Source organism: Salmonella sp. NW645, assembly GCF_051703725.1.
In the GTDB taxonomy this organism is placed as follows: Bacteria; Pseudomonadota; Gammaproteobacteria; order Enterobacterales; family Enterobacteriaceae; genus Salmonella; species Salmonella enterica.
In genome coordinates this window covers 173,014-402,737 of the sequence record NZ_JAMMKR010000002.1, presented here as the reverse complement: position 1 = coordinate 402,737, position 229,724 = coordinate 173,014, and the positions used below count along the sequence as shown (strand labels likewise).

General features: G+C 52.0%; 223 protein-coding genes, 8 tRNA genes and 3 pseudogenes (1 of these 234 running past the window's edge). 107 read left to right on the top strand and 127 right to left on the bottom strand.

The annotated features are described in order from the left end of the window. Positions 1-139: 139 nt before the first annotated feature. The 4 genes from deoD to deoC form a co-directional block, all read right to left on the bottom strand. On the bottom strand, positions 140-859 hold the full coding sequence (deoD, locus tag NA389_RS05780) for a purine-nucleoside phosphorylase (protein ID WP_000224864.1): 720 nt from the start codon (positions 857-859) through the stop codon (positions 140-142). Between the two features lie 209 nt (positions 860-1,068). Next, positions 1,069-2,292: a phosphopentomutase gene (gene deoB, locus NA389_RS05775; RefSeq protein WP_000816454.1), complete on the bottom strand. Its 1,224-nt coding sequence runs from the start codon at positions 2,290-2,292 to the stop codon at positions 1,069-1,071. 51 nt (positions 2,293-2,343) lie between these two features. Then, positions 2,344-3,666: a thymidine phosphorylase gene (gene deoA, locus NA389_RS05770; protein ID WP_000477840.1), complete on the bottom strand. Its 1,323-nt coding sequence runs from the start codon at positions 3,664-3,666 to the stop codon at positions 2,344-2,346. 123 nt (positions 3,667-3,789) lie between these two features. Continuing rightward, positions 3,790-4,569 carry a deoxyribose-phosphate aldolase gene (deoC, locus tag NA389_RS05765; RefSeq protein WP_001519713.1) on the bottom strand — a complete coding sequence of 260 codons (780 nt, stop codon included), beginning with the start codon at positions 4,567-4,569 and terminating at the stop codon, positions 3,790-3,792. 259 nt (positions 4,570-4,828) lie between these two features. On the opposite strand from deoC, the gene NA389_RS05760 reads away from it, so the two are divergent. Together NA389_RS05760 and NA389_RS05755 are read left to right on the top strand one after the other, a co-directional pair. Continuing rightward, positions 4,829-6,379 carry a YjjI family glycine radical enzyme gene (locus NA389_RS05760; RefSeq protein WP_001111693.1) on the top strand — a complete coding sequence of 517 codons (1,551 nt, stop codon included), beginning with the start codon at positions 4,829-4,831 and terminating at the stop codon, positions 6,377-6,379. Next, the gene (locus NA389_RS05755) at positions 6,351-7,214 is read left to right on the top strand and encodes a YjjW family glycine radical enzyme activase (protein ID WP_001064948.1); all 864 of its coding nucleotides are present in this window, start codon (positions 6,351-6,353) and stop codon (positions 7,212-7,214) included. Before NA389_RS05760 ends, NA389_RS05755 begins: the two co-directional genes overlap by 29 nt. Before the next feature lie 32 nt (positions 7,215-7,246). On the opposite strand, the gene NA389_RS05750 is transcribed toward NA389_RS05755, so the two are convergent. The 8 genes from NA389_RS05750 to NA389_RS05715 form a co-directional block, all read right to left on the bottom strand. After that, on the bottom strand, positions 7,247-8,020 hold the full coding sequence (locus NA389_RS05750) for a metal-dependent hydrolase (RefSeq protein ID WP_000119022.1): 774 nt from the start codon (positions 8,018-8,020) through the stop codon (positions 7,247-7,249). Then, a complete protein-coding gene (locus NA389_RS05745; protein WP_000531540.1) occupies positions 8,017-9,090 on the bottom strand; it encodes a patatin-like phospholipase family protein in 1,074 nt (357 codons plus the stop codon). Before NA389_RS05745 ends, NA389_RS05750 begins: the two co-directional genes overlap by 4 nt. Before the next feature lie 123 nt (positions 9,091-9,213). Continuing rightward, on the bottom strand, positions 9,214-9,375 hold the full coding sequence (locus NA389_RS05740; RefSeq protein ID WP_000490276.1) for a DUF1328 domain-containing protein: 162 nt from the start codon (positions 9,373-9,375) through the stop codon (positions 9,214-9,216). A 128-nt stretch (positions 9,376-9,503) separates the two neighbouring features. Then, positions 9,504-10,121 carry a molecular chaperone OsmY gene (gene osmY, locus NA389_RS05735; protein ID WP_000178963.1) on the bottom strand — a complete coding sequence of 206 codons (618 nt, stop codon included), beginning with the start codon at positions 10,119-10,121 and terminating at the stop codon, positions 9,504-9,506. Between the two features lie 401 nt (positions 10,122-10,522). Then, entirely contained in the window at positions 10,523-12,112 is a 1,590-nt protein-coding gene (gene prfC / locus NA389_RS05730) for a peptide chain release factor 3 (protein WP_000175965.1), read from the bottom strand. A gap of 91 nt (positions 12,113-12,203) precedes the next feature. Beyond that, positions 12,204-12,881, bottom strand: coding sequence for a pyrimidine 5'-nucleotidase (gene yjjG / locus NA389_RS05725; protein WP_000870686.1), 678 nt, complete (start codon positions 12,879-12,881; stop codon positions 12,204-12,206). Between the two features lie 21 nt (positions 12,882-12,902). Next, the gene (gene rimI, locus NA389_RS05720; RefSeq protein WP_001092434.1) at positions 12,903-13,349 is read right to left on the bottom strand and encodes a ribosomal protein S18-alanine N-acetyltransferase; all 447 of its coding nucleotides are present in this window, start codon (positions 13,347-13,349) and stop codon (positions 12,903-12,905) included. Then, a complete protein-coding gene (locus tag NA389_RS05715) occupies positions 13,294-13,731 on the bottom strand; it encodes a DNA polymerase III subunit psi (RefSeq protein WP_000204003.1) in 438 nt (145 codons plus the stop codon). Before NA389_RS05715 ends, rimI begins: the two co-directional genes overlap by 56 nt. 102 nt (positions 13,732-13,833) lie before the next feature. Here NA389_RS05715 and rsmC point away from each other — a divergent pair, with 102 nt between their 5' ends. From rsmC to NA389_RS05695, 4 genes are all read left to right on the top strand, one after another. Continuing rightward, a complete protein-coding gene (rsmC, locus tag NA389_RS05710) occupies positions 13,834-14,862 on the top strand; it encodes a 16S rRNA (guanine(1207)-N(2))-methyltransferase RsmC (RefSeq protein ID WP_001272293.1) in 1,029 nt (342 codons plus the stop codon). Between the two features lie 190 nt (positions 14,863-15,052). Then, positions 15,053-15,139: transfer RNA gene (locus NA389_RS05705), tRNA-Leu, on the top strand. 27 nt (positions 15,140-15,166) lie between these two features. Then, positions 15,167-15,253, top strand: a tRNA-Leu gene (locus tag NA389_RS05700). 31 nt (positions 15,254-15,284) lie between these two features. Continuing rightward, positions 15,285-15,371 (top strand) — tRNA-Leu (locus NA389_RS05695). 31 nt (positions 15,372-15,402) lie between these two features. Here the strand turns inward: NA389_RS05695 and NA389_RS05690 are convergent. Then, positions 15,403-15,639 carry a DUF1435 domain-containing protein gene (locus tag NA389_RS05690; protein ID WP_000941878.1) on the bottom strand — a complete coding sequence of 79 codons (237 nt, stop codon included), beginning with the start codon at positions 15,637-15,639 and terminating at the stop codon, positions 15,403-15,405. Between the two features lie 250 nt (positions 15,640-15,889). Here NA389_RS05690 and NA389_RS05685 point away from each other — a divergent pair, with 250 nt between their 5' ends. The 3 genes from NA389_RS05685 to NA389_RS05675 all read left to right on the top strand — a co-directional run bounded on the left by NA389_RS05685 (position 15,890) and on the right by NA389_RS05675 (position 18,472). Beyond that, the gene (locus NA389_RS05685) at positions 15,890-16,954 is read left to right on the top strand and encodes a GGDEF domain-containing protein (RefSeq protein ID WP_000211204.1); all 1,065 of its coding nucleotides are present in this window, start codon (positions 15,890-15,892) and stop codon (positions 16,952-16,954) included. A gap of 120 nt (positions 16,955-17,074) precedes the next feature. Further along, positions 17,075-17,863: a siderophore-iron reductase FhuF gene (fhuF, locus tag NA389_RS05680; protein WP_000331546.1), complete on the top strand. Its 789-nt coding sequence runs from the start codon at positions 17,075-17,077 to the stop codon at positions 17,861-17,863. A 150-nt stretch (positions 17,864-18,013) separates the two neighbouring features. Continuing rightward, positions 18,014-18,472, top strand: a complete 459-nt coding sequence (locus NA389_RS05675; RefSeq protein ID WP_000058271.1) for a YbaK/EbsC family protein — start codon at positions 18,014-18,016, stop codon at positions 18,470-18,472. Positions 18,473-18,522: 50 nt separating this feature from the next. On the opposite strand, the gene bglJ is transcribed toward NA389_RS05675, so the two are convergent. Both bglJ and NA389_RS05665 read right to left on the bottom strand, forming a co-directional pair. Beyond that, positions 18,523-19,197 carry a DNA-binding transcriptional activator BglJ gene (bglJ, locus tag NA389_RS05670; RefSeq protein ID WP_000431546.1) on the bottom strand — a complete coding sequence of 225 codons (675 nt, stop codon included), beginning with the start codon at positions 19,195-19,197 and terminating at the stop codon, positions 18,523-18,525. Continuing rightward, positions 19,158-19,883 carry a response regulator transcription factor gene (locus NA389_RS05665; RefSeq protein ID WP_000936659.1) on the bottom strand — a complete coding sequence of 242 codons (726 nt, stop codon included), beginning with the start codon at positions 19,881-19,883 and terminating at the stop codon, positions 19,158-19,160. Before NA389_RS05665 ends, bglJ begins: the two co-directional genes overlap by 40 nt. Positions 19,884-20,594: 711 nt before the next feature. Here NA389_RS05665 and NA389_RS05660 point away from each other — a divergent pair. The 6 genes from NA389_RS05660 to opgB all read left to right on the top strand — a co-directional run bounded on the left by NA389_RS05660 (position 20,595) and on the right by opgB (position 26,330). After that, the gene (locus NA389_RS05660; RefSeq protein WP_001674846.1) at positions 20,595-21,371 is read left to right on the top strand and encodes a threonine/serine ThrE exporter family protein; all 777 of its coding nucleotides are present in this window, start codon (positions 20,595-20,597) and stop codon (positions 21,369-21,371) included. Beyond that, positions 21,362-21,835 carry a threonine/serine exporter gene (locus NA389_RS05655; protein ID WP_000511329.1) on the top strand — a complete coding sequence of 158 codons (474 nt, stop codon included), beginning with the start codon at positions 21,362-21,364 and terminating at the stop codon, positions 21,833-21,835. Before NA389_RS05660 ends, NA389_RS05655 begins: the two co-directional genes overlap by 10 nt. Positions 21,836-21,927: 92 nt before the next feature. After that, the gene (gene dnaT / locus NA389_RS05650) at positions 21,928-22,467 is read left to right on the top strand and encodes a primosomal protein DnaT (protein WP_000098573.1); all 540 of its coding nucleotides are present in this window, start codon (positions 21,928-21,930) and stop codon (positions 22,465-22,467) included. A gap of 2 nt (positions 22,468-22,469) precedes the next feature. Beyond that, positions 22,470-23,207 (top strand): DNA replication protein DnaC, encoded by a 738-nt coding sequence (gene dnaC / locus NA389_RS05645; RefSeq protein WP_000799924.1) that lies wholly within the window; start codon positions 22,470-22,472, stop codon positions 23,205-23,207. 57 nt (positions 23,208-23,264) lie between these two features. After that, on the top strand, positions 23,265-23,756 hold the full coding sequence (locus NA389_RS05640; protein ID WP_001090317.1) for a DUF2501 domain-containing protein: 492 nt from the start codon (positions 23,265-23,267) through the stop codon (positions 23,754-23,756). A 282-nt stretch (positions 23,757-24,038) separates the two neighbouring features. Beyond that, positions 24,039-26,330 carry a phosphatidylglycerol--membrane-oligosaccharide glycerophosphotransferase gene (gene opgB / locus NA389_RS05635; RefSeq protein ID WP_001292725.1) on the top strand — a complete coding sequence of 764 codons (2,292 nt, stop codon included), beginning with the start codon at positions 24,039-24,041 and terminating at the stop codon, positions 26,328-26,330. 133 nt (positions 26,331-26,463) lie between these two features. Here opgB and NA389_RS05630 read toward each other — a convergent pair whose 3' ends face one another. From NA389_RS05630 to NA389_RS05600, 7 genes are all read right to left on the bottom strand, one after another. Beyond that, the gene (locus NA389_RS05630; protein WP_000900317.1) at positions 26,464-27,474 is read right to left on the bottom strand and encodes an SIS domain-containing protein; all 1,011 of its coding nucleotides are present in this window, start codon (positions 27,472-27,474) and stop codon (positions 26,464-26,466) included. 17 nt (positions 27,475-27,491) lie between these two features. Continuing rightward, entirely contained in the window at positions 27,492-28,553 is a 1,062-nt protein-coding gene (locus NA389_RS05625; RefSeq protein WP_000075414.1) for an SIS domain-containing protein, read from the bottom strand. Between the two features lie 12 nt (positions 28,554-28,565). Further along, complete coding sequence (locus tag NA389_RS05620; protein WP_000178065.1) at positions 28,566-29,414, bottom strand: PTS system mannose/fructose/sorbose family transporter subunit IID; 849 nt, start codon at positions 29,412-29,414, stop codon at positions 28,566-28,568. Further along, the gene (locus tag NA389_RS05615) at positions 29,392-30,171 is read right to left on the bottom strand and encodes a PTS mannose/fructose/sorbose/N-acetylgalactosamine transporter subunit IIC (RefSeq protein ID WP_000228866.1); all 780 of its coding nucleotides are present in this window, start codon (positions 30,169-30,171) and stop codon (positions 29,392-29,394) included. Before NA389_RS05615 ends, NA389_RS05620 begins: the two co-directional genes overlap by 23 nt. Before the next feature lie 25 nt (positions 30,172-30,196). Then, positions 30,197-30,658 carry a PTS sugar transporter subunit IIB gene (locus NA389_RS05610; protein ID WP_000634729.1) on the bottom strand — a complete coding sequence of 154 codons (462 nt, stop codon included), beginning with the start codon at positions 30,656-30,658 and terminating at the stop codon, positions 30,197-30,199. Positions 30,659-30,672: 14 nt separating this feature from the next. Continuing rightward, on the bottom strand, positions 30,673-31,095 hold the full coding sequence (locus tag NA389_RS05605) for a PTS sugar transporter subunit IIA (protein WP_000820690.1): 423 nt from the start codon (positions 31,093-31,095) through the stop codon (positions 30,673-30,675). A gap of 101 nt (positions 31,096-31,196) precedes the next feature. Next, the gene (locus tag NA389_RS05600) at positions 31,197-33,962 is read right to left on the bottom strand and encodes a sigma 54-interacting transcriptional regulator (protein WP_001224218.1); all 2,766 of its coding nucleotides are present in this window, start codon (positions 33,960-33,962) and stop codon (positions 31,197-31,199) included. A gap of 136 nt (positions 33,963-34,098) precedes the next feature. Here NA389_RS05600 and NA389_RS05595 point away from each other — a divergent pair. Next, positions 34,099-34,173 (top strand): annotated as a pseudogene (locus NA389_RS05595) (GNAT family N-acetyltransferase); the annotation flags it as partial. Positions 34,174-34,284: 111 nt separating this feature from the next. Here NA389_RS05595 and tsr read toward each other — a convergent pair. Continuing rightward, positions 34,285-35,946 (bottom strand): methyl-accepting chemotaxis protein, encoded by a 1,662-nt coding sequence (tsr, locus tag NA389_RS05590; protein ID WP_000919521.1) that lies wholly within the window; start codon positions 35,944-35,946, stop codon positions 34,285-34,287. A 366-nt stretch (positions 35,947-36,312) separates the two neighbouring features. On the opposite strand from tsr, the gene btsT reads away from it, so the two are divergent. The 3 genes from btsT (at position 36,313) to yjiA (ending at position 39,728) form a co-directional block, all read left to right on the top strand. Continuing rightward, positions 36,313-38,463 carry a pyruvate/proton symporter BtsT gene (btsT, locus tag NA389_RS05585; protein ID WP_000379929.1) on the top strand — a complete coding sequence of 717 codons (2,151 nt, stop codon included), beginning with the start codon at positions 36,313-36,315 and terminating at the stop codon, positions 38,461-38,463. Between the two features lie 94 nt (positions 38,464-38,557). Beyond that, positions 38,558-38,761, top strand: a complete 204-nt coding sequence (locus NA389_RS05580; protein ID WP_000460616.1) for a YbdD/YjiX family protein — start codon at positions 38,558-38,560, stop codon at positions 38,759-38,761. Positions 38,762-38,771: 10 nt separating this feature from the next. Next, positions 38,772-39,728 carry a GTPase gene (gene yjiA / locus NA389_RS05575; RefSeq protein WP_000187838.1) on the top strand — a complete coding sequence of 319 codons (957 nt, stop codon included), beginning with the start codon at positions 38,772-38,774 and terminating at the stop codon, positions 39,726-39,728. Between the two features lie 115 nt (positions 39,729-39,843). On the opposite strand, the gene NA389_RS05570 is transcribed toward yjiA, so the two are convergent. After that, entirely contained in the window at positions 39,844-40,812 is a 969-nt protein-coding gene (locus NA389_RS05570) for a hypothetical protein (protein WP_000452021.1), read from the bottom strand. Positions 40,813-40,953: 141 nt separating this feature from the next. Between NA389_RS05570 and hsdR the strand changes: the two genes are divergently transcribed. The 4 genes from hsdR (at position 40,954) to symE (ending at position 47,227) form a co-directional block, all read left to right on the top strand. Then, complete coding sequence (gene hsdR, locus NA389_RS05565; protein ID WP_000774458.1) at positions 40,954-43,377, top strand: EcoAI/FtnUII family type I restriction enzme subunit R; 2,424 nt, start codon at positions 40,954-40,956, stop codon at positions 43,375-43,377. 74 nt (positions 43,378-43,451) lie between these two features. After that, a complete protein-coding gene (locus NA389_RS05560; RefSeq protein WP_000028401.1) occupies positions 43,452-44,921 on the top strand; it encodes a type I restriction-modification system subunit M in 1,470 nt (489 codons plus the stop codon). Beyond that, complete coding sequence (locus tag NA389_RS05555; RefSeq protein WP_000257589.1) at positions 44,921-46,690, top strand: restriction endonuclease subunit S; 1,770 nt, start codon at positions 44,921-44,923, stop codon at positions 46,688-46,690. The genes NA389_RS05560 and NA389_RS05555 overlap by 1 nt, the downstream gene beginning before the upstream one ends. Positions 46,691-46,906: 216 nt before the next feature. Next, positions 46,907-47,227 (top strand): endoribonuclease SymE, encoded by a 321-nt coding sequence (gene symE / locus NA389_RS05550; protein WP_001667103.1) that lies wholly within the window; start codon positions 46,907-46,909, stop codon positions 47,225-47,227. Positions 47,228-47,271: 44 nt separating this feature from the next. On the opposite strand, the gene NA389_RS05545 is transcribed toward symE, so the two are convergent. Next, positions 47,272-49,125, bottom strand: coding sequence for a GmrSD restriction endonuclease domain-containing protein (locus NA389_RS05545; protein WP_000102842.1), 1,854 nt, complete (start codon positions 49,123-49,125; stop codon positions 47,272-47,274). A 135-nt stretch (positions 49,126-49,260) separates the two neighbouring features. Between NA389_RS05545 and NA389_RS05540 the strand changes: the two genes are divergently transcribed. Further along, positions 49,261-50,187, top strand: coding sequence for a DUF5655 domain-containing protein (locus NA389_RS05540; RefSeq protein WP_001280245.1), 927 nt, complete (start codon positions 49,261-49,263; stop codon positions 50,185-50,187). A gap of 76 nt (positions 50,188-50,263) precedes the next feature. Here NA389_RS05540 and yjiS read toward each other — a convergent pair whose 3' ends face one another. Beyond that, a complete protein-coding gene (yjiS, locus tag NA389_RS05535; RefSeq protein ID WP_000397917.1) occupies positions 50,264-50,428 on the bottom strand; it encodes a DUF1127 domain-containing protein YjiS in 165 nt (54 codons plus the stop codon). Between yjiS and NA389_RS05530 the strand changes: the two genes are divergently transcribed. Continuing rightward, positions 50,395-50,538, top strand: a complete 144-nt coding sequence (locus NA389_RS05530; RefSeq protein ID WP_001541460.1) for a hypothetical protein — start codon at positions 50,395-50,397, stop codon at positions 50,536-50,538. The two genes, yjiS and NA389_RS05530, sit on opposite strands and share 34 nt — an antisense overlap. 94 nt (positions 50,539-50,632) lie before the next feature. Here NA389_RS05530 and NA389_RS05525 read toward each other — a convergent pair whose 3' ends face one another. Continuing rightward, positions 50,633-52,003, bottom strand: a complete 1,371-nt coding sequence (locus tag NA389_RS05525) for an NAD-dependent succinate-semialdehyde dehydrogenase (RefSeq protein ID WP_000331415.1) — start codon at positions 52,001-52,003, stop codon at positions 50,633-50,635. Positions 52,004-52,043: 40 nt separating this feature from the next. Between NA389_RS05525 and NA389_RS05520 the strand changes: the two genes are divergently transcribed. Next, complete coding sequence (locus NA389_RS05520) at positions 52,044-52,187, top strand: hypothetical protein (protein WP_157703272.1); 144 nt, start codon at positions 52,044-52,046, stop codon at positions 52,185-52,187. On the opposite strand, the gene NA389_RS05515 is transcribed toward NA389_RS05520, so the two are convergent. After that, a complete protein-coding gene (locus NA389_RS05515; protein WP_000750004.1) occupies positions 52,184-53,149 on the bottom strand; it encodes an Rpn family recombination-promoting nuclease/putative transposase in 966 nt (321 codons plus the stop codon). The two genes, NA389_RS05520 and NA389_RS05515, sit on opposite strands and share 4 nt — an antisense overlap. A 478-nt stretch (positions 53,150-53,627) precedes the next feature. Between NA389_RS05515 and mdtM the strand changes: the two genes are divergently transcribed. The 7 genes from mdtM to hypT all read left to right on the top strand — a co-directional run bounded on the left by mdtM (position 53,628) and on the right by hypT (position 61,832). Then, entirely contained in the window at positions 53,628-54,869 is a 1,242-nt protein-coding gene (gene mdtM / locus NA389_RS05510) for a multidrug efflux MFS transporter MdtM (RefSeq protein WP_001188918.1), read from the top strand. 86 nt (positions 54,870-54,955) lie between these two features. After that, on the top strand, positions 54,956-56,227 hold the full coding sequence (locus tag NA389_RS05505) for a DUF445 domain-containing protein (protein ID WP_001033026.1): 1,272 nt from the start codon (positions 54,956-54,958) through the stop codon (positions 56,225-56,227). A 208-nt stretch (positions 56,228-56,435) separates the two neighbouring features. Continuing rightward, positions 56,436-57,620, top strand: coding sequence for an MFS transporter (locus NA389_RS05500; RefSeq protein WP_000233266.1), 1,185 nt, complete (start codon positions 56,436-56,438; stop codon positions 57,618-57,620). A gap of 870 nt (positions 57,621-58,490) precedes the next feature. Then, entirely contained in the window at positions 58,491-59,162 is a 672-nt protein-coding gene (locus tag NA389_RS05495) for a nucleoside recognition domain-containing protein (RefSeq protein WP_000068757.1), read from the top strand. Then, entirely contained in the window at positions 59,159-59,620 is a 462-nt protein-coding gene (locus NA389_RS05490; protein ID WP_000211979.1) for a YjiG family protein, read from the top strand. The genes NA389_RS05495 and NA389_RS05490 overlap by 4 nt, the downstream gene beginning before the upstream one ends. Before the next feature lie 12 nt (positions 59,621-59,632). Further along, positions 59,633-60,805 carry a beta-aspartyl-peptidase gene (gene iadA, locus NA389_RS05485; protein WP_001113063.1) on the top strand — a complete coding sequence of 391 codons (1,173 nt, stop codon included), beginning with the start codon at positions 59,633-59,635 and terminating at the stop codon, positions 60,803-60,805. A 118-nt stretch (positions 60,806-60,923) separates the two neighbouring features. Beyond that, positions 60,924-61,832, top strand: coding sequence for a hypochlorite stress DNA-binding transcriptional regulator HypT (gene hypT / locus NA389_RS05480; protein WP_000383509.1), 909 nt, complete (start codon positions 60,924-60,926; stop codon positions 61,830-61,832). A 5-nt stretch (positions 61,833-61,837) separates the two neighbouring features. Here hypT and NA389_RS05475 read toward each other — a convergent pair whose 3' ends face one another. Both NA389_RS05475 and NA389_RS05470 read right to left on the bottom strand, forming a co-directional pair. Next, positions 61,838-62,572, bottom strand: a complete 735-nt coding sequence (locus NA389_RS05475; RefSeq protein ID WP_000683247.1) for an aspartate/glutamate racemase family protein — start codon at positions 62,570-62,572, stop codon at positions 61,838-61,840. 238 nt (positions 62,573-62,810) lie between these two features. After that, positions 62,811-63,341: an Hcp family type VI secretion system effector gene (locus NA389_RS05470; RefSeq protein WP_000907671.1), complete on the bottom strand. Its 531-nt coding sequence runs from the start codon at positions 63,339-63,341 to the stop codon at positions 62,811-62,813. Between the two features lie 717 nt (positions 63,342-64,058). Between NA389_RS05470 and trpS the strand changes: the two genes are divergently transcribed. After that, positions 64,059-65,072 (top strand): tryptophan--tRNA ligase, encoded by a 1,014-nt coding sequence (gene trpS / locus NA389_RS05465; RefSeq protein WP_001094611.1) that lies wholly within the window; start codon positions 64,059-64,061, stop codon positions 65,070-65,072. Here trpS and uxuR read toward each other — a convergent pair whose 3' ends face one another. Continuing rightward, positions 65,073-65,846, bottom strand: coding sequence for a Uxu operon transcriptional regulator (gene uxuR, locus NA389_RS05460; protein WP_000841654.1), 774 nt, complete (start codon positions 65,844-65,846; stop codon positions 65,073-65,075). Positions 65,847-66,203: 357 nt separating this feature from the next. On the opposite strand from uxuR, the gene NA389_RS05455 reads away from it, so the two are divergent. After that, positions 66,204-66,878 carry a dienelactone hydrolase family protein gene (locus NA389_RS05455; RefSeq protein ID WP_000588703.1) on the top strand — a complete coding sequence of 225 codons (675 nt, stop codon included), beginning with the start codon at positions 66,204-66,206 and terminating at the stop codon, positions 66,876-66,878. Here the strand turns inward: NA389_RS05455 and NA389_RS05450 are convergent. The 3 genes from NA389_RS05450 to NA389_RS05440 form a co-directional block, all read right to left on the bottom strand. Further along, entirely contained in the window at positions 66,875-67,336 is a 462-nt protein-coding gene (locus tag NA389_RS05450; protein ID WP_031607708.1) for a DUF302 domain-containing protein, read from the bottom strand. The two genes, NA389_RS05455 and NA389_RS05450, sit on opposite strands and share 4 nt — an antisense overlap. A gap of 204 nt (positions 67,337-67,540) precedes the next feature. Then, positions 67,541-68,452 carry an STM4504/CBY_0614 family protein gene (locus tag NA389_RS05445; RefSeq protein WP_000556767.1) on the bottom strand — a complete coding sequence of 304 codons (912 nt, stop codon included), beginning with the start codon at positions 68,450-68,452 and terminating at the stop codon, positions 67,541-67,543. 352 nt (positions 68,453-68,804) lie between these two features. Further along, positions 68,805-69,413 (bottom strand): DUF1062 domain-containing protein, encoded by a 609-nt coding sequence (locus NA389_RS05440; protein WP_000864854.1) that lies wholly within the window; start codon positions 69,411-69,413, stop codon positions 68,805-68,807. 488 nt (positions 69,414-69,901) lie between these two features. Here NA389_RS05440 and NA389_RS05435 point away from each other — a divergent pair, with 488 nt between their 5' ends. From NA389_RS05435 to NA389_RS05425, 3 genes are all read left to right on the top strand, one after another. Beyond that, complete coding sequence (locus NA389_RS05435; protein WP_001054380.1) at positions 69,902-70,159, top strand: YjhX family toxin; 258 nt, start codon at positions 69,902-69,904, stop codon at positions 70,157-70,159. Positions 70,160-70,163: 4 nt separating this feature from the next. After that, positions 70,164-71,795 (top strand): class I SAM-dependent methyltransferase, encoded by a 1,632-nt coding sequence (locus tag NA389_RS05430; RefSeq protein ID WP_077905970.1) that lies wholly within the window; start codon positions 70,164-70,166, stop codon positions 71,793-71,795. Between the two features lie 559 nt (positions 71,796-72,354). Continuing rightward, positions 72,355-73,071 carry a YebC/PmpR family DNA-binding transcriptional regulator gene (locus NA389_RS05425; RefSeq protein ID WP_000532939.1) on the top strand — a complete coding sequence of 239 codons (717 nt, stop codon included), beginning with the start codon at positions 72,355-72,357 and terminating at the stop codon, positions 73,069-73,071. 477 nt (positions 73,072-73,548) lie between these two features. Here NA389_RS05425 and NA389_RS05420 read toward each other — a convergent pair whose 3' ends face one another. From NA389_RS05420 to NA389_RS05385, 8 genes are all read right to left on the bottom strand, one after another. Continuing rightward, entirely contained in the window at positions 73,549-74,424 is an 876-nt protein-coding gene (locus NA389_RS05420; RefSeq protein ID WP_000199876.1) for a phosphorothioated DNA-binding restriction endonuclease, read from the bottom strand. Between the two features lie 980 nt (positions 74,425-75,404). Next, positions 75,405-76,316, bottom strand: a complete 912-nt coding sequence (locus tag NA389_RS05415) for a sce7725 family protein (RefSeq protein WP_000273847.1) — start codon at positions 76,314-76,316, stop codon at positions 75,405-75,407. After that, a complete protein-coding gene (locus NA389_RS05410; protein ID WP_001672564.1) occupies positions 76,298-77,185 on the bottom strand; it encodes a sce7726 family protein in 888 nt (295 codons plus the stop codon). The genes NA389_RS05415 and NA389_RS05410 overlap by 19 nt, the downstream gene beginning before the upstream one ends. 239 nt (positions 77,186-77,424) lie before the next feature. After that, positions 77,425-79,758: a primase-helicase zinc-binding domain-containing protein gene (locus NA389_RS05405; protein WP_000783709.1), complete on the bottom strand. Its 2,334-nt coding sequence runs from the start codon at positions 79,756-79,758 to the stop codon at positions 77,425-77,427. 14 nt (positions 79,759-79,772) lie between these two features. Next, a complete protein-coding gene (locus tag NA389_RS05400) occupies positions 79,773-80,093 on the bottom strand; it encodes a DUF5375 domain-containing protein (protein ID WP_000743146.1) in 321 nt (106 codons plus the stop codon). Next, a complete protein-coding gene (locus NA389_RS05395) occupies positions 80,090-80,317 on the bottom strand; it encodes a hypothetical protein (protein ID WP_001216597.1) in 228 nt (75 codons plus the stop codon). Before NA389_RS05395 ends, NA389_RS05400 begins: the two co-directional genes overlap by 4 nt. Continuing rightward, positions 80,314-80,865, bottom strand: a complete 552-nt coding sequence (locus NA389_RS05390; RefSeq protein WP_000980370.1) for a host cell division inhibitor Icd-like protein — start codon at positions 80,863-80,865, stop codon at positions 80,314-80,316. Before NA389_RS05390 ends, NA389_RS05395 begins: the two co-directional genes overlap by 4 nt. Further along, positions 80,862-81,128, bottom strand: coding sequence for a helix-turn-helix transcriptional regulator (locus NA389_RS05385; protein ID WP_000556587.1), 267 nt, complete (start codon positions 81,126-81,128; stop codon positions 80,862-80,864). The genes NA389_RS05390 and NA389_RS05385 overlap by 4 nt, the downstream gene beginning before the upstream one ends. A 537-nt stretch (positions 81,129-81,665) precedes the next feature. Here NA389_RS05385 and NA389_RS05380 point away from each other — a divergent pair. From NA389_RS05380 to NA389_RS05365, 4 genes are all read left to right on the top strand, one after another. Further along, positions 81,666-82,409 carry a hypothetical protein gene (locus NA389_RS05380; protein ID WP_001667090.1) on the top strand — a complete coding sequence of 248 codons (744 nt, stop codon included), beginning with the start codon at positions 81,666-81,668 and terminating at the stop codon, positions 82,407-82,409. Between the two features lie 3 nt (positions 82,410-82,412). Continuing rightward, the gene (locus NA389_RS05375; protein WP_000468231.1) at positions 82,413-82,652 is read left to right on the top strand and encodes an STY4826 family bacteriophage gene regulatory protein; all 240 of its coding nucleotides are present in this window, start codon (positions 82,413-82,415) and stop codon (positions 82,650-82,652) included. 15 nt (positions 82,653-82,667) lie between these two features. Next, positions 82,668-83,234, top strand: a complete 567-nt coding sequence (locus NA389_RS05370) for a phage polarity suppression protein (RefSeq protein WP_000214425.1) — start codon at positions 82,668-82,670, stop codon at positions 83,232-83,234. 324 nt (positions 83,235-83,558) lie between these two features. Next, positions 83,559-86,312 carry a TrlF family AAA-like ATPase gene (locus tag NA389_RS05365; RefSeq protein WP_001184065.1) on the top strand — a complete coding sequence of 918 codons (2,754 nt, stop codon included), beginning with the start codon at positions 83,559-83,561 and terminating at the stop codon, positions 86,310-86,312. 48 nt (positions 86,313-86,360) lie between these two features. Here the strand turns inward: NA389_RS05365 and NA389_RS05360 are convergent, their stop codons facing one another. Together NA389_RS05360 and NA389_RS05355 are read right to left on the bottom strand one after the other, a co-directional pair. Continuing rightward, complete coding sequence (locus tag NA389_RS05360) at positions 86,361-87,623, bottom strand: tyrosine-type recombinase/integrase (protein WP_071645930.1); 1,263 nt, start codon at positions 87,621-87,623, stop codon at positions 86,361-86,363. A 163-nt stretch (positions 87,624-87,786) separates the two neighbouring features. Then, positions 87,787-87,871 (bottom strand) — tRNA-Leu (locus NA389_RS05355). Between the two features lie 222 nt (positions 87,872-88,093). On the opposite strand from NA389_RS05355, the gene ahr reads away from it, so the two are divergent. After that, the gene (gene ahr / locus NA389_RS05350) at positions 88,094-89,113 is read left to right on the top strand and encodes an NADPH-dependent aldehyde reductase Ahr (RefSeq protein WP_000152559.1); all 1,020 of its coding nucleotides are present in this window, start codon (positions 88,094-88,096) and stop codon (positions 89,111-89,113) included. 27 nt (positions 89,114-89,140) lie between these two features. On the opposite strand, the gene idnK is transcribed toward ahr, so the two are convergent. Continuing rightward, a complete protein-coding gene (gene idnK / locus NA389_RS05345; protein ID WP_000896756.1) occupies positions 89,141-89,671 on the bottom strand; it encodes a gluconokinase in 531 nt (176 codons plus the stop codon). A 216-nt stretch (positions 89,672-89,887) separates the two neighbouring features. On the opposite strand from idnK, the gene idnD reads away from it, so the two are divergent. The 4 genes from idnD (at position 89,888) to idnR (ending at position 94,151) form a co-directional block, all read left to right on the top strand. Further along, positions 89,888-90,919, top strand: coding sequence for an L-idonate 5-dehydrogenase (idnD, locus tag NA389_RS05340; protein WP_000453339.1), 1,032 nt, complete (start codon positions 89,888-89,890; stop codon positions 90,917-90,919). Between the two features lie 24 nt (positions 90,920-90,943). Beyond that, positions 90,944-91,708, top strand: a complete 765-nt coding sequence (idnO, locus tag NA389_RS05335) for a gluconate 5-dehydrogenase (protein ID WP_000998688.1) — start codon at positions 90,944-90,946, stop codon at positions 91,706-91,708. A 61-nt stretch (positions 91,709-91,769) separates the two neighbouring features. Beyond that, positions 91,770-93,089 carry a gnt-II system L-idonate transporter gene (idnT, locus tag NA389_RS05330; RefSeq protein WP_001128356.1) on the top strand — a complete coding sequence of 440 codons (1,320 nt, stop codon included), beginning with the start codon at positions 91,770-91,772 and terminating at the stop codon, positions 93,087-93,089. Between the two features lie 63 nt (positions 93,090-93,152). Continuing rightward, positions 93,153-94,151 (top strand): DNA-binding transcriptional regulator IdnR, encoded by a 999-nt coding sequence (idnR, locus tag NA389_RS05325; RefSeq protein ID WP_001244060.1) that lies wholly within the window; start codon positions 93,153-93,155, stop codon positions 94,149-94,151. 226 nt (positions 94,152-94,377) lie between these two features. Here idnR and lptG read toward each other — a convergent pair whose 3' ends face one another. The 3 genes from lptG to NA389_RS05310 all read right to left on the bottom strand — a co-directional run bounded on the left by lptG (position 94,378) and on the right by NA389_RS05310 (position 96,674). Further along, complete coding sequence (lptG, locus tag NA389_RS05320) at positions 94,378-95,460, bottom strand: LPS export ABC transporter permease LptG (RefSeq protein WP_001182243.1); 1,083 nt, start codon at positions 95,458-95,460, stop codon at positions 94,378-94,380. Next, positions 95,460-96,560: an LPS export ABC transporter permease LptF gene (gene lptF, locus NA389_RS05315; RefSeq protein WP_000584132.1), complete on the bottom strand. Its 1,101-nt coding sequence runs from the start codon at positions 96,558-96,560 to the stop codon at positions 95,460-95,462. The genes lptG and lptF overlap by 1 nt, the downstream gene beginning before the upstream one ends. Positions 96,561-96,623: 63 nt before the next feature. After that, the gene (locus NA389_RS05310; RefSeq protein WP_212724070.1) at positions 96,624-96,674 is read right to left on the bottom strand and encodes a hypothetical protein; all 51 of its coding nucleotides are present in this window, start codon (positions 96,672-96,674) and stop codon (positions 96,624-96,626) included. Between the two features lie 280 nt (positions 96,675-96,954). Here NA389_RS05310 and pepA point away from each other — a divergent pair, with 280 nt between their 5' ends. From pepA to NA389_RS05295, 3 genes are all read left to right on the top strand, one after another. Continuing rightward, a complete protein-coding gene (pepA, locus tag NA389_RS05305; protein WP_000397158.1) occupies positions 96,955-98,466 on the top strand; it encodes a leucyl aminopeptidase in 1,512 nt (503 codons plus the stop codon). Positions 98,467-98,602: 136 nt separating this feature from the next. Next, positions 98,603-99,046: a DNA polymerase III subunit chi gene (gene holC / locus NA389_RS05300; protein ID WP_001523689.1), complete on the top strand. Its 444-nt coding sequence runs from the start codon at positions 98,603-98,605 to the stop codon at positions 99,044-99,046. Beyond that, complete coding sequence (locus NA389_RS05295) at positions 99,046-101,901, top strand: valine--tRNA ligase (protein WP_000416343.1); 2,856 nt, start codon at positions 99,046-99,048, stop codon at positions 101,899-101,901. Before holC ends, NA389_RS05295 begins: the two co-directional genes overlap by 1 nt. Positions 101,902-102,042: 141 nt before the next feature. On the opposite strand, the gene NA389_RS05290 is transcribed toward NA389_RS05295, so the two are convergent. Continuing rightward, the gene (locus NA389_RS05290) at positions 102,043-103,230 is read right to left on the bottom strand and encodes a YjgN family protein (protein ID WP_001066974.1); all 1,188 of its coding nucleotides are present in this window, start codon (positions 103,228-103,230) and stop codon (positions 102,043-102,045) included. A gap of 194 nt (positions 103,231-103,424) precedes the next feature. Between NA389_RS05290 and NA389_RS05285 the strand changes: the two genes are divergently transcribed. Continuing rightward, the gene (locus tag NA389_RS05285; RefSeq protein WP_001519079.1) at positions 103,425-103,928 is read left to right on the top strand and encodes a GNAT family N-acetyltransferase; all 504 of its coding nucleotides are present in this window, start codon (positions 103,425-103,427) and stop codon (positions 103,926-103,928) included. Positions 103,929-104,034: 106 nt separating this feature from the next. Beyond that, positions 104,035-104,523, top strand: a complete 489-nt coding sequence (locus NA389_RS05280; RefSeq protein ID WP_000826199.1) for a DUF3617 domain-containing protein — start codon at positions 104,035-104,037, stop codon at positions 104,521-104,523. A gap of 234 nt (positions 104,524-104,757) precedes the next feature. On the opposite strand, the gene miaE is transcribed toward NA389_RS05280, so the two are convergent. Both miaE and rraB read right to left on the bottom strand, forming a co-directional pair. Next, entirely contained in the window at positions 104,758-105,570 is an 813-nt protein-coding gene (gene miaE, locus NA389_RS05275; RefSeq protein WP_000218453.1) for a tRNA isopentenyl-2-thiomethyl-A-37 hydroxylase MiaE, read from the bottom strand. Between the two features lie 11 nt (positions 105,571-105,581). Further along, positions 105,582-105,998, bottom strand: a complete 417-nt coding sequence (gene rraB, locus NA389_RS05270) for a ribonuclease E inhibitor RraB (protein ID WP_000002940.1) — start codon at positions 105,996-105,998, stop codon at positions 105,582-105,584. Between the two features lie 16 nt (positions 105,999-106,014). Here rraB and argL point away from each other — a divergent pair, with 16 nt between their 5' ends. Both argL and argF (NA389_RS05260) read left to right on the top strand, forming a co-directional pair. Beyond that, on the top strand, positions 106,015-106,194 hold the full coding sequence (gene argL / locus NA389_RS05265; RefSeq protein WP_371045364.1) for a putative translational regulatory protein ArgL: 180 nt from the start codon (positions 106,015-106,017) through the stop codon (positions 106,192-106,194). Next, positions 106,164-107,168, top strand: a complete 1,005-nt coding sequence (gene argF, locus NA389_RS05260) for an ornithine carbamoyltransferase (protein ID WP_000103041.1) — start codon at positions 106,164-106,166, stop codon at positions 107,166-107,168. Before argL ends, argF (NA389_RS05260) begins: the two co-directional genes overlap by 31 nt. A gap of 65 nt (positions 107,169-107,233) precedes the next feature. Here argF (NA389_RS05260) and NA389_RS05255 read toward each other — a convergent pair whose 3' ends face one another. Beyond that, positions 107,234-107,686 carry a YhcH/YjgK/YiaL family protein gene (locus NA389_RS05255; protein WP_000583457.1) on the bottom strand — a complete coding sequence of 151 codons (453 nt, stop codon included), beginning with the start codon at positions 107,684-107,686 and terminating at the stop codon, positions 107,234-107,236. Between the two features lie 675 nt (positions 107,687-108,361). On the opposite strand from NA389_RS05255, the gene arcA reads away from it, so the two are divergent. From arcA to NA389_RS05230, 5 genes are all read left to right on the top strand, one after another. Further along, complete coding sequence (gene arcA, locus NA389_RS05250) at positions 108,362-109,582, top strand: arginine deiminase (RefSeq protein WP_000410844.1); 1,221 nt, start codon at positions 108,362-108,364, stop codon at positions 109,580-109,582. A gap of 10 nt (positions 109,583-109,592) precedes the next feature. After that, positions 109,593-110,525, top strand: a complete 933-nt coding sequence (arcC, locus tag NA389_RS05245; protein WP_000428751.1) for a carbamate kinase — start codon at positions 109,593-109,595, stop codon at positions 110,523-110,525. Positions 110,526-110,636: 111 nt separating this feature from the next. Continuing rightward, complete coding sequence (gene argF, locus NA389_RS05240) at positions 110,637-111,641, top strand: ornithine carbamoyltransferase (protein ID WP_000237031.1); 1,005 nt, start codon at positions 110,637-110,639, stop codon at positions 111,639-111,641. A gap of 55 nt (positions 111,642-111,696) precedes the next feature. Continuing rightward, on the top strand, positions 111,697-113,100 hold the full coding sequence (locus tag NA389_RS05235) for a YfcC family protein (RefSeq protein ID WP_000514435.1): 1,404 nt from the start codon (positions 111,697-111,699) through the stop codon (positions 113,098-113,100). Between the two features lie 186 nt (positions 113,101-113,286). After that, the gene (locus tag NA389_RS05230; protein ID WP_000666051.1) at positions 113,287-113,775 is read left to right on the top strand and encodes an arginine repressor; all 489 of its coding nucleotides are present in this window, start codon (positions 113,287-113,289) and stop codon (positions 113,773-113,775) included. On the opposite strand, the pseudogene NA389_RS05225 reads toward NA389_RS05230, so the two are convergent. Then, positions 113,745-113,886: pseudogene (locus NA389_RS05225) on the bottom strand (hypothetical protein). The gene NA389_RS05230 and the pseudogene NA389_RS05225 overlap by 31 nt on opposite strands. Between NA389_RS05225 and pyrL the strand changes: the two are divergent. The 4 genes from pyrL (at position 113,866) to ridA (ending at position 115,875) form a co-directional block, all read left to right on the top strand. After that, the gene (gene pyrL / locus NA389_RS05220) at positions 113,866-113,967 is read left to right on the top strand and encodes a pyr operon leader peptide (RefSeq protein WP_000249504.1); all 102 of its coding nucleotides are present in this window, start codon (positions 113,866-113,868) and stop codon (positions 113,965-113,967) included. The pseudogene NA389_RS05225 and the gene pyrL overlap by 21 nt on opposite strands. 35 nt (positions 113,968-114,002) lie before the next feature. Beyond that, entirely contained in the window at positions 114,003-114,938 is a 936-nt protein-coding gene (gene pyrB, locus NA389_RS05215) for an aspartate carbamoyltransferase (RefSeq protein ID WP_000013055.1), read from the top strand. Between the two features lie 12 nt (positions 114,939-114,950). After that, on the top strand, positions 114,951-115,412 hold the full coding sequence (gene pyrI / locus NA389_RS05210; RefSeq protein ID WP_000148566.1) for an aspartate carbamoyltransferase regulatory subunit: 462 nt from the start codon (positions 114,951-114,953) through the stop codon (positions 115,410-115,412). Positions 115,413-115,488: 76 nt separating this feature from the next. Beyond that, complete coding sequence (gene ridA, locus NA389_RS05205; RefSeq protein WP_000047544.1) at positions 115,489-115,875, top strand: 2-iminobutanoate/2-iminopropanoate deaminase; 387 nt, start codon at positions 115,489-115,491, stop codon at positions 115,873-115,875. 88 nt (positions 115,876-115,963) lie between these two features. Here the strand turns inward: ridA and mgtA are convergent, their stop codons facing one another. After that, positions 115,964-118,672: a magnesium-translocating P-type ATPase gene (mgtA, locus tag NA389_RS05200; RefSeq protein WP_000920872.1), complete on the bottom strand. Its 2,709-nt coding sequence runs from the start codon at positions 118,670-118,672 to the stop codon at positions 115,964-115,966. A gap of 140 nt (positions 118,673-118,812) precedes the next feature. After that, a complete protein-coding gene (gene mgtL / locus NA389_RS05195) occupies positions 118,813-118,866 on the bottom strand; it encodes a mgtA regulatory leader peptide MgtL (protein WP_099374030.1) in 54 nt (17 codons plus the stop codon). 189 nt (positions 118,867-119,055) lie between these two features. Between mgtL and treR the strand changes: the two genes are divergently transcribed. The 5 genes from treR (at position 119,056) to nrdG (ending at position 126,489) form a co-directional block, all read left to right on the top strand. Beyond that, positions 119,056-120,003 carry a trehalose operon repressor TreR gene (gene treR / locus NA389_RS05190; protein WP_001181294.1) on the top strand — a complete coding sequence of 316 codons (948 nt, stop codon included), beginning with the start codon at positions 119,056-119,058 and terminating at the stop codon, positions 120,001-120,003. A gap of 137 nt (positions 120,004-120,140) precedes the next feature. Next, the gene (gene treB / locus NA389_RS05185) at positions 120,141-121,559 is read left to right on the top strand and encodes a PTS trehalose transporter subunit IIBC (protein ID WP_000048820.1); all 1,419 of its coding nucleotides are present in this window, start codon (positions 120,141-120,143) and stop codon (positions 121,557-121,559) included. A gap of 49 nt (positions 121,560-121,608) precedes the next feature. Then, entirely contained in the window at positions 121,609-123,261 is a 1,653-nt protein-coding gene (gene treC, locus NA389_RS05180; protein WP_000155036.1) for an alpha,alpha-phosphotrehalase, read from the top strand. Between the two features lie 408 nt (positions 123,262-123,669). Then, the gene (nrdD, locus tag NA389_RS05175) at positions 123,670-125,808 is read left to right on the top strand and encodes an anaerobic ribonucleoside-triphosphate reductase (RefSeq protein WP_000187815.1); all 2,139 of its coding nucleotides are present in this window, start codon (positions 123,670-123,672) and stop codon (positions 125,806-125,808) included. A gap of 216 nt (positions 125,809-126,024) precedes the next feature. Then, positions 126,025-126,489 (top strand): anaerobic ribonucleoside-triphosphate reductase-activating protein, encoded by a 465-nt coding sequence (gene nrdG / locus NA389_RS05170; RefSeq protein ID WP_001009178.1) that lies wholly within the window; start codon positions 126,025-126,027, stop codon positions 126,487-126,489. Between the two features lie 3 nt (positions 126,490-126,492). On the opposite strand, the gene NA389_RS05165 is transcribed toward nrdG, so the two are convergent. From NA389_RS05165 to pmbA, 13 genes are all read right to left on the bottom strand, one after another. Beyond that, the gene (locus NA389_RS05165; protein ID WP_000220578.1) at positions 126,493-126,777 is read right to left on the bottom strand and encodes a type II toxin-antitoxin system RelE family toxin; all 285 of its coding nucleotides are present in this window, start codon (positions 126,775-126,777) and stop codon (positions 126,493-126,495) included. Next, entirely contained in the window at positions 126,767-127,009 is a 243-nt protein-coding gene (locus NA389_RS05160) for a type II toxin-antitoxin system RelB/DinJ family antitoxin (RefSeq protein WP_000212722.1), read from the bottom strand. Before NA389_RS05160 ends, NA389_RS05165 begins: the two co-directional genes overlap by 11 nt. 77 nt (positions 127,010-127,086) lie before the next feature. Then, positions 127,087-129,000, bottom strand: coding sequence for a BglG family transcription antiterminator (locus tag NA389_RS05155; protein ID WP_001212134.1), 1,914 nt, complete (start codon positions 128,998-129,000; stop codon positions 127,087-127,089). A 16-nt stretch (positions 129,001-129,016) separates the two neighbouring features. Next, positions 129,017-129,757 carry a 2-dehydro-3-deoxy-phosphogluconate aldolase gene (gene dagF, locus NA389_RS05150; protein WP_000779254.1) on the bottom strand — a complete coding sequence of 247 codons (741 nt, stop codon included), beginning with the start codon at positions 129,755-129,757 and terminating at the stop codon, positions 129,017-129,019. Beyond that, positions 129,754-130,872: a DgaE family pyridoxal phosphate-dependent ammonia lyase gene (locus tag NA389_RS05145; protein WP_001139190.1), complete on the bottom strand. Its 1,119-nt coding sequence runs from the start codon at positions 130,870-130,872 to the stop codon at positions 129,754-129,756. The genes dagF and NA389_RS05145 overlap by 4 nt, the downstream gene beginning before the upstream one ends. Then, the gene (locus NA389_RS05140) at positions 130,856-131,989 is read right to left on the bottom strand and encodes an amidohydrolase/deacetylase family metallohydrolase (RefSeq protein WP_000459926.1); all 1,134 of its coding nucleotides are present in this window, start codon (positions 131,987-131,989) and stop codon (positions 130,856-130,858) included. Before NA389_RS05140 ends, NA389_RS05145 begins: the two co-directional genes overlap by 17 nt. A 58-nt stretch (positions 131,990-132,047) precedes the next feature. Next, positions 132,048-132,692, bottom strand: a complete 645-nt coding sequence (locus NA389_RS05135; RefSeq protein ID WP_000392127.1) for a DUF4310 family protein — start codon at positions 132,690-132,692, stop codon at positions 132,048-132,050. A gap of 11 nt (positions 132,693-132,703) precedes the next feature. Then, positions 132,704-133,480: a DUF4311 domain-containing protein gene (locus NA389_RS05130; RefSeq protein ID WP_000478578.1), complete on the bottom strand. Its 777-nt coding sequence runs from the start codon at positions 133,478-133,480 to the stop codon at positions 132,704-132,706. A 22-nt stretch (positions 133,481-133,502) separates the two neighbouring features. Next, complete coding sequence (locus NA389_RS05125) at positions 133,503-133,805, bottom strand: DUF4312 family protein (RefSeq protein WP_000975187.1); 303 nt, start codon at positions 133,803-133,805, stop codon at positions 133,503-133,505. Beyond that, positions 133,805-134,167 carry an SFCGS family glycine-rich protein gene (locus tag NA389_RS05120; protein WP_000435389.1) on the bottom strand — a complete coding sequence of 121 codons (363 nt, stop codon included), beginning with the start codon at positions 134,165-134,167 and terminating at the stop codon, positions 133,805-133,807. Before NA389_RS05120 ends, NA389_RS05125 begins: the two co-directional genes overlap by 1 nt. 10 nt (positions 134,168-134,177) lie before the next feature. Continuing rightward, positions 134,178-134,516 (bottom strand): glycine dehydrogenase, encoded by a 339-nt coding sequence (locus tag NA389_RS05115; RefSeq protein WP_001255103.1) that lies wholly within the window; start codon positions 134,514-134,516, stop codon positions 134,178-134,180. Between the two features lie 277 nt (positions 134,517-134,793). Beyond that, positions 134,794-135,180, bottom strand: a complete 387-nt coding sequence (gene cybC / locus NA389_RS05110; RefSeq protein WP_001232231.1) for a cytochrome b562 — start codon at positions 135,178-135,180, stop codon at positions 134,794-134,796. 98 nt (positions 135,181-135,278) lie between these two features. Then, positions 135,279-136,631, bottom strand: a complete 1,353-nt coding sequence (gene pmbA, locus NA389_RS05105) for a metalloprotease PmbA (RefSeq protein WP_000852997.1) — start codon at positions 136,629-136,631, stop codon at positions 135,279-135,281. Between the two features lie 94 nt (positions 136,632-136,725). Between pmbA and yjgA the strand changes: the two genes are divergently transcribed. After that, positions 136,726-137,277, top strand: a complete 552-nt coding sequence (gene yjgA, locus NA389_RS05100; RefSeq protein WP_000166287.1) for a ribosome biogenesis factor YjgA — start codon at positions 136,726-136,728, stop codon at positions 137,275-137,277. 106 nt (positions 137,278-137,383) lie between these two features. Here the strand turns inward: yjgA and mpl are convergent, their stop codons facing one another. After that, positions 137,384-138,757 carry a UDP-N-acetylmuramate:L-alanyl-gamma-D-glutamyl-meso-diaminopimelate ligase gene (mpl, locus tag NA389_RS05095; RefSeq protein WP_001219832.1) on the bottom strand — a complete coding sequence of 458 codons (1,374 nt, stop codon included), beginning with the start codon at positions 138,755-138,757 and terminating at the stop codon, positions 137,384-137,386. Between the two features lie 174 nt (positions 138,758-138,931). Here mpl and fbp point away from each other — a divergent pair, with 174 nt between their 5' ends. From fbp to NA389_RS05075, 4 genes are all read left to right on the top strand, one after another. Continuing rightward, positions 138,932-139,930, top strand: a complete 999-nt coding sequence (gene fbp / locus NA389_RS05090) for a class 1 fructose-bisphosphatase (RefSeq protein WP_000853764.1) — start codon at positions 138,932-138,934, stop codon at positions 139,928-139,930. Between the two features lie 226 nt (positions 139,931-140,156). Continuing rightward, positions 140,157-140,687, top strand: coding sequence for an inorganic diphosphatase (gene ppa, locus NA389_RS05085; protein WP_000055078.1), 531 nt, complete (start codon positions 140,157-140,159; stop codon positions 140,685-140,687). 409 nt (positions 140,688-141,096) lie between these two features. Then, positions 141,097-142,260, top strand: coding sequence for a metallo-dependent hydrolase (locus NA389_RS05080; protein WP_000977212.1), 1,164 nt, complete (start codon positions 141,097-141,099; stop codon positions 142,258-142,260). Further along, positions 142,257-143,465 (top strand): MFS transporter, encoded by a 1,209-nt coding sequence (locus NA389_RS05075; protein WP_000203131.1) that lies wholly within the window; start codon positions 142,257-142,259, stop codon positions 143,463-143,465. The genes NA389_RS05080 and NA389_RS05075 overlap by 4 nt, the downstream gene beginning before the upstream one ends. 54 nt (positions 143,466-143,519) lie before the next feature. On the opposite strand, the gene NA389_RS05070 is transcribed toward NA389_RS05075, so the two are convergent. The 3 genes from NA389_RS05070 to tamA are packed head-to-tail and all read right to left on the bottom strand — an operon-like array spanning position 143,520 to position 149,376. Further along, positions 143,520-143,864, bottom strand: a complete 345-nt coding sequence (locus NA389_RS05070; RefSeq protein ID WP_001219167.1) for a gamma-glutamylcyclotransferase family protein — start codon at positions 143,862-143,864, stop codon at positions 143,520-143,522. Between the two features lie 2 nt (positions 143,865-143,866). Continuing rightward, the gene (gene tamB, locus NA389_RS05065) at positions 143,867-147,646 is read right to left on the bottom strand and encodes an autotransporter assembly complex protein TamB (protein ID WP_000060824.1); all 3,780 of its coding nucleotides are present in this window, start codon (positions 147,644-147,646) and stop codon (positions 143,867-143,869) included. Beyond that, on the bottom strand, positions 147,643-149,376 hold the full coding sequence (gene tamA, locus NA389_RS05060) for an autotransporter assembly complex protein TamA (RefSeq protein WP_001120237.1): 1,734 nt from the start codon (positions 149,374-149,376) through the stop codon (positions 147,643-147,645). Before tamA ends, tamB begins: the two co-directional genes overlap by 4 nt. Before the next feature lie 212 nt (positions 149,377-149,588). Between tamA and msrA the strand changes: the two genes are divergently transcribed. Together msrA and NA389_RS05050 are read left to right on the top strand one after the other, a co-directional pair. Next, positions 149,589-150,227: a peptide-methionine (S)-S-oxide reductase MsrA gene (gene msrA / locus NA389_RS05055; protein WP_000051465.1), complete on the top strand. Its 639-nt coding sequence runs from the start codon at positions 149,589-149,591 to the stop codon at positions 150,225-150,227. A gap of 182 nt (positions 150,228-150,409) precedes the next feature. Next, the gene (locus NA389_RS05050; protein WP_000934970.1) at positions 150,410-151,753 is read left to right on the top strand and encodes a hemolysin family protein; all 1,344 of its coding nucleotides are present in this window, start codon (positions 150,410-150,412) and stop codon (positions 151,751-151,753) included. Between the two features lie 83 nt (positions 151,754-151,836). Here NA389_RS05050 and NA389_RS05045 read toward each other — a convergent pair whose 3' ends face one another. Continuing rightward, positions 151,837-152,043 carry a DUF1107 domain-containing protein gene (locus NA389_RS05045; protein WP_000689229.1) on the bottom strand — a complete coding sequence of 69 codons (207 nt, stop codon included), beginning with the start codon at positions 152,041-152,043 and terminating at the stop codon, positions 151,837-151,839. A 326-nt stretch (positions 152,044-152,369) separates the two neighbouring features. Between NA389_RS05045 and NA389_RS05040 the strand changes: the two genes are divergently transcribed. Continuing rightward, positions 152,370-152,927: a YtfJ family protein gene (locus NA389_RS05040; RefSeq protein ID WP_000175305.1), complete on the top strand. Its 558-nt coding sequence runs from the start codon at positions 152,370-152,372 to the stop codon at positions 152,925-152,927. Here NA389_RS05040 and cysQ read toward each other — a convergent pair. Further along, entirely contained in the window at positions 152,917-153,657 is a 741-nt protein-coding gene (gene cysQ, locus NA389_RS05035; protein ID WP_000893397.1) for a 3'(2'),5'-bisphosphate nucleotidase CysQ, read from the bottom strand. The genes NA389_RS05040 and cysQ overlap by 11 nt on opposite strands. 267 nt (positions 153,658-153,924) lie before the next feature. Between cysQ and NA389_RS05030 the strand changes: the two genes are divergently transcribed. After that, a complete protein-coding gene (locus tag NA389_RS05030) occupies positions 153,925-155,868 on the top strand; it encodes a bifunctional 2',3'-cyclic-nucleotide 2'-phosphodiesterase/3'-nucleotidase (RefSeq protein WP_000589376.1) in 1,944 nt (647 codons plus the stop codon). A gap of 57 nt (positions 155,869-155,925) precedes the next feature. Here the strand turns inward: NA389_RS05030 and NA389_RS05025 are convergent, their stop codons facing one another. After that, positions 155,926-156,312 (bottom strand): winged helix-turn-helix transcriptional regulator, encoded by a 387-nt coding sequence (locus tag NA389_RS05025; RefSeq protein WP_001201297.1) that lies wholly within the window; start codon positions 156,310-156,312, stop codon positions 155,926-155,928. A gap of 87 nt (positions 156,313-156,399) precedes the next feature. Between NA389_RS05025 and NA389_RS05020 the strand changes: the two genes are divergently transcribed. The 3 genes from NA389_RS05020 (at position 156,400) to ytfE (ending at position 159,059) form a co-directional block, all read left to right on the top strand. Beyond that, on the top strand, positions 156,400-157,248 hold the full coding sequence (locus NA389_RS05020) for an SDR family oxidoreductase (protein ID WP_000560619.1): 849 nt from the start codon (positions 156,400-156,402) through the stop codon (positions 157,246-157,248). 80 nt (positions 157,249-157,328) lie between these two features. Further along, entirely contained in the window at positions 157,329-158,294 is a 966-nt protein-coding gene (locus NA389_RS05015) for a DMT family transporter (protein ID WP_000623290.1), read from the top strand. Positions 158,295-158,396: 102 nt separating this feature from the next. Beyond that, positions 158,397-159,059: an iron-sulfur cluster repair protein YtfE gene (gene ytfE / locus NA389_RS05010; protein WP_000331471.1), complete on the top strand. Its 663-nt coding sequence runs from the start codon at positions 158,397-158,399 to the stop codon at positions 159,057-159,059. A gap of 111 nt (positions 159,060-159,170) precedes the next feature. On the opposite strand, the gene cycA is transcribed toward ytfE, so the two are convergent. Beyond that, positions 159,171-160,580 (bottom strand): D-serine/D-alanine/glycine transporter, encoded by a 1,410-nt coding sequence (gene cycA / locus NA389_RS05005; RefSeq protein ID WP_000228323.1) that lies wholly within the window; start codon positions 160,578-160,580, stop codon positions 159,171-159,173. 295 nt (positions 160,581-160,875) lie between these two features. Beyond that, a complete protein-coding gene (gene fklB, locus NA389_RS05000; protein ID WP_000235161.1) occupies positions 160,876-161,496 on the bottom strand; it encodes an FKBP-type peptidyl-prolyl cis-trans isomerase in 621 nt (206 codons plus the stop codon). A 219-nt stretch (positions 161,497-161,715) separates the two neighbouring features. On the opposite strand from fklB, the gene NA389_RS04995 reads away from it, so the two are divergent. Further along, positions 161,716-162,351, top strand: a complete 636-nt coding sequence (locus NA389_RS04995; RefSeq protein WP_001119444.1) for an OapA family protein — start codon at positions 161,716-161,718, stop codon at positions 162,349-162,351. A 49-nt stretch (positions 162,352-162,400) separates the two neighbouring features. Here the strand turns inward: NA389_RS04995 and NA389_RS04990 are convergent, their stop codons facing one another. The 5 genes from NA389_RS04990 to rpsF form a co-directional block, all read right to left on the bottom strand. Further along, positions 162,401-163,327, bottom strand: coding sequence for a DMT family transporter (locus tag NA389_RS04990; protein ID WP_000381075.1), 927 nt, complete (start codon positions 163,325-163,327; stop codon positions 162,401-162,403). Positions 163,328-163,474: 147 nt separating this feature from the next. Continuing rightward, on the bottom strand, positions 163,475-163,924 hold the full coding sequence (gene rplI, locus NA389_RS04985; RefSeq protein ID WP_001196065.1) for a 50S ribosomal protein L9: 450 nt from the start codon (positions 163,922-163,924) through the stop codon (positions 163,475-163,477). 41 nt (positions 163,925-163,965) lie between these two features. Beyond that, positions 163,966-164,193, bottom strand: coding sequence for a 30S ribosomal protein S18 (gene rpsR, locus NA389_RS04980; protein WP_000135199.1), 228 nt, complete (start codon positions 164,191-164,193; stop codon positions 163,966-163,968). A gap of 4 nt (positions 164,194-164,197) precedes the next feature. Further along, on the bottom strand, positions 164,198-164,512 hold the full coding sequence (gene priB, locus NA389_RS04975) for a primosomal replication protein N (RefSeq protein WP_001519453.1): 315 nt from the start codon (positions 164,510-164,512) through the stop codon (positions 164,198-164,200). 6 nt (positions 164,513-164,518) lie between these two features. Then, positions 164,519-164,914 carry a 30S ribosomal protein S6 gene (gene rpsF, locus NA389_RS04970; protein ID WP_001216673.1) on the bottom strand — a complete coding sequence of 132 codons (396 nt, stop codon included), beginning with the start codon at positions 164,912-164,914 and terminating at the stop codon, positions 164,519-164,521. A gap of 386 nt (positions 164,915-165,300) precedes the next feature. Here rpsF and yjfY point away from each other — a divergent pair, with 386 nt between their 5' ends. Further along, entirely contained in the window at positions 165,301-165,576 is a 276-nt protein-coding gene (gene yjfY, locus NA389_RS04965; protein ID WP_000466076.1) for a DUF1471 family protein YjfY, read from the top strand. A 52-nt stretch (positions 165,577-165,628) separates the two neighbouring features. Here the strand turns inward: yjfY and NA389_RS04960 are convergent, their stop codons facing one another. The 7 genes from NA389_RS04960 to ulaA form a co-directional block, all read right to left on the bottom strand. Then, positions 165,629-166,186 (bottom strand): YagU family protein, encoded by a 558-nt coding sequence (locus NA389_RS04960; RefSeq protein ID WP_000026294.1) that lies wholly within the window; start codon positions 166,184-166,186, stop codon positions 165,629-165,631. 87 nt (positions 166,187-166,273) lie between these two features. After that, positions 166,274-166,960, bottom strand: a complete 687-nt coding sequence (locus NA389_RS04955) for an L-ribulose-5-phosphate 4-epimerase (protein ID WP_001170774.1) — start codon at positions 166,958-166,960, stop codon at positions 166,274-166,276. Continuing rightward, complete coding sequence (ulaE, locus tag NA389_RS04950; RefSeq protein ID WP_000949530.1) at positions 166,960-167,814, bottom strand: L-ribulose-5-phosphate 3-epimerase UlaE; 855 nt, start codon at positions 167,812-167,814, stop codon at positions 166,960-166,962. Before ulaE ends, NA389_RS04955 begins: the two co-directional genes overlap by 1 nt. A 9-nt stretch (positions 167,815-167,823) precedes the next feature. After that, positions 167,824-168,474: a 3-keto-L-gulonate-6-phosphate decarboxylase UlaD gene (gene ulaD, locus NA389_RS04945; RefSeq protein ID WP_000056761.1), complete on the bottom strand. Its 651-nt coding sequence runs from the start codon at positions 168,472-168,474 to the stop codon at positions 167,824-167,826. Between the two features lie 13 nt (positions 168,475-168,487). Further along, positions 168,488-168,952: a PTS ascorbate transporter subunit IIA gene (gene ulaC, locus NA389_RS04940; RefSeq protein ID WP_000776537.1), complete on the bottom strand. Its 465-nt coding sequence runs from the start codon at positions 168,950-168,952 to the stop codon at positions 168,488-168,490. Positions 168,953-168,961: 9 nt separating this feature from the next. Continuing rightward, a complete protein-coding gene (gene ulaB, locus NA389_RS04935) occupies positions 168,962-169,267 on the bottom strand; it encodes a PTS ascorbate transporter subunit IIB (protein ID WP_000218358.1) in 306 nt (101 codons plus the stop codon). Positions 169,268-169,282: 15 nt separating this feature from the next. Beyond that, positions 169,283-170,680, bottom strand: coding sequence for a PTS ascorbate transporter subunit IIC (ulaA, locus tag NA389_RS04930; protein ID WP_000404876.1), 1,398 nt, complete (start codon positions 170,678-170,680; stop codon positions 169,283-169,285). A gap of 362 nt (positions 170,681-171,042) precedes the next feature. On the opposite strand from ulaA, the gene ulaG reads away from it, so the two are divergent. Both ulaG and ulaR read left to right on the top strand, forming a co-directional pair. Next, on the top strand, positions 171,043-172,107 hold the full coding sequence (ulaG, locus tag NA389_RS04925) for an L-ascorbate 6-phosphate lactonase (RefSeq protein ID WP_000049161.1): 1,065 nt from the start codon (positions 171,043-171,045) through the stop codon (positions 172,105-172,107). 104 nt (positions 172,108-172,211) lie between these two features. Then, complete coding sequence (gene ulaR, locus NA389_RS04920; RefSeq protein WP_000133618.1) at positions 172,212-172,967, top strand: HTH-type transcriptional regulator UlaR; 756 nt, start codon at positions 172,212-172,214, stop codon at positions 172,965-172,967. Here ulaR and yjfP read toward each other — a convergent pair. Continuing rightward, the gene (yjfP, locus tag NA389_RS04915) at positions 172,964-173,713 is read right to left on the bottom strand and encodes an esterase (RefSeq protein ID WP_000560309.1); all 750 of its coding nucleotides are present in this window, start codon (positions 173,711-173,713) and stop codon (positions 172,964-172,966) included. The two genes, ulaR and yjfP, sit on opposite strands and share 4 nt — an antisense overlap. Before the next feature lie 183 nt (positions 173,714-173,896). Here yjfP and bsmA point away from each other — a divergent pair, with 183 nt between their 5' ends. Beyond that, positions 173,897-174,226 (top strand): biofilm peroxide resistance protein BsmA, encoded by a 330-nt coding sequence (bsmA, locus tag NA389_RS04910; protein WP_000586836.1) that lies wholly within the window; start codon positions 173,897-173,899, stop codon positions 174,224-174,226. Positions 174,227-174,356: 130 nt separating this feature from the next. Further along, on the top strand, positions 174,357-174,632 hold the full coding sequence (gene yjfN / locus NA389_RS04905; RefSeq protein ID WP_001518964.1) for a DUF1471 family protease activator YjfN: 276 nt from the start codon (positions 174,357-174,359) through the stop codon (positions 174,630-174,632). A 44-nt stretch (positions 174,633-174,676) separates the two neighbouring features. Here the strand turns inward: yjfN and NA389_RS04900 are convergent, their stop codons facing one another. The 22 genes and pseudogenes from NA389_RS04900 to nnr form a co-directional block, all read right to left on the bottom strand. Further along, positions 174,677-176,299, bottom strand: a complete 1,623-nt coding sequence (locus NA389_RS04900; RefSeq protein WP_000118959.1) for an isovaleryl-CoA dehydrogenase — start codon at positions 176,297-176,299, stop codon at positions 174,677-174,679. A gap of 84 nt (positions 176,300-176,383) precedes the next feature. Then, positions 176,384-177,547, bottom strand: coding sequence for a glutathionylspermidine synthase family protein (locus tag NA389_RS04895; RefSeq protein WP_000943945.1), 1,164 nt, complete (start codon positions 177,545-177,547; stop codon positions 176,384-176,386). A gap of 2 nt (positions 177,548-177,549) precedes the next feature. Next, positions 177,550-178,188 (bottom strand): DUF1190 domain-containing protein, encoded by a 639-nt coding sequence (locus NA389_RS04890; protein WP_001085585.1) that lies wholly within the window; start codon positions 178,186-178,188, stop codon positions 177,550-177,552. 9 nt (positions 178,189-178,197) lie between these two features. Further along, positions 178,198-178,596: a DUF350 domain-containing protein gene (locus NA389_RS04885; RefSeq protein WP_000547736.1), complete on the bottom strand. Its 399-nt coding sequence runs from the start codon at positions 178,594-178,596 to the stop codon at positions 178,198-178,200. A gap of 17 nt (positions 178,597-178,613) precedes the next feature. Then, positions 178,614-179,297 (bottom strand): YjfK family protein, encoded by a 684-nt coding sequence (locus NA389_RS04880; RefSeq protein WP_000090296.1) that lies wholly within the window; start codon positions 179,295-179,297, stop codon positions 178,614-178,616. Between the two features lie 114 nt (positions 179,298-179,411). Next, positions 179,412-179,513, bottom strand: a pseudogene (locus tag NA389_RS04875) (hypothetical protein); the annotation flags it as partial. Beyond that, positions 179,513-180,211 carry a PspA/IM30 family protein gene (locus NA389_RS04870; protein WP_000511975.1) on the bottom strand — a complete coding sequence of 233 codons (699 nt, stop codon included), beginning with the start codon at positions 180,209-180,211 and terminating at the stop codon, positions 179,513-179,515. The pseudogene NA389_RS04875 and the gene NA389_RS04870, both read right to left, overlap by 1 nt. 14 nt (positions 180,212-180,225) lie before the next feature. Continuing rightward, positions 180,226-180,630 (bottom strand): YjfI family protein, encoded by a 405-nt coding sequence (locus tag NA389_RS04865; RefSeq protein ID WP_000312612.1) that lies wholly within the window; start codon positions 180,628-180,630, stop codon positions 180,226-180,228. 132 nt (positions 180,631-180,762) lie between these two features. Further along, entirely contained in the window at positions 180,763-181,494 is a 732-nt protein-coding gene (gene rlmB / locus NA389_RS04860; protein ID WP_001293274.1) for a 23S rRNA (guanosine(2251)-2'-O)-methyltransferase RlmB, read from the bottom strand. Positions 181,495-181,584: 90 nt separating this feature from the next. Further along, entirely contained in the window at positions 181,585-184,023 is a 2,439-nt protein-coding gene (rnr, locus tag NA389_RS04855; RefSeq protein ID WP_000076351.1) for a ribonuclease R, read from the bottom strand. Positions 184,024-184,060: 37 nt separating this feature from the next. Next, positions 184,061-184,486, bottom strand: coding sequence for a nitric oxide-sensing transcriptional repressor NsrR (gene nsrR / locus NA389_RS04850; protein ID WP_001177632.1), 426 nt, complete (start codon positions 184,484-184,486; stop codon positions 184,061-184,063). Positions 184,487-184,705: 219 nt separating this feature from the next. Beyond that, on the bottom strand, positions 184,706-186,004 hold the full coding sequence (gene purA, locus NA389_RS04845; RefSeq protein WP_000527972.1) for an adenylosuccinate synthase: 1,299 nt from the start codon (positions 186,002-186,004) through the stop codon (positions 184,706-184,708). A gap of 102 nt (positions 186,005-186,106) precedes the next feature. Then, entirely contained in the window at positions 186,107-186,304 is a 198-nt protein-coding gene (locus tag NA389_RS04840; RefSeq protein ID WP_001089290.1) for a DUF2065 domain-containing protein, read from the bottom strand. 78 nt (positions 186,305-186,382) lie between these two features. Next, the gene (gene hflC / locus NA389_RS04835) at positions 186,383-187,387 is read right to left on the bottom strand and encodes a protease modulator HflC (protein ID WP_001232415.1); all 1,005 of its coding nucleotides are present in this window, start codon (positions 187,385-187,387) and stop codon (positions 186,383-186,385) included. A gap of 2 nt (positions 187,388-187,389) precedes the next feature. After that, on the bottom strand, positions 187,390-188,649 hold the full coding sequence (hflK, locus tag NA389_RS04830) for an FtsH protease activity modulator HflK (RefSeq protein ID WP_000312505.1): 1,260 nt from the start codon (positions 188,647-188,649) through the stop codon (positions 187,390-187,392). A gap of 214 nt (positions 188,650-188,863) precedes the next feature. Next, positions 188,864-190,144 carry a ribosome rescue GTPase HflX gene (hflX, locus tag NA389_RS04825; RefSeq protein ID WP_000460338.1) on the bottom strand — a complete coding sequence of 427 codons (1,281 nt, stop codon included), beginning with the start codon at positions 190,142-190,144 and terminating at the stop codon, positions 188,864-188,866. A gap of 71 nt (positions 190,145-190,215) precedes the next feature. Next, positions 190,216-190,524, bottom strand: coding sequence for an RNA chaperone Hfq (gene hfq, locus NA389_RS04820; protein WP_001051875.1), 309 nt, complete (start codon positions 190,522-190,524; stop codon positions 190,216-190,218). A gap of 82 nt (positions 190,525-190,606) precedes the next feature. Next, positions 190,607-191,557: a tRNA (adenosine(37)-N6)-dimethylallyltransferase MiaA gene (miaA, locus tag NA389_RS04815; RefSeq protein ID WP_001000734.1), complete on the bottom strand. Its 951-nt coding sequence runs from the start codon at positions 191,555-191,557 to the stop codon at positions 190,607-190,609. After that, entirely contained in the window at positions 191,550-193,406 is a 1,857-nt protein-coding gene (gene mutL / locus NA389_RS04810; protein WP_001122562.1) for a DNA mismatch repair endonuclease MutL, read from the bottom strand. The genes miaA and mutL overlap by 8 nt, the downstream gene beginning before the upstream one ends. 9 nt (positions 193,407-193,415) lie before the next feature. After that, a complete protein-coding gene (gene amiB, locus NA389_RS04805; RefSeq protein ID WP_000640366.1) occupies positions 193,416-194,735 on the bottom strand; it encodes an N-acetylmuramoyl-L-alanine amidase AmiB in 1,320 nt (439 codons plus the stop codon). 16 nt (positions 194,736-194,751) lie between these two features. Then, a complete protein-coding gene (gene tsaE, locus NA389_RS04800; protein WP_000981984.1) occupies positions 194,752-195,213 on the bottom strand; it encodes a tRNA (adenosine(37)-N6)-threonylcarbamoyltransferase complex ATPase subunit type 1 TsaE in 462 nt (153 codons plus the stop codon). Further along, entirely contained in the window at positions 195,185-196,732 is a 1,548-nt protein-coding gene (gene nnr, locus NA389_RS04795) for a bifunctional ADP-dependent NAD(P)H-hydrate dehydratase/NAD(P)H-hydrate epimerase (RefSeq protein ID WP_000968670.1), read from the bottom strand. The genes tsaE and nnr overlap by 29 nt, the downstream gene beginning before the upstream one ends. Between nnr and queG the strand changes: the two genes are divergently transcribed. Continuing rightward, positions 196,731-197,870 (top strand): tRNA epoxyqueuosine(34) reductase QueG, encoded by a 1,140-nt coding sequence (queG, locus tag NA389_RS04790; protein WP_024134622.1) that lies wholly within the window; start codon positions 196,731-196,733, stop codon positions 197,868-197,870. The two genes, nnr and queG, sit on opposite strands and share 2 nt — an antisense overlap. A gap of 269 nt (positions 197,871-198,139) precedes the next feature. Here the strand turns inward: queG and NA389_RS04785 are convergent. From NA389_RS04785 to NA389_RS04775, 3 genes are all read right to left on the bottom strand, one after another. Beyond that, positions 198,140-198,215, bottom strand: a tRNA-Gly gene (locus NA389_RS04785). Positions 198,216-198,371: 156 nt separating this feature from the next. Then, positions 198,372-198,447, bottom strand: a tRNA-Gly gene (locus NA389_RS04780). A 37-nt stretch (positions 198,448-198,484) separates the two neighbouring features. Next, a tRNA-Gly gene (locus NA389_RS04775) sits at positions 198,485-198,560 on the bottom strand. Between the two features lie 275 nt (positions 198,561-198,835). Between NA389_RS04775 and NA389_RS04770 the strand changes: the two genes are divergently transcribed. After that, complete coding sequence (locus NA389_RS04770; protein ID WP_000727892.1) at positions 198,836-199,576, top strand: arginine ABC transporter substrate-binding protein; 741 nt, start codon at positions 198,836-198,838, stop codon at positions 199,574-199,576. Between the two features lie 61 nt (positions 199,577-199,637). Here NA389_RS04770 and orn read toward each other — a convergent pair whose 3' ends face one another. After that, entirely contained in the window at positions 199,638-200,183 is a 546-nt protein-coding gene (orn, locus tag NA389_RS04765; RefSeq protein ID WP_001271546.1) for an oligoribonuclease, read from the bottom strand. 106 nt (positions 200,184-200,289) lie between these two features. Between orn and rsgA the strand changes: the two genes are divergently transcribed. The 3 genes from rsgA (at position 200,290) to mscM (ending at position 205,747) form a co-directional block, all read left to right on the top strand. After that, positions 200,290-201,342 (top strand): small ribosomal subunit biogenesis GTPase RsgA, encoded by a 1,053-nt coding sequence (rsgA, locus tag NA389_RS04760; RefSeq protein ID WP_000041946.1) that lies wholly within the window; start codon positions 200,290-200,292, stop codon positions 201,340-201,342. Between the two features lie 91 nt (positions 201,343-201,433). Then, entirely contained in the window at positions 201,434-202,402 is a 969-nt protein-coding gene (gene asd, locus NA389_RS04755) for an archaetidylserine decarboxylase (protein ID WP_000934949.1), read from the top strand. An 18-nt stretch (positions 202,403-202,420) separates the two neighbouring features. Next, positions 202,421-205,747, top strand: a complete 3,327-nt coding sequence (gene mscM / locus NA389_RS04750) for a miniconductance mechanosensitive channel MscM (protein WP_001236755.1) — start codon at positions 202,421-202,423, stop codon at positions 205,745-205,747. A 61-nt stretch (positions 205,748-205,808) separates the two neighbouring features. Here mscM and yjeM read toward each other — a convergent pair whose 3' ends face one another. Then, entirely contained in the window at positions 205,809-207,311 is a 1,503-nt protein-coding gene (gene yjeM / locus NA389_RS04745; RefSeq protein ID WP_000149872.1) for a glutamate/gamma-aminobutyrate family transporter YjeM, read from the bottom strand. Between the two features lie 225 nt (positions 207,312-207,536). Continuing rightward, positions 207,537-208,514 (bottom strand): elongation factor P--(R)-beta-lysine ligase, encoded by a 978-nt coding sequence (gene epmA, locus NA389_RS04740; protein WP_079917074.1) that lies wholly within the window; start codon positions 208,512-208,514, stop codon positions 207,537-207,539. 322 nt (positions 208,515-208,836) lie between these two features. Between epmA and frdA the strand changes: the two genes are divergently transcribed. The 5 genes from frdA (at position 208,837) to NA389_RS04715 (ending at position 212,774) form a co-directional block, all read left to right on the top strand. Then, complete coding sequence (frdA, locus tag NA389_RS04735) at positions 208,837-210,627, top strand: fumarate reductase (quinol) flavoprotein subunit (RefSeq protein ID WP_001192952.1); 1,791 nt, start codon at positions 208,837-208,839, stop codon at positions 210,625-210,627. Then, positions 210,620-211,354 (top strand): fumarate reductase iron-sulfur protein, encoded by a 735-nt coding sequence (gene frdB, locus NA389_RS04730; RefSeq protein WP_000829509.1) that lies wholly within the window; start codon positions 210,620-210,622, stop codon positions 211,352-211,354. The genes frdA and frdB overlap by 8 nt, the downstream gene beginning before the upstream one ends. A gap of 10 nt (positions 211,355-211,364) precedes the next feature. Further along, on the top strand, positions 211,365-211,760 hold the full coding sequence (frdC, locus tag NA389_RS04725; protein ID WP_000208749.1) for a fumarate reductase subunit FrdC: 396 nt from the start codon (positions 211,365-211,367) through the stop codon (positions 211,758-211,760). A 10-nt stretch (positions 211,761-211,770) separates the two neighbouring features. After that, positions 211,771-212,130: a fumarate reductase subunit FrdD gene (frdD, locus tag NA389_RS04720; RefSeq protein ID WP_000609650.1), complete on the top strand. Its 360-nt coding sequence runs from the start codon at positions 211,771-211,773 to the stop codon at positions 212,128-212,130. 110 nt (positions 212,131-212,240) lie between these two features. Further along, positions 212,241-212,774, top strand: coding sequence for a lipocalin family protein (locus NA389_RS04715; protein WP_001221670.1), 534 nt, complete (start codon positions 212,241-212,243; stop codon positions 212,772-212,774). A gap of 16 nt (positions 212,775-212,790) precedes the next feature. Here the strand turns inward: NA389_RS04715 and sugE are convergent, their stop codons facing one another. Beyond that, positions 212,791-213,108 (bottom strand): quaternary ammonium compound efflux SMR transporter SugE, encoded by a 318-nt coding sequence (gene sugE, locus NA389_RS04710; RefSeq protein ID WP_000118469.1) that lies wholly within the window; start codon positions 213,106-213,108, stop codon positions 212,791-212,793. 255 nt (positions 213,109-213,363) lie between these two features. On the opposite strand from sugE, the gene NA389_RS04705 reads away from it, so the two are divergent. Beyond that, on the top strand, positions 213,364-213,951 hold the full coding sequence (locus NA389_RS04705; RefSeq protein ID WP_000912959.1) for a helix-turn-helix transcriptional regulator: 588 nt from the start codon (positions 213,364-213,366) through the stop codon (positions 213,949-213,951). Between the two features lie 30 nt (positions 213,952-213,981). Here NA389_RS04705 and ecnB read toward each other — a convergent pair whose 3' ends face one another. From ecnB to efp, 3 genes are all read right to left on the bottom strand, one after another. Then, on the bottom strand, positions 213,982-214,128 hold the full coding sequence (ecnB, locus tag NA389_RS04700; RefSeq protein WP_000239598.1) for a lipoprotein toxin entericidin B: 147 nt from the start codon (positions 214,126-214,128) through the stop codon (positions 213,982-213,984). Positions 214,129-214,235: 107 nt separating this feature from the next. Then, positions 214,236-214,370, bottom strand: coding sequence for an entericidin A/B family lipoprotein (locus tag NA389_RS04695; RefSeq protein ID WP_001670700.1), 135 nt, complete (start codon positions 214,368-214,370; stop codon positions 214,236-214,238). A 60-nt stretch (positions 214,371-214,430) separates the two neighbouring features. Further along, positions 214,431-214,997 carry an elongation factor P gene (gene efp, locus NA389_RS04690; protein ID WP_000257282.1) on the bottom strand — a complete coding sequence of 189 codons (567 nt, stop codon included), beginning with the start codon at positions 214,995-214,997 and terminating at the stop codon, positions 214,431-214,433. A gap of 40 nt (positions 214,998-215,037) precedes the next feature. Here efp and epmB point away from each other — a divergent pair, with 40 nt between their 5' ends. Beyond that, positions 215,038-216,066 carry an EF-P beta-lysylation protein EpmB gene (gene epmB / locus NA389_RS04685; RefSeq protein ID WP_000940478.1) on the top strand — a complete coding sequence of 343 codons (1,029 nt, stop codon included), beginning with the start codon at positions 215,038-215,040 and terminating at the stop codon, positions 216,064-216,066. Positions 216,067-216,346: 280 nt separating this feature from the next. Next, entirely contained in the window at positions 216,347-217,204 is an 858-nt protein-coding gene (locus NA389_RS04680; RefSeq protein WP_001229227.1) for a YjeJ family protein, read from the top strand. Between the two features lie 47 nt (positions 217,205-217,251). Here NA389_RS04680 and NA389_RS04675 read toward each other — a convergent pair whose 3' ends face one another. The 3 genes from NA389_RS04675 to NA389_RS04665 form a co-directional block, all read right to left on the bottom strand. Beyond that, positions 217,252-217,605 carry a DUF4156 domain-containing protein gene (locus NA389_RS04675; RefSeq protein WP_000558210.1) on the bottom strand — a complete coding sequence of 118 codons (354 nt, stop codon included), beginning with the start codon at positions 217,603-217,605 and terminating at the stop codon, positions 217,252-217,254. A 243-nt stretch (positions 217,606-217,848) separates the two neighbouring features. After that, positions 217,849-219,495: a chaperonin GroEL gene (gene groL / locus NA389_RS04670; RefSeq protein ID WP_000729126.1), complete on the bottom strand. Its 1,647-nt coding sequence runs from the start codon at positions 219,493-219,495 to the stop codon at positions 217,849-217,851. A gap of 43 nt (positions 219,496-219,538) precedes the next feature. Further along, complete coding sequence (locus tag NA389_RS04665; RefSeq protein ID WP_000027827.1) at positions 219,539-219,832, bottom strand: co-chaperone GroES; 294 nt, start codon at positions 219,830-219,832, stop codon at positions 219,539-219,541. A 275-nt stretch (positions 219,833-220,107) separates the two neighbouring features. Here NA389_RS04665 and yjeH point away from each other — a divergent pair, with 275 nt between their 5' ends. Further along, a complete protein-coding gene (gene yjeH, locus NA389_RS04660; RefSeq protein WP_031607739.1) occupies positions 220,108-221,349 on the top strand; it encodes an L-methionine/branched-chain amino acid transporter in 1,242 nt (413 codons plus the stop codon). A 58-nt stretch (positions 221,350-221,407) separates the two neighbouring features. Here the strand turns inward: yjeH and NA389_RS04655 are convergent, their stop codons facing one another. After that, positions 221,408-221,884: an FxsA family protein gene (locus NA389_RS04655; RefSeq protein WP_001267291.1), complete on the bottom strand. Its 477-nt coding sequence runs from the start codon at positions 221,882-221,884 to the stop codon at positions 221,408-221,410. Between the two features lie 340 nt (positions 221,885-222,224). Here NA389_RS04655 and aspA point away from each other — a divergent pair, with 340 nt between their 5' ends. From aspA to NA389_RS04620, 7 genes are all read left to right on the top strand, one after another. Then, on the top strand, positions 222,225-223,661 hold the full coding sequence (aspA, locus tag NA389_RS04650; RefSeq protein ID WP_000069440.1) for an aspartate ammonia-lyase: 1,437 nt from the start codon (positions 222,225-222,227) through the stop codon (positions 223,659-223,661). A gap of 114 nt (positions 223,662-223,775) precedes the next feature. Beyond that, positions 223,776-225,077 (top strand): anaerobic C4-dicarboxylate transporter DcuA, encoded by a 1,302-nt coding sequence (gene dcuA / locus NA389_RS04645; protein WP_000637595.1) that lies wholly within the window; start codon positions 223,776-223,778, stop codon positions 225,075-225,077. A gap of 120 nt (positions 225,078-225,197) precedes the next feature. Then, a complete protein-coding gene (gene cutA / locus NA389_RS04640) occupies positions 225,198-225,545 on the top strand; it encodes a divalent cation tolerance protein CutA (protein ID WP_061377953.1) in 348 nt (115 codons plus the stop codon). After that, positions 225,521-227,224 (top strand): protein-disulfide reductase DsbD, encoded by a 1,704-nt coding sequence (locus NA389_RS04635; protein ID WP_000068889.1) that lies wholly within the window; start codon positions 225,521-225,523, stop codon positions 227,222-227,224. Before cutA ends, NA389_RS04635 begins: the two co-directional genes overlap by 25 nt. 36 nt (positions 227,225-227,260) lie before the next feature. Beyond that, positions 227,261-227,836, top strand: a complete 576-nt coding sequence (locus NA389_RS04630) for a transcriptional regulator (RefSeq protein WP_001188511.1) — start codon at positions 227,261-227,263, stop codon at positions 227,834-227,836. 116 nt (positions 227,837-227,952) lie between these two features. Further along, positions 227,953-228,028: transfer RNA gene (locus NA389_RS04625), tRNA-Phe, on the top strand. 195 nt (positions 228,029-228,223) lie between these two features. Then, positions 228,224-229,480 (top strand): tyrosine-type recombinase/integrase, encoded by a 1,257-nt coding sequence (locus NA389_RS04620; RefSeq protein ID WP_001218762.1) that lies wholly within the window; start codon positions 228,224-228,226, stop codon positions 229,478-229,480. A 136-nt stretch (positions 229,481-229,616) separates the two neighbouring features. Here NA389_RS04620 and NA389_RS04615 read toward each other — a convergent pair whose 3' ends face one another. Next, a protein-coding gene (locus NA389_RS04615; RefSeq protein ID WP_000569127.1) for a DUF4431 domain-containing protein crosses the window boundary here: on the bottom strand, positions 229,617-229,724 show its 3' end. The gene runs 399 nt beyond the window's last position; 108 of the gene's 507 nt are visible here — the last part of the coding sequence; its start codon lies off the right edge, out of view — the gene reads right to left on this strand; it ends in the stop codon at positions 229,617-229,619.

The window sequence follows — 229,724 nt, the reverse complement described above, 5'->3', positions numbered from 1 at the left end:
TGAATGGATTTAATTTCCTATCCATATGAAAAATAATAGTAAATCTATAAATCAGTCACTATTGATGAATAGATACTAAAAAGCCGGAGCGGTCTCCCGCTCCGGCTTAACACGACAATCGCCTTTCAGCGAAACACACTTACTCTTTATCGCCCAGCAGCACAGATTCCAGCGCGATTTTGATCATATCGTTGAAGGTCGTCTGACGTTCAGCGGCAGTGGTCTGCTCGTGGGTACGGATGTGGTCGGACACGGTGCAGATAGTCAGCGCTTTCGCGCCAAACTCAGCCGCAACGCCGTAGATGCCCGCCGCTTCCATCTCTACGCCCAGTACGCCGTATTTTTCCATCACGTCGAACATTTCGCCGTCCGGAGAGTAGAACAGGTCTGCAGAGAACAGGTTGCCCACGCGCGCGTCAACGCCCAGCGCTTTTGCCGCATCAACTGCGTTACGTACCATGTCGAAGTCAGCAATAGCCGCGAAGTCATGATCTTTAAAACGGATACGGTTCACTTTGGAGTCGGTGCAGGCACCCATACCGATCACCACGTCGCGCAGTTTGACGTCCATACGCACAGCGCCGCAGGAGCCGACGCGAATGATTTTCTTCACGCCGAAATCGGTGATCAGCTCTTTGGTGTAGATGGAGCAGGACGGGATACCCATACCGTGACCCATCACGGAGATCTTACGGCCTTTGTAAGTCCCGGTGAAACCTAACATGCCGCGAACGTTGTTCACTTCGCGAACATCTTCGAGGAAAGTCTCAGCAATGTGCTTCGCGCGCAGCGGGTCGCCCGGCATCAATACGACGTCAGCGAAATCACCCATTTCTGCATTAATATGTGGAGTTGCCATCTTCAGTTCCCTTTAAATTTGTTGTTATTGCCTGATGGCGGCTACGCCTTATCAGGCCTACAAAACGTCTGTAAAAACAGTGAAATACCCTAAGGATTTCGCGTTGTAGGAAGGCGACGAATTCGTGAATCCCCGGGAGCATAGATAAACTATGTGACCGGGGTGAGCGAATGAAGTCAACGCATCTACAGCGCGAAAGACAACGGGTATCACAGCATGTTTTTACCGTAATCCATTGGCGATGTACCAAAGTAGGTCGCCAGCGTCTGGCCGATATCCGCGAAGGTTTCACGGTGACCTAAAGAGCCCGGTTTGACTTTTGGACCGTAGATCAGCACCGGAATGTGCTCACGGGTATGGTCAGTACCGGTCCAGCTCGGGTCACAGCCGTGGTCAGCGGTCAGGATCAGAATGTCATCTTCACCCACCAGCTCCATCAGCTCCGGCAGACGGCGGTCAAACAGCTCCAGACCTGCGGCGTAGCCCGCGATGTCGCGACGGTGGCCCCAGGAAGAGTCGAAGTCGACGAAGTTAGTGAAGACGATGGTTTTATCGCCCGCTTCTTTCATCTCTTTGAGGGTCGCGTCGAACAGCGCGTCCAGACCGGTCGCTTTCACTTTCTTAGTGATGCCGCAGTTGGCGTAGATGTCGGCAATCTTACCGACGGACACCACGTGGCCCTGTTTTTCATCGACCAGTTTCTGCAGCACGGTCGGCGCTGGCGGTTCTACGGCCAGGTCGTGACGGTTGCCGGTACGCTGGAAGTTACCGGCCTTGTCGCCGATAAACGGACGCGCGATCACGCGGCCAATGTTGTAGCCGCCTTCGGTCAGCTCTTCACGGGCGATTTCGCACAGCTCGTAGAGTTTATCCAGGCCAAAGGTCTCTTCGTGGCAGGCAATCTGGAACACGGAGTCAGCGGAGGTGTAGAAAATCGGCTTGCCGGTTTTCATGTGCTCTTCGCCGAGCTGGTCCAGAATAACGGTGCCGGAAGAGTGGCAGTTACCGAGATAGCCCGGCAGGTTGGCGCGTTTTACCAGCTTATCCAGCAGTTCCTGCGGGAAGCTGTTTTCATGATCGCTGAAATAGCCCCAGTCGAACAGCACCGGCACGCCAGCGATTTCCCAGTGGCCGGACGGCGTATCTTTGCCGGAAGACAGTTCGTGCGCCCATGCGTATGCGCCAATAACGTCCGCGTTGCCGTCCATGCCGGCGGCAATTTTACCGGTAGAGCCTTCATGCGCTTTCACCAGACCCAGACGAGTCAGGTTAGGCAGATTCAACGGGCCTTTACGGCCATTGTCAGCTTCGCCTTTGGCGCAAGCTTCTGCGATGTGGCCCAGAGTGTCGGAACCTACGTCGCCAAAACGATCCGCGTCTTCAGTAGCGCCGATGCCGAATGAGTCCAGCACCATAATAAATGCACGTTTCATATCTTCTCCGTACTTAGTGCTTCAAAAATAATTGATCAGATCAGTATACAACTATTCAGTAATTCGACGATAGACCGAAGGTGTGCTTGCTGGCGCTTTATCGTCAAGGATAATTGCCGCTTTGACGGCCTTCGCCGCTTCCTGCCAACTGGTTTCGTCTTTGGCATGAATCACCGCCAGCGGGCGCTGCCCGTCGATGCTGTCGCCCAGACGGGCCATGTCGGTAAAGCCAACGCTGTAATCAATGGTATCAGACGCCTGACGACGGCCGCCGCCCATCGAGACGACCGCCATCCCCAGCGCACGCGTATCCATTGCGCTGATAAACCCTTCGGTATCAGCATATACCGCTTTGCTCAACATGGCGGTCGGCAGGTATTTATCGTAGTTCTCAACGAAATCGCTTGGCCCTTTCTGCGCGGCCACCATACGACCAAAGACTTCTGCCGCTTTACCGTTATCCAGCACCGCCTGCAGTTTGGCACGCGCTTCGGCGTCGTCTTTCGCCAGCTGGCCGGAGATCAGCATCTCCACGCATAGCGCCATGGTAACGTCAAACAAGCGCGGATTGCGGTATTCACCGGTCAGGAACTGCACGGCTTCACGTACTTCCACCGCGTTACCGGCGCTTGAAGCCAGCACCTGGTTCATATCGGTTAACAACGCCGTAGTGCGAACTCCCGCGCCGTTTGCCACGCCGACAATCGCTTCAGCAAGGGCTTCAGAAAGTTCATAGGTTGGCATAAACGCGCCGCTGCCGACTTTGACGTCCATTACCAGCGCATCCAGCCCTTCGGCCAGTTTCTTGGCGAGGATGGAACCGGTGATCAGCGGAATAGAGTCCACCGTCGCGGTAATATCGCGGGTGGCGTAAAAACGTTTGTCCGCCGGTGCAAGCGAGCTGGTTTGCCCAATAATCGCCACACCCACGTCTTGAATAATTTCGCGGAAACGGTTGTCGTCCGGGAAGATATCGAAACCCGGGATCGCTTCCAGTTTGTCGAGCGTACCGCCGGTATGTCCGAGGCCGCGACCGGAGATCATCGGCACATAACCGCCGCAGGCCGCTACCATTGGCCCCAACATCAGAGACGTCACGTCCCCTACGCCGCCGGTCGAATGCTTATCGACAATCGGGCCATTGAGATTCAGGCTTTTCCAGTCAAGGACAGTACCGGAATCCCGCATCGCCATGGTCAGCGAAACACGCTCCGGCATGGTCATATCGTGGAAGAAGATGGTCATCGCCAGGGCGGCAATCTGCCCTTCAGAGATAGTATTGTCACGAATACCATTGATAAAGAAACGAATTTCTTCGTCACTCAACGCATGACCATCACGCTTTTTACGAATAATTTCTTGTGCGAGAAACACGGTACCCTCCTGAGGGAAAAGAGTAGAAGGCTTACATCGCCGGATGGCGGTTAACGCCTTATCCGGCCTACAGGCCTGGATTTGTAGGCCGGATAAGCGCAGCGCCATCCGGCAAATCAGAGCTTAGTAGCTGCTGGCGCTCTTACCGTCGCCGTGACCCAGCGCTTTCAGCAGGCTTGCCAGCAGGCTGGATGCGCCAAAGCGGTAGTGACGAGAATCTGCCCAGTCAGCGCCAAACAGTTCGTCTGCAATCGCGAGGAATTTCTGCGCGTCTTCCGCCGTACGTACGCCGCCCGCCGGTTTGAAGCCAACGGTTTTGGAAACGCCCATGTCGCGGATCACTTCCATCATGATGCGCGCGCTTTCCGGCGTAGCGTTTACCGGCACTTTACCGGTAGAGGTTTTGATGAAATCCGCACCGGCTTTAATGGAGATTTCAGAGGCTTTACGAATCAGCGCCTCTTCTTTCAGCTCGCCGGTTTCGATGATCACTTTCAGCAATACGTTCGCTGCGGCACAAGCGTCTTTACAGGCTTTTACCAGGTCAAAACCCACCTGCTCGTTACCGGCGATCAACGCGCGGTACGGGAATACCACGTCCACTTCGTCAGCGCCGTAGGCGATCGCCGCACGGGTTTCCGCCAGCGCAATATCGATGTCATCATTGCCATGCGGGAAGTTAGTCACCGTTGCAATGCGGATGTCCGGCGTACCTTGTTCTTTCAGAGTCTTACGCGCAATCGGGATAAAACGCGGGTAAATACAAATCGCCGCCGTATTCCCGACCGGGGTTTTTGCCTGATGACACAACGCGATCACTTTTTCATTGGTGTCGTCATCGTTCAGAGTGGTCAGATCCATCAGTTTGAGCGCACGCAGGCTGCTTGCTTTTAAATCAGTCATGACATTCTCCAACGGCATTGCCGTATAAAATTTCACCTTGCGAGTCTGTTAATATTCTAACATTCACTCGCGATTACACTTCGATATACATCACAGTTAATGAAAACTACGTACAAATTTGCATTACTGTAATGAGATCTGAATCAAATTATCCCGCCGTCACCGTCTGTTCTTCGAGCGATAAGCGCATCAGGATCAAAGTCGGTTTGCCGCCATTTTCTACAATAGCGCATCGTCCCGGCATAAAGAGGAAACGAAGATGCCTGCCTCATGCGAAACTGCGCTCCAGCAGCGTTGCCAGCAAATTGTGACCAGCCCGGTGCTCACGCCTGAACAAAAACGCCATTTTCTGGCGCTGGAAGCTGAAAACGCCCTGCCTTATCCCACCCTGCCGGAAGATGCCCGCCAGGCGCTGGATGAAGGCGTCATTTGCGATATGTTTGAGGGGCACGCCCCCTTCAAACCGCGCTACGTGTTGCCCGATTACGCCCGATTTCTGGCTAACGGTTCACAGTGGCTGGAACTGGAAGGCGCGAAAGATCTGGATGATGCGTTATCACTACTCACCATTCTGTATCATCACGTACCTTCCGTGACGTCCATGCCGGTTTATCTCGGCCAGCTTGATGCGTTGCTGCAACCGTATGTTAGAATTCTAACACAAGATGCGATCGATATTCGAATAAAACGTTTCTGGCGTTATCTCGACAGAACGCTGCCAGACGCCTTTATGCATGCCAATATTGGCCCTGCCGATACGCCTGTCACACGAGCGATTTTGCGCGCTGATGCCGAGCTAAAGCAGGTGGTGCCTAACCTGACGTTTATCTACGATGCGGAAATTACGCCGGACGATCTGCTGCTGGAAGTCGCCAAAAACATTTGCGAATGCAGTAAGCCACACATTTCCAACGGCCCTGTAAATGATAAAATTTTCACAAAAGGCCATTATGGCATCGTCAGTTGTTATAACTCGCTACCGCTTGGCGGCGGCGGCAGTACGCTGGTACGTCTCAACCTGAAAGCCGTGGCAGAACGCAGTACGTCTGTCGATGACTTCTTTTCACGTACGCTACCGCACTACTGCCGACAGCAGATCGCCATCATTAATTCACGATGTGAATTCCTCTATGAAAAGTCACATTTCTTTGAGAATAGCTTTCTTGTACAGGAAGGTTTGATCGATCCCGAACGTTTTGCGCCGATGTTCGGTATGTACGGGCTGGCGGAAGCCGTGAATCTGCTGTGCGAAAACGCGGGCCTGAACGCCCGTTACGGCAAGAATGAAACGGCGAACGAGCTGGGCTACCGTATTAGCGCCCAACTGGCGGATTTCGTCGAAAATACGCCAGTGAAGTATGGCTGGAAGCAACGGGCGCTGCTCCATGCCCAGTCTGGCATAAGTTCCGATATCGGCACTACGCCGGGCGCGCGTCTGCCGTATGGCGATGAACCGGACCCTATCACCCATTTGCAAACCGTCGCACCGCACCATGCCTTTTATCATGCCGGGATCAGCGACATTCTGACGCTGGACGAAACCATCAAGCGTAATCCGCAGGCGTTGGTCCAGCTTTGTCTTGGCGCGTTCAAAGCCGGGATGCGGGAATTTACCGCCAATGTCAGCGGCAACGATCTGGTGCGCGTCACCGGTTATATGGTGCGCCTGTCGGATCTGGCGAAATTTCGCGCCGAAGGCTCGCGCACGAATACCACCTGGCTGGGAGAAGAAGCCGCACGTAATACCCGCATCCTGGAACGACAGCCACGCGTAGTCAGCCATGAACAACAGATGCGCTTTAGTCAGTAAGATCATTGCGTTTTCCTGCGTCGATGGGCCAGGCAGCCGCCTGGCATTATTCTTACAGGGCTGCAATTTGCGCTGTAAGAATTGCCATAACCCGTGGACGATGGGTCGCTGTAACGACTGCGGGGAATGCGTATCGCAGTGTCCGCATCACGCCCTCAGCGTTGATGGCGGGAAAGTGGTATGGCGGTCGGACGTCTGCGAGCAGTGCGATACCTGCCTGAAAATGTGCCCACAGCAGGCAACGCCAATGGCGCAGACCATGAGCGTTGACGATGTGCTGCGTCATATTCGTAAAGCATCGCTGTTTATTGAAGGTATTACCGTCAGCGGCGGAGAGGCGACCACGCAATTACCGTTTATTGTGGCGCTATTTACGGCGATCAAAGCCGATCCGCAGTTACAACGGCTGACCTGCCTGGTGGACAGTAATGGTCAGTTAAGCGAGACCGGCTGGCAAAAACTACTGCCGGTTTGCGACGGCGTAATGCTCGATCTGAAAGCCTGGAAGAGCGAGTGTCATCACCGTCTGACCGGACGTGATAACACGCATATTAAGCGCAGTATCCGCTTTCTTGCTGCGCGGGGAAAACTGGCGGAGCTGCGGTTGCTGGTTATCCCGGGTCAGGTGGACTATGCGGCGCATATCGATTCACTGGCGGCGTTTATTACTTCGCTGGGCGAGGTTCCGGTGCGTTTGAATGCCTTTCATGCGCATGGCGTCTATGGCGAAGCGAAAGCCTGGCCAGGCGCGACGCCGCAAGAGGTGGAACAGCTGGCTGACGGATTGCGCGCGCGTGGGGTGGCGAAACTGATTTTGCCGGCGCTATATTTGTAAGCGTCACCTACCGGACAGCGGCTGCGATGCCCTCAGAGCCGAAACAAGGTAATGGTATTGCGATACAGCGTATCGGCTATCACCTCTGCGGGCTCCGGACGTAATTCGCAGAGCGCATCAAATACTCGCGCCGCCTGCTCCGGGCGATTCGGCTGCCCCTGAAACCCCTTTAGCGGCATATCCGGCGCATCGGTCTCCAGCAACAGCGCGTCCAGCGGCAACCGCGCCATAACATCACGGGTTTTACTGGCGCGCGGGTAGGTGATGGTGCCGCCGACGCCGATTTTATAGCCCAGTCGCACAAAGCGTTCGGCCTGTTGCAGACTGCCGGCAAAACCATGCACCACACCGGTTCGCGGCAGATCCTGGCGCTTTAAGTGCATCGCCAGTTTGTCATGCGTGCGCCGCGAGTGCAGGATCACCGGCAGATCGTAGCGTTTTGCCAGTTGCAGTTGCGCGTCTAACAATCGCTCTTGCCTGGCGAACTGCGGATCGTCACGATAAAGATCGAGACCGATCTCGCCTACCGCCACGACGTTCTGTTGTTGCGCCAGCGCCTGTTGTAGCTTATCAGGATCGTCATCGGCATGACGCTCAATCACAATGGGGTGTAATCCCAGCGCAGCATAAAGCGACGGGAAACGCGCCGCCAGCGCCAGCACGCGGGGAAAGTGCGCCGCCCCGGTCGCCGGCACGATGATTTTTTCAACGCCCGCCTCACAGGCACGCTGAATACTGGCGCGCTCATCGCCCGTAAAGGGCGGGAAATCAAAATGGCAGTGTGTATCGATAAAGCGCCAGCTCACGCCAGATCCTCGTCGGTAAATGTGGTGTCGTTTGCCTGCGGCGCGCTAATGACCTCCGCCACATGCGTATCATTGGCCACCGGCGCCGGAGGCACGACCACCGTTTCCGGCACGGCAATCCGTGACGTATGGCGCAAGAGAGGCGGCGTTGCGGCGAGCAATTTACCAACGGTGGCAAGGAAATAACGCCCGCATAATTGCCCGGTTTTGTAATCCTCACGCAGCGCCGGGATACGGCTGCCCAGCGCCATGCTGTGCAGCGGTTTCGGCGGATAAATTTCAATGATCCGCAGCTTACCCGGCGGCTTTTCAATAAATTGTTGGATCGCGCTGTAGGACGTTTCATGATGCTGCACCAGGTTGACCAACGGCTGTAGACTGCTCTCTCCCAGCCAGCGCTCCATACGCTTAAACCACTGCGGCGTGTAATACATTTGCGAGGGTACGGTGCGGATCACCACAATGGTTTTCGCTCCCCGCTTTGCCGCCTCCTGAACCGGAATGGCGTCGCTAATGCCACCGTCCAGATAGTTGATGCCCTCTAACGTAACGCCGGTACGGTAGAAACCCGGTATGGCGCTGGAGGCGCGAATGATATCAAGCCAGTTTTGTTTTGTCGGCGAGAAATAGCCCGGCGTGTAATCATCCCCCCGGCAGGCGCACATATAAAAGGATTTTCCGCTGTCGAACAGGCGCGCTGCGGTATCCATTTGCAGCGGCATCCGGGCGGCGGTGGATTCTACCAGCCAGTCGAGGTCGATAAGGTTTCCTCCGCGTACAAATCGCAACGGATCAAAAAATTCGCGCCTGGTGGTATAGCGCATAATGACTTTACGCCCGTAGCCGGGCTGGTTGCAGAGATACGCCGAGAGATTTTGCGCACCGGCTGATGTGCCGAAGTAGAGATGGAAAGGATTAAACTGCGCACGCATAAACTCATCCAGCACGCCTGCGGTAAAGATGCCCCGCTGCCCCCCGCCCTCACAGACCAGCGCCATACGGCCTGGCCGGAACGGTGTTAATGATAACGGCGCAATATTGCCGAGCGTAACCGGTATTCGCTGGCCCACCTCTGCCTTCCTGTTTTTCATTTTTTTCCAGGCTGACAAGGTAACGCAAAACGTTAACGGCTAAAACCGTAAAAGCCAGTCCGCTGGACTGGCTTGATAGCAATATATCTTTACAGATGCCTGCTAGGGTCGTTTACGGCCCATGAACAGGCTGACCAGGAAGAGCACGATCCCGACGACGAAGACGATTTTCGCCGCGCCGGCAGCCGTACCAGCCAGTCCACCAAAACCCAATGCGGCGGCAATTAACGCGATAACCAGAAATATAATGCCCCAACGAAACATAAGCCTCTCCTTTACCATAGTTAATGTCGACCGCTAAATATGAGCGCTCAGGCTACTCATTCGCGATATTTTTAGTGTGGTGCACATTACGCCTCCCGACAAACGTCGGGAGGACGAATTACGACGAATTACTGAACTTTCAGATCGTTTTTAACACTTTTTACGCCATCAACGGCTTTCGCGATGCTTTCAGCGCGGTCGCTTTGTTCCTGAGTTTCAACAGTACCGGAGAGCTGTACGACGCCATCGGTCGTTTCCACTTTTACTTTACGGGAAGGGACGAGATCGTCCGCCAGCAACTTGGCTTTGACTTCACTGGTCGTGGCCGTATCACCGGCATAACCTTTCACGGAACCTTCTTTATTGTCGCGAACGTGAAGTTTGTCGCTAACGGAGGTCACGCCTTCTACGCCTTTCGCCACTTTCACGGCGGCTTCAGCCTGCGCCTGGCTTTCTACAAAGCCGCTCAGGGTGACGACTTTCTGATTGGTTTCGACAGAAATATCGGTGCTTTTAATATTGTCATGGTCTACCAGCGCAGCTTTTACTTTCGCAGTGATGGCGCTGTCATCCATGAAGTTACCGACTTTATTCATAGAGCTATCGACTTTTTGCCCTGCGGTTTCGGTTCCGCTTTGCGCCTTGTCCGTTGTTGCGTTTTCTGCAAAGGCAGAACCTGTCGCAACGGCAGAGGTCAACATTACGGCCAGCAGAGTTTTAGAAATCTTCAGTCTTGTCATAGTCATCGATTTTGTCCTGTATAGTTTGCTCGTAATTTGAGCTCAGGCAACACGAGGTTGCATTGCTGAATGCGGTGAAACTCACCGGTTTCTGAAGTCAATGACTGGCATCACATTCGTGAATTTGTAACGACGCGTCGCCTGCCACCCTTCCGTTTCAGTTATTAATATCGTGACTGAAACAAATCTCAGCTTTAAGCTCTCATATTCACGCATTGAACAGGCATTAAAGCCGACATTTATGTCATCACTTTGTTAAATATAGATCACAATTTTAAAATCGCTTGTCGGTGCGTATAAAAAACAGGCAGATCGGAGAAAAAACGCGGGATTTAAGAACATTCCGTAAGCGGTTAAAAAGGCAGGGAAAGTACGAAGGCGCGGCGGATGCCGCGCCCGGAAAGGGATCAGTGTTCGCGCGTTTTACGGAACTGAACGTCAGGGTAACGTTCCTGGGTCAGGTTCAGGTTAACCATCGTGGGGGCGATATAGGTGAGATTGTCGCCGCCATCCAGCGCCAGCTGCGTTTCATTCTTACGCTTAAACTCTTCGAATTTCTTCGCATCGGCGCTTTCCACCCAGCGCGCCGTCGCCACGTTGACGGATTCATAAATCGCCTCAACGTTGTATTCGCTTTTCAGGCGCGCGACAACAACGTCAAACTGCAAAACGCCCACGGCGCCGACAATCAGATCGTTGTTGGAGATGGGACGGAATACCTGCACCGCCCCCTCTTCAGAAAGCTGCACCAGCCCTTTCAGTAGCTGCTTCTGCTTGAGCGGATCTTTCAGGCGAATACGACGGAACAGTTCCGGCGCAAAGTTCGGGATACCGGTAAACTTCATCATCTCGCCCTGAGTGAAGGTATCGCCAATCTGAATGGTGCCGTGGTTATGCAGACCCAAAATATCGCCCGGGTACGCTTCTTCAACGTGCGAACGGTCGCCCGCCATAAAAGTTAACGCGTCGGAAATCACCACATCTTTGCCGGTACGGACCTGGCGTAGCTTCATGCCCTTCTCATACTTACCGGAAACCACGCGCATAAACGCCACGCGGTCGCGGTGTTTCGGGTCCATATTGGCCTGAATTTTAAAGACAAAACCGGTGAACTTCTCTTCCGAGGCTTCCACTGTGCGGGTATCGGTTTGACGCGGCATCGGCGCGGGCGCCCACGCCACTAAACCATCCAGCATATGGTCAACGCCAAAGTTACCCAGCGCGGTACCGAAAAATACCGGGGTAATTTCCCCTGCCAGGAACAGCTCTTCATCAAACTCGTTAGACGCGCCCTGCACCAGTTCCAGCTCGTCGCGCAGCTGCTGCGCCAGGTCTTCACCGACGGCGGCGTCCAGATCCGGGTTATTCAGCCCTTTAACGATGCGCACTTCCTGAATGGTGTGGCCCTTACCGGTCTGATAAAGATAAGTTTCATCTTTATAAAGGTGATAAACGCCCTTAAACAGCTTCCCGCAGCCAATCGGCCAGGTGATCGGCGCGCAGCCGATTTTCAGCTCATTCTCGACTTCATCCAGCAGCTCCATCGGGTCGCGGATATCACGGTCGAGTTTGTTCATAAAGGTCAGGATTGGCGTATCACGCAGACGGGTAACTTCCATCAGCTTACGAGTCCTGTCCTCAACGCCTTTTGCGGCGTCGATCACCATCAGACAGCAGTCCACCGCCGTCAGGGTACGGTAGGTATCTTCGGAGAAGTCTTCGTGCCCCGGGGTGTCCAGCAGGTTCACCAGACAGTCGTGATACGGGAACTGCATCACCGAGGTGGTGATAGAGATACCACGCTGTTTTTCCATCTCCATCCAGTCAGATTTTGCATGTTGGCTGGAGCCACGGCCTTTTACCGTACCGGCGGTCTGAATCGCCTGTCCGAACAGCAACACTTTTTCGGTAATGGTGGTTTTACCGGCGTCCGGGTGAGAAATAATGGCAAAAGTGCGGCGTTTGGCCACCTCTTGCAAATAAGGAGACAACGTCATAGTCAAATCTTCTTGAGTAAGCGCGGCGTTTGACCACGCATGTTGAATACGAAAAATGCGGCTATTTTACCCATCAACCTGGGGGAGGCAATCAGTGTTTACACAGGAGCTGCTCCAGTTCGCTTAATGACGCCACAGTCCAGGTTGGATGAATACCCGCGGGCTGCTCGCGATGATGCGCGTTAAGCCAGCAGGTCGACAGTCCGGCGTTAATGCCGCCAAGAATATCGGATTCCGCGGTATCGCCAACCATTAATACGCGCGAGCGGTCAGGGTTCCCCGCCTGCTCCAGGGCGTAGTTAAAGATTTTCGGATCGGGCTTCGCGACGCCAACCTGCTCGGAAATCACCAGCAGATCGAAATACTCGCGCAGCCCGGTGCGCTCCAGACGAGTTTGTTGTAGCGCGGTAAAACCGTTAGTAATAATACCGATTTTAGCCTGCCCGCGAATCGCATTAAGTAGCGAAACGGCGCCCGGCAAAGGAGAACAGATCTCCGCCATCGCACTAATAAAAGCGTCATTCAGCAGCCCCGGCGCAACGTTTAGCCGTTCAGCCCAACTTTGAAAACGCGCGTGCTGCAATTGTAATGAGGTAATCGCGCCGTTCTGATAATCCACCCATAGCGGCTTATTCACGGCCTGGTAATCCTGGAAATCCTCAGCGGTAAAGGTGACGCTATAGTCAAGGAACATCCGCTGTAAACCGGTGAAAGAATCAAACGTAAACAGCGTTTCATCGGCATCAAAGAAAATCCAGTCCCACTTCATCATTACACCTTGCCTCTTTTATTACATGCTTATCGGTAACGCCATGATGATGGCGTCCTCATGCCCTTGTGCCGTGGGATAGTAATTGCGGCGAATCGTCGCCTCGTTAAACCCCAGACTTTCATACAGCGCGATGGCGGCAGCGTTAGAGGCGCGTACCTCCAGCCATAGCGTTACAACACCGCGTTTTTCCAGTTCATCAATCAGATGCTCAAGCAGCATACGCCCCAGCCCCCGACGCTGAAAATCCGGATCGACGGCAATATTGAACAGCGTCGCTTCGTCCAGCACCACCTGTGTAATGGCAAACGCGGCCATTCTGTCAGCAGCGGTCAGCTTAAGATTGAGATACCGTTCGCCCTGGTTGCCGAAAAACGTTTTTTCGCTCCACGGAAACGCATGAGCGCGTTGCTCAATCTGCCAGGCTGCGGGGAGATCGGTCGTGCTGAGGATAGAAATCGTGTTCATGTTCGCAGATTTGTTGCCATAGTGCGGCGCGTGCCGCCGGGTTTGCCCGGAGTTCATTAAACGCCGGCGTCGTGACCTGAGCGCCTTCGAGTTGGAGCGGCGCGTCAGTTCCTAACCGCCAGCTATTACAACGGCTGCCCTGCGGCAGCATGGCGACGCGCTCAGGCGCCAGGGATAAAACCTGATCGGGACTCACGGTCAACGCGCGTAAAATATCGCGCATTAGCGGCTCGTTCAGCGCGGGTAATTCCTCTGCAACCACGATCAGACGAACGTGCGCGGGAAGGGAAATCGCAATCTCGCCTTGTAGCGCGCCAGGACGTCGCAGCGCCCACTGCGTAATACCCAGTTGCTGTAACTGCCAGTCTCGTCGGGATGTCATAGCGAAACGCTCCTGTAATCAGGGGCGCAAATATAGCAAATCTGTCGAATCTCCGCCATCAAACTACTATAATCGCCGCCAGTCTGAATTAAGGAGCATTCCATGTCTGCTTTTACCCCGGCAAGTGAAGTCTTGCTGCGCCACAGTGATGATTTCGAACAAAGCCGTATTCTTTTTGCCGGAGATTTGCAGGATGACCTGCCCGCGCGCTTTGAATGCGCCGCCAGCCGCGCGTATACGCAACAGTTTCACCACTGGCAGGCGTTAAGCCGCCAGATGGGCGATAACGTCCGTTTTAGCCTGGTCGCGCAAGCCAGCGATGTCGCTGACTGCGATACGCTGATCTACTACTGGCCGAAAAATAAACCCGAAGCGCAGTTCCAGTTGATGAATATTTTGTCGCTGATGCCGGTGGGCAGCGATGTTTTCGTCGTGGGGGAAAACCGCAGCGGCGTGCGTAGCGCCGAACCGATGCTGGCGGACTATGCGCCGCTGAACAAAGTAGATAGCGCGCGACGTTGCGGCCTTTACCATGGTCGTCTGGAAAAGCAGCCGCAGTTTAGTCTTGAATCCTGGTGGGCCGAGTACAACATCGACGGGCTGACTATCAAAACGTTGCCGGGCGTATTCAGCCGCGACGGACTGGATGTCGGTAGCCAACTGCTGCTGTCTACGCTGACGCCGCACACCAAAGGTAAAGTGCTGGATGTCGGCTGCGGCGCTGGCGTGCTTTCCGCCGCGCTGGCCAGCCATTCGCCGAAAGTGCGCCTGACGCTGTGTGACGTCAGCGCTCCGGCGGTGGAAGCCAGCCGCGCCACGCTTGCCGCTAATGGCCTTGAAGGCGAGGTATTCGCCAGCAACGTCTTTTCGGAAGTCAAAGGACGTTTTGACATGATCATCTCCAACCCGCCGTTCCACGACGGAATGCAAACCAGCCTCGATGCGGCGCAAACGCTCATTCGCGGCGCAGTGCGCCATCTGAACAGCGGCGGAGAGTTACGCATCGTGGCGAACGCCTTTCTGCCCTATCCTAAAATTCTGGATGAGACTTTTGGCTTCCATGAAGTCATCGCGCAAACCGGGCGCTTTAAGGTTTATCGTACCGTGATGACCCGTCAGGCGAAGAAATAGTTGGCCTGATAAGCGCAGCGCCATCTGGTTGCATGTGCCGGATGGCGACGCCAGGCGTCTTATCCAACCTACGTCTCGCGCCCATTTTTGCAGCAATCAATCTATCCCATGCAATTAACTATTGACGAATAGCTGAAAACCACTAGAATGCGCCTCCGTGGTAGTGATTCTTTTCAAGAATCGATGGTATGCGAAGGTGGCGGAATTGGTAGACGCGCTAGCTTCAGGTGTTAGTGTCCTTACGGACGTGGGGGTTCAAGTCCCCCCCCTCGCACCAAAACCACGTTGATATTGCTCGCACTGGGCGAAGGTGGCGGAATTGGTAGACGCGCTAGCTTCAGGTGTTAGTGTTCTTACGGACGTGGGGGTTCAAGTCCCCCCCCTCGCACCAACGAGGCGATATCAAAAAGTAAGATAACTGTGCGAAGGTGGCGGAATTGGTAGACGCGCTAGCTTCAGGTGTTAGTGTCCTTACGGACGTGGGGGTTCAAGTCCCCCCCCTCGCACCAATTATCTTATCCTTCCTTTGTCTCTTCATTTTCATCCCTGATTCCAGTTCATCATTGCCAACATCATGCCGCCAATAAGCGCTATACACGATGGCAGCAGTACAAAATGCCGTAATTGTTTGTGATACAACATCAGCGCAGACAGTAGCAATCCTGATACAATCAACAGCTTCAGCGCATAAGCTGACAGGCCGATAAACGCCAGTCCAACAATAATCACTCCAGGCAATAATACGCCCCATCCGCTGCCTAACGTTCGCTGCAACATGGTTTCACCTCTGGAATTGATAATGATAACCAATATCATATGATATATTTTCTCATTTGTCAGCCAGGGAGGAAGCTAAAGAGATGAGTTTTACTTAACGGTTGATGACACGTATTCAGTAAGGTGATAAATTGTCCGACTGTTAACGTAAAAACAACAACACCTCGCTTTAGGCGACCTTTTCTCATACGTTATTTTCATGTTGGCGCCCGATTCCGTGTATATCACCGATAAATAACGACAATTACCCATGACAACACCATCCTGGCGGTCGCTTCGTATTAAGAAGTATCAGTTTTCTTTACGTCTTTTCTTGTTTCTCAACGCCGTGTCGGCGCTATTTACTCTCGTTTTCCCCCTTTATCAAATCAATGTATTTTGCACGCCAATGATTGGGATAATGGTCCTGAGCGTATTACTGTTGATATGGCATGGGAAATATGGACAAAAAAGAATTAATCTCCCCTTTATCTCCCTACTCTTTGGGGGAATATGGGCGGCGCATATTGCGCTAAAGTATCCGGCATTAGGCCATTATGATTTCTCTTTTTTACTGATTTCCCTGCTTAGCGTTCTGTTTATCGGCTCGATAGCCTTTGCCGCGAATATCGTCGCGTTTACGCTCTATTCGCTACCGCCAGTCGCGGTCTGCCTGTGGCTGAACGGTAATGAACAAGGTTTGCGAATTCTCTATTTGCTGGCCCTGCCAATGGTAGGAATCGCTATTCAACATGTTATCCAGAAACGCTACGATAACTTTGCCCAGCAGCTCATGTTTAAGCTGCTGGCCGAGCGGGAAACCCTCAATGGCCTGAGTATGCTTGATCCATTAACCGGCTTATATAACCGCCGTGGCCTGCAAAATCGGCTGGATACGTTACAGGCGCCGGGCAGCCATGAGCACTACGTTCTGCTATTGGATATCGATCATTTCAAAGCGTATAACGATCACTACGGTCATATGATGGGCGATCAGGCGTTAATTCGCGTCTCAGCGGCAATTCGGGACGCCGTGCGATCGCGCGATGTCGTCTGCCGTTTTGGCGGGGAAGAATTTCTGGTGTTGCTGACCACCGCAGAACCACAGCAAGCCCGCGCTACCGCAGAACGTATCCGACAGGAAGTATACGATCTTAAAATCCCGCATATGTTTAACGAAAGCGTCGCCACCAATGTCACTGTCAGTATCGGCATTGCGCCCCTGACGGATCGCAATATCGGAGACGCTATCGAAAAAGCGGATAAAGCGCTCTACGAAGCCAAGCATCTTGGACGTAACCACATTCTGGTCAGCGACGACATGCGCGCCCTATGAATCCTGCTGGCGTAATCGTGCTACGCCAACAGCGTTAACCATAAACCGCTTGCCATCGTTTATCGCTATCGATAGGATTAGCAATCATTATCATTTAGATTAACATCATTAAACTGCGCTATGGCCTACCGTTCCGCACCGATTGCTGACGATATTATCTGGCGAGCCGCTCCCCAGCCGGAAGACGCCTCGCTGGCGGACGCAGTACGCGAGACGATCTCCTCTACCCGTGAGCACCTGTTGGACTTCATTCGGCTGGATGAAACGCCGCCGCCAACGGCGATGACTCTTGCCCAGTGGACGCGCCCCGCGACGTTTCGTTCATTGCTGGCCGCCTATTCCGATCACATCTATCGCCACACGCCAGGCCTGCCACGTGAAAATAAGCCGTTACTCTCCCTGTGGGCGCAATGGTATATCGGGCTGATGACGCCGCCGCTGATGCTGGCATTACTGACGCAAGCGCGCGCTATCAATGTCTCGGCAGAACATATTCACGTTGAATTTCATGAAACCGGGCGCGCCGCGTGTTTCTGGCTTGATGTGCATCAGGATAACCTGGCAACGGGGCGTTCCCCGGAAGAACGAATGGAAACGCTGGTAGTCTCCGCACTACAGCCGGTCATTCAGGCGCTGGAGGCGACTGGCGACATCAACGCGAAACTTATCTGGAGCAATACCGGTTATTTAATCAACTGGTATCTGACTGAGATGAAACCGCTGCTTGGCGAAGCCCTGCTGGCAACGCTACGCCAGCGCTGTTTTTTTGAAAAGCAGCTATCCGACGGTCAGGATAACCCGCTGTGGCGGACCGTCGTAATGCGCGACGGTCTTCTGGTACGCAGAACCTGCTGTCAACGTTACCGCTTACCTGATGTACAGCAGTGCGGCGACTGCACGCTAAAGTAAACCGCTTTACGCTACCTTCAGTTATCGTCACGGCTTACTGCTGCTGGCCTGTCACATTATTATATTTACAGCGGCGCTCTCCGTATGCCAAATTACGTTTTGCCATTTTTGGGTCTACCGTGGCTATTGGTAAGGTCTCAGGAGAGAAGAATGAGTCTGCAATCTGTACGGCAATTTCTGGCCGATCATGCTCCCGATATTGAAATTATCGAATTAAATCAAAGTACAGCGACTGTCGAACTGGCAGCCAAAGCGCACAATGTAGAGCCAGGGCAGATAGCTAAAACGCTCTCGCTTAAAGTAAAAGACACTATTATCCTGGTGGTCGCTAAAGGCGATGCCCGCCTGGATAATAAGAAGCTTAAAAGCACTTTCGGCGCAAAAGCCCGTATGTTGAGCAGCGATGAAGTGGTCAATGCAACCGGACATCCTGTCGGCGGCGTATGTCCCTTTGGGCTGGAGCACCCGCTGCCCGTTTATTGCGACATCTCTCTGAAGGGGTATAACGAAGTATTGCCTGCCGCAGGCGCCACGCACAGCGCGGTACGCATCACGCCGGAAAGAATGGCTGAACTGACATCGGCGACCTGGGTAGACGTGTGCCAATAACGTGCCTGACACCCGGATTCCCCGAACAAGCACGGCGCATCCGGCGCGGGCTATACCCGATGCTGGAGCGCGGTAGCATCGCCGGCGCGCAGATATAACAGAATATCCGCTGCATCGAGTAACCCGGCATCAGAACTCACGCCCAGCTTGGACATCACATTAAACTTATGCGCCCGGATAGTCTTAATGTTACGTTCTAACTGGACGGCAATTTGCGGCATTGAGTAGCCGTTCGACATAAAACGCAGAATCTCCCGCTCGGTTGGACTAAGCATACAATTCTGGTGAAGTTCCCAAAGATTATCTGTACGCTCCGTTGTCCGCCGGGCGCTATTAAGCGATGTAAATAAGGCATCCTGTAAAACATCCAACGGCGACGCTTTGCTGATGACCCCATCCAGCGGCAGCGGGGATAGCGCGCTGATTAAGCGGGCTTCAGCATCATCATCTGCAATCACCAGACGCCGCATATGGGGATAATTTATCGCCAGTTCCGTCAGGCTGGATAATCCTGTCCGGCGTTCAGTTCTTAACGCAGAAAGAGAAAAAATAACGGCAGAAAACGGCGTCTTTAGCGCAGCCTTATAAAACGCGGATGGTTTTGAAAAAATATGAAGCGTATGTCGGCAATCCGGCATTGCATCAAATAGCCCTTTAATACCAATGGTGCTCATCACGCATTTTTCTACGAGCGCAACATTTCTCTTGCTGATTCTGTTTTCCATTCCATGGTTTCTCCATATACCGAAGGTAGGTTCAATTCTCTGGCTCCCTGAGAACTGTTTATCCATGCATACATCTCTGCATTACTGTGTATTGATAAGCGTCGCATGGCGCTATTTTTTTGGGCGCTAATTGTTTTATTACTTTTTTTAAGCAATGCCGCAATTTGGTTAATGCCCCACCCTTTTCCTAAAAGGCGTAATACTTTTCGTTCAGACAGCGTAAGGACAATCGGCCTGTCGTGGGACTGCTGAATTTCAGACGGTACCTGAGGCGATAATAACGTTTTGCTTATTCTTTCTGAACGAGCGTTTCCCGCATGGATAACGCTAATAAGATTCTCGATTGGCTCTTCGTCTGAAAGCAAGGTGCTGACGGGGCCCATCAGGAGATCAACCGCATGTGGATAGCTGGATTTAGGAACCAGAAATACCCAATGTATGTCGCGATATTGCGAGAGTAAGCTATAAAAATATTCGCAGATAGCACGGGGAGAGGCATTGTTAACTGCTAAATCAGCAATAACTAAATTACTTCGACGTAGTTGTAGCAGCGTTAGCTCTTCTATCGTACGGCAATACGCCAGTTTATAATCGGGGAAATTACCTGTTATAGCCCCTTTAAGGCCTTCCTGTATAAGGGGGGTTTTACTGATAATAAGTCCATTTTTGCAGCATCCTGGCAGCATAATTCCTCCGCACCCACGCCGCCCCTTTTCATTGTCCCATTAATAAAAATACTATTAACAATGAGCGCAAAGAAATATAAGCCGAGTGGATTAATTATCCTTGTTTTATTTTTAAAAATATAACATTGATTGCGCTACAATCCACATAGCACAAAAACATGAAATCACTATCGCATAGTTACTCATAAAACCAGAAGCAAGACAATTAAATTAACTAAATTTGCACATTAGTAATTCTAACGAAACTCATCATATTAATAAATTTAAAATATGAGTTCGTCCTTCATTCATATTGCTGAATCCTGAAATAAAAGCCCAACAATACTGACTGTCACCCATAAAATCCATGTAATATCTGCAAATTACACTAAGTCACGCCTATTTTTACACCTGCTGCTCACGCCATTGTTGTAAAACGATTAATGCATATCGTTGATAAAATTCACCACATCATTGATTCAAAAATGAACGGCCAGGCTGGCATAATGTCTCTATTCTGGAAACGGACATACGAGAACCGTCGCCCATAAGGATATCCTGCCTGTGACGAAGCGCACGTCTCAGGAAACTTATGCGTTGCGCCTGGCGGTTGACGTTTTTATCAACAAGAAATTGATCTTAACCAACGCCATCATGCCTGCGCTTCGTGTTAAAAAGGAAGCCTCTGTCATAGTGGCGGCGCATAAAATGTCTTTTCGGACAGGACGAGTCATGCAAGAAGAGCAATCAATTCAACGAGCAGTAACACGGTTATGTATTCAATGCGGGCTGTTTTTATTGCAGCACGGGGCGGAAAGCGCACTGGTTGATGAGCTTTCCACCCGCCTCGGTTTGGCGCTCGGTATGGATAGCGTCGAAAGCGCGATCTCCTCTAACGCCATTGTCCTGACGACCATTAAAGACGGACAATGTCTGACATCGACACGTAAAAACCAGGATCGCGGCATTAATATGCACGTCGTCACGGAGGTTCAGCATATCGTTATCCTCGCGGAACATCGTCTGCTGGATTACAAAGGCGTGGAAAAACGTTTTAGCCAGCTCCGCCCGCTGCGTTATCCGCGCTGGCTGGTGGCGTTTATGGTCGGTCTTTCCTGCTCCTGCTTTTGTAAGCTGAATAATGGCGGCTGGGATGGCGCGGTTATCACCTTTTTCGCCAGTATGATAGCCATGTATATTCGCCAGATGCTGGCGCAGCGGCATTTACATCCGCAGATCAATTTTTGCATTACCGCCTTTGTTGCTACCACGATTTCCGGGCTGATGCTCACCCTCCCCGCCTTTAGCCAGACGCCCACTATCGCCATGGCGGCGAGCGTACTGCTACTGGTGCCGGGCTTTCCGCTGATTAATTCCGTCGCAGATATGTTTAAAGGACATATTAATACCGGGCTGGCGCGCTGGGCTATCGCCAGCCTGTTGACACTGGCCACCTGTGTGGGCGTAGTGATGTCAATGACAGTATGGGGGCTACGAGGATGGGTATAATCGACTTTTTACTGGCGCTAATGCAGGACATGATCTTGTCTGCGATCCCCGCCGTCGGGTTTGCGATGGTCTTTAATGTTCCCCACCGGGCACTTCCGTGGTGCGCGCTACTGGGGGCGCTGGGTCATGGCTCGCGTATGCTGATGATGAGCGCTGGCTTTAATATCGAATGGTCGACGTTTATGGCTTCGCTGCTGGTCGGCAGTATTGGTATTCAGTGGTCACGCTGGTATCTCGCTCACCCTAAAGTGTTTACCGTCGCGGCCGTGATCCCGATGTTTCCGGGGATTTCCGCCTATACCGCGATGATTTCCGCAGTAAAAATTAGCCATCTGGGCTATAGCGAACCGATGATGATTACGCTGCTAACCAATTTTCTGAAAGCCTCTTCCATTGTTGGCGCGCTCTCAATTGGCCTCTCTGTACCGGGATTATGGCTGTACCGCAAACGCCCCCGCGTGTGATCGGTGGAACGCCTCCTGCTGTTCTTACAGGTCTGTGTGGTACTATAAAAACAGTCGCCCTTCTCGGTTGTTGTTCCATATTGAGAAACATTATGTCTTCCAGAATTTTAACGTCGGACGTCATCGGTATTGACGCCCTTTTACACGATCATCATGCTGTGCTGGCGAAGTCAACGGGCGGCGCAGTGGCGGTATTCGCTAATAATGCGCCTGCCTTTTATGCCGTGACGCCTGCACGCATGGCTGAACTGCTGGCGCTTGAAGAAAAGTTATCACGTCCGGGAAGCGATGTGGCGTTAGACGCGCAATTTTACGAAGAACCCGAAGCCGCCCCCGTTGCGATTCCCTGCGGAAAATTCGCCATGTATCCAGCCTGGCAACCGGATGCGGATTTTCAGCGTCAGGCTGCCCTTTGGGGCGTGGCGCTTCGGGAGCCGGTCACCGCAGAAGAGCTGGCGGCGTTTATCGCCTACTGGCAGGCGGAAGGTAAGGTTTTTCACCATATCCAGTGGCAGCAAAAGCTGGCGCGCAGCGTGCAAATCAGCCGTTCCAGCAATGGCGGAATGCCGCAGCGCGACATCAATAGCGTCAGCGAACCTGACAATCATATTCCACCAGGTTTTAGGGGGTAACGATGAAAAATGTTGGCGACCTGATGCAGCGTCTACAAAAAATGATGCCTGCGCATATTACACCGGCGTTTAAAACGGGCGAAGAACTGCTGGCGTGGCAGAAAGAGCAAGGCGAGATCCGGGCGGCGGCGCTGGCGCGGGAAAATCGGGCGATGAAAATGCAGCGCACCTTTAACCGTTCCGGCATTCGACCGCTGCATCAAAACTGTTCGTTTGATAACTATCGGGTTGAGTGCGACGGACAAATGAACGCGTTAAGCAAAGCCCGACAGTACGTTGATGAATTTGACGGCAATATCGCCAGCTTTGTCTTTTCTGGCAAGCCTGGAACCGGTAAAAACCATCTCGCCGCAGCTATTTGTAACGAGCTGCTGCTGCGCGGAAAGTCGGTACTGATTATCACCGTAGCGGATATTATGTCAGCGATGAAAGACACGTTCAGCAATCGGGAAACCAGCGAAGAGCAGTTGCTTAACGATCTGAGTAACGTTGATCTGCTGGTGATCGACGAGATCGGCGTGCAGACCGAATCCCGCTATGAAAAAGTGATCATCAATCAAATTGTCGATCGTCGTTCCTCGTCAAAACGTCCCACCGGCATGTTGACGAACAGCAATATGGAAGAGATGACGAAAATGCTTGGCGAACGCGTCATGGACCGTATGCGCCTCGGCAACAGTTTATGGGTTAATTTTACCTGGGACAGTTACCGCAGCCGGGTGACGGGTAAAGAGTATTAAATTGCAACGTGCGCCAGGGCGATACAACGCCTGGCTGGCATAACACAGGTGATTACCATGAATACAGCGAAACATGTTCTGTGCTGCGCGGCAGTCGCCTGCGTACTGATTTCCACCAGCGGTATCGCCGCCTCCTGGCAGGATTCGCTTTCCAGCGCCGCCAGTCAGTTAAGCGCTCAGGGCGCGAACTCACAGCAGGGCGGGATGTCGCTTTCGGCGCTAACCGGTCTGCTCAGCAACGGCGCCCAGTCGCTCAGCGCCGATAATATGAATAATGCCGCCGGTATTTTGCAGTACTGCGCCAAACAGAAGCTGGCGTCCGCTACCAACGTGGAAAACGTTAAAAATCAGATTCTGAACAAGTTGGGGTTGGATACTACACAGCAGGAGCAGGACACTAACTACCTGAACGGCCTGCAAGGGTTGCTCAAGACGAAGGACGGCCAGCAGTTGAACCTCAATAATATCGGCAGTACGCCGCTGGCGGAAAAGGTGAAAACCAAAGCTTGCGATCTGGTGTTGCAGCAAGGGCTGAATTTCCTCTCCTGACTGCGCTTTTCTGACCGTGCGCCACGCCGGGACGCCCTGTTAAAAGCCGTGTTTTGGCCCTTTACCCGCCAGCACGGCATTAACCCGACTTTTCCTTTCGTCTTTTCCTGTTATTAACCGCTATGTCAGGAAGTGATGCCGATCAAAAAAACAACTTTCTAAACTCATTCTAAATAATAGCGCCGTGTAAAGTCATTAGAATTGCAGCAATGTGACATCGTTATTACATTGTTAGAAATTTTTTCCTGCCAGCGATAAGCCTGGTTTATTGAGGATCGTCAGTTGTCCGAGTTGCTCTCTGTCGCTCTGTTTCTCGCCTCTGTGCTGATATATGCCTGGAAGGCGGGCCGTAACACCTGGTGGTTTGCCGCCACTCTCACGGTGCTGGGACTTTTTGTCATTCTGAATATTACCCTGTATGCCAGCGACTATTTTACCGGCGACGGGATCAACGACGCAGTGCTTTATACGCTCACGAATAGTCTGACGGGAGCGGGAGTCGGCAAATATATTCTGCCGGGAATCGGCATTGCCCTGGCGTTAGTGGCGGTATTCGGCGCGCTGGGATGGGTACTACGCCGCCGCCGTCACCATCCGCATCATGTCGGTTACAGCCTGCTGGCGTTACTGCTGGCGTTGGGTTCTGTCGACGCCAGCCCGGCGTTTCGCCAGATCACCGAACTGGTAAAATCACAAATGCGCGATGGCGATCCGGATTTTGCCGTTTATTATAAAGAACCAGCAAAAACCATTCCTAATCCGAAGCTCAATCTGGTCTATATCTACGGCGAGAGCCTGGAACGGACCTATTTTGATAATGACGCTTTCCCCAATCTCACGCCAGAGTTGGGCGCGCTGAAAAATGAAGGGCTGGATTTCAGCCATACCATGCAACTGCCGGGAACGGATTACACCATCGCCGGGATGGTGGCTTCCCAGTGCGGTATTCCGCTGTTTGCGCCGTTTGAGGGCAATGCCTCAGCGTCGGTTTCTAGCTTCTTCCCGCAGAATATCTGCCTCGGCGATATTCTGAAAAACTCCGGCTACCAGAACTATTTCGTGCAGGGCGCTAACCTGCGTTTTGCCGGGAAAGACGTATTCCTGAAATCACACGGATTTGATCATCTGTATGGCGCTGAAGAGCTAAAAACGGTGGTGGCGGACCCGTCTTATCGTAACGACTGGGGCTTCTACGACGATACGGTGCTTGATGAGGCATGGAAGAAATTTGAAGCGCTTTCCCGCTCAGGCCAGCGGTTTTCGCTGTTTACGCTGACCGTAGATACTCACCACCCGGACGGGTTTATCTCACGCACCTGCAACCGTAAACGCTACGATTACGACGGCAAGCCCAACCAGTCCTTTAGCGCCGTAAGTTGCAGCCAGGAAAACATCGCCGAGTTTATCAACAAAATCAAAGCGTCACCGTGGTTTAAAGATACCGTTATCGTCGTCTCTTCCGACCATCTGGCGATGAACAATACGGCCTGGAAATACCTGAATAAGCAAGATCGCAACAATCTGTTTTTCATTCTGCGCGGCGATAAACCGCAGCAGGAGACGCTGGCGGTCAAACGCAACACGATGGACAACGGCGCAACGGTGCTGGATATTCTCGGCGGCGATAATTTTATCGGTCTGGGACGTAGCAGCCTTTCCGGGCAGTCGCTGTCGGAAGTGTTCCTGAATGTAAAAGAGAAAGTGCTGGCGATGAAGCCGGATATCATTCGCCTGTGGAATTTCCCGAAAGAGATAAAAGATTTTACCGTCGATCGGGACAAAAACATGATCGCGTTTTCCGGGAGCCACTTCCGCCTGCCGTTACTACTGCGCGTATCGGATAAGCGCGTCGAGCCGTTACCGGAAAGTGAATACTCCGCTCCGCTACGGTTCCAGTTGGCCGACTTCGCCCCGCGCGATAATTTCGTTTGGATCGATCGCTGCTACAAAATGGCGCAGCTATGGGCGCCGGCGCTGGCGCTCTCCACCGACTGGTGCGTCTCGCAGGGGCAGCTTGGCGGGCAGCAAACCGTACAGCATGTCGATAAAGCGCAGTGGCAGGGTAAGACGGCGTTTAAAGACACGATGATCGATATGGAACGCTACAAAGGCAACGTCGATACCTTAAAGATTGTCGATAACGATATTCGTTATAAAGCCGATAGCTTTATCTTTAATGTCGCGGGCGCGCCGGAGGAGGTGAAGCAGTTTAGCGGCATTTCCCGGCCGGAGTCCTGGGGGCGCTGGTCAAATGCGCAGTTGGGCGATGAGGTTAAAATCGAATATAAAGCGCCGCTGCCGAAAAAGTTTGATCTGGTGATCACCGCCAAAGCCTTCGGCGACAACGCGAATCGGCCGATTCCGGTACGTGTAGGCAACGAAGAACAGACGCTGGTGCTGGGTCACGATGTGTCCACTATCACGCTGCATTTCAACAACCCGACGGACGCGAATACCTTAGTCATTGCGCCGCCCGCTCCCGTCTCCACCAACGAAGGTAATATTTTGGGCCATTCGCCGCGCAAATTGGGGATTGGCATGGTGGAGATCAAAGTGGTGAATGTTGAGGGTTAAAAGAGAATGTCATATATGCCGGGTGGCGGCTGCGCCTTACCCGGCCTACACATCATCTTTATCAATAAACTGGCGCACAGGCCTGATAAGCGAAGCGCCATCAGGCACTGTATATGCTACACGCCCCTTTCTGTTAATAATCGAACTGACGGTAGTAACGACGAATATCCAGACTGTGGCCGGTATATTTCTCGAAGTGCGCCGCCAGCCGATCAACCAGCAGTGTCGAGACGACGCAGGGCGCCATGATCCAGCGGAACTCATCATCAATGCCGTCCAGCGCATACGCTTTCGGATCAATCACCACCAGGTTATCGGTAATCTTACTGGCGAAGCGCTCAACGCGTTCATCCAGCGCGCGGCATTTCCCTTCCCCTTTCACCAGAATGAGCGGCACCTCTTTTTCCAGCAGCTCCAGAGCGCCGTGGAAAAATTCCGCAGAGCTGACGGGGCGCGTGCGCTTCCACTGCATCTCTTCCAGGATACACATGGAGAACAGATAGACCTCGCCCCACATCTCCGCGCCGCCGACCCACATCATATAATCGCTGTTATGATAACGGCTGGCGATAGCATCAGCCTGCGGATCAAATTTTTGTTTCGCTTTCAGCAGATTCGCCGGCAGAATTTCCAGTTGGCTGGCGAAGCGATCGTAACTGGCGAATTCGTTATTGCGCGACAGCACGCGGAAAAACAGCCAGTACAGCAGCATATATTCATATTCCACGCCATTTTTGTGACGCATCGGAATATGCCATGTCGCCGCCTGCGCCAGCGGAGAGTCCGCATTTTTGGTAATGGCGACTACGCGTATTCCCTGCACTTTACACCACTCGGCGATCGCCACCGATTCTTTGGTATCACCGGATTTAGACAGCGTAACAACCACAGAGTCTTTATTCAGCCGCTTATTTCCTTTATGAATTAATTCTGCCGCCTGCTCAACATAAACCGGCAACGTTGTTAATTCTTTGGCAAATTCATTAATTGCCATCATTGGCGCCAGTGAACCGCCAACAGAGGCGAAAAATAAAGAACTGAACCCGTCCTGATAAATCTCGTCAGCAACCTGTTCTGCCTTCTGGCGCGCAGCGATGATCTCACGAGCACTCGTCAGGTACTCGTCCTGATTAAAACCCAACATATTTTTCTCCTGATTGTTCAGATTTTACTTTTTAAAACGCGATCGAAATCGTCAAAAATGCGTACCGAAAGGTCGATGCCTTTCAGTGAGGCGATATGAAACGCCATGAGTTGTACCGGCACAATCAACAGCAATGGCGAGAAATGGTGATCAACCGCTACATCCAGCGCAAGCGTCTGGTCATCCTGCGCCGCCTTCGCCAGCGTGAGAGTAAAGGTTTTGGCGACCGCAGGCGTCATATACTCCCGTAGCGCCCTGGAGCGCGCGTCGGGCCGGTCCTCAAAGAAGAACATCACATGTTCCGCATTGGCTTCCAGATACGGGCCGTGCATATAGGCTTCCAGCTCAAACCCGCTTGAGGGAACACGCACCGTCTCGGTAAATTTAGTTTCCAACTCTTTTGCCACCCCAACCAGCGCGCCGTAGCCTATCGCCACAAAACGCGTCCCGTTTCGTAAAACGGACTGGTGCTGGTGAATAAACGCTTCCGTACGCACGATAACCAACGGCAGGGTTGCCGCGATGCGTTGAAGCTGCGCCACATACTCCTCGACCTGCGATTCCGTCAGTCGCTGCTGCTGACGGGCAATTAACAACGCGATAAGCAACAGATTCAGTACCGTCGCGCTAAATCCACGGGTAACAAAGCCGACGGACTCAATCCCGGTCAGAATATCCAGTGGATAATCGCTGGCCTTGCCAAGAGGGCTTTGCGGATCGGCGGTCAGAGCGAATACCGGACGTCCCTGCGCCTGAACTTTACGCATCGCCTCCAGGGTAGAAGCGCTTTTCCCGCTCTGGGAAATAGCAATAACCATATCGGCTTGCGGATCGCTATTCTCATACTGACTAAAGGTGTACGGCTCTTTAATATCGATAGAGATACCGCAGCGCTCAAAGAAATAACGGGCGCAAAAGGCGGCATTCAATGACGATCCGGTGGCTAATATCAGGATTCGTCGTAACGTTTTTTGGCTGGCGAACCGCGATACTTCTTCCAGCGACTGGCGATGGCGGAAAATAATATTCGCCAGGACGTCAGACTCTTCGTTAATATAGGTCAGCATGGTTGGTGACATTGTGTATCCCTCTTAAAATAACCCTATCCAGGAACCGAAAATTCCCACCAGCGCAATACCGCCAATGATGGTTAACGGTTTCACTTTTTTCCCTAACAGCCAGTACACAATGGCGAAGCTAATTAACGGCAGCAGACAAGGCATGATGTCGTTAATAATGTCCTGAACATGGGTTTTCGCCTCTCCCGTACCAAACGTAATGGGAATGGTGATATCAATCATGGAGGCCGTCATCGCGCCAACCACCATCAGACCGATAATCGAGGCGCCATAGGTTAGGCTTTCCATCATTCCGCTTTGCTGAATACGTTGCAGTACGCCGGTTCCCAGCACATAGCCCCAGCGGGTAAAGAACCATCGGGCCAGAATATGCGGTACGTTAAACACCAGCAGAAATAAAATCGGCCCCAGAATATTGCCTTTCAGCGCCAGACTGGTACCGATGCCAGTGGCGATAAGACGCAATGTTCCCCAGAAAAAAGAGTCGCCAATACCCGCCAGCGGCCCCATTAACGACGCTTTGACGTTATCGATAGAACTGGCGTCCATCTCTTTTTGCTGGCTATTTTTCTCCTCCATCGCCACGGTAATACCGAGGATCAACGTCACAATGTGCGGCGTGGTATTAAAGAAAGCCAGATGGCGTTTTAGCGCTTCGGCAAGATCTTCTTTTCGGCTATACAGTTTCTTTAATACCGGAATGAGCGTATAGACGAACGCCAGGTTCATTTGCCGTTCATAGTTCCAGGAAAACTCCATCTGGAATGACCGCCAGAAGACGCGGCGTAAATCACGCGCGGTGACCAGACCAGTGGTTTCCGCCTGCTGGCGGTCTTTATCAGAAATCATCTTCATCGTCATGAGACGCTCCTTGCGCAGGTGCCGGTTGCGAGGCCGCAAATTTCGGCATATTGACCATCACGACGGCGACGATCGCGCCAAGAATCGCAATCCCCGTCACCGGAATTTTTAAATATGCCATTAAGACAAAACCGAGGAAAAAATAGGGGGCGACCTTTTTATTAATTAATAAGCGCGCCAGCATGGCAAAACCCAGCGCGGGAATAATACCGGTGGCAACGCTTAATCCATGTTTAATAAACTCTGGAATGGCATCCAGAAAACCTTTAACCATATTCACGCCCGCTAAATAAGAGACCGTGACGATAATCCCCAACGTCAGCGACAGCCCAATGCCGGAGATTAAATGCATACGCTCAATGCCCCGGGTATCCCCTACCTCAGCGTAAGCATCGGCTTTATGACAGAGCAACGGAATAAACATTCCGTTATAGATATTTTTCACAATTAACGCCAGTGTCGCGATAGGCAAACCTAATAACAGCGCGGTTTCCGCCCCGGCGCCGGAATTAATCGCAAAGGCCACACCTAAAATACCGCCAGTGACCACATCCGGCGGCAGCGACGCGCCCACCGAAAAGGAACCGATAAACGCCAACTCCAGCGTCGCGCCCATCACAATTCCGGTTTCCATGTCGCCCAGCACCAGTCCGGTTAACAGTCCGGTCACGATAGGTCTGGAAATCAGCGACGTCCCTAATGCATATTCAGACTGGGCGATAAACGCCACCAGTCCAAGTAAAAGCGCCTCTACCATAATATGTCCTCAGGAGGGTATCCGCTCAGGCAAAAAGTTGTTTACGATCGTTAGGCACCAGCCGAATTTCTATCTCTACTCCGCCAGCCGCCAGCTCCCGAAGTTGAGTCATTTCATCCGCTAACAGATTGATGGCTTTAGCAATATTCTGACTCCCTTCACGCACCTTCGTGCCGCCTAAATTAATACTTTTAATGTCGGGTAATTCGCGCGCCAGCCGGTACGCATCCGCCACGGATTCAACAACAATAAAAAGTTTATATTTATCGGTAACGCCGCTTTTTATCGCTTCAATTGAATCGGCAATATTTTTAATAACCAGCTTCACCGCGGGCGGCTTCGCCATTTTAATGGTGGTTTTACGCAGGTCATCATTAGGTACGCTGTCGTTGGCAATTAAAATACAGTCGGCGCCAACGTACTGCGTCCAGGAAAAGGCGACCTGTCCATGTAATAAACGATGATCCACCCGTAAAAAAACAATCATGACGCTTCCTCCCCTTAAAAATCTTTATCGCTTTGCATGGCGCTGGTGATAGTTTGATTGCAGTACTGAATATTTTCTTTTGAATCCGCTAACGCCGTCATTATGGTATGCGTGGTATTGCCATCGTTTTCCGACATAAAGAGATCGATAACCAGCGGCAGGTTAATCCCTGCCAGCAGATGAAAATTTTCCCGTGATAAATAACGGACAAATTCATTATTCACGCTGCCGGCAAAAATATCGGTCAGCGCAATAATTTCATCTTCCGGCGGGATCCGGGCAATTAGCATATCTACCTGCTGGCTTAAATCCACGCTCTCTTCAACGTAAGCGCACAGCGTCCAGACATTTGACCGTTTGCCTAAAATCAGCTCCACGGAGTTTAAAACCCCGCTGGCCAGCGTGCCGTGGCTGGCGAAAATATAATGTCTCTTCATCCTGACCTCTAAAACACATTCCACTGTGATAAAAGAGAGCAAGCGGCGTGCCAGAAAAAGTGGCGCGCCGAAAAAAGATGCGGGTTAACAGAGAGGAATCGTTAAAACTGTTGATCTTGCTCGATAAGTTCTGTTTCGAAGGTCAGGATATTATGGATATAGCCAAGCTCGGCGGTGGGGATTTTGACACTGTAGTTACTCTCAATGACACTAAACGCTTCCTGTAGCCGATTCAGTTCCTGTTCCGGACACTGTTGTCCACTATAAGCAGTAATGCCCGCATGACGGATCAGACGCTCAATCAGGCAACTAATATGCACATAGAGCGCCACCTTTCTTTCATTCGAGACGGTAACGCCCGCCAGATGCTCATAGCGCAGCAGAAACTGCTCAACGTGGTTGATGACTTTGCTGGTGTCGAGGATGGTGACGGATTCGATCACTCGTCGGAGCGAGAAGTTTTTCAGCAGCAGGTTATTGATCTCCGCCACCTGCTCCGGCGTGGTCAGCGAACCAAACAGCCGCATCAGATAGTGATTCCCCTCGCCGGAGATCAGCGAGTCGAGCGAAATCCACGGCACGCTGGCGATGTGCGGGTCCAACGTGCCGACTATCGCCAGTACGTCGTAGCGCATAAATACCGGCTCCTGGGTTTTATTGCTCGCCAGCATCGCATAATCGCAGGCGACGACGTCAATCTCCAGCGCCTGCGGAATACTGGCGCTCAGTAATGCGCAAAGATTAGTCGCCACACCGATACCGGTCGCGCAGGTAGTCAGTATGGCGCGCGGTTTGTTGCTTTTCGGCCAGTAGAGCTGATACTCGACCGGCACATCCCGGGCGATATCGCGGGCGATCTCTTCAATAAAATGCCCCTGTAAAATACGCTCCCCGACATACAGGGCCATGCTGGTCGATACGTTGTTGATAATCGTCACCGGCGTGGAAAGCGCGCGATCAAAATGACGATGAATGGCCTTGAGCGATCCCATATCCACCAGAATCATCAGGCCAGAGGCGAGCGGGTGCCCTTCCAGATAGCGCATCACCTGCTGCGCTATCGCCTCCGGCGTGACGTCCAACGGCATATCGAACGATTCAAAAATCGTATTTTTCAGTAACCGGTTGGCGACGTTGGCGATACTGCTGGCGGTGGCATAGCCGTGCGCCAGAATCACCGCATGCGTCACCTGTTTTTGGTTGTTAGCCCCCTGTTTATGCAGCCAAAGCGCCAGCAGCAGCATATCAATGCGTCTCGGCTCCAGATCCAGCTTCTGGCCCAGCGTCTCCAGAATTTGTAAACAGAAGCTGTACAGCAGCGGATATTTCTGGGCGAGGAAGGCGTCCAGTTGGCGGATCTGCTCGCTGTTGAGACGAGAAGGCACCAGTGCGGTACGATGGATTAAATAGTGGCTAAGCGCGTAAATACAGTTGCCGTTAAGCTGCATATTGAAGCGCTTCTCCAGACGATAAAACTCTTCCCGCACCTGGCTTGTAATTAACAGCAACCGCTGGGAGTGCACATTATCGTCGCCGGTAAAAATCAGACGATCGAAGAGAGCTTCAATTTCATCGCCCATTCTTTTTTGTACCGTCTCCCACCCCTCTTTCCCGCTACGTACCAGCTCGTACAGCGCCAGCACATGACACTGCGTATCATGGATCATGCCCTGCATCTCGTCGCGTGCGCGCAGCAGCCAGGTCAGGTTCGTGTCGGGCGAGATGCTCACCGGCGTGTCGTCCGCCAGCGATTCATTTAGTGACGGCAATGCCGACAGCATGGCATCCGGCAGATCGTGCAGCGACACGGTAACGGTTTCCTGCCCAGGCTTTTTCGCCCATGCCGTAGCCACCGCATACTTCACCACATTTTTCAGCTCGCCGACGTTGCCGCGATAAACATACTGATTGAGGATCTGCAACAAACGCGGTTTGAGGATAAGCGTGGCCGAGAGTTTTTTCGCCTCCGTCCAGAAAAACAGTAAGATCAGCGCCTCTTTTTCCTGGCGGCTGCGGTGCTGGAGATCCGGCAGGTTGACCTGAATCGGGATGCGCCGCAAAAATGTCGTCAGAAAGGTACTGTGTATCTCTTCGGTCGTCGCAAATACCAAACGTACCGAAACCGGATGCCCCTGCGCGGTGTCGCCTACCCGATAAATTTCACCACGATCGAGCCAGGTAAAGAGCTTCTCCTGCCCTTCGGCGCTCAGCCGGTGGACTTCATCCAGAAATAACATGCCGCCGTCAGCCGCCTCGAACGCGCCCGGTCTGTCGCTCTGCGCGCCGGTAAACGCGCCCTTCACATAGCCAAAAAGATTCGCCGCCAGCAGTTCGGGATTGCTCGCATACTGGGCGCAATTAAAACTGATAAATGGCGCATCCGGCGACAGAAGCGCCTGGGCGATGGCATATTCGTGCATGAGCTGCGCCAGATAACTTTTCCCGGTGCCGCTTTCGCCGGTCATCAGTAGCGGCAGTCCGCCGTCGGGATAAAAAAGCGCGGTTTTCAGTTGCTCAATCGGGCGCTTCAGGCTTTCGTTATGGCCAATCAATAGGGAAAAGTGATCGTCCGGCGCGCACTCCTGTTCCCCGTGCGCTAACAGCTCCGCGACGCTGGCGTATTCATTACGCGAAAGGGTAAAAAACTGTTGGCTAAATGCCTGCTTATGCAGGAAATAGACGGGACGGGTATTGATTTTGCAGAGCACGCCCTGCGCCACCAGTTGGTTCAGATAATGGCTGGCGGTATTGCGCTGCATATTAAAACGCTGCGCCAGATAGCGCGCGGTAAACACCTCACTGACATTTTCCGGATCAAAAAAATCCGTTTGGTTCATCAGGAAAGCAAGCAGGGCATCTTTGCGCATCGTATCCTCTCACGATTATCACATCAGCAATTATGATGCCGCGAAACAAGGCTCTCCTGTCGTGCAATCTCTTGCTTTATTCATTTTTTGTGGATCACCGCACACCTTCACTCAACGTTGGATTAGCGCGCGATATCAGAAAAGAGAGGAGGAAGCGGCGCACGGCCTGGCGTATAAATCACGCTGCGCCATGCGCCTGATGCTGGTTTAAAATCGGCCTGTGCGGACTGCCAGGCCTGATAAGCGAAGCGCCATCAGGCAAAAGTGTGAACATCTCATCCGGCCTACGGTCATCTGTAGGCCGACTGTTCACCATACGCCCTTAAAACGTTTCCCAATTATCGCTGCCGTCGGCCACAGCGGCCTTTGGTGACGACACAGCTGCCGGGGTTTTTACCGCTGCCACTTCACGCGCACGCTGCTGTTGCTGTTGAATACGGAACACCGCGACGGCCTGGGTCAGACGGCTGGCTTGCTCTTCCAGCGCCGCAGCCGCGGCGGCGGACTCTTCCACCAGCGAGGCGTTCTGCTGCGTTACGCGATCCATCTCCGCTACCGCCAGGCCCACCTGGTCGATACCACGGCTTTGCTCGTCAGAGGCCGAGGCAATCTCGCCCATGATATCGGTCACGCGGGTCACTGCATTGACGATCTCATCCATGGTTTCACCGGCGCTTTCGACCAGCGTCGACCCCACATCAACACGGCTCACGGAATCCTCAATCAGACTCTTGATCTCCCGTGCCGCCTGCGCGCTACGCTGGGCCAGATTACGGACTTCACCGGCCACCACCGCGAACCCGCGTCCCTGCTCGCCTGCGCGCGCCGCTTCTACCGCCGCATTCAGCGCCAGGATATTGGTCTGGAAAGCAATACCGTCGATTACACTGATAATATCGGCGATTTTCTGCGAACTGGAGGCGATATCGCGCATTGTTTGTACGACGTTATCCACCACTTTGCCGCCTTTTTGCGCTGTTTCAGAGGCGCTCAATGCCAGGTGACTGGCCTGACGGGCGTTTTCGGCGTTCTGTTTCACGGTCGCGGTCAGTTGTTCCATACTGGCTGCGGTCTCTTCCAGAGACGCTGCCTGCTGCTCAGTACGGGAAGAGAGATCGTTGTTGCCCATCGCAATCTCGCTGGCGCCACTGTAAATGGCGTTGGCGCCATTGCGCACATCGCCCACGGTACGCACCAGTTCGCTCTGCATATGACGTAAGTTGTCCGCCAGTTGCCCCATTTCGTTAGAGCCTTCCACATCAATACGTTTCACCAGATCGCCGCTGGCGATATGGCGAATGCTTTCAATCAGACGATTCATCGGGGCGATAAGCGACAGTTTGATGCCGAACCAGACGGCGATAATGACCACCAGAACGGCAATCAGCACACTGACCAGTACCCACATCGCCTGGTTGTAGGAACTGTTGTTATCCTCAACAGCAATATCGTACAGACGATCGTTTTGCTGCATATAGGCCATGTACTGCTTCTCAAAAGCGTCCTGATAGCTTTGAGTCGGTTGATCAAAAAACTCGTTAATCTTACCCGCGCCAAGAAGCTGAATAAGCTCCGCCAACGCGCCGTGGTAGATATCATAGGTTCGTTTGATCTCAAGGAAAGCCGCCTCGCTCTGACGTGGATCGCGCGGTAACGACTCATACTGCGCCCAGTTTTTTTCGGTGAGCTTCAGCGCATTGGTCGCCCCCTGCATCAGTTCAGCGACAGTTGCGCCGCTGCCAATATTGCTCTGGTCCATCATCCAGCGGATACCCGCGCGATTCAGGGTATTACGCGTTTGCAACAGCTCCACCCAGGTTGAATTCAGGGCAGACTGCTGCTGACGAATGGTTTGCAATACGGTGAAGTTTTCTTTGTCATTCTTCAGCGAGTTGAAGAACAGCCCGCCGGATGTCAGTTGTAAAAGGCCAAATAGCGCCAATACCAGCAGTAAGCTGGTAACAATTTTAATTCGTTTTAACATGTTTTCTCTTTCCGCTAGACAGATACAGAATTTTCGGCCTGGAAAGGGAAAACTTTATGGGATGCGCGCCATTAATATCACGATTAGCTCAGTGAAGTCGTTATGACGCCCCGCGCAACAAGGATCGTCCCATTTTATATCGTGATCTCAATCACATAAAATAGCCCACGCCCTCCTCCGCGAAACCGCTTACCGGTACGTCCGACCGCTTAAACCGCCATACAACCACTCACTGATTTACCTAACTTTACGCGCGCGATGATCTGGCAAGATCCTCTCAGCATAGCAGTCAATCTACCTCCTCAAACACGAACTCAATGTCCACCCAGCTTCGGCTGATAATTAAACTTACAACCAGGTTTTACTATGGATACGAAAAAGATATTCAAGCACATACCCTGGGTGATTCTCGGAATCATCGGTGCTTTCTGCCTCTCGGTCGTTGCCCTACGTCGGGGTGAACACGTGAGCGCCCTGTGGATCGTGGTCGCTTCCGTTTCCGTCTATCTGGTGGCTTACCGCTACTACAGCCTGTATATCGCCCAGAAGGTCATGAAACTCGACCCGACGCGCGCGACGCCGGCGGTTATCAATAACGACGGCCTGAACTACGTGCCGACTAACCGCTACGTGCTGTTTGGTCACCACTTCGCCGCCATCGCCGGCGCAGGTCCGCTGGTCGGGCCGGTATTGGCCGCGCAGATGGGCTATCTGCCGGGGACACTGTGGCTGCTGGCGGGCGTAGTGCTCGCGGGCGCAGTGCAGGACTTTATGGTGCTGTTCATCTCTTCCCGCCGTAACGGCGCCTCTCTTGGCGAGATGATCAAAGAAGAGATGGGTACCGTTCCAGGCACCATCGCGCTGTTCGGCTGCTTCTTAATCATGATCATCATCCTCGCGGTGCTGGCATTAATCGTGGTTAAAGCGCTGGCCGAAAGCCCGTGGGGCGTCTTCACTGTCTGCTCCACGGTGCCGATTGCGCTGTTTATGGGCATCTACATGCGCTTCCTGCGTCCGGGACGCGTAGGCGAAGTCTCCGTTATTGGTATCGTGCTGCTGGTGGCGTCTATTTACTTCGGCGGCGTGATTGCCCACGACCCGTACTGGGGCCCGGCGCTGACCTTTAAAGACACCACCATTACCTTCGCGCTGATCGGCTACGCCTTTGTTTCCGCGCTGCTGCCGGTATGGCTGATCCTCGCCCCGCGCGACTATCTCGCTACCTTCCTGAAAATCGGCGTGATCGTCGGTCTGGCGCTGGGGATTGTGATCCTCAACCCGGAACTGAAAATGCCGGCGTTGACGCAGTACGTCGACGGTACCGGCCCGCTGTGGAAAGGCGCTCTGTTCCCGTTCCTGTTCATCACCATCGCCTGTGGCGCCGTCTCTGGCTTCCACGCGCTCATCTCTTCCGGTACCACGCCGAAACTGCTGGCCTGTGAGACCGATGCGCGTTTTATCGGCTACGGCGCGATGCTGATGGAGTCCTTTGTTGCGGTGATGGCGCTGGTGGCGGCCTCGATCATTGAACCGGGTCTCTACTTCGCGATGAACACCCCGCCGGCAGGTCTGGGCATTACCATGCCAAACCTGCACGAGATGGGCGGCGAGAACGCGCCGCTGATTATGGCGCAGTTGAAAGACGTTACCGCACACGCGGCGGCGACCGTCAGCTCCTGGGGCTTTGTGATTTCCCCGGAACAAATCCTGCAAACGGCGAAAGATATCGGTGAACCGTCAGTATTGAACCGCGCAGGCGGCGCGCCAACGCTGGCAGTAGGTATCGCGCATGTGTTCCACAAAGTCCTGCCGATGGCGGATATGGGCTTCTGGTATCACTTCGGTATTCTGTTCGAAGCGCTGTTCATCCTGACCGCACTGGATGCGGGTACCCGTTCCGGCCGCTTTATGTTGCAGGATTTGCTGGGTAACTTCGTCCCGTTCCTGAAAAAAACCGATTCTCTGGTCGCGGGTATCATCGGTACCGCAGGCTGCGTCGGTTTGTGGGGCTATCTGCTGTATCAGGGCGTGGTCGACCCGCTGGGCGGCGTGAAGAGCCTGTGGCCGCTGTTCGGTATCTCTAACCAGATGCTGGCCGCCGTGGCGCTAGTGTTGAGCACCGTGGTACTGATCAAAATGCAGCGCACCAAGTACATCTGGGTAACGGTGATCCCGGCGGTATGGCTGCTGATCTGCACCACCTGGGCGCTGGGCCTGAAACTGTTCAGCGCCAACCCACAGATGGAAGGTTTCTTCTACATGGCAAACCTGTATAAAGAGAAGATTGCCAACGGCACCAACCTGACCGAGCAACAGATTGCCAACATGAACCATATCGTGGTGAACAACTACACTAACGCTGGTTTGAGTATTCTGTTCCTGGTGGTGGTGTACAGTATTATCTTCTACGGTTTCACCACCTGGATGAAGGTACGCAACAGCGATAAACGTACCGACAAAGAAACCCCGTATGTGCCCGTGCCGGAAGGCGGCGTGAAGATCTCTTCACACCACTAAAACTGATGCCGGGTAGCGCACAGCGATCCCGGCTAGTGTAGGCCGGATAAGGCGCAAGTCGCCATCCGGCTTTATTCATTAACAGGACGGCAGAATGTTTGATACTTTAGGTCAGGCAAAAAAATATCTCGGCCAGGCGGCAAAAATGTTGATTGGTATTCCGGACTACGACAACTATGTCGAGCACATGAAAACCAACCATCCCGACAAGCCGTACATGACCTATGAAGAGTTCTTCCGCGAACGTCAGCAAGCACGTTACGGCGGCGATGGCAAAGGCGGTATGCGCTGTTGTTAATGGAGAGACTATGACCCCGATTGCAGTTACCCTACTTACCGGTTTTCTTGGTGCCGGCAAAACCACCCTACTACGCCATATCCTCAACGAACAACATGGTTTTAAAATCGCCGTTATCGAAAACGAATTTGGCGAAGTCTCCGTTGACGATCAACTGATTGGCGATCGCGCCACACAGATCAAAACCCTGACTAACGGCTGCATCTGCTGTACCCGCTCCAACGAGTTGGAAGATGCGCTATTAGACCTGCTCGACAGCCGCGACCGCGGCGATATTGCTTTCGACCGCCTGGTAATTGAATGCACCGGCATGGCTGACCCCGGCCCGATTATTCAGACCTTTTTCTCCCATGACGTATTATGCGAACGCTACCTGTTAGACGGCGTGATTGCGCTGGTCGACGCGGTGCACGCTAACGAGCAGATGAATCAGTTCACCATAGCCCAGTCGCAGATAGGCTACGCCGACCGTATCCTGCTGACCAAAACCGACGTGGCAGGCGACAGCGAGAAACTGCGCGAGCGGCTGGCGCGTATCAATGCCCGCGCCCCGGTTTACACCGTGGTACACGGCGATATTGACCTGAGTCAGTTGTTTAATACCAGCGGCTTTATGCTGGAAGAGAACGTGCTGGCAAGCCAACCGCGTTTCCACTTTATTGCCGATAAACAGAACGATGTGTCGTCAATTGTGGTGGAACTGGATTACCCGGTGGATATCAGCGAGGTTTCGCGGGTGATGGAAAATCTGCTGCTGGAATCAGCGGATAAACTGCTGCGTTACAAAGGGATGCTGTGGATCGACGGCGAACCCAACCGCCTGCTGTTCCAGGGCGTGCAGCGTCTCTACAGCGCCGACTGGGACAGACCGTGGGGCGACGAAACGCCGCACAGCACGCTGGTATTTATCGGGATCCAGTTGCCGGAAGACGAGATTAGAGCGGCGTTTGCGGGGTTAAGGAAGTAACCCGCATCAAGGCCATCACAGAATGATGGCCTTCAGAGCAGATATGGCACTCTCTATTCACCGTTACCATATTATATCTTCCACCAGCGCACCACTACATAATGATAAATACAAACTACCTTAACCACGAGGGGATATTATACTCCGGCAAAGGCTCCACACTATAAGTATCTCTCCTGTCGCTCCCTTTTTTGCAGGTGATCTTATAGAAACCCCACTTATCATTTTTATCCGAATAAAACACAGTATATTTATCAGTATTAAAACCAAAATATTTTTCGTTTTTATTCTTCACTTCCAATTTACCGCACTTTGCTTCATTGCGCCATTCATGGTTGATGGTCTTTTTTAGCACAAAATAAGCGACATCACCAATCAACATAGGAACAAGCAGAAACAAAAACATAGACATAATAAAAGCTCCTGTTAATGTAAAAATTCGATACCCTTTTGCTTTATCACCGTAACGCAGAAATAGCCCATAGCAAATAGGTTGTGATAACCACAGGAAAAACATAAGAAATGCGGTGGCTTTCCAACAATATTCTAACCATGGAGAAGAGGATAGCTCCAGATTACTGATTTGCCAGAAAATGCTGGCAGAGTAACTACTAGTAAAAGCAAAAACACCTGAAAATGCGGTAACCGCCAAGCCGATTACCTTAAAGGTTTTTGCTGTATTATTTCTGGCAAAATCTAAAATAGTCAAAATGCTACTAATGAGGATAGAGACTGAAAATAAAATAGCTAACCAATACGTTATGGTGTTGACAAACACATTAGCAGACAACAACAAAAGCAAAAAAATTGACCATGCAGTTAGCGATAGAATACCAGCAAACCGAGTCAATAAATGATCATTGTCTGTGCGTACAAAGAAACTGATATATTCCCTAACTCGATTTCCTTGAGTGAAAGAGAATATTAGAACAGATACAAAGAGAAATGCAACCAGGTAACTTTTTAAAGGAAATTTATAGGGGATTAAATAGATTGCGATCACGCCATAGACAATCACCGCAGAATCTAATTTTTTCTGTTTAAAATGTTTAAGAAAGGATCTCCAAATCTTAATAACTTCCATATTAAAACCTTATATGTTGGGTACAGAATTCACGAATTCATCTAAAACAGAGACTTAACACCAATAATGCACACAGAGTGTAATGATTTCATCTGATTTTGTGTGTAGAATTTGCGCATCGCTATTAGATGAGAATCCCCAATGGCTGACCTGAACCTGAGTACCCTGACGGAAGCAGACATCATCACCAAACGCGTTATGCCCGCCATCCTGAGAGCTGGCTGGAACAACACAACGCAAATCCGGCAGGAGGTCAAACTCCGGGACGGTAAGGTCATCGTGCGCGGTAAAGTGGCGGCGCGCAGAACGGTGAAATCCGCCGATATCGTGCTCTATCATAAATTAAACATGCCGCTGGCGGTGATTGAGGCCAAAACCAATAAGTATGAAATCGGCAAAGGGATGCAGCAGGCGCTGGGTTATGCGCACCTGCTGGACGTTCCTTTCGTCTTCGCTACCAATGGCGATGGCTTTATCTTCCACGATAAAACCGCAACCGGCGCGATTGAGCGGGAAATTACGCTCGACGAATTCCCAACGCCTGTTGAATTGTGGCAAAAATATTGCCTCTGGAAAGGTTACACCGCCGCGCAGATGCCGATCATCTCGCAGGACTATTACGACGATAACAGCGGCAAATCGCCGCGCTACTACCAGCTACAGGCCATCAACAAAACCATTGAAGCCGTCTCAGCCGGGCAAGACCGCGTTCTGCTGGTGATGGCGACCGGAACGGGGAAAACCTACACCGCCTTCCAGATAATCTGGCGTTTATGGAAAGCGAAAAGTAAAAAGCGGATCCTGTTCCTTGCCGATCGCAACATTCTGGTCGATCAGACCAAAAACAACGACTTCCAGCCGTTTGGCACGGCGATGACCAAGGTCACCGGGCGCACCATCGATCCGGCATTTGAAATCCATCTCGCGCTGTACCAGGCCATCACCGGCCCGGAAGAAGATCAAAAAGCCTTTAAACAGGTGGCCCCGGATTTCTTTGACCTGATTGTCATCGACGAATGCCATCGCGGTAGCGCCTCGGAAGACAGCGCGTGGCGCGAAATTCTCGACTATTTCAGCGCCGCCACGCAAATTGGCTTAACCGCCACGCCGAAAGAGACCCATGAAGTCTCCAGCACCGATTACTTCGGCGATCCGGTATATACCTACTCGCTCAAAGAGGGTATCGAAGACGGCTTCCTTGCCCCTTATAAAGTGGTGCGCGTCGATATCGACGTCGATCTCCAGGGCTGGCGTCCCACCAAAGGCCAGACGGATAAAAACGGCGAGCTGATCGACGACCGTATCTACAACCAGAAAGATTTTGACCGCACGATGGTGATTGATGAGCGTACCGAACTGGTGGCCAAAACCATTACCGATTACCTCAAACGTACCAACCCGATGGATAAAACCATCATCTTCTGTAACGACATCGATCACGCAGAGCGGATGCGCCGCGCGCTGGTCAATCTCAACCCGGAACAGGTCAAGAAGAACGACAAGTATGTGATGAAAATCACCGGCGATGACGACATTGGCAAAGCCCAGCTGGATAACTTTATTAACCCCAAAAAAGAGTATCCGGTTATCGCCACCACCTCCGAGCTGATGACCACCGGCGTCGACGCAAAGACCTGCAAACTGGTGGTGCTGGACCAAAACATTCAGTCGATGACCAAATTCAAGCAGATCATCGGCCGCGGCACCCGCATTGATGAACGCTACGGCAAGCTGTGGTTCACCATCCTCGATTTCAAAAAGGCTACCGAACTGTTCGCCGACGAACGTTTTGACGGCATCCCGGAAAAGGTGATGGACACCACGCCGGAAGATATCGCCGACCCGGACTCCGACTTTGAAGAGCAGTTCGACGAGCACGAAGAAGAGACTGAAGATGACATCACCGGTGCCAATGAAGATCCCGCGCCGTATACCGTCACCGGTGCAGACGATGTCGGCCCGCTGCCGGAAGACGACGAGAACAAAGTGCGTAAGTTCCACGTTAACGGCGTGGCCGTCGGCGTGATTGCCCAGCGTGTGCAGTATTACGACGCCGACGGCAAGCTGGTCACCGAATCCTTCAAAGATTACACCCGCAAAACGCTGCTCAAAGAGTACGCCTCGCTGGATGATTTCACCCGCAAATGGCAGGACGCCGAACGCAAAGAAGCCATCATCAAGGAACTGGAGCAGCAGGGGATCATCTGGGAAGTGCTGGCGGAAGAGGTCGGTAAAGAGCTCGACCCGTTCGACATGCTGTGCCACGTGGTGTATGGTCAGCCGCCGTTAACCCGCAAAGAGCGGGCGGAGAACGTGCGTAAACGCAACTACTTCACCAAATACTCCGACGCCGCGCAGGCGGTGCTGAATACGCTGCTGGATAAATACGCCGATGCGGGCGTGCAGGAAATCGAGAGTATCCAGGTGCTGAAGCTCAAGCCGTTCGACAGCATGGGTACGCTGCCGGAGATCATTAAAAGCGGATTCGGCGACCGTAACGGGTATAATCAGGCCATCAGCGAGCTGGAGAGCGAAATCTACCACCTACCGCCCCGCTCCGCGTAACCACTCCCCTTTTGCGCCTTCTGCTGCCACCGCGTAGCAGAAGGCCTTATTGTTAATGAAACATGGAATACATCATGTCAATCAGCTCAGTAATCAAATCATTACAGGACATTATGCGCAAAGACGCCGGCGTGGACGGCGATGCGCAGCGCCTCGGCCAGCTCTCCTGGCTGCTGTTTCTGAAAATCTTTGACGCCCAGGAAGAGGCGCTGGAACTGGAGCAGGATAACTATCAGTATCCGATCCCGCAGCGCTACCTGTGGCGCACCTGGGCGGCGAACGCCGAAGGCATTACCGGCGATTCCCTGCTGGAGTTCGTCAACGATGACCTGTTCCCGGCGCTGAAAAACCTCACTGCCCCCATTGATAAGAACCCGCGTGGCTTTGTGGTCAGACAGGCGTTCAGCGATGCCTATAACTACATGAAAAACGGCACCCTGTTGCGTCAGGTGATCAACAAGCTTAACGAAATCGACTTCACCAGCGCCAGCGAACGCCACCTGTTCGGCGACATTTACGAACAGATCCTCAAAGATCTGCAATCGGCGGGCAATGCCGGTGAGTTTTATACCCCTCGCGCCGTCACCCGCTTTATGGTCGATCGCGTCGATCCGAAGCTCGGCGAGTCGATTATGGACCCGGCTTGCGGCACCGGCGGCTTCCTCGCCTGCGCGTTCGATCACGTAAAAAACCACTACGTGAAAAACGTGGCCGATCACCAGACGCTGCAACAGCAGATCCACGGCGTGGAGAAAAAACAGCTCCCGCACCTGCTGGCGACCACCAATATGCTGCTGCACGGTATCGAAGTGCCGGTGCAAATTCGTCACGACAATACCCTCAACAAGCCGCTGTCGTCGTGGGATGAGCAGCTGGATGTGATCGTCACCAACCCGCCGTTCGGCGGCACCGAAGAAGACGGTATCGAGAAGAACTTCCCGGCAGAAATGCAGACCCGCGAAACGGCGGATCTGTTCCTGCAATTGATTATTGAAGTGCTGGCGAAAAACGGCCGTGCGGCAGTGGTGCTGCCGGACGGCACGCTGTTTGGCGAAGGCGTGAAAACCAAGATCAAAAAGCTGCTCACCGAGGAGTGCAACCTGCACACCATCGTGCGTCTGCCGAACGGTGTGTTTAACCCGTACACCGGCATCAAAACCAACCTGCTGTTCTTTACCAAAGGCCAGCCGACCCAAGACATCTGGTTCTACGAGCACCCGTACCCGGCGGGCGTGAAGAACTACAGCAAAACCAAGCCGATGAAGTTTGAAGAATTTCAGGCCGAGATCGACTGGTGGGGCAACGAAGCCGACGGCTTCGCCAGCCGCGTCGAAAACGAACAGGCGTGGAAGGTCAGCATCGACGAGGTGATTGCCCGCAACTTTAACCTCGATATCAAGAACCCGCACCAGGCGGAAACCGTCAGCCACGATCCGGATGAACTGCTGGCGCAGTACGCGAAGCAGCAGCATGAGATCCAGACCCTGCGCCACCAGCTGCGCGATATTCTCGGCACAGCGCTCTCCGGTAAGGAGGCCAACTGATGGCGGTGGAAAAACTGATTGTCGACCATATCGACACCTGGACCACGGCGCTGCAACCCCGCTCCAGCGCCGGGCGCGGCAGCTCGGGTAAGATTGACCTGTACGGCATTAAGAAGCTGCGCGAGCTGATTCTGGAGCTGGCGGTGCGCGGCAAGCTGGTGCCGCAGGATCCGAACGACGAACCGGCGTCGGAGCTGCTGAAGCGCATTGCGGCGGAAAAAACCGAGCTGGTGAAGCAGGGGAAAATTAAGAAGCAGAAGCCGCTGCCGGAGATTAGCGAGGAGGAGAAACCGTTTGAGCTGCCGGTAGGGTGGGAGTGGGTAACTTTTTCACATTTAGGCCATTTTTTTGGTGGTAAAACTCCAAGTAAAATGAAAGATGAATATTGGGGAGGAACTATTCCATGGGTAACCCCAAAAGATATGAAAACGAATCTAATAGTCGACTCTGAAGATAAGGTGACTCCTTTAGCCATTGAAGATGGTTTAACCAAAGTATCTCCAGGAAGTATACTATTTGTCGCGAGGAGTGGAATTCTAAGAAGAATATTTCCAGTTGCTATAACATCGATTGAATGTACAGTTAATCAAGATTTAAAAGTATTATCGCCATTTCTCAGTGAAATTTCATACTATATACGACTGATGATGAATGGGTTTGAACGATATATAGTTGAGAATTTAACCAAAACAGGAACTACTGTTGAAAGCCTGTTATTTGATGATTTTATATCACACCCATTCATGATTCCACCATTCGCAGAACAGAATAGGATCTTAAGTACTGTAAAAAAACTTATGTCCCTATGCGATCAACTGGAACAGCACTCCCTGACCAGTCTGGACGCCCATCAACAGCTGGTTGAAACCCTGCTAACCACGCTAACCGACAGCCAGAACGCCGATGAACTGGCCGAAAACTGGGCGCGTATCAGCGAACATTTCGACACGCTGTTTACCACCGAAGCCAGCATTGACGCCTTAAAACAGACCATTCTGCAACTGGCGGTGATGGGCAAACTGGTGCCGCAGGATCCGAACGACGAACCGGCCTCTGAGCTACTCAAACGTATTGCGCAGGAAAAAGCACAACTGGTGAAAGACGGGAAAATTAAAAAGCAAAAACCGTTACCGCCTATTAGCGATAAGGAAAAACCGTTTGAAGTGCCGGAGGGTTGGGAATGGTGTAAATTTGGTTTAATTTCTGAGTTTATTAACGGAGATCGGGGAAGTAACTATCCTAATAAAAATGAATACGTTGTTCACGGAATCCCTTGGATAAATACAGGTCACATAGAGAAAAATGGAACTCTATCAATAACAGATATGAATTTCATTACTGAGAAAAAATTTAATGAGTTAAGAAGTGGTAAAATTCAAAGCGGAGATTTAGTTTATTGTTTACGCGGTGCTACATTCGGTAAAACAGCATTCGTAAAACCATATGAATCTGGTGCTATCGCATCTTCTCTAATGATCATTAGACCGTTTATTAGAGAAATGGGAGAATATATATATAATTATTTAATCAGTCCATTTGGACGCTCGCAAATTTTTCGTTTTGATAATGGTTCAGCGCAGCCTAATCTATCTGCTAATAGTGTGATGCTTTATGCTTTTGCATGTCCACCATTACAAGAACAATTTAGAATTCATAAAAAAATAACTGAGCTATTTCATATATGCGATAATTTGAAATTACAAACTCAATCCGCCCAACAAACCCAGCTCCACCTGGCCGACGCCCTCACCGACGCAGCCATCAATTAACCCGCCCTTCATAAACCAATAAAGCGGCTAAATAGCCGCTTTATTCCCATCACCAAAAATAATCCATCCTCGCATCCACCCCATTATTTTCATTCATTTTCAGCTGGACTTTCCTTCTATTCCCTGATGATATATACAGGTATTTAACGCAAGACGCCCGTGCTGCAACACGAGCGCCTCGCTAATCACAATCACTATTTTAGGAGAATAGCCATCATGACTACCGCGCATTGTATTGCAGAATTCACCGATCCAGAAGTCTCCCCGGAAAATAACCGTAAAGGCACCGTCAGTTACGCGAGCCGCTTTGAAGATCACCAGCATATTCCGGCGATTATCATGAAAGGCCAGTGGCTGGAAGCCGCCGGTTTTGCCATCGGCACCAAAATCGATATCAAAGTGATGGAAGGCTGCATCGTACTGACCGTGAAACCACCAGAGCCTGAGCTGGTTGAGTCTTTACGGCAAGTAAGCAAGCTGTCAGTACGTAAACAAAAGCAAGTTCAAACGTTTATCCGCGTGATTTCTTCTAAATAGGCAAGAAACCCAGGTGCGATTTAATTCGTACCTGGGTTGCAGTATCAGGCATCAATCTCGTCTGTTGCTGTCTCTAATTCAGCAACGTCATCCTGACTGATATTTTTCCCCATTGCCGCTTCGATCAATTTCAGCAATTGTTTTTTTCGATCGGCAAAAAATGCCTCGAAACTATCCTGCCGTAACAACGAAGGCTCAATAAAATGGCTGCGTAGGATCGCATCCATCTCGGCATCCTCCAGACCGACCTGCGGATGCGTCTGGATCTGCGACAGATACTCAGCCGGAGATCTCCCACCAATCATTCGGTTGGCCTTATAGGAGATTGATGTTTTATTAATGATAGAGTTATACACTGCTGGACTAATACTATTATTCTCGCACCATATCTTGGGGAAAATATGGTGAATATCGAGTGCAATCTCGCCATAATCTAACTTTTGGATCGTCGACTTCCAGAAAAAGTCTTGAGCACCATTGCGTAGGATCAACACGCTTAGCGCTTTATACGCGGCGCTCAATCGGGAACGTAACGTCAATAAACGCCCTGGCTGGAATGAGGCTTCATAAATCGTCCGGGGCTCTTCACCTTCCCCCTCAATCCAGTTTAATAACTCTTCCACATCATTCGCAATACGTGTTTCTACCGCGCCGCCGTACAGTTCCCCCAGAACACCGCACCAGAACCAGCGCGCCAGTTTGTCATAAATTTTGGGTTCCAGCCAATTGCCTTGTAATTGCGATAACACTGCTGCCAGCGGCACAAGCTGCGTACGGTAAGGCAGATCCCATGAGTGCATAAAACATTCATGATGGAGAAATTTAGCGGCAAGTAAGAAGCCTTTTTCCACATCGTCGGCCCAGCAATGATAATCTTCAAGAGAAAGCGCTAATACTGAAACACGTTTAGCACTTACTGCAGTAACTGATTTCCCTGTCTTCCCTTCGGCCAGATCGGCACGCCGTTTTTTTAGCGTATTCAATATGCTGATAGCCTGTAAAAAGTCAGTCGGCTCTACGCCCTGTAGGATAGCTTCTTTATTCAGTACATTTCGGCGGCCAAATTTTTGACGCAAATTACTGCCAAACCAGTCATCCCGAAGATTAAACCCATCAGCCGCAAAACTGGCGGTCACCAGTTCAAACACGGATAGTGGAACACCACCGGTATTAACCTTTTCAAACACCAAGCAAACGGCCTCTTTGCTAGTTGATTTACCCAATTTAATAACAGGCAGCAAATAGTTCCTAAAGGCATTCAGAATTTTTTCACGGAACTGCATATAAGTGAAAAACTTTTCTTGTGAACACTTATATAAATGACTTTCCCATGCATCAGAGTTGATAATTTGGTTACAAGGGAAAAATAATGCTTCGCACTCTTTTTGCACGGTAGAAAAATCCATTTCAACCGTTTCTCCAAAGGAGTTAACAAAAGTTTTTATATCACGACCAAAATTCATCGTTACTTTTTTAGACTTTTCAACAGAAATAAAAGCTTCATCAAGCCTATTGTCCAGAGCGGCCTCAATATCAATATAATAAAAACGGTCTATCTGCTTTCCTTTCTCGTTAAAAGTCTTAACGGGCGTATCCAGCATCAGGACTTGAGTCAAGGACGTTAAACGTTGCTGGCCATCCAGAATCAACATCTCAGGCTCGGTTTTCTGCAATTCTACATTTTCAACTGGACGCACCTGGAAGCGAACTTCTCCCCCAGTCTCCAGCAGCATAACCGCACCAACGGGAAAAGAACGGGCAATACTGACCAGCAAAGACCGGACATGCTCATCATCCCATACCCATCCTCTCTGGAAATCAGGCAACTGTACCCGTCCATCAGTAATCTGCCCCAGGATATCTTTTAAAGCAATTTTCGTCGTGTCAAACGTACTCATTCTGGCGCTCCTGCCATTTTCTCTTTTCAAATTAATAAATTACCACAAATAACATATCCTCAGACTCAATTTTATGCTTTCTGATTCAACTCTGTGCAGTATCATACCCGGTAATATGAAATTCAGGAGGGATCCATGAGCGATATCCAGCTTTTCCGCCTCGGTGGCGGGAAAGTACAAGAACTGCCGGGCAAAGCTGCAGCCATTGAAAAAGATCTGCAAATGCTGATCGAATCCCATATGGAAACATTCCTTGGCGTCCGCTTTCTCGAGACCGAATACCGCACGGGTAAAACCCATCGTGGGCGAATTGATTCCCTCGGCCTCGACGAAAATAACTGCCCGGTGATTATTGAATATAAGCGCCACAGCAATGAAAACGTCATTAACCAGGGGCTGTTTTATCTCGACTGGCTGCTCGATCATAAAGCGGAATTTCAGTTGCTGGTGATGGAGAAAATAAGTAAAACCGCGGCCAAAGCCATTGACTGGTCCGGCACACGGTTAATCTGTATTGCCGCCGATTTTAATAAATACGACGAACATGCCGTTCAGCAAATCAACCGCAATATCAACCTGATTCGCTACAAGCTTTTTGCCGACGACCTGTTAATGCTGGAACTGGTTAACGCCGTGGTCGAAAATAGCCCTCAGCACATCATCGCGAACGGTTCCGTCAGCAGCGGTAACGGTAAGCGCCATACCCGCACGCAGCGCGAACAGCTCTCTTCGGCCTCACCCGCGCTGCTTTCATTATATGAACAGCTAAAAAGTTATGTGCTCTCACTCAGTGATGAGGTTCAGTTTAAAGAGCTTAAGCTCTATGACGCCTTCCGCCTCATTCGTAACTTTCTGTGCGTGGCCGTTTATCCCGTGACCGACCCACACCTACGCCTGTGGCTGAAAATCAATCCACAGCATATCCAGCTTGAAGAAGGATTTAGCCGGGACGTCACAAACATTGGCCACTGGGGAACCGGCGACGTCGAATTGATTGTGCGTAACGAACACGATCTGGATAAAGCCAAACTGCTGATCGAGAAAGCCTGGCAGGAAAATTAGCGTTCCAGGATACCCGCCTACTGGAGAGGTTAAGATAAGATTATCCAGCCTTTCCAGTTTTACTGGCTCTTATCTGTTATTCCACATCCTTCCTTTCCAACCCAATATCCCTTAACTGCTCGTCACTCATTCGTCGCAGCGCCTGACAGGCCCGCTTACGCAGCCACCACCTTTTTAGCGCCCGTCTGAGCTGCACAAAGCCAATAAATGGTTGTCTGGGGCGGTTCTCGTAAAATTCCATACCGACCTCCGCATAGAACAGAAAATGCGGGCATCATGAATGTCTGTACAAACAATATCGGGATAAAAAGCACGGTTAGTGCAACGTGGATAAATAAGGAGGGCGATTGAGGGTGTTTTGTTCGCTTATTTCGTTCTGATTTAAGATCTGCGTCCTTCGCTGCAAAAAGCCAGGCCCCTCCCGTTTTCAGAGGGGCAACAGGGATTAGCGGCGCACCACTACCAGCTTCTGGTTCACAAACTCCTTAATCCCCAGATCCGATAGCTCGCGTCCGAAGCCCGAACGCTTAACGCCGCCGAACGGCAGCTCCGCTGCGGTATCGGTCAGCCAGTTGATATAAACCATCCCGGTTTCAATCCGGGAGGCCATGCGTTTAGCACGCTCAATATCCTGACTAAACACCGCGCCGCCCAGGCCGTAGTGGGAATCGTTGGCTAGTTTTACCGCCTCGTCATCGTCTTTCACCACATACATCTGCGCCACCGGGCCGAAGAACTCTTCAAAGTACGCCGGGTTGTCACGCGTAATATTGGTCAGAATCGTCGGCTCAAAGAAGTTGCCTTTGCTCTCCAGCGGCTTGCCGCCAACATGCAGCGTCGCGCCATTTTTCACCGCGTCCTCGACCTGTCTGGTCAATGTATCCAGCGCATCTTTCGACGACAGCGGCCCCAGTTCGGTAGAAGCATCCATCTGATCCCCCACCTTCACCTTCCTGAACGCCTCGGTGAACTGGCTGAGGAATTGATCGGCGATTTTCTCATGCAGGATAAAGCGCTTCGCCGCCGTACATACCTGTCCTGCATTAGTGAGCCGTGCCTGCACGCCAATTTTCACCGCTTTCTCAAGATCGGCATCGTCCAGCACGACGAACACATCGTTCCCGCCCAGTTCCAGCGTCGATTTTTTAATGTGCTTCGCCGCCTGTGCCGCCACGGCACTCCCCGCTTTTTCAGATCCGGTCAGCGCTGCGCCCTGCACGCGCGGGTCGGCGATGATGTTCGCCACCTGATCGGAGGAAATAAACAGGTTGGTCCATGCGCCTTCCGGCGCGCCGGCTTCACGCACCAGATGGGCAAACGTCTCGGCGCAGTGCGGTACGATGCTGGCATGTTTCGCCAGCACCGGGTTACCTGCGGCCAGGTTCGGCGCCAGCACACGCATCAACTGATAGTACGGGAAGTTCCACGGCTCAACGGCCATGATGACGCCAATCGGATGATGTTCTACCCACGCGTCGCCAAACTCGGTTTTATAAGGCACCGGGGCAAGAAACTGCTTCGCGTTATCCGCATAATAGCGAGCGATCTGCGCGCATAGTTTGACTTCGCCACGGCTTTGCTCGATGAGCTTGCCCATCTCCTGGCTGGCGATTTTTGCCAGTTCTTCAACACGGCTGTCGATCAAGTCAGCCAGCTTATGCAGTACCGGCAGACGTTGGTCAATCTCTCCTTTGGACCAGTCGGAGTGATAGAGCGCGTCAGCTTTTTGCAGCGCGGCTTCAATATCCGCGTCCGTGTGCGGGGGATACTCTTTAATGAGCTGATTATTGGCAGGATTCACTGTCTGGTAAGCCATATCACATGTCTCCTTGTTATCGTCATTAAGGCAGCCGTAAATGCCGCTCAGAACAATAAGGGTAGTAGAGATGGCTGGCGCTATCGGTAAAGTTCGGTATATTCGTGCGGTTATCAGCGATAATTACAGAGAGCGTTGCCCGGCGGGCACCGGGCCTGCAACATTCAGACTGGAACCGCGTTAGTGGCTAACATCCTGAAGCTCTTCAGCCGTAAGGCCGGTGAACCGCTGGACTGTCTCGCGGTCAAGTCCGTCCGCCAGCATCTGTCTGGCGATACGCAATGCGGCAACGTGCTGACCTTTTTCCAGCCCTTTTTCTAATCCTTCTGCTAATCCTTCCTCCAGACCGACCTGTCTTCCTTGCCGTTCCCCTTTTCTGCGATCCGCTGCGCGGATCCTCTCTATCAGCGTCATCAGTCTCTCCTTAGTGTGCGGGACACGCCCTACCACATCACGAATAAACGTGGTGAAACGAGGCGTATGTCCGTGCTGAATCATAAGATAATTAAACAGCGCTTTAAGCTGCCTGTCATTAGCGCAACCAGTAACTAACAGCGAAGCAATCCGTTCAACCAGTCCCAGCAGGTCGCGCTGGCGGATATGTTTTTGGATGAGCTCCAGCAGCGCAATGCGGCGGTGCTGCATAATGTCATCATCCGATACCACCGTTATATCGACCAGCGGAAAGGCAGCGGCATAGAGTCTTCTTGCCACTTCCGGGTTCGCAAACTCATCCAGCCAGCACAGCGAAAAAGGATACGGGCTATCAACACCGTGATAAAACAACATCGGCACCACCAGCGGAAGATGCTTATGCCCCGCATCCAGATGCTGCTGCATCGCTGCCATCGCATACCGCATCAGCCGGAACGCCATATGCGCATCCGGCGTGCTCTGATGTTCAATCACGACGTAGAGATAACCGTCGCCCTCGCGCGTTTTCAGCGACCAAAGCACATCGGAATAATAGGCTCGCAGATTTTTTTCAATAAAACTGCCGGGTTCCAGCTTTAGCGTCCGTAGGTCGCAAAGCTGGCGTAACGACACCGGCAGATGAATCTCCATAAAATCGCGGGCGGTTTCCGGGTGGCGCAAAAAGGTTTTAAACACCGCATCATGCGGTGTTGAGGTCGTCGATTTTTTCATGGCGCTCCGTCACCCCAAACCAGGATGCTGCGACTCTACCTCCTGAAAATTCCTTTCTCATCCGTACCTTTTCAGCATTGCGAGGCGCGACGGAAGATAAATCCTGTTATCTGTAATGCACATGCATTTTCGGAACTGAACACGCAAAACGCCAGTCTGCGCGCCCTGCCTTTATCTTTATTAACCAGACAAACTCTTTTGATTAACATCAAAATTTAATTACACTTAATGTGTATATTTTCCGTGCAACGTAAATTTCCCGAGGTGTGATGTGCTGATTGTTATCTGTAATCGCCACACGTTCTGACGAGATTCAGAACGCGTCTCTTCCTGTCTGTGTTTTCACCGGCAGCGTTTTTGATTACATGAAATTCAGTACATCCGCAGCCGCTGTTTCCATCGCCTGCCTGACGTCACGATGACGGTATTGAGTTTCGCTGTCCCATCATGGGGTTCTCCGACATGGAGCGCATTTTTTATGCAACGGATTATTCAGTTTTTCTCCCAACGCGCCACAACGTTATTTTTCCCGATGGCGCTGATTTTGTACGATTTTGCCGCCTATCTGACGACGGATCTGATTCAGCCTGGCATCATTAACGTCGTGCGCGATTTTAATGCTGACGTCAGTCTTGCGCCGGCCTCGGTCAGTCTCTATCTGGCGGGCGGAATGGCGTTGCAATGGCTTCTGGGGCCGCTATCCGACAGGATTGGCCGCCGGCCAGTGCTGATCGCAGGGGCATTAATTTTTACTCTCGCCTGCGCGGCAACGCTGTTGACGACCTCAATGACGCAGTTTCTGGTTGCCCGTTTTGTGCAGGGCACCAGCATTTGCTTTATCGCAACGGTCGGCTACGTCACGGTACAGGAGGCTTTCGGTCAAACCAAAGCCATTAAGCTGATGGCGATTATTACCTCCATTGTGCTGGTCGCTCCGGTTATCGGCCCGCTCTCCGGTGCCGCGCTGATGCACTTTGTTCACTGGAAGGTGCTGTTCGGTATTATTGCGGTGATGGGACTGTTGGCGTTGTGCGGCCTGCTGCTGGCGATGCCAGAAACGGTGCAACGCGGCGCGGTGCCGTTCAGTGCGGTGAGCGTACTGCGCGATTTTCGTAATGTGTTTCGCAACCCGATTTTTCTCACCGGGGCGGCGACGCTGTCGTTGAGCTATATCCCGATGATGAGCTGGGTGGCGGTGTCGCCGGTGATCCTGATCGATGCCGGCGGGATGAGTACTTCGCAATTCGCCTGGGCGCAGGTGCCTGTATTCGGCGCGGTGATCGTGGCCAATATGATCGTTGTGCGCCTGGTGAAAGATCCGACCCGACCGCGTTTTATCTGGCGCGCCGTACCAATCCAGTTAAGCGGGCTGGCGACATTACTCCTCGGTAATCTTCTTCTGCCGCACGTCTGGCTTTGGTCTGTGCTGGGCACCAGCCTGTACGCGTTCGGCATTGGCATGATTTTCCCGACGCTGTTTCGCTTCACGCTTTTCTCCAACAACTTGCCAAAAGGGACGGTTTCGGCCTCGCTGAACATGGTGATTCTGACGGTGATGGCGGTGTCGGTCGAAGTTGGCCGCTGGCTGTGGTTTCACGGCGGGAGACTGCCGTTTCACCTGCTGGCAGCGGTGGCCGGGGTGATTGTGGTCTTCACCCTGGCGACACTATTACAGCGCGTACGCCAGCATGAGGCGGCAGAACTGGCCGCTGAGAAGTAACTACTCTGCCGGATAGAGGCTTATCCGGCACAGGATAATCTGATGTTTTTTACACGTTCCTGCCGTCTGGCTCTATCCTTAACCCTATGAATAAAATCGCCGAACTCAAACGCGCCAAACGCCTGGCGCTCTCACTGTTGCTGATAGCCGCCGCGACGTTTGTGACCACGCTTTTCCTGCCGCCCAGTTTCTGGGTGCTGGGCGTAAAAGCTATTGCCGAAGCGGCGATGGTTGGCGCGCTGGCGGACTGGTTTGCCGTGGTGGCGCTGTTTCGCCGCATTCCCATTCCGTTTATTTCACGACATACGGCGATTATTCCCCGTAATAAAGATCGAATCGGCGAAAATCTTGGGCAATTTGTGCAGGAGAAGTTCCTTGATACGCAGTCGCTGATCGCGCTAATCCGCCGCCATGAACCCGCGCTGCTTATCGGAAACTGGTTCAGCCAGCCGGACAACGCCATCCGGGTCGGGCAGCATCTGCTGCAAATTATGAGCGGCTTTCTGGAACTGACCGATGACGCCCGTATTCAGCGGCTGCTCAAGCGAGCGGTACATAAAGCGATTGATAAAGTGGATCTTTCCGGCACCAGCGCCCTGATGCTGGAAAGCATGACCAAAAACGATCGTCACCAGGTGTTACTCGATACGCTGATCGCCCAGCTTATCGCCCTGTTACAGCGTGACAGTTCCCGAACATTTATCGCCAGACAGATCATACGCTGGCTGGAGACCGAGCATCCGTTAAAAGCGAAGATTCTGCCGACCGAATGGCTGGGAGAACACAGCGCTGAACTGGTCTCCGACGCGGTAAATTCTCTGCTGGATGATATCAGTCACGACCGCGCGCATCAGATTCGTCATGCCTTCGATCGCGCGACGTATAAGCTGATCGATAAACTTAAACATGATCCGGAAATGGCTGCCCGGGCAGAAAACATTAAAAGTTACCTGAAGGAAGATGAGGCGTTTAACCGTTATCTCGGCGAGATCTGGGCGGATCTACGTCAGTGGTTAAAAACAGATATCAACGCCGAAGACTCGAAGGTAAAGCAGCGCATCGCTCATGCCGGACAATGGTTTGGCGAGACGCTGATCGCCGACGACGCATTACGCGCCTCGCTTAACGGTCATCTGGAACAGGCCGCGCACCGGGTCGCACCGGAATTCGCCGCCTTCCTGACGCGCCACATCAGCGATACCGTAAAAGGCTGGGATGCGCGCGATATGTCGCAGCAGATTGAGCTTAATATCGGTAAAGATTTGCAGTTTATCCGCGTGAACGGCACGCTGGTCGGCGGCGCTATCGGTCTGGTGTTATATTTACTGTCGCAAATACCGGCACTGCTCAGTATTTAACGCCGTTCTCGTTCAGATTAACTGCCAAACCCCGCACGTGGGAGGCATTAATTTAATGCCATTTCCCACCGATGCCCCTCTTCTCAATCCGTTATTCGCCTGCGCTTCACTTTCTTTTCTTGCAAATTTGAAACATTAATTTTACTTTTTATTATCATTTACAACAACAATTCGGCATTCCTGCCTTACTTTAGCAAAGAGAAAAACCATGGTTCATGCTCAGAGCGCTTCACCTCGCCATCCCATTTTTACGGCGCTTTTCGGTATGATGGTATTGACGCTGGGGATGGGAGTTGGCCGCTTTCTGTATACGCCCATGCTGCCGGTAATGCTGGCGGAAAAGCAGCTAACGTTTAACCAACTCTCCTGGATTGCCAGCGCCAATTATGCAGGGTACCTGGCGGGAAGCTTACTGTTTTCCTTTGGCCTTTTTCATCTCCCCTCTCGTCTTCGCCCCATGCTGCTGGCTTCGGCGGTCGCCACCGGTATTCTTATTCTGTCTATGGCGATATTTACTCAGCCCGCGGTCGTCATGTTGGTGCGCTTCCTGGCAGGTGTCGCGAGTGCGGGAATGATGATTTTTGGATCAATGATTGTGTTGCATCATACCCGCCATCCGTTTGTGATCGCCGCGCTCTTTTCCGGCGTCGGGGCCGGGATTGCACTGGGTAACGAATATGTCATTGGCGGTTTACATTATGCGCTTTCGGCCCATTCGCTATGGCTGGGGGCCGGAGCACTCGCCGGTATATTGCTATTAATCGTGGCAATGTTGATTCCCCCCCGCGCTCATGCACTGCCGCCTGCGCCTTTAGCAAGAATCGAAAATCAGCCTATGCCCTGGTGGCAACTGGCGCTGTTGTATGGTTTCGCCGGATTCGGCTACATCATTGTCGCTACCTATTTGCCGCTGATGGCGAAAAGCGCGGGCTCTCCGCTACTCACGGCGCACCTTTGGTCGTTGGTCGGCCTGGCGATCATTCCCGGCTGCTTCGGCTGGCTGTGGGCGGCAAAACATTGGGGCGTCCTGCCATGCCTGACCGCGAACCTGTTGATCCAGAGCGCCTGCGTGCTGCTGTCTCTCGCCAGCGACTCGTTGTTGCTGTTAATACTGAGCAGTATTGGTTTTGGCGCCACGTTTATGGGCACAACCTCGCTGGTGATGCCGCTTGCCCGACAGCTCAGCGCGCCGGGTAATATTAATTTGCTAGGCCTGGTGACGCTAACGTATGGTATTGGGCAAATTCTCGGTCCGCTCGCCGCCAGTCTGTCAGGCAATGGCGCGTCGGCAATTATCAACGCCACGCTTTGCGGCGCCGCGGCGCTCTTTTTTGCCGCGCTGATCAGCGCCGCGCAGCAGATAAAACAAAAACGGTTTGTGATACGTGAATAAGCGGTAGAGTAAACTCGCGCTCTCCGCACCGGGTTGTATCTTTAACGCTATTCGCGGCGCAATGCGGATCTGTTTTTAATAGCACATCCTCAACACGTTATTTCAAGTTAAAAATGACACTAAAAACCATGCTTATTTTATGGTTTTTGGTGTTATCAATCTGCCTATTATTTTATATACCCTTCATACTTCAAGTGGCTTATGTGTTGGCTACGGATTACCCGGCCCATCCATAGGCCTCGCCCTGACGGGCCGTTGCTCACCCCAGTCACATCGTTATCTATGCTCCTGGGGACTCACTCCCTTGCCGCCTTTAAGCAACTCGAATTATTTTGGCTATATATCCCATTATGATGATTATCGCGCCCTTTCAAATCATCACAATTATAAATAAATCACATCATGAAATTAATTAGATGATTCGTTTTTTATTACCTGCCCGTAGGATTCTTAGGACGCAAACTGACCCATCAGCGGCTACTGACCTGACCGTGACAATTCCTCTTAAGGCGTGAAAAATTACAGTAAAAAGTAAAATTTAGGTTAAAAAATCCTATTTTTTAACAACGATAATTAAGTGGCGTGAAATTGACTAACGTCAAATTTATTTCCTCTTTTTCCTGCTCCCGGCTCCGGTCTTCGTCAACACCTGTTTCTTTGCTTTTTTACCTCGCGTTATACCGTCCACGGTTCCCCGCGCCTCCGGCAGTAGCGAAGATGGTGATTTTTCGCGCTGCTATGCAAGAAACGCATAGCACGATACATACTTGCATTTTGTCCTTACCCTTATGGCTGATAAGGTCTTTCTGTTTCGGGCTTTTTGGCCTGTGGCTACAACCAACACATCATCAAAAAAATTCGGGGATCGCTATGGCGCAACAAGTGGACGGGGCGGCCATGCCGCTTGATACAGAAAAGGTCGGGATAAAGGGATACCTGGCGTTTTTTCTCACCATTATTTTCTTTTCCGGCGTATTTTCCGGAAGCGAAGGCTGGTGGCGCGTTTTTGATTTTACCGTACTCAACGGGTCATTCGGTCATGTGACCAGTACGCAGACCTTTCGCGGCGCGGGCGGAACGGGCGCGAAAGATGGCTTCCTTTTTGCGCTGGAGCTGGCGCCGTCGGTTATCCTTTCTCTGGGTATCATCGCGATTACGGATGGACTGGGCGGTCTGCGGGCGGCGCAGCAATTGATGACACCCATCCTGAAACCATTGCTTGGCATTCCCGGCATTTGCTCACTGGCGCTGATCGCCAACCTGCAAAATACCGACGCCGCGGCGGGTATGACCAAAGAGCTGGCGCAGGAAGGCGAAATCACAGAACGCGATAAAGTGATTTTTGCCGCCTGGCAGACCAGCGGCAGCGCTATTATCACCAACTATTTCTCCTCCGGCGTTGCGGTATTCGCCTTTCTGGGGACGTCAGTCATCATTCCGCTGGTGGTCATTCTGCTATTCAAATTTATCGGCGCAAACCTTTTGCGCGTCTGGATTAACATCGAAGAACGCCGTCACCCTGCGCAAGGAGCCCAATCATGACGACTCAGGTACGTAAGAATGTCATGGATATGTTTATCGATGGCGCACGCCGCGGTTTTACCATCGCCACGACCAACCTGTTACCCAATGTGGTCATGGCATTTGTCATTATTCAGGCGCTGAAAATTACCGGTCTGCTCGACTGGGTAGGCCATATCTGCCAGCCCGTGATGGCGTTGTGGGGGCTTCCCGGCGAAGCGGCTACGGTGCTTCTGGCTTCGCTGATGAGTATGGGCGGCGCCGTTGGCGTGGCGGCCAGTCTGGCTACCGCCGGCGCGCTAAGCGGCCACGATGTTACCGTACTACTGCCCGCCATTTACCTGATGGGAAACCCGGTACAGAATGTCGGCCGCTGTCTCGGTACTGCCGAAGTCAACGCCAAATATTACCCGCATATTATCGCAGTCTGCGCCATCAATGCGCTGCTGTCGATCTGGGTCATGCAGCTTATTGTTTAATAAGGAGTTATCATGCCTGATTTATCCGCCGCGGAGTTTACCTTATTACAGGGTGCGCACCTGTTTGCGCCAGAAGACCGGGGCATCTGCGATGTTCTACTCGCGAATGGCAAAATTATTGCCGTCGGCGCTGACATCCCCGGCGATATCGTACCGGACTGTACGGTGATTAATCTTAGCGGTCGTATGCTGTGCCCGGGCTTTATCGACCAACACGTTCATCTGATCGGCGGCGGCGGCGAAGCGGGGCCGACGACGCGGACGCCGGAAGTCTCCCTGAGCCGCCTGACGGAAGCCGGGATAACAACGGTCGTCGGCCTGCTTGGCACCGACTCCGTTAGCCGTCATCCCGCGTCGCTGTTAGCCAAAACGCGAGCGCTAAATGAGGAGGGGATCACCGCCTGGATGCTCACGGGCGCTTATCACGTTCCGTCGCCGACCATTACTGGCTCGGTAGAAAAAGACGTCGCGCTGATCGATCGCGTCATTGGCGTGAAATGCGCAGTCTCCGACCACCGTTCCGCCGCGCCCGGCGGGAATCAACTCGCCAGCATGGCCGCCGAATCACGCGTTGGCGGCCTGCTGGGCGGCAAACCCGGTGTCAGCGTTTTTCATATGGGCAGCAGCAAAAAAGGGTTACAGCCGCTGTATGACATCCTGGAACACAGCGACGTGCCGATCGGTAAACTGCTGCCTACCCACGTCAACCGTAGCGAATCTCTTTTCGAGCAGGCGCTGGCGTTTGCGCTTAAAGGCGGCGTAATCGACATTACCACCAGTATCCCGGATCCTGTCGCGCCGGCGGAGGGCATTGCCAGAGCGATAAAAGCCGGCGTCCCGCTTTCCCGGGTGACGCTCAGTTCAGACGGCAACGGCAGCCAGCCGCTATTTGACGCTGCCGGAAATCTGACGGGCATCGGCGTCGCGGGCTTCGAAAGTTTGCTGGAGACGTTGCAGACGCTGGTTAACCACTACGGATTCAGCCTGACCGATGCTCTGCGTCCGCTGACGACCAGCGTAGCCGCCTTCCTCAGTCTGGACGGCAAAGGCGAAATCCGTCCCGGTAACGATGCGGATCTGCTCGTCTTTAGCGCAGATTTACGCATTGAGCAGGTGTATGCGCGCGGCAAACGCATGGTCAATGAGGGGAAAGCCTGCGTAAAAGGTACCTTTGAACCGGCGTAATTCCCGCTAGTTTCAGGCTGCCCCATCACGGCATTCTGAAAGAGGACGGGATAAGCGGTTGTCAGCCGCCCGAATGGACGTAGAATGCCCTTTCGGGCGGCTGACAGGATAACGGTAAATGGATGTAACTGGAGCAGGTTTGCACAATATTGAGACAAAATGGCTGTATGATTTTCTGACGCTGGAAAAGTGCCGCAATTTCTCTCAGGCCGCCATTATCCGCAACGTATCGCAACCCGCTTTTAGCCGGCGGATTCGCGCCCTGGAACATGCCGTGGGCGTTGAACTGTTTAACCGACAGGTCTCGCCGCTACAGCTTTCCGAACAGGGTAAAATCTTTCACTCCCAGGTTCGCCACCTGTTACAGCAACTGGAAAGTAATCTGACCGAACTGCGCGGCGGCAGCGATTATACGCTGCGTAAAATCAAGATTGCCGCCGCCCACTCGCTCTCCCTCGGCCTGTTGCCGACCATCGTTAAGCAGATGCCGACGCAGTTTACCTACGCCGTTGAGGCGATAGATGTCGACCAGGCGGTGGATATGTTACGTGAGGGACAAAGCGATTTTATCTTTTCTTATCACGATGAAAACCTGCAACAAGCGCCGTTTGATAACATCCGCCTGTTTGAGTCGAGACTGTTTCCGGTTTGCGCCAACAATGGCCGGGGCGAGCCGCGCTATACGCTTGAGCAGCCGCACTTTCCCCTGCTTAATTACAGTCAGAACTCCTATATGGGCCGGCTGATAAATCGTACCCTGACTCGCCATGCTGAACTGAGTTTCAGTACATTTTTCGTCTCTTCGATGAGTGAATTGTTAAAACAGGTTGCGATGGACGGCTGCGGAATCGCCTGGTTGCCCGAGTATGCTATCCGTCAGGAGATTACTGACGGGCGCCTGATCGTGCTTGATGCCGACGAACTGGTTATCCCGATCCAGGCTTATGCTTATCGCATGAATACCCGCATGAGTCAGGTAGCCGAAACATTTTGGCGCGACCTGCGTGGGCTTCAGGCCGCACTGTAAACACATCAGGCGGTAAGGCGTTGTTCCCCGGTCAAAGAGGCGCGGGTGTCCGGCCAGGACTCATACCAACGAATCGCCGCGCGCACCAGCGACGCTGTGGAATCAATCATCGGGCACGCTATCGCGCGTTCATGTCCGGCCACAATAAGCGGAATTTCGGTACACCCCATAATAATTGCCTGCGCGCCACGGGCAATAAGGCTATCGATTTGCGGCAGCAGCAGCGCTTGCGCCGCAGTTTTATCGCCACGTTTAAGCGTATAAATAGCCTGCATTACCAACGCCTGCCCCGCGTCTTCCGGCTGAATTAACGTCAGCCCCCGCGCCAGAGCTTTCTTTTGATATAACCCGGTCGCCAGCGTCGCATTGGTCGCCAGCAGACCAACGTGCCGCGCCGATGGCGGAATATCCCCCAGGGTAGCGTCCAGAATGCTGATCATTCGCGCTTTCGCGACGTTCTGTAAATCATCAAACCAATAATGCGCAGTGTTGCATGGGATAACGATACACTCCGCCCCGGCGTCTTCCAGCATATGCAGATAACGCTCCAGATAACGGTATGGCGAAGGCCCGCCGGATAACAGACATGCTGTACGATCGGGAATATCAGGGATAGAGCTGACAATGAGCGGGATGTGTTGTTGATCACAACTGGCATGTCGCAATTCAACAAATTTTTCCAACATATCCGCCGTTGCCGCAGGTCCCATCCCCCCCAGTATCCCAATGGTGTGTTTCATCGCTTTTCCCGCTTATTTACGTCAAGGTCAGAAACACACTATCAACTTGATGTGTATATAAAAAATGCCGTTTTATTAGCGGCTATGCGTAAAAATCATAACGGGTGTAAGGACCACGCGTTATCGCCTTTTCAGGCAATCGATTGGTTACATGTGCGCTCATCGACCTTCGCAAGCCGCTAAATGCCATTTCGCTACACCGCATTGCCCACTGCGAGTCCGCACGCTTGTTTTATCCTCATCGCCACAGCGCCTGTCGGTGAAGGGGCCGCCGTGTTTTGCTTTTCGACGCTAATGCGGGAATATCCCAGCGAATATGGCTATAAACCAAATCCACGGTCTCCGTGGCGCTGCCTTCGGCGTCGCCATGATTGCTCATGCGTGAAATCCGCACATTGGTGAGCGTATAAATAATAAATGGCAGCATTGCGCCCTTATCACGACGGCATAATGTCAGCACGCCTTCTTTCACCGTTTTCCCGTTACAATAGTGCTCATAGAGGCCAGGCGTAGCAAGATCGACAGGCTTTGTCAGCGTCAATCCTCCAATATATGTCCCTCTCGCTTCGCCGGACTCCCGTTTCGTCGGGTTGTGGTTGTAAGCAATAAGTTTTATTTGGTTTTCAAAACCTTTGATCCGGCTTTCGCCTTCAATACCGTCCAGTTTTAAATAGATGGCGTCCATCCCCCCTCCGTGATTATCATGCGGCAAAGCAGGCTGACAAGGACGGAACGCCAACAATGAAAGAACGTTCCATTTTCCAGCCATTTCGTTGGTGTCTCTGTATACCAGATTAAATACCGACAATCTGCTATAACTGGATTCTTGCTAAATACCTTCTGCCATCAACAATCCATTTTACAATAGCGCTACTGACCTGAAATCTATTACGCCTGGCATTCAAGCATCGTTTCCTGAATAACCATAGCCGCTATAAGAACCATATCAAAAAAGAAATATCAATATCATTTCTTATTTTTATCCGAGAAATTACTTAATTACACAGAATCGGAATATAGACAATTCTTATTCCTTTTCACATCAATGGGTTTTTTAGACTTTTGTCATATCGAAAACAACCATTCCAATAGAACATATTTACTATGTGAATATATTTAATATTTTTATCGCGCGCAGTGTTATCACAGTAATAAATGATTTGCATCAAAAATGCGCCTTTCAGCGCCACGTACTTTTGGACAGCAAATTATAAAATCGCGTTTCAAAGTCAGTAACATGTTCTCTGTTCAGGCGATATGACTTTATGCCCGGACGACACGCCAGCCGCTTTACCCTTACGTTTAGTCGTGATACGTTAGATCACATGAACACGAAACGATCCAACGCTACGCAACGTCATCTCCGCTGGTGGCTGCCTTCCTGAAGGCGGCACGGATCACTATCCCTCTTTAAGTAGCCGCCGAAAGGCGGCTACTGTGTTTCGGGACGTCTTTCGGCTTTACAGTAAGCATAAAGGAGTCCTTAATGAACACCCTTCCCATCATTCTGACTGGCGATCGCCCCACCGGCTCGTTGCACCTCGGCCATTATGTCGGTTCACTGCGCCAGCGCGTCGCGCTACAGCAGGATCACCAACAGTATGTCCTGATTGCCGACCTGCAGGGACTCACCGATAACGGCAGTAATCCGCAAAAAATCCGCGATAATATTCCGCAAGTGTTAGCTGACTATCTGGCCGTCGGCATCGATCCCGCGCTAACGACGATCTGCCTGCAATCCGCGTTACCTGCCCTCGCCGAATTAACGGTGCTGTATATGAATATCGTTACCGTCGCCCGAGTGGAGCGTAATCCTACGGTAAAAAATGAGATTGCCCAAAAAGGCTTTACCCGTTCCCTGCCGGTCGGGTTCATGGCGTATCCCATTAGCCAGGCGGCAGATATCACCGCCTTTAAGGCCGAAATGGTACCGGTTGGCGACGACCAATTGCCCATGATTGAGCAAACGAATGAGATCGTTCATAAGATGAATAGTCTTTTCTCCTCGCCGGTATTGCGACCCTGTCAGGCGCTCCTGAGCGATACGGGCCGTCTGCCCGGCATTGACGGCAGCGCCAAGATGTCGAAATCGCTCGGCAATACCCTGCTTCTTTCCGCCAGCGAAGAGACCATCCACCGTGCGGTCAGCGCGATGTACACCGATCCCAATCATTTAAAAATTAGCGATCCGGGAAAAATAGAAGGTAACGTCGTCTTTACGTGGCTGGATGCGTTCCATCCGGATAAAGCCAAAGTCGCGGCGATGAAAGCACATTATCAACAAGGCGGATTAGGCGACCGTGTCTGTAAAAATGAGCTGGAGACCTGCCTGCAAGAACTGATCGCGCCAATACGCGAACGGCGGGCAACCTTTATTGCAGATAAGGGAATGCTAATGGAATTGCTGAAAAAAGGTAGCGAGCGGGCGCATGAGGTCACTCAAAAGACGCTACAGGAAGTAAAACGTGGACTGGGTCTGCCCACGCTATTCCAGGTATAATCAGGCATCAACGTTGTCCAGCGGCCATGACTCAAACAGATAGCCATCAAAGTAGATGTCATCAACATTGGAAAACTCCAGCAGACGCTGCTTCACGTTTTCCAGGTGCTGCCACATCGCCAGCTTCGCTGCGCGGGCGTCTTTCTTAATTAACGCCGCGAGGATCTGCTTATGATCGACCAGCCACTCCTTACGGTAAAGCGTATCGCCCAGATGGCTATGAAGCTGGAGCCACATCGGATTATTTTCACGCCATTGCCAGGACTGACGGAAGAGCTCTACCAACATACTGTTATGGGTCGCTTCGGCAATGGCCAGATGAAACTGCATATCGCCGCTTTCTGAGCCGCCCGGCGCGCTGGAGGCGAGCTCTCGCTCTTCCAGTTGTAACGCCTGGCGCATTTTAATGATGTCTTCGCGGGTGGCCTGCAGAGCGGCAAATTCAGCGATATTGCTTTCCAGCAACTGACGCGCCTGTAACAGTTCAAACGGCCCGGCATCATTACAGTGATTGACGTCAGCGCCTTCCATCTCGTTATTATCCGCGCTGTCGAGCACGTAGATCCCGGCGCCGCGGCGGACTTCAACCAGACCTTTAATTTCCAGCATGATCAGCGCTTCACGCACGACGGTACGCGTCACATTGAGCCTCTCAGCGATCTCTCTTTCCGGCGGCAAGCGCTCCCCGGGGCGGTACGGCGTCTGAACAATCAGATCCCGTATCATTGCGCCCACTTCCTGGTAAGGTCTTTGCTGAGAAGTGTTTGATTTCATATTGGTCGTGCCCGTCCGATGCGATTTCCCGGTATCAGACTATAGCATTTGTAAAGAGGGATAGCACGCGTAGCACACCAAAAACGCGAAACTGGTCAACCAACAAAACAATAATGCGCCCCGTTTCGCTAGTGAAGCCAGATAACCAGATAAAAGGAAAGGCAGTAGACAATACACAACTGATGTTCCATCTTTAGCCCTGATGCCTGAATATAAACAGCATATTGGTTTACCAATATGAAATTTATCAACCAAAAATCACGCCATAAAATGTGTCTGTACATTGACAGGAACAATGCCTCTGACATAGCGTGATCGGCGAAAATCCAGCCGCTCTCTTTGTATCAAGAACGCGTTATGATAAAAGACACCGTGTTTTTCGCCCCAGGCGTATCCGGGGGGAGCAACACCTCCAGTCTGGCGAGCCGCCATCGCCGGGCAGCGATTATTCTGCATGAAATTTATGGTATTAACGCTCATATCCAACGCGCAGGCCATGAATGGATGACGCGCGGATTCGACATCTATATTCCCGCGCTGTTTCCTCACCATACCCCCTTTCGCTATGAACAGCAGGAGGAGGCTTACCGTCACTTTTCAGCAAATGTCGGCTTTGATCCCGCCGTCGTTACCACGTTACTCCACGATCTCAGAACGCAGTATGAGACGTTAATCGTCGTAGGATATAGCGTCGGAGCAACGCTCGCATGGCTAAGTGCAGCCAGTGGGTTATGCGATGGCGTCATTTGCTATTACGGTTCCCGTATACGCCAGTACCTTCATCTTGCGCCTCTCTGTCCGGCACTGGTTATTATCGCGCGTTATGAGCCGGCGTTTGATCCCCTCGCCATGCGACAGGCGCTGGAAAAGCGACCCCGGGTGCAGTGTAAAATGTACGATGCGCGGCACGGGTTCTGTGATGCTGATAGCGCCACCTTCGATGCCGCCTTATCGCATCAGGTAATGGACGATGTGAGCGCATTTATTCGCGACATCACTTGTGCAAACACATCGCCCGATTTTCAGCTTTAGTGGAGACTTTTTTCAACGAGCTGTTCCAGTTTTTTCAAAGTCTGTATGGCTGCGGCATCAAGACCATAACGTTGCAGCGTTTCAGCGGGATGATAACTGACTAACGTTCGCCCATCGGCTTGCTGGCTAATGAGCACCCGAAATGGTAAATCCAGCGCCAGTTCGGGATGCGCCAGCATGAGAGGCGTTCCGCCTTTAGGATTGCCAAAGACCAGAACCGTTGTCGGCGGCATTTTCAGGTTAACATTCTGTGCCGCTCTGGCATGGTCAAATTCCCCAAATAACACCAGACCGTGATCGGCGACAGCGTGCATCAACCGCACTCTGGTCTGCAAATAGTCATAAGCGCTGTAGGTTTTAACCATGGTTATCGCTCCATCCTCTATTGCAAAGCCAGGCCTTATTAAGATTAACATCAGGGTTACCGCCAATAAAAAAGGCTTTAAAATAGTACTCATTCTTCTCTCTCCCTGACCCAATACCCATGAGTAAATGCGACACAGATGATATGCAGTTTAAAAATCAGTCATCGTACTGTACCCCTTATTATTGCACTGAACAGCTCATCACTAAAAAAACAGACGGCAGAACAAAAAATTCCGACGTCTGAACAAATTCAAATAACGATGATGCAGTCTGACTGAGCGACAGCGCGATCATTATTATGGCGCGGCACCATCTTCTTCAGCCCGCTGGGTAAGAAAAAATATACTCCGCTCAGTAAGATAATAAATACTACAGGCCAACTCTTCAGAGATACGGAGCATCATTGCGTAGTGATGATGCGATTTTTCTGGCGCCATCGGCAGAAATATTTCTGATTCCAGCACGTCACTTAAAAAATGAAATTTATGTACATATTCAGCAGATATAACGCCTCTCGCCATCAGATTAGCCATTAGTGTATTTAAACTATCTTGTTCATGATATACGATACCTTTTCTCTCATGAATTCTGAGAAGAACGCTTCTGAAGGCTGCATGACATTCCTTTACGACACAGGCAAAATCATTAAGCATCAGGCGATTATACGCTTCCATAAGATCATATTCGACAAAGCCATACTCTCCAGGGGAGTACAAATAATAACATATGTTTTTAAGCCGTTTTATTCTGCGCAACCTTACAATTCTACCATTTTCATAGCGATATTTTAAACTATGCTCATGAAATAGATTATTTAATTCACTAATCGCCTTATCCGGTTCTAACCCAAGCGTAACTTCATAGATCCGAAGGTAGGTATCTATATAGTTAAAAGCAAGTTCAATGGTATCAATATGCTTTCTTTTATCATCTGTTTTTAATAACAGATTACTCATTTCATCCAGATATGACGTTGAATGCGCATATAAGGTGAATAAGCCATACTCTTTGCGCAACGTTTTACATATTCTTCGATAAACTTCATCAGAATGACTATTATGATAGCAGTATAATGTCATATCATAAAAAGAGGAGCAATTTCCTAGCGTATTGATAATCAATAATATTATTTGCTCGCGTATTTCTAACGGAATATCTTCATATAACAGATCGCTATGCCTTAGTGAGTATGGTCTAAAGGTGTGCATTCCTCCCCCTTTAACCGCAACAGAACAGATTACGCTATGGATAGCTTCACATTACTCTAATTCAGTGATTCAGGTATTAATATCAGCTCAACAATGAGCCATTTTTTCTTATTTTTTAATGGTGTTGAGTGAATATTTATTTACTCTACAGATAATTGTAACCCATCGCCCTTTGTCATTCTGCTGATCATCACTGGTGCGAAAACGTCTGGATTATTCATGGCATTCAGCCTTCACTGAATGCCACAGACAGGGTTATTCAACTAACGCTCACCTGTCCCTTAGCCCTGCTTTCATTCCGTTACGTCACTGCCATACCAGCACACTTAAACGTAAGGTGAGCTTATTGTTTTTATAGACGGGTCAGAACAATCCTTCGCCGGTCATACAGTGTTTCAACAGAGAGCTGCAAATCATATTTCGTATTCTTCAGTTTTCGCGATTTAAGCATTTTCATCGTGACGCCACTTATTTGCCCTGTTTCAATCCGTCTCTTGATTTCGGCTGTGCTTAACAGGAGTTGCCTCTTCAAAATCGACAGCAGGCTGACCTGAAAAGAACGGGAAATCCTGACGCTAATACTGACCTGCTTGTGGGAGGCGATACTGACCAGCCACTGTTCCTGAATGTGAAAATCAGGCTGCCCCGATAATTCAGCATTGTTTCGCTTCAGGATCGCGTTGTCATAAGCAAAATATTGCACCGTGGCAGCATCATTCGCCATCAGTCGGCAATAAAGATCGCGGTTAATTTTGCTGACTGGCAGGCGCGAGAACAGGGAGATATTCCAGGTGTAATCGCAGTGTGTGCATTTATAGATACTCCAGACATCGAGTACCTTCTTTTGCGAATTAACCCGAAATGCCCCAGAAGGCGTGAAATCCCGTTTTACGCTGCATGAAGGGCAACGTTTCGCTATGCGCTGATACCCCACAGGAGTGACAGTCCATATGACTTTCATAACGTACCTTTTTTAACCCATACAAAACCGGATCCGAACTCAGCGGACCATAAATGTTTATGCATGAAAAATATTTAAGTGATATTTTTCAGTGGGTTAAAAAAAGATTTCCAACGCAACAACCCTGTCAATGGCTAAAAAGATACGTCGAGACTATCAAAGCGGTCATTATCGGGTATATGAGTTTAATCAATATTTATTATGGTAATTGCGGGAGCTATTCATCTGATACGTTAAACGTCATGAGCCTCCCTTTGAGATCACACTTTTCACTCCCGGTTATTCACTTACAGAAAACAGGTGTTATCATTCACGACGTAAATACCTTTCAACTCAACCCGAGGCTTTGATGCTGGAGAATGTCATCATCCGATAATCAGTTCCCCGACCTTTTCAGGCCGGACTGATTATCAATGCGCCGAAATCGAATGCGGACACCGCAGTGTGTTTGCACGTTTTGCCTATGATGATTAAACAGGTTCTTCAGTATGAATTTATCCCGTCAGGAACAACGCACCTTACACGTTCTCGCCAAAGGCGGACGCATTACGCACATCCGCGATGCGTCAGGCCGCGTCACCGCCGTTGAGTGCTATAGCCGCGAAGGGCTGTTGCTCGCCGATTGCACGCTCGCTGTATTCAAAAAACTCAAAACCAAAAAGCTGATCAAATCCGTTAATGGTCAGCCCTACCGCATTAATACAACCGGGCTGAACAACGTTCGCGCCCAGCCTGACAATCGCTAAGGAGATGATGATGGATATCAGCGCCGTTATTTTTGCAACGCATCGCATTCGGCTATTACCCGATGAAGGCAAAATCCCCTGGGACGAGCCAGCCTTCAGCCAACGCATGCTGGAAAATCATCTGTCGCAGGACCACGACTGGGCCAGCCGTCGGCTAACCGTGATTGAGCAACAGGTAACATGGATTACCCGTCTGTTACCCGCTGGCGCCCGCATTCTGGATCTCGGCTGTGGACCCGGTTTTTATACCCGCCTGTTAGCGGAGCGTGGGTTTCACTGCACAGGCGTAGATTTCTCTCCGGCATCCATCACATGGGCTCGCCAGCAGGCGCAAGCCGCAAACCTGAATATTGACTACATTCAGCAAGATATTCGTACATACCACCCCACGGAACCTTTTGATTTCATTATGATGACGTTTGGGGAACTGAATGTCTTTAGCGCTGCGGATGCGCAAAGCCTCATCAGTCATTGCGCGCAGTGGTTGAAACCGGACGGCAAACTGCTTGTTGAAGTGCATACCTTCGATGAAGTTAAACGCCAGGGCATGGCGCAGCCAGGCTGGCAGCGTTGTCCGCACGGCCTGTTTCTTGCCGTGCCTCATCTGCTGTTAACGGAAAATGCCTGGGATGAAGAGGCCCAAACCAGCTCAACGCAGTTCTGGGCAATAGCGGAAAACGGCTGTACCACCCGTTTCGGCAGTCAAATGAAGGCCTGGCGCGATGATGAATATATCAGCCTGCTTGGTGATGCTGGCTTCACTGTGTTGCAGCGCCCGGACAGTCACGCCTGGCCGGTCGGCGAGACTTTTGCAGGCAAGCTGTTTGCGCTGCTGGCTGAAAAAGCATCCACTTCTGAGGATATTGCCCTCAGTAAAAGGAATAACCCAATGGATATCCCACGTATTTTTACCATTAGCGAAAGCGAACACCGTATCCATAATCCGTTTACAGCGGAAAAGTACGCCACACTGGGCCATGCGTTACGCATGAAGCCAGGCACGCGGATTCTCGATCTCGGTAGCGGCTCGGGTGAGATGCTCTGCACCTGGGCTCGCGATTACGGTGTTACAGGTACTGGCATTGATATAAGCCCGCTCTTCACCACACAGGCAAAACAACGTGCAGAAGAGCTCGGCGTCAGTGAATACGTACATTTTATTCATAACGACGCGGCCGGTTATATCGACGAGGAAAAATATGACGTGGCGGCCTGCGTAGGCGCTACCTGGATTGCGGGCGGTGTCGCGGGGACAATAGATCTGCTGGCCAAAAGCCTCAAACCTGGCGGGCTCATTCTCATCGGCGAACCGTACTGGCGTCGGATCCCCGCAACGGAAGAGATCGCCCACGCCTGTGGCGTCTCATCCGTCGCCGATTTTCGCCCCCTGCCCGAGCTGGTCGCCTTTTTCGACCAACTCGGCTATGACGTAGTGGAAATGGTGCTGGCGGACCCGCAAGGCTGGGACAGATATGAAGCCGCGAAGTGGATGACTATGCGCCGCTGGCTGGAGGAAAACCCTAACGATGAGTTTGCGCAAGAGGTTCGAACAGAACTGACGGCAGCCCCCAAACGTCACGTCACCTGGACGCGAGAATACTTTGGCTGGGGCGTATTTGCGTTAATCGCGCGATAACGTGAAGCAGGAGGTATAGCCTACAAGAGGTATACCTCCGTTTAAAAGTATGCAACAAATTAACGCGGCTCAAGGCGGGAAAATATCGTCTTAGAGACTATCCCACCAGGCGTTATTGGCGCAGCCAGTTTGGACACGGACAGCGCGCAAAAACCGGAGCGTACACGTAGTACGTGAGGATTTTGAGCACTGCCCAGGTCCAAAATGGCAAGTAAAATAGCCCTAATGGGATAGGCTCTTAATTTCGCCATTAAGTTTCTGCCACAATATGTCGCAAGACGTGCAAGCGTTCCACCTCACCTGATGAGCGAAACCACCATCAATAAGACGTTATTGCTGCAATTCAATTATTAAGAATAAAAAAAGAACCAGAAGAAAATTAGAAAATGACTTATCCACCATATTAGCTATTGTTAAAATCAAAGTAATCCCCCGTAAAAGCCGGATGTTTTTATTTCTCATAGACGAGAATTTATATATTATGATATAATGCGGTAGAAAAACATGCAGGTTATTAACCTGCCATTAATGTAAATAATTTTTTGAGGAGATGTTTCCAGTGGGACGTAAATGGGCAAATATTGTTGCTAAAAAAACGGCTAAAGACGGTGCAACGTCTAAAGTATATGCAAAATTTGGTGTAGAAATCTATGCTGCGGCTAAACAAGGTGAACCAGATCCGGAATCAAACTCAGCTTTAAAATTCGTTATTGAACGTGCGAAACAAGCACAGGTTCCAAAACATGTTATTGATAAAGCCATTGATAAAGCCAAAGGTGGCGGAGATGAAACGTTCGTGCAAGGGCGTTATGAAGGCTTTGGACCAAATGGTTCAATGGTTATCGCTGAAACGTTGACGTCTAATGTTAACCGTACGATTGCTAATATCCGCACAATTTTCAATAAAAAAGGCGGGAATATCGGAGCGGCAGGTGCTGTCAGCTATATGTTTGACAATACTGGAGTGATTGTATTTAAAGGAACAGACCCTGACCATATTTTTGAAATTTTGCTTGATGCTGAAGTTGATGTTCGTGATGTAACCGAAGAAGAAGGGAACATCGTTATTTATACTGAAGCGACAGACCTGCATAAAGGAATCGCAGCGCTAAAAGCCGCTGGAATTACTGAATTTTCAACAACAGAATTAGAAATGATTGCTCAATCAGAAGTTGAACTTTCACCAGAAGATTTAGAAATCTTTGAAGGACTTGTTGATGCCCTTGAAGATGATGATGATGTGCAAAAAGTATATCATAACGTTGCAAACCTCTAATTATAAATTAAACAAATCTGTCTCTATGGCAGATTTGTTTAATTTATAAAGCTGTTATAAAAAAGTCTATCTGGCCAGATATATAGATTTTTAAATTTATGTGTCTTATCACGACCTGATCTGACACATAGCTTTGAAAGATTGAGAGTTACCGGTTTTGATATAGTGTCGAATCCTTATATAAAACATGAGGTAATTTTCATGCTTCATACGACGAATCCCGTCAGCAAGCTAAGCAAAAGCCAGCAATATCGGGTTGCTTACAATCTCCCCGTGCTCTTTAAGGTGCCGCACCTTATGAATCCCGCTTGCGCTCGTGATGGTTCATCTGGCGCTCTACGCGTCGATTGACTACAGGTATGACTCCACCAGCGCGCTACAGACCATAGTGCGAGAACCGTGGCCGATTACTTTGATGCCTTTGATGTGATTCTGTTTTTAGCAGATAACGTATACCTCACTCAAAATCCCCCCAGATCAATGTCCTCCTCTGAACACCTCCCTCTTGTGCCATTCCACAAACCGTTCACCCGGATAATTTTCTTTCATCTGCGGCAACGCGATCTCTTTCCCCGCAAAATCCCAGAACAGCCGCTGTACCACTCCGCCACCATTCACCGCGTCGGAAACCACCACGCGCATATTTTCATCCAGACCAATCGAACCACGATCGAACGCTTTATGATGGATTGCGCACAACGCCAGGCCATTAGGTACTTCACAAGGACCATGATGCTGCTTCCATCTGATATGGGCTGCTTCAAGGGCTATAGGGGCGTTGTCGTGGCGCATATTGAAGCCGCAGACCGCACACTGATAATTGTAAGCTCGTAGCACCGCCTGGCGGAACTTCGGATCGCGTTGACGGAGAGAGGTGCGAATATCAAAACCCATCTCGTCAGCGATGTCTTCCTGAATACTGGTCGGAAAATGCGCCTCAAGGATCTGCTGCGCCAGCGTGTCGATTAGCTTACGTTTTTTTATTACCAGCGCGAAATTGACGGCATCAAACCCACCAGCAACATTATATTCAATGAGTTCGCGCTTGGGCGGCTGGCGGCTACCGCTGGTTGAGCAGAATTCCGCGTTTTGCAATTCCCAGAAACCATCGCCCTTCAGACGCCAGAACGGCATATCCGGGCGCTGTTCACGGCGCTGTGGCCCATAGCGCTCCAGCAAATCCAGCAATTGCTCATGAATTTCAGAACCATAATCAAACAGGCGATCGTGCCCCTGCCGATAGTGCGAGAGAACATATAACAGCAATAACGGCTTATGCGGCGCTCGCTGTTCGCCTTTGCGCCAAATAGTAATATTTGATATCGCTTGCTTTAGGGTTTTGTCAGAGGTCATTACATTGAAGAATTCATGAGCACATAGTTGCGATGATGCTCGCAACTATATGTACATTCAAGACATTATTGCAGACATACTTTTTGTCTGTCGGCTCTGTACTGACAGTTAGCATTCTGATAACAACGGAAAAAACACAGCGCTCAACCGAGAAAGGTAGGTAACTTCTGGATTTTAGACATAAAAAAGATCTCAGTTGAGGTTCATTTATATGATCCTGGAGCGAAGGCCGGACTCGAAACATAACTTAACTAAATGAAAAATAAAAATTAAATTTAACAAACCATGACATATGCCCCCATTTGTGCCCCCAACCATTTTTTCACCCCCGCTTCACCCTAGCTAACTGATATGACTCATTAAATAAGTGTTAAAGCTTCTTTTCGGTTAGGATCCGTCACTCGGAACCTAACCGGGACAAGAGTGTCATAAAAAAGTTTTTTTGCATTTAACTGTTCACACTGTTCACCTCGGTTATTTATCATTTTATATCATGTGGTTAGGTAGTGATGAGTTGGTGAAGAGTGAACAGTCGACTCTTCACCTTTATGATTTTTGATCGTCTGGATGTGTCCGGTCAGGTGATGCGCGTGGGGATAAAAAGTTTTTTTGGGTTTTACTGTTCACTCTGTTCACCTCTGGTTTTTTATTAATAATTTCATAATGATACAGGGTGAATATACGGTGAAGGGTGAACAATGAATTGTTCACCCCATGGTGTTGGTCAGATATAAAAAGACCGGCTGTTGCCGGTCTGAGATAGGTTGAATCGCTGTAGGTTTGTTACATTTAGGCAACCAGTCGTCGTAGATTTATTCTTTCCGCAGCAGGTTTTTCCGAAATGCCTGTTTTGTAATCAGCTTTTCATAATTCATCCCGCACTCAACAAGGATCATGATTAGCAGTTAATGTATTGAAATGATGATAAATCCTATTATGATAGTCACTATCATACACATATTTATAAATATATTACAAAACTAGACTGCGATGAAGTTACAGATCGTTTCAATATGATGTTGCATTGACAATTGTTTAACCTGACCTAATCCAGGGTAATGTCTTCGCGCATGCAATGATTTGAACCCTCTTAGGCCTGATGTATTATCAAAAAATTTAGGAAAATTTTGATCGTGCAATACAAGTTTTTCTAAAGCTTGCTGGAATTTGCCTGATGGATTCGAAGGAGTTCCATCATCTACAGAAGAAAAATGTCTAACTGACATAGCGTCAAATTCATTACTATCTAGATAGCTCACATGAATAGTCACTACGTATGCAGGGCCGCCAGACTCAGCGTAATCTGAACCCGCAATATTAAAATCACCAAAACCAATTACTGAATTATGAACTCCGGAATACCTTACATGCAAGTCCGAAAAATATGAATTAGAAGGATAGTCAGCGTTCCTTTTTTTCTTTTTAAAGGGATCATCCATTAATACTATATTGGATAACTGCTGTAAAACAATATTAGGAGAACCTTCAGGTATAATGTTAATAGAAAACACTTTTAAACGAGAAACTAGCTCTTTGGTTACCCCACTCTCAACATAGGATGCTTTCTCACCATTTATAATACCATTCAATCTATCAAATTCTTGAATATCATCAATGTATTTAATACACGGCATGAATGATATTCCTTTAATATTATATAGATTGTTAATAAAATTATTTGTATTACCTTTTAATTCACCTATTTCAGAGTTAACAATTATAATTGGTATAATTTTGTTTTTATTCAATAACTTAACTGCAACTTCGAGCTGTTTGAGATTTTTTCGTACGGGTTCAATTATCGGTTTAAAAAGATCGTTAGGAACAATAGTTGATAACTCTTTTAATGCTATCAACTCGTACTGCTTACCTCTCAGTAAAGGGAAGTACATATATCATCCTTTTCAATGTAGCTTGATAGTATTTTTGTCAGCGATCTCTGACGAGTCTGAGTAATACTATAGCTAATTGCCGATGATTTTAGTGATCTAGGTAGCGTATTAATGAAGCTAATATCATTAGCCCTATGTTTTTTCAGCGAGTTACGAAAGTGTTTTCTTAGGGTATAAGAATCTGTGTTCTCAAATATTTCTAAGCAGAAAGAATATACATCCATGTTTGGTAGGTTAATTTTATCCCCTGATATTTCCTCTGCCATAAATTTATATTCTGCAATTCTCATTGAACCAATCATTAATTTTGGATTAATTTCAGAATTGATGGTTAACGCAGGTTTAATTTCTTCCAGCTTATTTTTATCTGTGAGTTCAATGATACCAACAGCTTCTGGAACGATTAGTTTTATTTTTTCGATGTGAGTTTTTGCTGCTACAACATAAACTTTATCGAATAAGCTTATGTATGAATCTAATTGTTCTGGCAATCTCTTTAGATTATCTAACTCCGTTTTTATTTCATAGCAAGTTGATAATCCATTTAATATTACACAATCAGCTTTATTTGTTCCAACTCGAAATTCAGAAAGCATTACAGCTTCATTTTTTTTATGTTTTTTCAAAAATACTTCGTTTGCTATAATATTTTTGAAAAAATATTCTGATTTATATTCATGTGATAATTTCTTAAATGCTATATCGAATATTTCGGATACTTTAACAGGAAAAAATTTAGGAGTTAAAACATTACCTATTAACTCATGGAGTAAGGAAAAATCGCCATCTGCAACAGCATTAATAGCCTGACTTGTAAATAGCTGTCCAATATTTTTATTATTGCTCATTTCAACACCAATCTCACTCACGCACCTTTAGCCAAAAACCAATAGTATTAGACACAAATAGTAGCGTGATTTCCTTGATTCTCTCAACATTATTAAAGAATTTACGATTTTAAGGGATGCACTTACCACTAAAATCATATTAAAAACAATAATATCAATGAGATAATATTAAATCAACCGAGAAAGAGTGAGCAGCACATTGTTCAGCTTTCGGCAATGGCCATAAAAGAAAAGACCGGCTGTTGCCGGTCTGAGTGAGGTTATGTTGCTGCGGGGTCGTCGCACTTCGGCAGCCAGTCGCCGTAGCTTTCCTCTTTCAGCGACAGATTGGTTTGTATCCCCTGCTTGGTGTGCCGCTTCTCATAATTCAGGCCGTACTCTTTCAGCATCATGGGCAGCCCCAGCCCGAACATTTTCAGGCTGAGCACGTTCCTGTACCCGTTAGCCTCCATATAGGCCAGATACGCGTGATAGAGATATTTACGATAATTACGCGGGATGATGCTGGCATTCCCCATAAACATCCCGTTGGTCTGCGGGAGCATTTCCAGATAACCGCAAAAATCAAACGTCGGATCAGCATCGCGCTTAATGCTGAGCGCCTCGTCGGAGTTCTGCTGCGACTGGAGCAGTGCGCGGGCGGTCATAGGGGCGCTGAATTTCTGCATAAGCTGGCGCACAATCACGGCCAGCTCGCGCGCAATTTTATCCCTGAGCTGCGGGTCGCGTTCCTCCGGGGCAATCTGTTCCGGGAAGTGAATAATCACCCGGCGACGTGACACACCGCCGCTGCGGTCGGTGAAGCGCATGGGATTATTGTTCACGGCCAGAATCACCGCCGGAATATGCGTGGAATAGGGGTTCTGGTATTTCGGGTCAACCGAGACCGCATCGCCGCCGGTGATGGCCTTAAGCCCTGCGCCGTCACCGCTCCATTTTTCCTGGTCAGGCAGACGAATAAGCGAGAAGCCAATCAGGGAGGCACGCTTGCGCGGGTCTTCCAGCGTGTCGATATCGGCTGACGTGGCGTTATCCTCTCCGGCGAGCAGGGTCGCGATTTCAGCCAGAATACTTTTTCCACTCCCGCCGGGACCGGTCACTTCGAGAAAGAGCTGCCAGTCGTAACGGTTCGCCAGCACCATAAACAGCGCAGCCAGTATCACATCGCGTTTTTGTGGATTTTTGCCAGCCGCACGGTCGAGCCAGCGCCAGAAGTTCGGCGCGTGAGTCTCCAGCGTTTCCCCGTCCACCGGCGGGGTGAAATCCACGTCGCACAACGTGCGCAGCCAGTGTGATTTACTGTGCGGGCTGAACAGGCCGCTTTGGGTATCGAGTACCCCGTTGCGAAAGCCAATCAGACGACGCGCCGGAGTATCCTGCTGCGGAATAATCAGTTTCAGGGTCTCCACCACCGAGGCAATTTTCCCCGATGAGAACGGGGCGCGCAGACGCTGGAATAAGTCAGCCACATTCCGTGAAAAAGTGGCGGCAGGGATATTTTTCCAGATGCCGTTTTCATAGCGGGACAGGAGCTGGCCGTTCGCATCCACCGCCAGCGCTTCGCCGTAATGCTCATGCACCCGCAAAGCCTTGTCGCTGGCGCTCATGGCGGTAAATTCAGCTTCACTCATGGTATCAAACGGACTTTGCGCCGGTGGCCGGATAGCGTCATAAATGGCTTTCCGGGTGGCTTCTTCACCTTTCTGCATAAACGCATCATTCCAGTCACCGAACACCGGCGGCAGGGCAACAATGCCCTCACAGGCATCTGCGGCCGCAGCGGCTTTACTCTGGCCGTCGCCGTTAAGGTCACGGTCGGCGGCGAGGACAATCTGACAGGCCAGGTATTTGTGACGGGCAAGGCTCGCCAGAGAAAGGAGGTTCACGGAGGACAGCGCCACCATGACGGTTTCCCCGGTCAGGTGATGCACGGTGAGTGCGGTCGCATAACCCTCTGCAATCCACAGGCGTTTTCCGGCCTGTTTTTTCCCTTCGATGATATGACATGCCCCTTTGACCTGACCGCCTTTCAGGGTGCGTTTGAGACCGTCTGCATTGATAAGCTGAAGGTTAACCAGTACGCCGGTATCGTCATACAGCGGGACAACCACATCCCCGGTGCGGAACGTCACGCCGCCGGTTTTATGCATGACGGTGAGCGTCAGACATTCCAGATCGGGGAACCCCTTGCAGGTGAGGTAGGCATTGCCGGTGGCCGGTCGGGTTTTCTCCATGAGCCTGACCGCCAGCGCGGCCGCTGCCTTGTGGTCGGCATCGGTTTCAGCCTCTGAGGCCGCAATCACCTCAGGGGCAACCGGCGGCAGGTTGCCGGTCACGGCGTTCACCTTCCCGGCAGCTTCTGACGGGGTCACGCCAAACACTTTCTCTACCAGCTTAAGCCCGTCACCCGCGCCGCACTGATTGCAAAACCACGTCCCGCGCCCCTCTTTATCGTCAAAGCGGAAACGGTCAGAGCCGCCACACACCGGGCAGGACTGATGGCGGTTTTTAATCACCTTCACACCCAGCGCCGGGAGAATGCGCGGCCAGTGGCCGCATGCCTGTTTTACCGTTTCTGTTACGTTCATTTTCATCGTTGTTTTCTCCCTCAGTGCAGTACCGGCGACGTGATATGACGGGCGCAAAGCTCATCCATCACGGCCAGCCCGAGAAAGGACAGCGACGGCGCGGCTTTGAGTGGACCGGCTTCCATTAAATCTTCCAGCAGTGCACAGGCAATCTGGCGGCCTTTTTCCTCGCCGTGCTGGCGCAGGTAGAAGCCCTCCAGCTCGGCGGCAATGGCGCTTTCCAGCGCGTCTAGGGTGAGGTGCGGGTAGCGGTGCTGGCGTTCGCACAGGGTCAGCCATGCACAGGCCACTGCGCGACGATACAGCGCGGCGCGTAATACGGGCGGTAATGGCTTTTTCATACGTTACCCTCCCCGGTCAGCCACTGCTGATTGCAGCGTTCGACCACGCCGTCGAGCTGGGCGGTCATGAGGTAAATCACGGAGGTGAGCTGTAAGTGCTGTGCCGGGTCACGACGAACGGTGGCGCAGTCCTGCACCTGCATCAGGTCGCCGACGAGCTGGCCGACATTGCGCATATGCTCAAGACATTCGAGGTCACGGGCGGTAATGGTGGTGTGTCTCATGCGCGCACCTCCGCAACCGGCAGACGGCCAGCAAACGAGAGGACGTAATCGCGAACAAGAGAAAGGCGTGCGGCGTGCTCATCACCGGCAACGGTGCGAAGCATACAAATACGGGGTTTACGGTCTGCGCGACGAACAGCGGCAAATACAAAGACAAACTGCGGGTGTGACGGGGTGAGGGTCGTAGCCATAGTGGCAACCTCCATTGAGTAGCGGTTATTGCCACCACCGGAGTTCCTACGCTCATGGGTGGTGACCCGAACGGGGGTAGGAATACCGGCCTCAATGAATACCGGCCAGCCCGAAGGCTGCCCCGCCCGGATCACCATTATCTGACAGGGGCTAAGGTGTAAACACCACAGCCCGAAAAATGGGTGTGCCTGAGCAACGACGTAAAAAAAGACGCATGGCGCGTCCGGTGTCGCCATTGAGTAACTCGGGTTCCTACGCCCGGCTGCCGATTTTGCGACAGCGATAAAACTATACCTGGAAACGGCGAAAAGAAGCAAGCCAGAAAAAGGGGCTGTTTGCTGAACGGTCATCATCATGCGTCATAGCCCCGGTTACGTTCGGCAATGCGATCTGCCATCCATGCAGTGATTTCAGACTGCGCCCACGCCACATTTTTTCCGCCGAGGGAGATTTGTTTCGGGAAGGCTTCCCGGCTGATGAGGTCGTAAATGGTCGAGCGGGACAGGCCGCACAGATGCATCACTTCGGGCAGACGGATAAAGCGCTCGTGAACGGTATCAGAAACCGGCATCAGCGGCGCGGCAGGGGCAGAAGACGGGGAAGAAAAAGCAGTGTGCATCGGGCTACCTCACAAAGTCCATACAGTGCCGGTCGTGTCCGTCCGGCTTCGGGTAGCTCCTTATTATGTCTATATTTTTCCTCAGGTCATGTGAGATTTTCGGGGAAACAAACATTGACTTTTCGCTCTGGCAAACAATGGCAAACGCTGGCAAACATATGCAAATCACTGCATTACAATGCAGCAATTTCTATTTCTTTTAGTTATATATTTTTCATTTTTAGTCAAAATAAAGTCTAAATGCTATAACCAGAGCAAAACAGGAGGGTGAACAGTGGTGAACAGACGGTGAACAGTCAGACCTTCAACTGTTCACCCTTTAACTTACTGTATTGCTTATCTTTTTATTTAAGGTGAACAGTGGTGAATAGTTATAAGTAAAAAAACAAACGGTGAGTAAGGTTTTCCTGCGACCTTTCTCTGGCCAGCCGGTTTTTAAGGTCTGTTTGTGCCAGCACTCTGACAACGGTAATGAATCGTGTTGTTGTGCAGGAGGCGTCAGAATCATTTCAGGTTGAACACACGGAGAGCCTGAACATGAAACCCGAACTCATTATCAAAGCCATGCAGACCGTTATCAGTAAACAGGATGAAGGCGCGGAACAACGTATTGCCGGTGCGCTGACCGCACTTAACGAAGCAAAAGACGCACACACGGCCAGCATGGGTAAACTCAGCGACATTGAGGCTTCCATTCAGCGTTGTGAGCAGGAACGACAGACCGCGCTCAGTGAAAGTGCACAGGCTGAACAGGACTGGCGCAGCCGCTTTCGAACTCTGCGCGGCAACCTCACTCCTGAACTGAAAGCTGAACACAGTAAACGTATCGCCAGCCGCGAACTGGCTGATGAGTTCACCGGTCTGATTACCGAGCTGGAGAAAGACAAAAGCCACGCCATGCTTGGAGCATGCTCCTCCGGTACTGCTTATATCAGCGCCCATGAAAAAGCGTTCACCACTTACGCTAACAGCGAATGGAAGAAAGTGCTGACCGGTATCAGCCCCGCACTGTTACGTGCCTTTCTGTTGCGTATACGGTCGCTGGAAATGAGCGGAGAAACCTCGCCGCGTGCGACCGTGACCCGTGAGCTGGGTGATGCCCTGAATCTGCAGTCAGCTCTGTATCATTTTGATATGGAGCAGGAGCCGGTCCTGTCCGTAACCGGCATGAATCGCCCGGTAATAACCGGGGTTGATATGGCGCTGTTAAGAAGCCCAGCCAGACGGATGAAGCTTGCCGCTGAACTGGCCGCAAAAGACCACGAACAGGCAGAGGGCTGAATTATGTTTCACTGTCCGTTCTGCAAAAAGACCGCGCACGTCCGTACCAGCCGGTATCTGTCGGAAAACGTCAAACAGCGTTATCACCAGTGTACCAATATCGAATGTTCGGCCACTTTCCGCACCATCGAGTCGGTTGACGGTGTGATACGTGCCGCACCGGAGAAAACCGACCCCGCCCCGGTGACGCCACCGCCGCCGCGTAAAGTACAGGGCTGCTACAGCTCGCCGTTCCGACATTAATCAGGAGAGAGACTCGTGACCACTGTGACCATACAGCAGGCCTTTGAGGCCTGTCAGACGAACAAAAATACCTGGCTGAAACGTAAAGCCGAACTGGCAGACCTTGAACGGGAATACCGTGAACAGCTCCTTGCCGGTGACGAACAAATTCCGCGCAGAATGCAGGATTTGCGCGACAATATCGATGTGAAAAAATGGGAGATTAATCAGGCCGCCGGTCGCTATATCCGCTCACATGAGGAGGTGCAGCACATCAGCATCCGCAACCGGCTCCATGACTTTATGCAGCAGCACGGCGCGGAGCTGGCCGCCACGCTGGCACCTGAGCTGATGGGATATCACGAACAGCTTCCCGCAGTAAAACAGAGCGCCATGCAGCACTCGGTTGATTATCTGCGTGAAGCCCTGTCGGTGTGGCTGGCCGCCGGTGAAAAAATTAATTATTCCGAGCAGGACAGCGACATTTTAACGGCCATCGGATTCAGGCCTGATGCGGCTTCGCGGGATGATAATCGCGAGAAATTCACCCCGGCACAGAACCTGATTTACACCCGCCGACGTGCAGAACTGGCTGCACGGTAGCACGCGAAAAAATCCCCGAAAATTCCGCTATTTTTCCCGAAAAAAGCCATGCATCCATAAGGTGCATGGTTTTGCATGCAAATCCCCGTATTTTATTTTCCCCACCGCGCCAGTACCGGCGCGGCCTGAGTCGGTTCATGCACCTGCATTAAAAGCGACCTCTTAAGCGGGCAGGCGTGGCGGGGAGAGCATTGCGCGCGATAAGTATTTATTAATTATATTTTAGTAGGATGTTTGAGATAAAAAAAAAGGTTAAAGTAGGTCAAGTAACACTGAAAAAAACCAAAAAATCATGATGAACCATTAATCCGACAGGAGGATGTCATGCAGCAAATAGGTTCAAAGTGGTGGAAGTTTGATTTCCACACACATACACCCGCATCAATGGATTACGGTAAAGCAGACCATCAAATAAAACAAACAATGACCCCAAGGCAATGGTTATTAGATTATATTCACCACGGAATTGAATGCATAGCCGTGACCGATCATAATACTGGATCTTGGATCGATAAATTAAAACTAGAAGCAGAAAATTTAAGATCAGAGGGGCATTCAATATATATATTTCCAAGTATAGAAATTACAGCACATGGTAACATTCACATCTTAGGTATATTCGACATTGATAAAACATCTAGTTTTATATATCAGATAATTGGAGCAACTAACTACTCCGGTACAGATGGGGATAGTGATGCAGTAACTCAAATCAGCCCACAAGACGTAATTGATTTAATTATTAGTCGTGGGGGAGTTGCGATTCCAGCACATATTGACAAAGCGAGTGGACTTTGCACCGTTCATTCTTCAGGTCCGACCCTAAAGCAGATACTTACTAATGCTTCTGCAGTTGAAATAATAAGAACGCACGATGAATATGAAACCAACCAGCCAGGTTCAAGTCCACTGCGCGGGTATGTTTCGTTACAAACAGGACTTCCTGAGGTAATTGGTTCAGATTCTCACCACCCTAATACAGTTGGTAGAGCTTTTACGTGGGTAAAAATGGGTACACCATCAATTGATGGATTAAAACTTGCTTTGTTTGACGGTGATGACTCATTGAAAAGATCAGATCAACACCCAAACTCTCCAAATATTTACGCGGAAAATAGAATTACATCCATAAAGATAAACAAAACTAAATACTGTGGAAGAGTAAATGAATTTTCAATACAATTTCATCCATGGTTAAATTGTATTATAGGTGGAAGAGGAAGCGGTAAATCAACCGTTTTAGAGTTTATGAGAACAGCTTTGGGAAGAGAGAAAGAGCTGGAACAGTTATCATCTAACAAAGAAATGTTTAACTCTTATTCTAAACTAGCCAAAAAAGCTCAGAGCAGAGATGATGATGGTGTCTTTTTAGAAGATAGTAGCATTCACGTAGAGTACTTAAAAGGAGAAAATCATTATAGGTTAGAATGGGGCTATGGAGACCAGAAAATATCCATAAACCGAATTGATGGACAAAGCATTATCCTAGAAGAAGGTGATGTAATAGGTAGATTCCCCGTAAAAATATTCAGTCAAAAACAAATATATGAAATATCTCGTTCACCGAATTATCTTTTAAACCTGATTGATGAGTCAAGTATTGTTAACTTAACCGAATGGAATTATAAATGGGAAAATGAAGTTAGCACAATTTTTCAGTTAAGAAGAGAAGTTAAAGATTTAAAGACAAATATATCCACTAAAAGTACCTTAACTGGCCAATTAAATGATATTAATCAAAAAATAGCATCTATTGAAAGATCCAGTCATGCTAGCATATTAGCGAATTATCAGAAATCTTTAAATCAAGATAATTTGATACGTAATTTTATTACAGAACACGTTGATTTTCTTGAAAATATAACTAGTTACATTACTCAAACCAGACCAATTAAACTTGAAGTTAATTCTGAACTTTTTATTAATCAAAATGAAACGACCACCCAAAACAAAATCCTAGATATTCAACAAAAAGTTGAAGATAGTATTATCACATTCAATAAGACCATCAATGATGTCACTAACGAAATTAAAGGATTAAGCAATTGGTTTGACTCATCTGCACTGAATCAAGAAATTATTGCCAATAAAAATCAATACACCACATTAGTAGCTAACCTACAAGCTAGTGGGGTTAATAACCCAAGCGAATATGAAAGCCTCATTGGTACAAGAAAAGCACTGTCAGAACGATTAAGTAAAATCGCTGCCGATGAAAAAACTATTGAACAAAAAAAAGAAGAAATTGTTCAAAGTTATAAGAAGTTAGTTGAACTTCGTAAAGAACTCACAGCCCGGAGAAGACAATTCCTTGTCGACATAAATGATAATAACACTAACTTTAAAGTTAATGTTGATTTTTGTGGAGATAAACAATTCCTTGAAAGTAGTTTTAGAAACGCCATCAATAAAAATGATACTGCATTCAGCAATGAAATATATAATGAAGATGACAATGGCTTTTTAAATATATTAAACGTTAAGATCAAAGAAATTTCAGAGGACAATGATGGGATTATAAAAAAAATCCAAGAACTAAAAAATGGATTTTTTGATAAAACAGCTAACACAATATTGGATGTGAAGTTAAGCAAGCGTTTCTTCGATTTTAAAAACTCATTATCTGAGGAAGAACTCACCGCCTTAATATGCTGGTTCCCTAGTGATTCAATCACAGTAAAATATAATGACGGTCGAAAATTTAAAGATCTATCTCAGGGCTCAGCAGGCCAGAAGGCAGCAACAGTTCTCGCATTTTTACTTTCCTATGGAGATGATCCTATAATTTTAGATCAACCTGAAGATGATTTAGATAACCAGCTGGTTTATGAACTCATTGTAAAAAAAATAAAGGAAAGCAAATGCAAAAGGCAAATAATTATAATAACTCACAATCCTAACATTGTTGTGAACGGAGACTCTGAACTAGTTGTTTCATTAAGCCAGCAGTCAGGTATTACTGATTTCCTCTCCTTCGGGGGATTACAAGAACGTGAAGTAAGGAAAAACATCTGTGACATAATGGAAGGGGGCAAAGACGCATTTAGTCAACGCTATAGAAGAATTGTTTCTGCTTAAAAGCATTTGCCTCTCTCTCGAAAAGAGAGAGGCAAATGCTCCTCAACATCAATATGTTTGAAGTTTCGCATAATCGAATGGAGTTATGAATTCATTTTTGTTGGCATCGAGATAGTCAGCCCACCACTGAACCATTAAACGACGCTCATCCAAATGCTCAGAAGTATGAATATATGCCGCACGTACATTGTTACGCTCTGAATGGCTCAACTGCCGTTCTATCGCATCATCACTCCATAACCCTGACTCACCCAATGCACCACGCGCCATCGTCCTAAAACCATGCCCACAGACCTCGGTTTTCGTGTCATAGCCCATAGTACGCAATGCGCTATTTACAGTGTTTTCACTCATAACCTTAGTTGCGTCGTGATCCCCCGGAAAAAGCAGCTCTTTATCACCACTAATCTGCTTGAGTTGCTCTAACAAAATCATCGCCTGTCGACTAAGCGGAACTATATGCTCCTCTTTCATCTTCATGCCACGGTACGAGTAACGCACGCCTTTAATTTCTTCTCGTTTTGCTGGTACGCGCCAAAGATATTTATCGAAGTCGAACTCATCCCAACGCGCGAAACGTAACTCACTTGAACGCACGAAAGTGAGCAAGGAAAGCTCAACCGCGATCCGTGTCATTACACGGCCACGATATGCAGCAAGACGTGCAAGAAACTCAGGGAACCGGCTAGAGGGTAAAGCGGGGTAATGTCGCGCTTTGGTTGTCGATAAAGCACCGGCCATATCACTGGCTGGATTTGAGTCGATGTAATCGTTCTGTACTGCATAACGCATGATAGCCGTGACACGCTGCTGAAGACGCTGCGCGACGTCATGCTTACCACTTGCATCAACTTTTTTAATCGGGGTTAACAGGTGGCTAGTCTTGAGCTGACGAATGTCGGACAAACCAATATGAGGGAAGATATAAAGCTCAAGATAGCGAAGAACGCGCGATCGATGGTCTTCACTCCAGCGCTTGTTACTGGCGTGCCATTCACGAGCAATGGTTTCGAATGTATATGCCCCCGAATTCTCGGCCTGAGCTTCTTTCTGTTCGGCTTTTGGGTCAATGCCCTGCACTAGCAGCTTTTTAGCTTCATCGCGCTTTGCTCTTGCCTGAGCAAGCGTCACAGTAGGCCAAACACCAAAAGCGAGGCGATCCTCTTTTTTGTCTGAGGGGCGTCGGTATTTCATGCGCCAGTATTTAGAACCCTTGGCCGAAACCTCTAGATACAAACCGCCGCCATCGGCCATTTTGTAGGTTTTGTCTTTTGGCTTTGCGGTCTCGACCTGTCTGGCGTTGAGCTTCATTTGGGGGCACATTTCTAATCGAAGTTAAGATGCCCCCAATTATGCCCCCAATGACATCCGGATTTCAACGGACAACCTCGGACGGCTCAGGACGTAAAAATCGCTGCAAGCATTGATTTTAAAGGGATAATTGGACTTTCTCGGATGGTCTTGGAAGTACTAATGGTGCCGAAGGCCGGACTCGAACCGGCACGTATTTCTACGGTTGATTTTGAATCAACTGCGTCTACCGATTTCGCCACTTCGGCACTGAAGAGGTATGCGGAAAACGTTGTGGATTATACCTGTCATACGCCGCCATGCAAGCACGAGCATACACCTGTATCGCTAAGTGCTGAAAATTTCAGCAGCGTTGAGTATTAAATAGAATAATCAGGCTACTTCCCGCCTTCTCCAGCAGATTAACGCCAGGCGTCCCTTGCCTCCATGCTCTACACTTTTCAGTTCAACACCACATTAAGGGAAGCACAATGACGATAATAAAAAGCTACGCCGCCAAAGAGGCGGGCGGCGAGCTCGAACTCTATGAATATGACGCGGGAGAACTCCAACCGGAAGATGTCGAAGTACGGGTCGACTACTGCGGGATCTGCCATTCCGATCTGTCGATGATCGACAATGAATGGGGGTTCTCTCAATACCCTCTGGTTGCCGGACATGAGGTCATCGGTCGGGTGGCCGCACTCGGCAGCGCGGCACAGGATAAGGGACTAAAAGTCGGCCAGCGCGTTGGAATAGGCTGGACGGCGCGCAGCTGCGGACACTGCGATGCCTGTATCAGCGGCAATCAAATTAACTGCCTGGAAGGCGCAGTGCCCACTATCCTCAATCGTGGCGGTTTTGCCGAGAAGCTTCGCGTGGGCTGGCAGTGGGTAATTCCTCTTCCGGAGAATATAGATATGGCGTCCGCAGGCCCGCTGTTATGTGGCGGCATTACGGTCTTTAAACCGCTATTGATGCACCATATTACTGCTACCAGCCGCGTTGGCGTCATCGGTATCGGCGGGCTGGGGCATATCGCCATAAAGCTGTTACATGCAATGGGCTGCGAAGTCACCGCGTTCAGCTCAAATCCATCGAAGGAGCAGGAAGTGCTGGTGATGGGGGCCAATAACGTGGTGAACAGCCGCGATCCGGAAGCGTTAAAAGCACTGGCGGGTCAGTTCGATCTCATTATTAACACGGTCAACGTCGATCTCGACTGGCAGCCCTACTTCGAAGCTCTGACGTATGGCGGTAACTTCCATACCGTTGGGGCCGTATTGAAGCCGCTGCCCGTACCGGCGTTTACATTAATTGCCGGCGATCGCAGTATCTCAGGCTCGGCAACCGGAACGCCATATGAACTTCGCAAACTGATGAAATTCGCCGGACGCAGTAAAGTCGCGCCCACCACGGAACTGTTCGCAATGTCACAAATCAACGAGGCTATCCAGCACGTTCGCGACGGCAAAGCCCGCTATCGTGTAGTGCTAAAAGCTGACTTCTGACCGCCTGACTCAGCGCTTTGATAATGATCAGGAAGCGCTGAGTGCCTGACGAAAAGCCTGTACAGCCAGTCGGCACTGCTCCGTCACGTGCTCGATGTCATGATTAACATCGATACGCGCAATATCATGTTCATCGGCACACGGTCGCTCCAGCGCGTCAAACTGACTTTGCAGCAGGTCTGGCGGCATAAAATGCCCGGCACGACGCTGCATTCGCTGCAGAATGGTAGCGTAATCGCCATCCAGCCACAGGAAATGTACGTTAGGGCTGCTCTTACGTAAAATATCGCGGTACTGTTTTTTTAATGACGAGCAGACAATAAATCCCGTCTCATTTTTTTTATAAAGACTGTATGAAGCGTCATTTAATCGTTCCAGCCAGGGTAAACGGTCTTCATCAGTTAACGGTATTCCCTGAGACATTTTATCAATGTTCTTCGCCGGATGGAGATCATCGCCGTCAATAAACTTCGCAGAAAATAATGTTGCAATTTTGCTGCCTATTAAAGATTTACCACTACCTGAAACACCCATTAAAATATAGCTTTCCCCGGCCATTTAAATACCTCTGAGTCATATTCCACACCACAATATTACGCCTCTACGTTCGACAATTTCACGTTTTTTAATTTCCATAGAGAAGAACTCTAAGGCACATCACGTTATGCGTAACATTGTAGTGTAACAATTTTCCAGCGTGACATAAGTCACAAATAATGACAAATAAAACCGCTTAAATGCGTTCAGGGTAACTACCTGACCAGTGAGGAATTTATGGAAGTAAAAACTCAATCCTGCGTTGTTGCGGGTAAGCGTGCTGTTGCCGTTACGGAACAAAATATTGAATGGAATAATAAAGGAACACTCGTACAAATTACCCGAGGCGGCATTTGTGGGTCTGACTTACATTATTATCAGGAAGGCAAAGTCGGCAATTTTACAGTAAAAGCGCCAATGATTTTAGGTCATGAAGTGATTGGCAAAATCGTTCATAGCGACTCAGATTTATTACGTGAAGAACAACCGGTAGCGATTAATCCATCGAAGCCTTGCGGTCATTGCAAATACTGTCTGCAGCATGAAGAAAACCACTGTACTGAAATGCGTTTCTTTGGCAGCGCCATGTATTTTCCGCATGTCGATGGCGGTTTTACCCGATTTAAAGCTGTCGATACCGTTCAGTGCATTCCCTGGCCGGAACAGGCAGACGAAAAAGCCATGGCCTTTGCCGAACCGCTGGCGGTTGCCATTCATGCGGCTCATGAGGCGGGCGATCTGCAGGGCAAACGCGTCTTTATCTCCGGCGTTGGCCCTATCGGCTGCCTGATTGTTAGCGCGGTAAAAACGCTGGGCGCGGCGGAAGTGGTATGTGCCGATATCAGTACCCGTTCTCTCTCGCTGGCCCGGCAGATGGGCGCGGATACGCTGGTGAACCCACAGCATGATTCTCTTGATGGCTGGAAAGCAGAAAAAGGGTATTTCGATATCAGTTTTGAAGTCTCCGGGCATCCTTCCTCTATCTCAACGTGTCTGGAAGTCACACGGGCAAAAGGCGTGATGGTGCAGGTTGGCATGGGCGGCGCAGTTCCCAACTTCCCGATGATGATGGTAATAAGCAAAGAGATCTCCCTGAAAGGCTCTTTCCGTTTTACTACCGAATTTAATACTGCGGTTTCCTGGCTTGCCAACCGCGTTATCAATCCGCTGCCGTTACTGAGCGCGGAATATCCATTTACCGACCTGGAAGCGGCGCTGATCTTTGCCGGAGACAAAACACAGGCGGCAAAAGTTCAGCTCGTTTTCTGAGAAAGTAAAATAAGGGACACTATCATGAACGATCTTTTTTCTCTGGCAGGTAAAAATATCCTTATCACCGGAGCCGCTCAGGGAATTGGTTATTTGCTGGCAACCGGTCTTGGTCGCTATGGCGCGCGCATTATTGTTAACGATATTACCCCGGAGCGCGCCGAAACAGCCGTGACGAAACTTCAGCAGGAAGGGATAAAGGCTATTGCCGCTCCCTTTAATGTCACCCATAAACAGGATATTGAAGCTGCGGTTGAACATATCGAAAAAGATATCGGCGTCATTGACGTCCTGATAAATAACGCCGGTATCCAGCGCCGTCATCCGTTTACTGAGTTTCCCGAGCAGGAGTGGAATGACGTCATCGCCGTAAATCAGACCGCGGTTTTTCTCGTCTCTCAGGCCGTTACGCGCCGTATGGTGGCGCGGCAGGCAGGAAAAGTGATCAACATCTGTTCGATGCAAAGCGAGCTGGGCCGCGACACGATTACACCATACGCCGCGTCGAAGGGTGCCGTGAAGATGCTGACTCGCGGCATGTGCGTGGAGCTGGCGCGTCATAATATCCAGGTCAACGGTATTGCGCCGGGATACTTCAAAACGGAGATGACCAAAGCGCTGGTTGAAGATGAAGCCTTCACCTCCTGGCTATGCAAACGTACGCCTGCCGCACGCTGGGGCGATCCCCAGGAGCTTATTGGCGCAGCGGTGTTTCTCTCGTCAAAAGCCTCCGACTTTGTTAACGGACATCTGCTGTTTGTCGATGGCGGTATGCTGGTTGCCGTCTGACCAGGGAAATACGATGCAGCGCGTAAGCGCTGCTATTTTGGCGCTAATAAGAGAGACGAATATGCCATTAATAATTATTGCGGCAGGCGTTGCGCTGCTGTTGGTCTTAATGATTGGCTTTAAAGTTAACGGCTTTATCGCCCTTGTTCTGGTTGCCGCCGTGGTGGGATTTGCCGAAGGGATGGGCGCGCAAGACGTCCTGCACTCCATACAAAACGGAATTGGCGGTACTCTGGGCGGACTCGCCATGATCCTCGGTTTTGGCGCGATGCTGGGAAGATTAATTTCCGATACCGGCGCCGCGCAGCGCATTGCGACGACGCTCATTAATACGTTCGGCAAAAAACGCGTGCAATGGGCGCTGGTGATCACCGGGCTTATCGTCGGCCTGGCAATGTTTTTTGAAGTCGGATTCGTACTGCTGTTGCCGCTCGTTTTTACGATTGTGGCCTCATCGGGACTGCCCTTGCTGTATGTCGGGGTTCCAATGGTCGCCGCCTTATCCGTTACGCACTGCTTCCTGCCGCCGCATCCCGGCCCTACCGCTATTGCGACAATTTTTGAGGCAAATCTCGGTACGACCCTGCTGTATGGGTTAATCATTACCATACCGACAGTGATTGTTGCCGGCCCTCTGTTTTCAAAATTACTGGCGCGATTTGAAAAAGCGCCGCCTGAAGGATTATTTAATCCTCACCTATTCAGTGAAGAAGAGATGCCGTCATTCTGGAACAGTATTTTTGCCGCCGTGATCCCGGTCATTCTGATGGCCATCGCAGCGGTATGTGAAATCACGCTGCCAAAAACGAATGCCGTGCGGGTTTTCTTCGAATTTATCGGTAATCCAGCAGTGGCGTTGTTTATTGCCATTATCATCGCCATTTTTACGCTGGGGCGACGCAATGGACGTACGGTTGAGCAGGTGATGGATATCGTCGGCGAGTCCATTGGCGCTATTGCGATGATTGTTTTTATCATCGCGGGCGGCGGCGCGTTTAAGCAAGTGCTGGTGGATAGCGGCGTGGGTCAATATATCTCGCAATTAATGACCGGCACCTCGCTATCTCCGTTATTAATGTGCTGGACGGTAGCCGCCGTGCTGCGTATTGCGTTAGGTTCCGCGACCGTGGCCGCGATAACCACAGCGGGCGTCGTATTGCCGATTATTAACGTAACCCACGCCGATCCGGCGTTAATGGTACTGGCGACAGGCGCGGGAAGCGTTATTGCATCACATGTTAACGATCCCGGTTTTTGGCTGTTTAAAGGGTATTTTAATCTTAGCGTCGGGGAAACCCTACGCACCTGGACCGTTATGGAAACATTGATTTCTGTCATGGGGTTGCTGGGCGTACTGGCGCTGAATGCGGTTCTGCATTAATTCATCATCCGCAGCCCAATTAACCATGGGGGCGACGTTCCCGCCCCCGGTACTGGAGAAAACATGAGGAATCACAGAATTTCTTTGCAGGATATCGCTACGCTTGCTGGCGTGACAAAAATGACGGTGAGCCGTTACATCCGCTCGCCGAAAAAAGTCGCCAGGGAAACCGGCGAGCGTATTGCACAGATCATGGAGGAAATTAACTACATACCAAATCGCGCGCCAGCTATGCTGTTAAACGCGCAAAGTTACACTCTGGGCGTGCTGATCCCCTCTTTTCAGAACCAGTTGTTTGCCGACATTCTTGCCGGGATTGAATCCGTAACGTCGGGTCATAACTACCAAACTCTCATTGCGAATTACAATTACAATCGCGATTCGGAAGAAGAGTCCGTTATCAATTTACTGTCTTACAATATCGACGGCATTATTCTTTCAGAAAAATATCATACCCTCAGAACCGTCAAATTCCTGCGCTCAGCTACCCTTCCGATTGTAGAACTCATGGATATCCAGGGCGATCGCTTAGATATGGAGGTGGGGTTTGATAACCGTCAGGCCGCCTTTGATATGGTCAGCACCATGCTGGATAAACGCCAGCGGCGAAAAATCCTCTATCTGGGTTCAAAAGACGATATCCGTGATGAGCAGCGTTATCATGGCTACTGCGATGCGATGACGCGCCGGGGGCTGGCGCCGTTGCGCATCAATCCCCGCGCTATCTCCTCTATCCATCTGGGGATACAGCTAATGCGTGATGCGCTTGCTGCGCACCCGGACGTGGATGGCGTCTTTTGTACAAATGACGATATCGCAATGGGCGCTCTACTGTGGTGCCGCGAGCGTCAACTGGCCGTACCGGAGCAGATCTCCATCGCCGGCTTCCACGGTCTGGAGATGGGCAGGCAAATGATACCGAGCCTCGCCAGCGTAATTACCCCTCGTTTTGAGATCGGGCGCAGGGCCGCGCAGATGTTGCTCAACAAAATTAAAAATAACGATCTCAACCATAATACGATTGATTTGGGTTATCAGATTTATCACGGCAACACATTATAAATTTTTGAACTACTGCGTTTATGCTCTTTCCCGCAGCTTGTCTGTGCTTAACGCGTAGCCAAAAGCGCCACGCGTCAGGTTATGCGCTACATCATTCGAGGAATACCAGGCTATCTGCCGGATGGCGGCGGAAAGGACTTATCAGGCCTACGGATCCTGGTAGGCCGGATAAGCGCAGCGCCATCAGGCACTGCGCTTTACTGCATTGCCGGATGGCAGCCTGTGATTACGACTTACGCAGCATTAGCCACAGGCTAATCAGGAAGAAAGACGCGCTCGGCAGCAGCGCGCCGACAACCGGCGGAATGCCGTATACCAGCGTCAGCGGGCCAAAAATCTGGTCGAGAACGTAAAAGACGAAGCCGAAGCTAATCCCCGTCACCACGCGCACGCCCATCGGCACACTACGCAGTGGGCCAAAGATAAACGACAGCGCCATCAGCATCATCACCGCCACGGAGAGCGGCTGGAAGATTTTACTCCACATATTGAGCTGATAACGTCCGGCGTCCTGTCCGCTCGACTTCAGATATTTAACGTAGTTATGCAGACCGCTGATGGAAAGCGCATCCGGGTCCAGCGCCACCACACCTAACTTATCCGGCGTCAGATTCGTTTTCCAGGTACCGCTCACCGTCTGCGAACCGGTGATCTGTTTCGGGTTTTGCAGATCGGACTCATCCACCTGCGACAAACGCCAGACCTTATGCTCCGGGTCGAATTTTGCCGAAGCGGCGTAACGCACCGACTGCAAACGACGCTGATCGTTGAAAGCGTAAATACTAATGCCGGCCAGCTCCTCGTCGCCCTTCACCCGTTCAATATAGACAAAGTTATTCCCGTCTTTCGCCCACAGACCTTGCTGGGTGGAAAGCAGCGAACCGCCATACATCGCCTGCGCACGATAGTTACGCGCCATCTGCTCGCCCTGCGGGGCGACCCATTCGCCGATCGCCATGGTTAACAGCACCAGGGGGATAGCCGTTTTCATCACCGACAGCGCCACCTGCATACGGGTGAAACCCGATGCCTGCATCACCACCAGTTCGCTACGCTGCGCCAGCATCCCCAGTCCCAGCAGCGCGCCAAGCAGCGCCGCCATAGGAAAGAAGATCTGGATATCCTTAGGTACGCTGAGCAGGGTGTACATACCCGCGCCCAGCGCGTCGTAGTTACCCTGCCCCGCTTTTTTCAGCTGATCGACAAACTTGATGATCCCGGAGAGCGACACCAGCATGAACAACGTCATCATGATGGTGGTAAAAATGGTTTTACCGATATAGCGGTCAAGTACACCAAATGGCTGCATTATACCGCTCCTTTACGCAGAAAACGGGCACGCAGGCGGCGGACCGGCACCGTATCCCACAGGTTTAAACCAATCGCCAACGCCAGATAGATCAGGTTGACCGCCCACATCCAGATAACCGGGTCCAGTTTGCCTTTACCGCCATTCGATTTAATGGAGGTCTGGATCAGGAAGAACAGCAGATAAAGCAGCATGGCGGGCAACATAGACAAGACGCGCCCCTGACGTGGATTCACCACGCTGAGCGGCACGACCATCAGCGCCATCATAAATACGGTAAAGACTAACGTGATACGCCAGTGCAGCTCGGCGCGAGCGCGATCGTTGTCGGTATTCCACAGCGTGCGCATGTCCATCTGGTCGGTATCGTTCGGGTCCAGCGCCACGGCCTGATGGCCAATAATCGCCTGATAGTTCTGGAAGTCGGTGATGCGAAAATCGCGTAGCAACGCCGTTCCTTCAAAACGTGTCCCTTTGTTTAAGGTGACAACCTGGGAACCATCGCGCAACTGAGTAAGGTGTCCGGAATCAGCCACTACCACAGAAGGACGAGCATTGCCCTTAGGGCGAATCTGCGCCAGGAAAACATCGTGGAAGTCGCTGCCATCAACGCTTTCGATAAACAGCACCGAGCTGCCGTTGGTCGCCTGCTGGAATTGCCCCTGCGCCAGCGCCGCCATACCGGGGTTCGCTTTCGCCTCCGCCAGCACTTCATCCTGGTGTTTTGACGACCAGGGACCGGCCCACATCACGTTAACCGCCGCAAGGATACCGGTAAATAACGCCAGTACCATGGCGGCCTTTACCAGCACGGCTTTGCTCAACCCACAGGCGTGCATGACCGTAATTTCACTTTCGGTATACAGTTTGCCCAGCGTCATCAGCAGCCCCAGGAACAGGCTTAAAGGCAGGATGAGCTGCGCCATTTCCGGTACGCCCAGCCCCAGAAGCGAGAGCACCAGATTTGCGGGAATATCGCCGTCAACCGCCGCGCCGAGAATCCTCACTAACTTTTGACAAAAGAAGATCAAAAGTAAGATGAAGAGTATCGCCAGCTGGCTTTTGAGCGTCTCCCGCACCAGATATCTTATGATTATCACTTTAAATACGCCCGTAAAAACCCATTTTTTTGCTGGAATTTAGCTTGTTTCATGGCTTAAACGTCATTTATTCTCTTGAGTCGTCGAAATCATCGCTAAGATCATTATACTCAGCGGATTCACCTCTCAGAACTTGTTCTGACGTGCCAATGCCGTAATAACGTTAAGATTAACACGAAGTCACCGCAACAGCGGATATGAGTTACGAAAGCTTTCAATTTCTATACTCTAATGGATTTCGAGTTGCAGGCAGGCGGCAAGACTGTGGAGCCCCGGAGCTTACATCAGGTAAGCGACAGGGGTGAGCAGGCGCAGCCAACGCATCTGCAACTTGAAAGACGACGAGTATAGCTGTAGCCACCACTGTTGTCTTTAAGATTCAGGAGCATAGTGCATGGAGTTCAGTGTAAAAAGCGGTAGCCCGGAGAAACAGCGGAGTGCCTGCATTGTCGTGGGCGTCTTTGAACCGCGTCGCCTTTCTCCGATTGCAGAACAGCTCGACAAAATTAGCGACGGATACATCAGCGCATTGCTGCGTCGCGGCGAACTGGAAGGAAAACCGGGGCAGACTCTGTTGCTGCACCATGTTCCTAACGTTCTTTCCGAGCGAATCCTCCTCATTGGTTGCGGCAAAGAGCGCGAGCTTGATGAACGTCAGTATAAGCAGGTTATTCAGAAAACGATAAATACTCTGAATGATACCGGTTCGATGGAAGCCGTCTGTTTCCTGACCGAACTGCACGTCAAAGGCCGCAACAACTACTGGAAAGTGCGTCAGGCCGTCGAAACGGCCAAAGAGACGCTTTATAGCTTTGATCAACTCAAGACCAACAAGAGCGAGCCGCGCCGCCCGCTACGTAAGATGGTCTTTAATGTGCCGACCCGCCGTGAGCTCACCAGCGGCGAACGCGCCATTCAGCACGGTCTGGCCATCGCCGCCGGGATTAAGGCAGCGAAAGATCTCGGCAACATGCCGCCCAATATCTGTAACGCCGCCTACCTGGCGTCACAGGCGCGCCAGTTGGCCGACAGCTACAGCAAAAATGTCATCACCCGCGTAATCGGCGAACAGCAAATGCGCGAACTGGGTATGAACGCTTATCTGGCGGTCGGCCACGGTTCGCAGAATGAATCGCTGATGTCGGTGATTGAGTACAAGGGCAATCCATCCGAAGACGCGCGCCCGATCGTGCTGGTGGGTAAAGGCCTGACCTTCGACTCCGGCGGCATCTCCATCAAGCCATCTGAAGGGATGGACGAGATGAAGTACGACATGTGCGGCGCGGCGGCGGTTTACGGCGTGATGCGTATGGTTGCCGAGCTTCAGCTACCGATTAACGTTATCGGCGTGCTGGCGGGCTGTGAAAACATGCCGGGCGGACGCGCGTATCGTCCGGGCGACGTGCTGACCACCATGTCTGGTCAAACCGTTGAAGTCCTGAACACCGACGCCGAAGGCCGTCTGGTTTTGTGCGACGTGCTGACCTACGTTGAACGCTTCGAGCCGGAAGCGGTTATCGACGTCGCGACGCTAACCGGTGCCTGCGTGATTGCGCTGGGCCATCACATTACCGGTCTGATGTCGAACCATAACCCGCTGGCGCATGAACTGATCGGCGCGTCCGAGCAAGCGGGCGACCGCGCGTGGCGTCTGCCGCTGGGCGATGAGTTCCAGGAACAACTGGAGTCCAACTTTGCGGATATGGCGAATATTGGTGGTCGTCCTGGCGGCGCTATCACCGCGGGCTGCTTCCTGTCACGCTTTACCCGTAAGTATAACTGGGCGCACCTGGATATCGCCGGCACCGCCTGGCGATCCGGCAAAGCGAAAGGCGCGACGGGTCGTCCGGTAGCGCTGCTGTCGCAGTTCCTGCTCAATCGTGCGGGCTTTAACGGCGAAGAGTAAGTTTGAGATTACCCCGTAGGCCTGATAAGGCGTATTAGCGCCGCCATCAGGCGTTTTGCCGGATGGCGCTGCGCTTATCCGGCCTACGGGATGCATCATGGCAACGCATTTAAATCCACCACAAGAAGCCCCATATATGAAGAATGCGACGTTCTATCTTCTGGACAATGACACTACCGTCAACGGTTTAAGCGCCGTTGAACAACTGGTGTGTGAAATTGCCGCAGAACGTTGGCGCGCCGGCAAGCGCGTGCTGATCGCCTGCGAAGATGAGAAGCAGGCCATTCGGCTGGATGAAGCGCTGTGGGCAAGACCGGCGGAAAGTTTTGTCCCGCACAATCTGGCAGGCGAAGGCCCACGCGGCGGCGCGCCGGTTGAAATTGCCTGGCCGCAAAAACGCAACAGCAGCCCGCGCGATATTTTAATCAGCCTGCGTACAAGCTTTGCAGATTTTGCCACCGCTTTCACAGAAGTGGTAGACTTCGTCCCTTACGAAGAAACTTTGAAACAACTGGCGCGCGAACGCTACAAAGCCTACCGCGTGGCTGGTTTTAACCTGAATACGGCAACCTGGAAATAATGGAAAAGACATATAACCCCCAAGATATCGAACAGCCGCTTTACGAGCACTGGGAAAAGCAGGGCTATTTCAAGCCTAACGGCGACGAAAGCAAAGAGTCCTTCTGCATCATGATCCCGCCGCCGAACGTCACCGGCAGTTTGCATATGGGACATGCTTTCCAGCAAACCATCATGGATACCATGATCCGTTACCAGCGTATGCAGGGTAAAAACACTCTGTGGCAGGTCGGCACCGACCACGCCGGGATCGCGACCCAGATGGTGGTTGAGCGCAAGATTGCCGCTGAAGAAGGTAAAACCCGTCACGACTACGGCCGCGATGCGTTTATCGACAAAATCTGGCAGTGGAAAGCGGAATCCGGCGGCACCATTACCCGTCAGATGCGCCGTCTCGGCAACTCCGTTGACTGGGAACGCGAGCGCTTCACCATGGACGAAGGCCTTTCCAATGCCGTGAAAGAAGTCTTTGTTCGCCTGTACAAAGAAGACCTGATTTACCGTGGCAAACGCCTGGTGAACTGGGACCCGAAACTGCGCACCGCCATCTCTGACCTGGAAGTGGAAAACCGCGAGTCCAAAGGCTCGATGTGGCACATCCGCTATCCGCTTGCCGACGGCGCGAAAACCGCAGACGGTAAAGATTACCTGGTTGTCGCCACCACCCGTCCGGAAACCGTACTGGGCGATACCGGCGTGGCCGTGAACCCGGAAGATCCGCGTTATAAAGATCTGATTGGCAAATTCGTTATTCTGCCGCTGGTTAACCGCCGCATTCCAATCGTTGGCGACGAACATGCCGATATGGAAAAAGGCACCGGCTGCGTGAAGATCACCCCGGCGCACGACTTTAACGACTATGAGGTCGGGAAACGTCATGCCCTGCCGATGATCAACATCCTGACCTTTGACGGCGACATCCGCGAAAGCGCGGAAGTGTTCGATACCAAAGGTGAAGAGTCTGACGTTTATTCCAGCGAGATTCCGGCTGAGTTCCAGAAGCTGGAACGCTTTGCTGCCCGTAAAGCAGTCGTTGCTGCCGTTGACGCGCTGGGCCTGCTGGAAGAAATTAAACCGCACGACCTGACCGTCCCTTACGGCGACCGTGGCGGCGTGGTTATCGAACCGATGCTAACCGACCAGTGGTATGTGCGTGCAGACGTGCTGGCGAAACCGGCGGTGGAAGCGGTTGAAAACGGCGACATTCAGTTCGTGCCGAAGCAGTACGAAAACATGTACTTCTCCTGGATGCGTGATATCCAGGACTGGTGTATCTCTCGTCAGTTGTGGTGGGGTCACCGTATCCCGGCATGGTATGACAACGACGGCAACGTCTACGTTGGCCGTACAGAAGACGAAGTGCGTCAGGAAAACAACCTTGGTGCCGACGTTCAGCTTCGTCAGGACGAAGACGTTCTCGATACCTGGTTCTCCTCCGCGCTGTGGACTTTCTCCACCCTCGGCTGGCCGGAAAACACCGACGCCCTGCGTCAGTTCCACCCCACCAGCGTGATGGTGTCCGGCTTCGATATCATCTTCTTCTGGATTGCCCGCATGATCATGATGACCATGCACTTCATCAAAGATGAAAACGGCAAGCCGCAGGTGCCGTTCCATACCGTCTATATGACCGGTCTGATTCGCGACGACGAAGGCCAGAAGATGTCCAAATCCAAGGGTAACGTTATCGACCCGCTGGATATGGTGGACGGCATCTCCCTGCCGGAACTGCTGGAAAAACGCACCGGCAACATGATGCAGCCGCAGATGGCGGAGAAAATTCGCAAGCGTACCGAGAAGCAGTTCCCGAATGGCATCGAGCCGCACGGCACCGACGCCCTGCGCTTTACCCTGGCGGCGCTGGCTTCGACCGGCCGCGATATCAACTGGGATATGAAGCGTCTGGAAGGTTATCGTAACTTCTGTAACAAGCTGTGGAACGCCAGCCGCTTTGTGCTGATGAACACCGAAGAGCAGGATTGCGGCTTCAACGGCGGCGAAATGACGCTGTCGCTGGCGGACCGCTGGATCCTGGCGGAATTCAACCAGACCGTTAAAGCCTACCGCGACGCGCTGGACAGCTTCCGCTTCGATATCGCCGCGGGCATTCTGTATGAATTCACCTGGAACCAGTTCTGCGACTGGTATCTGGAGCTGACCAAGCCGGTAATGACCGGGGGTTCCGAGTCTGAACTGCGCGGCACCCGCCATACGCTGGTCACCGTTCTGGAAGGTCTGCTGCGCCTGGCGCATCCTATCATCCCGTTCATTACCGAAACCATCTGGCAGCGCGTGAAGGTTATCTGTGGTATTACCGCCGACACCATCATGCTGCAGCCGTTCCCGGAATATAACGCCGCACAGGTGGATGAAGCCGCGTTGGCCGATACCGAGTGGCTGAAGCAGGCGATCGTCGCAGTACGTAACATTCGTGCGGAAATGAACATCGCCCCGGGCAAACCGCTGGAACTGCTGCTGCGCGGCTGTAGTGAAGAAGCCGTTCGTCGTGTTAACGACAACCGTAGCTTCCTGCAAACCCTGGCGCGTCTGGAAAGCATCACCGTGCTGCCAGCCGATGACAAAGGCCCGGTTTCCGTGACCAAAATCATCGACGGCGCCGAACTGCTGATCCCGATGGCAGGCCTCATCAACAAAGACGATGAGCTGGCGCGTCTGGCGAAAGAAGTGGCGAAAATCGAAGGCGAGATTGCCCGTATCGAAGGCAAACTGTCCAACGAAGGTTTCGTCGCCCGTGCGCCGGAAGCGGTGATTGCCAAAGAGCGTGAGAAGCTGGACGGTTACGCAGAAGCCAAAGCGAAACTGATTGAGCAGCAGGCGGTTATTAGCGCGCTGTAATCTGAAAGCCTGATGGCGCTTCGCTTACCAGGCCTACACGTTCGCTTATTGACATGGCGCGATCGGTAGACCGGATAAGGCATTCACGCCGCCATCCGACAACATGAATTATGGGCCGACGTAAACGTCGGCCTTTTTACATCAGATAAACGGGAAGTAAGGCATAATGCCACGAGAAATCCACATTAGCAGGCTGTTTTCCAGCGGCTTCTCATCATTGGTTAACTCAAGCGAATCCAGATCGCCCTGGACCTGTGTATTCTGCGCCAGCCAGCTCACCAGCCAAATTTTCAACCACGGATAAGCCAGCCCTAAGGTCACGCCGGAAATCACAAACACCACCAGTAACCGCCACAGCATACCGTGTGCAGTGACAGAGGAATGAAAACGAATCGAATCGTTCGCCAGTGACAAATTGTTTAAAAACAGGTTGCGTAACGCCACATATAAGTAACTGGTTACCACAATAATCGCGAGAAAATAGAGGAAATAACATGCCATTATCTGGCCATAATATTGCAGAATAAGCGCCCCTCCTGCCTGCGCATTCCCCATCATACTCAAAAGAATCATGTCGGTGAACACCGGCGCGATTAGATAACCAATCACGACAGCAAAAGGGAAAAGGGTCAACATTGCCAACACGCACCCTCTGATGCACGTTTTAACATTAACCTGAATCGAGAAACGATGAATGCCAAAGTTTGCGCCATTGCCAAACAAGGTCATCCATTTGCTGTAGGTAATACCGTTAATGACCCCTATCCCAATAATAGCCAGCAAACCGAGAAAAACGATATTGAACACTAAACCGCCGACGGCGATGGTTACCAGTGAGATAATATAAAGAACAATATAAAGCGCCACCATCAGGAGTACCGGGAGAGCGAACATGTACCACCAGGCGCGCCGCATGGAACACTGGAATCCAAAATGTACGCCATTAAGCGAAGTCATCATCGCCTGATACTGTAATCCTTTCACCGCCATAAAAGGAATAATCGCAATTAATAAGCCGAATAGCGTAAAACCGAGACCGGGATGACCGTGTTCAATAAGAGAGAGGCTAACAATATAAATAATAAAAACTAACAACACACTAATAAATAATGCGCCGCCCGTGGCTTTGTAAGCAAAAGGCTGATTGTTTAGCGTCATATTAGTATAAATATAACGTCGACATTTCACCATCGCCCACGGCGCATAGATTCCCAACGTGATACACGTCAACAAGAAATTCACAAGGCAAATAACAAAATACTTTCCGCCCTTGCCTGTAAACACCAACGTGTGATTATGGTTATCTTTACTACTGATAACGTTATTCATGAATCATATCCCTGAATTACAATCTATTAGAATTAATAATAAAAACCAGTAAATTGTTACTGATTTGACTACGATACTATTTTTGTTTAATTTTTCCGCCTTTTATTTTGTCTGATTCAGGATCTCCTTGCGCGTGACTCAAGACGGTGGTATTAAAGTAATCTATAAATAAATTTTAAAAATTGAGCCATATTATGAATAATGTCGCCTCGCCAACGCTCACGGTGCGCCGAATCACTACCGCCGACAATGCCGCTATTGCCCGTGTCATCCGTCAGGTTTCAGCGGAATACGGACTTACCGCAGATAAAGGTTATACCGTTGCCGACCCCAATCTGGATGAACTGTATCAGGTTTATAGCCAACCGGGCGCGGCCTACTGGGTGGTAGAGCAAAACGGTTGTGTGGTGGGCGGCGGCGGCGTGGCGCCGTTATCCTGTAGCGAACCAGACATTTGTGAACTGCAAAAAATGTATTTTTTACCGGTGATTCGTGGCCAGGGACTGGCGAAAAAGCTGGCGCTGATGGCACTGGATCATGCCCGTGAACAGGGTTTTAAACGCTGCTATCTGGAAACAACGGCTTTTTTACGCGAGGCGATTGCGCTATACGAACGTTTAGGATTTGAACATATTAGCGAACCGCTCGGCTGCACCGGACATGTCGATTGCGAAGTGAGGATGTTAAAGGATCTCTGAAAACCAGGCGTTTATTTATCCTCGCCAGGTATTATTTTTGCTGATATAAGTAATCCCGGAAACATCCTGTTATCCGGGAATTACTTATTATTCAAGGAAGTTATAAATGAAACGCCTATTATCAGCAATTGTTTTCCCCGCTATGTTTATTAGTATCTCTAATGTATATGCTTTAGATATACAGCCCGGCGAATGGAAAATGGAAAATATAGAAATGCGCACCATCAATCCAGATACAAAAGAAGTATTAATGGATCAAAAAAATTCGGGCATAGCGACACTTATGTGTTATACCCCTAAAATGTCTGAAGATTCTAAAAAAATGGTGAAGGGTTTTTCTACCAGTGCAGGCGGTTGCACGACAACATTTGTAGAAAGTACGGATACCAAACTGATCAATGAGACTGTGTGTAATAATCCTGATGTCAAATCGCACTCTATTGTAGAAACGACGAAAATAAGCGATACAGAATTTGCGATGACCATGAAATCAGATGTCGATGCAGGAGGTAATAAAACAACCTCCATCAACAAAATTAAACAAACTTTTGTTGGCAAGATCTGCTCTGAAGCGTCAAAAGGCGTGAAACAGTAAGTATTTCAACACAAAAACCCGTAGTGATTGATGCAAAAAGGGCATTGTTCAAGGTCACCTTTCGGGAATATAACACTGAGTGAGTTCTTTTTGCCTGCCGCAGGGCAGGCTTTACTCAGGACAGAATATCATGAAAATGACTTTTTCTGCTCGCCAGCAGTTTGATGTCGGGCGGATGACCACGCAGGTGGCGACAGCGTAAAAGATAAAAACGCTAATCTTTAATTTTACCCTTTATCCGGCGGCTGGCACGCCGCTATGAAAACGAAACTCGCGGTCTGGCGACAAGATAAGGTCAGCTTCCACGTCGCCAAAATAGCGCACGCGCGCAGAAATGTCCTCAGTGGAAATCTGCTGCGCCAGCGCCAGGTAATCCTGATAATGCCGCGCTTCGGAGCGCAGAAGCGAGAGATAAAACGTCTGTAAATCCTCATCCAGCCAGGGCGCCAGAGCGGCAAAACGTTCGCAGGAGCGGGCTTCGATATACGCCCCGCAAATCAGCTTATCAATTAAGGTGAGCGGTTCGTGCGTGCGTACCGCTTTCAACATTCCTTTCGCGTAGCGGCTGGCGGTGATTTTCACATAAGGAATGTTTCTGGCCTGCATGACCTCGCGTACCTGCCAAAAATGGTGCAACTCCTCTTTAATCAATAACACCATACGGTCGATCAGCTGACGACCCCAGGGGTCATCAGTTTGCGGCATGGCGCTTTTGCTAATCTGTCTATGCAGGGCAACAAAATCCGGCTCCGGCCCCTGACGAAACGCGAACGCCTCGTAAGGTTGCAGCCAGGCGAGCAGCGCGTCGGCGCCCGATTTATCGGCGACATATTTACGCACCAACAGCAACGCGGTTTGCGCAGCCTTCAGTTCGCAGATCAAGTGATCGGTAAGCAGAAGAGGAAGATTTTGCGGATCGCGGGCCTGGACAATCCACGCCTGCGGCGTCGGGCAATGCAGGAAATTAAGCACCGGAGAGAGTATTTGCGGGTAATTCATACGTAACCTGTTAAAAAAATACGACAGCAGACGCTGCCGTACCGTCATACTATACAGCTTTAGTGACGCACGCCGTCGTCATCTTCATCGACATAATCGTCGTCGTCACCCTCTTCGCCATTAGGGTCTTCAAAATAGGTTCCCCAGCCGTCGTATTCAACATCATATTTTTCCGCCAGGTTCATCAGTTGCTCAACCTGAGCGTCGATGAGTTCGGCGTTCAACGCGCACTCGCTGAGAATGTCGCAACAAATGACCGTATCGCCCTCTTCCACTTCCAGCTCTTCCGGCTCCGTCACTTCATAGCCGAGTTTAAAGGCTTCTACCGCGGCTTTTTCCAACGTTTCGAAATCGTCAGCGGAAAGGTGATGCTCGATAGTGTACAGCGCATCCGGATCGCTGCCGTCCTCAAGTAACTCTTCAATAATTAACCGCGTTTCTTCACGCTGCTCTTCCAGTAATTCCGGGTTTGCCATAGCTCGTTCCTCATAGATGTCCTGCCGATACTCTTATTGTCACATACCGCCGACGTTGCCTCCACCTTATCGAGAAAAGTTTTATCAAACAGGGTTGCAAATGAATAATCATCCATATAAAGTGAATTTTAATTCAATGAGAGGCCTAAGCCATGTGAGGGAAGTATGTCTACGTTTTACCAAAAACCTTTTTTAAAGTTACTTGATTTCACCGCCAGTGAACTCACTGCTCTGTTGCAGCTTGCCGCCAAACTGAAAGCCGATAAGAAAAACGGTAAAGAAGAACAAAAGCTGGTGGGTAAAAATATTGCGCTCATCTTCGAAAAAGACTCGACCCGGACACGATGCTCTTTCGAAGTTGCCGCATACGATCAGGGGGCGCGCGTGACGTACCTGGGCTCCAGCGGGAGCCAGATCGGCCATAAAGAGTCCATCAAAGATACTGCCCGCGTCCTGGGCCGGATGTTTGACGGTATTCAGTATCGAGGATATGGCCAGGAGATCGTCGAAACGCTGGCTGAATATTCCGGTGTGCCGGTATGGAACGGTTTAACCGATGAGTATCACCCAACGCAATTACTGGCGGATCTGCTCACCATGCAGGAACATCTGCCGGGTAAAGCCTTTAACGAGATGACGTTGGTCTATGCCGGAGACGCGCGTAATAACATGGGTAACTCCATGCTGGAAGCCGCCGCGTTAACAGGATTGGATCTCCGTCTGGTCGCGCCAAAAGCCTGCTGGCCGCAAGCCGCGTTAGTGGCGGAGTGCAGCGCCATGGCGAAAAAGAACGGTGGCGCCATCACCCTGACCGAAGATATCGCCTCGGGCGTAAAAGGCGCGGATTTTATCTATACCGATGTTTGGGTCTCTATGGGCGAACCCAAAGAGAAATGGGCGGAGCGTATTGCCCTGCTGCGTGATTATCAGGTCAACAGCCAGATGATGGCGTTAACCGGCAATCCGCAGGTTAAGTTCCTGCATTGTCTGCCTGCGTTCCATGATGACGAAACCACGCTCGGCAAAAAAATGGCCGAAGAGTACGGTTTACATGGCGGGATGGAAGTGACCGACGAGGTTTTTGAGTCTGCGGCCAGCATTGTCTTTGATGAAGCGGAAAACCGAATGCATACCATCAAAGCAGTAATGGTAGCGACGCTGTCTAAATAATGTCGTTATGATGGCGGTTGGCCTACAAAATCGCAACGTGCAGGCGCCGCCATCCGGACAAAATATTACGCCATCAGCATTTTCACAACCGCTTTACGTACCCGCGCCGGTTCTCCCACCGCGCACAGAGGCTTATGCACTTCGCCGGGATAAAACACCACAAAGTCGCCTTCGTTCAGGACGACGGTTTTCTCGTCGACGCTCGTCGGTAAAAATGCAATGTCTTTATCCGTCAGCCAGTCCGTGTGCGGCGTTCCTGCAGGCCGGGTACTGAATGCCATCCCTTCCTGACCTTGTAGCACAATCTGAATATCAAGATAACGGGCGTGATACTCTGCGCTGCGCGATTCGCCCGGCTCCGTCATATTTTCAGAAATCATATAAAACAGCCTGTCGCCGTCAATGTCATACTTACCTGGCGCGGTCGTTGCCGTGACATGCGCATTGACGTGCTCAATCGCCTGCCGTAACGCCGTCGGCAGCCAGGCCTCCAGATGTTCAATATTGCCAATAATCATCGCATCCCCTTAGTTAAAACAGCGTTTTATTTTTCTCTTTATACGAGAAAAATGGCTGCCATACTACCCTTACTCTCATCGATTTTGCACCAGCGCATGTTTATCGCCAGCGGTGTTTATATATTGTTAATAGTTCGCCCAACTTTATGCAGTATCTATGCATAAACCCCAGCGGTGCCAAATTGCCATCACTAACAACGCTTTGATATTAAAGGCGTTAACATAAAAACGTTTTAGCGATCACAATTCGCTCTCCCTGCATAAATGACTTCTCTATCCATAGTTATTTTTAAATTATTTAAATATCCCCGATAATAAAATCCCCCTCACGCATAGTTATGCAACTCTTAAAAATAATCACTTTATTTTCAAGTAGTTAAGATTTAAATATCATTCAATACAACAAACAAATAATTAACAATAAAAAAATAACAAACCATATAGCTGCGTAGTAATTCATTTAATGCCTTATTGTTTTTTGAATTTCTCTGACCCGGCTCATATATTAAATAAGAAAAATAGCACTCCTTGATTGATGTGAATCTCATCACATTAACAACCCAAATAAAATTCAATCATTGCTCCCGAATTTAACTGAAACGCCGCGACTGCAAGCACGCTAAATATTTGCAGCCACTCCTTCTTTATTCTTGAAATTATGTAAAAGGTATAATGATGGAAAAGCATTTTGTCGGTTCTGAAATCGGTCAATTACGCAGCGTAATGTTGCATCGTCCCAATCTCAGCCTAAAAAGACTTACCCCTTCAAATTGTCAGGAATTACTTTTTGACGATGTATTATCCGTAGAGCGCGCTGGCGAAGAGCATGACATTTTTGCCAACACGCTGCGCCAGCAAGGGATAGAAGTGTTGCTGTTAACCGACCTGCTCACCCAAACGCTGGATGTGGCTGACGCTAAAGCCTGGCTACTGGATACGCAAATTTCCGATTATCGCCTTGGGCCCACCTTTGCCGCAGATATTCGCGCCTGGCTGGCGGATATGCCGCACCGTGAACTGGCTCGCCATTTAAGCGGCGGTTTAACTTACGGCGAAATCCCCGCCTCCATAAAAAATATGGTGGTCGATACTCACGATATTAATGACTTTATTATGAAGCCATTACCGAATCACCTATTTACCCGTGACACGTCCTGCTGGATATATAACGGCGTCTCAATTAACCCCATGGCAAAACCTGCACGCCAACGTGAAACGAATAATTTACGAGCTATTTATCGCTGGCATCCTCAATTCGCAGGCGGTGATTTCATTAAATATTTCGGCGACGAGGACATTAATTACGACCACGCCACTTTAGAGGGCGGCGATGTGCTGGTGATTGGCCGCGGCGCGGTGTTGATCGGTATGTCTGAACGTACTACGCCGCAGGGCGTCGAGTTCCTGGCGCAGGCATTGTTTAAACATCGTCAGGCGGAACGCGTCATTGCCGTTGAACTGCCAAAACATCGCTCCTGCATGCACCTTGATACCGTCATGACCCACATTGATATCGACACCTTCTCCGTCTATCCGGAAGTCGTTCGCCCGGACGTTCAGTGCTGGACGCTGACGCCAGACGGACGCGGCGGTCTGAAACGAACCCAGGAGAGCACGCTGGTTCATGCTCTTGAAAAAGCGCTTGGCATCGATCAGGTGCGCTTAATCACCACTGGCGGCGACGCATTTGAAGCTGAGCGCGAACAGTGGAATGACGCCAATAACGTGCTCACCCTGCGTCCCGGCGTGGTGGTGGGCTATGAGCGCAACATCTGGACCAACGAAAAATACGACAAAGCCGGCATTACCGTCCTTCCCATTCCCGGCGATGAACTGGGTCGCGGGCGCGGGGGCGCACGCTGCATGAGCTGTCCACTGGAACGCGATGGTATTTAAAGGAGACGTTATGGAAAACAAACGCACACTGGTCGTCGCGCTGGGCGGCAATGCGCTGCTCAAACGCGGCGAACCGCTGGAGGCTGATATTCAGCGTAAAAATATCGAACTGGCGGCCAGAACCATCGCCCAGCTTACCCGGCAATGGCGCGTGGTGTTAGTGCACGGCAACGGCCCACAGGTAGGACTGCTGGCGCTACAAAATAGCGCCTACGCTAACGTTACGCCCTACCCGCTCGATATTCTCGGTGCGGAAAGCCAGGGCATGATTGGCTACATGCTGCAACAGGCGCTGAAGAATCATCTGCCGGAGCGTGAAATCAGCGTCCTGCTCACCCAGGTCGAAGTCGATGCCAACGACCCGGCATTCCTCAATCCAACCAAATATATCGGACCGATTTACGACGAAGCGCAGGCCCGTGCGTTACAGGCAGAAAAGGGCTGGGTATTCAAAGCCGACGGTAACGCCTTCCGCCGCGTTGTGCCCTCCCCGCAGCCGAAACGCATTGTGGAAAACGATGCCATCCGCGCGCTGATTAGCCGCGATCACCTAGTTATCTGTAACGGCGGCGGCGGTGTGCCGGTCGTGGAAAAAGCCGATGGCTACCACGGTATCGAGGCGGTGATCGACAAAGATCTGTCCGCCGCCCTGCTTGCCAGCCAAATTCACGCCGACGCGCTGCTCATTCTGACCGATGCCGACGCGGTGTATCTCGACTGGGGCAAGCCCACCCAACGCCCGCTGGCGCAGGTTACGCCGGAGCTGCTTCGTGAAATGCAGTTCGACGCCGGTTCGATGGGCCCGAAAGTGACCGCCTGCGCTGAGTTTGTCAGCCATTGCCGCGGCATTGCCGGAATCGGCTCGCTGGCGGATGGGCAAGCCATTCTCGCGGGCGAGAAAGGTACTTTGATTCGGTGTGAAACCGCCGACGTTGACGCATAAGGCTTTTTACCGGATGGCGGCTTCCGCCTTATTCGGCCTACAGAGCGCGCATAACCGTGGGCCGGATAAGCGCAGCGCCATCAGGCAATTCATTTTAACAAGGATATTGTAATGGTTATTTCACTGAAAAATCGTAACTTTTTGAAGCTGCTTGACTACACCCCGGCGGAAATCCAACACCTCATCGATCTGGCTATTGAGCTGAAAGCCGCAAAAAAAGCCGGATGCGAAAAGCAAACGCTGATCGGCAAAAACATCGCGCTGATTTTTGAAAAAACCTCTACCCGCACCCGATGCGCGTTTGAAGTCGCCGCTTTCGACCAGGGTGCGCAGGTGACTTATCTCGGCCCAAGCGGCTCGCAGATCGGCCATAAAGAGTCCATGAAAGATACTGCTCGCGTCCTGGGGCGGATGTATGACGGCATCGAATATCGCGGTTTTGGTCAACACATTGTGGAAGAGCTGGGGGAATACGCGGGCGTTCCCGTCTGGAACGGCCTGACCGATGAATTTCACCCCACCCAGATCCTGGCCGATCTGATGACCATGCTGGAACACGCGCCGGGTAAAACGCTGCCGGAACTGAGCTTCGCCTACCTGGGCGACGCGCGCAACAACATGGGCAACTCGCTGATGGTGGGCGCGGCGAAGATGGGCATGGATATCCGCCTGATAGCGCCAAAGTCCTTCTGGCCTGATGCCGCGCTTGTCGCGCAGTGCCGGGAAATCGCCAGCGTTACCGGCGCTCGTATCACCTTAACGGAGAGCGTTGAAGACGGTGTTCACGGTGTGGATTTCCTCTATACCGACGTCTGGGTCTCGATGGGAGAACCCAAAGAAGCCTGGGCGGAGCGCGTCAGTCTGATGACGCCATATCAGGTCAACCAGCAGGTGGTAAACGCTACCGGTAATCCTGATGTGAAGTTTATGCACTGCCTGCCCGCCTTCCATAACGAGCACACCAAAGTGGGACGCGAAATCGAAATGGCTTACGGCCTGAAAGGACTGGAGGTCACGGAAGAGGTGTTCGAGTCCGCAGGCTCGATAGTCTTCGATGAAGCGGAAAACCGGATGCACACCATCAAAGCGGTCATGGTGGCGACGCTCGGCGACTAATCCCACAGGATATGCGCCCTCGCGGCGCATATCCGTGATATCAGGAGAGAACATCATGGGTAAATTTAAATTTCCCACCGCTTATACCATCCTGTTTATTCTTATTGCCCTGGTCGCGGTGATGACCTGGATTGTGCCGGCGGGAAAATACCAAATGGCGATGAACGCCACGCTGGGAAAAGAGGTGCCGGTGGCGGGAACGTATGCCCCCGTGGACGCGCATCCGCAAGGGATTACCGCTGTTTTACTGGCGCCGATTGACGGCCTCTATAACCACGAAACCTACACCGCCGGCGCCATTGACGTCGCGCTGTTTGTCTTGATTATCGGCGGCTTTCTGGGGGTGGTGAATAAAACGGGGGCGATTGATGCCGGTATTGAACGGGTAACAGTCAAACTCAACGGCAAAGATGAGTGGATGATCCCCATTCTGATGGCGCTGTTCGCCGCAGGCGGCACTATCTATGGCATGGCGGAGGAGTCGTTGCCCTTCTACACGCTGCTGGTGCCGGTCATGATGGCGGCCCGCTTCGATCCGTTAGTGGCGGCGGCAACCGTACTGCTCGGCGCAGGGATAGGCACGCTCGGTTCGACCATTAACCCTTTCGCCACGGTCATTGCCGCCAACGCCGCCGGCATCCCTTTTACTCAGGGAATGCTGATGCGCGTACTGCTGCTAATTGTCGGCTACGTACTGTGCGTGTTTTGGGTAATGCGCTATGCGCGCAAAGTCCGCGCCCATCCTGAGCTTTCTATCGTGGCGGATAAAATGGAGGAAAATCGCGCTCATTTTCTCGGCAATCGCGCCAATACACTGCTGGAGTTTACGGCTACCCGGAAATGGGTGCTGCTGATCTTCGCCGCCTCTTTCGCGGTGATGATTTACGGCGTGGCGGTTCTCGGCTGGTGGATGGCGGAAATCTCCGGCGTTTTTCTGGCGGCGGCGATTATCGTTGGCGTGATAACGCGGATGGGCGAGGAAGCGTTCACCAGTACCTTTATCGACGGCGCGCGGGATTTGCTCGGCGTGGCGCTAATTATTGGTATCGCGCGCGGCATTGTGGTGGTCATGGATAACGGTATGATTACCCACACCATTTTGCACAGCGCGGAAAGTCTGGTTTCCGGCCTCTCTACCACCATTTTCATAAACGTAACCTACTGGCTGGAAGTATTGCTTTCCTTCCTGGTGCCCTCCTCTTCCGGTCTTGCCGTATTGACGATGCCCATTATGGCGCCGTTAGCGGATTTTGCCCACGTACAGCGGGATTTGGTCGTAACCGCCTACCAGTCGGCCTCCGGGATTGTGAACCTGGTTACTCCCACCTCCGCCGTGGTCATGGGCGGTCTGGCGATCGCGCGGGTTCCCTATGTCCGCTATCTGAAATGGGTCGCGCCGCTGTTGCTGATCCTGACATTGCTGAATATGGCGGTACTGAGCATCGGAGCGATGATGTAACGAGCCAGATGGCGACGCGTCTTATCTGACAGGACTGATAAGCACAGCGCCATCAGGCACGCCGTCACCTTTTTTGATCGGCTTCTCATTTTCCTGCAAAACCGCCCGATTGATCCGCAATCAATGTGACAAATGTGATGAATTTCGCCAGTCCGTTGATATCAATAATAAAGATAAGGTGCATTTATGAAGGAATACGATGATTACTCCGCCAAAGAACAACAGCAACTGGCGGTTTGTCAGCGCCTGATTAGTGAAAAAAGTTACCTGTCCCAGGAGGAGATTCGCCGCGATTTACAAAATGAGGGATTTGAAGGTATTAGTCAGTCTACGGTTTCGCGCCTGCTCAAACTGCTGGGCGCAATAAAAATCAGAAATACGAAGGGACAAAAGATTTATTCCGTAAATCCCCAGCGGCGTCCTTCGCCGGATGCCGGACGTTCAATAGCCGAAATGGTCGTCAGCGTTGAACATAATAGCGAATTTATCCTTATCCATACGGCGGCAGGTTATGGTCGCGCCGTCGCGAGAATTCTGGATTACCACGCATTGCCGGAAATTCTCGGCGTCGTTGCCGGTAGCAGTATTGTCTGGGTCGCACCGCGGGTCGTTCAGCGCACGGCGCTGGTACACAAACAAATTAATTATTTGCTTAAAATGAATTTAAATTCATAAGAACCGTTTGCGACAAGTAAATCATGCATTAATTCGCTTGATCCCAAAACAGAGCTGAGTATAATCGCGGACAATTTGCCGGGAGGAAGCATGGTTCAGTGTGTACGACATTCTGTCTTACCGCGTCTGAAAAAAGACGCAGGCCTGCCGTTTTTCTTTCCGTTGAAAACCAATACCAAGCCCCTCAATTGAGGGGCTTTTTTTTGCCCAGGCGTCAGGAGATAAACATGGCTAACCCGCTATATCAAAAACATATCATTTCCATAAACGACCTCAGCCGCGACGATCTTAATCTGGTACTGGCGACGGCGGCGAAATTAAAAGCCAACCCGCAGCCGGAGCTATTGAAACATAAAGTGATCGCCAGCTGCTTTTTCGAAGCCTCCACGCGTACCCGCCTGTCGTTTGAAACTTCAATGCATCGCCTGGGCGCCAGCGTAGTGGGCTTCTCCGACAGCGCCAACACGTCGCTGGGGAAAAAAGGAGAAACGTTAGCCGACACGATCTCAGTGATTAGCACTTACGTGGACGCGATTGTGATGCGCCATCCGCAAGAAGGCGCGGCACGTCTGGCGACGGAGTTTTCCGGTCAGGTGCCGGTGCTCAATGCGGGCGACGGTTCGAACCAGCATCCGACGCAAACCCTGTTGGATCTGTTTACCATCCAGGAAACGCAGGGCCGTCTGGATAACCTGCATATCGCGATGGTCGGCGATCTGAAATATGGCCGCACCGTGCATTCGCTAACCCAGGCGCTGGCGAAATTTAGCGGCAACCGTTTTTATTTTATCGCGCCGGACGCGCTGGCGATGCCGCAGTACATTCTGGATATGCTGGATGAAAAAGGGATGGCCTGGAGCCTGCATGGGTCTATTGAAGAGGTCATGGCCGACGTCGACATCCTCTATATGACTCGCGTACAGAAAGAGCGTCTCGACCCGTCGGAGTACGCCAATGTGAAGGCGCAGTTTGTTCTGCGCGCCAGCGACCTGAACGGCGCGCGTGAAAATATGAAAGTGCTGCACCCGCTGCCGCGCATTGATGAAATCACCACGGATGTGGATAAAACGCCACACGCCTGGTACTTCCAACAGGCGGGCAACGGTATTTTCGCTCGCCAGGCGTTACTGGCGTTGGTACTGAATAGCGAACTGAGTCTGTAAGGGAGAAAAGCGATGACACACGATAACAAACTGCAGGTTGAAGCCATTAAATGCGGCACCGTGATTGACCATATCCCTGCGCAGGTAGGCTTTAAACTGCTGAGTCTGTTTAAATTGACCGAGACCGATCAGCGAATCACTATCGGTCTGAATCTCCCGTCTGGCGAGATGGGGCGTAAAGACTTAATCAAAATAGAAAACACCTTCCTCACCGATGAGCAGGTTAACCAACTTGCTCTGTACGCGCCGCAGGCCACCGTTAACCGCATCGACAACTACGACGTTGTCGGGAAATCACGCCCCAGCCTGCCAGAGCGTATTAATAATGTGCTGGTTTGCCCGAACAGCAACTGCATCAGCCACGCGGAACCGGTATCCTCCAGCTTTGCAGTGAAAAAACGCGCCAATGATATCGCCCTCAAATGCAAATACTGTGAAAAAGAGTTTTCGCATAATGTGGTGCTGGCCAACTAATTTGGGTTGGTTATGAGATCCCGGCTCCCTATAATGAGCGGGGACATTCTATTACCGCTGTAATTCAGGAGAAATCATGAGCAAAACTATTGCGACGGAAAATGCACCAGCAGCAATCGGCCCATACGTACAGGGCGTTGACCTGGGTAGCATGGTAATCACTTCCGGTCAGATCCCGGTCGATCCGAAAACCGGTGCCGTAGCGGAAGACGTATCCGCTCAGGCACGTCAGTCGCTGGAAAACGTTAAAGCTATCGTGGAAGCCGCTGGCCTGAAAGTAGGCGACATTGTGAAAACGACCGTCTTCGTGAAAGACCTGAACGATTTCGCGACCGTCAACGCCACCTACGAAGCCTTCTTCACCGAGCACAACGCCACCTTCCCGGCGCGTTCCTGCGTGGAAGTTGCCCGTCTGCCGAAAGACGTGAAAATTGAGATTGAAGCGATCGCTGTTCGTCGCTAACGCTCGTTTATAGATAGTGGCCGGATGGCGCTATCGCTTATTCGGCCTGGTATGCCATCCAGGCCGATAATGCACAATACTTCGACGCTTACTGCCAGCCATAACGTCTGCTGTAAAACCCTTTCACCAACTGGGTTAACGTCATATAGCCCGCCAGAATAGCAATCAGCCACGGGAAATAGCTTAACGGCAGCGCCTGCAACTGCAGGTAAGACGCCAGCGGCGAAAACGGCAACGAGACTCCCACCACCATCACCAACAATGTCATCGCCATCAGCGGCCAGGCGGCGCGACTTTGAATAAACGGCAGACGACGAGTACGGATCATATGCACAATCAGCGTTTGCGACAGTAATCCCACCACAAACCAGCCGGACTGGAACAAAGTTTGCGTTTCTGGCGTATTCGCATGAAATACCCACCACATCAGACAAAAGGTCAAAATGTCGAAAATCGAGCTGATCGGACCGAAAAAGACCATAAAGCGCCCCAAATCCGCCGGATTCCAGCGCTGCGGCTTTTGAATTTGTTCTTCATCGACATTATCAAACGGAATCGCCACCTGGGATACATCGTACAGCAGGTTTTGAATCAGCAAGTGCAGCGGCAGCATTGGCAGGAACGGCAAAAAGGCGCTCGCCACCAGTACGCTAAACACGTTACCGAAATTTGAGCTGGCCGTCATCTTGATATATTTCAACATATTAGAAAAAGTACGACGACCTTCAATGACGCCTTCTTCCAGCACCATCAGGCTCTTTTCCAGCAGAATAATATCGGCGGCTTCACGGGCGATGTCCACCGCGCCATCTACCGAGATACCAATATCCGCCGCCCGCAGCGCCGGGGCATCGTTAATCCCGTCGCCCATAAAACCGACCACATGCCCCTCGCGTTTGAGCAAAGTGACGATGCGCTCTTTATGCATCGGCGTCAGACGCGCAAACAACGTCGTATGGGCGGCCAGCGCCGCCAGCGCGTCGTCGCTTAACCCTTCAATATCACTGCCAATAACGACATCGCCCGCATCCAGCCCAACTTCATGGCAAACTTTCGCCGCTACCAGCTCGCTGTCGCCGGTGAGAATTTTCACCGTAATTCCGCTCGCCTTCAGCGCTTTCAGCGCCGGCGCGGTGGTCTCTTTCGGCGGATCGAGAAAAGCAATATACCCTTCCAGGATCAGGTCAGATTCATCGATACGCTGGTAATCGCCCTCACGCGCAGGCAGGTATTTGGTCGCGACGGCGACCACGCGTAGCCCCTGACGGTTCAGCGTGTCGGTAACACGTTTCACCCGGCGCAGCATATTGTCGTCCAGCGGCACAATATCGCCGTTGTGGCGCACCTGAGTACACACGTTCAGGATCTCCTGTAACGCGCCTTTGCAGACCAGTTGATGCACGTTCGAATCTTCGGCGACCACCACCGACATCCGGCGACGCTCAAAATCAAACGGGATCTCATCTATTTTCTGCCAGCGTCCGGAGAGCTGACGCGCGGCAGTTTCGTCTACTCCCTCCAGGACCGCCGTATCCAGTAAATTTTTTAGACCGGTCTGATAATGGCTGTTCAGCCAGGCGCAATGCAGTACATGCTCGCTGGGCTTACCAGAAATATCCGTATGATTCTCCAGCACAATTTTGTCCTGCGTCAGTGTGCCGGTTTTATCGGTGCACAGAATATCCATCGCGCCGAAGTTCTGAATCGCATCAAGGTGCTTCACAATAACTTTCTGTTTCGAGAGCTTCACCGCCCCGCGCGCGAGGGTGGAGGTGACGATCATCGGCAACATTTCCGGGGTGAGTCCTACCGCGACCGAAAGCGCAAATAGCGCCGCTTCCCACCAGTCACCTTTCGTGTAACCATTAATAATCAGTACTACCGGCGCCATGACCAGCATAAAGCGGATCAGCAACATGCTGACGCGGCTAATTCCTTTCTGGAAAGCGTTCTGCTCGTTATCTTGTTCCGACACGCGCCCCGCCAATTGACCAAACCAGGTGTCGGTGCCGGTCGCCATCACCACGGCCTGCGCCGTTCCGCTCACGACGTTCGTCCCCATAAAGCACAGCGTGTCGCACTCAAGCGGGTTATTTTGCCGGGGCTCACGCGTCGCGGCGACTTTCTCGACCGGCAGAGATTCGCCGGTCAGCGACGCCTGGGCGACAAACAGATCGCGCGCCTGGATAATCCGTAAATCCGCCGGGATCATATCCCCCGCCGCCAGCTTAATAATATCGCCGGGCACCAGTTGATCGATGGGTAATTCCAGCCAGGCGTTTTCGCCATTTTCATTAATAACCCGCAGTACGGTAGCGGTATTGCTCACCATCGCTTTTAGTGCGTCCGCCGCTTTCGTCGAGCGCGCTTCCTGCACAAAATTCAGCAGTGTTGAGATACCGACCATCAGGGCGATAACGCCTGCGGCAAACAGATCCTCCGTGGCATAAGAAATGCCGCCAAGAATCGTAAGTAAGATGTTGAAAGGATTGCGATAACATACCCACAGATGCACCCACCACGGCGAGGGTTTCTGGGCTGGAAGGCGGTTTTCGCCATGCTTTTCACGCGCGCGCGTTACCTCGGCGGCGTTTAATCCCTCCGGGTGCGTATCAAAAACGCGCCAGAGAGTCTCCTGCTCCATTGCCGCGACTTTCAGACAGCGCTCGCTCAGCGAAGGCGGGATAGTCGCATTTACCGCGGTCTGCGCGCCGGGCAGCGGATCGCGGTGAACCAGACGATAAGGCAAATGGCGATTAAGCCGGGCAAAAAGCTGGCGGGTAATGGTTTTTAGCATAGGTAATCCCTCCGCGCCGAAGTCAGGCGCAGAAAATTCTTCAGGCGCGGCAAAGCCTTGCCCGATGAGCAATGTTTAAATAAAAACAGGGACGTTATTGTGTCACTGTCTTACACACCGGTAAGACAGCAGAGGCAGGCTTACCGGAAAAGGAAAATTCTCCATCGCGGGAGAGGGGTGGGTTCAGGGTCCATGTCGCCTCCGGTAAGTAAACGATTTGCGCCGTGGATTATACGCATAAATCCATAAGTTTTGTGGCAATTATGGCGGTATCATACCGTTACGTAATTAAACCAACGATAAACCAGACTTTGCCCATTGCCCTTCGCTTGAGTAAAGTTACTCTTTTTATCACCATCAGCGTCACGCCACGGGAAAACAGGATGCAAAACCGGCTCACTATCAAAGACATCGCCCGCCTGAGCGGCGTAGGGAAATCAACCGTTTCCCGCGTGCTTAACAATGAAAGCGGCGTAAGCGAACGTACCCGCGAGCGTGTCGAAGCGGTGATGAATCAACACGGTTTCTTTCCGTCCCGCTCCGCCCGTGCGATGCGGGGACAAAGCGATAAAGTGGTCGCTATTATCGTCACTCGCCTTGATTCGTTGTCTGAAAACCTCGCGGTTCAAACCATGCTGCCTGCGTTTTATGAACAGGGCTACGACCCTATTATGATGGAAAGTCAGTTCTCGCCGACGCTGGTAATGGAACATCTGGGCATGCTCAGACGACGTAACATTGATGGCGTGGTGCTGTTTGGCTTTACCGGCATCACAGAAGAGTTGATCGCCCCCTGGAAAGCCTCACTGGTGCTGCTGGCAAGAGATGCGCAAGGTTTTGCCTCCGTCTGTTACGACGACGAGGGCGCGATTCATATCCTTATGCAGCGGCTGTATGAGCAGGGACACCGCAACATTAGCTTTCTGGGCGTTCCCCATAGCGATATTACCACTGGCAAACGTCGGCATGACGCATACCTGGCGTTTTGCAAAAAACATAAACTTCATCCCGTCGCCGCCCTGCCCGGTCTTGCCATGAAGCAGGGCTATGAGCATACGGCAAGCGTCATCATGCCGGATACCACCGCGTTAGTCTGCGCCACCGATACGCTGGCGTTGGGCGCCAGTAAGTATTTACAGGAGCAACGTATTGAGACGCTGCAACTGGCAAGCGTCGGGAACACGCCGCTGATAAAATTCCTGCACCCGGAGATCGTCACTGTCGATCCTGGCTATGCTGAAGCCGGACGGCAGGCGGCTTCACAGCTGATCGAACAGATCAATGGCCGCTGCGATCCGCGCCGGATCGTCATTCCTTCTACCCTCGCCTGAGTGACTAATTAAACGGAATACCACGAGTAATTTGTGATCGTCGCTGCGTTTCGGGAACGTTCCCATTTTTAAACCAACGTTGAAGAGCTACTCTTGCGCCAACCCATAACTTACCTCCTCTGCCATGAGGCTTTACGATGAGCAAAGTAAAACAAGCCGATATCGACCGGCTGATTGACCTGGTCGGCGGGCGTGACAACATCGCCACGGTGAGCCACTGCATTACTCGCCTGCGCTTTGTGCTCCACCAGCCCGCGAACGCCAGGCCAAAAGAGATCGAACAATTACCGATGGTTAAAGGTTGTTTCACCAACGCTGGGCAGTTTCAGGTGGTGATTGGCACCGACGTTGGCGATTACTATAACGCGCTGCTGGAGACCACCGGCAAAGCGTATGTCGATAAAGAGCAGGCCAAAAAAGCCGCTCGCCAGAACATGAAGTGGCATGAGCAGTTAATTTCCCACTTTGCGGAGATCTTCTTTCCGCTACTACCGGCGTTGATCAGCGGCGGTTTGATCTTAGGCTTTCGTAACGTGATCGGCGATGTGCCGATGAGCAACGGCCAAACGCTGGCGCAGATGCATCCGGCGCTAAAAACGCTTTATGATTTTTTATGGTTGATCGGCGAAGCGATCTTTTTCTATCTGCCGGTGGGGATCTGCTGGTCGGCGGTGAAAAAAATGGGCGGCACGCCGATTCTTGGTATCGTGCTCGGCGTGACGCTGGTGTCGCCGCAGTTGATGAATGCGTATCTGCTGGGCCAGCAAACGCCGGACGTCTGGAACTTCGGCGTATTTAGCATTGAGAAAGTGGGCTACCAGGCGCAGGTTATCCCGGCGCTACTGGCAGGGCTGGCGCTTGGGTTTATTGAAACGCGGTTGAAACGCATCGTGCCGGATTATCTCTACCTGGTCGTCGTCCCGGTGTGTTCGTTGATACTGGCCGTCTTTCTCGCCCACACCTTTATCGGCCCCTTTGGTCGTATGATCGGCGACGGCGTGGCCTTTGCGGTACGTTATCTGATGACCGGCAGTTTCGCCCCGATAGGCGCGGCGCTGTTCGGCTTCCTGTATGCCCCGCTGGTCATTACCGGCGTCCACCAGACAACGCTCGCTATCGATATGCAGATGATCCAGAGCATGGGCGGTACGCCAGTCTGGCCGCTGATTGCGCTGTCGAATATCGCGCAGGCCTCCGCCGTGGTGGGCATCATCATCTCCAGCCGTAAACACAATGAACGCGAGATCTCCGTTCCTGCCGCCATTTCCGCTTACCTTGGGGTAACCGAACCGGCGATGTACGGTATCAACCTGAAGTATCGTTTTCCGATGCTATGCGCGATGATCGGCTCTGGTCTGGCGGGACTGCTCTGCGGTCTGAACGGCGTCATCGCCAACGGTATCGGCGTGGGCGGCCTGCCGGGCATCCTGTCTATACCGCCGCGCTACTGGCAGGTGTACGGCATGGCGATGGTTATCGCGATCGTTATCCCGGTGATTCTGACCACCTTTATCTATCAGCGTAAGCATCGTCAGGGCACATTACAAATTGTCTAATACTTCTTCGGGGCGCAGTTGCGTCCCAACGCACTTGCAGGAAACAACAATGACTATTCCCCTCTGGTGGCAAAACGGCGTTATTTATCAGATCTACCCGAAAAGTTTTCAGGACACGACCGGCAGCGGCACCGGCGATTTACGCGGCGTCACGCAGCACCTTGACTATCTACAGCGACTCGGCGTGGATGCCATCTGGCTCACGCCGTTTTATATCTCGCCGCAGGTGGATAACGGTTATGACGTCGCAAATTATACGGCCATCGACCCGACCTACGGCACGCTGGATGATTTTGACGAGCTGGTCGCGCAGGCGAAAGCACGCGGTATTCGCATCATCCTGGATATGGTGTTTAACCATACTTCTACCCAGCACGCCTGGTTTCGCGAAGCGCTGAACAAAGAGAGCCCATACCGTCAGTTTTATATCTGGCGCGATGGCACGCCGGATGTCTGCCCGAATAACTGGCAATCCAAATTTGGCGGCAGCGCCTGGCGCTGGCATAGCCAGAGCGAACAATATTATTTACACCTTTTCGCGCCTGAACAGGCCGACCTGAACTGGGAAAACCCCGCCGTGCGCGCCGAGCTGAAAAAGGTCTGCGAATTCTGGGCCGATCGCGGCGTGGATGGCCTGCGTCTGGACGTGGTGAACCTGATCGCCAAAGATCAGGACTTCCCTGACGATCCGACGGGCGACGGACGCCGCTTTTATACCGACGGACCGCGCGCGCATACGTTTTTACGCGAAATGAACCGTGACGTTTTTACACCGCGTAATCTGATGACGGTAGGCGAAATGTCCTCTACCTCGCTGGAAAACTGCCAGCAATATGCCGCGCTTAGCGGCGACGAACTCTCGATGACCTTCAATTTTCATCATCTGAAGGTGGATTACCCCAATGGCGAAAAGTGGACGCTGGCAAAACCTGATTATGTGGCGCTGAAAGCGTTGTTCCGCCACTGGCAACAGGGGATGCATAACGTCGCCTGGAACGCGTTATTCTGGTGTAATCACGATCAGCCGCGCATCGTTTCCCGCTTTGGCGACGAGGGTGAATACCGGGTTCCAGCCGCGAAAATGTTGGCGATGGCGCTGCACGGTATGCAAGGGACGCCTTATATCTATCAGGGCGAAGAAATCGGCATGACCAACCCACACTTTACCCGCATCACCGATTATCGCGACGTGGAAAGCCATAACATGTTTGCCGCGCTACGCGCCGCCGGACGCGACCCCGACGAACTACTGGCTATCCTGGCCAGTAAATCCCGCGACAACAGCCGCACGCCGATGCAGTGGGACAACGGTAAAAACGCCGGTTTCACCCAGGGCGAGCCGTGGATAAGCCTGTGCGATAACTATACGGAGGTTAACGTCGAGGCGGCATTACGCGATGAAAACTCGGTGTTTTACACCTATCAAAAGCTGATTGCGCTACGTAAAACCCAGCCTGTACTGATCTGGGGCGATTATCAGGATCTCCTCCCGGATAGCCCATCAGTATGGGGTTATCGCCGCCAGTGGCAGGGGCAAACCCTGCTGGTCGTCGCCAATCTGAGCGACCAGTGTCAGGAGTGGCATCCGCCGCATATCAAAGGACAGTGGCAGGCGCTACTGCACAATTATGGCGAGGTCGCCAGCCAGCCAGCGGCGATGACGCTCCGCCCATTTGAAGCCATCTGGTGGTTACAACGCTAACGCGACGTCCTTATACGGATAAACGCCACAAACCTATTGACACGGGCGGTGGCGTTGCTCCTGGTTACTGTCTGTTTTTGTTGAATAATTAATCAGATTTTTCTTGCTATCTTTTACAAACGCTACAGCGCCCGCCATCTGTACGCTCTGATTTTTACCTTGTTCTACATCAATAAAATTGCAAACATCCTTGATGCAAATCACTACATATAGACTTTAAAATGCACGCCGCCCCAATATGTTGTATTAATTGACTACAATTGCTACAACACCCGTTCACTCGACACAAGGTGAATTGTGGATAACCTGGGTCAGGATTGCGGGAAGTCATTGGAAAAGAGATGAATAAACCTGTTATGGCTTCCCCGGCCTCTGTGGATAACCTGTTCTTACAAATATGGAGTGATCATGACACCGCATGTGATGAAACGAGATGGCTGTAAAGTGCCATTCAAATCAGAGCGCATTAAGGAAGCCATTCTACGTGCAGCTAAAGCAGCGGGAGTCGATGACGCAGATTACTGTGCCACCGTCGCAGAAGTCGTTAGCAGCCAAATGAACGCGCGCAGTCAGGTGGATATTAACGAGATCCAAACTGCGGTTGAAAACCAACTGATGTCCGGCCCGTACAAACAGCTTGCCCGCGCCTACATCGAATACCGTCACGATCGCGACATTCAGCGTGAAAAGCGTGGTCGTCTGAACCAGGAAATTCGCGGCCTGGTAGAGCAAACTAACTCCGCGTTGCTCAATGAAAACGCCAACAAAGACAGTAAAGTCATTCCCACCCAGCGCGATTTGCTGGCCGGGATTGTCGCCAAACACTATGCCCGCCAGCACCTGTTGCCGCGTGATGTAGTACAAGCGCATGAGCGCGGCGATATCCATTATCACGATCTCGACTATTCGCCGTTCTTCCCGATGTTCAACTGTATGCTGATCGACCTGAAAGGCATGTTGACCCAGGGCTTTAAGATGGGTAACGCCGAGATCGAACCGCCAAAATCTATCTCTACCGCCACTGCCGTTACCGCGCAGATTATCGCGCAGGTCGCCAGCCATATTTATGGCGGCACCACCATTAACCGTATCGACGAAGTGCTGGCGCCGTTTGTCACCGAAAGCTATAACAAGCACCGCAAAACCGCCGATGAGTGGCAGATCCCGGATGCCGAAGGATATGCGCGTTCTCGCACCGAAAAAGAGTGCTACGACGCCTTCCAGTCGCTGGAGTACGAAGTTAACACGCTGCACACCGCTAACGGCCAGACGCCTTTCGTGACCTTTGGTTTTGGCCTCGGCACCAGTTGGGAGTCGCGTCTGATCCAGGCGTCTATTTTACGTAACCGTATCGCCGGTCTGGGTAAAAATCGCAAAACCGCCGTGTTCCCGAAACTGGTCTTCGCTATCCGCGACGGTTTGAACCACAAGTTTGGCGATCCGAACTACGACATTAAACAACTGGCGCTGGAGTGCGCGAGCAAGCGCATGTATCCGGACATCCTCAACTACGATCAGGTGGTCAAAGTCACCGGTTCGTTCAAAACGCCAATGGGCTGCCGCAGCTTCCTCGGCGTGTGGGAGAACGAAAACGGCGAGCAGATCCACGACGGGCGTAACAACCTGGGCGTGATTAGCCTTAACCTGCCGCGCATCGCGCTGGAAGCAAAAGGCGACGAAACCGCATTCTGGAAACTGCTGGATGAACGTCTGGCGCTGGCGCGGAAGGCGCTGATGACCCGTATCGCCCGCCTTGAAGGCGTGAAAGCCCGTGTCGCGCCTATCCTGTATATGGAAGGCGCCTGCGGCGTGCGGCTGAAAGCGGACGACGACGTGTCTGAAATCTTTAAAAATGGTCGTGCGTCCATCTCTCTGGGCTACATCGGCATTCATGAGACCATCAACGCGCTGTTTGGCGACAAACATGTCTATGACAGCGAGCAGCTGCGCGCCAAAGGTATCGCCATTGTGGAACGTCTGCGTCAGGCCGTGGATCAGTGGAAAGAAGAGACCGGCTACGGCTTTAGTCTGTACAGCACGCCAAGTGAAAACCTCTGTGACCGCTTCTGCCGTCTGGATACCGCCGAGTTCGGCGTGGTGCCGGGCGTAACCGATAAAGGTTACTACACCAACAGCTTCCACCTCGACGTGGAGAAGAAGGTCAACCCGTACGACAAAATCGATTTCGAAGCGCCGTATCCGCCGCTGGCGAACGGGGGTTTCATTTGCTACGGCGAATACCCGAACATTCAGCACAACCTGAAAGCGCTGGAAGATGTCTGGGATTACAGCTATCAGCATGTACCGTATTACGGCACCAACACGCCGATCGATGAATGCTACGAGTGCGGCTTTACCGGCGAGTTCGAATGTACCAGTAAAGGTTTCACCTGCCCGAAATGCGGCAACCACGACGCCGCGCGCGTCTCGGTCACCCGCCGCGTGTGTGGTTATTTAGGCAGCCCGGACGCGCGTCCGTTTAACGCCGGCAAGCAGGAAGAAGTGAAGCGCCGCGTGAAGCATTTAGGCAATGGGCAGATAGGTTAATTCTCCGTTTGCAATGCGTAAATGCCGGATGGCGGTGTAAACACCTTATCCGGCCTACAACCGCTGGCTATAGTTCCAATTTCATGAGTTTCCTCTAAGCAGTTGGTGTTGTAGCAAGGCGGCAAACGAACGAATCCCAGGGAGCTTACATAAGTAAGTGACCTGGGTAAGTGAGAGCGGCCAACGCCGCTACAGCGCCAAATGCAACGAGGAAACATGAACTTTCACCAATACTACCCCGTCGATATCGTTAACGGCCCCGGCACCCGTTGCACCCTGTTTGTGTCAGGGTGCGTGCATGAATGCCCTGGCTGCTATAACAAAAGCACCTGGCGGCTGAACTCCGGCCAGCCGTTTACCAAAGAGATGGAAGATAAGATCATTGCCGATCTGAACGACACGCGCATTCACCGTCAGGGGATCTCGCTGTCGGGCGGCGATCCGCTGCATCCGCAAAACGTACCGGATATACTGACACTGGTACAACGTATCCACGCGGAGTGCCCGGGGAAAGATATCTGGGTGTGGACCGGCTACAAGCTCGATGAACTTAACGCCGCACAGATGCAGGTGGTCGATCTCATCAACGTGCTGGTCGATGGCAAATTTGTGCAGGATCTGAAAGACCCGGCGCTTATCTGGCGCGGTAGCAGCAACCAGGTAGTGCATCATTTGCGTTGATCGCTAAAGCCGTTTGTTTGCATCGTGATAGACGGCTGAATGTTCTCGCTTGCCGACCGCGACAACAAACACAATCACAACGTCATCCCGAACCTGGTACACCAGACGATAACCGGACGATTTAAGCTTAATTTTATAGCAGTCAGGAAGACCGTTTAAACGGGCAGAGTCGATTCTGGGGTTCAATAGCACATCAGCCAACTTTTTCTTAAGCTGAGCCTTCACCGTATCGCCCAGCTTATGCCACTCTTTTAAGGCCCTCGGGTCGAATTCCAGTTCATAAGTCATCCAGACTAACCTTGATTCCCTTTTGCGGACTAGACAGCCTCTCCCGAACTGTCTGAATCAGTGCATCTTCATTGTCGCTAAGAGTGACAGTTTTCACTGGCATGCGCCCCGTTTCCGCGACGTACTGGAACAGTAATCGCACGGCTTCCGTTGGAGTAATGTTCAGTTTTTCCAGCACGGCATAAGCCTCATTTTTGAGTTTGTCATCCAGACGGACGTTCAGCGTGGCCATTATGCCTCCAGTAAAATCGAATGTGTAATGCAGTTTAGCATTACATTCGCATTACATCGAATTCTGGATAACGCCTCTCAAAAACGACTCACGCACTCCATCGCGACCGTTTTAAATTGCGTAAAATTCAGACATGCGCAGAGGCGCGTCATGGCGCGTTCACGCAGGAAAGTGACGAAAATATCGTAGATGGCCATCGCCTCTTCATATTCACTTTTGCTGATGGCGAGTAAAAAAATAACGTGCGCCGTTTCGTCACCCCAGACAATCCCCTGTGGCGCGAGCACCGTATAAACCACCGTTTTCTTCGCCAGCAGCCCCAGCGCGTGTGGCAAGGCAATCCCGTCGCCTAATAACGTACTGACGATAGCTTCACGTTCAATAACCGAATCGAGAAACGCCGCATCAACAAAGCCTTCCTCATGCAACTGATCGCACAGCGTTTTAAACAGCGTCTGTTGATCTATTTCCCCTTCCACAATGCGAAAATGCGAGGCATCGAAATATTTATCCAGCATCCACGGACGGGTTCTGTCCACCAGCACCAGCTTACCGATCTGCTCCAATTGATAGTCGGTAGGAAAGGGCGCGATCATGATGACCGGCTTATCTTTTTCGCCGATCCGCGCTGTGGAAATCACAAAATCCTCCACAATACTGTCCCGCGCCTCATAGTCGCGTAGTGTCAGAGTGCGGGCAATCTCAATCTGCGGGTATTTCCGCGCCAGTACCGCTTCAATCATCCGCACCATCGCATTACCAGCATCGCACACCAGCAGTACCTGCGGCTGCCGCTGGTAGCCAATGTTGTAACTACGTTCCAGCCCAACGCCAATATGCAGCACCAGAAAACCGATTTCGTTTTCGCTAATGGTATACGGCGTGTATTTTCCCCAACTCGATATCGCCGCCAACGTCATATCCCACGCCATCGGATAGTGCTGCTTAATATTTTCCAGTAGTGGGTTGGGGATCATGATCTGGTAGCGCACGCGGGTGATCATCGTTTTGATGTGGGTCAGCAAGTCCGCGTGAAGCTGTTTATCATTCAATAGGTTATAGTTGTACTGGGTATTAATAAAATTGAGGATATAGCGCACCAGCGCCTCTTCATCATCGGCATTAATGGCGCTGGGGGCAATATCCTGTACCTGGCGGGCGGCAATATGCACCTTCAGCCAGCTTACTTCCGGCTCCGACAGCGGCTTGTCGGCCAGCTGTTGTAGTAGCTCCGCAATCTCATGCGCCGCATGGCGCACCTTTTCATCGACCTCCTCCGCCACGCATTCCGATAACGGATACCCCTCGCGAATACGCCGTACCGCCACCGCGCAGTATAAACGCAGAAACAGTTCGCTCTCATCGGTCAGGCGGATTTGACAATGAGAGAAAATATCCGGCAAAAGAGACTGCAGCCGTTGAGACACCTCGGTGTTCAGCGTGGTACTAACAATTAACGGATGGGAGGGCTCCTGCTGCGCCAGCGTCCATAAAAGGTCGGTCAGACAGGCGCGAATCGCCATCTCTCCGCCAAACAGTTTCATGCCATGACGCGGACGCGTTTCCAGCGTCAGATGATAACGCAGCAAATGCTCGCGCACGTCCGCCATGTCGTTCTGCAGCGTCGCACGGCTGACAAACCATTCATCTGCCAAATCCTCCAGCTTCAGCGAGAAGGCGGAGGTTAAAAAACGCGCCAGCAAATAGTGTATCCGCTCCTGGCTGGTGCGCGGACCGCGCGCCAGGGCGGGAGATTGCTGCGTTTGCAGGGATTGATAACGTGCCGGATCATCAATTTTGAGCTGATACCCATTGCCGCGGCTGAGAGTAAATTGCGCGCCATGCGGCGTCAGCAACATGTTCAGCGCGGCGATATCCGCCCGAACGGTACGCGTGGAGACCGACAACCGCTGCGCCAGCTCATCCTGCGGCAGCGTCTCGTTTTGCAGCATCGCAAATAGCTGCGCTAAACGTTGGTTGGGGAATCGCACGTCTCTCTCCTCATGATTAACCGACACGCGACCGGACGATAGCGAGTAACTGACGCACATCGTCCGCACGGGTGTTGCCGCTCACCTTATCAATAATCGAACTATAAATGTGAGGAATGATTTTGCTTACACCTGCATCAAGGGCGATGTGCAGAATCTCGGCGAAGTTTTCCAGATCGATACCGCCCGTCGGTTCCAGCCAGAAATCATGGCGGGCGCAGGCGTCAGCCACCGCTTTATACTCGTCGCGACAGGTGAGTCCTCCCATCGGAAAGTATTTAACGGAGCTGCCGCCCATATCTTTGAGCAGCGCAATCGCCGTTTCTATGGGTACGATGCCGTCCGGAGCGCGGCTGCTTAGCGGGCCGGTGGAAATTTTCACCAGTCCCGGCGTGCCGGTCGGCGAGACAAGACCGTTCACCACCGTCTCGTTTTGCCCCAGCAGCGCCCGGCTGGCCCCGACGCCGGTAAACACCTGGTTGACATGCTGCGGCTGTACCTGACGCGAGATTTCGCTCACCATCGCCGACTGGTTAGGATCGCCTGCCCCCAGTCCGACGGAGAGCGCATTGTCGATAAGCGCCGCATATTCACGCATATCCGCGACTGCGCTTGCCACATCCGGATAGTTTTTGGAGAGCACGCCAACCAGCACATGACCTTCCGCCGCCGCGTAGATTTCCCGGGCGTTATCTTTCGAACCGGCCAGTACGTTCAGGCAAACGCGATCGCGGTAAAAGTTAGGGGTCAGTTTCATGCTTGTTTCTCCTGATTAATCACCTCGCCAATACGACGCGCCACAATCGCTAACTGCGCGCGATCGACGCTGCGGACATCCGCTTCAATAATTCCTTCGTTGGCTTTGTATCCGCGAAAGTAAATCGCGTATTCCCCTTGCTTCAGCGCGTCGACCAGTTCGCCTGTGGCGATGCCGGTAACGGCTTCATCAAACTTAATTTCCGTGCGCGCGATGTCGCGTCCGGCGCTGTCCCACACCACACGGGCGCTAACGCCGTTAAACGTGTTCAACGTGTCGATAAAGGGCGCCATTTTTTCTACCATCTCCGCGCCGCTCTCTTTTTGCGCCCGCAGGTACAATTCAATGGCGCAGGTCAGGCCAACAATTCCCTCTTTGCCGACCTTCATCGCCCGGCCAATGCCCGCTGACTGACGTTTTACCCACTCAACATACTGCGTTTTACCAATCACCAGCCCACTGGTCGGCCCTTCAATCGCTTTCGCGCCGCTATAGATAACGAGATCTGCGCCCACGCGGTAGTAGCACTGCAAATCTTCTTCCGCCGCCGCGTCCACAAGCAGCGGGAGATTATGCGTGCGTGCCACTACCGCAGCCTGCTCCACACTAAGCATACTTTTCTGTACGCAGTGGTGAGATTTGATATAGAGAATAGCCGCCGTGCGCGGCGTAATGGCCGCCGCCAACTGCGCGGCGGAACATTCGTTGGCGTAACCGGCTTCCACCAGTTTGCCGCCGCCCAGCGCCACCATCGTTCCCACCGGCGCGCCAAAGTTTACGTTGTGGCCCTTTGGCAGGACGATTTCGTTATTTTCAATCGGTGTAACGTGCAGGTTTTCCAGCAGCCAGTCGCTGTCCTGAACCAGTACCGCGGCAACCGACTGGGCAAGGCCCGCACTGGCGCAGGAGACTACCGTCGCCCCTTCCACCTCCAGCAATTTCGCAATGTACTCGCCAGTTTTATTCACCAGATCTTTCATCTCGAAATACTGATTCATTCCGGCCATCGCCGCGTCTATCACTTCCGGGCGCGGCGTGGAGACGCCGAGCGCCGTCATACGTCCGGAGGCGTTAATCACCTGTTTTAATTGATACTTCTCAAAAATCGAAGGCATGTTCCGCGCTCCCTTGTTCGGTCATATAGCCCTTGCCTGCGCGTATCGCGGCAAGCGGCGTCAGCAATTCTTCAGCCTGTAAGCTGTCGTTTTCCGCGTCTACCAACACGGTGGGCTGGCGTTTAAGCGTAAAGAGGGTCAGGTCGGCATCCAGACCAGGCTGAAGACGACCTTTGGTTTTCAGATTCAGGCTATCGGCGGCATTGGCCGTCACGCACGCAATGACCTGCGGCAGCGACATGCCGATGGCGAGGAATTTCGACATCACATTAGCCAGCGAATGCACTGGGCCATTGATGCGGTTACGACAGTAGATATCGGAACTGATGGTATGCGGTAAAATCCCCAGGCTAATAGCGCGTTTCGCCACCGCAAAGCTCAGGCTGGCGGTACCATGCCCGACGTCCAGACGCACGCCGCGCGCCAGCGCTCGTGTCACCGAGGCGCGCAGCTCGCCTTCCGGCGTCAGAATACGGTTCGGCTTACCGTTGTAACAGTGGGTAATGATATCGCCCGCCGTCAGACGCTCCGCGATTTCGTCCAGATCCGGCGGGTTATTGCCAATATGCACCATCAACGGCAGGTTGCCGTTTTCTTGCTGCATGGCTTTAGCGCGTTCCAGCGGCGTGATGCCGTTAACGCCTACCACGCTGCTGCTCATCCGCGCCTTGAGGCCGACGATAAAATCCGGGTGGCGTTTTACCGCCTGTCGGACCGCATCGGCGTCAATATTGGCCATGTTAGCCAGTTCATTCTGAGCTATCAGCCCGACGCGGGAAATATTCAATAGCGCATAAACGTCGGTGGTCGCCTGACGGGTCAGGGTGTAAAAATCGTCAATATCATCTGCGCCAGTGCTGCCGGCATCAATCACCGTCGTCACCCCCGTCGCGATGCCGATACTATCCGGCTCATCGAAATAAATCGGCGATTTTGGGTAGCAGTGAACATGAGAATCAATCCAACCCGCACTAACGTAACACTCGCCGCGCAGGTCAATGGTTTTCACCGCCGGGCCATCAACGTCACCCAACGCCGCGATTTTGCCATCTTGCAGGGCAATATTAGTCAGCGTGTCATCGACCAGACACGCATGGCGCAGGAGTAAATCAAACATCGTTCTCTCCTTTGCCGGATGGCGGCGCAACCGCCTTATCCGGCCTACAAATCAACAGTTAGCTAATCGCAATCGGGAAGATGGAACCGAGGATCATCGCGCCTAAAATCGCGCCGCCGGTAATCGGCTTCTGCCAGATATAAAACAGCAGCGCGCCCACCAGAGAGCCCAGACCAATAGGAATCGATGCCGTCATGGCGCTGAGGATAATCAACGGCCCCAGAAAACGGCCTGAAGTGTTACCAGCCCCCATCATGACGTCCGCCCCGTACGTGGAGTCGCTCTGATTGATGGTGAACTTACGCGCCAGAATAATGATGTAGCCAATCGCCAGGCCAATCACCAGACCGGTTATCAGCGAAGCGATAAAGTTCGCCACCGGGAAGACAAAGCCAGCCCCCAGCAGTAACGCCGGAACCCCTAAGCCCACGCCAGTCTGAATTGCCCCGCCGATATCCAGAATCCCGACCAGCGAACCTTCGATAATGCGGGCAAATAAAAAGCTGGCGCCGAAAGCGGCGACCGCGCCGTAGACGCCGGTATCCATCCCCGCTTTCAACATCGCCACAAAAGCGACTTCGTTAAATGCGCCGATACCGTACAGATAGTACATATGCGTCCCGGCGAAAACGCCGGAGGAGAGCAGGCCAACAAAGATCGGGAACGACCAGTCGGCATACCAAAAACCTTTATTCTCTTCCATTGTGGCCTCCGTTATTTGCCGCTGAGCGAGTTGTGGATCAGTTCAAGCCAGTTCGGTACCGTCATGTTGAAAGACTCGATCATTTTCATGTCGAAGCCGCGGAAGAAGCCGCTCAACACAAACAGCAAAACGATGGCGACCATCATCACTTTGGTGACATGGTTCCAGCCGCTCTCTTCTACGCCTTTACCGATCAAAATACCCAGTACCAGCCCCGGTACGGCGTTCCCCATGATGAGCTGCGCCGCGCCGCCGAAAACGGTGGCCCAGAAGCCCGATTTTTTACCGGCGTCGATCGCCGCTAACCAGAAGATCACAGGCATGACGATGTTGACCAGCAGGTTTGCCGCCGGTACCAGCACCTTAACCGCTGTCACCTGTAGCGCTTCTGGCACGGATGAGGCGGTCAGGTTAAGGAACGTCACGACGATCATGCCGATGACGGCGCAGGCAATCGCCATTTTTTTCGGGTCGTGCAGCGTCTCGCCGACGTTACGGTTTTTGATCATTAGCGCCGCCGCGCCCCAGTTAGGGATGATGCGGTGATCGACATCCTGGGTGAACGATCCGGCCGCCACAGACGACGCCCAGGCGTTAAAGAAGAAACCCAGCCCAAAGGAGAAGTGAGATGCCGGGTCGCCTTCACAAGAGTTGAGTTCGCCCAACGTACGGAACGCGCCCATCCCCTGCGTGGTTGGCGCGTGAAACATGCGTGCAGCCCCAGCGCCCACCCCTACGCCGACCAGCGCGCCGATAATGAGCGATTTAATTAGTATTATCAGGAACATAACTATGCCTTTTTAATAAAAATCAGCGTTTCGCGACGAAATCCACCCTGTCGAGATTGATGGCGGTCACGTTGACGGTCACATCCAGCTCCACGCTGTAAGTGCGTCGTTCCCGGCGCAAAAAGAAAAACAGAAAGGCCTCTTTACGCACCGACTCATGCGCCTGAACAATCCGCACATCCTGTGGCTCAATACGCAGTAAGATATACGGCGACTCTCTCATCACCGCCGACTGAACATGGTTCAGCGCATCGGCAAAGGCGCGTGCTTTGGCGTCGCCCTTGCCTTTTACTCTCACCGTGGTGGTGAATTGCTCTTTCATCATCAGGCGCCGTATTTCTTTTGCCACGCCTGCACCAGGCGCTCGCCGAGCTCTTCTTTATCCATAAAGCCAAAACCCAACACGTTGCAGCCTTCATTGATAGCGGTGACGCCTTCATCCACTGACCGCATTCCATATTTGGCTTTGTAGCCATGCTTGTTTTGCGCGGTGATAGCGCCCGCGCCGCCGCTGCCGCAAAATGAAATGCCGAAGGTGGCGTTTTCCGCTTTCATCACATCGCCCAGCTTCATGTCTGCCGCGACGCCCGGTACGACGACCGCGCGACCGCCCGCTTTTTCCACGCCTGCCGCCACTTTCTGGCCTTTACCCAGGCGATCGCCAATCACGACGGTAATCTGTTCCATTTTTTGCTCCTTAGAGGTTGTCTTTCGCGACTTCAAAATGTACCGATAATAGCCAGGCTTCTTCGTCAGGAAGGTTGCCAAACGCCGCCACGATTTCGCGGGCGAGCGCCATTGATTCGGCTGAGATTTCATCAAACAAGCTGGCATCGACTTCCGGTAAAGGCTCGCCGGTAATTGACCGGTGCGCCATCGCGCGAACGTGCGAGGTCAGCATTTGCGTCTGTACCGCATTGGGGACAATGTGATGCCTCCCCAGCAGGCCATCCACCTGCGTTAACACCTGTTCAGCCAGTTCGTTAATTCGCTCACCGGCATCGTGTTTTACTGCTCCGTTATCCACGCGTCTCACCCCGTTAATGGCAATGAGATAAAACTAGCGGCAAGGGTTAAAAGTTTGTAGCGAGTTATTTTCCACCTCGAAGTGGAAACGCGAGTGGGATAGGTGATCTGCGCCACAGAAAAGGCGGCATTAATGAATTATCGCCGGGAAAGTGTGAGATCTATCGCGGCATAAAGAGGAAATGGCGAAACAATGACGTTGTCGTCTAAAGTGAGAAAGTGTGATGGGTATTACATTTTGCCGGATGGCGACCTGCGGATAAAGCGAAGCCGCCATCCCACAAAAATTAACGATACTTTTTATGATACGTATTGCGGGTGGTTTTTAGCGCTTCCGCCGCCGCTTTCGCTTCTTTAACGTTACCTTCGTTCGCCAGCTTCAGCGCGCCATCAATTTGGCCGACCAGAATGTCAAAACCGTGACGAAAATCCTTCATTTCCGGGCTATCCGGCGCTTTATCTTCCAGCTTTGGCGGCGTAGCTTTTTGAGCATCCAGCGCGGCCGCGCGCATTTTGGTTAATGCCGCTTTCAGTTCAGGGGCACTATCCGTTTTCTCAACAACTTTCAGGTTATCATTGAGAATATCCATATTATCTTCAAGATCGGCAGCAAAAACAGCCGAACCGAATACCAGCGATGACACAGCAAGAATAGCTAACAGGCTTTTACGCATTGCTCACTTCCTTTTTTATTATTAACGATAAGTGTAATACCCTGAATAATTCAAGTCGCAGGCAGCCAACGCGCCTGCAGCCTGAAGTATGACGGGTATTATTGTCCGGCGATTTTCATCTCCGGTAACAATACCGAACCACACTGTATATTACTGCGCGTTTCAATATCATCACCCACAGTGACAATATTACGCCACATCTCTTTTAAATTACCGGCAATGGTAATTTCACTTACCGGGTACTGGATTTCACCATTTTCAACCCAGAATCCCGCAGCGCCGCGGGAGTAGTCGCCGGTAATACCGCTGACGCCCTGGCCCATCAGTTCCGTCACCACCAGGCCGGTGCCCATCTCTTTCAGTAACTGCTCAAAGTTCAGCCCCTGCCCGGCGATACGCCAGTTATGAATGCCGCCGGCATGACCGGTACTTTTCAGCCCCAGTTTGCGGGCGGAATAGTTGGTCAGCAACCATTGCGTCAGTACGCCATCCTTCACAATGTCCCGGCGCTCTGTACGCACGCCTTCGCTGTCGAACGGTGAAGACGCCAGCCCTTTTAGCAGATGCGGGTGTTCTTCGATGGTTAACCATTCCGGCAGAATTTGTTTGCCCAGCGAGTCGAGCAGAAAAGTGGATTTACGGTATACCGCGCCGCCGGCAATCGCCCCGACCAGATGACCAAATAGCCCTGTCGCCACTTCATTGGCGAAAATGACCGGCGCTTTCATGGTGGAGAGCTTGCGCGGCGACAGGCGGGATAAGGTGCGGCGCGCGCACTCGGTCCCGACCCACTCCGGCGCTTGCAGATCCGCCATTGCCCGACCGATGGTGTAAGCGTAATCACGCTCCATATCGCCGTTCTCTTCAGCGATGACGCAGCTTGAGAGCGAATGGCGCGTGGAGCAATATCCCTGCAACATGCCGTGGCTGTTGCCGAACACTTTAATGCCGTAATGGCTGTTAAAGCTCCCGCCTTCGGTATTGGTGATGCGTTTATCCGCCTTTAGAGAAGCCTGTTCCGCACGCGCGGCCAGTTCAATGGCTTCGTCTGGCGTAACCTCTGCCGGGTGGAACAAGTCCAGATCCGGCGCGTCAAACGCCAGCAGTTCTTTGTCCGCCACGCCTGCGCACGGGTCCGGCGACGTGTAACGCGCGATATCCAGCGCGGCCTGCACGGTACGGGCAATCGCCTGCGGGCTTAAATCCGTCGAAGAGGCGCTGCCTTTGCGGTTCTGGTGATACACCGTAATGCCCAGCGCGCCGTCGCTATTAAATTCGACATTCTCTACTTCACCATAACGGGTGCTGACGCTAATGCCGGTGGTCTTGCTGACGGCGACTTCCGCCCCATCCGATTTGCCTGAGGCTAACTCCAGCGCTGTCGAAACTGCTTCTTCCAGAATCTTACGCTGCGCTTCAACTTGTGAGATTACTTTCATTGCAAATGCCATAATGTAGAGAGAGTTTCTCTGAAGTCTAACAGAGAACCGTTTTTCAGTGCGCATCTTAACTGGTAACATTAGCCTCTTTTTTAAGGAGCCTGACATGACAAAGCAGCCCGAAGACTGGCTCGACGACGTTCCCGGTGATGACATCGAAGACGAAGACGATGAAATTATCTGGGTCAGTAAAAGTGAAATTAAACGCGATGCCGAGGAATTAAAACGCCTAGGCGCGGAACTGGTGGATCTGGGGAAAAACGCGCTGGATAAGATCCCGCTGGACGCCGATCTGCGCGACGCCATTGAACTGGCCCAGCGTATCAAAATGGAAGGACGCCGCCGCCAGTTGCAGCTTATCGGAAAAATGCTGCGCCAACGCGACGTTGAACCTATTCGCCAGGCGCTGGACAAGCTGAAGAACCGCCATAATCAGCAGGTGGTGCTGTTTCACAAGCTTGAGCATCTGCGCGATCGTCTGATCGTCGAAGGCGATGACGCGGTAGCCGAAGTACTGACCCTGTGGCCGCACGCCGATCGTCAACAGCTTCGTTCATTGATCCGCAATGCGAAGAAAGAGAAAGAAGGCAACAAACCGCCGAAATCAGCGCGTCAGATCTTCCAGTATCTGCGCGAGCTGGCGGAAAACGAAGGGTAATTTTACACGTTGGTAGCGTCTGCCGGATGGCGGCGCTGGCGCCTTATCCGGCCTACAGGAATGTACCTATTGTAGGCCCGGTAAGCGCAGCGCCACCGGGCATTTTTTACTCCACAACCAGTGCTTTTTTCGCCAGCCCATCCAGCAATTTCTGATGGATGCCGCCGAAACCGCCGTTGCTCATCACCAGGATGTGATCGCCAGGCTGTGCGGTTTTCACCACCATTTCCGCCAGCGTATCGACATCGCCACTCCAGTGAGCAGGCTGTACGCAGGCTTCAGCGACTTCCGCCACTTGCCACGGAATATGCGGCGGCTGCAGCAGGAACACTTCATCCGCACGCCCTAACGACGGTGCCAGGTCATCCTTGCATAACCCCATCTTCATCGTGTTAGAACGCGGCTCCAGCACTGCGATAATGCGCGCGGTGCCGCCCACTTTACCGCGCAGCGCCGCCAGCGTGGCCAGAATTGCCGTCGGGTGGTGAGCAAAATCGTCATACACCGTCACGCCGTTCGCTTCGCCGCGCAGTTCCAGACGGCGGCGGGCGTTAATAAATGACCCCAGCGCGCTGGCCGCTTCAGCGGGCGCGACGCCCACGTGGCGCGCGGCGGCAATCGCCATCAGACCGTTGTGCATGTTATGTTCGCCGACCAGGCCCCATTTCACATCGCCGACTTTTTCGCCGTCCAGCCACACTTCCCACTCGGAAGCATCCGTAGTCAGCTTCTTCGCCTGCCAGTGTCCCTGCTCGCCCACCAGCTCCTGCTCGCTCCAGCAGCCCAGAGCCATGGTCTGTTTCAGGTTGATGTCGTTTTCCGGCCAGATGATGCGCCCCTGCCCCGGCACGATGCGCACCAGATGGTGGAACTGCTTCTGGATCGCTTTCAGATCGTCGAAGATGTCGGCATGATCAAACTCAAGGTTGTTGAGGATCAACGTCCGCGGGCAGTAATGCACAAATTTAGAACGTTTATCAAAGAACGCGCAGTCGTACTCATCCGCTTCGATAACAAAGAACGGGCTCTCGCCCAGGCGCGCGGAAACCTCAAAGTTGCCCGGTACGCCGCCGATCACGAAGCCCGGTTTGTACCCGCACGCTTCCAGTATCCAGGTCGCCATGCCTGCGGTCGTGGTTTTGCCGTGGGTACCGGCGACCGCCAGTACCCAGCGGTCGCGCAACACAAAGTCATGCAGCCACTGTGGACCAGACATAAAGGGAATGTTTTTTTCCAGCACCGCTTCCACGCACGGATTCCCGCGCGTCATCGCATTGCCGATAATCACCAGATCCGGCTGCGGATCGAGCTGGCTGGCGTCATAACCCTGGATCAGATCAATGCCTTGCTTCTCAAGTAAGGTACTCATCGGCGGATACACATTGGCGTCCGAACCCGTTACTTCATGACCAAGCGAGCGAGCCAGCATCGCCAGCCCCCCCATGAAAGTGCCACAAATTCCCAAAATATGAATGCGCATACGTCACTATCCTTTTTTTATCTGCGAGCCATTTTACGCACATGTCTGGCAAGTGAGAAACGCATTTCAGGTAAATCTGTACTTTGCTGGCGCGATTCACCTGAGCGCATCATCTGAAATGTTTGTTAAGATTGTTACGGTCGCTTTACTCCAATCAATTGCAGGGAAAGTGTTATGAAAACGTTAGGTGAATTTATTGTCGAAAAGCAGCACGAGTTCTCTCAGGCTACCGGTGAGCTCACTGCTTTGCTGTCGGCAATAAAATTGGGCGCCAAGATCATCCACCGCGATATCAACAAGGCCGGTCTGGTCGATATCCTGGGTGCCAGCGGTGCTGAGAACGTACAGGGCGAGGTTCAGCAGAAACTCGATCTGTTCGCGAACGAGAAACTGAAAGCTGCACTAAAAGCGCGCGATATTGTAGCGGGCATCGCATCGGAAGAAGAGGACGAAATCGTCGTCTTTGAAGGCTGCGAACACGCGAAATATGTGGTGCTGATGGACCCTCTGGATGGCTCTTCTAACATCGACGTTAACGTCTCTGTCGGTACGATTTTCTCGATTTATCGCCGCGTGACGCCCGTCGGCACGCCGGTCACCGAAGAAGATTTCCTGCAACCCGGCAACAAACAGGTCGCTGCGGGATATGTCGTGTATGGCTCGTCCACCATGCTGGTTTACACCACTGGCTGCGGCGTACATGCTTTCACCTACGATCCGTCGTTGGGCGTGTTCTGTCTGTGCCAGGAACGTATGCGTTTCCCGGAAAAGGGTAAAACCTACTCCATTAACGAAGGCAACTACATTAAATTCCCGAATGGCGTGAAGAAGTACATCAAATTCTGCCAGGAAGAGGATAGTTCAACAAGTCGCCCTTATACCTCACGTTACATTGGCTCTCTGGTGGCCGATTTCCACCGCAACCTGCTGAAAGGCGGCATCTATCTCTACCCCAGCACCGCCAGCCATCCCCAGGGAAAACTGCGTCTGCTGTATGAATGCAACCCGATGGCGTTCCTCGCGGAACAGGCCGGCGGCAAAGCAAGCGATGGTAAAGAACGTATTCTGGATATCATTCCGGAAAGCCTTCACCAGCGCCGCTCGTTCTTCGTCGGCAACCGCCATATGGTTGACGATGTGGAACGCTTTATCCGCGAATACCCGGACGCGTAATCTTTACCACCATGCGGAATAACGCATGAAGCCGCCATTGGGCAATAACATGTCCGATGGCGGCGTTGCCTTATCAGGCCCGTGATTTTTCCGGTTCTTAACCTTTGTCGTTCATGCTCCGCAACGACGCGCCAGATGAGGCGGAAACGAAAACAAGCGAAGACTTTCGGCGTGAGTTGGCTATAATACTCGCCACTTGTTTGTCATAAATTCAAAGGAAACAGACATGAGCTTACTCAACGTCCCGGCGGGTAAAGAACTGCCGGAAGATATCTACGTCGTTATCGAGATCCCGGCTAACGCAGATCCGATCAAATACGAAGTTGACAAAGAGAGCGGCGCGCTGTTCGTTGACCGCTTCATGTCCACCGCGATGTTCTATCCGTGCAACTACGGTTACATCAACCATACCCTGTCTCTGGACGGCGACCCGGTAGACGTTCTGGTCCCGACGCCGTACCCGCTGCAGCCAGGCGCCGTCATCCGTTGCCGTCCGGTTGGCGTACTGAAAATGACCGACGAATCCGGTGAAGATGCGAAACTGGTTGCCGTACCGCACACCAAACTGAGCAAAGAGTACGATCACATTGAAGATGTGAACGATCTGCCGGAACTGCTGAAAGCGCAGATCACTCATTTCTTCGAGCATTATAAAGATCTCGAAAAAGGCAAATGGGTGAAAGTTGACGGTTGGGACAACGCCGAAGCGGCTAAAGCGGAAATCGTTGCCTCCTTCGAGCGCGCAGCGAAGAAATAAGTTCGCTTTTACATAATCGTCAAGATAAAGGCTCTCATAGTAATGAGGGCCTTTTTATTGGCTAATGAATAGAACACAATTTTTATCATTATTAGTTTAACATTCACGGAATGAATAAGACTTTACCTTATTTTTTATTAAAAAGGGTTGAATACGCTCACGGTTTCTCTAAAAAGCTTAAGATAATAATTATTTTGTGAATGCCCCCAGACTCCCCTGGACTTACGCCCTAAATATTAGCAAGCGCTAAATTCTTATTTAGTGCATAAGCCCGATTACCTTTTTAATAAGGTATCCTAAGCTCTCCCTACCAATAATTGTATTTTTAATCCAACATAACATCCGCTCAAAACACACTTTTTAATATATTTTTAAGGGCTGCCATAATTATTTACTATTTTAAGAGATTATGATGAAAAATGATATATTAATTACCGGTGGACATATCATCGATCCCGCTCGTAATATTAATGAGATTAACAATTTACGCATCGTTAACGATATTATCGTTGATGCCGATAAATATCCTGTAACTTCGGAGACCCGGATTATTCATGCCGACGGCATGATCGTCACTCCCGGTCTTATCGATTATCACGCGCATGTTTTTTATGACGCGACGGAAGGCGGCGTCAGGCCTGATATGTACATGCCGCCGAATGGCGTCACCACCGTCGTGGATGCAGGTTCTGCCGGTACGGCAAACTTTGATGCCTTCTACCGAACGGTGATTTGCGCCAGTAAAGTTCGAATCAAAGCGTTTCTGACCGTGTCGCCGCCGGGCCAAACCTGGTCACAAGAAAATTATGATCCTGACAATATTGATGAAAATAAGATCCACGCGCTGTTTCGCCAGTATCGCAATGTTCTTCAGGGATTAAAACTCAAGGTTCAGACTGAGGACATTGCTGAATATGGCTTAAAACCGCTGACTGAATCCCTTCGTATTGCCAACGATTTAAGGTGCCCCGTGGCAATACACTCGACTCATCCCGTCGTTCCCATGAAAGAACTTGTCTCCTTGCTACGCCACGGCGATATTATCGCTCATGCGTTTCACGGCAAAGGTAGCACCATTCTTACTGATGAAGGCGCTGTCTTAGCCGAAGTCCGTCAGGCAAGGGAAAGAGGCGTTATATTTGATGCCGCCAATGGTCGCAGCCATTTTTCAATGAACACGGCACGCCGGGCCATCGCCAATGGCTTTCTTCCGGATATCATCAGTAGCGATCTCTCAACCATCACTAAACTCGCCTGGCCTGTTTACGCCTTACCATGGATTTTATCGAAATATTTAGCACTCGGCGTCGCGCTTACCGATGTCATTAACGCCTGTACCCATACCCCAGCAGTTTTAATGGGTATGGCAGCAGAAATTGGTACGCTGGCCCCTGGGGCATTTGCCGATATCGCCATCTTTAAATTAAAAAACAGGCATGTTGAATTTGCCGATATTCATGGTGAAACGCTCACGGGGACGCATGTGCTGGTACCACAAATGACCATAAAATCCGGTGAGATATTATTTCGTCAAATTGATTTTGGCGCGCGGCCAAACGGAGTTGAAAAATGACCTCAATGCAAAAATGGCTACGGATCGGCGCGACATTAATGTTCGGCCTTTTTGTTGCTTATCTTGACCGTTCTAATCTTTCCGTTACGTTACCTACGATTACACACGACCTGAATATTGATGGCGCAACGGCCAGCATTGTATTAACCATATTTCTTATTGGCTATGCCTTTTCAAATATTTTTGGCGGCGTATTTACCCAGCGATACGATCCGAAAAAAATAGTCATTCTGATGGTGCTAATCTGGTCGATTGCGACCGTTTTTGTCGGATTTACCTCGTCAGTGTACGTTATTTTGATTTGCCGGCTGGTGCTTGGCATTACCGAAGGCATTTATTGGCCGCAGCAGTCCCGCTTCGCCAGCGACTGGTTTTCAGACAAAGAACGGACGCAGGCGAACAGTATTATCCAGTATTATGGACAGTTCCTGGCATTAGGCCTGGGATTTATGATTTTGTCCCCGCTGGATGCTGCCTTCGGTTGGCGAAATGTTTTTATTATCACTGGTGTGATCGGCATTGTTGTCGTGGTTCCACTTTATATAACAATGCTGAAAAAACAGGAAGAAGCGCCTTATTATCGTGCGCCGGCGCCAACAGAGAAAACTAAACTTACCCTGGAATCGCTGGGCGGAACCCCCTTCCTACTCCTTATTTTTACCTACATCACTCAAGGGATGTTGTTCTGGGGAATTACGTTATGGATCCCCATGGTTGTCAATTCTCTCGGCTATACTGGATTCAGTAAAGCATTGGTCAGTTCTCTGCCTTATCTGACTGCGGTTATACTGGCAATCCCTATCTCATGGATCAGTGATAAGACACAAAAACGTGTACTTATTGCTTCACTGGGCCTACTAATCCCCGGCGTGATGTTATTTCTCCTGCCATTTGTCGATGCGCCAGGCTTTAAAATCACGCTCATTACCCTGGCGATGGGTTATTATGCCGCCAGCTTTACCCCCAATATCTGGTCGATTATCCAGTCGAACGTTAAACCCCATGCGATTGGCCCAGCCTCCGGTATTATTAATGGCATCGGCGCTGGCGGCGGCGGTACGTTGGCAGGCCTAATGGTCGGCTATTTTTACCGGACAACTGGCAGCTATATGCAGGGATTTATGGTTCTTGGATGCATTGTTATCCTGGGCGGCGCGTCATTATTGATCTACGGCAGAATAAGAGCTCACCATGCCCGGCGCTAGCGCCATCAGCCAGAATGTAAAAAAACAACGCCACCCGAGGGTGGCGTGTTCAGTTCAGGGCTGGTTTCTGTCTAACCAGTCACCGCTTTCAATCAGAGTTAACCCATCAACAGGACGTTGATATACATACATCCATGCGCTGCCGTAAGGCGTCTGGATTAACTGGCGTGCGTATTCACCGCCCCTGGTGCGCAAAGCATCAAGTTCGGCCAGCGTGGCGTTATCAATTCGATAAACTTCACCGTATACCGCTCCGTTTCCCGGAACTGCGCCTGGATAGTGGCCCAGACTATACAACTGGTAGTTATCGATACGGTAATCGCCAAGCAATTGGGCATTGGTCATCCAGTGACTGTTGCCTTGTTTCTGTCGTAAACTGCCATAGACAAATATTCGCATTGCTAAAACTCAAACTGATAGAGCAAATCAAGTGCCTGATCTACGCCAGACACTGCTTCCAGATATAGCTTAGGCATCAGGCGATAACGTAACGTGAGCGTCGCCAGAGAGTCAAATATCCCTACACCATACTTCACCTGTAGACCCGGCAGTACATAGCCGCTGACCACGACCTGAGACGAATCGCCCACCCCTTGCGTGTCCAGCGCCAGATTACTTACGCCGAATGTCTCTCCGATTTTACCCACAACCTGACCACTTTGCGCAACCCCCAGGCCAATAAGCATGGAGGTCATTGCTGCGCTATCACTCTGATTGCTGTCCAACCCCTGCCCACGCAGCAGATAAGAAAGCGCTTCAGCCTGCGGCATCGCCGGATCGGAGAAGATTTCCGCTTTGGGTTCATCAGCAGTGCCTGTGACACGCACGCCCGCAATGACATCGTCTTCGGTGGCGTCAGGGTTACGGATCGCTTCGATATTGAGCAGCGGCTGATCCGGCGGGCCGGAGAACAGCAGCTCGCCTTTACGGACAAGCAGGTCCTGGCCGTAGGCGCGGAATCGGCCGTCAGGAATATTGATTTGACCATTCAGCCCCAGTCCCTGCTTATCCTGCGCGACTTTCAAATCGCCGGTCAAACGCGCTTTAAGCCCGAAGGCGTCGATGCGCACGTTGTTGCCGACGTGGACCGTCAGATTACTGTTGATGGGAATAGACGCTGTCTGCGGCGTTTCTGGTTGCAGGTCATTATTGAGCATAACCACATCGCTGGAGACGCCAACCGCGCTCTCCGGCAGGTCGTGCACCACAATTCGCGCCCACGGAACGTCCACACGCCCATCCAACGTGAACAGCGAAGGCGTCGCGTCAAAGACCACATCCGGCGAGACATCCAGGCGCACCATCGGCGGAACGGTAATCCGCACCCGGCTGCCTTTCGCCGTCACCCGCGTGCGCCAGTTGTCAATCTGGCTCCAGTCGGCGTTACCGTTCAGGTTAATTTGCCCTTGTTGTGTTCGCACGATACCGGCGAGCGTCGAACGCGTACCGCTAAAGTTCATGGTGAGCTGGCTCGGCTGCATCTCAAACGGCATAAAATTACCGTCAATATCCAGCGCGCTAAGCTGCAACTGACCAAACAACTGCGGGCTTTGCACATCGCCGCCCAGACGTAGCCTGGCGTTTAACATTCCCGCCGCTTTTTCGCCGCGCGAAAAGACAGGGTTGACCATCGCCAGATTGAGATTGCGCATGTTGACGTTACCGCCGAGATTGCGCCGCCCCTGAGGATCGGTTACCTGCACCTGGCCATCGAATTGACCATTGTTCGTCAGGCGAATCAGCCATCCCAGCTCGGCGCGATTATTATGCAGTTCGGCGCTGAGGTTCAGCGTCTCAAACGCGACCGGTAACGGCGCGTCATTGACGGTCTGCGTGACCTTCACGTTACGACCGGAAAGCGTGACCTTCCCCTGCGGCAATCCCTCCTGGGTGGTATCCCACGACACGTCCGCTTTCCCGCTAAAGACCCCGCTGGCCTGAGTGGTATCAGGCATAAATGGCTTCAGCATCGCCAGATCAAAGCGGTTGAGATTGACCACCGCCCGTCCTGCGGCGCCCGCATCAATGGTTTGCGGGATGCACAGCTCGGCGTTCGGGTTCAGCCAACAATGCGGCCCGATACTGATTTTCTGTTCTTTATTACGGTAGTCCAGCGCAATCGCGCGGGTTAACGACCATGGCCCCACTGGCGTCTGGAAACGGGTGTCGCTTAACGTCCCTTTCCAGCGCGCCGCCTCGCGATCAAAACTGCCTGTCAGGGAGAGTTGACCGGATACCGGTTCTCCCTGAACACGGAGCTGTAGCTGATGCTGCTTCTCGCTGCCTTTGGCGTCAAGCGTCACCAGATTGATGTTAACGTCGGGCTGCGAAATCCGCTCTACGCGAACGTTGAGATGGCCCGCTATCTGATCGGTGGATTTAATATCGCCCTCAATGCGCGCCTGGGCGACAGACAGCTCCTGCCAGCGCAAGCCGCGGGCGGTGATATCCGCCAACAGCTGCGGCGCTTCTACCGTACCGCGGACTTTAACGATTCCTTTTGCCATGCCGCCCAGTCCTGGCAGCGCATTATCCAGCCCTGGCGCATCGATGGCGGCGTCAAGATTCAGCTCCTTAACGCCAAGCTCGCCTTTTATATCGGCGCTGTTTGGGCCCAGCGCAAGGTGCAGCCCCGGGATCGTCCACTGCATGTAGCTGTTGCCCTTTAGCGTCCCGTTGACGTTAACGCTGTTCTGCTTCACATTGCCGGTCAGCTTGAGCTCCGGGACATCCATCTGCCAGGTGCCGCCGTAGAGGCTGCCTTTGGTTTTCATGACGCCGTTAAGCTTCGCGGGCCAGTCCGGGATCTCTTTAGCGGTATTGATGCCATTCAGCGTCAGTTCGCCACGCCAGCTAATCGCCTGCTGCCAGTCCACCAGCGCTTTCAGTTCGGTTTTTCCCTCCAGAGCGGCGACGGTGAGTTTATCGAGATTAATCTGCCGCTCATTCCCTTTGGCATCCAGCGTGATGGTCGCCGGCGGAATATCTTGTCCTTTCACGGCGGTTCGCATCGACAACGTATAGTCGGTCATCTTACCGCTCAGTTTGAGCTTCAGATCGTCAGCCTGAAACTGGGTATCACCCGTCAATGGCCAGGCAATGCGTTGGCTGACGACCTCAAGATTGAGCGGTAAACCGGCCTCCGCCAGCCGCGTCTGGGCGCGAAGCGCGACATCCATCGGCCCAGAAAGGTTCACCCCGACCTCCAGTTGTTCGCGTAGCGCGCCGCCGACCTTGAGTTTTATCTTTTCACCCTTTAGCGGATCGATATTCAGCGTACTGTTGAGCGTAATATCAACCGGCCAGTTATTGGCGAGCTGCGCCGTACCGGAGGCTTTCACCGTGCCCTGGTTGGCGTCGATATCCAGCGTATCCAGCTTCATATTACCGTCGATACTGCTGACTTTAAGCAGCATCGTGCGCACCGTCAGATCGGTATCGCCGGTGATGCGTAGCTGCTCGCCGCGAAATGACTCGATATTCAGATTGAGCGGCAGGTGAACATCGGTCATCTCCGGCATTACCGGTTTTGCAAACAGATCTTTTAGCGTTTCGCCAAGCGGCTTTTCATCCGGTTGAGGTTTCTCGATTTTGGGTTCAACCACCTCTTCCTGCGCCACGTCAGCGACCTTCGGCAGAGCGATCAGCAATCCCTGAAGCCGCGTCGGTTTCAGGGTCAGGTTCTTCTCCTGCCATGCCAGCCCGGAGGTAAAATCCAACACCGAAACGGTAGTGTCATCAATCTTGATATTGATGTTATTCAACGCCACGCGCGACAGCGTGATGGGCCAGGGGGTGGAGAGGTTCAGCGGTCCGCTTTCTTCCTCTTCTTGCGCCGGTTCGGAAGGCGGCATTTTTTTGCTGTCGATAGCGACATTGATGTCTTTTAGCGCCAGATCATTGACGCACAGGCTACTGCGCCACAGGCAATCAAGCCCGACGGCCAGATGAATTTCGCCCGCATTCACCGCAACGCCCGGCTGCTCATAGCGGATATTTTTTAATGATAAGTCCCGCCAGCCGCCGGTGACCTGCCCAATCTCCAGCCCCGGCACCCAGCGGTTCGCCGCACTGAATACCAGATGCAGCCCCGTCGTCGTCCCGACCAGAAACGCAACGCTCGCCAGTAACACCACAATGAAAATCAACACGCCGAGGCTTATTTTCTTCCATAAACTCATAATTCAGGCCCCAGACCGATATAAAACTGTAAACCGTGTTCGTCTTTGTCGCCGACCGGTACGGCAAAATCGAGTTTGACAGGCCCAACCGGCGACGCCCAGCGCACGCCGACCCCGGTCCCGGTTTTAAAATCGCTACGGCGAATATCACTCACCGCCTCGCCGCTATCGACAAACACTGCCCCCCACCATTTGCCGGTGACGTTATACTGGTACTCCAGCGATCCGGTTGCCAGTTTTGAGGCGCCTTTAAGATTGCCGTCGCTATCTTTAGGCGAAATAGATTTGTATTTATAGCCGCGAATACTGCGGTCGCCCCCGGCGAAGAAACGTAAATCCGGCGGAACTTTGTCGAAATCACCGGTTTCTATCCAGCCCAAATTGGCGCGCATCACAAAACGGTGGCGATCGTACAAAGTCCGAATCCAGACGTTTTGCGCCTGCAGCACGGAGAAATCCACGTCGGAGCCCCAGGCCGTATTCGAATAGTCTACTGAATAGCGCTGCGAATCGCCCCAGGTTGGCATCAGTCCCCCTCGCGAGCGGGTTCGGCTGATCATCACGCCCGGGTAGAACAGCATGGTGGTATTGGTGACGTTCCCCTGGGTAAAGTGGTCGAAACTCCAGCGCAGGTTAATCGCCCGCTGCCAACCGCTGGAAAGGTCCCAGTAACGCGACACGGCAAGCGTGGTCGAGTCCTGCTCCGTATCATTCAAATCGGTACGTTTAAAACCGCCCTGTACCAGATAGTATTGCTCCAGCGGGTTTTTCAGCAGCGGCATTTTATAACTAAAATCCAGCACCTGTTCCGGCGCAGAAATACTGGTGCTGGTGGTCAGGCTATGACCGTAGGAGTTCATCCACGGTTTTTTCCACGACGCTTTCACGCGCGGCCCGACGTCGGTGGAGTACCCCACCCCAGTTTCAATCGTGTTTTCGGTTCGCGGCGATACCACGCCTTTTAACGGCAGAATTTTTGTTTTACGCGATTTCTCAAATTCCGGCGCCACCACGACAGAATTAAACCATCCGGTAGCGGAAAGTCGGCGGTTTAGTTCCGCCAAATCTTTCGACTCGTACTCATCGCCCTCTTTAAACGGCAACAGATTTTGTAAATATTCATCACGAATCTGCGAACCTTCGAAGGTGACAGGTCCGAAGCGATAGCGCTCACCGCTATCATAATCAATATCCCAAAACGCCTGATGACGGCCCAGAGCAATTCCCAACTGACTTTTAACGAATTCGCTGTCGAAATAGCCTTTACGTAGCGACACGCTGGTTAACGACTTCTTAAAATTGTCATAGTCTCCCTGGTTCAGCACCGTGCCGATTGCCGGACGCGTTTTCAGTAAGGCCAGATAATCTTTGTCTGTGCGCGCGCCGCCGCGTAAAATGACTTCTGTACCGCCAATCAACACCGGCTGGCCGGGCGTAACCCTGGCGATTAATACCTGCCGTCCTTTCGCAGGCGGTGGAAGCAGGTCGAATTTGATAGTGGGTTCGTAATAGCCTAACGCTTTAAGCCCTTCGCGAATCGCATCATCAACTCGGGCGCGAAAGCGCCGATCCGGCGTCACCTCATCGCTCTGAATCGTAGAGAGCTGTGCGCGAACGTTTTTTTCCAGCTCTCCGGATAGCCCTTCGACTTTCAGACGAACATTTGCGGCTACCGCAGAACTGCTCAGGCACAGTAAGCTAACCCAACATAACTGACGGATATGTGGCACATTTTCTCCTGAATATCCCCTATTCCCACCCCTGGAAAAAATCACACTACCGCTCCGCGGCTTAACATAAAATCAACAATTTCGATTGAAAAGCAGACGACTGCCCAAATATTTCTTATGGTTAAATCCAGATACATTAATGTTGTTATTGTGTGCAAAGATGCGTCTCGTTACAACCTTAACGCCAATTAACGCTTTCGGGAGAATAGCTCATGAGTTTATTTGATAAAAAACATCTGGTTACTCAAGCAGATGCGTTACCAGGACGCAACACCCCGATGCCGATCGCCACTCTGCATGCGGTAAATGAACACTCTATGACCAATGTCCCTGCCGGGATGGAGATCGCCTACTTCGCTATGGGCTGTTTCTGGGGCGTAGAACGTTTATTCTGGCAATTGCCCGGCGTATATAGCACCGCGGCAGGGTATGCGGGCGGTTACACGCCTAATCCAACCTACCGGGAAGTCTGCTCCGGGCAGACCGGTCATGCCGAAGCGGTACGGATAGTGTACGATCCTGCCGTTATCCGTTATGAGCAGCTTTTACAGATTTTCTGGGAAAATCACGATCCAACGCAGGGGATGCAACAGGGTAACGATCACGGTACGCAATACCGTTCTGCGATTTATCCCTTAACGCCGGAACAGAGTGCCGCTGCTCACGCCAGTCGCGAGCGCTTTCAGTCGGCAATGGCCGCCGCCGGAAACCATCGCCCTATTACCACGGAAATCACCCATGCGACGCCGTTTTACTACGCCGAAGATGAACACCAACAGTATCTGCACAAAAATCCATACGGTTACTGTGGGATTGGCGGGATCGGCGTTTGCCTGCCGCCTGACGCGTGACGACGCTGGCGTAGGGGGAACTTGTCGGAGTTGAAAATGAACCCTCTGGCGACTTTACAGTAGCTTACGCTATACTAGCCCTGAACTTATCGGCTCACTGCTACGAGCCGGTTTTCATTAAACGTTACCACACGGATTTATAAACTTCCCTTCCGAGGATCTGGCGTTTCGCCGGATAAGATATGTTAAACAGTATATTCATTATATTCTGCCTGATCGCTGTAAGTGCGTTCTTCTCCATCTCCGAGATCTCGCTTGCCGCATCACGTAAGATTAAACTTAAGTTATTAGCTGATGAAGGCAGTATCAACGCACAACGCGTATTGAAAATGCAGGAAAATCCCGGCATGTTTTTCACCGTTGTGCAAATTGGCCTGAACGCCGTCGCTATTCTTGGCGGTATCGTCGGCGATGCGGCATTTTCGCCCGCCTTTTCCGCCCTTTTCTCGCACTATATGTCGCCAGAACTCTCCGAGCAGCTGAGCTTTATTCTCTCTTTCTCGCTGGTGACGGGGCTGTTTATCCTGTTCGCGGATTTAACCCCGAAACGCATCGGTATGATTGCGCCAGAAGCTGTGGCTTTGCGTATCATCAACCCGATGCGCTTCTGCCTGTTCGTTTTTCGCCCGCTGGTGTGGCTGTTTAACGGCATGGCAAACAACATCTTCCGCCTGTTCAAAATTCCAATGGTGCGGAAAGACGACATTACTTCTGATGATATTTACGCAGTGGTGGAAGCCGGCGCGCTGGCGGGCGTCTTGCGCAAGCAAGAGCACGAACTGATTGAAAATGTGTTTGAACTTGAATCCCGCACCGTACCGTCTTCCATGACGCCGCGCGAAAGTATCATCTGGTTTGATCTGCACGAAGACGAGCAAAGCCTGAAGAAAAAGGTCGCCGAACATCCGCACTCAAAATTTTTGGTGTGTAATGAAGATATCGACCACATCATCGGCTATGTAGACTCCAAAGATCTGCTGAACCGCGTGCTGGCGAACCAAAGTATGGCGCTGAATGGCGGCGTGCAAATTCGCAATACCTTGATTGTGCCGGATACGCTGACCCTTTCTGAGGCGCTGGAAAGTTTCAAAACGGCGGGCGAGGATTTCGCGGTCATTATGAATGAATACGCACTGGTCGTCGGTATCATTACGCTGAACGATGTGATGACCACGCTAATGGGTGACCTGGTCGGCCAGGGACTGGAAGAGCAAATTGTGGCACGCGATGAAAATTCCTGGCTGGTTGACGGCGGCACGCCGATTGACGACGTCATGCGCGTGCTGGATATCGATGAGTTTCCGCAATCCGGCAACTATGAAACCATTGGCGGCTTTATGATGTTTATGCTGCGCAAGATTCCAAAACGTACTGATTCGGTGAAGTTTTCCGGCTACAAATTTGAAGTGGTGGATATCGACAACTACCGTATCGATCAGTTGCTGGTGACGCGTCTCGACAATAAAAGCAACGTACCGGCACCGAAACTGCCCGATGCGCAAGGTAAAGAAGACAGCGCGGCCTGAAATCCGTTTGCCAGAAACATCAACGGCTCCTGATTCAGGAGCCGTTTTTTTTACTTTTTTAACCTACTGCATAGCACTTTTGGTTACGCCATCTCAGTTTGCAGACGCATAACCTGACGGTTAACTTCAGACATCACAGACAAGTGCTGCTTGTCTCTCACTTTTGGGATAAGAATCTTACCCTTATCGAACTCAAAAGCGCCAACATCCTTGATATATAACCGTCCACGGAACAGGATCTTCACGTACTTCGCCACCTGTAGCGGGTTGTAGCGTTGGAAAATTTTCATTGTTGTCTCCTGCAGAGTATTACGCCCTTGCGGTGCCACAATCGGCCCAACAGTTTTAAGGCGCAAATTTTAATGCCATATGACTATAGACCATATCTACGTCGTTTCCAGTGTGCATAAGTATATTTACCTTTTGATTACAGTTATTCAGAATTATCTAAACATCAGCTCATTTTTCTCAGTATATGCCTTCATTTTTCACAGGAAGTGTGCGCCCGCCCGCAAACTGGCATCCCCTTTGCGGGAAAAAGCATCAATCGCACATATGATTAACTATCGGCCCAAAGTGGTCGGATCACCTGCAAAAAAATAAAGAAGGAATGACCATGACCCTACGTAAAATTCTGGCGATGTCGTGTCTGCTACTCCCCATAATGGCTTGTGCGCATAACCTTGAAGTTAACCAACGGGTGCCGCCGGTAGGCATTGCCGATCGTGGCGAACTGACGTTGAATAAAGATGAGTTTAGTTATAAAAACTGGAATAGCGCGCAGCTGGCGGGAAAAGTGCGCGTCCTGCTGCACATTGCGGGTCGAACGTCAGCGAAGGAAAAAAACGCCACGCTGATTGAAGCGATTAAATCAGCCAAGCTCCCGCATGACAGATACCAGACGACCACAATTGTGAACACTGATGATGCGATCCCAGGCTCCGGTATGTTCGTGCGTAGCAGTATAGAAAGTAATAAAAAGCTCTATCCGTGGTCGCAATTTATTGTCGACAGCAATGGCGTGGCGCGTAACGCCTGGCAATTAAAAGAAGAGGGGTCCGCCGTCATCGTGCTTGACAAAGACGGTCGGGTTCAATGGGTGAAAGATGGCGCGTTAACCCAGCAAGAGGTACAGCAGGTGGTCGACCTGCTGCATAAGCTCCTCAGTAAATAGTCACCCGGAAGCCGGGGTTAAGGAACGATTCACGAGGGGTATAGTCCAGCGTTTTTCCCTGCCAGTCGTGAACGTGCGCCCCGGCTGCAACGGCAATGGCATGACCTGCGGCAGTGTCCCAGACGCTGGTCGGCCCAAATCTGGGGTAAAGCTGCGCCAGGCCTTCCGCCACAAGACAGAATTTCAGCGAGGAACCAATAGAAGTTGTCTGATGTTCGCCAAGCTGTTGGAGATATTCGGTGAGTTCATCATCCGTATGCGAACGGCTAATCACCACCAGCGGCGGGCGGGCATCCCGGACCTGAATCTGCTTACGCACCCCGCACTCCTCTTTCCAGGCCTTACCTTCCGCCGCGTAGTACATCACTTTCAGCACCGGCGCATAGACCACGCCCAACACCGGCTTGCCCTGCTCAATCAGCGCGATATTGACCGTGAATTCGCCATTGCGCTTGATGAACTCTTTGGTGCCGTCGAGCGGATCGACCAGCCAGTAGCGCTGCCAGTGCTGGCGCACTTCCCAGGCAGGCGGATCTTCTTCTGAAAGCACCGGAATATCCGGCGTGAGCGTGCGTAACCCTTCGAGAATCACGGTATGTGCGGCGATATCCGCCGCAGTGACTGGAGAATCGTCCTGCTTGCGGGCGTACTCCATCGGTTTGGCTCCATCATAAACCTGCATAATGGCATCGCCCGCGTTCCGTGCAAGCTGGCATACTTGTTCTAACATTCTCCACCTCTTTATGACGGGGGCGTTAACTCGTTGTTTTACTTATACCCGATCGTTAAGGGTTCCGCCAACTGTGATACCGTCTGCGGTTTTGATAATACCTTTCATGGCATGATTCACCCTTCTGTGAACACTCGCAAAAAATCGGCCGGATGGGGCGGTTTCGCCTTCTTCTGGCGACGGTCGGAACGATATCGGGTTTCACTGTTTATCATCGCTATTTTTCACTATCCGGCTTTTCTATTGCGTTCTTAAAAGGTGCCTCTGATGATTAAGTTTAGTGCAACGCTTCTGGCTACGCTGATCGCCGCCAGCGTGAATGCGGCCACCGTCGATCTCCGTATCATGGAAACTACTGATTTACATAGCAACATGATGGATTTCGATTATTACAAGGATACCGCAACCGAAAAATTCGGATTGGTACGTACCGCAAGTTTGATTCATGCCGCCCGAAATGAAGTCAAAAACAGCGTGCTGGTGGATAACGGCGACCTGATTCAGGGGAGCCCTCTGGGCGATTATATGGCGGCAAAAGGGCTCAAAGACGGTGATATTCACCCGGTCTATAAAGCGCTCAACACTCTGGATTACGCGGTTGGAAACCTCGGCAACCATGAGTTTAATTATGGTCTGGACTATCTGCATAACGCGCTGGCCGGCGCGAAATTCCCTTATGTTAACGCCAATATTATCGACGTTAAAACCCAAAAGCCGCTCTTTACGCCTTATCTGATTAAAGAGACGAGCGTTATTGATAAAGACGGCAACCCGCAAACTCTGAAAATCGGCTATATCGGCTTTGTTCCGCCGCAAATCATGATTTGGGATAAAGCGAATCTGAGCGGCAAAGTTACCGTCAATGACATTACGGAAACCGCCCGGAAATATGTGCCCGAAATGCGCGAGAAAGGCGCTGATATCGTGGTAGTCATTGCTCACTCAGGCCTTTCTGCCGATCCGTACCACAGCATGGCGGAAAACTCGGTTTATTACCTCAGCGAAGTTCCCGGCGTCGACGCGATTATGTTTGGCCACGCCCACGCCGTCTTCCCCGGTAAAGATTTTGCCGACATCAAAGGCGCGGATATCGCCAAAGGTACGCTTAACGGCATTCCTGCGGTAATGCCTGGCATGTGGGGCGACCATCTGGGAGTGGTCGATCTGGTGCTCAATAACGACAGCGGCAAATGGCAGGTTACGCAGGCGAAAGCGGAAGCGCGGCCTATCTATGACGCCGCCGCTAAAAAGTCGCTGGCGGCGGAAGACAGTAAGCTGGTCGATATTCTGAAAGCCGATCACGATGCCACCCGCGAGTTTGTCAGCAAGCCCATCGGCAAGTCTGCCGATAACATGTACAGTTATCTTGCTCTGGTGCAGGACGATCCTACCGTACAGGTGGTGAATAACGCGCAAAAAGCGTATGTGGAACACTTTATTCAGGGCGATCCGGATCTGGCGAAACTGCCGGTGCTGTCCGCCGCCGCGCCGTTTAAAGTTGGCGGGCGTAAGAACGATCCTGCCAGCTTTGTCGAAGTGGAAAAAGGCCAGTTGACCTTCCGTAACGCCGCCGATCTTTATCTCTATCCGAATACGCTGGTGGTGGTGAAAGCCAGCGGTAAGGAGGTAAAAGAGTGGCTGGAATGTTCTGCCGGACAATTTAATCAGATTGATATTCATAGCAACAAACCGCAATCGTTGATCAATTGGGATGGCTTTCGCACCTATAATTTCGATGTCATTGACGGCGTGAATTATCAAATCGATGTGTCACAGCCCGCCCGCTATGATGGCGAATGCCAGATGGTGAATCCGCAGGCGGAACGTATTAAAAACCTGACCTTTAACGGTAAGCCTGTCGACCCGAACGCTACGTTCCTGGTCGCCACGAATAACTATCGCGCTTACGGCGGCAAGTTTGCCGGTACGGGCGACAGCCATATCGCCTTTGCGTCTCCGGATGAAAATCGCGCCGTGCTGGCGGCATGGATTGGCGCAGAGTCAAAACGCGCGGGCGAAATCCATCCGGCGGCGGATAATAACTGGCGTCTGGCGCCAATCCACAGCGATACGGCGCTGGATATCCGCTTTGAAACATCGCCAGGCGATAAAGCCGCTGCCTTCATTAAAGCGAAAGGGCAGTATCCGATGAAGAAGGTTGCCGTCGATGATATTGGTTTTGCCATTTATCAGGTGGATTTGAGCAAGTAACGTGAGTCCCGTATGGCGCTGCGTTTATTCGGCCTGACTGGCAGGCCGAATAAAGCGCTAGCCGCCATCTGATAAACGCTCCCGCTGCGCCAATACCTGGGGCAAATTCAGTTCTATCCAGTCCGCCAGTGCGGCGACTTTATCGCTCACCTGCTCGCCAAGCGGCGTCAGGCTGTACTCTACATGCGGCGGAACAACTGGATATGACACCCGGTTGAGAAATCCGTCCTGTTCAAGCGCCTGTAACGACTGCGCCAGCATCTTTTCACTCACGCCTCCCATCTTGCGGCGCAGGTCGCTAAAACGGTGTGTACCGTCGCGTAACGCGACCAGAATCAGTACGCCCCAGCGACTGGTGACATGTTTTAACACCTCACGGGACGGGCACTGTTCAGCAAAGAGATTGCCTTCACGCAACTGCCGGGAAAGAGTATGAGCGCGCATTGATACTTACCTTTTTGTACGTACTTACTAAAAGTAAGTTTAGGTGGTAGCGTAATAAAACACAAGACCAACACTGAGGAGTTCACCATGATTGCTATCACTGGCGCAACAGGCCAACTGGGCCAACACGTTATTGAAAACCTGCTAAAAACGACGCCCGCCAGTCACCTCGTCGCGATCGTCCGTAACCCGAAAAAAGCCGCCCCGCTCAGTCAGCGCGGGATTGCCGTTCGCCAGGCGGATTACGCTAACGAAGCCGCGCTGACCACCGCCTTACAGGGCGTTGATAAACTGCTGCTCATTTCATCCAGCGAAGTGGGACAACGCACCGCGCAGCACCGCAACGTCATTCAGGCCGCCATTGCCGCGAAGGTGAAATTCATCGCCTATACCAGCCTGCTACATGCGGATAAATCGCCGCTGGCGCTCGCCGATGAACATATTGAAACGGAAAAGATGCTGGCTGAGTCAGGTATTCCTCACACACTATTACGTAACGGCTGGTATACGGAAAACTACCTGGCGAGCGTCCCTGCCGCGCTGAAGCATGGCGTCTTTATTGGCGCGGCGGGAGAAGGGAAAATCGCCTCCGCAATGCGCACTGACTATGCCGCCGCCGCCGCACGCGTCATCCGTGAAGAGGGTCACGCCGGGAATGTCTACGAGCTGGCGGGTGATGACGCCTGGACATTAAGCCAGTTGGCGAATGAACTTACTCATCAGAGCGGAAAAAAAATCGTCTACCAGAACCTGAGTGAAGTCGATTTTGCCGCCGCGCTGAAAGGCGCAGGCCTGCCTGACGGACTGGCGGATATGTTAGCCAATTCTGACGCTGGCGCGGCGAAAGGCGGCTTGTTCGATGACAGCCATACGCTGCGTAAACTCATCGGTCGCCCGACGACGACGCTCACAGAAAGCCTTCGCTCCGTACTGTAAGTGTTAAAATTTAGTTAATTTATGTGGCATCCTCATAGACCTTCTCTGATAATGACGGAACGGTTTATGAGGAGAATCTGATGATTAGCGGCGTGCTATACGCCCTGCTGGCAGGGCTAATGTGGGGATTGATTTTCGTCGGCCCGTTAATCGTGCCGGATTACCCGGCCCTCTTACAGTCAATGGGACGCTATCTGGCGCTGGGGCTGATTGCCCTGCCGATTGCCTGGTTAGGCCGCACGCGGTTACGCCAGTTGACGCGCAAAGATTGGTCCACCGCCCTGTCGCTGACCCTGATGGGCAATGTAATCTATTACGCCTGCCTCGCCAGCGCTATTCAGCGAACCGGCGCGCCGGTGTCGACGATGATCATCGGGACATTGCCGGTCGTCATTCCGCTTTTCGCTAACGTTCTCTATAGCCAACGAGACGGCAGATTATCCTGGCGGCGTTTAGCGCCCGCGCTGGCGCTTATCGGTTTTGGCCTGCTGTGCGTCAATATTGCTGAACTTAGTCAGGGATTATCCGATGTTAGCGGCTGGCGCTATGGTTCAGGCATTGTGCTGGCGCTGATTTCCGTAGCGTGCTGGGCATGGTATGCGCTGCGCAACGCCCGCTGGCTGCGGGAAAATCCCGACAAACATCCCATGATGTGGGCAACGGCGCAGGCGCTGGTTACGCTGCCGGTCTCGTTAATCGGCTATGCGGCGGTCTGTCTGTGGCTGAGTATCCAGAAACCGCTGTTTACCCTGCCCTTTGGCCCGCATCCCGCGCTGTTTATCGGTCTGATGATCGCCATCGCGGTGCTGTGTTCCTGGGTGGGCGCGCTGTGCTGGAATATCGCCAGCCAAAAATTGCCAACCGTGATTTTAGGGCCGCTGATTGTTTTTGAGACGCTGGCGGGACTGCTCTATACCTTCATTCTGCGCCAGGAAATCCCGCCATTCCTGACGTTAAGCGGCATTGCGCTCCTGGTGGCGGGCGTGGTCATTGCCGTGAGAGCGAAACCGGAAAAAGCGACCGTCGTTCCGGTCACGGAACGCTAATTTCATACTCGCTTAAATTATACGCACCCCGAAAGAGTTATAGCCTCGCCTTAAAGATGCATTTAAAATACAACTTATATTATTGCAAATGAGGTAACGGCTATGGCTTATCGCGATCAACCTTTAGGCGAACTGGCGCTCTCTATTCCCCGCGCATCGGCGCTGTTTCGCCAGTACGATATGGATTACTGCTGCGGCGGAAAACAGACGCTGGCGCGCGCCGCCGCGCGTCACGACGTCGATATTGACATCATAGAAGCGCAACTGGCGCAATTGGCTGAACAGCCCATCGAAAAAGACTGGCGCGCTGTTCCGCTGGCGGACATTATTGACCATATCGTTGTGCGCTATCATGATCGACACCGCGAACAACTGCCGGAGCTTATCCTGCAGGCAACCAAAGTGGAACGCGTTCACGCGGATAAGCCAAACGTCCCACGCGGCCTGACAAAATATCTCACCGCGCTGCATGAAGAGCTTTCCAGCCATATGATGAAAGAAGAACAGATCCTGTTCCCAATGATTAAACAGGGTATGGGTCGCCAGGCAACGGGCCCGATAAGCGTAATGGAAAGCGAGCATGACGAGGCGGGAGAGCTGGTAGACGTCATCAAACACGTCACCCAAAATGTAACGCCGCCGCCAGAAGCCTGCACCACCTGGAAAGCGATGTATAACGGCATTAATGAGATGATTGATGATCTGATGGAGCACATCAGCCTGGAGAATAACGTGCTGTTCCCACGCGCGCTGGCCGGGGAATAATCGCCAGCCAGGCATTTTGCCGGATGGCGGCTGTAAACCGCGCCTTATCCGGCCTACAAATCAACGCTACGCTGTAAGCCCGGTAAGCGCCAGCGCCACCGGGCAAAACAATTAACGCATTCCCGCCATTCGTTTCTTACCTATCAACAGCCAGCCCAGACCCAACGTGATAAACCACAGCGGCGTCACGATCAGCGCCTGGCGCGTATCGTCTTCCAGCGTCAGTAATACCAGCACGAATGCAAAGAACGCCATGCAGACCCAGCACATCAGCTTACCGAGCGGCATCTTATAGATGGATTTTTCATGCAGGTGGGGACGCTTTTTGCGGTACACCAGGTATGAACACAGAATGATGGTCCAGACAAACATAAACAGGATAGCCGAAACCGTAGTGATCATGGTGAATGCGCCAATCACGCTCGGGTTGACCATCAGCATAACCACGCCGCCCAGCAGGCAGATACAGGAGAAGGTCAGGCCTTTCGCCGGTACCGCGCGTTTCGATAGCTTAGCGAACGCTTTTGGCGCCACGCCTTCTTGCGCCAGGCCAAACAGCATACGGCTGGTCGAGAAGACGCCGCTGTTGGCGGAAGACGCCGCCGAGGTCAGCACGACAAAGTTGATCACGCTCGCGGCGGCAGGTAGCCCCACCAGTACAAACAGCTCAACAAACGGGCTCTTATCCGGCACCACGGAACTCCACGGCGTCACCGACATAATGACAATCAGCGCAAAGACGTAGAACATGATGATACGGATCGGTATTGAGTTAATCGCGCGCGGCAGCGATTTTTCCGGATCTTTAGTTTCTGCGGCGGTAGTACCGACCAGCTCAATGCCCACGAAGGCGAACACCGCAATCTGGAAACCGGCAAAGAACCCGCTAATACCTTTCGGGAACCAGCCGCCGTCATTCCACAGATGCGCAAAAGACGCTTCAACGCCGGTCGGCGATTTAAAGTGCATCGCAATCATCACCAGCCCGACCACAATCAACGCCACGATGGCGACGATTTTGACCATAGCAAACCAAAATTCCATTTCACCAAACATTTTAACGGTGGCGAGGTTGAGGCTTAGCAGCAGGATCACTACCGCCAGCGAGGCGACCCAATCGGAAAGGCCGGGAAACCAGAACTGCGCGTAGGCGGTAATCGCCACCACGTCAGCCATACCGGTCACTACCCAGCAAAACCAGTACGTCCAGCCGGTGAAATATCCCGCCCAGGGGCCAAGCAGGTCGGAAGCAAAATCGCTAAACGATTTATATTCCAGATTCGAGAGCAGCAATTCCCCCATGGCGCGCATCACGAAAAAAAGCATAAAACCGATGATCATATACACAAAAATGATCGACGGTCCGGCGAGACTGATCGTTTTACCCGATCCCATAAACAGACCGGTACCAATAGCGCCGCCAATAGCGATAAGCTGTATATGACGGTTTGTAAGATTGCGCCGTAGCGACTGTTCAGCCGGAGCCTGTTCGTCGGCTGCGACTTTTACCTGATCTACCATGTTTTTCTTCCTGTACCTGTCTGTGTTGTGCGGGCTCTACGGCCTTTGGTCTATGATACGACGATCCTGTTATCAGGACTCATCGATATTAGGTAAGAATCGGCGGGATGAATACTAAGATTCAAATACAATGTTAATTTTATGTTTAAAATGAGTGTTATATCACTTTGATAATGCGAATTAGCTCACAAAAATACACGTAACGACGCCATTTGCAAAATAAAATATTGGCATCTGCTGAAGTCAGGGTTGCCGGATAAGGCGTTTACGCCGTCATCCGGCAAACCCGGAGCGCTTAGAGAATTTCCAGCAGTTCCACCTCAAACACCAGGGTGCTGAATGGCGGAATAGATGCCCCGGCCCCACGCTCGCCATAGGCCAGCTCCTGTGGGATAGTCAGTTCCCATTTGGAACCTACTGGCATCAGAGTCAGCGCTTCAATCCAGCCGGCGATCACGCCATTTACCGGGAATTCAGCCGGTTCGCCGCGCGCGACGGAGCTGTCAAATACGGTGCCATCAATAAGCTTACCGGTGTAATGCACGCGTACGCGGTCGGTACGCGCCGGAATCGCGCCTTCGCCCTGCGTCAGAACGCGGAACTGTAAACCAGATTCAGTACTGTTCACACCGTCTTTTTCGCGGTTTTCTTCCAGGTATTTCACGCCTTCGGCCGCCATCGCTTTGAAACGCTCACGACGCACCGCGTCCGCACGCTCATGAATTTCACGCAGCGCGCGATGCACCACATCAACAGGAACCGCCGGGTGTTTACCTTCCAGCGCATCAGCAATACCTGCAACCAGCGCTTCAGGCAACAGCCCTTCAAGACCGGATTCGCTGAGCTGCTGCCCTACCTGCAAACCAATGCCATAGCTCGCTTGCGCTTCAATAGTGTCAAAAGTCGGGGTGGCCATTATTTTTCCTTCATCGGATATCAAAAAAGTAGCGGGCAGCATAACAGCCACGCTTCTTCTGGTAAAACTTTGTCTCAGGGAGGATGACAAATCGCAGGGAAAAAGAAACAATAGATTATCCGTATTGATGTCACGAAAGCGGATAGCACTACCAGTATCATAGCGTTAGCCATCTATACTCTATGATTAAGGAACGAGATGCGGAGCAGGAGGTAAACCATGCCCGGGCGCTTTGAATTAAAACCAACCCTGGCGAAAATCTGGCACGCGCCGGATAATTTTCGCATCATGGAACCGCTGCCGCCTATGCATCGTCGTGGCATTATCATTGCCGCTATCGTGCTGGTGATCGGTTTCCTGCTGCCCGCCAGCGAGACCAGCGACTCGCCTGTCGTCACGCGGGAAGCGCAATTGGATCTGCAATCGCAATCACAGCCGCCGACGGAGGCCCAGCTTCAGGCGCAGCTGGTCGCGCCGCAAAACGATCCGGATCAGGTGGCGCCCGTTGCGCCGGAACCTATCCAGGAAGGCCAGCCGGAAGAACAAAACCAGCCGCAGACGCAGCCTTTCCAGCAGGATAACGGCATCGGTCAACAGTGGCGCTCGTACCGGGTTGAGCCTGGTAAAACTCTGGCGCAACTGTTCCGTGACCACGGACTGCCCCCAACAGACGTTTATGCAATGGCGCAGGTAGAAGGCGCTGGCAAGCCGCTGAGTAATCTCAAAAATGGTCAAATGATTAAAATTCGCCAGAATGCCAGCGGGGTGGTGACAGGTTTAACGATAGATGGCGATAACGGCCAACAGGTGCTGTTTACGCGTCAGCCTGACGGCAGTTTTATTCGCGCACAGTAACGCCGGCTACGCCTTACCCCGCCTGTACCCTATTCGTTCAGGTGAAGCATTACCGCTTCACCTTATTCACCCACCAGATCCCCGAACACACCAGCACCAGCGCGATCATGTATTTCCACTCCAGAATATTCTCGCCGAGGAAAATAGCCGAAAGAGCCGCGCCGGAAACCGGGATCAGAAAGTTAAACGGCGCAATCATCCCCACGCGATTATATTTGAGTAAAATGCTCCATAGCGCAAAAGCGACCGACGAGAGCAACGTCAGGTAGACTAAAATCGCCACCGACGAGAAGCCATGTATCGTCAGCGTACCGCCAAAAACGTAGCCGCCAATGACCAGTACCAGACCGCCAATCCCCAATTGATAGCCAGTCATGACCATCGGATCGACCGTCTGCGAGAGACGTTTGCCATACAATGTGGCCGCAGAAAGAATAAACGCCGCCAGCACCACGGAGCCTTCTCCCGGCAGATTAAAGCTGAAATCCAGGCCGTTGCTGACGTTCACCACCATGACGCCCGCAAAGCCCAGAATACAGCCGAGCGTTTTGTTGTAGCTCAATCGGTCGTTCTGATAAATAAAATGCGCCAGCAATACGCTGAAGAATGTGCCTGTCGCGTTCATGATTGAGCCTTTCACGCCGGAGGTAAACGCAAGGCCGATATAGAAAAAGAGATATTGCAGCGACGTCTGAGTCAGCCCCAGTAACGTTAACTGAGCAAACTGGCGCGGACGAAACCGACCAATCGGTTTACGCTGAAGCAGCGCGAACAGTAGCAGCAACCCACCCGCAAACAAAAAACGATAACCAGCAAAAACAATTTTAGAAGGGATATCGTCGGTGGCTATCTGAAAGAGGTCATAACCGCTTTTGATGGCTGGATAAGCGCTACCCCATAGCAGGCAACAAAATGCGGCACACACATAAACGACGTTTTTGCGGGCAAACGGGGAGGCCTGGCGTTGGGTATCCATTCTTTCACCAAGAAATTAAAATAATGTTTTATTTTTGATTATCGCGAAAAGAGGGGGAGATAGCCAGTCGAAAAGCGATGGGGTTAAAAAAGCAAAACGTCGGCGCTGGGCCGACGTTTCGTTGCTAGCAAAAACGAGAATGCCTGATTACTCAGCAACCACGTTGATGATAACTTTTGCGAATACTTCGCTGTGAACCTGGAAGTTCACTTCGTGTTCGCCAGTGGTACGCAGAACGCCGTTCGGCAGACGAACTTCGCTCTTAGCCACGTCAACGCCAGCTGCAGTCACAGCGTCAGCGATGTCGCGAGTACCGATGGAACCGAACAGTTTACCTTCGTCGCCTGCTTTAGACGCGATAGTAACGGTTTCCAGGGCGTTGATTTTCTCTGCGCGTGCATTTGCAGCAGCCAGAACGTCAGCCAGTTTAGCTTCCAGTTCAGCGCGACGTGCTTCGAAGTATTCAACGTTTTTCTTGGTAGCCGGAACAGCTTTACCCTGTGGTACCAGGAAGTTACGAGCATAGCCCGCTTTAACGTTAACCTGATCACCCAGGCTACCCAGGTTTGCTACTTTATCAAGCAGAATAACTTGCATTACCTTATCCTCTCAAAGTCGTATTAATGGACCGTGACCGATTACTGATGGCGATCAGTGTACGGCAGCAGAGACAGGTAGCGAGCGCGTTTGATAGCGCGAGCCAGCTGACGCTGGTATTTTGCACGGGTACCGGTGATACGGCTTGGGACAATCTTACCGCTTTCGGTGATGTAGTTTTTCAGCGTAGCGATATCTTTATAGTCGATCTCTTGAACGCCTTCCGCGGTGAAACGGCAGAACTTGCGACGACGGAAATAACGTGCCATATGGCTAGTCTCCAGAATCTATCAATTCAATCTGCTCGGCATGCAGAACCATTTTGCTCAGACCGTTCTTTGCCTTGTGGCAAGAGATAAACCCCTGAACGGTTATGCGGCTGCCGACCGTTATACTGTGAGTAATGGCCTGGTTTTCGTGTCCGCTAACAATAACGGGCATTTGGCACCACGCCTGCCGGTGAAAGCCGGCTTCCTCTTGCACAGAACGATGCTCAAGCACGAACTGGCAATGCGGAATTCCTGATGGACTGACCTTTCGAAGGGGGGCCCTGCACACGGTGCCGGACAACGCCAGACGGTTGGTCATCAGAAATTACTCTTCAGAATCCCCAGCTTCAGCATCATCTGCGGTTTCGTTAGCGAAATCATCGCGACGCTCACGGCGCTCGTCTTTCGCTTTAACCATCGGAGAAGCTTCGGTAACAGCGTGCTTAGTACGCATAACCATGCTGCGGATAACGGCATCGTTGAAGCGGAAGGTAGTTTCCAGCTCATCGATCACTTCCTGCGGCGCTTCAACGTTCATCAGAACATAGTGCGCTTTGTGCAGTTTGTTGATCGGGTAAGCCAGCTGACGGCGGCCCCAGTCTTCCAGACGGTGGATCTTGCCTTCTGCGCCAGTGATGGCAGCAGAGTAACGCTCGATCATACCCGGAACCTGTTCGCTCTGGTCAGGATGGACCATAAAAACGATTTCGTAATGACGCATCGAATTGCTCCTTACGGATTATTCAGCCTCCTGTCTGGGTCAGCCGCGGCCCATGGAGGCAAGGAACGTGTTAAAGGTCGGCTGAAAAATGACGCGTTATAATACTGACACGCCCGGCGAAACTCAAGGCAATAGTTCGATTATTTATGTGCCTGCCGATCAGTTCTGAAATGTAAAAGATTAAGGATGAGATACCGACCTGTTAACCACCATAACAGCTAGCGAGTTGACGATTTATCAGGCATCAGCGGGAAATGCGGTAATTTTTTGAACAACTGCATCAGAAATGGTCGCTATCGCTCCTGCTGGTAGCGATTAAAATAACATCAGAGGTTCACAAAAAAGGAGGCAGGGCCAGGTCAGCAACCGCCGCCGAGGAGGTCACTATGTTCTTCCGTATTTTCCCCCTTCTGGCTGGATTTTTGCTCAGCGTAAATACAATGGCAGCCATTGAAATTGATAATCGTCAGGCCAGAAATATGGACGATATACAGAGCTTAGGCGTGATTTACATAAACCATAATTTCGCGACTGAAAGCGAGGCCCGCCAGGCGCTGAAAGAAGAAACTGATGCGCGAGGCGCAACGTACTACCACCCGATTTTGTTACGGGAGCCCGGTAGTAACGGCAACATGCATGCCAGCGCGGAGATTTATCGCTAGTATCAGGAAAATACCATAGTTTTGCCCCCTGGTCAGGGGGCATTTTTTTCGCTTATCGGGTTGTTAATGGCACTTCGGCATCCGGCTCATGCGTTATGCGGTTTCGCAGATCGCGGCGCATTAACTCAATCACCCAAAACCAAAATACATGTCCCAGAATTTCAGAAGCGTACTCGTCAAAAGGAAGTTGTGTAAGCGGAGGCGTTAAGTTCAGCGCCGGGCAGAATATGCCATGCACGACAACCGTAACAATCAGCCCCGCCAGTATCCCCTGCCATAATTTAACTTTCGGGAAAATTTCCGCGACGACGCAGTAACCTATTGCGAACACCAGCGAAAAGATAATGTGAGTTACCATCACAGGGTTAATAACATGCTCAGAAAAGGTATAAACCGTTTGTGTTGGGTCAATGCCTAAATAATCCCGCAAAAAAATATACGGTGGATTAAACTCATCGCGCCCGCCGGAAAACGTTCGCGGCGGTAAAGGAACTTCCGCGCCCCATTTTACAAATGCTGAAATAATACCCGCTGCAAAACCAATTAACGCAGCTACTCCATACCGACGCCGCTGTGGGTCAGTTTTAACAAACAATCCGTTGATAGACACAGTAGTATGATTCTATAGAGTGTTATGAAAGAAGCTCCGGAATCTGACCAATTACATCCCTGAGGGATAGGATCCCGGAGCGTTGTTTTACTTCTGCCCGTAATACGCATTCGGGCCATGCTTACGCATGAAGTGCTTGTTCATCAGATAATCGTCGATGGGGTTGAGGCCAGGGTTAATACCGCGCGCAATCCACGCCATTCGCGCCACTTCCTCCATGACGACCGCGTTATGTACCGCATCGTGCGCATCTTTCCCCCAGGCGAACGGCCCGTGTTGATACACGACAATGCCTGGCGTATGCAGCGGTTCCACCTCGCCCAGCGTTTCGATAATCACCTTACCGGTGTTCAGCTCGTACTCGCCCTGCACTTCTTCTTCGCTTAACGCTCTGGTACAAGGAATATCGCCAAAGAAATAGTCCGCGTGCGTGGTGCCGAGCGCTGGAATAGCCATCCCCGCCTGCGCCCATGCCGTGGCGTGGGTGGAGTGGGTATGAACGACGCCGCCAAGCGACGGATAGCGTTGATACAGCGCCAGATGGGTAGCGGTATCGGAAGAAGGACGATAACCTCCCCCCACCACTTTGCCATCCATATCCACCACCACCATGTCATCTGCCTGCATGGTTTCATAGGCGACACCGCTTGGCTTAATTACCACCAGCCCGCGTTCGCGATCGATAGCGCTGACGTTGCCCCAGGTAAACGTCACCAGTCCATAACGGGGCAAATCCATGTTAGCGTCAAATACCTGCTGCTTGAGTTTTTGCATTAGGCTGCCTCCACCAGACCGGCGCTGGCCATGCGCGCTTTCACCCAGTCACGCGCTTTCGCTACCTCTGCCGCCGGGTTCTCTGCTGTTTCGCTCCACATCTCAATCAGATAGGGCCCGCAATAGCCACTCTGTTTGAGCGTTTCGAAGCAGCGTTCGAAATCGACAACGCCTTCGCCAAACGGCACATTTTTGAACACGCCGGGTTTAGTATCTTTGACGTGTACCGCGACGATATGCCCGATTCCCGCCTGTAGCTCCATCTGTACGTCGTTATCCCAGGCAGACAGATTGCCGATATCCGGATAGAGCTGGAACCACGGGTTATTGAGGTAGTGAGCATAGCCCAGCGCTTTACTGATGGAATTCATCAGCGGGTAGTCCATGATCTCCATCGCCAGCGTCACCTGGGCGCGGCTGGCCATATCAACGCTCTCTTTTAACCCATCGCGGAAGCGGCAACGCGTTTCGTCGTTGGCCTGCTGATAGTAAACGTCGTACCCCGCCAGTTGAATGACGCGAATCCCGACGTCCTGCGCAAACTGAATCGCTTTACGCATAATCTCCAGCCCCTGCGCCCGTACCGCGTCATCTTCGCTACCGAGTGGAAAACGACGATGCGCGCTCAGACACATGGACGGCACGCGCACGCCGGTTTCAGCAACCGCGCTCACCAGCGCCAGGCGCTGCTCGCGACTCCAGTCGAGCCGCGCCAGTCGGGCGTCGGTCTCGTCCACCGACATTTCAACGAAGTCAAAACCCAGCGTTTTCGCTAGCCGCAGGCGCTCCAGCCAGCACTCCCCGGCAGGGAGCGCTTTTTCATAGATGCCGAGCGGAATTTGTTTCGACAGCATAGCCGCTCCTTAGCCCCACAGTTGGGCAATGGAGCGTTTGAACTGCCGTGCGGCTTCTACCGGCGATTCGGCATCGCGAATGCTGCGCCCCGCGATAAAGACATGGATCGGAATGCCTTTGAACAGCGGCAGGTCTTCCAGCGCCAGCCCGCCGGTCACGGTCACTTTAAAGCCCATATCGGACAGCCGCTTAATCGCAGTAATATCCGCTTCACCCCACGCCACGCCTGCGGCCTGCGCGTCGCGGCTGCGGTGGTAAACCACTTGCTGAATGCCCGCATCGCGCCACTGCTGCGCCTGTTCCCAGGTCCAGTAACCGGTCAGCTCGATTTGCACGTCGCCGTTGAACTCTTTTGCCACATCCAGCGCGCCTTTCGCGGTGTTGATGTCGGCACAGCAAATCACCGTTACCCAGTCCGCGTTGGCTTCGAAACACATACGGGAGAGGATTTTACCGGCATCGGCAATTTTGGCGTCCGCCAGCACAATTTTGTGCGGATAGAGCGCTTTCAGGTCGCGAACGGCGCGCACGCCTTCGCCCACGCACAGAATGGTGCCCACTTCAATGATATCGACTTCTTCGGCAATCAGGCGGGTGGTTTCATAGGCGCTATCCATAGTCTGGTTGTCCAGCGCGACCTGCAACATTGGTAATGACATTTTCAATTCCTTCTTAAGCTGCCGCGTTGGTGCGGTCAATGAGATCCAGGACTTCCTGCGCGGTACGGCAGGCGCGTAAACGGTCGAAATTGGCTTCGTCTTCAAACAGATTAACGATCTGCATGATGCCCACTTCCTGGTGAGTGTTGGCATCGACCGCCGCCATGGTGATCAGAATATCCACCGGGTCGTTATCTTCGTGGTTGAACTCCAGCGGCTTTTTCAGCGTCACCAGAGAAAAACCGGTTTTCTTGACCCCTTCTTCCGGGCGGCCATGCGGCATCGCCAGGCCGGGGGCAATCACAAAATAGGGGCCAAACTGCTCAACGCCATCGAGAATGGCCTGGTAATAGCGCGACTCCACCACGTCGGCAGCCACCAGTAAATCGACGCCGATCTTGACGGCTTCCTGCCAGGTATTCGCTTCAGCCTGCAGGCGGATAGAATTATTCTCCGCCAGTGAATCACGTAATTTCATGTTGCATCCTTACTTCACGTCTTGCGGGAAATGTTCTTTGATCACTTCCAGCAGTTTCGGGCCGAAGTCAGCTGGAGAGAGCATGTTGCGCACGCCAACCACATATTTGTTGCCGGTCACGCTGATTTCGCCTGCAATATGGGTAGAAGCGATGATGATATCCGCGCCGCTCAACTCGCTTTTGTACTCGCCAACCGCGCAGCTGTTTACCGTGTGGTCAATGTTTGATTGGGTTAAAAACTGGTCCACTTTCATTTTCATGATCATGGAACTGCCTTGTCCGTTGCCACACACAGCCAGAATACGTACGGTCATAATCAAAACTCCTTATTAAGCAGACTGTTCTGCCAGTTGTTTTTCTGCATCTTCTTCTGCGCGCAGTGCGCGGCCAGCGAAGAACATATAAGCCAGTGCAATTACAATGATGACGGCCATAAAGGCGATACCGAGGGAGAAGAAGCCCTGCATCATCGGCGGTGCCAGAATCGACCAGTCCGCCATACCCATCCAGGCACTCATACCGGTGAGTTTCACCGCCCAGACGCAACCAAAGATTTCAATCATCCCCATCACCAGACAAATTTTCAGCGCCGCACGCCAGCCGCCGAAGTGGTTAGCGAACACGCCGATAGTGGCGTTAGAGAAGAACATCGGGATAAAGCCAGGAATAATCAGGATCGAGGAGCCGCAGGCAACCAGGATGCCAACCGCAATCAGCTGACCAATGGTGCCCCACATAAAGCCCCAGACCACCGCGTTCGGCGCGAAGCTATAAATAGCCGCACAGTCAATCGCCAGTACTGCGCCCGGAATCAGACGCTGGGAGATACCGTTAAAGGCCTCAGAGAGTTCTGCCACAAACATGCGCACGCCCTGAGTGATGATGAAGATCGCCACCGCAAAGGAGAAACCGGTTTGCAGGATGTAGACCGTCCAGTGCACTTTGCCCGCCATCGCCTGCACGGTGTCGATACCGAAGGAGAGCAGAATGGCACCAAAGAAGATGGTCATTACAATCGCCGTGGAGACGATGTTGTCGTGGAAAATGTTCAGCCAGCCCGGCAGTTTGAGGTCTTCAACGCTTTCCTCTTTTTTGCCCAGGAACGGCGCGACTTTATAGGCAATCCAGGAAGCAAACTGCTGCTGGTGACCGATGGAGAAACCACAGCCATCGGTCACTTCCTGAGTCGGCTTATACATCATGTTGGAGGTAATACCCCAGTACAGGGAAACCAGTATCGCCGTGCAGATAATGGTGGTCCACATGGAATAGCCGAAGATATAGAAAGAGACCGCAATCAGCCCCGCCTGCTGGAACATGATGTGCCCGGTCAACATGATGGTGCGAATACCGGTAATGCGTCGCAACAAGACGTAACAAATATTCAGCGCCAGCGCGAGCAACACCGCGTAGCCTACCCAACTATACGCATCACCCATCCGTTCGATCGTTGCCATCATCGAAGCATAGGTATCGGAAATCGCGCCGTTGATGCCGTAAACCTCAGACATTTTCGCCACCACCGGTTTAAAGGTGCTGGTCAGAATGCCGGACCCGGCCTGTAGCAGCATGAAGCCAATGATGGTTTTGATCGTCCCTTTGATGATCACGCTGACGCTTTTACGCAGCAGGATATAGCCCAGGCAGGTCACAATACCCAGTAATAGCGGGGCATTGGTCATTACCTGATTAAAGAAAATGGTAAAGATGTTGTAGAGGATCTCCATAACGATCTCCGGTAGACAAGGTTGCTGAGTCGCAGGCGCTCAGAATAATGTCCCTCCACTGTAATTTTCAAAAGTAATCACAACAAGATTGAATTTGATTAAATGTGACGTAGCGCGCAAATAATTAGCACACTTAATACATGGTTTACTTATAAATAACTCATTTCTTCATTAAAATAAGTAAAATCATAAAGATGAATACATCCCCATGACGCCAGAAAAGATTAAATTTTCTTCTGGCGGCGTTCTCCTCTACCCAAAAGTCAAAAAATAGCCCATTGCCTTCTTGAGAAAATAGTGTCAGGATTAATCAAAACAAATCACGTTTTGAACCATTTTGAACAAACATGAAGGTAAATGCGATGAGTAAAGTACAAAGCATCACGCGTGAATCATGGATTCTGAGCACGTTTCCGGAGTGGGGAAGCTGGCTGAACGAAGAGATTGAGCAAGAGCAGGTCGCGCCGGGTACGTTCGCTATGTGGTGGCTGGGCTGTACCGGTATCTGGCTAAAATCTGAAGGCGGCACTAACGTATGCGTCGATTTCTGGTGCGGTACCGGTAAACAGAGCCACGGTAATCCGTTGATGAAAACCGGCCATCAGATGCAGCGTATGGCTGGCGTCAAAAAATTACAGCCTAACCTGCGCACTACGCCGTTTGTTCTCGATCCTTTCGCTATCCGTCAAATTGACGCCGTACTGGCGACCCACGACCATAACGATCACATTGACGTCAATGTCGCGGCTGCCGTAATGCAGAATTGCGCCGATGATGTTCCGTTTATCGGCCCGCAGACCTGCGTGGATTTATGGGTTGGCTGGGGCGTGCCGAAAGAACGCTGCATCGTGGTAAAACCGGGCGATGTCGTGAAAGTGAAAGATATTGAAATTCATGCGCTTGATGCCTTTGACCGTACCGCATTAATCACCCTGCCCGCCGATCAGAAAGCCGCTGGCGTACTGCCGGACGGCATGGATGTACGCGCGGTTAACTATCTGTTTAAAACGCCGGGCGGCAATCTCTATCACAGCGGCGATTCTCACTATTCCAACTACTACGCGAAACACGGCAACGAACATCAAATTGATGTCGCGCTCGGTTCTTACGGTGAAAACCCGCGCGGTATTACGGACAAAATGACCAGCGCGGATATTTTACGCATGGCGGAATCGCTGAATACCAAAGTGGTGATCCCGTTCCATCACGATATCTGGTCGAACTTCCAGGCCGATCCGCAAGAGATCCGCGTGCTATGGGAAATGAAGAAAGATCGCCTGAAGTATGGTTTTAAACCGTTTATCTGGCAGGTTGGCGGCAAGTTTACCTGGCCGCTGGATAAAGACAATTTCGAATACCACTATCCGCGTGGGTTTGACGATTGCTTTACCATTGAACCCGATCTACCGTTCAAATCCTTCCTGTGAGTCGATATCATGCCGGGATTACCCGGCATTTTTTCCATTTACTTTAGTATTTCCAGGCTATTTCAAATATCATCTTTTCAAATCAATTTGTATCGGAATAGCTCATGACTGAAGCACAAAGACATCAAATACTGCTGGATATGCTGGCACAGTTGGGCTTTGTTACCGTCGAAAACGTGATTGAGCGTCTGGGGATCTCCCCGGCGACAGCGCGCCGCGACATCAACAAGCTCGACGAAAGCGGGAAACTTAAAAAAGTGCGCAACGGCGCAGAGGCCATTACCCAACAGCGGCCCCGCTGGACGCCGATGAATCTGCACCAGGCGCAAAACCACGATGAAAAAGTACGCATCGCGAAAGCGGCGTCGCAGCTGGTGAACCCGGGTGAAAGCGTAGTGATTAACTGCGGCTCCACCGCTTTCCTGCTGGGGCGTGAAATGTGCGGGAAGCCGGTACAGATCATTACCAACTATCTGCCGCTGGCGAATTATCTGATCGATCAAGAGCATGACAGCGTGATTATCATGGGGGGTCAGTACAACAAAAGCCAGTCGATTACCCTGAGCCCGCAGGGAAGTGAAAACAGTCTCTATGCTGGCCACTGGATGTTTACCAGCGGAAAGGGCTTAACCGCGGATGGCCTGTACAAGACCGATATGCTAACCGCCATGGCGGAACAAAAAATGCTCAGCGTCGTCGGGAAACTGGTCGCGCTGGTCGATAGCAGTAAAATTGGCGAGCGCGCGGGAATGCTGTTCAGCCGCGCCGATCAGATCGCTATGCTTATTACCGGCAAAAATGCCAATCCGCAGGTTTTGCAACAGCTTGAAGCCCAGGGTGTAAGCATACTCCGCGTTTAAAGATGCTGTCGGAAAAACGCTACCGTCGCCGACAACGCTTCTGGCGTAATGCGATGCCGCACGCCTGCGGCCCATAAACAGGTCACATGCTTATCCAGCTTCGCCGCGGCGAGTGCCTGCTGGAGCCGGAAGGTTTCGATAGCAGGCACCACGTCATCCTCCTGACCATGCCACAACAGAAGCGGCCTGTCGGCCAGTCGCTCTAACTGGTGTGTGACTTCCCATTCACGTAGCGGCGCGATGATATTGTCGAATTCCGCCTGCTGCGCCGGGTTCTGCGGGGATAACGGCGGGAAAAGCGTCCGGGCGAGCCCGGTAAAATAGCCCGACCCCATTAAACTGGCCCCGCATTTTACCTCCCGGTGACGCGTCATAATGCCCAGCGCCGTCATACCGCCCATGGATGCGCCGCCCACCGCTAACCGCCCGTCAAGTAGCCAATTTTCCGCCTGAATCGCCGCACGTAACGTCGTAAATTCCTGCATGTTTTGGTGCAGAATCTGCCAGAATCGGCGTATCCGTCCCTGTGAGTCGCCGCCGAAGCGAGCGCCATGCTCCGGCGCATCCGGCATGACTACCCGGAATCCTGCCTGTGCCAGGGCAACGGCAAAATAACTATAAACCAGGCTGGAGGAGGTGAAGCCATGATAGAACACCACACAGGGAAGCGGCACGGCGCGTTTCCCTTCCGGGAAGGCATGTAGTACGACGCCTCCGGCTAATTGTCGTGTTTCAATCGCTATCATTATTCTCTCCTTTTTATCCGGTATGCCACGGAGAAATACTTAACGCAAGTTTATGGATAGCGCAATAATTCATAATGTTTGAGAACTGGGTTACGCTTTCGCAACGTTTTCATTCGAAAATCGCGTGACAGGTAACACTTCGGGAACATTCCCCCTAAAGGGAAATCAATAAGGCATTACACTATGATTATCAGGAAACGAGATAGAGTTATGCGTCGGTTTGCTTCATTGATAGCAGCGCTGTTATTAAGCGCGTGTAGCGTGCTGCAGGGTACGCCGCAACCTGCGCCGCCTGTCGCCGATCACCCGCAGGAAATCCGTCGCGATCAAACGCAAGGACTACAGCGGATGGGGACCGTAAGCGCGCTGGTTCGGGGCTCCCCGGATGATGCAATAGATGAAATCAGAGCGAAAGCCGTCGCTGCGAAAGCCGATTATTACGTTATCTTAATGGTTGATGAAACGGTTGTAACCGGCCAGTGGTATTCACAAGCCATTTTGTATCGTCAATAACAGTAGATTGATTTTTAGTCAGTTTTACATTGCTTTGCGTCCCTATGCGTTTACCTGTGCACAATAAACAAACAGGTTTACCGTGATGGAGCGTCCTGTTAAATGCGGGGTATGTAATAAGGAGCTGACGATGAAACAAGAACTTGCCTTATCCTCACTGCTGCTTTCTGCCGGACTGGTGAGTACGACGGCACAGTCTGCCGAATTCGCCAGTGCTGACTGCGTAACGGGTCTGAATGAAATCGGCCTGATCTCGGTCAGTAATGTTGCAGGAAACCCACAGGATGTAGAGCGGATTATCGCCCTGAAAGCCGATGAACAGGGTGCGTCCTGGTACAGAATTATTCAAATGTATGAAGAACAACAGTCGGATAACTGGCGCGTACAGGCGATACTCTATGCCTGATGCCGCGTGGCTCGCGCCGGATGGCATGTACTACAGGCCAAACGTTACCGCAGTCCCCCGGTCGCCCTTAACAGTAAATCATTTTGCACCTGGGCAGGCAGCGGCATTTCGCCGCGTGTATCCAGCATCATCTGACACCACGCTTGCGCCAGCGGCGGCGAGGCATGACGCAGCATTTCCGCTCCGCATCCCAGCAAGAAAAGCTGCTGCGTAATCTCTCTGCCCATTGCTTCGTCCGGTTTGCGTAAACGTTGCTGTAGCTGACGTACCGCGCGGTCGTAATGGCGATCCTGACCTTTGACTTCCGCAAAAGCTTCACTCAATACGTCATAGACGCCGTGTTGTTTTGTCAGCACCCGAAGTACATCCAGACACATGATATTGCCGGAACCTTCCCAGATACTGTTCACCGGCATTTCACGATACAGGCGCGGGAGTTCGCTCTCTTCGCAATACCCCATCCCGCCGAGAACCTCCATCGCCTCAGCCACAAAAGGGATTCCCTGCTTACAGATGGCGAATTTCGCCGCTGGCGTGAATAATCGCGCCCATAATGCCTCTTTCGCCTCGCGACGTTGCTCCCAGGCGCGCGCCAGCCGAAACAAAAGCGCCGTCTGCCCCTCCAGGCATAGCGCCATACGACTTAAGGTTTGTCGCATCAACGGTTGTTCGATCAGCGGCTTACCAAAAGCCTGACGCTGATGAGCATGGTAAATCGCGACTGAAAACGCACGCCGCATTAAGCCATGACTCCCGAGCGCGCAGTCAAGACGCGTCATACCGCCCATCTTTAAGATATGCCGAATTCCTTCGCCCTCTTCTCCCAGCCGCCAGCCGACGGCATCCTGAAACTCGACTTCGGCGCTGGCATTAGATCGATTACCGAGTTTATCTTTCAGGCGTTCAAGACGAACAGAGTTCCGTTGCCCGTCTGGCAGGAAACGCGGCACAAAGAAACAGGATAATCCTCCTTTTGCCTGCGCCAGCACGAGGTGCGCATCACTTTGCGGCACAGAGAAAAACCATTTATGTCCCACCAGCCGATATGAATCATCCGCCAGCCGCTCCGCGTGGGTCGTATTACTGAGTACGTCCGATCCGCCCTGCTTTTCCGTCATTCCCATGCCGATAAGCAGGCCCCGTTTTTGCCCGCCCGGCAGCAAATGCGAATCGTAGCGATCGCTGCGCAGCGGCACCAGCCAGTCATGGAAAATGGCGGGAAGCATCTGCAATAGCAACGGTGTCGCGGCAAAGGTCATCGTGACAGGACAGAGTGTTCCCGCTTCTACCTGAGCATGTAATACAAAACGCGCCGCCCGGGCGACAAAACTTCCCGCCCTTGCCTCCTCCTCCCAGGCCAGGTTATGTACCCGATTAGCGCAAAGCCCCTGCATCAACAGGTGCCAGGCGGGATGAAAGCGAACGTCATCCAGACGCTGTCCCTGGGGATCGTAACGCAGCAACTCAGGAGGATGCGCGTTCGCCAGACGACCCAGTTCCAGTGATTCCGCCGTTCCCAGTTGTTGGCCAATGCTGGCGAGAAGATCGCTATCCCATCCCGCGCCTTCCCGGGAAACCGCTTCACACAGCGCGCCATCAGACAGGAATAAGTTACTGTTATTGAGCGGAGCAGGTTGATTAAAGACGGTATGTGTTTGCCAGGACATGGTGTCTCCCTCCTTCAATGGCGCTGAAGTCAAGTATGGTCATGACTGCGCCATTGACGCCGGAGCAAGATCACAAAAGTATGATTAACCAGCAATATAATGTGGGACGAAACGGGAAGTGTCTTTGGTAATCAGCGTATTGTCCTCGCGAATCCCCATCCCGGAGGCTTCATCGTCAATAATCCAACTGCCAATCAGCGTATAGCTATCGCCAAAGCGCGGCAAAGGCTGAAACGCCTGGTAAATCATCGGCTCGTCAGCGTAGTCGCCGTCGGCATGATCGATAACATTTTGCCGCTCGTCGAAAATCGTGACGTTGCCGCCTTCACGTGAATAAATCGGCTTCCGTACGCTGCTTTCGCCTGGCGCTGCGAGCGATTTTTCGCCCTCAAACCAGGCCGGTAGCAGATTCGGATGGCCAGGGAAAAAGCGCCACAATAACGGCAACAGCCCTTTGTTACTCAGAATACTTTTCCACAATGGCTCAATCCATTGCTCACGCCGTTTTCGTAGTAGCGGGCCGTTGTCATCGCGCATCATCCATTCCAGCGGGTAGAGCTTAAAGGCGCGGCGAATCACGTTATCGTCCAGATCGGTCAGCACGCCGCCTACGCCAAGCCCCAGTTCTTCAATATAGATAAATCGCGTTTCCTGGCCCGCCTGCTGCGCGCAATCCTGAAGGTACAGCACCGTCGTACGATCTTCGTCGGTATCTTCACAACAGCAAAAGTAGAGCGGTTCCCGACTGTACAGCTCGCTGAAGCGGGCGATCAGCCGCTCCTGTATCGCGTTGTATTGATCGGCATCACACGGAATGGCGCCGCTACGACGAGCATCCTCCAGCCATAGCCATTGAAAGTAGGAGGATTCATAGAGCGATGTCGGCGTATCCGCGTTGTATTCCAGCAATTTAACCGGATCTTTGCCGCACCAGACGAAATCCATCCGTCCGTAAAGCGAAGGATCGCGGCTGCGCCAACTTTCGGCGATGACATCCCAGTACAATGGCGGGATCGCCAACTGCTGCATGATCTGCTCATCCCGGACGGCCCGCTCGACAACCTCCAGACACATCTGATGAAGCTCTGCGGTCGGTTTTTCGATCTGTTCTTCAATTTGCCGTAATGTAAAACGGTAGGCCCGGCTTTCATCCCAGTAAATTTCGTTATCGATAACATGAAAGTCAAAACCGTGATCGCAGGCGATCTTATCCAGATCCCGGCGTACCGGTACGTTGTGTCGTAGCATGGTTAGCCTCCCCAGTGCCCGCGGGCGCTGGAAGAACGGCCATAGCCGCCGCGGGAGACGGTGGACGCTTTCCGTGTGATATAACCAGGGCTGGTCGCGGTATCGCTTTTCCCGGTACCGCTGCGCCACGCATAATCGCCGGACGTGGTGCGCCAGACGGGACGGGAGGCGTAGGATGAACCGCCGCTGCTATAGATGTATTGTTCGTCACGGTTTTGACGAATCGCGCGGCTGAGCAAAAAGCCGCTTAATACCGGAACCCAACTCCGATCGGTGCTATCAAAGTAGCAATCGCCAAACTGCGACTGACAGCTCTCCTGCGTCAATTGCTTAGGCACATTCGCGTAAAATTCTGTTTTCGCATTATTCCAGCCGTCAGCGCAAACGCTGGCACTATTGCCATCGTCAATACAGTCGTTCACCGTGGCGTAAAACGTCCCATCGCCGTCGTTGTCAGTATTGCCGCCATCACCACACCCTTTCAGGAGAAAAAAGGCCGCTCCGCCCATAATCGCCAGCGTCAGGCATTTTGGCGTGTAGCGATTTCGTTGCCGCTCAAAGGGATTAACCGGTTCGGCTATCCGTCTTATTGCCGAATGGCCTACGCCGGATGTTCTTCTGGATTTTCGTTTTTTTGCCATGATCTTCCGTTACCATGTCATACAGGCAGCGTTAAAAATACCGCCAGCCAGCGCTGCGGTTCCCATAAATAGCCCCGCCGCCACGTTGTGATGAATAATTTTTTCGCTCAGCGTAGGCATGTATAACCTTACGCAGCCATAAATCAGCAGTTGAATCACCAGCGCAATGCCGCCCCAGGCAAAATAGTCCGGGATGCTGACCGAGTTTATCGCCGCGCTGGATAAGGGGATGACATAGCCCAGCAACGTACCGCTAAAGGCCAGCGATGCCGCAGTATTGTTATTTTTTATCAACTGCCATTCATTATGCGGCGTTATCTTTGAGTAAATAAAAAGAAATGCGATGACCATTGCCGCGCCAATAAAAAAATAGGCGCAGAAAGCCAGTAATGCGTCCAGTATATGCATAATTGTCCTGTATGTGCTTAACTAATAACCGTCAGTGAGGTGAGCGGGATATCCACGCCGAGCGCGCGCGAAAACACCCATTCAGGCTCACCGCGTTCGTTAAATGATTCTTCCCCGTTCAATAGAAGATACTCCCAGGCGTCATCCGTCACCTGGCGCTGGAAGCCCATCGTAAAATTGTGAACGTCCCATTTCTCTGCCTGCTGATTTTCAACCTTTTCCAGCATGTAGACAGGTTCAATATTGCCCGGCTCTTCATGGTTAAAAAAGCGCTGCCAGCGCCGTTCTTGCCAATTGAGCGTCATCGGCCCTATTGCCGCTGGCGCAATGGCTGAACGCCAGTGACGTTCCTCGTTAATACCGAAACTTTCCTCATATACAAAGAGTTTGATGTCATCAATGTCGTCAACATCCGTGCCGCCAGTGGTGTTAATTTGCAGAAACTCATCGCCAGAAGTGTAGTAGCGAAAAATCTGACTGCCGCCGCCTAAATCTATGCGACTCGCTGCCGCGACAGTGTATTTTTCACCCGGTAGCTCTACCAGCAACGACGACTTCAGTAGCCGGAATGCCAGCGTATCCAGCGTGAAACCGGCGTTAAGATGTAATCCTAATGGTCCGCGAATCGGCGCTGGCGCGCTTGTTTTACCGAGCAAACGCTGAAAAAATTGCATCATAGGGGAACCTCTATCTCTTGCCATGCGACCTCTTCAGCCAGAATGCGATTGTCGTTAGGCATAATGCCATTTGAGATCGCGCATTCATGTGCCGTCTCGTATGAAAGCGACGAAGCTCAGCACGGTAGCGCGCTACCGATAGCAAAGCAGATACTGCCCGATAAACAGGCCCAGCAAAGCGGGCCAGGTCAGTCTGGACAAATGACGCTGGCAGGTTTTGACAATCCACGTAAAGAGCATTATTCGCCTTGTTGACGCTGTAAACGCGCCAACACATCCTGAGCATTGCTTTTATTGGTTGCGCCAATACCGGCCTGCGCCAGTTTTTCATCCAGATCGCGTCCATCGGCGACTTTTTCCAGCTGCGCGGCGGCATCCAGCCGGGCCTGGCGTTCAGCCTGACGCATTTGTAAACGTTTAAGCGACTCCGCCGCCGTAGACACATTCGACGCGGCTCCGACGGTCGAGGTCGTCACCGCCTGCTGCGCGCGCTGCATGGCTTCTGTCGCCTTAACCACTTCAAGTTGCTGCTCAAACTGCGCAATCCGCTGGCCTGTTGCCGTTACGGCCTTCTCCACCGCATCGCGAGAGGCTTCCAGATTAGTCAGCACCTGTTCTTCGGCAAGAATGGTATTTTCCAGACGGGCTATCTCTTCCGCCACTTCGTTGAGTAAAGCGGCGTCGACATTCTTACTCATTGCCGCCAACGCCCGTGTTTCAAGGCTGGCTTTACGCTCACGTAAATCATTCAGCTTGTCATGGCTTAGCTTCACCCGCGCCAATAAATCCACTCTGGATTTACCTGCTTTATCCAGCTCGGCTTTTGCGTCGCGAATATGCTGCTCCAGCATACGTACACCCTGTGCTTCATCAATGGCGTCTTCTGCCTGAGCAACGAATGATTTACCTAACGTGAACAAACTTTTTAAAATTCCCATGTAAGCCGCCTGTATTATTCCTGTGAATAGACTTGTGTTATTTCAGCGATATCCAACGCATTTTCTACAAGCGTGGTGATTTCCAGCGTCACGTCGGCAAGCGACGAATTTAACGACAACGCGCCAAAAGCGACATAATATTCCTCCTGTTTTACCTGGGTAATACCGACCGAAGACAGCGGTAAAACCTTCTGATTTCTCAGCAAGAAAAGATTAAATTCCGCGGTATCTCTAATCGTATTTACCGGACAGATATAAGTCTCGATAACTATTTGTTGCGAGGTAAATAAAACCGCCAGTGGTAAATCGCCATAATCATTCATTTTTATTATTAATGAAGATTCATTATTTTCTATATCAATATTTAATTCAGCGATGTTGTTTAACGCATCCGCCAGCGTCCGTGGAGTCCATGCCATATTATTATCTCTATCTCTTTTTTATAAATAAAGGGAGTTACAGGGTAGGTTTTGCTTTTTATATTACCAGCCAAAGATAAAAAAAAACCATCCGATTATGGATGGTTATTTTCTTAAAAAATACTATTAGCGTCAGGTGCGCTGGCGAACGGCTTCAAACAGACAAATCCCGGTCGCCACAGAGACATTCAGCGACGACACGCTACCGGCCATAGGAATGCTGATCAGCTCATCGCAGTGCTCACGGGTCAGACGACGCATACCTTCACCTTCTGCGCCCATGACCAACGCCATGCGGCCAGGCATTTTGCTCTGATACAGCGTATGGTCAGCCTCGCCCGCCGTCCCGACAATCCAGATATTCTCTTCCTGCAACATGCGCATCGTGCGCGCCAGGTTGGTGACGCGGATCAACGGCACGCTTTCCGCTGCGCCGCAGGCGACTTTCTTCGCCGTCGCGTTAAGTTGCGCGGAGCGGTCTTTCGGCACGATTACCGCATGTACGCCTGCGGCATCGGCGCTGCGCAGACAGGCGCCAAGATTATGCGGATCGGTGACGCCATCGAGGATCAACAAAAAGGGGCGATCGTGTAATGCGATCAGATCCGGCAGATCGTTTTCCTGATACTGCCGGCCTGGTTTCACGCGAGCGATAATGCCCTGATGCACGGCACCGTCGCTTTTCTCGTCGAGATATTGGCGGTTTGCCAGCTGGATAACCACGCCCTGGGACTCAAGGGCGTGAATCAGCGGCAACAGACGTTTATCTTCACGGCCTTTTAAAATAAAGACTTCCTGAAAACGTTCAGGGGCGCGCTCCAGCAGGGCCTGCACTGCGTGGATGCCGTAAATCATTTCGCTCATTAATGTACTCATTGTTTACGTTTTGCCGGGGGCGCTACGCTTGCCCGGCCTACAGATAATTCACCCTCTTCTGTTTGAAGAGGGTATTGCTCACTCTGCCGCTTTTTTCTTCGCCGCACGCTTCGCTTTGGTCGCTGCGGCTATTTTCTGCGTTTTAGCCGATGGCTTTTTTGCTTTTCTCGCGTCTTTCTTCGCTGCTTTCGGCTTCGCTTTTTTCTCGCCGCGGAAGGCGCTATCAGGCTCGAAGTTAACTTTTTTACCTACCTGACGACGTTTACCGGCGTTTTTACTTTCACCTTTTTTCGCTTTTTCACGCGCCGTTTTGCCGACGTTACGCGGTGCGCGCTCGCTGGAGATCAGGCTAAAGTCAATTTTCCGTTCGTCCATATTCACCGCTTCGACGCGTACCTCGACCCGGTCGCCCAGGCGATATGTCTGCCCGCCGGACTCGCCAATCAGACGTTGCCCTACCTGATCGAAGCGATAGTAATCGTTATCCAGTGAGGAAACGTGTACCAGCCCATCGATAAACAGTTCATCAAGACGGACAAAGAAGCCGAAACCGGTGACGCTGGCAATCACGCCCTTAAAGACGTTGCCTACCTGATCCAGCATAAAGTCACATTTCAGCCAGTCGGAGACATCACGCGTCGCTTCATCAGCGCGGCGTTCCGCCATCGAACAGTGCTGACCGAGCTGCAACATCTCTTCCATCGAGTAGTGATAACCGCCCGTTTCTGTGGTGTTGCCCTTATTCCCTTGCTCTTTCGCCAGCAGGTACTTAATGGCGCGGTGCAAAGAAAGATCCGGATAGCGGCGAATCGGCGAGGTAAAGTGCGCATAAGACTGCAACGCCAGGCCAAAGTGCCCGCGGTTTTCCGGATCGTAAATCGCCTGCTTCATTGAACGCAGCAGCATAGTTTGCAGCATTTCGGCGTCCGGCCGGTCGGCAATCGATTCAAGCAGTTCGGCATAATCGCGCGGTTCCGGTTTGTTTCCGCCCGGCAGCTCCAACCCCAGCTCCGCCAGTACGGAGCGGAATGAGGTGATCGCTTCGGTGGTGGGCTTATCATGAATACGGAATAACGCCGGCTCTTTAGCTTTTTCGACAAAGCGCGCCGCCGAGATATTCGCCATGATCATGCACTCTTCGATAAGCTTATGCGCGTCATTACGCTGGGTCTGTTCGATACGCTCAATGCGACGATCGGCGTTAAAGATAAACTTCGCCTCTTCGCTCTCAAACGAGATCCCCCCGCGCTCTTCACGCGCTTTATCCAGCACTTTGTAGAGGTTGTGCAGCTCTTCAATATGCTTCACCAGCGGCGCATATTGTTCACGCAGATCCTGATCGCCCTGCAGCATATGCCAGACTTTGGTATAGGTCAGACGCGCATGGGAGCTCATCACCGCTTCATAGAATTTGTAGCCGGTCAGCCGACCTTTCGCCGAGATGGTCATTTCACAGACCATACACAGCCTGTCAACCTGCGGGTTTAGCGAACACAGGCCGTTGGAGAGCACCTCCGGCAACATTGGGACAACCTGTGACGGGAAGTAAACCGACGTGCCGCGATTGCGCGCCTCGCGATCCAACGGCGTTGGCGGCCGTACATAATAGCTCACGTCAGCAATAGCGACCCACAAACGCCAGCCGCCGCCGCGTTTTTTCTCACAGTAAACCGCGTCGTCAAAGTCACGGGCATCTTCGCCATCAATCGTGACCAGCGGCAAATCGCGCAGATCGACACGACCGGCTTTCGCCTCTTCCGGCACCTCTTCTTTCAGCCCGGCGACCTGCTGCTCTACCGCCTGCGGCCAGATGTAGGGTATTTCATGGGTACGCAGCGCCATATCAACCGCCATACCGGTGCCCATATTGTCGCCCAGCACTTCGACGATTTTCCCTACCGCTTTAGTACGGCGAGTTGGACGTTGGGTCAGTTCAACCACGACCACGAACCCCATCCGCGCGCCCATGACGTCTTCTGGCGGGATAAGAATGTCGAAGCTGAGACGGCTGTCGTCCGGCACTACAAAGCCGACGCCCGCATCGGTGAAATAACGCCCGACTATCTGACTGGTTTTCGGTACCAGTACACGGACGATACGCGCTTCGCGGCGACCTTTACGATCGGCGCCCAGCGGCTGCGCCAGCACCTGATCGCCATGAATACAGGTTTTCATTTGCTCGCTGGAAAGATACAGATCGTCTTTGCGGCCTTCGACACGTAAGAAACCGTAACCATCACGATGACCGATCACGGTGCCTTTCAGCAGGTCGAGGCGTTCCGGCAGCGCATAGCACTGGCGGCGGGTAAAGACCAGTTGTCCGTCGCGCTCCATCGCGCGCAGGCGGCGACGCAAGGCTTCAAGCTGCTCTTCGCCTTCAATATTCAGTTCTACGGCCAGTTCTTCGCGACTGGCCGGTTTTTCACGTTTCGTTAAATGTTCGAGGATAAATTCCCGGCTCGGGATAGGATTCGCGTATTTTTCTGCTTCGCGTTCCTGGAAAGGATCTTGTGACATTGAGGTTCCTCCATTGTCATCTCTAATGAAGTTTACTTCACTCCACCAGTAATAATTTATAAAGCGGTTGATTCTCTTCAACCAAATCGGCAAGCGTGTAGTTATCCAGCTCCTTGAGAAAACTCTGCACGGCCTTAGAAAGCGCCTGTTTCAGACGACAGGCAGGGGTGATGTGGCAAAATTCGCTGCTACAGTTGACCAGTGATAAGGGTTCCAGCTCACGCACCACATCGCCAATACAAATAGTATTAGCCGGTTTACCCAGGCGGATACCGCCATTTTTTCCCCGAACGGCGGTGACAAAGCCCGCCCGGCTAAGCTGATTGATAATTTTGACCATATGATTACGGGACACGCCGTAGACTTCTGTCACCTCAGAAATGCTGGTCATTCGTCCATCTGGTAACGACGCCATATAGATTAGCGCACGTAAGCCGTAATCGGTGAAACTCGTTAACTGCACATCAACCTCAGGAAAAGGGAAAACGGGATATAACTTATCTGTATTGATGATAAACCAGCCACCTGTCAGGCTGCTAATTTATTTCGGTTCAGGAAGGAAAAAAGCGGGGAACAATGACGCATTTGAACCGAAGGGTGATGCAAAGCATCTTATCCGGCTATCAAATGCGTACTCATCATAGACCCGGTAAGCGTAGCGTTACCGGGCATCATCCATCAATTACGCGTCGAACGGATCGCGCAGAATCATCGTCTCAGTACGATCGGGGCCGGTAGAAATAATATCAATCGGCACGCCGGTCAGTTCTTCGATACGTTTGATGTAGTTCAGCGCCGCCTGCGGCAGGCCGCTACGATCTTTCACGCCGAAGGTGGATTCAGACCAGCCCGGCATGGTTTCGTAAATCGGCTCTACACCTTTCCAGTCGTCAGCTGCCAGCGGAGTGGTAGTCACTTCGCGACCATCCGGCATACGATAAGCCACGCAGAGTTTCACCTCTTTCAGGCCATCCAGCACGTCCAGTTTGGTCAGGCAGAAGCCAGACAGGGAGTTCAGCTGTACCGCACGACGAACGGCAACGGTGTCCAGCCAGCCGGTACGACGACGACGGCCGGTAGTGGCGCCGTATTCGTTACCCTGCTTGCAGAGGAACTCGCCGGTTTCATCAAACAGTTCGGTCGGGAACGGACCTGCACCTACACGAGTGGAGTAAGCTTTGAGGATACCCAGAACGTAATCAACATAACGCGGGCCCAGGCCGGAACCGGTCGCCACGCCACCTGCAGTGGTGTTAGAAGAAGTTACGTACGGATAAGTACCGTGGTCGATATCCAGCAGGGTACCCTGCGCACCTTCAAACATGACGAAATCGCCACGCTGACGCGCCTGGTCGAGCAGGTCTGAAACGTCAACAACCATAGAAGTCAGGATGTCGGCAACAGCCATCGTATCATCCAGAACTTTCTGGTAATCAACCGCTTCAGCTTTGTAGTAGTTAACCAACTGGAAGTTGTGATATTCCATCACTTCTTTCAGTTTTTCAGCGAAGGTTTCTTTGTCGAAAAGGTCACCAACACGCAGACCGCGACGTGCCACTTTATCTTCATAAGCAGGCCCGATTCCACGACCGGTGGTGCCGATCGCTTTCGCGCCACGCGCTTTCTCACGCGCGTTATCCAGCGCAACGTGATAATCAAGGATCAGCGGACAGGCTTCAGACAGCAGCAGACGCTCACGAACGGGGATGCCACGGTCTTCCAGTTCTTTCATCTCTTTCATCAGCGCGCTCGGAGACAGCACAACACCGTTACCGATGATGCTGGTTACATTCTCGCGAAGAATACCTGATGGAATAAGATGGAGAACGGTTTTTTCACCGTTGATTACGAGAGTATGGCCTGCGTTGTGACCGCCCTGGTAGCGTACAACATATTTAGCCCGTTCAGTCAGAAGATCGACGATCTTTCCTTTACCTTCGTCACCCCATTGGGTGCCCAGTACGACGACGTTGTTACCCATTTTTCAAAATCACCGTTTGCTTAAAAATGGATTCTACCATCGCTTTTTCAGATATACAGCACTTTTTGCACTCAATCTGCGGCAAATCCGACCACTTTTTGTTCAGCCAATCGTTTTCCTCAACATGTAGTAGACCACAACTCCCGCGACCACAAGTCCGCCGCCAAAACGACGTAAAACATTTTCCGGCAGTTGCGCCAGTGCCGAAACCATTTTTTTCCATGCGCCGGGATACAGCATCGGTCCCAGCCCTTCGAGGACTAATACCAGAGCAAGCGCCAACCAGATTGTTGAATTCATTTATCGCCCTTATAAAAGAAAACCACCGGCATCCTTTGGATGCGGTGGTTTTGCTGGTCTAAAACCGCTGACGCTATTTTAGCGTGTCGTCGAACTCGGTGTCTTCATGTAGCGGAAGAAATCGCTGTCCGGGCTCAGTACCATCACGTCCTGATTACCTTCGAAGCTCTTCTCGTAAGCGCGCAGACTACGAATGAACGCGTAGAAATCAGGGTCCTGACTGAACGCGTCGGCAAACAGCTTCGCGGCTTCAGCATCACCTTCACCACGCATGATACGCCCCTGACGCTCGGCTTCCGCCAGAGTTTTCGTCACCTCATAGTCAGCAGCCGCACGCAGTTTTTCCGCTTCTTCCTGACCTTGTGAGCGATGACGACGCGCGACCGCTTCACGCTCGGCGCGCATACGGTTGTAAATCGCCTCAGAAACCTCGGTCGGCAGGTTGATTTGCTTAATACGCACATCGACCACTTCGATACCCAACGCCGCCATACTGTTCGGGTTGATGACCGGTACTTTACCTTTGGTTTCCGCCGTGACGCGTTCCGCCGCTTCGGCAATCGCATCATCCGCCGCCGGGGTCGCTACTTCATCATCGGTACCGGCTGAACCGGAGTTCAGCGCGTCGCGCACTTCCAGAGTCAGGCGACCACGAGAATCGGTCACGATGTCTTTTACGTCCAGGCGACCAATCTCAGAACGCAAACGGTCCGAGAACTTACGCTTTAACAGCACTTCGGCTTGCGAAATATCGCCGCCGCCGGTCGCCAGATAGTAACGGCTAAAGTCGCTGATACGCCATTTGATGTAGGAGTCGACAATCAGGTCTTTCTTCTCTTTAGTCACAAAGCGATCGGCCTGGTTATCCATCGTCTGGATACGCGCATCAAGCATTTTCACTGATTCAATAAACGGGATCTTAAAGTGCAGACCCGGCGCGAAAACCAGCGGTTTGTTCTCATCGTCACGCAGAACTTTACCAAAACGCAGCGTAATGCCGCGCTCGCCCTCTTTGACCACAAAGACGGACATGTAGAGCACTACCAGCACGATGATGATAATCGCAATAACTGACTTACGCATCGTTATTCCCCCTGACGCTGGTAGTCGTTACGCTGCGCATTCGCGCGGCGTTGGTCCATAATATCGCCCTGATTTGAGGACGACGTGTTGCTTGCTCCGCTGGCGTTAGACTTTGTGGACGGCGGCAGGCGCAGCAGGTTGCTGGCGCTATTGTCGCTCTTTGCCGCCGGCGCATTCCCGCCTTTCAGCATCTGATCTAACGGCAGCACCATTAAATTACCGCTCTTGTCGTTAACCAGTACTTTACGGGTATGGCTCAGCACTTTTTCCATCGTTTCAATATACAGACGCTCGCGTGTAATCTGCGGCGCGGCTTTATATTCCGGCAAAATCTTCGCAAACCGGGCGACTTCACCCTGCGCTTCCAGGATAGTCTGGGTTTTATAGGCGCGTGCCTCTTCCAGAATACGCTGCGCCTGACCGTTGGCGCGCGGCTGAACTTCGTTGGTATACGCTTCCGCTTCACGAATGTACTGCTGCTCGTTTTCACGTGCGGCAATCGCGTCGTCAAAGGCGGCTTTCACCTCTTCCGGCGGACGCGCAGCCTGGAAGTTCACGTCCAGCAGGGTAATCCCCATGTTGTACGGTTTGATAGTCTCTTCCAGCTCGCGTTGGGTATCGCTACGAATAACGGTACGACCTTCGGTCAGGATGCGATCCATCGTGTATTTACCAATGACGCCACGCAGCGCGCTGTCGGTGGCCTGACGCAGGCTATCGTCCGGGCTGGTCACGCTAAACAGATATTTCTGCGGATCGGTGACGCGGTATTGCACGTTCATTTCAACGCGCACGACGTTTTCATCAGACGTCAGCATCACGCCTGACGCCGCCAGTTCGCGCACCGCTTCGACGTTCACCGGCGTAACGTCGTCAATAAATGTCGGCTTCCAGTTCAGACCTGGCTCTACCAGATGGCTGAATTTACCAAAACGCGTTACAACGCCGCGCTCGGCTTCTTTAATGGTATAAAAGCCGCTGGCCGCCCAGATAATGACTACTGCCGCCGCCGCGATGGCGACAATACGGCCTCCCAGTTGCGGACGCGGGCCTTGCGATGAGCTACCGCCGCCGGAACCGGTGCCTTTACCGCCCCCAAAACCACCGAGTTTTTTACTCAGCTTACGGAAGATATCATCCAGATCGGGAGGTCCCTGATCGCGGCCACCTTTGTTTCCATTTCCCCCAGAGTTGCTGCCAGGTTTGCTGCTTCCCCACGGGTCGCGGTCCTGTCCGTTATTACCGGGCTGATTCCACGCCATGTTTGTGCTCCATATTTGTTATGCGGTGATCCCCGTTGTCTTTCGACCTCAGAGGATAAGGCGAAATTACTCCATGCTTCAGACGAACCGCCGTTACAGACATCATCTTTCAGGCTACGCCTTGAGTGGCGGCTTTTTTACCCCAGGTCACTTCGTTGTGAGCCCCTGAGATTCTCTCAGCTACCGCCTCAATACGACCTGAATGACTTCGCGTCTAGATCACGTATTCGATCAACGCCGGTTCTTGTTTACAGAGGCGACGCCAGTCGACAATCGGCATTCGTACCTGCAGACTGACGCTACCGTCTTCCTCCATCCACTCTTTTTCTATTGCCTGAAGCTGATAAAACCGGCTTCTCAGACGCCCTTCCTGCGGCGGCAAACGCAGCGTATGCTGCGCCACCTCGCCGGAAAGACGCTCCGTCAAAGCCTGAAAAAGCTGTGGTATCCCCACGCCGCTTTGCGCTGAAAGCCAAACGCGGATGGGTTTATTCTCTTCATCTCTGTCGATACGCGGTTCAAAGTCGTCCAGCATATCGATTTTGTTCATCACCATTAAGGTGGGGATTTCGTGAGCGTCAATCTCTTCAAGAACGGTGTTTACCGCCTCGATGTTTTCCTGCACACGAACATCCGCCGCATCGACCACATGCAGCAGCAGCGTCGCCTGACGCGTCTCCTGCAGGGTAGCTTTAAAGGCAGCCACCAGATCGTGCGGTAAATGGCGGATAAAGCCTACCGTATCCGCCAGAACGGTTTCACCGACATCCGCTACATCAATACGACGTAACGTGGGGTCCAGCGTCGCAAATAGCTGATCTGCCGCATAGACCCGCGCTTCAGTGATCTGATTAAAAAGGGTGGATTTTCCGGCGTTGGTATAGCCCACCAGCGATACCGTCGGAACATCGGCCTTGATGCGCGACTGCCGCCCCTGCTCACGTTGCTTCTCAACTTTCTCCAGGCGCGACTGAATCTGCACAATGCGATTACGCAGTAAACGACGGTCGGTTTCGAGCTGGGTTTCACCCGGACCGCGCAAACCAATCCCGCCTTTCTGACGTTCAAGGTGGGTCCAGCCACGCACCAGACGCGTAGCCAGATGGCGTAGCTGCGCCAGCTCAACCTGCAACTTACCTTCATGGGTACGCGCACGTTGGGCAAAAATATCTAAGATAAGACCGGTGCGATCGATAACCCGGCACTCGCACAAACGCTCCAGGTTTCGCTCCTGGGCTGGACTCAATGCATGATCAAACAATACGACCGCTGCGCCAGTCGCTTTCACGGCTTCCGCAATTTCAACTGCCTTACCTTCACCTACAAAGTACTTCGGGTGCGGTGCTTTACGGCTACCGGTAATCACCTGCATTGCTTCGACACCGGCGGAAGAGACCAGAGATTCAAACTCCTGGAGGTCTTCCATATCTTTGTCTTGCGAAAAATAGATGTGTACCAGTACCGCCTGCTCACCGGCATCATAACGGTCAAACAAGCGTAAACCCTCTTAATAACCAGCGGGGGCGATTATCCGACGCCCCCGACATGGATAAACAGCGCGTGAACTTATTCAGTCTCTTCGCTGTCCTGTTGCGCAGTAGAACCCTGCGCGTTGCTACCGTGATGGTAGTTATTGCTGGCGCCGCCACCGGCATTGTTGCTGTGATGGGAAACCGGGCGAGACGGGACAACAGTAGAAATCGCGTGCTTATAAACCATCTGGCTGACCGTGTTTTTCAACAGGATCACGAACTGATCAAAGGACTCGATTTGACCTTGCAGCTTAATACCATTCACCAAATAAATAGAAACTGGAACACGTTCCCGACGCAATGCGTTCAGGAACGGATCTTGTAAAGATTGCCCCTTAGCCATTCTCTTTTCCTTATATGCTTATTTGTACTTTGAACCTTTCGATTCTGAAAAATTGCGCACGATACGTCTCAATTGTACACATTCAGTCTGCGATAGCACCAACAACCTGTAATACTTCTTTTCGCGCCCGATCGGGATTCTCACTGTCAAGCCAGCGCACCCCTTCCCAACCGCGCAACCAGGTCATCTGGCGCTTCGCCAACTGTCTCGTGGCGCAAACACCTCTATAAACCATTTCATCATATGAGATTTCGCCCTCAATGTATGACCACATCTGGCGGTATCCCACACAACGGATGGAAGGCAAGTCCGTATGCAAATCTCCTCGGGCAAAAAGCGCCCGGACTTCTGCTTCAAAACCTGAAGCCAACATCTGATGAAAACGCAGTTCAATGCGCTGATGGAGCAGTTCACGGCTCGCCGGGGCGATAGCGAACTGATGCACCTGGTACGGTAGCGCGTCTCCTGACGTTTGCGTTAGCTCCGTTAAAGTTTTACCCGAAATGAAAAAAACTTCCAGTGCCCGGGAAAGTCTTTGCGGATCATTTGGATGAATTCGCGCGGCGGCAACCGGATCTATCTCCTGAAGTTGCTGATGCAACGCCTCCCATCCAAGCTCCGCTGCTTGCTGCTCTATCCGGGATCTGACTTCCGGATCTGCTGAAGGCAACGGCGATAACCCTTCCAGCAATGCCTTAAAATACAGCATGGTACCGCCCACTAACAGCGGGATACGCCCCGCAGCGGTGATCTCCGCCATTTGCGCTAACGCGTCGCGGCGAAAATCCGCCGCCGAATACGCCTGCGACGGGTCGCGTATATCCAGCAGTCGATGCGGCGCCGCTTTCAGCTCATCGGCATTCGGCTTAGCTGTGCCAATATCCATTCCCCGATAAATGAGGGCGGAATCAACGCTTATCAACTCTACTGGCAAAACTTTACGCAGTTCTATCGCCAGCGCCGTTTTGCCGGAGGCCGTCGGACCCATCAAAAATATCGCCTTAGGCAGGCTCGCCTTACTTACATCATTCATGCTTCAGGGCGTTCATCGCCGAATGTAAATCAACAGGTTGTAACAGGCCACCCGGCGGCGCTTTTACCAGCTGCGGACATAGCCGCTCAACATCCGCCAGCAGCGATATGGCCTGCGCCATCGACCACTGCGGATGTTCGCTCTGCACATTACGCGCTATCCATTGTGCAATATTGACCGTTGCAAATGTGGTCTGTTGCGCCAGGTAGCCTATCAGTTCAGGAATCAAGATTTGTAAATTTTGTTGTCGTAAGGGTAAAGGCACCGCCCGAATGGTCACATGCTGCGCATCTGACTGAAATTCAATACCCAACTCTCCCAACAAAGATTGGGCTTGTTGCAGTGCGGCTTTTTCATCGGCGCTCACTTTTAAACGCAGCGGAATCAGCAACGGCTGCGCGCAAACCGGACTTTGACCCGGTGTAAGCTGCGCCTGACGCAGCCAACGCTCCGCAACCGGCAGCGACAAGAGCTGGATAGTCCCCGCGTGTTCCAGCAACGCGCAGTCACCGCCGACTATCGTCAGTACGCGACCAAAACTCTGGCTATGTCCGTCAAGCGCAGGCGCAACCGGCTCCGGCGCGGGGCTCGTCGTCGGCGTCTGTAAAAGCGCGCGATAAACCTCGCCCTGCTGCTTCTGATAACCTGGCTGCGCGTGCGGCCAACTACCTGCGGACTGACGCCCGCCGTTGCCGCCCGATGCGCCGCCGGAATAACGCGGTGTCGCGGACTCGCGCGCCGCAGTTGGCTCGGCGGGTACAGCAAAATGGTTGCGCCCGGCGGCGATACGGTTTTCCGGGACATGCCGCGGCGCTGGCGCAATCTCCTCCAGCGGCAGCGTCGTTTCCGTCTGCTGTTGCAGAACGCTCAGCACCCCTTGATAGATGAAGTCGTGCACCAGCCGGGATTGATGAAAACGCACTTCGTGCTTGGCGGGATGAACATTGACATCCACCTGATGCGGGTCAATCTCCAGATACAACACAAACGCAGGCTGTTGGTCCGCGCCCAGTTTATCTTCACAGGCCTGGCGAATGGCATGGTTGATCAAGCGGTCGCGCATCATGCGGCCATTCACATAGCAGTACTGGATCTCCGTTAACGCCGTGGTGGTGTGATTCGGATCGGCGACCCAACCGCGCAGGGTCAGATCGCCATGCTGCCACTCGATCGCCAGTGCCTGTTCGAGAAACGGCGTCCCGCAGATGGCGCCTAACCGGCGCTCTTTTTGCCCGTCCTTTGCGACAGCGCGATACTGCCGTACCAATTTGCCGTTGTGCGACAGGTTAAGCGTGACGTCAAAGCGGGCCAATGCAATACGACGGATGATTTCATCGATGTGATTAAATTCCGTTTTTTCGGTACGCATGAATTTGCGCCGGGCGGGCGTATTATAAAAGAGATCCAGAACTTCCAGGGTGGTGCCGACCGGGTGCGCGGCGGGTTTTACCGTCACGTCCATGTCGCGCCCTTCCGCATACGCCTGCCAGGCTTCCGCCTGCTCCGCCGTGCGCGACGTTAGCGTCAAACGCGAGACCGAACTGATACTGGCCAGCGCTTCGCCGCGAAATCCCAGACTGATAATCGCTTCCAGATCGTCAAGCGAGGCGATTTTACTGGTGGCATGACGGGCCAGCGCCAGCGCCAGCTCCTCTTTTTTAATGCCGCAGCCATTGTCACGAATACGAATAAGCTTCGCGCCGCCACGCTCGATGTCGATATCAACGCGGGTGGCACCTGCATCCAGACTATTCTCTACCAGCTCTTTAACAACCGACGCAGGGCGTTCCACCACTTCGCCAGCGGCGATTTGGTTCGCAAGCTGCGGCGGCAGAACCTGAATCGGCATGAAATCTCCTTAATTCGCGGCGGTTATGGCGCCAGGCTGGTTGGTACTGGCCGTCTGGCCTGGGCCGCCCTGCGGCGCAGACTGGATCGGATGCGCTGCAAAGTACTTACGCAACCCCCGGTATATAGCGTCAGCAATCTGCTGCTGATAGCGGTCGCTCGCCAGCAATCGCTCTTCGCCGTGATTACTGATAAAGCCCGTCTCCACCAAAATGGACGGGATATCCGGCGAACGCAACACGCCCAGGCTCGCGTGTTCCGGGCGACGTTTATGCAGCGACCCCACGCCGTCGAGTTGGCTTAGTACGTTCGTCGCCACATCATACCCTACCCGCTGCGAATGACCGAATTGCAAATCCAGTACCGCCTGGCTCAGGTAAGGGTCTGACTGACTGTTCGCCAGCACATCGCCAGCGCCGCCTAACAGTTCGGATTGCTTCTCATGCTGTTCAAGCCAGTTTGCCATTTCGCTGTTCGCGCGACGATTGGACAATACCCAGACGGAGGCGCCGGTGGCGTCGCGATTTGGCGCGGCATCCGCATGAATAGAGACAAGGAAGTTGGCGTTTTGCTTACGCGCCACGTCAGACCGCCCCATCACCGAAATAAAATAGTCGCCGTCACGCGTCAGCACGCCTTTAAACATCGGATCGTTATTCAGCAATGTGCGTAACTTACGCGCGATGGCGATGGTGACATTTTTCTCGCGCGTACCGCCCGGGCCTATCGCACCGGGATCCTGGCCTCCATGTCCGGCATCAATAGCAATCACCACTTTATCGCCAGCGCCTGTCGACGCGCGCGCCGCAGGCCGCGTAACGGTATTGCTGCTGGTTACGCCGGTCAGGCGATCATCAGAAGATTTAAACGGATTACGGGCAGGCTCCGTCGGGCGGGGCGCGCTTTCAACCCGTTTCGCGACGACAGGCGGTGGCGGCGGCGGAACATCGGCATTAATGGTGAAAATGACCGTATAGTTGCCGCCATTTTGTCGCTTCACAGCCTCGGTTTTACCATTTTCCGTCAGATCGACAAGCAACCGTAAAGATTGCGCATCTTTCGGCGTTCCGGCACGGATCGTTTTCACCAGATTGTTACCGCTAAACTGAAGCGGCAGCCCCTGAATCACGCCGGTCTGCCTGATATCCAGCGCCACGGTACGTTTACCGTCCTGTGAGTAAGCATATTCCGGCTCGCCGATAAAACTCAGCGTAATGCGCGCCTGCTGCTCGCCGTTGGACACCTGAATATCAGAGAGACTGGCGGCGCCCGCCTGCGCGCACAGCAGGATTAAGGCTGCTATTACGGCATTTTTGATGCGATAAATCATCCCGCCACCTTTATAGCTAATCGGCTAAACGCGCCAGTAACGAATGACCCGATGAGGATACCGCGCTTACGCGCGCCTCACGCCCCTGCGCCTGGTAATCAATATGGATTTCGACGTCCGGGTCGGGGAGAACGCCTTTACCTTGTTGCGGCCACTCCACCAGACAAATGGCGTCGTTGGCGAAATAATCGCGAATGCCCATAAACTCCAGCTCCTCCGGGTCCGCAAGACGGTATAAGTCGAAGTGATATACCATCATGTTATCAAGCGCATAAGGCTCTACCAGCGTATAGGTGGGGCTTTTTACATTACCGTTATGGCCTAACGCCTGTAAAAATCCCCGGCTAAACGTCGTCTTACCGGCACCTAAATCGCCATACAGATAAATAACGGTCGCGCCATCGCAGGCGTTGGCTACCCGTTGCCCCAGGTCTAGCGTCGCCTGTTCGTCAGGTAGCGGAATTACTCGATTCATCATGGTTTACGTCAATCACATCAGGGTTAACAATACGCCGCAGCGTAGTAAAAAGATCGGTCGCCAACATGCCGCGAGCGCCATAACGCGCTGCCAGTAAGTCCGCCGCCGCGCCGTGAGCCACACATCCCACACATGCCGCATCATACGGGGTAAACTTCTGTCCGAGCAATGCGCCGATGATGCCGGACAGGACATCGCCCATCCCGCCGCTCGCCATCCCTGCATTACCAGCGTCAATGATAGCCAGAGGGTGGTGTTCAGCGGCGATAATCGTTCCTGCGCCTTTTAACACGACCACGCCTCCATACCGTTTTACCAGACGCTGCGCTGAAAGTAAGCGATCACTTTCAATTTCTGCCACAGAACATCCTAACAGGCGGGCAGCCTCTCCCGGATGCGGCGTAATCACGCGATTGTGACGTTTATCAGGATTGATTGCCAGTAGGTTCAACGCATCCGCATCCCACAGCATAGGTTTACGGACGTTTTCTACTTTCTGTAAGGCTTTTTTGCCCCATTCCTGCTGCCCAAGCCCCGGGCCGATCACCACAACGTCAGCCCAGGTCAGGCTCTCTTCCAGCGACTGAGGCGTGAGTTCATGTACCATCAGTTCCGGGCGGGCCGTCAGCAACGGCGCGATGTTTTCACCGCGAGTCAGAACTCTGACCAACCCAGCCCCCGTACGCAGCGCCGCCTCGCCAGCCATCCGAATTGCGCCCGCTGTTCCCTGGTCGCCGCCAATAATCGCCAGACGACCATGATCGCCCTTATGCGAGGTCGGTCGACGCGGCGTTAGCCATTGCCCCAACTGCGTCGCGTCAAAACGCCGGAGCGGCGGCGTCTGGCTCGCCAGCCAGCCTTCCAGTCCCAACGCGTCATAATGCAATATGCCGGTAACGTCACGCGCTTTGCCGGTCAGCAGGCCTGGTTTCAGGGCGATAAACGTGACCGTATGCGCGGCGCTTATCACCGCGCCAGGCGTGGCGCCCGTTTGCGCCAGCAGACCTGACGGGATATCGACGGCGACAACCGGCGCAGGATGGGCGTTCGCCTGTTCAATCAGACCGGCTACCGGGTCGCGCGGCGCCTGGGCTATGCCGGTGCCAAGCAGCGCGTCGATAATCAGATCCGTCGCTTCCGGCCAGATAATATCGGCAGCATGGATAATGCCGCCAGCATTCAGCCAGGCATCGCGCGCCTGCGCCGCTTCTTCAGGTAACGGTTTGTCGCTCTCCTGCGCCAGCAACGTTACGCTAATGCCCGCCGCTTGCGCTAGTCGCGCCACGACGTAACCATCGCCGCCGTTGTTGCCATGACCACACAACACCAGCCAGTGTCGGGCGTCAGGGTAACTGTCACGGGCTACCCGAAACGCCGCGTCGCCAGCGCGCAGCATCAATTCATAGAGTGTGAGTCCGAAGGCATCCGCCGCATCGCGTTCCAGCCGTTTGATGTCATCGGCGGGCCAAATGGAGTGTGGTATACTTACAGGGTTTTTCTTCATGTTATGGTCCATCATGTCAAAGCCCCTCGATCTCAATCAGTTAGCGCAAAATATTAAGCAGTGGGGGCTGGAGCTGGGCTTTCAGCAGGTCGGTATTACTGATACCGACCTGCGCGCATCCGAACCTGCGCTGCAGGCGTGGCTGGACAAACAATACCACGGCGAGATGGCATGGATGGCGCGCCACGGTATGATGCGCGCCCGGCCTCATGAACTCTTACCCGGTACGCTACGTGTCATCAGCGTGCGCATGAACTATCTGCCCGCCAACGCCGCGTTTGCCAGTACGTTGAAGGATCCCACGCTGGGCTACGTTAGCCGATATGCGCTGGGGCGTGATTATCACAAGCTATTACGCAGCCGCCTTAAAAAACTGGGCGAGCAGATCCAGCAGTACTGCGGTTCGCTGAATTTTAGACCGTTTGTCGACTCTGCGCCTATTCTTGAACGCCCATTAGCGGAAAAAGCCGGACTTGGCTGGACAGGTAAGCACTCACTTATCCTTAATCGGGAGGCAGGCTCATTCTTTTTCCTGGGGGAACTGCTGATTGATTTACCGCTGCCGGTCGACCAGCCGGTCGAGGAAGGTTGCGGCAAATGCGTCGCCTGTATGACCATTTGCCCGACCGGGGCGATTGTCGAACCGTATACGGTGGACGCGCGGCGCTGTATTTCTTATCTCACCATTGAGCTGGAAGGCGCTATTCCGGAAGCATTTCGCCCACTGATAGGCAACCGTATTTACGGCTGCGATGACTGCCAGCTTATCTGTCCGTGGAATCGTTACTCTCAGTTGACCGGCGAGGCAGATTTTAGCCCACGCAAGGCTCTGCATAATCCAGATTTGCTTGAGTTGTTTAGCTGGAGCGAAGCGCAGTTTCTGAAAGTCACTGAAGGTTCTGCGATTCGGCGCATTGGCCATTTACGCTGGCTGCGCAATGTTGCCGTCGCGCTGGGGAATGCGCCGTGGAGTAATGCCGTCATTACGGCGCTGGAAAGCCGCAAGGGTGAGCATCCACTTCTTGATGAGCATATCGAATGGGCGATTGCGCAACAAATTGAAAAGCGCAACGCCTGCATCATTGAAGTGCAGCTACCGAAAAAACAGCGTCTGGTCAGGGTGATTGAAAAAGGGCTGGTGCGCGATGCCTGAATTATTCACAGGCTGTGTATAAAAATAAAAACACATTGCGATTCAAGAGGGAAAAAAGGAACAGTCAATAACGCTAACGTTTTGAAATCTTATTTTTTCTATATTTTTCAGGAAATTATAGAAATTCTACGCGTCAGGTATAATTTTTTGCATTCCAGGAGTAATGGGCCGCCCTGTGGATAAGTCTGTTTACAAGGATCTGATGAAAGCGGAACAAAACGTGCCCCAACGCGATATTCGTTGTGGATAATTTTACTGTAGATAAGAATTGGAGCGGGAAACGAGACTCGAACTCGCGACCCCGACCTTGGCAAGGTCGTGCTCTACCAACTGAGCTATTCCCGCATAATCTTCGTCTTTCGAACCGCTACTGCGTTGGCTGCCTTCACTCGCCTGAGTCACTTACTTCAGTAAGCTCCTGAGGACTCATTCAGTTGCCGCCTTGTCGCAATTCGAAATCCTGCGATTGGTGGTCTGCACTTAACAAGTACTTTCAAATTTTGGAGCGGGAAACGAGACTCGAACTCGCGACCCCGACCTTGGCAAGGTCGTGCTCTACCAACTGAGCTATTCCCGCTTGGGTGCGCTTGTACTTAACAAGTACTTTCAAATTTTGGAGCGGGAAACGAGACTCGAACTCGCGACCCCGACCTTGGCAAGGTCGTGCTCTACCAACTGAGCTATTCCCGCAAATTTGTTGCTGTCGTAATTCGCATTTCTGCGTCGTTACGGGAGGCGCATTATACGAGAAATCCATTTAGCTGCAAGCCCCTGAACGCATTTTTTCGCGATTTTTGTTTGAATGCTGATTAAATCACCAAACAAGACAAAAAACGAGCAAAGCGTGCGCTATGCAACAAAAAACTTTCCACGCCACGCCTAAAGGCACAGAATCAGAATAGCACCCTGCGCCAAAAAAAGAATAGCACGGTGACCACAACATCCAATTGATATCAGGGATCAAGATGAAAAAAAAACTTATTGTCATGCTGTTAGCCAGCCTCTCCGTTCACGCCGCTTCCGTTTCCGCCAGAACATTACATTTTGGCACCTCCGCCACCTATGCGCCCTATGAGTTTGTCGATGCCGATAATAAAATTGTTGGTTTCGATATTGATGTCGCCAACGCGGTCTGCAAAGAGATGCAAGCGGAGTGCTCATTCACTAACCAGAGCTTTGATAGTCTGATCCCCGGCCTACGCTTCAAAAAGTTTGATGCGGTGATCGCCGGTATGGATATGACGCCCAAACGTGAACAGCAGGTCTCCTTTAGCCAACCCTATTACGAAGGTCTATCGGCGGTAGTCGTCACGCGTAAAGGGGCTTATCACACTTTTGCCGATCTGAAAGGCAAAAAAGTCGGTCTGGAAAACGGTACAACGCATCAGCGCTATTTGCAGGATAAACAACAAGCTATCACGCCTGTCGCCTATGACAGCTATCTAAACGCCTTTACCGATCTGAAAAACAACCGTCTTGAGGGCGTGTTTGGCGATGTCGCCGCGATTGGAAAGTGGCTAAAAAACAATCCGGATTACGCCATCATGGATGAACGCGCCAGCGATCCTGACTACTACGGAAAAGGGTTAGGCATTGCGGTACGCAAAGGCAATGACGCGCTATTGCAAGAAATTAATGCCGCGCTCGACAAGGTGAAAGCGTCGCCGGAATATGCGCAAATGCAAGAGAAATGGTTTACGCAGTAATTCAGTGGCGGGAGAGCTGCCGGATGAGACGCTCTGGCGTTGCCATCCGGCATGTTACGCCTCACAGCTTAATGAAATGCTCGCGGTAGTAAGCCAGCTCCGCCACCGACTCGCGAATATCATCCATCGCCTGGTGCGTGCCCTGCTTGGTAAAGCCGGCCAGAATCTCCGGCTTCCAGCGGCGCGCCAGTTCCTTGAGCGTACTGACATCCAGATAGCGATAGTGGAAGTAGGCCTCCAGTTCTGGCATATATTTAAACAGAAAACGACGATCCTGACCGATGCTGTTACCGCAAATCGGCGACTTACCCGCAGGCACCCACGTTTTCAGAAATTCAATCGTCGCCAGTTCAGCGTCTCGTTCGCCCATCGTACTTGCCTTAACGCGATCCACCAGACCGCTGCCAGTATGGGTGCGCACGTTCCAGTCATCCATTAACGCCAGTTGCGCATCGGATTGATGTACCGCAATCGTCGGCCCTTCTGCCAGAATGTTCAGGCTGGCATCCGTCACCAGCGTGGCTATCTCAATAATGCGATCGCGCTCGGGGTCCAGACCTGTCATCTCCAGATCGATCCAAATCAGGTTGTTTTCATCGGCACTCATGCTATTTTCCACCGTTCAGAGGTCACATTCACTGTGACTATATTCATCTACAATTGCGTGTATCATAGATGTTTTGCCCACTATGGGCGACCAGGAGCCAGTACGATTGAGCAAAAATAAACTCTCCAAAGGCCAGCAGCGCCGTGTGAACGCCAATCACCAGCGTCGTTTAAAAACGTCCGCAGAGAAAGCCGACTACGATGACAACCTGTTTGGCGAGCCTGCAGAAGGTATCGTCATTAGCCGTTTTGGTATGCATGCCGATGTGGAGTCTGCTGACGGCGAGGTTCACCGTTGCAATATCCGCCGCACTATCCGTTCGCTGGTGACGGGCGATCGCGTCGTCTGGCGTCCGGGCAAAGCCGCCGCAGAGGGCGTCAACGTAAAAGGCATCGTTGAAGCGGTGCATGAGCGCACCTCGGTATTGACGCGCCCGGACTTCTACGACGGCGTGAAGCCTATTGCCGCCAACATTGACCAAATCGTTATCGTCTCCGCGATTTTGCCGGAGCTGTCGCTGAATATCATCGATCGCTATCTGGTCGGCTGTGAAACCCTACAGGTTGAGCCGCTTATCGTACTCAATAAAATTGATCTGCTGGACGACGAAGGTATGGACTTCGTTAATGAGCAGATGGATATCTACCGCAATATCGGCTATCGCGTGTTGATGGTCTCCAGCCATACGCAGGATGGTCTGAAACCGCTGGAAGAGGCGTTAACCGGTCGCATCAGTATTTTTGCCGGGCAGTCCGGCGTCGGAAAATCCAGTCTGCTAAACGCTCTGCTCGGCTTACAGAACGAGATTATGACGAACGATGTGTCGAATGTCTCCGGTCTGGGTCAACATACCACTACCGCTGCTCGTCTGTATCATTTCCCGCATGGCGGCGATGTCATTGATTCCCCCGGCGTGCGCGAGTTCGGCTTATGGCATCTGGAGCCGGAACAAATCACCCAGGGCTTTGTCGAATTTCATGACTATTTGGGACATTGCAAATACCGGGACTGCAAGCATGACGCCGATCCAGGCTGCGCCATTCGCGAAGCGGTAGAGAACGGCGCTATTGCGGAAACCCGTTTCGAAAATTATCACCGAATTCTTGAAAGTATGGCGCAGGTAAAAACGCGTAAAAACTTTTCTGATACGGACGACTGACAGATACGCTAGGCGTCGTTAGAATCGTCCCCTTTTTTCAGGATACCGGTATAACTGCCGGTTCAGGAACAACAATGGCCTGGAGGCTACCTTGTTAAACTCATTTAAACTTTCGCTACAATACATTCTGCCGAAACTATGGCTCACTCGCCTGGCGGGCTGGGGCGCAAGCAAACGAGCAGGATGGCTGACAAAACTGGTTATCGATCTCTTCGTAAAGTATTACAAAGTTGATATGACCGAGGCGCAAAAACCGGATACCGCCAGCTATCGTACGTTCAATGATTTCTTTGTTCGTCCGCTGCGTGATGACGTGCGTCCGCTCAATACCGATCCTAACATCCTGGTTATGCCTGCCGACGGCGTGATAAGCCAGTTAGGTCGTATCGAAGAAGATAAAATTTTGCAGGCCAAAGGCCATAATTACAGCCTTGAAGCGTTGCTGGCGGGTAACTACCTGATGGCGGATAAGTTTCGCAACGGCACGTTTGTGACCACTTACCTCTCCCCTCGCGACTACCATCGCGTGCATATGCCATGCAACGGCATCCTGCGTGAAATGATCTACGTACCGGGCGATCTGTTCTCCGTTAACCATCTGACCGCGCAAAACGTCCCCAACCTGTTTGCCCGCAACGAGCGCGTTATCTGTCTGTTTGATACCGAGTTCGGTCCTATGGCGCAGATTCTGGTCGGCGCAACTATTGTCGGCAGTATCGAAACCGTCTGGGCGGGGACCATTACCCCGCCGCGCGAAGGCATCATCAAGCGCTGGACCTGGCCAGAAGGCGAACATGAAGGGTCTGTCGCCTTGTTGAAAGGCCAGGAGATGGGGCGCTTTAAACTGGGTTCCACGGTCATCAACTTATTTGCGCCGGGGAAAGTGAATCTGATCGCGTCGCTGGCAAGCCTGTCCGTTACCAAAATTGGCCAACCGCTGGCGACGTCGACCGAAACATTCGTCGCGCCGGAGGTAGAACCTGCTCCGCTGCCGGCAGAAGAAATTAAAGCCGAACACGACGCCAGCCCGCTGGTTGACAATAAAAAAGACGACACCTAATCAAGAGAGAATGCTGACGTGCGCCTGATTATCGCTTTTCTGATGGCCTGGTGCCTCAGCACGGGGGCGTTCGCCGCAACGGCCCCCGACGCCAAACAAATCACGCAGGAACTGGAGCAGGCAAAAGCGGCGAAGCCCGCTCAGCCGGAAGCCGTTGAGGCGCTCCAGACTGCTTTAAACGCGCTTGAAGAGCGAAAAGGCTCGCTTGAGCGCGCGAAACAATATCAACACGTTATTGATAATTTCCCTAAGCTATCCGCCACCTTGCGCGCCCAGTTGAATAATCTGCGCGATGAGCCTCGCAGCGTACCGCCAGAGATGTCCACCGAAGCGTTAAATCAGGAGATCTTGCAGGTTAGCAGCCAGCTACTGGATAAAACCCGCGAGGCGCAACAGGAGCAGGAGCGCGTCAGGGAGATCGCCGACTCGCTCAGCCAGCTTCCCCAACAGCAAAACGATGCCCGCCGCCAGCTTAATGAGATTGAGCGACGGCTCGGCGCCGCAGGCGGAAGTGCCGCGCTTAGCCAGGCGCAAAGTCTCAGTATGCAGGCGGAGTCCGCCAAACTAAAAGCGTTAGTCGACGAACTGGAGTTGGCGCAACTGTCCGCCAACAACCGGCAGGAACTGGCTCGTCTGCGTTCCGAGCTGGCGGAAAAACAGAGTCAGCAACTGGATGCGTATCTTCAGGCGCTGCGCAATCAGCTCAATAGCCTGCGTCAACGTGAAGCGGAACGCGCGCTGGAAAGCACTGAGCTGCTGGCGGAAAACAGCGCCGGTTTGCCGGAAGGCATCGTCGAACAATTTAAAGTCAACCGCGAGCTGTCACAGGCGCTCAATCAACAAGCGCAGCGGATGGATCTGGTCGCCTCGCAGCAGCGACAGGCCACCAGCCAAACGTTACAGGTGCGCCAGGCGCTCAATACGCTGCGGGAGCAGTCGCAATGGCTTGGCGTGTCCAACATGCTTGGCGAAGCGCTGCGCGCGCAGGTCGCCCGTCTGCCAGAGATGCCTAAGCCGCAGCAGCTTGATACGGAAATGGCGCAGCTACGCGTCCACCGTATGCGCTATGAAGAGTTACTCAATAAGCAGCCGCAGCTACGGCAAATACGTCAGGCCAATGGACAGCCGCTGACCGCCGAGCAAAACCAGATCCTTGACGCCCAGCTTCGCACTCAGCGCGAGCTGCTCAACTCTTTGTTACAGGGCGGCGACACGCTGATCCTGGAGCTGACCAAACTGAAAGTCTCCAACAGCCAACTGGAGGATGCGCTTAAAGAGGTTAATGAAGCGACCCACCGTTATCTGTTCTGGACCGCTGACGTTAGCCCGCTATCGCTCTCCTGGCCTGTTGATTTGGTTCAGGATTTACGCCGGCTTATCTCATTAGATACGTTTAATCAGTTAGGTAAAGCCAGCATCATGATGCTGACCAGCAAAGAGACGCTACTGCCGTTATTCGGCGCGCTGGCGCTGGTCGGGTTTAGCCTCTATTCACGCCAACACTTCAACCGGTTCCTTGAGCGCTCGGCCTCGCGCGTCGGGAAAGTCACCCAGGATCACTTCTCGCTGACGCTGCGAACGGTGTTCTGGTCGATTCTGGTCGCCTCGCCGCTGCCGGTCTTGTGGGCGACGCTCGGCTATGGTCTACAGGAAGCCTGGCCGTATCCGCTGGCCGTCGCCATCGGCGATGGCGTGACGGCGACAGTACCGCTGTTGTGGGTAGTCATGATTTGCGCCGCGTTTGCCCGCCCTAATGGCCTGTTTGTGGCGCATTTTGGCTGGCCGCGAAACCGGGTAGCGAAAGCGATGCGCTACTACCTGATGAGCATTGGGCTGATCGTGCCGCTCATCATGGCAGTGATCATGTTTGATAATCTTAACGATCGGGAGTTTTCCGGCTCGTTGGGCCGCCTTTGCTTCATCCTGATATGCGGCGCGCTGGCGCTGGTCACGCTGAGTCTGAAAAAAGCGGGCATCCCGCTCTATCTTGATAAAGAAGGCAACGGCGACAACATGGTCAACAGCCTGCTGTGGAATATGTTGATGGGCGCGCCGCTTATCGCGATTCTGGCAGCGGCAGTGGGTTATCTGGCCACGGCGCAGGCGCTACTGGCGAGACTGGAAACCTCGGTCGCCATCTGGTTCCTGTTGCTGGTCATTTATCACGTCATTCGCCGCTGGATGCTGATCCAACGACGCCGACTGGCTTTTGACCGCGCCAAACATCGTCGGGCGGAAATGCTGGCGCAGCGCGCGCGCGGCGAAGAAGAACCGGCGCATTCCTCCAGCCTGGAAGGCGCGGTCGACATCGATGAAAGTGAAATCGATCTTGACGCTATTAGCGCTCAGTCGCTGCGTCTGGTCCGCTCAATTCTGATGCTTATCGCCCTACTATCGGTAATTGTACTGTGGTCGGAAATTCACTCGGCATTCGGCTTCCTGGAGAATATTTCGCTGTGGGATGTCACCTCTACGGTGCAAGGCGTGGAAAGCCTGGAGCCGATTACCCTCGGGGCGGTGCTCATTGCGATTCTGGTCTTTATCATCACCACGCAGTTGGTGCGTAATCTGCCCGCGCTGCTGGAACTGGCGTTATTACAGCATCTCGATTTAACGCCTGGTACCGGTTACGCCATCACGACCATCACCAAATATCTGTTAATGCTGATTGGCGGGCTGGTCGGTTTCTCAATGATCGGCATTGAGTGGTCGAAGCTACAATGGCTGGTGGCCGCGCTCGGCGTTGGGCTTGGTTTTGGCCTGCAAGAAATTTTCGCTAACTTTATCTCCGGCCTGATTATTTTGTTTGAAAAGCCGATTCGTATCGGCGATACGGTGACCATTCGCGATCTCACCGGCAGCGTGACCAAAATCAATACCCGCGCCACCACCATCAGCGACTGGGATCGTAAAGAGATTATCGTGCCGAATAAAGCCTTTATCACCGAACAGTTTATCAACTGGTCGCTGTCTGACTCCGTTACGCGCGTGGTGTTAACCATCCCGGCACCGGCGGATGCCAATAGCGAAGAGGTGACGCAAATTCTGCTGACGGCGGCGCAGCGCTGTTCTTTGGTGCTGGATAACCCACCGCCTGAAATCTTTCTGGTGGATCTCCAGCAGGGTATTCAAATTTTCGAACTGCGTATTTATGCCGCGGAAATGGGACACCGTATGCCATTACGCCATGAGATCCACCAATTGATTCTGGCTGGCTTCCGCGAGCACGGTATTGATATGCCGTTCCCGCCGTTCCAGATGCGTCTGGAGAGTCTTGGCGGTAAACAAACGGGGAGAACGTTAACGTCAGCGGGTAAAACCAGCCGCCCGGCGGGGAGTTTGTAGCGCATGATCCAGGCAAGAAATGCCGGATGCGCCCCGTGGGGTCTTATCCGGCATACGGCCTTTACTCCGCCGCCCACTCCGGATCGGCGCTCATGCGGCTGCTGTAATTCTGATAAATCGCCATCGCCAGCAGCGAGAAAAAGATCGGGCCGCCGATCATCCACAAGGCGCTGTCCCAGTCCCCAGCTTCAATCACCGGCTGGATGATGGTAAAGACGTTGGCAAACGTCACCACCAGCACCACAACACCCGTCGCGACCAGGGTAGAGGCTTTGGTTTTAAAGAGAACAAATGGCCGCTCCAGATCCTGACGCGCTTTAAAGAAGGGAAATGCCAGCGCAAGGAACAGGTATGGCAAGGTCATTGAGACGTTCGCCATCAGCGTGAGTTTGTTATAAAACGCCGATGCGGTGTCACCGCCAAAAGAGACCAGCAAAATAAACAGACTCACCAGCACGCACTGTAGCCACATAGCGGTCGCCGGCATACCGTTAGCGTTTAGTGTCGTCATCGGCGCGGGCCACAACGCTTTTGGCGTCCCCTGAATAATGGCTTTCAGCGGTGAATAGCTCAACGTAAAAAACGCGCCGGTATAAGCCAGAAACATAGAAAGGCCGGTGATACGCGCAAACCAGACGCCCACCGTCATCGCTGCGTCCGGAGAAAGGTTTAACGCGTTACCTAATGTCGTGCCTAAACTCGACATCAGAATGTAGGTGATATTCCCTAAGTTAACGGCGCTATTACTTAATATCTGTTGCCAGTTAGTGCTGACGCCCCATAAAAAGATCGCCAAAGAATAACCAATTGAAATCACAATAGCCGCGAAAACAATACCTTTCGCAAAATTCTTTTCCGGTTTCTCGGTTTTATCCACCAGTCCGCCGACAGCCTCAATACCGCCGTAAGCAAAAATAGCAAAGACCACAAATGACAACATTGCCAGGCCGGAGTGATAACCCGGATTCGGTGACGAGGTAAAATTAATTTCTTGTGCAAAATGCCCACCATTTAATAACAAAATAGCGACACTCACTAACAATAAAACTAAATTAAGGCACATTACGGCAATACCTCCGACCGCCGTAATTCGCGCAATTTTATTGATCCCTCTGGCGGCGACACACGTCACCAGAATCATCCAGCCGACGGCGAGCAGCCCGACAACCTGCGTAGGCTCAAGCCCCGCAATACGCCAGTGCTGCGTCATATCGGCGCCAAAAACAAAAGTAGAAAACGGTACCCAAATTTTTGCCGCCGTACTTACCATCCATATGACATACGATGAAAACCACATAAACGTGCCGATAAACGCGTAACGTGGCCCCACGCTATTATTCATCCACGAATAGATCCCGCCCTCTTCTTTGCGATAAGCGGAACCCATTTCAGCCATCATTAAGGCGAATGGTATAAAAAACAGCAAGGCAGAAAATATATACCACGGGATTGCGCTATACCCCATTAAATAAAACGCCGACGGGCTATTCGCAAAACCAAAAACAGAAGTAAAAATCATCAGGATAAGCCCAATAAGGCTCATCTTTTTTATCGTGTGGGTCATTCAACCATCCCTTACGCTCGAGCGCGTTTGCCAGACGCCGCTCACCGATTGACGCCGCCTTCTTTTTTACAAAGGTCAGCGATAAAAAAATCAACACAGGATTGATACCTAAATGGCATCAAAGTTCCAGCCTTATGTTGTGGCAAACAGAGGATAATTGAAAAAATATGCTACAAAATGGCGCTTATTGCGCCATTTTATCTCGCTAAAGAGTGAATTTCAGATTTACGCCCGATCGACCGTAAAAGCAATCACGTCCGCCAGGCTTTCTGCTCCCAGCGCCAGCATCACCAGACGATCAACACCCAGCGCCACGCCGGAACAATCCGGTAGACCGGCGGCCAGCGCATCCAGTAGATTTTGGTCAATCGGCTGCTGCGGCAGACCGCGCGCGGCGCGCTTACGATTGTCCTGTTCAAAGCGCTGTTGTTGCTCACGTGCGTCCGTCAGTTCGTGGAAACCATTCGCCAGCTCAATACCTTTGTAGTACACCTCAAAGCGCTCGGCGACGCGATGATCCTCGGTACTGATTTGTGCCAGCGATGCCTGACTTGCCGGAAAGTGATAAATAAAGGTCGGCTTTTCTTTACCTATATGCGACTCAACCCCCATCGTGAACAGCAGTTGCAGCAACGTATCACGGTCTTCTTCCGTATCAGCGATATTGCTTAAATCAAGCTTTGCCGCCGCCTCACGCAGTTGCGTTTTATCTGCTGATAACGGGTCAATCTCCAGATGGCGCTGAAACGCCTGTTGATAGGAGAGACTTTCCGCAGGTTGACAATCCAGCACTTGCTGAAGCAAATCATCCACTTCATTCATCAGGCGGTACATATCGTAATGCGGGCGATACCACTCCAGCATGGTGAATTCCGGATTATGATGTCGTCCCATCTCTTCATTACGGAAACTGCGGCATAGCTGGAAAACCGGACCGCACCCTGCCGCCAGCAGGCGTTTCATATGGTATTCCGGACTGGTCATTAAATAGAGGTTCATCCCCTGGGAATGGCCAGGTCCGACGAAACGCGTTTCGAACGGGAACAGATGAATGTCTGTGACCGTCGCCTGACTCATGCAGGGCGTCTCAACCTCAAGCACTCCACGATCGGCAAAGAAACGACGGATTTCCGCCATAATCGCCGCACGTTTTAATAAATTGGGGATGGACGCGCTCGGCTGCCAGGTTGCCGTTTCGCTCATGATTCTTTCTCCAGTTTAAGACAAGGTCACGAAGTCTACTCGCAACGCGCGGGCGAAACAAATTTTGCGCAGGCGTATCGGGTGCCTTCTGGAGGGTAAAAAAAGTGATTTCAGATGGTTTAGTAATTAAATTAATCAAAATCAATGATAATTCATCCCTCTGATACGCTAAAAAAATCGAACACGTCAAATTTCCCTGACATCCCTGAGACTATACTGTTGTACCCATAAAGGAGCAGTGGAAACGCATTCATACTTCGCAGAACCCAGAGGCTTTATCTGGCTGCGCGAGGGTGAAATTACAATAATCTGGAGGAATGTCGTGCAAACCTTTCAAGCCGATCTTGCCATTATAGGCGCCGGTGGCGCGGGATTACGTGCTGCAATTGCTGCCGCACAGGCGAATCCCAATGCTAAAATCGCACTGATCTCAAAAGTGTACCCGATGCGCAGCCACACCGTCGCTGCCGAAGGGGGTTCAGCCGCTGTCGCCCAGGATCATGACAGCTTTGACTACCATTTTCACGATACGGTAGCAGGCGGAGACTGGCTGTGTGAGCAGGATGTCGTGGATTACTTTGTCCACCATTGTCCCACTGAGATGACGCAGCTGGAGCAATGGGGCTGCCCGTGGAGCCGCCGTCCGGACGGTAGCGTTAACGTGCGTCGCTTCGGTGGTATGAAAATCGAGCGTACCTGGTTCGCCGCGGATAAAACCGGCTTCCATATGCTGCATACCCTGTTCCAGACTTCCCTGCAGTTCCCGCAAATCCAGCGCTTTGACGAACATTTTGTGCTGGATATTCTGGTTGATGACAACCATGCGCGCGGCCTGGTGGCAATGAATATGATGGAAGGCACGCTGGTGCAAATCCGTGCCAACGCCGTGGTAATGGCGACAGGCGGCGCAGGCCGCGTATACCGCTATAACACCAACGGCGGCATCGTCACCGGCGACGGGATGGGCATGGCGCTGAGCCACGGCGTTCCGCTGCGTGATATGGAATTCGTTCAGTATCACCCGACCGGCCTGCCAGGTTCCGGTATCCTGATGACCGAAGGTTGCCGCGGTGAAGGCGGTATTCTGGTCAATAAAAATGGCTACCGTTACCTGCAAGACTACGGCATGGGCCCCGAAACGCCGCTGGGCGAGCCGAAAAACAAATATATGGAACTGGGGCCGCGCGACAAAGTATCCCAGGCTTTCTGGCACGAATGGCGTAAAGGCAACACCATCTCCACGCCGCGCGGCGATGTGGTTCACCTCGACCTGCGTCATCTCGGCGAGAAGAAACTGCATGAACGTCTGCCGTTCATTTGCGAACTGGCGAAAGCCTATGTCGGCGTCGATCCGGTTAAAGAACCGATTCCAGTACGTCCGACCGCGCACTACACCATGGGCGGCATTGAAACCGACCAGAACTGTGAAAGCCGTGTCAAAGGGCTGTTTGCCGTTGGCGAATGCTCCTCTGTTGGCCTGCATGGCGCGAACCGCCTCGGTTCCAACTCGCTGGCGGAACTGGTGGTGTTTGGTCGTCTGGCTGGCGAACAAGCAATGGAACGCGCTGCGACGGCAGGTGCCGCAAATAGCGCCGCGCTCGACGCCCAGGTTGCCGATATTGAACAACGTCTGAAAAATCTGGTGAACCAGGAAGGCAACGAAAACTGGTCGAAGATCCGCGATGAGATGGGTCTGTCTATGGAAGAAGGTTGCGGTATTTACCGTACCCCGGAACTGATGCAGAAAACCATTGATAAACTGGCCGAGCTTCAGGAACGTTTCAAGCGCGTACGTATCTCCGATACCTCCAGCGTGTTCAACACTGACCTGCTGTATACCATCGAACTGGGTCATGGTCTGAACGTGGCGGAATGTATGGCGCACTCTGCGCTGGCGCGTAAAGAGTCCCGCGGCGCGCATCAGCGTCTGGATGAAGGCTGTACCGAGCGCGACGATGTGAACTTTCTCAAGCACACCCTCGCCTTCCGCGATGCTGATGGCACGACCCGTCTGGAATACAGCGACGTGAAAATCACCACCCTGCCGCCAGCCAAACGTGTTTACGGCGGTGAAGCGGAAGCAGCCGATAAGAAGGAGAAGGCGAATGGCTGAGATGAAAAACCTGAAAGTTGAGGTGGTGCGCTATAACCCGGAAACCGATACCGCGCCGCACAGTGCTTTCTATGAAGTTCCTTATGATGAAACAACATCGCTACTGGACGCGTTGGGCTACATCAAAGATAACCTGTCGCCAGACCTGAGCTACCGCTGGTCCTGCCGTATGGCGATCTGCGGCTCTTGCGGCATGATGGTCAACAACGTCCCTAAACTGGCGTGTAAAACCTTCCTGCGCGATTACACCAACGGTATGAAGGTGGAAGCGCTGGCGAACTTCCCGATTGAGCGCGATCTGGTTGTCGATATGACGCACTTTATCGAAAGCCTGGAAGCGATCAAACCGTACATTATTGGCAACTCTCGCACGCCAGATCAGGGGCCGAATGTCCAGACCCCGGCGCAAATGGCGAAGTATCACCAGTTCTCCGGTTGCATCAACTGTGGTCTGTGCTACGCCGCGTGCCCGCAGTTCGGTCTGAATCCTGAGTTTATCGGACCGGCTGCGATTACGCTGGCGCATCGCTATAACGAAGATAGCCGCGATCACGGTAAGAAGGAGCGTATGGCGCAGTTGAACAGTCCGAACGGCGTATGGACCTGTACTTTCGTGGGCTACTGCTCCGAAGTCTGTCCAAAACATGTCGATCCGGCTGCGGCCATTCAGCAGGGTAAAGTGGAAAGCTCGAAAGACTTTCTTATCGCCACCCTGAAACCACGCTAAGGAGTGCAACATGACGACTAAACGCAAACCCTATGTGCGGCCGATGACGTCCACCTGGTGGAAAAAACTGCCGTTTTATCGCTTTTATATGCTGCGCGAAGGCACAGCAGTGCCGGCAGTCTGGTTCAGTATTGAACTGATTTTCGGTCTGTTTGCGCTCAAACACGGCGCGGAATCCTGGATGGGATTCGTCGGCTTTTTACAAAACCCGGTGGTGGTGATCTTAAACCTGATCACCCTGGCGGCCGCGCTGCTGCACACCAAAACCTGGTTTGAACTGGCGCCGAAGGCGGCCAATATCATTGTAAAAGACGAAAAAATGGGGCCAGAGCCAATCATCAAAGGGCTTTGGGTGGTCACTGCGGTAGTCACCGTAGTCATTCTGTATGTTGCCCTGTTCTGGTAAGGAGTCCCGGATGATTAATCCAAACCCAAAACGTTCTGATGAACCCGTATTCTGGGGGCTGTTTGGCGCAGGCGGTATGTGGGGCGCGATCATCGCGCCGGTGATCGTGCTACTGGTTGGCATCATGCTGCCGCTGGGGCTATTTCCGGGCGATGCCCTGAGTTTTGAGCGCGTACTGACGTTCGCCCAAAGCTTTATTGGTCGCGTTTTTCTGTTCCTGATGATTGTGCTGCCGCTATGGTGTGGCCTACACCGTATGCACCACGCGATGCATGACCTGAAAATCCACGTGCCCGCGGGCAAATGGGTCTTTTACGGTCTGGCGGCAATCCTGACCGTTGTGACAGCGATTGGCGTTATCACTCTCTAAGTTGCCACGATGCCCTCTTATCTACCCGATAAGAGGGCGTTTTTTCTTTTCCTGCCTCTCATTTTCCCGCCAGGTTCTACACTTAGAAAAAACACTGGAAGGAAAATCTTATGCGCATTCTGCCCGTCGTTGCTGCAGTTACGGCCGCATTTCTGGTCGTCGCCTGTAGTTCGCCTACTCCGCCTAAAGGCGTTACCGTGGTAAATAACTTTGATGCCAAACGTTACCTCGGCACCTGGTATGAGATCGCACGCCTCGATCATCGATTTGAACGTGGACTGGAACAAGTCACGGCCACCTATAGTCTGCGTGACGATGGCGGGATTAATGTCATCAATAAAGGCTATAACCCGGATCGGGGAATGTGGCAAAAAACAGAAGGCAAAGCGTATTTTACCGGTAGTCCAAACCGCGCCGCGCTCAAGGTCTCTTTTTTCGGCCCGTTCTACGGCGGCTATAACGTGATTGCGCTTGACCGGGAATACCGTCATGCGTTGGTGTGCGGCCCGGATCGCGACTATCTGTGGATACTCTCTCGCACGCCAACGCTTTCTGAGGAAATAAAACAGCAAATGCTGGCCGTCGCGACCCGGGAGGGGTTTGACGTCAATAAATTAATTTGGGTAAAACAATCAGGTTCGTAGCAATGTCAGCGACGAATTAATGCGCACTGAGTTTTAGCCCAATGATACCTGCGACGATCAAGCCAAGACTGAGCAAACGCGCCGGTGAGGCAGACTCGCCCAGCAGAAGGATACCGGTGATTGCCGCCCCGACGGCGCCGATGCCGGTCCAGATGGCGTACGCTGTTCCAACGGGCAGCGTTTTCATTGCCCAGGAAAGTAACGCCATACTGATAACCATGGCCGTAATGGTGATAATACTGGGGGTCAGACGAGAAAAACCGTGGGTATACTTCAGGCCGACAGCCCATACCACTTCAAGTAAACCAGCGATTAATAGAATGATCCAGGACATAGCAGGCTCCAGATAATTAATGGGGCCGTCCCCGGTGAGAATAGCGTTTACAGGTCGTCCTGTAACGTATACGGATGAAAAGCCATTCTTGCCTGAGAGAAAATGAATTTCAACCTTTTTATTTTTTTCCGTCTAAAGGCGGGAATTGGCCCTTTTAAGCCGCGTAGTTTTCGCATTTAGCGCCCACAGGAGTTCTCTATGATGGAACGCCTTCTGGGAAAGAAAGTGCTTTACTACTTCCGGGTGCAAAAAACTATGTTGAAAATTTTAGTGATAGACCGATGCCACTTTACCCGTACGGGCATGGAGGCCTGGCTTAATCACACTGATGTGCTCAGTTCTTCACTGCTGGTATCCGGGATGAATAACCTTATACTGGCGAAAGAACATATTCTGCAATGGAAGCCCCATCTGGTTATCGCTGATTTATATGGTTTTCTCAACGATGCCTTACCCGAGCAGCCTATCAATGCATTTTTTGCCGCCTGCAGGATGACGCCGTTGGTATTATTACAGTCAGGGAATATGCCGTACAGACCGCAATATGCCAGTCATGCGGTGTTATCTAAACACACGCCTTTACATGAGCTTGCACAACGAATTAAAGGAGCGCTATATACTCATCCACTGCAGGAAGCGCCGGAAAGCGCCACGCCATTGCTCTCTCCGCAGGAGGAAAAAGTGCTCGCGATGTGGACGGAAGGCACCAGCAATAAAGAGATTGCGTATGCGCTTGGCATTCACGGGAAAACGGTTTACACCTATAAACGTAATATCCGTATGAAACTTCATATGGATAACCGGTATTCTCCCTTTCTTATGCTTCCGGAGAAAATCGATTAACGGTACGACGCCATGCCGTACCGTTGATGATTACTGCTGAGCTCTGGTTGCAGCGCCAGAGATCGCACTACCACCGTCCGAGATGTCCTCGCCCACGCCGCGCGTGGTATTACAAGCAGTTAATACAGTGGAAAGTACCAAAACAGAAAAGATCGCTGCAATTGTCTTTTTAACCATAATGTCTTCCTTTTCTAGCCAATGTTGTTTGTGTATAGCAACTTAATAATAGACAACATCCCAGAAAATGACGGGCGATCGACTAATTTTAGGAAGACGAGAAGCGATTAGCTGGCTGCGCGGGAGATGGCGTGGCCAAGATGCTGAATATCTTCGCCGAAGCCGCGGGCGGTATTACATGCCGTTAATAATGTGCCGGTAAGAAGAACCAGTGCGACAAGGCAGATAAAGCGTTTCATCATTGAGGCGCGAAAAATAGGATGGCGCAGCATACGCTGCACCATTTTTCCCGATAACGTAAATTATTTTACGCGGGATACGTATTCGCCGGAACGGGTATCGACTTTGATCACTTCGCCAATCTGCACGAACAGCGGAACTTTAACCACTGCGCCAGTAGACAGCGTGGCTGGTTTGCCGCCAGTACCTGCGGTATCGCCCTTCAGACCTGGGTCGGTATCAACAATTTCCAGTTCAACAAAGTTCGGCGGAGTGACAGAGATAGGCTGACCGTTCCACAGGGTTACGATGCATTCCGCCTGATCCAACAGCCATTTTGCGTTGTCGCCGATAGCCTTGGCATCTGCAGACAGCTGTTCGAAGGTTTCGTTGTTCATGAAATGCCAGAACTCACCGTCGTTGTACAGGTAAGTCAGGTTCATATCGACTACATCCGCGCCTTCAGCGGAATCGGTCGATTTGAAGGTTTTCTCAACGCGCGTGCCGGTCAGCAGACGGCGCAGCTTAACGCGGGCAAACGCCTGGCCTTTACCCGGTTTCACGAATTCACTGGATTCAACCGCATAAGGTTCGCCATCCAACATGATTTTAAGACCGGAACGAAAATCGTTGCTATAGTAAGTCGCCATAAGGCCCTCTGAAATTGTTAACTGGTAGCTAAGCCACAAAATGGCGCATATTGTAACCCTAAATACCCCATTGCGAGAAGATTGGTTAGCGCAACTTGCCGATGTTGTGACCAATCCCGACGAACTGCTGCATCTTTTACAGATTGAAGCTGATGAAAACCTCCGGGCAGGACAGGACGCCAGGCGCTTGTTTGCCCTCCGCGTGCCGCGCGCTTTTATTGCGCGCATGGAGAAGGGCAACCCTGACGATCCTCTGTTACGTCAAGTGCTGACGTCCCGGGATGAATTTATTGTCGCCCCCGGTTTCTCCACCGACCCGCTGGAAGAGCAACACAGCGTGGTGCCAGGATTATTGCATAAATACCAAAACCGGGCGCTATTGCTGGTAAAAGGCGGATGTGCGGTAAATTGCCGCTACTGTTTCCGTCGTCACTTCCCGTATGCGGAGAATCAAGGCAATAAGCGCAACTGGAAAGTCGCGCTGGAGTATATCGCCGCACACCCGGAACTGGATGAGATCATCTTTTCCGGCGGCGATCCGCTGATGGCGAAAGATCATGAGCTGGACTGGCTGCTCACGCAACTGGAAGCCATTAAGCACGTCAAGCGGCTACGCATCCACAGCCGGTTGCCTATCGTCATCCCGGCACGCATTACTGACGAACTGGTCGCCCGCTTTGACCAGTCACGTCTGCAAATTTTGTTGGTGAACCATATCAACCACGCCAATGAAGTGGACGAGGCGTTCTGCCTGGCGATGAAGAAACTGCGCCACGTGGGCGTCACGCTTCTCAACCAGAGCGTCCTGCTGCGTGGCGTGAATGATAACGCGCGAACGCTGGCGAATCTGAGCAACGCGCTATTTGACGCCGGAGTGATGCCCTATTACCTGCATGTGCTGGATAAAGTGCAGGGCGCCGCGCATTTTATGGTCACCGATGACGAAGCCCGGCAAATCATGCGCGAACTGCTCACGCTGGTATCCGGCTATATGGTGCCAAGACTGGCGCGTGAAATCGGCGGCGAACCGAGCAAAACACCGCTGGATTTACAGCTTCGGCAGCGCTAATCCTCGCGGGCGCGTCAGGGACGACGAAAATATTACCGCGCAATATCACGAGGAGATTCCCCCGCGATTCTCCTCACCCTCTGGCGACGATAAAATACCCTTCGTTAAATACACCTTTCCGCTACTCTCTTTTCAATAAAGTCCGTTTTAGGACTCGCTTAGCGTGTACTGCATTTTCGAATTATACTGGTTCTCCTTTTTATAGGGCGGCATAAACAATTTATATATCAAATACATTGCAGTAAAACATTTAATTATTTTATATTTGTGGAGAATTGACATGGCCTTAACGATTAAGGGACTAAATACCGGCGTTATTCGTCACAATGATAAGTTTATCGCGCTGGCGCTTAAGGTGAAGTCACTGAGAAATAAAGAAACACTGCTTTTCTTTCCTGTGCTCGCGCTGCGAGACTTGTTGATCGGCCTTGAACACCGGCTTTATTTACAACACTCGCTTCCGGAACAAGAGCAGGAAAAACGCCAGAAAGCCAAAAGCAGTCATGTGCTTAAAATGCATGAGAATATTCCGGCAATACTCCGTGAAGAGCTGGAAAACGCCGATGTTAATCAGCGTGTTGAATCTTTAGCGTTGAGCGATAATACAGAAAAAGTATTAACCTTTACGTTAAAGCTGCACAATGGTAGCCATCTTGATTTACAGGTCGGTGAATGGCAGGTTGAAGTTCTGGTGATGGCTATTATTCACGCCATTAATAATGCCGAAATGCGTGAGCTCGCATTGCGTATTTCTTCAATGCTGGACTTTTTACCATTATACGATGCTGACTGCCTGGAAAACGGTAATATCGAATTCGATACCTATAACCAGCCTGACTGGAAACATAATCTGTATAACCATTATTTAGCGCTCGTTTATCGTTATACGGATGAGGCAGGACAATCGCATGATTGCGGCACCATCATTAAGACCCGTAGTCAGTCAGGCTCTAAAGAAGCTGAAGCGATATCACGCCGCTTGCTGAATTTCAGCCCGCGTCTTAAAAAGCTGGAAGGAAAACCGTGTAAGGTTTTTGTCAGAACGCTTGGAACCGGTAAAGCAGCGCGTCTGACGCAAGATCAATGCATGCGCGCGTTGCATAATCTACGCATGGCATCATCGCAGGAAAAACGCTAACCATATTGCCCTCTGAATCTTTCAGAGGGCGTTACGATTCAGACATATCAGTTCGGACATTTATAAACCTGGCCGTTCATCTCGCTGGCCGTCGGGACAAAACTGGACAACATGCCCTGCGACGGACTACTTACGCCATACAGCACGTTTCCACCCATCGCGGCCGCCTGATTACGCAGATCGTTCGCTGCGCCACGCATTGAGCCACCCTCTTCGCCGTGCTGGCCTGAAAACCAGTTACTCTGTTTACCGGTTGCCGTACCAATAAGCTGGCATTCCGCGCCTGGCTTATCTTCGACAAAGCGTACATTTTGGCCGGCAGCGGTAAGTTCGTTGCTGGAGCTACAACCCGCCATCAGCAGCGCGGCGCCAACGATCCCTGCTAAATATTTCACGTGCATGTTATTCCCCATAATCAATGAGCTGGACGTTTTGTCCGTATCTGAATCTTATACTAAAAAGATGACTAAAAGAAAAACCCCCGGTCATTTCTGCCCGGGGGTTTCTCAATTCTGGGAGATAAGCACCCAAATCATTCTGGTTGCAGGAAGGCGGCCAGTTTGTTAATCCCCAGTTACTTACTCAAGTAAGTGACTGGGGTTAGCCAACGCATCTACAGCCTGAAGGATGCAGGGTGTGGGCAATTACATCATGCCGCCCATACCACCCATACCACCCATGCCGCCAGCAGCGCCTAAATCAGGAGCATCGCTTTTCGGCAGGTCGGTCACCATGCACTCGGTAGTGATCATCAGACCAGCCACTGAAGCCGCGTACTGCAGCGCAGAACGGGTAACTTTGGTTGGGTCCAGGATACCCATATCGATCATGTTGCCGTATTCTTCAGTTGCTGCGTTGTAACCGTAGTTACCGTCGCCGCCTTTAACGGTGTTAGCGACAACAGACGGCTCTTCGCCGCAGTTCAGCACGATCTGACGCAGCGGAGCTTCCATTGCGCGCAGCGCAACTTTGATACCCACGTTCTGGTCTTCGTTCTGACCTTTCAGGTCAGCAATTTTAGAAGCAACGCGGATCAGCGCAACGCCACCACCAGCAACCACGCCTTCTTCTACCGCAGCACGGGTCGCGTGCAGGGCATCTTCAACGCGGGCTTTCTTCTCTTTCATTTCAACTTCGGTCGCAGCGCCAACTTTGATAACCGCAACGCCGCCTGCCAGTTTCGCTACGCGCTCCTGCAGTTTTTCACGATCGTAGTCGGAGGTCGCTTCTTCAATCTGCTGACGGATCTGAGCAACACGGCCCTGGATTGCAGCTTCTTCACCCACGCCATCGATGATGGTGGTGGTGTCTTTGTTGATCACAACGCGTTTCGCCTGACCCAGGTCTTCCAGGGTTGCTTTTTCCAGCTCCATACCGATCTCTTCAGAGATTACGGTACCGCCGGTCAGGGTAGCGATATCCTGCAGCATTGCTTTACGACGATCGCCGAAGCCAGGTGCCTTAACCGCAGCCACTTTCACGATGCCACGCATGGTGTTAACAACCAGGGTAGCCAGCGCTTCGCCTTCAACATCTTCAGCGATGATCAGCAGCGGTTTGCCTGCTTTTGCAACGGCTTCCAGAACCGGCAGCATTTCGCGGATGTTGGAGATTTTCTTATCAGCCAGCAGGATGAACGGGCTTTCCAGCTCTACTGCGCCAGTTTCCGGCTTGTTGATGAAGTAAGGAGACAGGTAGCCGCGGTCAAACTGCATACCTTCAACCACGTCCAGTTCGTCCTGCAGACCGGTACCGTCTTCAACGGTGATGACGCCTTCTTTACCGACTTTATCCATCGCTTCCGCGATCAGTTTACCTACGGTTTCGTCGGAGTTAGCGGAGATAGTACCTACCTGAGCAATCGCTTTAGAGTCGGAGCACGGTACGGACAGGGCTTTCAGCTCTTCAACCGCAGCAGCAACCGCTTTGTCGATACCACGTTTCAGGTCCATCGGGTTCATGCCCGCAGCAACGGCTTTCAGGCCTTCGGTAATGATGGACTGCGCCAGTACGGTCGCGGTGGTGGTGCCGTCGCCTGCAGCGTCGTTCGCTTTAGAGGCAACTTCTTTCACCATCTGCGCGCCCATGTTTTCAAACTTGTCTTCCAGCTCGATTTCACGCGCTACGGAAACACCATCTTTAGTGATAGTCGGCGCACCGAAAGATTTATCCAGAACCACGTTACGGCCTTTCGGACCGAGGGTTACTTTCACTGCATCTGCCAGTACGTTTACGCCGCGCAGCATTTTCACACGAGCGTCGTTACCGAATTTTACGTCTTTAGCTGCCATTTTCTCTTTCCCTTAAATTCGTATGTTCAGTGTCGTTCGCGGATTACGCTTCAACAATTGCCAGAATGTCGCTTTCAGACATGATCAACACTTCTTCATTGTCGATCTTTTCAGATTTCACACCGTAGCCATCGTTAAAAATAACGATGTCGCCAACTTTCACGTCCAGCGGCTGTACAGTACCGTTGTCCAGGATGCGACCCTTACCGACAGCGATGATTTCGCCACGAGTTGATTTACCCGCTGCGGAACCGGTCAGTACGATGCCGCCAGCAGATTTGGACTCAACTTCTTTACGTTTGACGATCACACGATCATGTAACGGACGAATACTCATTGATAGCTCTCCTTTGAGAAAGTCATTATCAGTTATGGGTGACGCCGGCCCGTAAACGGTTTCCCGGCTGGTGACCAGAGAGATGGGGATGGGGTTTTGCCCCTTCAAGGGGGGAGATGAAAAAAAATTCTTCTGAGCGAAAAAAGCGGTAAAAACGCTACTTATCTCACGTTTACCCAAGGTTTAGAACATCCTGCTATAAGAAAAGGCGTGTGTGATACGCTTAAAAATGCCTGTCGTCACCTGACGTTACAATGCCGCCGGATAATGAGCTGATGAATGAACTAAAAAAAGAGCTTGGGTTGGTTCAGGGCGTTATCTTGTTAACCACATCATTATTAGGGACTGGCGTTTTTGCGCTTCCGGAGCTGGCTGCGCTGGCGGCAGGCGACATCAGCCTTTGGGCATGGCCGCTGCTCATTATTTTGATTTTCCCTATTGCGATTGTCTTTGCTGTGCTGGGGCGTCATTTTCCACACGCTGGCGGCGTAGCGCATTTTGTCGGGATGGCATTTGGCCCGCGTCTGCAACGAGTGATCAGTTGGCTGTTTTTATCAGTCATTCCTGTTAGTTTTCCCGCAGCCTTGCATATTGCGGTGGGTTTCGGCCAGGCGCTGTTTGGCTGGCAAAGCGAACAGCTCTTATTTGGGGAGCTGGGTACTCTAGGTTTACTATGGTTTATGGGATCGCGCGGCGCCAACTCCAGCGCCAACCTGCAAGCCATTATCGCTGGATTAATTATCGCGCTTATTGCCGCCATTCTGTGGAAAGGCGCAATTAAACCTGCAGATATCACCTTCCCAACCGCAAACGAAATCACCTTTTCCCGACTGTGTACCGCCCTGGCGATCATGTTCTGGGGATTTGTGGGAATTGAGGCTTTTACGCATTTGTCGTCTGAATTTAAAAATCCTGAACGTGATTTTCCGCGCGCATTGATCATTGGCCTGATGCTGGCCGGCGCCATTTATTGGGCCTGTACCGCCGTGGTGCTGCATTTTGGCGTCTATAGCGACAAGATAGCGGCAACAGCATCGCTACCGCTTATTATTGTTCATCTCTTCGGTATCCAGGCGTTGTGGGTAGCCTGCATTATTGGTTATCTCACCTGCTTTGCCAGCCTGAATGTGTATGCTCAGAGTTTTGCGCGTCTGATATGGACGCAAATGCAATATCAGCCCGATCACTATCTGGCTCAACTCTCTCCCGGGCGCCTTCCCCTGCACGCGTTGAACGTTATTCTGGTCTGTTGTTGCGTGAGTTCCCTGGTCGTCTACGCCCTGAAGATTAACCTCAATGCGCTGATCGTCTATGCTAACGGTATTTTTATTATGCTCTATCTGCTTTGTATGCTGGCGGGCTGTCGACTGTTGAAAGGGCGTTGCTATGCACTGGCGGTGACGGGTTGTCTACTGTGCCTGTTATTGCTGGCAATGCTGGGGTGGAAAAGCTTATATGCCATTATCATGCTGGCTGCATTATGGCTGTTTTTACCGAAGCGAAAACGCATGGCGTAAGACGCATCCGCTGGCCGGATAACGCCTCGTGCGACTTATCCGACCAACATTTCTACCTTTAATCCCGACGATCGTCTTTATGTTCAATACGATCGCGATCGTCATCTTTACGCTGATACTCGCCGTCAAATGTTTCGCCACCGCCAGTACCCGCGCTAAATCCGCCGCCCGGCATCCGGGAAAAACGTAAATGCGGCAGCAACTTCAGCGTCAAATGTTTTTGCACTGGCGGTAACAAAAGGAGAAGGCCGAGAAAATCGGTGAAAAATCCCGGCAACAGGAGCAGTAAGCCAGCGATGATCAGCGATACACTCTTAATCATTTCTGCCGCCGGGCTCTCACCGGCCGCCATTTTTTGTTGCATCAGCAAAAAGTTTTTAAAACCCTGGTTACGTACCAGCGACATACCGATAACAGACGTAAAAATCACCAGGATTAGCGTCATCAGGACGCCAAGCACATGGGCGACCTGGATAAAGATAGAAATCTCAATGTAAACATAGAGAAAGACAGCTAAAAAGGGTATCCAGCGCAAAGGACTCTCCTGTAAGTCATGGCCGTCTGCGACGACCATTTGAATGGGGTTGCGATTCGCATCGATCCGATATGGTGGTGCGTAGCAAAATTTCAAGTGGTTTGTACACCTATTTTAGGTAGTAATACTAAAGCGGTGACCTATTTCACAAAATAATAAATAAGGGGTAAATTCCCGCACTTTAAGTGATCCAGATTACGGTAGGAATTCTGAACCAGCATATGATCTCGTTTATCAGGCCGATGGAGGGGATAATCGTCGGTCAGAAAACATTCGAAATCACATATATCCTGTGTGTTTTAAAGTAAAAATCATTGGCAGCTTGAAAAAGAAGGTTCACATGTCAAACAACATTCGTATCGAAGAAGATCTGTTGGGTACCAGGGAAGTTCCAGCTGAAGCCTACTATGGTGTTCACACTCTGAGAGCGATTGAAAACTTCTACATTAGCAATAACAAAATCAGCGACATCCCTGAATTTGTGCGTGGCATGGTTATGGTAAAAAAAGCGGCGGCGCTGGCCAACAAAGAGCTGCAAACCATTCCTAAGAGTGTGGCGAACGCCATCATTGCCGCATGTGATGAAGTCCTTAACAACGGTAAGTGCATGGACCAGTTCCCGGTAGATGTCTATCAGGGCGGCGCGGGCACTTCCGTCAACATGAATACCAACGAAGTGCTGGCCAACATCGGGCTGGAACTGATGGGTCATCAGAAAGGTGAATATCAGTACCTGAACCCGAACGACCACGTGAATAAATGTCAATCCACTAACGATGCCTATCCGACAGGCTTCCGTGTAGCGGTTTACGCCTCTATCGTCAAACTGATCGATGCCATCAACCAGTTGCGTGAAGGTTTCGAACGTAAAGCGGTTGAATTCCAGGACATCCTGAAAATGGGTCGTACCCAGTTGCAGGACGCCGTACCGATGACGCTTGGTCAAGAATTCCGTGCGTTCAGCATCCTGCTGAAAGAAGAAGTGAAAAGCATCGAGCGTACTGCTGAGCTGCTGCTGGAAGTCAACCTTGGCGCAACGGCAATCGGTACCGGTCTGAACACGCCGAAAGAATACTCTCCGCTGGCGGTGAAAAAACTGGCTGAAGTCACTGGTTTCGCCTGTGTTCCGGCGGAAGATCTGATTGAGGCGACATCTGACTGTGGCGCGTATGTTATGGTTCACAGCGCGCTGAAACGTCTGGCAGTGAAGATGTCCAAAATCTGTAACGACCTGCGCTTGCTCTCTTCTGGTCCTCGTGCCGGCCTGAACGAGATCAACCTGCCGGAACTGCAGGCGGGCTCTTCCATCATGCCAGCCAAAGTGAACCCGGTTGTACCAGAAGTCGTAAACCAGGTATGCTTTAAAGTCATCGGTAACGACACCACCGTTACGATGGCGGCGGAAGCCGGTCAGTTGCAGTTGAACGTTATGGAGCCGGTTATCGGTCAGGCGATGTTCGAATCCATCCACATTCTGAGCAACGCGTGCTACAACCTGCTGGAAAAATGCGTTAACGGCATTACCGCGAATAAAGAAGTGTGCGAAGGGTACGTTTATAACTCCATCGGTATCGTCACTTACCTCAACCCGTTCATCGGCCACCACAACGGCGACATCGTCGGTAAAATCTGTGCTGAAACCGGTAAGAGCGTACGTGAAGTTGTGCTGGAGCGCGGCCTGTTAACGGAAGCCGAGCTGGACGATATTTTCTCCGTACAGAACTTGATGCACCCGGCTTATAAAGCTAAACGTTATACTGATGAAAGCGAACAGTAATCGTACAGGGTAGTACCAAAGAGGCACGTCACGATGACGTGCCTTTTTTCTTACAAGAAGTTACCAAATAACAACAATTTAATATCAACTTGTTAAACAACAAGGAAGGCTAATATGATAGTTGTCGAACTTATCATTGTTTTGCTGGCAATCTTTTTGGGCGCCAGACTTGGGGGCATCGGTATTGGATTCGCAGGTGGGCTGGGTGTTCTGGTACTTGCCGCCATCGGCGTGAAGCCAGGGACAATTCCATTCGATGTCATTTCCATCATCATGGCGGTTATCGCCGCGATCTCTGCTATGCAGGTCGCGGGCGGTCTGGATTATTTGGTAAACCAGACGGAAAAACTGCTGCGTAAGAACCCGAAATACATCACTATCCTCGCACCGATTGTGACCTATTTCCTGACTATTTTTGCTGGTACCGGGAACATTTCCCTGGCAACGCTGCCGGTTATTGCTGAAGTCGCGAAGGAGCAGGGAATCAAACCTTGCCGTCCGCTCTCGACCGCCGTGGTATCCGCGCAGATTGCGATTACCGCCTCGCCGATTTCTGCGGCCGTGGTGTATATGTCTTCTGTTATGGAAGGTCATGGCATTAGCTACATTCACCTGCTGTCCGTGGTTATCCCCTCTACGCTGCTGGCGGTGCTGGTGATGTCCTTCCTGGTCACGATGCTGTTCAACTCCAAACTGTCGGACGACCCGATTTACCGCAAGCGTCTGGAAGAAGGGCTGATTGAACTGCGTGGTGAAAAGCAGATTGAAATCAAACCGATGGCAAAAAATTCCGTCTGGCTGTTCCTGCTGGGCGTTATCTGCGTGGTTGTTTATGCGATTGTCAACAGTCCGAGCCTCGGCCTGGTTGAAAAACCGCTGATGAACACCACCAACGCTATTTTGATCATCATGTTGAGCGTCGCAACGCTGACCACCATCCTGTGTAAAGTGGAAACTGACGCCATCCTCAACTCCAGCACCTTTAAAGCAGGGATGAGCGCCTGTATCTGTATTCTGGGCGTGGCGTGGCTGGGCGATACCTTCGTATCCGCTAACATCGACTGGATCAAAGACACTGCGGGTAGCGTCATCCAGGGTCATCCGTGGCTGCTGGCCGTCATCTTCTTCTTTGCTTCCGCGCTGCTCTACTCTCAGGCGGCAACGGCGAAAGCGCTGATGCCGATGGCGCTGGCGCTGAACGTCTCTCCGCTGACGGCAGTCGCTTCCTTCGCCGCCGTTTCCGGCCTGTTCATTCTGCCGACCTACCCGACTCTGGTTGCGGCGGTACAGATGGATGACACCGGTACAACCCGTATCGGTAAATTCGTCTTTAACCACCCGTTCTTCATCCCAGGCACCCTGGGCGTCGTTCTGGCTGTCTGCTTCGGCTTCCTGCTGGGCAGCTTTATGCTGTAAGTGTTTCACCCGCGGGGCGTATCACGCCCCGCATTCTCCCGCCCTTTGACTAACATCCTGCCCTCGTCCGTTGTATAGTGACCGTTCACTTGCGGGTCTTTTTGTTCTTTCGAGGTGTTTATGCTTGATGTTAAGAGTCAGGATATTTCCATCCCCGAGGCCGTTGTGGTGCTTTGTACCGCCCCGGATGAAGCTACCGCCCAGGATCTGGCCGCCAAAGTGCTGTCGGAAAAACTGGCCGCCTGCGCCACCCTCCTCCCCGGCGCGACATCGCTGTACTACTGGGAAGGCAAACTGGAGCAGGAGTATGAAGTTCAAATGATCTTAAAAACCACCGTTTCACATCAGCAAGCGCTTATCGACTGCCTGAAGTCTCATCACCCGTATCAAACGCCTGAACTTCTGGTTTTACCTGTTACTCACGGAGATACTGATTACCTCTCATGGCTCAACGCATCTTTACGCTGATCCTGCTGCTGTGCAGCACATCCGCCTTCGCCGGATTATTCGACGCGCCGGGTCGCTCGCAGTTCGTCCCTGCCGACCGGGCGTTTGTTTTTGATTTTCAGCAAAATCAACACGATCTTACCCTCTCCTGGCAGGTAAAAGAGGGTTACTACCTTTACCGTAAACAAATTAGTATCACGCCGACGAAAGCGGATATCGCCGCAGTCCAACTCCCGGCAGGCGTCTGGCATGAAGATGAGTTCTACGGAAAAAGCGAAATCTACCGTAAGCGGCTAAACGTTCCAGTAACGGTTAACCAGGCGGCGGCTGGCGCGACATTAACGGTAACGTACCAGGGGTGCGCCGATGCGGGATTCTGTTATCCGCCGGAAACGAAAACGGTGCCGCTAAGTGAAGTCGCCGCGGCAATAGACGCCACGCCGACGCCTGCTGTCACCCAGACGGGTGAGACGTCAAAACCCGCCGCCCAGCTACCTTTTTCCGCGATCTGGGCTCTGCTGATCGGCATCGGCATCGCCTTTACGCCCTGCGTTTTACCCATGTATCCGCTGATTTCCGGTATTGTCCTGGGGGGAAGGCAACGTTTGTCGACGGGGCGCGCACTGCTGCTGGCCTTTATCTATGTACAAGGGATGGCGCTGACCTATACCGCACTGGGTCTGGTCGTCGCCGCGGCGGGATTACAGTTTCAGGCGGCGCTGCAGCACCCTTATGTGTTAATCGGCCTTGCCACCGTGTTCACCCTGCTTGCGTTGTCGATGTTTGGCCTGTTCACACTACAGCTCCCCTCCTCACTGCAAACCCGGCTGACATTAATGAGTAATCGTCAGCAAGGCGGCTCGCCCGGCGGCGTTTTTGTTATGGGGGCGATTGCCGGATTAATTTGCTCGCCCTGCACTACAGCGCCGTTAAGCGCGATCCTGCTTTATATCGCTCAGAGCGGCAACATGTGGCTGGGCGGCGGTACGCTGTATTTGTATGCATTAGGTATGGGTCTGCCGCTAATGCTGGTCACCGTGTTTGGCAACCGCCTGCTACCGAAAAGCGGCCCGTGGATGGCGCATGTCAAAACCGCTTTTGGTTTCGTGATCCTCGCGTTACCGGTCTTTTTACTGGAGCGGATTATTGGCGAGGCTTGGGGTTTACGTCTGTGGTCGCTGCTGGGCGTCGCTTTCTTTGGTTGGGCCTTTATCACCAGCCTTCAGGCCAGACGAGCGTGGATGCGTATCGTACAGATTATCCTGCTGGCGGCTGCGCTCATTAGCGTGCGGCCTCTACAGGATTGGGCGTTCGGATCGCCATCCGCGCAAGCTCCAGCGCACCTCAATTTCACGGCTATTTCTACCGTGGACGAACTCAATCAGGCGCTGGCGCAGGCCAAAGGCAAACCCGTTATGCTGGATTTCTACGCCGACTGGTGCGTGGCCTGTAAAGAGTTTGAAAAGTATACCTTCAGCGATCCGCGGGTCCAGCAGGCGCTCGGCGACACGGTGCTCTTGCAGGCTAACGTCACCGCTAACAATGCGCAGGATGTCGCGCTGTTAAAGCATCTGCAAGTCCTCGGGCTGCCCACCATTCTGTTCTTTAATGCCCAAGGCCAGGAACAGCCGCAATCGCGAGTCACCGGCTTTATGGACGCCGCCACCTTTAGCGCGCATTTGCACGATCGCCAACCGTGAGCGACACTTGCAAAAGCAAAGACGGAGGAGAATACCGTGCAACGTGAAGATATTCTGGGAGAAGCCCTGAAATTACTGGAGACGCAAGGGATAGCCGATACTACGCTGGAAATGGTGGCGGAGCGCGTAAATCGCCCACTCGACACATTACAGCGTTTCTGGCCAGATAAAGAAGCCATTTTATATGACGCGCTACGTTATCTGAGTCAGCAGGTAGATATCTGGCGACGCCAGCTTCTTCTTGATGAGACGCTTTCTGCTGAACAAAAGCTACTGGCACGCTACAGCGCGCTCTCGGAATGTGTCAGTAATAACCGTTATCCCGGTTGCTTGTTCATTGCCGCCTGTACGTTTTATCCCGATCCAACCCATCCTATTCACCAACTGGCTAATCAACAAAAACGCACGGCACATGATTTTACCCATGAACTACTGACCACGCTGGAAATTGACGATCCGGCGATGGTTGCAAGGCAGATGGAGCTGGTGTTGGAAGGTTGTCTCAGCCGAATGCTGGTCAACCGCAGTCAGGCTGATGTAGATACCGCTCAGCGGTTGGCGGAAGATATTCTGCGTTTTGCACAGTGCCGCCAGGGTGGGGCGCTCACCTGACGGGGTACTGATTTTATGCATTTTGCCTGAAAAGCAGGCAGTCAGCGCGATTTTATCACTTTTTTCGTGTAAAGCCGTTGACGACCGCGCGCCTTTACGGTTTAATGCGCCCCGTTGCCCGGATAGCTCAGTCGGTAGAGCAGGGGATTGAAAATCCCCGTGTCCTTGGTTCGATTCCGAGTCCGGGCACCAAATTCATATCAACGGACCTCTACGGAGGTCCGTTTTTGTTTGTATATCCCCAGTAAAATCAACACACCCCAGCCTGTCCACTTCAACTGAACTCAATCAGCTTCTACCCACTTCAATCCCCTTGCGAGGGTACAAATGAGGGTATAGTCTGATTCGATAATATTTGTACCCTCAACATAATGTAGGAAACCCGTCATGGCATTAACCGATGCAAAGATCCGGGCTGCCAAACCGGATGAAAAACCCTACAAACTGGCAGATACTGGCAACATGCATCTGCTGGTTCACCCTAACGGCTCGCGCTACTGGCGGCTACGCTACCGCCATCAGGGAAAAGAGAAAACGCTGGCGCTTGGCCTCTATCCCGATATCTCACTGTCTGAAGCTCGCTCATTGCGCGATGAAGCCAGAAAACTCATCGCACAGGGTATCGATCCCTGTGAACAAAAACGGGCTAAAAAATCGGACTCCGAGGCATCGGATACCTTTGAAACTATCGCCCGTCGGTGGCACGCCAGCAACAAGAAGTGGTCTGAAGCACACCGGGCCAAAGTGCTGACCAGCCTGGAGACACATGTATTTCCTTCTATCGGCTCGCGGGATATCAAGACGCTGAAAACCCCCGATCTTCTCGTCCCGGTGAAAGAGGCTGAGGCAAAGGAGATTTATGAAACGGCATCGCGCCTGCAACAACGTATCTCAGCAGTCATGCGATATGCGGCGCAGTCGGGCATCATTGACTATAACCCGGCGATTGATATGGCCGGAGCACTGGCAACCGTCGAACGTGAGCATCGCCCTGCCCTTCCGCTTCATCGCCTGTCAGAACTGATTACCCGCATTGATGTTTACAAAGGGCAACCTCTTACCCGGCTGGCTGTAGAACTCACTCTGTTGATATTCATTCGTTCCAGTGAGTTACGCTTCGCCCGCTGGTCTGAGATTGATTTTAAGAAATCCATGTGGGTGATACCGCCCAAGCGTGAGCTAATCCCCGACGTGAAGTTTTCTGAACGTGGTTCAAAGATGAAAACACCGCACATGGTTCCGCTTTCCAGTCAGGCGCTGGAGATCCTGAAACAGATAAAACAAATCAGTGGTGAATATGACCTGATATTCACTGGCGACCGCGATCCGTATAAACCGATGAGTGAAAACACGGTCAATACAGCCTTACGGGTGATGGGATATAACACGAAAGTTGAGGTCTGCGGCCACGGCTTTCGCACGATGGCCTGTAGCTCTTTGATTGAATCGGGACTGTGGTCGAAAGATGCTGTAGAGCGCCAGATGAGCCATCAGGAGCGTAACGGTGTACGTGCTGCATATATCCATAAAGCGGAGTTTATCGACGAGCGTAAACTGATGCTGCAATGGTGGGCAGACTTTCTTGATGCTAACCGGGAGGAAACAATTAGCCCATTTGATTTTGCGAAGGTTCAGGGGCGGTAGTATGGTTGAGTATTATACAGATTAATTGCAAATCAAATTTGACTTGACGGTGCTCTGTTAGAAGGATCAAAAGCGGAGAATTTTCCGCTTAACGGCTTTAGTTCCTTAGTTAACAATTCTAAACGTTGCTAAGGAACTATTTCAAAATTTTGATTGAACTAACATTTAATAGAGCTTTGGTCTTATGGTGACCAGTGCGCCCGAAGAAGACTTCTCCTTCCACCTTTACGTATTTTCCGAGTAT

Coding starts and splice junctions, on each gene's coding strand:
- deoD (WP_000224864.1), bottom strand. CDS start 859: ATGGCAACTCCACATATTAATGCAGAAATGGGTGATTTCGCTGACGTC.
- deoB (WP_000816454.1), bottom strand. CDS start 2,292: ATGAAACGTGCATTTATTATGGTGCTGGACTCATTCGGCATCGGCGCT.
- deoC (WP_001519713.1), bottom strand. CDS start 4,569: ATGACTGATTTAAAAGCAAGCAGCCTGCGTGCGCTCAAACTGATGGAT.
- NA389_RS05760 (WP_001111693.1), top strand. CDS start 4,829: ATGCCTGCCTCATGCGAAACTGCGCTCCAGCAGCGTTGCCAGCAAATT.
- NA389_RS05755 (WP_001064948.1), top strand. CDS start 6,351: ATGAACAACAGATGCGCTTTAGTCAGTAAGATCATTGCGTTTTCCTGC.
- NA389_RS05740 (WP_000490276.1), bottom strand. CDS start 9,375: ATGTTTCGTTGGGGCATTATATTTCTGGTTATCGCGTTAATTGCCGCC.
- osmY (WP_000178963.1), bottom strand. CDS start 10,121: ATGACTATGACAAGACTGAAGATTTCTAAAACTCTGCTGGCCGTAATG.
- prfC (WP_000175965.1), bottom strand. CDS start 12,112: ATGACGTTGTCTCCTTATTTGCAAGAGGTGGCCAAACGCCGCACTTTT.
- yjjG (WP_000870686.1), bottom strand. CDS start 12,881: ATGAAGTGGGACTGGATTTTCTTTGATGCCGATGAAACGCTGTTTACG.
- rimI (WP_001092434.1), bottom strand. CDS start 13,349: ATGAACACGATTTCTATCCTCAGCACGACCGATCTCCCCGCAGCCTGG.
- NA389_RS05715 (WP_000204003.1), bottom strand. CDS start 13,731: ATGACATCCCGACGAGACTGGCAGTTACAGCAACTGGGTATTACGCAG.
- rsmC (WP_001272293.1), top strand. CDS start 13,834: ATGTCTGCTTTTACCCCGGCAAGTGAAGTCTTGCTGCGCCACAGTGAT.
- NA389_RS05690 (WP_000941878.1), bottom strand. CDS start 15,639: ATGTTGCAGCGAACGTTAGGCAGCGGATGGGGCGTATTATTGCCTGGA.
- NA389_RS05685 (WP_000211204.1), top strand. CDS start 15,890: ATGACAACACCATCCTGGCGGTCGCTTCGTATTAAGAAGTATCAGTTT.
- fhuF (WP_000331546.1), top strand. CDS start 17,075: ATGGCCTACCGTTCCGCACCGATTGCTGACGATATTATCTGGCGAGCC.
- NA389_RS05675 (WP_000058271.1), top strand. CDS start 18,014: ATGAGTCTGCAATCTGTACGGCAATTTCTGGCCGATCATGCTCCCGAT.
- bglJ (WP_000431546.1), bottom strand. CDS start 19,197: ATGGAAAACAGAATCAGCAAGAGAAATGTTGCGCTCGTAGAAAAATGC.
- NA389_RS05665 (WP_000936659.1), bottom strand. CDS start 19,883: ATGCTGCCAGGATGCTGCAAAAATGGACTTATTATCAGTAAAACCCCC.
- NA389_RS05660 (WP_001674846.1), top strand. CDS start 20,595: ATGCAAGAAGAGCAATCAATTCAACGAGCAGTAACACGGTTATGTATT.
- NA389_RS05655 (WP_000511329.1), top strand. CDS start 21,362: ATGGGTATAATCGACTTTTTACTGGCGCTAATGCAGGACATGATCTTG.
- dnaT (WP_000098573.1), top strand. CDS start 21,928: ATGTCTTCCAGAATTTTAACGTCGGACGTCATCGGTATTGACGCCCTT.
- dnaC (WP_000799924.1), top strand. CDS start 22,470: ATGAAAAATGTTGGCGACCTGATGCAGCGTCTACAAAAAATGATGCCT.
- NA389_RS05640 (WP_001090317.1), top strand. CDS start 23,265: ATGAATACAGCGAAACATGTTCTGTGCTGCGCGGCAGTCGCCTGCGTA.
- NA389_RS05630 (WP_000900317.1), bottom strand. CDS start 27,474: ATGTTGGGTTTTAATCAGGACGAGTACCTGACGAGTGCTCGTGAGATC.
- NA389_RS05625 (WP_000075414.1), bottom strand. CDS start 28,553: ATGTCACCAACCATGCTGACCTATATTAACGAAGAGTCTGACGTCCTG.
- NA389_RS05620 (WP_000178065.1), bottom strand. CDS start 29,414: ATGACGATGAAGATGATTTCTGATAAAGACCGCCAGCAGGCGGAAACC.
- NA389_RS05615 (WP_000228866.1), bottom strand. CDS start 30,171: ATGGTAGAGGCGCTTTTACTTGGACTGGTGGCGTTTATCGCCCAGTCT.
- NA389_RS05610 (WP_000634729.1), bottom strand. CDS start 30,658: ATGATTGTTTTTTTACGGGTGGATCATCGTTTATTACATGGACAGGTC.
- NA389_RS05605 (WP_000820690.1), bottom strand. CDS start 31,095: ATGAAGAGACATTATATTTTCGCCAGCCACGGCACGCTGGCCAGCGGG.
- NA389_RS05600 (WP_001224218.1), bottom strand. CDS start 33,962: ATGCGCAAAGATGCCCTGCTTGCTTTCCTGATGAACCAAACGGATTTT.
- tsr (WP_000919521.1), bottom strand. CDS start 35,946: ATGTTAAAACGAATTAAAATTGTTACCAGCTTACTGCTGGTATTGGCG.
- btsT (WP_000379929.1), top strand. CDS start 36,313: ATGGATACGAAAAAGATATTCAAGCACATACCCTGGGTGATTCTCGGA.
- NA389_RS05580 (WP_000460616.1), top strand. CDS start 38,558: ATGTTTGATACTTTAGGTCAGGCAAAAAAATATCTCGGCCAGGCGGCA.
- yjiA (WP_000187838.1), top strand. CDS start 38,772: ATGACCCCGATTGCAGTTACCCTACTTACCGGTTTTCTTGGTGCCGGC.
- NA389_RS05570 (WP_000452021.1), bottom strand. CDS start 40,812: ATGGAAGTTATTAAGATTTGGAGATCCTTTCTTAAACATTTTAAACAG.
- hsdR (WP_000774458.1), top strand. CDS start 40,954: ATGGCTGACCTGAACCTGAGTACCCTGACGGAAGCAGACATCATCACC.
- NA389_RS05560 (WP_000028401.1), top strand. CDS start 43,452: ATGTCAATCAGCTCAGTAATCAAATCATTACAGGACATTATGCGCAAA.
- NA389_RS05555 (WP_000257589.1), top strand. CDS start 44,921: ATGGCGGTGGAAAAACTGATTGTCGACCATATCGACACCTGGACCACG.
- symE (WP_001667103.1), top strand. CDS start 46,907: ATGACTACCGCGCATTGTATTGCAGAATTCACCGATCCAGAAGTCTCC.
- NA389_RS05545 (WP_000102842.1), bottom strand. CDS start 49,125: ATGAGTACGTTTGACACGACGAAAATTGCTTTAAAAGATATCCTGGGG.
- NA389_RS05540 (WP_001280245.1), top strand. CDS start 49,261: ATGAGCGATATCCAGCTTTTCCGCCTCGGTGGCGGGAAAGTACAAGAA.
- NA389_RS05530 (WP_001541460.1), top strand. CDS start 50,395: ATGGTTGTCTGGGGCGGTTCTCGTAAAATTCCATACCGACCTCCGCAT.
- yjiS (WP_000397917.1), bottom strand. CDS start 50,428: ATGGAATTTTACGAGAACCGCCCCAGACAACCATTTATTGGCTTTGTG.
- NA389_RS05525 (WP_000331415.1), bottom strand. CDS start 52,003: ATGGCTTACCAGACAGTGAATCCTGCCAATAATCAGCTCATTAAAGAG.
- NA389_RS05520 (WP_157703272.1), top strand. CDS start 52,044: ATGCCGCTCAGAACAATAAGGGTAGTAGAGATGGCTGGCGCTATCGGT.
- NA389_RS05515 (WP_000750004.1), bottom strand. CDS start 53,149: ATGAAAAAATCGACGACCTCAACACCGCATGATGCGGTGTTTAAAACC.
- mdtM (WP_001188918.1), top strand. CDS start 53,628: ATGCAACGGATTATTCAGTTTTTCTCCCAACGCGCCACAACGTTATTT.
- NA389_RS05505 (WP_001033026.1), top strand. CDS start 54,956: ATGAATAAAATCGCCGAACTCAAACGCGCCAAACGCCTGGCGCTCTCA.
- NA389_RS05500 (WP_000233266.1), top strand. CDS start 56,436: ATGGTTCATGCTCAGAGCGCTTCACCTCGCCATCCCATTTTTACGGCG.
- NA389_RS05495 (WP_000068757.1), top strand. CDS start 58,491: ATGGCGCAACAAGTGGACGGGGCGGCCATGCCGCTTGATACAGAAAAG.
- NA389_RS05490 (WP_000211979.1), top strand. CDS start 59,159: ATGACGACTCAGGTACGTAAGAATGTCATGGATATGTTTATCGATGGC.
- iadA (WP_001113063.1), top strand. CDS start 59,633: ATGCCTGATTTATCCGCCGCGGAGTTTACCTTATTACAGGGTGCGCAC.
- hypT (WP_000383509.1), top strand. CDS start 60,924: ATGGATGTAACTGGAGCAGGTTTGCACAATATTGAGACAAAATGGCTG.
- NA389_RS05475 (WP_000683247.1), bottom strand. CDS start 62,572: ATGAAACACACCATTGGGATACTGGGGGGGATGGGACCTGCGGCAACG.
- NA389_RS05470 (WP_000907671.1), bottom strand. CDS start 63,341: ATGGCTGGAAAATGGAACGTTCTTTCATTGTTGGCGTTCCGTCCTTGT.
- trpS (WP_001094611.1), top strand. CDS start 64,059: ATGAACACCCTTCCCATCATTCTGACTGGCGATCGCCCCACCGGCTCG.
- uxuR (WP_000841654.1), bottom strand. CDS start 65,846: ATGAAATCAAACACTTCTCAGCAAAGACCTTACCAGGAAGTGGGCGCA.
- NA389_RS05455 (WP_000588703.1), top strand. CDS start 66,204: ATGATAAAAGACACCGTGTTTTTCGCCCCAGGCGTATCCGGGGGGAGC.
- NA389_RS05450 (WP_031607708.1), bottom strand. CDS start 67,336: ATGAGTACTATTTTAAAGCCTTTTTTATTGGCGGTAACCCTGATGTTA.
- NA389_RS05445 (WP_000556767.1), bottom strand. CDS start 68,452: ATGCACACCTTTAGACCATACTCACTAAGGCATAGCGATCTGTTATAT.
- NA389_RS05440 (WP_000864854.1), bottom strand. CDS start 69,413: ATGAAAGTCATATGGACTGTCACTCCTGTGGGGTATCAGCGCATAGCG.
- NA389_RS05435 (WP_001054380.1), top strand. CDS start 69,902: ATGAATTTATCCCGTCAGGAACAACGCACCTTACACGTTCTCGCCAAA.
- NA389_RS05430 (WP_077905970.1), top strand. CDS start 70,164: ATGATGATGGATATCAGCGCCGTTATTTTTGCAACGCATCGCATTCGG.
- NA389_RS05420 (WP_000199876.1), bottom strand. CDS start 74,424: ATGACCTCTGACAAAACCCTAAAGCAAGCGATATCAAATATTACTATT.
- NA389_RS05415 (WP_000273847.1), bottom strand. CDS start 76,316: ATGTACTTCCCTTTACTGAGAGGTAAGCAGTACGAGTTGATAGCATTA.
- NA389_RS05405 (WP_000783709.1), bottom strand. CDS start 79,758: ATGAAAATGAACGTAACAGAAACGGTAAAACAGGCATGCGGCCACTGG.
- NA389_RS05400 (WP_000743146.1), bottom strand. CDS start 80,093: ATGAAAAAGCCATTACCGCCCGTATTACGCGCCGCGCTGTATCGTCGC.
- NA389_RS05395 (WP_001216597.1), bottom strand. CDS start 80,317: ATGAGACACACCACCATTACCGCCCGTGACCTCGAATGTCTTGAGCAT.
- NA389_RS05390 (WP_000980370.1), bottom strand. CDS start 80,865: ATGATGATGACCGTTCAGCAAACAGCCCCTTTTTCTGGCTTGCTTCTT.
- NA389_RS05385 (WP_000556587.1), bottom strand. CDS start 81,128: ATGCACACTGCTTTTTCTTCCCCGTCTTCTGCCCCTGCCGCGCCGCTG.
- NA389_RS05380 (WP_001667090.1), top strand. CDS start 81,666: ATGAAACCCGAACTCATTATCAAAGCCATGCAGACCGTTATCAGTAAA.
- NA389_RS05375 (WP_000468231.1), top strand. CDS start 82,413: ATGTTTCACTGTCCGTTCTGCAAAAAGACCGCGCACGTCCGTACCAGC.
- NA389_RS05365 (WP_001184065.1), top strand. CDS start 83,559: ATGCAGCAAATAGGTTCAAAGTGGTGGAAGTTTGATTTCCACACACAT.
- NA389_RS05360 (WP_071645930.1), bottom strand. CDS start 87,623: ATGAAGCTCAACGCCAGACAGGTCGAGACCGCAAAGCCAAAAGACAAA.
- ahr (WP_000152559.1), top strand. CDS start 88,094: ATGACGATAATAAAAAGCTACGCCGCCAAAGAGGCGGGCGGCGAGCTC.
- idnK (WP_000896756.1), bottom strand. CDS start 89,671: ATGGCCGGGGAAAGCTATATTTTAATGGGTGTTTCAGGTAGTGGTAAA.
- idnD (WP_000453339.1), top strand. CDS start 89,888: ATGGAAGTAAAAACTCAATCCTGCGTTGTTGCGGGTAAGCGTGCTGTT.
- idnO (WP_000998688.1), top strand. CDS start 90,944: ATGAACGATCTTTTTTCTCTGGCAGGTAAAAATATCCTTATCACCGGA.
- idnT (WP_001128356.1), top strand. CDS start 91,770: ATGCCATTAATAATTATTGCGGCAGGCGTTGCGCTGCTGTTGGTCTTA.
- idnR (WP_001244060.1), top strand. CDS start 93,153: ATGAGGAATCACAGAATTTCTTTGCAGGATATCGCTACGCTTGCTGGC.
- lptG (WP_001182243.1), bottom strand. CDS start 95,460: ATGCAGCCATTTGGTGTACTTGACCGCTATATCGGTAAAACCATTTTT.
- pepA (WP_000397158.1), top strand. CDS start 96,955: ATGGAGTTCAGTGTAAAAAGCGGTAGCCCGGAGAAACAGCGGAGTGCC.
- holC (WP_001523689.1), top strand. CDS start 98,603: ATGAAGAATGCGACGTTCTATCTTCTGGACAATGACACTACCGTCAAC.
- NA389_RS05295 (WP_000416343.1), top strand. CDS start 99,046: ATGGAAAAGACATATAACCCCCAAGATATCGAACAGCCGCTTTACGAG.
- NA389_RS05290 (WP_001066974.1), bottom strand. CDS start 103,230: ATGAATAACGTTATCAGTAGTAAAGATAACCATAATCACACGTTGGTG.
- NA389_RS05285 (WP_001519079.1), top strand. CDS start 103,425: ATGAATAATGTCGCCTCGCCAACGCTCACGGTGCGCCGAATCACTACC.
- NA389_RS05280 (WP_000826199.1), top strand. CDS start 104,035: ATGAAACGCCTATTATCAGCAATTGTTTTCCCCGCTATGTTTATTAGT.
- miaE (WP_000218453.1), bottom strand. CDS start 105,570: ATGACGGTACGGCAGCGTCTGCTGTCGTATTTTTTTAACAGGTTACGT.
- rraB (WP_000002940.1), bottom strand. CDS start 105,998: ATGGCAAACCCGGAATTACTGGAAGAGCAGCGTGAAGAAACGCGGTTA.
- argL (WP_371045364.1), top strand. CDS start 106,015: ATGTCCTGCCGATACTCTTATTGTCACATACCGCCGACGTTGCCTCCA.
- argF (WP_000103041.1), top strand. CDS start 106,164: ATGTCTACGTTTTACCAAAAACCTTTTTTAAAGTTACTTGATTTCACC.
- NA389_RS05255 (WP_000583457.1), bottom strand. CDS start 107,686: ATGATTATTGGCAATATTGAACATCTGGAGGCCTGGCTGCCGACGGCG.
- arcA (WP_000410844.1), top strand. CDS start 108,362: ATGGAAAAGCATTTTGTCGGTTCTGAAATCGGTCAATTACGCAGCGTA.
- arcC (WP_000428751.1), top strand. CDS start 109,593: ATGGAAAACAAACGCACACTGGTCGTCGCGCTGGGCGGCAATGCGCTG.
- argF (WP_000237031.1), top strand. CDS start 110,637: ATGGTTATTTCACTGAAAAATCGTAACTTTTTGAAGCTGCTTGACTAC.
- NA389_RS05235 (WP_000514435.1), top strand. CDS start 111,697: ATGGGTAAATTTAAATTTCCCACCGCTTATACCATCCTGTTTATTCTT.
- NA389_RS05230 (WP_000666051.1), top strand. CDS start 113,287: ATGAAGGAATACGATGATTACTCCGCCAAAGAACAACAGCAACTGGCG.
- pyrL (WP_000249504.1), top strand. CDS start 113,866: ATGGTTCAGTGTGTACGACATTCTGTCTTACCGCGTCTGAAAAAAGAC.
- pyrB (WP_000013055.1), top strand. CDS start 114,003: ATGGCTAACCCGCTATATCAAAAACATATCATTTCCATAAACGACCTC.
- pyrI (WP_000148566.1), top strand. CDS start 114,951: ATGACACACGATAACAAACTGCAGGTTGAAGCCATTAAATGCGGCACC.
- ridA (WP_000047544.1), top strand. CDS start 115,489: ATGAGCAAAACTATTGCGACGGAAAATGCACCAGCAGCAATCGGCCCA.
- mgtA (WP_000920872.1), bottom strand. CDS start 118,672: ATGCTAAAAACCATTACCCGCCAGCTTTTTGCCCGGCTTAATCGCCAT.
- treR (WP_001181294.1), top strand. CDS start 119,056: ATGCAAAACCGGCTCACTATCAAAGACATCGCCCGCCTGAGCGGCGTA.
- treB (WP_000048820.1), top strand. CDS start 120,141: ATGAGCAAAGTAAAACAAGCCGATATCGACCGGCTGATTGACCTGGTC.
- treC (WP_000155036.1), top strand. CDS start 121,609: ATGACTATTCCCCTCTGGTGGCAAAACGGCGTTATTTATCAGATCTAC.
- nrdD (WP_000187815.1), top strand. CDS start 123,670: ATGACACCGCATGTGATGAAACGAGATGGCTGTAAAGTGCCATTCAAA.
- nrdG (WP_001009178.1), top strand. CDS start 126,025: ATGAACTTTCACCAATACTACCCCGTCGATATCGTTAACGGCCCCGGC.
- NA389_RS05165 (WP_000220578.1), bottom strand. CDS start 126,777: ATGACTTATGAACTGGAATTCGACCCGAGGGCCTTAAAAGAGTGGCAT.
- NA389_RS05160 (WP_000212722.1), bottom strand. CDS start 127,009: ATGGCCACGCTGAACGTCCGTCTGGATGACAAACTCAAAAATGAGGCT.
- dagF (WP_000779254.1), bottom strand. CDS start 129,757: ATGAAACTGACCCCTAACTTTTACCGCGATCGCGTTTGCCTGAACGTA.
- NA389_RS05145 (WP_001139190.1), bottom strand. CDS start 130,872: ATGCCTTCGATTTTTGAGAAGTATCAATTAAAACAGGTGATTAACGCC.
- NA389_RS05140 (WP_000459926.1), bottom strand. CDS start 131,989: ATGTTTGATTTACTCCTGCGCCATGCGTGTCTGGTCGATGACACGCTG.
- NA389_RS05135 (WP_000392127.1), bottom strand. CDS start 132,692: ATGGAAGAGAATAAAGGTTTTTGGTATGCCGACTGGTCGTTCCCGATC.
- NA389_RS05130 (WP_000478578.1), bottom strand. CDS start 133,480: ATGTTCCTGATAATACTAATTAAATCGCTCATTATCGGCGCGCTGGTC.
- NA389_RS05125 (WP_000975187.1), bottom strand. CDS start 133,805: ATGATGAAAGAGCAATTCACCACCACGGTGAGAGTAAAAGGCAAGGGC.
- NA389_RS05120 (WP_000435389.1), bottom strand. CDS start 134,167: ATGGAACAGATTACCGTCGTGATTGGCGATCGCCTGGGTAAAGGCCAG.
- cybC (WP_001232231.1), bottom strand. CDS start 135,180: ATGCGTAAAAGCCTGTTAGCTATTCTTGCTGTGTCATCGCTGGTATTC.
- pmbA (WP_000852997.1), bottom strand. CDS start 136,631: ATGGCATTTGCAATGAAAGTAATCTCACAAGTTGAAGCGCAGCGTAAG.
- yjgA (WP_000166287.1), top strand. CDS start 136,726: ATGACAAAGCAGCCCGAAGACTGGCTCGACGACGTTCCCGGTGATGAC.
- mpl (WP_001219832.1), bottom strand. CDS start 138,757: ATGCGCATTCATATTTTGGGAATTTGTGGCACTTTCATGGGGGGGCTG.
- fbp (WP_000853764.1), top strand. CDS start 138,932: ATGAAAACGTTAGGTGAATTTATTGTCGAAAAGCAGCACGAGTTCTCT.
- ppa (WP_000055078.1), top strand. CDS start 140,157: ATGAGCTTACTCAACGTCCCGGCGGGTAAAGAACTGCCGGAAGATATC.
- NA389_RS05080 (WP_000977212.1), top strand. CDS start 141,097: ATGATGAAAAATGATATATTAATTACCGGTGGACATATCATCGATCCC.
- NA389_RS05075 (WP_000203131.1), top strand. CDS start 142,257: ATGACCTCAATGCAAAAATGGCTACGGATCGGCGCGACATTAATGTTC.
- NA389_RS05070 (WP_001219167.1), bottom strand. CDS start 143,864: ATGCGAATATTTGTCTATGGCAGTTTACGACAGAAACAAGGCAACAGT.
- tamB (WP_000060824.1), bottom strand. CDS start 147,646: ATGAGTTTATGGAAGAAAATAAGCCTCGGCGTGTTGATTTTCATTGTG.
- msrA (WP_000051465.1), top strand. CDS start 149,589: ATGAGTTTATTTGATAAAAAACATCTGGTTACTCAAGCAGATGCGTTA.
- NA389_RS05050 (WP_000934970.1), top strand. CDS start 150,410: ATGTTAAACAGTATATTCATTATATTCTGCCTGATCGCTGTAAGTGCG.
- NA389_RS05045 (WP_000689229.1), bottom strand. CDS start 152,043: ATGAAAATTTTCCAACGCTACAACCCGCTACAGGTGGCGAAGTACGTG.
- NA389_RS05040 (WP_000175305.1), top strand. CDS start 152,370: ATGACCCTACGTAAAATTCTGGCGATGTCGTGTCTGCTACTCCCCATA.
- cysQ (WP_000893397.1), bottom strand. CDS start 153,657: ATGTTAGAACAAGTATGCCAGCTTGCACGGAACGCGGGCGATGCCATT.
- NA389_RS05030 (WP_000589376.1), top strand. CDS start 153,925: ATGATTAAGTTTAGTGCAACGCTTCTGGCTACGCTGATCGCCGCCAGC.
- NA389_RS05025 (WP_001201297.1), bottom strand. CDS start 156,312: ATGCGCGCTCATACTCTTTCCCGGCAGTTGCGTGAAGGCAATCTCTTT.
- NA389_RS05020 (WP_000560619.1), top strand. CDS start 156,400: ATGATTGCTATCACTGGCGCAACAGGCCAACTGGGCCAACACGTTATT.
- NA389_RS05015 (WP_000623290.1), top strand. CDS start 157,329: ATGATTAGCGGCGTGCTATACGCCCTGCTGGCAGGGCTAATGTGGGGA.
- ytfE (WP_000331471.1), top strand. CDS start 158,397: ATGGCTTATCGCGATCAACCTTTAGGCGAACTGGCGCTCTCTATTCCC.
- cycA (WP_000228323.1), bottom strand. CDS start 160,580: ATGGTAGATCAGGTAAAAGTCGCAGCCGACGAACAGGCTCCGGCTGAA.
- fklB (WP_000235161.1), bottom strand. CDS start 161,496: ATGGCCACCCCGACTTTTGACACTATTGAAGCGCAAGCGAGCTATGGC.
- NA389_RS04995 (WP_001119444.1), top strand. CDS start 161,716: ATGCCCGGGCGCTTTGAATTAAAACCAACCCTGGCGAAAATCTGGCAC.
- NA389_RS04990 (WP_000381075.1), bottom strand. CDS start 163,327: ATGGATACCCAACGCCAGGCCTCCCCGTTTGCCCGCAAAAACGTCGTT.
- rplI (WP_001196065.1), bottom strand. CDS start 163,924: ATGCAAGTTATTCTGCTTGATAAAGTAGCAAACCTGGGTAGCCTGGGT.
- rpsR (WP_000135199.1), bottom strand. CDS start 164,193: ATGGCACGTTATTTCCGTCGTCGCAAGTTCTGCCGTTTCACCGCGGAA.
- priB (WP_001519453.1), bottom strand. CDS start 164,512: ATGACCAACCGTCTGGCGTTGTCCGGCACCGTGTGCAGGGCCCCCCTT.
- rpsF (WP_001216673.1), bottom strand. CDS start 164,914: ATGCGTCATTACGAAATCGTTTTTATGGTCCATCCTGACCAGAGCGAA.
- yjfY (WP_000466076.1), top strand. CDS start 165,301: ATGTTCTTCCGTATTTTCCCCCTTCTGGCTGGATTTTTGCTCAGCGTA.
- NA389_RS04955 (WP_001170774.1), bottom strand. CDS start 166,960: ATGCAAAAACTCAAGCAGCAGGTATTTGACGCTAACATGGATTTGCCC.
- ulaE (WP_000949530.1), bottom strand. CDS start 167,814: ATGCTGTCGAAACAAATTCCGCTCGGCATCTATGAAAAAGCGCTCCCT.
- ulaD (WP_000056761.1), bottom strand. CDS start 168,474: ATGTCATTACCAATGTTGCAGGTCGCGCTGGACAACCAGACTATGGAT.
- ulaC (WP_000776537.1), bottom strand. CDS start 168,952: ATGAAATTACGTGATTCACTGGCGGAGAATAATTCTATCCGCCTGCAG.
- ulaB (WP_000218358.1), bottom strand. CDS start 169,267: ATGACCGTACGTATTCTGGCTGTGTGTGGCAACGGACAAGGCAGTTCC.
- ulaA (WP_000404876.1), bottom strand. CDS start 170,680: ATGGAGATCCTCTACAACATCTTTACCATTTTCTTTAATCAGGTAATG.
- ulaG (WP_000049161.1), top strand. CDS start 171,043: ATGAGTAAAGTACAAAGCATCACGCGTGAATCATGGATTCTGAGCACG.
- ulaR (WP_000133618.1), top strand. CDS start 172,212: ATGACTGAAGCACAAAGACATCAAATACTGCTGGATATGCTGGCACAG.
- yjfP (WP_000560309.1), bottom strand. CDS start 173,713: ATGATAGCGATTGAAACACGACAATTAGCCGGAGGCGTCGTACTACAT.
- bsmA (WP_000586836.1), top strand. CDS start 173,897: ATGATTATCAGGAAACGAGATAGAGTTATGCGTCGGTTTGCTTCATTG.
- yjfN (WP_001518964.1), top strand. CDS start 174,357: ATGAAACAAGAACTTGCCTTATCCTCACTGCTGCTTTCTGCCGGACTG.
- NA389_RS04900 (WP_000118959.1), bottom strand. CDS start 176,299: ATGTCCTGGCAAACACATACCGTCTTTAATCAACCTGCTCCGCTCAAT.
- NA389_RS04895 (WP_000943945.1), bottom strand. CDS start 177,547: ATGCTACGACACAACGTACCGGTACGCCGGGATCTGGATAAGATCGCC.
- NA389_RS04890 (WP_001085585.1), bottom strand. CDS start 178,188: ATGGCAAAAAAACGAAAATCCAGAAGAACATCCGGCGTAGGCCATTCG.
- NA389_RS04885 (WP_000547736.1), bottom strand. CDS start 178,596: ATGCATATACTGGACGCATTACTGGCTTTCTGCGCCTATTTTTTTATT.
- NA389_RS04880 (WP_000090296.1), bottom strand. CDS start 179,297: ATGGCAAGAGATAGAGGTTCCCCTATGATGCAATTTTTTCAGCGTTTG.
- NA389_RS04870 (WP_000511975.1), bottom strand. CDS start 180,211: ATGGGAATTTTAAAAAGTTTGTTCACGTTAGGTAAATCATTCGTTGCT.
- NA389_RS04865 (WP_000312612.1), bottom strand. CDS start 180,630: ATGGCATGGACTCCACGGACGCTGGCGGATGCGTTAAACAACATCGCT.
- rlmB (WP_001293274.1), bottom strand. CDS start 181,494: ATGAGCGAAATGATTTACGGCATCCACGCAGTGCAGGCCCTGCTGGAG.
- rnr (WP_000076351.1), bottom strand. CDS start 184,023: ATGTCACAAGATCCTTTCCAGGAACGCGAAGCAGAAAAATACGCGAAT.
- purA (WP_000527972.1), bottom strand. CDS start 186,004: ATGGGTAACAACGTCGTCGTACTGGGCACCCAATGGGGTGACGAAGGT.
- NA389_RS04840 (WP_001089290.1), bottom strand. CDS start 186,304: ATGAATTCAACAATCTGGTTGGCGCTTGCTCTGGTATTAGTCCTCGAA.
- hflC (WP_001232415.1), bottom strand. CDS start 187,387: ATGCGTAAGTCAGTTATTGCGATTATCATCATCGTGCTGGTAGTGCTC.
- hflK (WP_000312505.1), bottom strand. CDS start 188,649: ATGGCGTGGAATCAGCCCGGTAATAACGGACAGGACCGCGACCCGTGG.
- hfq (WP_001051875.1), bottom strand. CDS start 190,524: ATGGCTAAGGGGCAATCTTTACAAGATCCGTTCCTGAACGCATTGCGT.
- miaA (WP_001000734.1), bottom strand. CDS start 191,557: ATGAATGATGTAAGTAAGGCGAGCCTGCCTAAGGCGATATTTTTGATG.
- mutL (WP_001122562.1), bottom strand. CDS start 193,406: ATGCCGATTCAGGTTCTGCCGCCGCAGCTTGCGAACCAAATCGCCGCT.
- amiB (WP_000640366.1), bottom strand. CDS start 194,735: ATGATTTATCGCATCAAAAATGCCGTAATAGCAGCCTTAATCCTGCTG.
- tsaE (WP_000981984.1), bottom strand. CDS start 195,213: ATGATGAATCGAGTAATTCCGCTACCTGACGAACAGGCGACGCTAGAC.
- queG (WP_024134622.1), top strand. CDS start 196,731: ATGTCAAAGCCCCTCGATCTCAATCAGTTAGCGCAAAATATTAAGCAG.
- nnr (WP_000968670.1), bottom strand. CDS start 196,732: ATGATGGACCATAACATGAAGAAAAACCCTGTAAGTATACCACACTCC.
- NA389_RS04770 (WP_000727892.1), top strand. CDS start 198,836: ATGAAAAAAAAACTTATTGTCATGCTGTTAGCCAGCCTCTCCGTTCAC.
- orn (WP_001271546.1), bottom strand. CDS start 200,183: ATGAGTGCCGATGAAAACAACCTGATTTGGATCGATCTGGAGATGACA.
- yjeM (WP_000149872.1), bottom strand. CDS start 207,311: ATGACCCACACGATAAAAAAGATGAGCCTTATTGGGCTTATCCTGATG.
- epmA (WP_079917074.1), bottom strand. CDS start 208,514: ATGAGCGAAACGGCAACCTGGCAGCCGAGCGCGTCCATCCCCAATTTA.
- frdB (WP_000829509.1), top strand. CDS start 210,620: ATGGCTGAGATGAAAAACCTGAAAGTTGAGGTGGTGCGCTATAACCCG.
- frdC (WP_000208749.1), top strand. CDS start 211,365: ATGACGACTAAACGCAAACCCTATGTGCGGCCGATGACGTCCACCTGG.
- frdD (WP_000609650.1), top strand. CDS start 211,771: ATGATTAATCCAAACCCAAAACGTTCTGATGAACCCGTATTCTGGGGG.
- NA389_RS04715 (WP_001221670.1), top strand. CDS start 212,241: ATGCGCATTCTGCCCGTCGTTGCTGCAGTTACGGCCGCATTTCTGGTC.
- sugE (WP_000118469.1), bottom strand. CDS start 213,108: ATGTCCTGGATCATTCTATTAATCGCTGGTTTACTTGAAGTGGTATGG.
- NA389_RS04705 (WP_000912959.1), top strand. CDS start 213,364: ATGTTGAAAATTTTAGTGATAGACCGATGCCACTTTACCCGTACGGGC.
- ecnB (WP_000239598.1), bottom strand. CDS start 214,128: ATGGTTAAAAAGACAATTGCAGCGATCTTTTCTGTTTTGGTACTTTCC.
- NA389_RS04695 (WP_001670700.1), bottom strand. CDS start 214,370: ATGATGAAACGCTTTATCTGCCTTGTCGCACTGGTTCTTCTTACCGGC.
- efp (WP_000257282.1), bottom strand. CDS start 214,997: ATGGCGACTTACTATAGCAACGATTTTCGTTCCGGTCTTAAAATCATG.
- epmB (WP_000940478.1), top strand. CDS start 215,038: ATGGCGCATATTGTAACCCTAAATACCCCATTGCGAGAAGATTGGTTA.
- NA389_RS04680 (WP_001229227.1), top strand. CDS start 216,347: ATGGCCTTAACGATTAAGGGACTAAATACCGGCGTTATTCGTCACAAT.
- NA389_RS04675 (WP_000558210.1), bottom strand. CDS start 217,605: ATGCACGTGAAATATTTAGCAGGGATCGTTGGCGCCGCGCTGCTGATG.
- groL (WP_000729126.1), bottom strand. CDS start 219,495: ATGGCAGCTAAAGACGTAAAATTCGGTAACGACGCTCGTGTGAAAATG.
- NA389_RS04665 (WP_000027827.1), bottom strand. CDS start 219,832: ATGAGTATTCGTCCGTTACATGATCGTGTGATCGTCAAACGTAAAGAA.
- yjeH (WP_031607739.1), top strand. CDS start 220,108: ATGAATGAACTAAAAAAAGAGCTTGGGTTGGTTCAGGGCGTTATCTTG.
- aspA (WP_000069440.1), top strand. CDS start 222,225: ATGTCAAACAACATTCGTATCGAAGAAGATCTGTTGGGTACCAGGGAA.
- dcuA (WP_000637595.1), top strand. CDS start 223,776: ATGATAGTTGTCGAACTTATCATTGTTTTGCTGGCAATCTTTTTGGGC.
- cutA (WP_061377953.1), top strand. CDS start 225,198: ATGCTTGATGTTAAGAGTCAGGATATTTCCATCCCCGAGGCCGTTGTG.
- NA389_RS04635 (WP_000068889.1), top strand. CDS start 225,521: ATGGCTCAACGCATCTTTACGCTGATCCTGCTGCTGTGCAGCACATCC.
- NA389_RS04620 (WP_001218762.1), top strand. CDS start 228,224: ATGGCATTAACCGATGCAAAGATCCGGGCTGCCAAACCGGATGAAAAA.